General features: G+C 72.8%; 194 protein-coding genes, 1 tRNA gene, 4 pseudogenes and 3 riboswitches (2 of these 202 running past the window's edge). Of the genes and pseudogenes, 66 read left to right on the forward strand and 133 right to left on the reverse strand.

All coding sequences use genetic code 11. The features are described from left to right. Positions 1-469 carry the 3' portion of a nucleoside/nucleotide kinase family protein gene (locus tag AXF14_RS11195; RefSeq protein WP_067943258.1) on the forward strand. The gene continues 119 nt to the left of window position 1, outside the view, so the window shows 469 of its 588 coding nt (coding positions 120-588); the start codon falls outside the window, past its left edge; the stop codon is at positions 467-469. Between the two features lie 12 nt (positions 470-481). Here AXF14_RS11195 and AXF14_RS11200 read toward each other — a convergent pair whose 3' ends face one another. The 6 genes from AXF14_RS11200 to AXF14_RS11225 all read right to left on the reverse strand — a co-directional run bounded on the left by AXF14_RS11200 (position 482) and on the right by AXF14_RS11225 (position 8,305). Continuing rightward, complete coding sequence (locus AXF14_RS11200) at positions 482-1,753, reverse strand: hypothetical protein (protein ID WP_067943260.1); 1,272 nt, start codon at positions 1,751-1,753, stop codon at positions 482-484. Positions 1,754-1,838: 85 nt separating this feature from the next. Beyond that, positions 1,839-3,290: a Pup--protein ligase gene (gene pafA / locus AXF14_RS11205; protein ID WP_067943261.1), complete on the reverse strand. Its 1,452-nt coding sequence runs from the start codon at positions 3,288-3,290 to the stop codon at positions 1,839-1,841. Position 3,291: 1 nt separating this feature from the next. Then, positions 3,292-3,477, reverse strand: coding sequence for a ubiquitin-like protein Pup (locus tag AXF14_RS11210; RefSeq protein WP_067943263.1), 186 nt, complete (start codon positions 3,475-3,477; stop codon positions 3,292-3,294). Between the two features lie 4 nt (positions 3,478-3,481). After that, on the reverse strand, positions 3,482-5,371 hold the full coding sequence (locus AXF14_RS11215) for a proteasome accessory factor PafA2 family protein (protein ID WP_067943265.1): 1,890 nt from the start codon (positions 5,369-5,371) through the stop codon (positions 3,482-3,484). Beyond that, on the reverse strand, positions 5,368-7,260 hold the full coding sequence (arc, locus tag AXF14_RS11220) for a proteasome ATPase (RefSeq protein WP_067943267.1): 1,893 nt from the start codon (positions 7,258-7,260) through the stop codon (positions 5,368-5,370). Before arc ends, AXF14_RS11215 begins: the two co-directional genes overlap by 4 nt. Continuing rightward, a complete protein-coding gene (locus tag AXF14_RS11225; RefSeq protein ID WP_417862791.1) occupies positions 7,253-8,305 on the reverse strand; it encodes a tRNA (adenine-N1)-methyltransferase in 1,053 nt (350 codons plus the stop codon). Before AXF14_RS11225 ends, arc begins: the two co-directional genes overlap by 8 nt. 185 nt (positions 8,306-8,490) lie before the next feature. Here AXF14_RS11225 and AXF14_RS11230 point away from each other — a divergent pair, with 185 nt between their 5' ends. Then, positions 8,491-8,961 (forward strand): hypothetical protein, encoded by a 471-nt coding sequence (locus tag AXF14_RS11230; RefSeq protein ID WP_067943269.1) that lies wholly within the window; start codon positions 8,491-8,493, stop codon positions 8,959-8,961. A gap of 290 nt (positions 8,962-9,251) precedes the next feature. Here AXF14_RS11230 and AXF14_RS11235 read toward each other — a convergent pair whose 3' ends face one another. Continuing rightward, positions 9,252-10,109 carry a class I SAM-dependent methyltransferase gene (locus tag AXF14_RS11235; RefSeq protein ID WP_067943272.1) on the reverse strand — a complete coding sequence of 286 codons (858 nt, stop codon included), beginning with the start codon at positions 10,107-10,109 and terminating at the stop codon, positions 9,252-9,254. Positions 10,110-10,159: 50 nt separating this feature from the next. Here AXF14_RS11235 and AXF14_RS11240 point away from each other — a divergent pair, with 50 nt between their 5' ends. After that, positions 10,160-10,870: a GNAT family N-acetyltransferase gene (locus AXF14_RS11240; RefSeq protein WP_067943274.1), complete on the forward strand. Its 711-nt coding sequence runs from the start codon at positions 10,160-10,162 to the stop codon at positions 10,868-10,870. Between the two features lie 195 nt (positions 10,871-11,065). Here AXF14_RS11240 and AXF14_RS11245 read toward each other — a convergent pair whose 3' ends face one another. From AXF14_RS11245 to AXF14_RS11265, 5 genes are all read right to left on the reverse strand, one after another. After that, positions 11,066-11,323, reverse strand: a complete 258-nt coding sequence (locus tag AXF14_RS11245; protein ID WP_067943275.1) for a Txe/YoeB family addiction module toxin — start codon at positions 11,321-11,323, stop codon at positions 11,066-11,068. Between the two features lie 105 nt (positions 11,324-11,428). Next, entirely contained in the window at positions 11,429-13,096 is a 1,668-nt protein-coding gene (locus AXF14_RS11250) for an ATP-binding cassette domain-containing protein (RefSeq protein ID WP_067943277.1), read from the reverse strand. Next, positions 13,093-14,658, reverse strand: coding sequence for an ATP-binding cassette domain-containing protein (locus AXF14_RS11255; protein WP_067943279.1), 1,566 nt, complete (start codon positions 14,656-14,658; stop codon positions 13,093-13,095). The genes AXF14_RS11250 and AXF14_RS11255 overlap by 4 nt, the downstream gene beginning before the upstream one ends. A 512-nt stretch (positions 14,659-15,170) precedes the next feature. Then, on the reverse strand, positions 15,171-15,422 hold the full coding sequence (locus AXF14_RS11260; RefSeq protein ID WP_211260089.1) for a toxin: 252 nt from the start codon (positions 15,420-15,422) through the stop codon (positions 15,171-15,173). After that, positions 15,419-15,664 carry a ribbon-helix-helix protein, CopG family gene (locus tag AXF14_RS11265; RefSeq protein ID WP_067943282.1) on the reverse strand — a complete coding sequence of 82 codons (246 nt, stop codon included), beginning with the start codon at positions 15,662-15,664 and terminating at the stop codon, positions 15,419-15,421. Before AXF14_RS11265 ends, AXF14_RS11260 begins: the two co-directional genes overlap by 4 nt. Before the next feature lie 542 nt (positions 15,665-16,206). On the opposite strand from AXF14_RS11265, the gene AXF14_RS11270 reads away from it, so the two are divergent. Together AXF14_RS11270 and AXF14_RS11275 are read left to right on the forward strand one after the other, a co-directional pair. Then, entirely contained in the window at positions 16,207-17,778 is a 1,572-nt protein-coding gene (locus AXF14_RS11270) for an ATP-binding cassette domain-containing protein (RefSeq protein ID WP_067943284.1), read from the forward strand. Between the two features lie 14 nt (positions 17,779-17,792). Next, the gene (locus AXF14_RS11275) at positions 17,793-18,899 is read left to right on the forward strand and encodes a GNAT family N-acetyltransferase (RefSeq protein ID WP_067943286.1); all 1,107 of its coding nucleotides are present in this window, start codon (positions 17,793-17,795) and stop codon (positions 18,897-18,899) included. Here the strand turns inward: AXF14_RS11275 and AXF14_RS11280 are convergent. From AXF14_RS11280 to AXF14_RS11300, 5 genes are all read right to left on the reverse strand, one after another. Next, positions 18,877-20,145, reverse strand: a complete 1,269-nt coding sequence (locus AXF14_RS11280; RefSeq protein ID WP_335338928.1) for an MFS transporter — start codon at positions 20,143-20,145, stop codon at positions 18,877-18,879. The genes AXF14_RS11275 and AXF14_RS11280 overlap by 23 nt on opposite strands. A 221-nt stretch (positions 20,146-20,366) precedes the next feature. Beyond that, positions 20,367-22,154: an ABC transporter ATP-binding protein gene (locus AXF14_RS11285; RefSeq protein WP_084355539.1), complete on the reverse strand. Its 1,788-nt coding sequence runs from the start codon at positions 22,152-22,154 to the stop codon at positions 20,367-20,369. Between the two features lie 239 nt (positions 22,155-22,393). Continuing rightward, the gene (locus AXF14_RS11290; RefSeq protein ID WP_236755623.1) at positions 22,394-23,317 is read right to left on the reverse strand and encodes a polysaccharide deacetylase family protein; all 924 of its coding nucleotides are present in this window, start codon (positions 23,315-23,317) and stop codon (positions 22,394-22,396) included. 67 nt (positions 23,318-23,384) lie between these two features. Then, positions 23,385-24,611, reverse strand: coding sequence for a multidrug effflux MFS transporter (locus AXF14_RS11295; protein ID WP_067943292.1), 1,227 nt, complete (start codon positions 24,609-24,611; stop codon positions 23,385-23,387). 104 nt (positions 24,612-24,715) lie between these two features. Then, positions 24,716-25,825 carry a site-2 protease family protein gene (locus tag AXF14_RS11300; RefSeq protein WP_067943294.1) on the reverse strand — a complete coding sequence of 370 codons (1,110 nt, stop codon included), beginning with the start codon at positions 25,823-25,825 and terminating at the stop codon, positions 24,716-24,718. Positions 25,826-25,927: 102 nt separating this feature from the next. On the opposite strand from AXF14_RS11300, the gene AXF14_RS11305 reads away from it, so the two are divergent. The 4 genes from AXF14_RS11305 to AXF14_RS11320 all read left to right on the forward strand — a co-directional run bounded on the left by AXF14_RS11305 (position 25,928) and on the right by AXF14_RS11320 (position 29,879). Then, positions 25,928-26,824, forward strand: coding sequence for a RecB family exonuclease (locus AXF14_RS11305; RefSeq protein ID WP_236755624.1), 897 nt, complete (start codon positions 25,928-25,930; stop codon positions 26,822-26,824). A gap of 437 nt (positions 26,825-27,261) precedes the next feature. Continuing rightward, positions 27,262-28,395: a YeeE/YedE family protein gene (locus AXF14_RS11310; protein ID WP_067943296.1), complete on the forward strand. Its 1,134-nt coding sequence runs from the start codon at positions 27,262-27,264 to the stop codon at positions 28,393-28,395. 113 nt (positions 28,396-28,508) lie between these two features. Beyond that, the gene (locus tag AXF14_RS11315) at positions 28,509-28,730 is read left to right on the forward strand and encodes a sulfurtransferase TusA family protein (RefSeq protein ID WP_067943298.1); all 222 of its coding nucleotides are present in this window, start codon (positions 28,509-28,511) and stop codon (positions 28,728-28,730) included. Between the two features lie 171 nt (positions 28,731-28,901). Further along, positions 28,902-29,879, forward strand: coding sequence for an aldo/keto reductase (locus AXF14_RS11320; protein WP_067943300.1), 978 nt, complete (start codon positions 28,902-28,904; stop codon positions 29,877-29,879). Between the two features lie 166 nt (positions 29,880-30,045). Here the strand turns inward: AXF14_RS11320 and AXF14_RS11325 are convergent, their stop codons facing one another. The 3 genes from AXF14_RS11325 to AXF14_RS11335 all read right to left on the reverse strand — a co-directional run bounded on the left by AXF14_RS11325 (position 30,046) and on the right by AXF14_RS11335 (position 33,794). After that, positions 30,046-30,357, reverse strand: coding sequence for a DNA primase (locus tag AXF14_RS11325; protein WP_067943303.1), 312 nt, complete (start codon positions 30,355-30,357; stop codon positions 30,046-30,048). A 153-nt stretch (positions 30,358-30,510) separates the two neighbouring features. Further along, positions 30,511-31,605, reverse strand: a complete 1,095-nt coding sequence (locus tag AXF14_RS11330; protein ID WP_067943305.1) for an NAD(P)/FAD-dependent oxidoreductase — start codon at positions 31,603-31,605, stop codon at positions 30,511-30,513. A 95-nt stretch (positions 31,606-31,700) separates the two neighbouring features. Beyond that, on the reverse strand, positions 31,701-33,794 hold the full coding sequence (locus AXF14_RS11335; RefSeq protein WP_067943307.1) for a M3 family metallopeptidase: 2,094 nt from the start codon (positions 33,792-33,794) through the stop codon (positions 31,701-31,703). Positions 33,795-33,943: 149 nt separating this feature from the next. Between AXF14_RS11335 and AXF14_RS11340 the strand changes: the two genes are divergently transcribed. Next, on the forward strand, positions 33,944-35,686 hold the full coding sequence (locus tag AXF14_RS11340) for a pyruvate dehydrogenase (RefSeq protein ID WP_067943309.1): 1,743 nt from the start codon (positions 33,944-33,946) through the stop codon (positions 35,684-35,686). A gap of 282 nt (positions 35,687-35,968) precedes the next feature. Here the strand turns inward: AXF14_RS11340 and AXF14_RS11345 are convergent, their stop codons facing one another. After that, positions 35,969-37,138: a bifunctional GNAT family N-acetyltransferase/nucleoside triphosphate pyrophosphohydrolase family protein gene (locus AXF14_RS11345; protein WP_067943311.1), complete on the reverse strand. Its 1,170-nt coding sequence runs from the start codon at positions 37,136-37,138 to the stop codon at positions 35,969-35,971. 95 nt (positions 37,139-37,233) lie between these two features. After that, positions 37,234-38,595: an MFS transporter gene (locus AXF14_RS11350; RefSeq protein WP_067943313.1), complete on the reverse strand. Its 1,362-nt coding sequence runs from the start codon at positions 38,593-38,595 to the stop codon at positions 37,234-37,236. Positions 38,596-38,974: 379 nt separating this feature from the next. Between AXF14_RS11350 and AXF14_RS11355 the strand changes: the two genes are divergently transcribed. Continuing rightward, positions 38,975-39,658 (forward strand): hypothetical protein, encoded by a 684-nt coding sequence (locus AXF14_RS11355; protein WP_150118484.1) that lies wholly within the window; start codon positions 38,975-38,977, stop codon positions 39,656-39,658. 195 nt (positions 39,659-39,853) lie between these two features. On the opposite strand, the gene AXF14_RS11360 is transcribed toward AXF14_RS11355, so the two are convergent. Both AXF14_RS11360 and AXF14_RS11365 read right to left on the reverse strand, forming a co-directional pair. After that, a tRNA-Leu gene (locus tag AXF14_RS11360) sits at positions 39,854-39,941 on the reverse strand. Between the two features lie 100 nt (positions 39,942-40,041). Beyond that, complete coding sequence (locus tag AXF14_RS11365; protein ID WP_211260090.1) at positions 40,042-40,974, reverse strand: D-hexose-6-phosphate mutarotase; 933 nt, start codon at positions 40,972-40,974, stop codon at positions 40,042-40,044. 55 nt (positions 40,975-41,029) lie between these two features. On the opposite strand from AXF14_RS11365, the gene AXF14_RS11370 reads away from it, so the two are divergent. Together AXF14_RS11370 and AXF14_RS11375 are read left to right on the forward strand one after the other, a co-directional pair. After that, a complete protein-coding gene (locus AXF14_RS11370) occupies positions 41,030-41,725 on the forward strand; it encodes an HAD hydrolase-like protein (protein WP_084355540.1) in 696 nt (231 codons plus the stop codon). Positions 41,726-42,009: 284 nt separating this feature from the next. Continuing rightward, positions 42,010-43,425: an AI-2E family transporter gene (locus tag AXF14_RS11375; protein ID WP_084355710.1), complete on the forward strand. Its 1,416-nt coding sequence runs from the start codon at positions 42,010-42,012 to the stop codon at positions 43,423-43,425. Positions 43,426-43,449: 24 nt separating this feature from the next. Here the strand turns inward: AXF14_RS11375 and dnaE are convergent, their stop codons facing one another. Continuing rightward, the gene (gene dnaE / locus AXF14_RS11380; RefSeq protein ID WP_236755626.1) at positions 43,450-47,307 is read right to left on the reverse strand and encodes a DNA polymerase III subunit alpha; all 3,858 of its coding nucleotides are present in this window, start codon (positions 47,305-47,307) and stop codon (positions 43,450-43,452) included. Positions 47,308-47,563: 256 nt separating this feature from the next. Here dnaE and AXF14_RS11385 point away from each other — a divergent pair, with 256 nt between their 5' ends. After that, positions 47,564-49,039 carry an amino acid permease gene (locus AXF14_RS11385; protein ID WP_067943318.1) on the forward strand — a complete coding sequence of 492 codons (1,476 nt, stop codon included), beginning with the start codon at positions 47,564-47,566 and terminating at the stop codon, positions 49,037-49,039. Between the two features lie 157 nt (positions 49,040-49,196). Here the strand turns inward: AXF14_RS11385 and AXF14_RS14575 are convergent, their stop codons facing one another. From AXF14_RS14575 to AXF14_RS11400, 3 genes are all read right to left on the reverse strand, one after another. Beyond that, on the reverse strand, positions 49,197-50,036 hold the full coding sequence (locus AXF14_RS14575; RefSeq protein WP_067943320.1) for a hypothetical protein: 840 nt from the start codon (positions 50,034-50,036) through the stop codon (positions 49,197-49,199). After that, the gene (locus tag AXF14_RS11395; RefSeq protein ID WP_084355541.1) at positions 50,036-50,779 is read right to left on the reverse strand and encodes a SatD family protein; all 744 of its coding nucleotides are present in this window, start codon (positions 50,777-50,779) and stop codon (positions 50,036-50,038) included. Before AXF14_RS11395 ends, AXF14_RS14575 begins: the two co-directional genes overlap by 1 nt. Before the next feature lie 176 nt (positions 50,780-50,955). Beyond that, positions 50,956-51,573 carry a thymidine kinase gene (locus AXF14_RS11400; RefSeq protein WP_067943322.1) on the reverse strand — a complete coding sequence of 206 codons (618 nt, stop codon included), beginning with the start codon at positions 51,571-51,573 and terminating at the stop codon, positions 50,956-50,958. A gap of 148 nt (positions 51,574-51,721) precedes the next feature. Here AXF14_RS11400 and AXF14_RS14625 point away from each other — a divergent pair, with 148 nt between their 5' ends. Continuing rightward, complete coding sequence (locus AXF14_RS14625; protein WP_211260091.1) at positions 51,722-52,372, forward strand: phosphatase PAP2 family protein; 651 nt, start codon at positions 51,722-51,724, stop codon at positions 52,370-52,372. Beyond that, a complete protein-coding gene (locus AXF14_RS14630) occupies positions 52,369-52,482 on the forward strand; it encodes a hypothetical protein (protein WP_250636912.1) in 114 nt (37 codons plus the stop codon). Before AXF14_RS14625 ends, AXF14_RS14630 begins: the two co-directional genes overlap by 4 nt. Here AXF14_RS14630 and AXF14_RS11410 read toward each other — a convergent pair. Both AXF14_RS11410 and AXF14_RS11415 read right to left on the reverse strand, forming a co-directional pair. Continuing rightward, on the reverse strand, positions 52,473-54,266 hold the full coding sequence (locus tag AXF14_RS11410) for a Y-family DNA polymerase (RefSeq protein ID WP_067944392.1): 1,794 nt from the start codon (positions 54,264-54,266) through the stop codon (positions 52,473-52,475). The two genes, AXF14_RS14630 and AXF14_RS11410, sit on opposite strands and share 10 nt — an antisense overlap. A gap of 98 nt (positions 54,267-54,364) precedes the next feature. Further along, positions 54,365-55,501, reverse strand: a complete 1,137-nt coding sequence (locus AXF14_RS11415; RefSeq protein ID WP_067943323.1) for a hypothetical protein — start codon at positions 55,499-55,501, stop codon at positions 54,365-54,367. 263 nt (positions 55,502-55,764) lie between these two features. On the opposite strand from AXF14_RS11415, the gene AXF14_RS11420 reads away from it, so the two are divergent. Both AXF14_RS11420 and AXF14_RS11425 read left to right on the forward strand, forming a co-directional pair. After that, positions 55,765-56,340 carry a YbhB/YbcL family Raf kinase inhibitor-like protein gene (locus AXF14_RS11420; protein WP_067943325.1) on the forward strand — a complete coding sequence of 192 codons (576 nt, stop codon included), beginning with the start codon at positions 55,765-55,767 and terminating at the stop codon, positions 56,338-56,340. After that, entirely contained in the window at positions 56,337-57,062 is a 726-nt protein-coding gene (locus AXF14_RS11425; RefSeq protein ID WP_067943327.1) for an SDR family oxidoreductase, read from the forward strand. The genes AXF14_RS11420 and AXF14_RS11425 overlap by 4 nt, the downstream gene beginning before the upstream one ends. 115 nt (positions 57,063-57,177) lie before the next feature. On the opposite strand, the gene AXF14_RS11430 is transcribed toward AXF14_RS11425, so the two are convergent. Beyond that, a complete protein-coding gene (locus AXF14_RS11430; protein ID WP_067943330.1) occupies positions 57,178-57,636 on the reverse strand; it encodes a tRNA (cytidine(34)-2'-O)-methyltransferase in 459 nt (152 codons plus the stop codon). Between the two features lie 144 nt (positions 57,637-57,780). Further along, positions 57,781-59,220: a dihydrolipoyl dehydrogenase family protein gene (locus AXF14_RS11435; RefSeq protein WP_067943332.1), complete on the reverse strand. Its 1,440-nt coding sequence runs from the start codon at positions 59,218-59,220 to the stop codon at positions 57,781-57,783. A 247-nt stretch (positions 59,221-59,467) separates the two neighbouring features. On the opposite strand from AXF14_RS11435, the gene AXF14_RS11440 reads away from it, so the two are divergent. Next, complete coding sequence (locus AXF14_RS11440; protein WP_067943334.1) at positions 59,468-60,073, forward strand: YbaK/EbsC family protein; 606 nt, start codon at positions 59,468-59,470, stop codon at positions 60,071-60,073. Positions 60,074-60,217: 144 nt separating this feature from the next. Here the strand turns inward: AXF14_RS11440 and AXF14_RS11445 are convergent, their stop codons facing one another. From AXF14_RS11445 to AXF14_RS11455, 3 genes are all read right to left on the reverse strand, one after another. Continuing rightward, complete coding sequence (locus tag AXF14_RS11445) at positions 60,218-63,040, reverse strand: aconitate hydratase (RefSeq protein WP_067943335.1); 2,823 nt, start codon at positions 63,038-63,040, stop codon at positions 60,218-60,220. A 177-nt stretch (positions 63,041-63,217) separates the two neighbouring features. Beyond that, positions 63,218-64,630, reverse strand: a complete 1,413-nt coding sequence (locus AXF14_RS11450; RefSeq protein ID WP_067943337.1) for a class I SAM-dependent RNA methyltransferase — start codon at positions 64,628-64,630, stop codon at positions 63,218-63,220. Then, positions 64,627-66,690: an APC family permease gene (locus AXF14_RS11455; protein WP_067943339.1), complete on the reverse strand. Its 2,064-nt coding sequence runs from the start codon at positions 66,688-66,690 to the stop codon at positions 64,627-64,629. Before AXF14_RS11455 ends, AXF14_RS11450 begins: the two co-directional genes overlap by 4 nt. Before the next feature lie 58 nt (positions 66,691-66,748). Here AXF14_RS11455 and AXF14_RS11460 point away from each other — a divergent pair, with 58 nt between their 5' ends. Together AXF14_RS11460 and AXF14_RS11465 are read left to right on the forward strand one after the other, a co-directional pair. Next, entirely contained in the window at positions 66,749-67,414 is a 666-nt protein-coding gene (locus tag AXF14_RS11460; RefSeq protein WP_067943341.1) for a potassium channel family protein, read from the forward strand. A 3-nt stretch (positions 67,415-67,417) separates the two neighbouring features. After that, the gene (locus AXF14_RS11465; protein ID WP_067943343.1) at positions 67,418-68,131 is read left to right on the forward strand and encodes a potassium channel family protein; all 714 of its coding nucleotides are present in this window, start codon (positions 67,418-67,420) and stop codon (positions 68,129-68,131) included. 54 nt (positions 68,132-68,185) lie between these two features. Here AXF14_RS11465 and AXF14_RS11470 read toward each other — a convergent pair whose 3' ends face one another. The 4 genes from AXF14_RS11470 to AXF14_RS11485 form a co-directional block, all read right to left on the reverse strand. Beyond that, entirely contained in the window at positions 68,186-68,914 is a 729-nt protein-coding gene (locus AXF14_RS11470) for a DUF3159 domain-containing protein (protein WP_067943345.1), read from the reverse strand. After that, positions 68,911-69,279 carry an OB-fold nucleic acid binding domain-containing protein gene (locus AXF14_RS11475; protein WP_067943347.1) on the reverse strand — a complete coding sequence of 123 codons (369 nt, stop codon included), beginning with the start codon at positions 69,277-69,279 and terminating at the stop codon, positions 68,911-68,913. Before AXF14_RS11475 ends, AXF14_RS11470 begins: the two co-directional genes overlap by 4 nt. 2 nt (positions 69,280-69,281) lie before the next feature. Further along, positions 69,282-70,037 carry a DUF3710 domain-containing protein gene (locus AXF14_RS11480; RefSeq protein ID WP_067943349.1) on the reverse strand — a complete coding sequence of 252 codons (756 nt, stop codon included), beginning with the start codon at positions 70,035-70,037 and terminating at the stop codon, positions 69,282-69,284. A 112-nt stretch (positions 70,038-70,149) separates the two neighbouring features. Then, complete coding sequence (locus AXF14_RS11485) at positions 70,150-70,455, reverse strand: DUF4193 domain-containing protein (protein ID WP_067943351.1); 306 nt, start codon at positions 70,453-70,455, stop codon at positions 70,150-70,152. A 289-nt stretch (positions 70,456-70,744) separates the two neighbouring features. Here AXF14_RS11485 and sepH point away from each other — a divergent pair, with 289 nt between their 5' ends. Continuing rightward, entirely contained in the window at positions 70,745-71,968 is a 1,224-nt protein-coding gene (sepH, locus tag AXF14_RS11490; RefSeq protein WP_067943354.1) for a septation protein SepH, read from the forward strand. A gap of 146 nt (positions 71,969-72,114) precedes the next feature. Here sepH and AXF14_RS13775 read toward each other — a convergent pair whose 3' ends face one another. Further along, positions 72,115-73,449 carry an alkaline phosphatase family protein gene (locus AXF14_RS13775; RefSeq protein ID WP_211260093.1) on the reverse strand — a complete coding sequence of 445 codons (1,335 nt, stop codon included), beginning with the start codon at positions 73,447-73,449 and terminating at the stop codon, positions 72,115-72,117. Further along, positions 73,446-74,039, reverse strand: a complete 594-nt coding sequence (locus tag AXF14_RS13780; RefSeq protein ID WP_067943356.1) for a DUF5998 family protein — start codon at positions 74,037-74,039, stop codon at positions 73,446-73,448. Before AXF14_RS13780 ends, AXF14_RS13775 begins: the two co-directional genes overlap by 4 nt. Before the next feature lie 92 nt (positions 74,040-74,131). On the opposite strand from AXF14_RS13780, the gene AXF14_RS11505 reads away from it, so the two are divergent. Next, positions 74,132-76,669 (forward strand): DNA gyrase/topoisomerase IV subunit A, encoded by a 2,538-nt coding sequence (locus AXF14_RS11505; protein WP_067943358.1) that lies wholly within the window; start codon positions 74,132-74,134, stop codon positions 76,667-76,669. Between the two features lie 110 nt (positions 76,670-76,779). On the opposite strand, the gene AXF14_RS11510 is transcribed toward AXF14_RS11505, so the two are convergent. The 3 genes from AXF14_RS11510 to AXF14_RS11520 all read right to left on the reverse strand — a co-directional run bounded on the left by AXF14_RS11510 (position 76,780) and on the right by AXF14_RS11520 (position 81,395). Continuing rightward, on the reverse strand, positions 76,780-77,913 hold the full coding sequence (locus AXF14_RS11510) for a glycerate kinase (RefSeq protein WP_067943360.1): 1,134 nt from the start codon (positions 77,911-77,913) through the stop codon (positions 76,780-76,782). Positions 77,914-77,961: 48 nt separating this feature from the next. Continuing rightward, positions 77,962-79,020, reverse strand: coding sequence for a GNAT family N-acetyltransferase (locus tag AXF14_RS11515; RefSeq protein ID WP_067944395.1), 1,059 nt, complete (start codon positions 79,018-79,020; stop codon positions 77,962-77,964). 143 nt (positions 79,021-79,163) lie between these two features. After that, positions 79,164-81,395 carry a DNA gyrase/topoisomerase IV subunit B gene (locus AXF14_RS11520; RefSeq protein WP_067943362.1) on the reverse strand — a complete coding sequence of 744 codons (2,232 nt, stop codon included), beginning with the start codon at positions 81,393-81,395 and terminating at the stop codon, positions 79,164-79,166. 180 nt (positions 81,396-81,575) lie between these two features. On the opposite strand from AXF14_RS11520, the gene AXF14_RS11525 reads away from it, so the two are divergent. Further along, on the forward strand, positions 81,576-81,842 hold the full coding sequence (locus AXF14_RS11525) for a DUF7455 domain-containing protein (RefSeq protein ID WP_067943363.1): 267 nt from the start codon (positions 81,576-81,578) through the stop codon (positions 81,840-81,842). 102 nt (positions 81,843-81,944) lie between these two features. On the opposite strand, the gene AXF14_RS11530 is transcribed toward AXF14_RS11525, so the two are convergent. The 5 genes from AXF14_RS11530 to AXF14_RS14585 all read right to left on the reverse strand — a co-directional run bounded on the left by AXF14_RS11530 (position 81,945) and on the right by AXF14_RS14585 (position 86,767). Then, on the reverse strand, positions 81,945-82,625 hold the full coding sequence (locus AXF14_RS11530) for a TenA family protein (protein ID WP_084355544.1): 681 nt from the start codon (positions 82,623-82,625) through the stop codon (positions 81,945-81,947). After that, the gene (gene thiD / locus AXF14_RS11535) at positions 82,622-83,446 is read right to left on the reverse strand and encodes a bifunctional hydroxymethylpyrimidine kinase/phosphomethylpyrimidine kinase (RefSeq protein WP_067943365.1); all 825 of its coding nucleotides are present in this window, start codon (positions 83,444-83,446) and stop codon (positions 82,622-82,624) included. Before thiD ends, AXF14_RS11530 begins: the two co-directional genes overlap by 4 nt. Beyond that, positions 83,443-84,111, reverse strand: a complete 669-nt coding sequence (gene thiE / locus AXF14_RS11540) for a thiamine phosphate synthase (RefSeq protein ID WP_067943367.1) — start codon at positions 84,109-84,111, stop codon at positions 83,443-83,445. The genes thiD and thiE overlap by 4 nt, the downstream gene beginning before the upstream one ends. Further along, positions 84,108-84,935 (reverse strand): hydroxyethylthiazole kinase, encoded by an 828-nt coding sequence (gene thiM / locus AXF14_RS11545; protein WP_067943368.1) that lies wholly within the window; start codon positions 84,933-84,935, stop codon positions 84,108-84,110. The genes thiE and thiM overlap by 4 nt, the downstream gene beginning before the upstream one ends. Then, a riboswitch (TPP riboswitch) is annotated at positions 84,923-85,012 on the reverse strand. Its footprint overlaps the gene before it by 13 nt. A 90-nt stretch (positions 85,013-85,102) precedes the next feature. Beyond that, a complete protein-coding gene (locus tag AXF14_RS14585) occupies positions 85,103-86,767 on the reverse strand; it encodes an RNA polymerase sigma factor (RefSeq protein WP_067943371.1) in 1,665 nt (554 codons plus the stop codon). Positions 86,768-86,977: 210 nt separating this feature from the next. Between AXF14_RS14585 and AXF14_RS11555 the strand changes: the two genes are divergently transcribed. Together AXF14_RS11555 and pknB are read left to right on the forward strand one after the other, a co-directional pair. Continuing rightward, a complete protein-coding gene (locus tag AXF14_RS11555; RefSeq protein ID WP_067943373.1) occupies positions 86,978-88,165 on the forward strand; it encodes a polyprenyl synthetase family protein in 1,188 nt (395 codons plus the stop codon). 29 nt (positions 88,166-88,194) lie between these two features. Continuing rightward, complete coding sequence (gene pknB / locus AXF14_RS11560) at positions 88,195-90,267, forward strand: Stk1 family PASTA domain-containing Ser/Thr kinase (RefSeq protein WP_067943375.1); 2,073 nt, start codon at positions 88,195-88,197, stop codon at positions 90,265-90,267. A 127-nt stretch (positions 90,268-90,394) separates the two neighbouring features. Here the strand turns inward: pknB and AXF14_RS11565 are convergent, their stop codons facing one another. From AXF14_RS11565 to AXF14_RS11575, 3 genes are all read right to left on the reverse strand, one after another. Continuing rightward, a complete protein-coding gene (locus tag AXF14_RS11565) occupies positions 90,395-91,735 on the reverse strand; it encodes a class II 3-deoxy-7-phosphoheptulonate synthase (RefSeq protein ID WP_067944400.1) in 1,341 nt (446 codons plus the stop codon). Between the two features lie 123 nt (positions 91,736-91,858). Next, the gene (locus tag AXF14_RS11570) at positions 91,859-93,088 is read right to left on the reverse strand and encodes a pyrophosphate--fructose-6-phosphate 1-phosphotransferase (protein WP_067943377.1); all 1,230 of its coding nucleotides are present in this window, start codon (positions 93,086-93,088) and stop codon (positions 91,859-91,861) included. Positions 93,089-93,207: 119 nt separating this feature from the next. Continuing rightward, a complete protein-coding gene (locus AXF14_RS11575; protein ID WP_067943379.1) occupies positions 93,208-94,095 on the reverse strand; it encodes a lysophospholipid acyltransferase family protein in 888 nt (295 codons plus the stop codon). A gap of 242 nt (positions 94,096-94,337) precedes the next feature. Between AXF14_RS11575 and AXF14_RS11580 the strand changes: the two are divergent. Continuing rightward, positions 94,338-96,032: pseudogene (locus AXF14_RS11580) on the forward strand (DEDD exonuclease domain-containing protein); the annotation flags it as partial. Between the two features lie 59 nt (positions 96,033-96,091). Here AXF14_RS11580 and AXF14_RS11585 read toward each other — a convergent pair. Continuing rightward, entirely contained in the window at positions 96,092-96,535 is a 444-nt protein-coding gene (locus AXF14_RS11585) for a hypothetical protein (protein ID WP_067943383.1), read from the reverse strand. A 215-nt stretch (positions 96,536-96,750) separates the two neighbouring features. On the opposite strand from AXF14_RS11585, the gene AXF14_RS11590 reads away from it, so the two are divergent. Further along, positions 96,751-97,374: a superoxide dismutase gene (locus tag AXF14_RS11590; RefSeq protein WP_067943385.1), complete on the forward strand. Its 624-nt coding sequence runs from the start codon at positions 96,751-96,753 to the stop codon at positions 97,372-97,374. 259 nt (positions 97,375-97,633) lie between these two features. On the opposite strand, the gene AXF14_RS11595 is transcribed toward AXF14_RS11590, so the two are convergent. Together AXF14_RS11595 and AXF14_RS11600 are read right to left on the reverse strand one after the other, a co-directional pair. Further along, a complete protein-coding gene (locus AXF14_RS11595) occupies positions 97,634-98,641 on the reverse strand; it encodes an FKBP-type peptidyl-prolyl cis-trans isomerase (RefSeq protein WP_067943387.1) in 1,008 nt (335 codons plus the stop codon). A 178-nt stretch (positions 98,642-98,819) separates the two neighbouring features. Beyond that, a complete protein-coding gene (locus AXF14_RS11600; protein ID WP_067943390.1) occupies positions 98,820-99,209 on the reverse strand; it encodes a HesB/IscA family protein in 390 nt (129 codons plus the stop codon). A gap of 265 nt (positions 99,210-99,474) precedes the next feature. Between AXF14_RS11600 and AXF14_RS11605 the strand changes: the two genes are divergently transcribed. Beyond that, the gene (locus AXF14_RS11605; protein ID WP_067939027.1) at positions 99,475-100,581 is read left to right on the forward strand and encodes an IS110 family RNA-guided transposase; all 1,107 of its coding nucleotides are present in this window, start codon (positions 99,475-99,477) and stop codon (positions 100,579-100,581) included. A gap of 295 nt (positions 100,582-100,876) precedes the next feature. Here AXF14_RS11605 and AXF14_RS11610 read toward each other — a convergent pair whose 3' ends face one another. After that, entirely contained in the window at positions 100,877-102,547 is a 1,671-nt protein-coding gene (locus AXF14_RS11610; protein WP_067943392.1) for an ABC-F family ATP-binding cassette domain-containing protein, read from the reverse strand. A gap of 95 nt (positions 102,548-102,642) precedes the next feature. After that, positions 102,643-103,314 carry a hypothetical protein gene (locus AXF14_RS11615; protein WP_067943394.1) on the reverse strand — a complete coding sequence of 224 codons (672 nt, stop codon included), beginning with the start codon at positions 103,312-103,314 and terminating at the stop codon, positions 102,643-102,645. Between the two features lie 399 nt (positions 103,315-103,713). On the opposite strand from AXF14_RS11615, the gene AXF14_RS11620 reads away from it, so the two are divergent. Continuing rightward, entirely contained in the window at positions 103,714-105,846 is a 2,133-nt protein-coding gene (locus AXF14_RS11620) for a glucose PTS transporter subunit IIA (protein WP_067943396.1), read from the forward strand. Positions 105,847-105,962: 116 nt separating this feature from the next. Here the strand turns inward: AXF14_RS11620 and AXF14_RS11625 are convergent, their stop codons facing one another. The 6 genes from AXF14_RS11625 to AXF14_RS11650 form a co-directional block, all read right to left on the reverse strand. Further along, positions 105,963-106,847 carry a TrmH family RNA methyltransferase gene (locus AXF14_RS11625; protein WP_067943398.1) on the reverse strand — a complete coding sequence of 295 codons (885 nt, stop codon included), beginning with the start codon at positions 106,845-106,847 and terminating at the stop codon, positions 105,963-105,965. After that, positions 106,844-108,832 carry an ABC transporter ATP-binding protein gene (locus AXF14_RS11630; protein WP_067943400.1) on the reverse strand — a complete coding sequence of 663 codons (1,989 nt, stop codon included), beginning with the start codon at positions 108,830-108,832 and terminating at the stop codon, positions 106,844-106,846. The genes AXF14_RS11625 and AXF14_RS11630 overlap by 4 nt, the downstream gene beginning before the upstream one ends. After that, positions 108,829-110,589 (reverse strand): ABC transporter ATP-binding protein, encoded by a 1,761-nt coding sequence (locus tag AXF14_RS11635; protein WP_067943402.1) that lies wholly within the window; start codon positions 110,587-110,589, stop codon positions 108,829-108,831. Before AXF14_RS11635 ends, AXF14_RS11630 begins: the two co-directional genes overlap by 4 nt. Before the next feature lie 171 nt (positions 110,590-110,760). Beyond that, positions 110,761-111,939 carry an SPFH domain-containing protein gene (locus tag AXF14_RS11640; protein ID WP_084355546.1) on the reverse strand — a complete coding sequence of 393 codons (1,179 nt, stop codon included), beginning with the start codon at positions 111,937-111,939 and terminating at the stop codon, positions 110,761-110,763. 46 nt (positions 111,940-111,985) lie between these two features. After that, entirely contained in the window at positions 111,986-112,432 is a 447-nt protein-coding gene (locus AXF14_RS11645; RefSeq protein WP_067943404.1) for an NfeD family protein, read from the reverse strand. Positions 112,433-112,496: 64 nt separating this feature from the next. Beyond that, positions 112,497-113,309: an ABC transporter ATP-binding protein gene (locus AXF14_RS11650; protein WP_067943406.1), complete on the reverse strand. Its 813-nt coding sequence runs from the start codon at positions 113,307-113,309 to the stop codon at positions 112,497-112,499. 169 nt (positions 113,310-113,478) lie between these two features. Here AXF14_RS11650 and AXF14_RS11655 point away from each other — a divergent pair, with 169 nt between their 5' ends. After that, positions 113,479-114,216: a hypothetical protein gene (locus AXF14_RS11655; protein ID WP_067943407.1), complete on the forward strand. Its 738-nt coding sequence runs from the start codon at positions 113,479-113,481 to the stop codon at positions 114,214-114,216. A gap of 88 nt (positions 114,217-114,304) precedes the next feature. Here AXF14_RS11655 and glgA read toward each other — a convergent pair whose 3' ends face one another. Continuing rightward, positions 114,305-115,537 (reverse strand): glycogen synthase, encoded by a 1,233-nt coding sequence (gene glgA, locus AXF14_RS11660; protein ID WP_067943409.1) that lies wholly within the window; start codon positions 115,535-115,537, stop codon positions 114,305-114,307. Between the two features lie 332 nt (positions 115,538-115,869). Between glgA and glgC the strand changes: the two genes are divergently transcribed. Both glgC and serB read left to right on the forward strand, forming a co-directional pair. Continuing rightward, positions 115,870-117,114, forward strand: a complete 1,245-nt coding sequence (glgC, locus tag AXF14_RS11665; RefSeq protein ID WP_067943411.1) for a glucose-1-phosphate adenylyltransferase — start codon at positions 115,870-115,872, stop codon at positions 117,112-117,114. 85 nt (positions 117,115-117,199) lie between these two features. Beyond that, positions 117,200-117,940 carry a phosphoserine phosphatase SerB gene (serB, locus tag AXF14_RS11670; RefSeq protein WP_084355547.1) on the forward strand — a complete coding sequence of 247 codons (741 nt, stop codon included), beginning with the start codon at positions 117,200-117,202 and terminating at the stop codon, positions 117,938-117,940. 119 nt (positions 117,941-118,059) lie between these two features. Here serB and AXF14_RS11675 read toward each other — a convergent pair whose 3' ends face one another. Both AXF14_RS11675 and AXF14_RS11680 read right to left on the reverse strand, forming a co-directional pair. After that, positions 118,060-118,575 carry a SixA phosphatase family protein gene (locus AXF14_RS11675; RefSeq protein ID WP_067943413.1) on the reverse strand — a complete coding sequence of 172 codons (516 nt, stop codon included), beginning with the start codon at positions 118,573-118,575 and terminating at the stop codon, positions 118,060-118,062. A 63-nt stretch (positions 118,576-118,638) separates the two neighbouring features. After that, on the reverse strand, positions 118,639-119,412 hold the full coding sequence (locus AXF14_RS11680) for an SDR family oxidoreductase (RefSeq protein WP_084355713.1): 774 nt from the start codon (positions 119,410-119,412) through the stop codon (positions 118,639-118,641). Positions 119,413-119,577: 165 nt separating this feature from the next. Between AXF14_RS11680 and dusB the strand changes: the two genes are divergently transcribed. After that, complete coding sequence (gene dusB / locus AXF14_RS11685) at positions 119,578-120,831, forward strand: tRNA dihydrouridine synthase DusB (RefSeq protein WP_067944406.1); 1,254 nt, start codon at positions 119,578-119,580, stop codon at positions 120,829-120,831. A 72-nt stretch (positions 120,832-120,903) separates the two neighbouring features. Continuing rightward, entirely contained in the window at positions 120,904-121,509 is a 606-nt protein-coding gene (locus AXF14_RS14015) for a hypothetical protein (protein ID WP_067943415.1), read from the forward strand. Here the strand turns inward: AXF14_RS14015 and AXF14_RS11695 are convergent. Continuing rightward, positions 121,460-122,707 (reverse strand): YibE/F family protein, encoded by a 1,248-nt coding sequence (locus AXF14_RS11695; protein WP_236755634.1) that lies wholly within the window; start codon positions 122,705-122,707, stop codon positions 121,460-121,462. The genes AXF14_RS14015 and AXF14_RS11695 overlap by 50 nt on opposite strands. 239 nt (positions 122,708-122,946) lie before the next feature. Beyond that, positions 122,947-124,341: a glycine--tRNA ligase gene (locus AXF14_RS11700; protein WP_067943419.1), complete on the reverse strand. Its 1,395-nt coding sequence runs from the start codon at positions 124,339-124,341 to the stop codon at positions 122,947-122,949. A 167-nt stretch (positions 124,342-124,508) separates the two neighbouring features. Between AXF14_RS11700 and AXF14_RS11705 the strand changes: the two genes are divergently transcribed. From AXF14_RS11705 to AXF14_RS11720, 4 genes are all read left to right on the forward strand, one after another. After that, on the forward strand, positions 124,509-125,537 hold the full coding sequence (locus AXF14_RS11705) for a metal ABC transporter substrate-binding protein (RefSeq protein WP_067943421.1): 1,029 nt from the start codon (positions 124,509-124,511) through the stop codon (positions 125,535-125,537). A gap of 135 nt (positions 125,538-125,672) precedes the next feature. Next, positions 125,673-126,596 (forward strand): metal ABC transporter ATP-binding protein, encoded by a 924-nt coding sequence (locus AXF14_RS11710; RefSeq protein WP_067943424.1) that lies wholly within the window; start codon positions 125,673-125,675, stop codon positions 126,594-126,596. Continuing rightward, complete coding sequence (locus tag AXF14_RS11715; RefSeq protein WP_067943426.1) at positions 126,593-127,495, forward strand: metal ABC transporter permease; 903 nt, start codon at positions 126,593-126,595, stop codon at positions 127,493-127,495. The genes AXF14_RS11710 and AXF14_RS11715 overlap by 4 nt, the downstream gene beginning before the upstream one ends. Beyond that, complete coding sequence (locus AXF14_RS11720; RefSeq protein WP_067943428.1) at positions 127,492-127,953, forward strand: Fur family transcriptional regulator; 462 nt, start codon at positions 127,492-127,494, stop codon at positions 127,951-127,953. Before AXF14_RS11715 ends, AXF14_RS11720 begins: the two co-directional genes overlap by 4 nt. Before the next feature lie 192 nt (positions 127,954-128,145). Here the strand turns inward: AXF14_RS11720 and AXF14_RS11725 are convergent, their stop codons facing one another. From AXF14_RS11725 to AXF14_RS11785, 13 genes are all read right to left on the reverse strand, one after another. After that, positions 128,146-128,580 (reverse strand): HIT family protein, encoded by a 435-nt coding sequence (locus AXF14_RS11725; protein WP_067943430.1) that lies wholly within the window; start codon positions 128,578-128,580, stop codon positions 128,146-128,148. A 167-nt stretch (positions 128,581-128,747) separates the two neighbouring features. Continuing rightward, a complete protein-coding gene (locus AXF14_RS11730; RefSeq protein ID WP_067943432.1) occupies positions 128,748-129,677 on the reverse strand; it encodes a carbamate kinase in 930 nt (309 codons plus the stop codon). Positions 129,678-129,734: 57 nt separating this feature from the next. Continuing rightward, positions 129,735-130,517 (reverse strand): polyprenyl diphosphate synthase, encoded by a 783-nt coding sequence (gene uppS, locus AXF14_RS11735; protein WP_150118551.1) that lies wholly within the window; start codon positions 130,515-130,517, stop codon positions 129,735-129,737. Between the two features lie 55 nt (positions 130,518-130,572). Further along, positions 130,573-131,319, reverse strand: coding sequence for a DNA repair protein RecO (recO, locus tag AXF14_RS11740; protein ID WP_067943436.1), 747 nt, complete (start codon positions 131,317-131,319; stop codon positions 130,573-130,575). 93 nt (positions 131,320-131,412) lie between these two features. Beyond that, the gene (gene leuA / locus AXF14_RS11745; protein WP_067943438.1) at positions 131,413-133,191 is read right to left on the reverse strand and encodes a 2-isopropylmalate synthase; all 1,779 of its coding nucleotides are present in this window, start codon (positions 133,189-133,191) and stop codon (positions 131,413-131,415) included. Positions 133,192-133,635: 444 nt separating this feature from the next. Then, positions 133,636-137,223, reverse strand: coding sequence for a proline dehydrogenase family protein (locus tag AXF14_RS11750; protein ID WP_067943440.1), 3,588 nt, complete (start codon positions 137,221-137,223; stop codon positions 133,636-133,638). Between the two features lie 199 nt (positions 137,224-137,422). After that, entirely contained in the window at positions 137,423-139,342 is a 1,920-nt protein-coding gene (locus AXF14_RS11755) for an alpha/beta hydrolase family protein (RefSeq protein ID WP_236755636.1), read from the reverse strand. A 26-nt stretch (positions 139,343-139,368) separates the two neighbouring features. Further along, on the reverse strand, positions 139,369-140,442 hold the full coding sequence (era, locus tag AXF14_RS11760; protein WP_067943442.1) for a GTPase Era: 1,074 nt from the start codon (positions 140,440-140,442) through the stop codon (positions 139,369-139,371). 56 nt (positions 140,443-140,498) lie between these two features. After that, the gene (locus tag AXF14_RS11765; protein WP_067943444.1) at positions 140,499-141,782 is read right to left on the reverse strand and encodes a hemolysin family protein; all 1,284 of its coding nucleotides are present in this window, start codon (positions 141,780-141,782) and stop codon (positions 140,499-140,501) included. After that, positions 141,779-142,237 carry an rRNA maturation RNase YbeY gene (gene ybeY / locus AXF14_RS11770; protein ID WP_067943446.1) on the reverse strand — a complete coding sequence of 153 codons (459 nt, stop codon included), beginning with the start codon at positions 142,235-142,237 and terminating at the stop codon, positions 141,779-141,781. The genes AXF14_RS11765 and ybeY overlap by 4 nt, the downstream gene beginning before the upstream one ends. After that, positions 142,234-143,436: a PhoH family protein gene (locus AXF14_RS11775; protein WP_084355550.1), complete on the reverse strand. Its 1,203-nt coding sequence runs from the start codon at positions 143,434-143,436 to the stop codon at positions 142,234-142,236. Before AXF14_RS11775 ends, ybeY begins: the two co-directional genes overlap by 4 nt. Positions 143,437-143,592: 156 nt before the next feature. Continuing rightward, positions 143,593-144,906: an exo-beta-N-acetylmuramidase NamZ family protein gene (locus tag AXF14_RS11780; RefSeq protein WP_067943448.1), complete on the reverse strand. Its 1,314-nt coding sequence runs from the start codon at positions 144,904-144,906 to the stop codon at positions 143,593-143,595. Positions 144,907-145,132: 226 nt separating this feature from the next. Next, a complete protein-coding gene (locus AXF14_RS11785) occupies positions 145,133-145,966 on the reverse strand; it encodes a 16S rRNA (uracil(1498)-N(3))-methyltransferase (RefSeq protein ID WP_067943450.1) in 834 nt (277 codons plus the stop codon). A gap of 65 nt (positions 145,967-146,031) precedes the next feature. Between AXF14_RS11785 and AXF14_RS11790 the strand changes: the two genes are divergently transcribed. Then, a complete protein-coding gene (locus AXF14_RS11790; RefSeq protein ID WP_067943452.1) occupies positions 146,032-146,850 on the forward strand; it encodes a YggS family pyridoxal phosphate-dependent enzyme in 819 nt (272 codons plus the stop codon). A gap of 137 nt (positions 146,851-146,987) precedes the next feature. Here AXF14_RS11790 and dnaJ read toward each other — a convergent pair whose 3' ends face one another. Together dnaJ and hrcA are read right to left on the reverse strand one after the other, a co-directional pair. Then, the gene (gene dnaJ / locus AXF14_RS11795) at positions 146,988-148,133 is read right to left on the reverse strand and encodes a molecular chaperone DnaJ (RefSeq protein WP_067943453.1); all 1,146 of its coding nucleotides are present in this window, start codon (positions 148,131-148,133) and stop codon (positions 146,988-146,990) included. A gap of 111 nt (positions 148,134-148,244) precedes the next feature. Next, complete coding sequence (hrcA, locus tag AXF14_RS11800; protein ID WP_067943455.1) at positions 148,245-149,378, reverse strand: heat-inducible transcriptional repressor HrcA; 1,134 nt, start codon at positions 149,376-149,378, stop codon at positions 148,245-148,247. A 150-nt stretch (positions 149,379-149,528) separates the two neighbouring features. Between hrcA and AXF14_RS11805 the strand changes: the two genes are divergently transcribed. Continuing rightward, positions 149,529-150,659: a DUF3097 domain-containing protein gene (locus AXF14_RS11805; RefSeq protein ID WP_067943457.1), complete on the forward strand. Its 1,131-nt coding sequence runs from the start codon at positions 149,529-149,531 to the stop codon at positions 150,657-150,659. 17 nt (positions 150,660-150,676) lie between these two features. Here AXF14_RS11805 and AXF14_RS11810 read toward each other — a convergent pair whose 3' ends face one another. The 16 genes from AXF14_RS11810 to AXF14_RS11880 form a co-directional block, all read right to left on the reverse strand. After that, positions 150,677-151,474, reverse strand: a complete 798-nt coding sequence (locus AXF14_RS11810) for an ABC transporter permease (RefSeq protein ID WP_067943459.1) — start codon at positions 151,472-151,474, stop codon at positions 150,677-150,679. Beyond that, positions 151,467-152,429, reverse strand: a complete 963-nt coding sequence (locus AXF14_RS11815) for an ABC transporter ATP-binding protein (RefSeq protein ID WP_067943466.1) — start codon at positions 152,427-152,429, stop codon at positions 151,467-151,469. The genes AXF14_RS11810 and AXF14_RS11815 overlap by 8 nt, the downstream gene beginning before the upstream one ends. Positions 152,430-152,439: 10 nt before the next feature. Further along, complete coding sequence (locus tag AXF14_RS11820) at positions 152,440-154,626, reverse strand: peptidase domain-containing ABC transporter (RefSeq protein ID WP_067943468.1); 2,187 nt, start codon at positions 154,624-154,626, stop codon at positions 152,440-152,442. Then, positions 154,623-155,015 carry a hypothetical protein gene (locus tag AXF14_RS11825; RefSeq protein ID WP_067943470.1) on the reverse strand — a complete coding sequence of 131 codons (393 nt, stop codon included), beginning with the start codon at positions 155,013-155,015 and terminating at the stop codon, positions 154,623-154,625. The genes AXF14_RS11820 and AXF14_RS11825 overlap by 4 nt, the downstream gene beginning before the upstream one ends. Then, a complete protein-coding gene (locus AXF14_RS11830) occupies positions 155,015-158,215 on the reverse strand; it encodes a type 2 lanthipeptide synthetase LanM family protein (RefSeq protein ID WP_067943472.1) in 3,201 nt (1,066 codons plus the stop codon). Before AXF14_RS11830 ends, AXF14_RS11825 begins: the two co-directional genes overlap by 1 nt. Positions 158,216-158,296: 81 nt before the next feature. Beyond that, complete coding sequence (locus AXF14_RS11835) at positions 158,297-158,476, reverse strand: hypothetical protein (protein WP_150118485.1); 180 nt, start codon at positions 158,474-158,476, stop codon at positions 158,297-158,299. A 17-nt stretch (positions 158,477-158,493) separates the two neighbouring features. Continuing rightward, entirely contained in the window at positions 158,494-158,670 is a 177-nt protein-coding gene (locus tag AXF14_RS11840; RefSeq protein ID WP_067943476.1) for a chromosome condensation protein CrcB, read from the reverse strand. A 121-nt stretch (positions 158,671-158,791) separates the two neighbouring features. After that, positions 158,792-158,959 carry a hypothetical protein gene (locus AXF14_RS14020; RefSeq protein WP_169798267.1) on the reverse strand — a complete coding sequence of 56 codons (168 nt, stop codon included), beginning with the start codon at positions 158,957-158,959 and terminating at the stop codon, positions 158,792-158,794. A 544-nt stretch (positions 158,960-159,503) separates the two neighbouring features. After that, positions 159,504-160,169 (reverse strand): response regulator transcription factor, encoded by a 666-nt coding sequence (locus AXF14_RS11845; RefSeq protein WP_067943478.1) that lies wholly within the window; start codon positions 160,167-160,169, stop codon positions 159,504-159,506. Between the two features lie 4 nt (positions 160,170-160,173). After that, positions 160,174-161,391, reverse strand: coding sequence for a sensor histidine kinase (locus tag AXF14_RS11850; protein WP_150118486.1), 1,218 nt, complete (start codon positions 161,389-161,391; stop codon positions 160,174-160,176). Positions 161,392-161,482: 91 nt separating this feature from the next. Beyond that, complete coding sequence (locus AXF14_RS11855) at positions 161,483-162,223, reverse strand: energy-coupling factor transporter transmembrane component T family protein (protein ID WP_067943482.1); 741 nt, start codon at positions 162,221-162,223, stop codon at positions 161,483-161,485. Continuing rightward, positions 162,220-163,995: an ABC transporter ATP-binding protein gene (locus tag AXF14_RS11860; RefSeq protein ID WP_067943485.1), complete on the reverse strand. Its 1,776-nt coding sequence runs from the start codon at positions 163,993-163,995 to the stop codon at positions 162,220-162,222. Before AXF14_RS11860 ends, AXF14_RS11855 begins: the two co-directional genes overlap by 4 nt. Then, positions 163,982-164,641: an ECF transporter S component gene (locus tag AXF14_RS11865; protein WP_067943487.1), complete on the reverse strand. Its 660-nt coding sequence runs from the start codon at positions 164,639-164,641 to the stop codon at positions 163,982-163,984. The genes AXF14_RS11860 and AXF14_RS11865 overlap by 14 nt, the downstream gene beginning before the upstream one ends. Further along, positions 164,634-165,404, reverse strand: a complete 771-nt coding sequence (locus tag AXF14_RS11870; RefSeq protein WP_067943489.1) for a YkoF family thiamine/hydroxymethylpyrimidine-binding protein — start codon at positions 165,402-165,404, stop codon at positions 164,634-164,636. Before AXF14_RS11870 ends, AXF14_RS11865 begins: the two co-directional genes overlap by 8 nt. A 47-nt stretch (positions 165,405-165,451) precedes the next feature. Beyond that, positions 165,452-165,559: riboswitch (TPP riboswitch) on the reverse strand. Between the two features lie 270 nt (positions 165,560-165,829). After that, positions 165,830-166,393 carry a PH domain-containing protein gene (locus tag AXF14_RS11875; RefSeq protein WP_067943490.1) on the reverse strand — a complete coding sequence of 188 codons (564 nt, stop codon included), beginning with the start codon at positions 166,391-166,393 and terminating at the stop codon, positions 165,830-165,832. A gap of 224 nt (positions 166,394-166,617) precedes the next feature. Beyond that, the gene (locus AXF14_RS11880; protein WP_067943492.1) at positions 166,618-168,021 is read right to left on the reverse strand and encodes a sodium:proton antiporter; all 1,404 of its coding nucleotides are present in this window, start codon (positions 168,019-168,021) and stop codon (positions 166,618-166,620) included. A gap of 291 nt (positions 168,022-168,312) precedes the next feature. Here AXF14_RS11880 and AXF14_RS11885 point away from each other — a divergent pair, with 291 nt between their 5' ends. Together AXF14_RS11885 and AXF14_RS11890 are read left to right on the forward strand one after the other, a co-directional pair. After that, positions 168,313-168,681 carry a DUF4298 domain-containing protein gene (locus AXF14_RS11885; RefSeq protein WP_169798268.1) on the forward strand — a complete coding sequence of 123 codons (369 nt, stop codon included), beginning with the start codon at positions 168,313-168,315 and terminating at the stop codon, positions 168,679-168,681. A 249-nt stretch (positions 168,682-168,930) separates the two neighbouring features. Next, positions 168,931-170,352, forward strand: a complete 1,422-nt coding sequence (locus tag AXF14_RS11890) for an MFS transporter (protein ID WP_067943495.1) — start codon at positions 168,931-168,933, stop codon at positions 170,350-170,352. A 152-nt stretch (positions 170,353-170,504) separates the two neighbouring features. Here AXF14_RS11890 and AXF14_RS11895 read toward each other — a convergent pair whose 3' ends face one another. The 13 genes from AXF14_RS11895 to AXF14_RS13390 form a co-directional block, all read right to left on the reverse strand. Continuing rightward, a complete protein-coding gene (locus tag AXF14_RS11895; protein WP_067943497.1) occupies positions 170,505-170,855 on the reverse strand; it encodes a type II toxin-antitoxin system PemK/MazF family toxin in 351 nt (116 codons plus the stop codon). After that, positions 170,848-171,096 (reverse strand): hypothetical protein, encoded by a 249-nt coding sequence (locus AXF14_RS11900; RefSeq protein WP_150118487.1) that lies wholly within the window; start codon positions 171,094-171,096, stop codon positions 170,848-170,850. Before AXF14_RS11900 ends, AXF14_RS11895 begins: the two co-directional genes overlap by 8 nt. A gap of 37 nt (positions 171,097-171,133) precedes the next feature. Continuing rightward, positions 171,134-171,409 carry a hypothetical protein gene (locus AXF14_RS11905; RefSeq protein ID WP_067943500.1) on the reverse strand — a complete coding sequence of 92 codons (276 nt, stop codon included), beginning with the start codon at positions 171,407-171,409 and terminating at the stop codon, positions 171,134-171,136. Between the two features lie 13 nt (positions 171,410-171,422). Beyond that, positions 171,423-171,728, reverse strand: a complete 306-nt coding sequence (locus AXF14_RS14025) for a DUF2316 family protein (RefSeq protein WP_067943502.1) — start codon at positions 171,726-171,728, stop codon at positions 171,423-171,425. Positions 171,729-172,083: 355 nt separating this feature from the next. Continuing rightward, entirely contained in the window at positions 172,084-173,340 is a 1,257-nt protein-coding gene (locus tag AXF14_RS11915) for an IS256 family transposase (protein WP_067943504.1), read from the reverse strand. A gap of 682 nt (positions 173,341-174,022) precedes the next feature. Then, positions 174,023-175,348: an ISL3-like element ISPfr2 family transposase gene (locus tag AXF14_RS11920; protein ID WP_067939345.1), complete on the reverse strand. Its 1,326-nt coding sequence runs from the start codon at positions 175,346-175,348 to the stop codon at positions 174,023-174,025. A 94-nt stretch (positions 175,349-175,442) separates the two neighbouring features. Then, the gene (locus AXF14_RS13785; RefSeq protein ID WP_150118488.1) at positions 175,443-175,862 is read right to left on the reverse strand and encodes a hypothetical protein; all 420 of its coding nucleotides are present in this window, start codon (positions 175,860-175,862) and stop codon (positions 175,443-175,445) included. 188 nt (positions 175,863-176,050) lie between these two features. Then, the gene (gene hemW / locus AXF14_RS11925) at positions 176,051-177,292 is read right to left on the reverse strand and encodes a radical SAM family heme chaperone HemW (protein WP_067944413.1); all 1,242 of its coding nucleotides are present in this window, start codon (positions 177,290-177,292) and stop codon (positions 176,051-176,053) included. Between the two features lie 35 nt (positions 177,293-177,327). After that, complete coding sequence (gene trmB / locus AXF14_RS11930; protein ID WP_067943506.1) at positions 177,328-178,314, reverse strand: tRNA (guanosine(46)-N7)-methyltransferase TrmB; 987 nt, start codon at positions 178,312-178,314, stop codon at positions 177,328-177,330. A gap of 14 nt (positions 178,315-178,328) precedes the next feature. Then, a complete protein-coding gene (locus AXF14_RS11935; RefSeq protein ID WP_084355554.1) occupies positions 178,329-179,219 on the reverse strand; it encodes an MOSC domain-containing protein in 891 nt (296 codons plus the stop codon). Between the two features lie 67 nt (positions 179,220-179,286). Further along, complete coding sequence (gene lepA, locus AXF14_RS11940; RefSeq protein WP_067943508.1) at positions 179,287-181,173, reverse strand: translation elongation factor 4; 1,887 nt, start codon at positions 181,171-181,173, stop codon at positions 179,287-179,289. Positions 181,174-181,338: 165 nt separating this feature from the next. Beyond that, positions 181,339-182,643 (reverse strand): HipA domain-containing protein, encoded by a 1,305-nt coding sequence (locus tag AXF14_RS11945; RefSeq protein WP_067943510.1) that lies wholly within the window; start codon positions 182,641-182,643, stop codon positions 181,339-181,341. Then, entirely contained in the window at positions 182,640-182,963 is a 324-nt protein-coding gene (locus AXF14_RS13390; RefSeq protein WP_084355715.1) for a helix-turn-helix domain-containing protein, read from the reverse strand. The genes AXF14_RS11945 and AXF14_RS13390 overlap by 4 nt, the downstream gene beginning before the upstream one ends. Before the next feature lie 98 nt (positions 182,964-183,061). Between AXF14_RS13390 and AXF14_RS11955 the strand changes: the two genes are divergently transcribed. The 15 genes from AXF14_RS11955 (at position 183,062) to ribH (ending at position 199,382) form a co-directional block, all read left to right on the forward strand. Beyond that, on the forward strand, positions 183,062-183,568 hold the full coding sequence (locus AXF14_RS11955; protein ID WP_067943513.1) for a DedA family protein: 507 nt from the start codon (positions 183,062-183,064) through the stop codon (positions 183,566-183,568). Positions 183,569-183,716: 148 nt separating this feature from the next. After that, on the forward strand, positions 183,717-185,531 hold the full coding sequence (locus AXF14_RS11960; RefSeq protein ID WP_067943515.1) for an anthranilate synthase component 1: 1,815 nt from the start codon (positions 183,717-183,719) through the stop codon (positions 185,529-185,531). Position 185,532: 1 nt separating this feature from the next. Continuing rightward, the gene (locus tag AXF14_RS11965) at positions 185,533-186,177 is read left to right on the forward strand and encodes an anthranilate synthase component II (protein WP_067943518.1); all 645 of its coding nucleotides are present in this window, start codon (positions 185,533-185,535) and stop codon (positions 186,175-186,177) included. Positions 186,178-186,307: 130 nt separating this feature from the next. Then, the gene (gene trpD / locus AXF14_RS11970) at positions 186,308-187,402 is read left to right on the forward strand and encodes an anthranilate phosphoribosyltransferase (RefSeq protein ID WP_067943520.1); all 1,095 of its coding nucleotides are present in this window, start codon (positions 186,308-186,310) and stop codon (positions 187,400-187,402) included. Beyond that, positions 187,402-189,738: a tryptophan synthase subunit beta gene (trpB, locus tag AXF14_RS11975; protein WP_067943522.1), complete on the forward strand. Its 2,337-nt coding sequence runs from the start codon at positions 187,402-187,404 to the stop codon at positions 189,736-189,738. Before trpD ends, trpB begins: the two co-directional genes overlap by 1 nt. 3 nt (positions 189,739-189,741) lie before the next feature. After that, a complete protein-coding gene (gene trpA / locus AXF14_RS11980) occupies positions 189,742-190,593 on the forward strand; it encodes a tryptophan synthase subunit alpha (protein WP_067943524.1) in 852 nt (283 codons plus the stop codon). Between the two features lie 243 nt (positions 190,594-190,836). Beyond that, entirely contained in the window at positions 190,837-191,490 is a 654-nt protein-coding gene (locus AXF14_RS11985; RefSeq protein WP_067943526.1) for a type II toxin-antitoxin system PemK/MazF family toxin, read from the forward strand. A 283-nt stretch (positions 191,491-191,773) separates the two neighbouring features. Next, positions 191,774-192,070: a lactococcin 972 family bacteriocin gene (locus tag AXF14_RS14930; protein ID WP_417862799.1), complete on the forward strand. Its 297-nt coding sequence runs from the start codon at positions 191,774-191,776 to the stop codon at positions 192,068-192,070. Positions 192,071-192,140: 70 nt separating this feature from the next. Continuing rightward, entirely contained in the window at positions 192,141-194,132 is a 1,992-nt protein-coding gene (locus AXF14_RS14030; protein WP_067943528.1) for a hypothetical protein, read from the forward strand. Beyond that, positions 194,125-194,829 carry an ATP-binding cassette domain-containing protein gene (locus AXF14_RS11995; protein WP_067943530.1) on the forward strand — a complete coding sequence of 235 codons (705 nt, stop codon included), beginning with the start codon at positions 194,125-194,127 and terminating at the stop codon, positions 194,827-194,829. Before AXF14_RS14030 ends, AXF14_RS11995 begins: the two co-directional genes overlap by 8 nt. Positions 194,830-195,108: 279 nt before the next feature. Next, the gene (gene rpsT, locus AXF14_RS12000; RefSeq protein WP_067943532.1) at positions 195,109-195,369 is read left to right on the forward strand and encodes a 30S ribosomal protein S20; all 261 of its coding nucleotides are present in this window, start codon (positions 195,109-195,111) and stop codon (positions 195,367-195,369) included. Between the two features lie 207 nt (positions 195,370-195,576). After that, positions 195,577-195,707, forward strand: a riboswitch (FMN riboswitch). 102 nt (positions 195,708-195,809) lie between these two features. Continuing rightward, a complete protein-coding gene (gene ribD / locus AXF14_RS12005) occupies positions 195,810-196,904 on the forward strand; it encodes a bifunctional diaminohydroxyphosphoribosylaminopyrimidine deaminase/5-amino-6-(5-phosphoribosylamino)uracil reductase RibD (RefSeq protein ID WP_236755639.1) in 1,095 nt (364 codons plus the stop codon). A 14-nt stretch (positions 196,905-196,918) separates the two neighbouring features. Next, positions 196,919-197,569 (forward strand): riboflavin synthase, encoded by a 651-nt coding sequence (locus AXF14_RS12010; protein ID WP_067943534.1) that lies wholly within the window; start codon positions 196,919-196,921, stop codon positions 197,567-197,569. Further along, the gene (gene ribB / locus AXF14_RS12015; protein ID WP_236755648.1) at positions 197,566-198,897 is read left to right on the forward strand and encodes a 3,4-dihydroxy-2-butanone-4-phosphate synthase; all 1,332 of its coding nucleotides are present in this window, start codon (positions 197,566-197,568) and stop codon (positions 198,895-198,897) included. The genes AXF14_RS12010 and ribB overlap by 4 nt, the downstream gene beginning before the upstream one ends. Before the next feature lie 29 nt (positions 198,898-198,926). Then, complete coding sequence (gene ribH / locus AXF14_RS12020) at positions 198,927-199,382, forward strand: 6,7-dimethyl-8-ribityllumazine synthase (RefSeq protein ID WP_241270783.1); 456 nt, start codon at positions 198,927-198,929, stop codon at positions 199,380-199,382. Here the strand turns inward: ribH and holA are convergent. The 4 genes from holA to AXF14_RS12040 form a co-directional block, all read right to left on the reverse strand. Further along, a complete protein-coding gene (gene holA / locus AXF14_RS12025; protein ID WP_067943539.1) occupies positions 199,379-200,449 on the reverse strand; it encodes a DNA polymerase III subunit delta in 1,071 nt (356 codons plus the stop codon). The two genes, ribH and holA, sit on opposite strands and share 4 nt — an antisense overlap. Before the next feature lie 103 nt (positions 200,450-200,552). Continuing rightward, a complete protein-coding gene (locus AXF14_RS12030; protein ID WP_067943541.1) occupies positions 200,553-202,241 on the reverse strand; it encodes a ComEC/Rec2 family competence protein in 1,689 nt (562 codons plus the stop codon). Beyond that, positions 202,238-203,098, reverse strand: a complete 861-nt coding sequence (locus AXF14_RS12035; RefSeq protein WP_236755650.1) for a ComEA family DNA-binding protein — start codon at positions 203,096-203,098, stop codon at positions 202,238-202,240. The genes AXF14_RS12030 and AXF14_RS12035 overlap by 4 nt, the downstream gene beginning before the upstream one ends. A 188-nt stretch (positions 203,099-203,286) precedes the next feature. Continuing rightward, on the reverse strand, positions 203,287-204,135 hold the full coding sequence (locus AXF14_RS12040; protein WP_067943544.1) for a DegV family protein: 849 nt from the start codon (positions 204,133-204,135) through the stop codon (positions 203,287-203,289). A gap of 75 nt (positions 204,136-204,210) precedes the next feature. Between AXF14_RS12040 and AXF14_RS12045 the strand changes: the two genes are divergently transcribed. The 3 genes from AXF14_RS12045 (at position 204,211) to AXF14_RS12055 (ending at position 207,781) form a co-directional block, all read left to right on the forward strand. After that, a complete protein-coding gene (locus AXF14_RS12045) occupies positions 204,211-206,148 on the forward strand; it encodes a helicase HerA-like domain-containing protein (RefSeq protein WP_067943547.1) in 1,938 nt (645 codons plus the stop codon). 137 nt (positions 206,149-206,285) lie between these two features. Further along, entirely contained in the window at positions 206,286-206,666 is a 381-nt protein-coding gene (locus AXF14_RS12050; RefSeq protein WP_084355718.1) for a GntR family transcriptional regulator, read from the forward strand. Then, positions 206,666-207,781: a DUF5808 domain-containing protein gene (locus AXF14_RS12055; RefSeq protein ID WP_067943549.1), complete on the forward strand. Its 1,116-nt coding sequence runs from the start codon at positions 206,666-206,668 to the stop codon at positions 207,779-207,781. The genes AXF14_RS12050 and AXF14_RS12055 overlap by 1 nt, the downstream gene beginning before the upstream one ends. 14 nt (positions 207,782-207,795) lie before the next feature. Here the strand turns inward: AXF14_RS12055 and AXF14_RS12060 are convergent, their stop codons facing one another. Beyond that, entirely contained in the window at positions 207,796-208,143 is a 348-nt protein-coding gene (locus AXF14_RS12060; RefSeq protein ID WP_067943551.1) for a hypothetical protein, read from the reverse strand. A gap of 516 nt (positions 208,144-208,659) precedes the next feature. Further along, complete coding sequence (locus AXF14_RS12065; protein ID WP_067943553.1) at positions 208,660-211,620, reverse strand: leucine--tRNA ligase; 2,961 nt, start codon at positions 211,618-211,620, stop codon at positions 208,660-208,662. A 319-nt stretch (positions 211,621-211,939) separates the two neighbouring features. Here AXF14_RS12065 and nhaA point away from each other — a divergent pair, with 319 nt between their 5' ends. Beyond that, positions 211,940-213,190, forward strand: a complete 1,251-nt coding sequence (nhaA, locus tag AXF14_RS12070) for a Na+/H+ antiporter NhaA (protein ID WP_067943558.1) — start codon at positions 211,940-211,942, stop codon at positions 213,188-213,190. Between the two features lie 117 nt (positions 213,191-213,307). On the opposite strand, the gene AXF14_RS12075 is transcribed toward nhaA, so the two are convergent. From AXF14_RS12075 to AXF14_RS12095, 6 genes are all read right to left on the reverse strand, one after another. Next, positions 213,308-213,775 (reverse strand): HIT family protein, encoded by a 468-nt coding sequence (locus AXF14_RS12075; RefSeq protein ID WP_067943560.1) that lies wholly within the window; start codon positions 213,773-213,775, stop codon positions 213,308-213,310. A 41-nt stretch (positions 213,776-213,816) separates the two neighbouring features. Beyond that, positions 213,817-214,590, reverse strand: coding sequence for a metal-dependent transcriptional regulator (locus tag AXF14_RS12080; protein WP_067943561.1), 774 nt, complete (start codon positions 214,588-214,590; stop codon positions 213,817-213,819). 127 nt (positions 214,591-214,717) lie between these two features. After that, on the reverse strand, positions 214,718-216,682 hold the full coding sequence (locus tag AXF14_RS12085) for a metallophosphoesterase family protein (RefSeq protein WP_236755657.1): 1,965 nt from the start codon (positions 216,680-216,682) through the stop codon (positions 214,718-214,720). A gap of 14 nt (positions 216,683-216,696) precedes the next feature. Beyond that, positions 216,697-217,551, reverse strand: a complete 855-nt coding sequence (locus tag AXF14_RS12090; RefSeq protein ID WP_067943562.1) for an HAD hydrolase family protein — start codon at positions 217,549-217,551, stop codon at positions 216,697-216,699. A 92-nt stretch (positions 217,552-217,643) separates the two neighbouring features. After that, the gene (locus AXF14_RS13400; RefSeq protein ID WP_084355557.1) at positions 217,644-217,817 is read right to left on the reverse strand and encodes a methionine/alanine import family NSS transporter small subunit; all 174 of its coding nucleotides are present in this window, start codon (positions 217,815-217,817) and stop codon (positions 217,644-217,646) included. A gap of 1 nt (position 217,818) precedes the next feature. Continuing rightward, positions 217,819-219,372 carry a sodium-dependent transporter gene (locus tag AXF14_RS12095; RefSeq protein WP_067943564.1) on the reverse strand — a complete coding sequence of 518 codons (1,554 nt, stop codon included), beginning with the start codon at positions 219,370-219,372 and terminating at the stop codon, positions 217,819-217,821. Between the two features lie 291 nt (positions 219,373-219,663). On the opposite strand from AXF14_RS12095, the gene deoD reads away from it, so the two are divergent. Together deoD and AXF14_RS12105 are read left to right on the forward strand one after the other, a co-directional pair. Next, positions 219,664-220,380, forward strand: a complete 717-nt coding sequence (deoD, locus tag AXF14_RS12100; RefSeq protein WP_067943566.1) for a purine-nucleoside phosphorylase — start codon at positions 219,664-219,666, stop codon at positions 220,378-220,380. Between the two features lie 140 nt (positions 220,381-220,520). Continuing rightward, positions 220,521-221,732, forward strand: a complete 1,212-nt coding sequence (locus AXF14_RS12105) for an alpha/beta fold hydrolase (RefSeq protein WP_067943568.1) — start codon at positions 220,521-220,523, stop codon at positions 221,730-221,732. A 50-nt stretch (positions 221,733-221,782) separates the two neighbouring features. Here AXF14_RS12105 and AXF14_RS14220 read toward each other — a convergent pair whose 3' ends face one another. The 6 genes from AXF14_RS14220 to AXF14_RS12135 all read right to left on the reverse strand — a co-directional run bounded on the left by AXF14_RS14220 (position 221,783) and on the right by AXF14_RS12135 (position 227,162). Then, the gene (locus AXF14_RS14220; RefSeq protein ID WP_067943570.1) at positions 221,783-221,968 is read right to left on the reverse strand and encodes an alpha/beta hydrolase; all 186 of its coding nucleotides are present in this window, start codon (positions 221,966-221,968) and stop codon (positions 221,783-221,785) included. Positions 221,969-221,990: 22 nt separating this feature from the next. After that, complete coding sequence (locus AXF14_RS12115; RefSeq protein WP_067944424.1) at positions 221,991-222,992, reverse strand: IS481 family transposase; 1,002 nt, start codon at positions 222,990-222,992, stop codon at positions 221,991-221,993. Between the two features lie 59 nt (positions 222,993-223,051). Continuing rightward, positions 223,052-223,711 carry an alpha/beta hydrolase gene (locus AXF14_RS12120; protein WP_169798270.1) on the reverse strand — a complete coding sequence of 220 codons (660 nt, stop codon included), beginning with the start codon at positions 223,709-223,711 and terminating at the stop codon, positions 223,052-223,054. 196 nt (positions 223,712-223,907) lie between these two features. After that, entirely contained in the window at positions 223,908-224,657 is a 750-nt protein-coding gene (ppgK, locus tag AXF14_RS12125) for a polyphosphate--glucose phosphotransferase (protein ID WP_067943573.1), read from the reverse strand. A 758-nt stretch (positions 224,658-225,415) separates the two neighbouring features. After that, entirely contained in the window at positions 225,416-225,841 is a 426-nt protein-coding gene (locus tag AXF14_RS13790) for a hypothetical protein (protein WP_150118489.1), read from the reverse strand. A 58-nt stretch (positions 225,842-225,899) separates the two neighbouring features. After that, positions 225,900-227,162, reverse strand: coding sequence for an IS256 family transposase (locus AXF14_RS12135; RefSeq protein WP_067943575.1), 1,263 nt, complete (start codon positions 227,160-227,162; stop codon positions 225,900-225,902). Positions 227,163-227,361: 199 nt separating this feature from the next. Here AXF14_RS12135 and AXF14_RS12140 point away from each other — a divergent pair, with 199 nt between their 5' ends. After that, the gene (locus tag AXF14_RS12140) at positions 227,362-228,108 is read left to right on the forward strand and encodes a hypothetical protein (RefSeq protein ID WP_067943576.1); all 747 of its coding nucleotides are present in this window, start codon (positions 227,362-227,364) and stop codon (positions 228,106-228,108) included. 15 nt (positions 228,109-228,123) lie between these two features. Here the strand turns inward: AXF14_RS12140 and AXF14_RS14035 are convergent. After that, positions 228,124-228,441 (reverse strand): annotated as a pseudogene (locus tag AXF14_RS14035) (integrase core domain-containing protein); the annotation flags it as partial. Between the two features lie 110 nt (positions 228,442-228,551). On the opposite strand from AXF14_RS14035, the pseudogene AXF14_RS12150 reads away from it, so the two are divergent. Then, positions 228,552-229,145, forward strand: a pseudogene (locus AXF14_RS12150) (transposase); the annotation flags it as partial. 145 nt (positions 229,146-229,290) lie between these two features. Here AXF14_RS12150 and AXF14_RS12155 read toward each other — a convergent pair. Both AXF14_RS12155 and AXF14_RS12160 read right to left on the reverse strand, forming a co-directional pair. After that, entirely contained in the window at positions 229,291-230,364 is a 1,074-nt protein-coding gene (locus tag AXF14_RS12155) for an IS110 family RNA-guided transposase (RefSeq protein ID WP_067938828.1), read from the reverse strand. A gap of 300 nt (positions 230,365-230,664) precedes the next feature. After that, a pseudogene (locus tag AXF14_RS12160) lies at positions 230,665-230,686 on the reverse strand (ISL3 family transposase); its annotated part runs 1,167 nt beyond the window's last position; the annotation flags it as partial.

Here is a 230,686-nt window from a genome sequence, read left to right on the forward strand (position 1 = left end):
GTCCTCGCTCGCCGCCGAGGTCCTGCGCCGTGCGCCGGGTGCCCGTCTCCTCGCCGTCGAGGAGCACGTGCCCGGGTGGGACGGCCTGGCCGAGGGCGTCCGACGCTGCGGAGACGCTCTCACCGAGCTCGACGCCGGCCGGCCGCGGTGCCTGGTCACCTGGGACTGGGAGGCCGGCGCGCCCGGAGCCCCGCGCGAGGTCGGGCCCCTCGCGGGCGGCTGCCTCGTGCTCGAGGGCTGCGGGGCCCTCGCCGCCGCAGCCCGCCCCATCCCGCACCTCGAGGTCCTCCGGGTGCTCGTCACCGCTCCCACTGCCCTGCGCCTGGCCCGCATCGCCGCTCGCGACGACTACGACTGGGACGTCGAGGCCTGGCAGGCCCAGGAGCGCGAGGCGTCGCGGACGTGGCGTGCGGCGGCGAACGGGAGGCGCCCGGGCTGGGCGCCGGACGTCGTCGTGCGCGAGGGCTGAGCGGAGCCCCGCTCAGCGACCCGTGGGGCTCGGTGACGTGCTCGCGGTCCTGCTCCGGGGAGCGGACGGCCCGGCGCTCGTGCCGGCGACCGGCCGGGGCGTCACGACGACGACCGAGTCCGCCGTCGGTGCGCTCGTCACCTGGCCGCTCGGTGTGGCTGTCGCCGCGGGCAGCTGGTCGTCGTCGGCGACCCCGAGGACGTCGATGACGACGGTGACGGGCACGTCGCCACGGGCCTGGTCCGCCGTGAGGCGCAGGAGGACGCGCGAGCCGACGGGGACGTCGACGAGGGAGCGGGCGACTCCGGCCAGCGTGCTGCGCATGTCGATGACGCCGGGGACGACCGTGTCGCCGTATGTCGAGGAGCGCAGGCGCCCGTCCCAGCCGATCGAGGCGTAGCGCGCGATGACGCGGTCCCTGGCGGTGACCTGCCGGCCGGTGCCCTCGATGAGGGTGGAGGCGGTCGAGGAGCTCGGCGCCTTCGTGCCGGAGACGTCGATGCTCATGACGCCGCCGGCGTCGACGGAGACCTTCGGGGCGCCCGCGGGAGCGTCGCGCTCCTCGCCCTGGGAGAGCGCGGGGAGCACGTCGACGACGGTGATCTCCGTGGAGGCGGAGCCGTCGGTGGAGACGGCGGGGGCGCGCAGGACGACGCGGGAGCCCTCGGTGGTGCCGTCGAGCGCCTGGGCGAGGTCCGTCCCGAGGCCCTTCTCCTCGAGGAGGCCCCGGTACAGGCGCGTACCGGCCTCGGTGCCGGTCGTGTTCTCGCCGGTGAGCCCCGAGAAAGTGGCCACCGAGAGCAGGACGGCGTCGCCCGTGGCGATCCTCCGGCCCGAGCCCTCGGTGAGGACGTCGCTGCGAACCGCCGTCGCGGCGGTGAGAGGGCCGTGCAGGGCGACGACGGGCACGGCGCCGACGCGGCCGACGACGGTCAGCACGTCCTCGAGAGGTCCGTCCGCGGACACCGGGGTGGGCGTGGCGCTCGCCGTCGCCGTGGCGCCGGCTCCGTCGGCGGCCGATCCCCCGTGGAGGCCGGCGAGGCCGACGGGCACGAGGACGATGGCGACGGCGGCCAGGACGGCGAGCCCGACGGCGATGCGGCCGTGCGGGCGGGGACGGCCGAGGGCGCGGCCGAGGGCGCGCTGGGCGCCGGTGACCGGGGCGGGCTCCGTCGGCTGCGGACCGGGCGTGCCGACCTGCCGCGCGGCCGTCGGGGTGCCGGCGTCCGCGTCGGCGGGGTGCGCGTCGTCGTGCGCCTCGGGCGGGGTGTCGGGAGTGCTCATGGGTGGGTGGAGTATCGCAGAGGGGTACGGGGCCGCGGGCGCGTTCCCGCGTCCCCCCCTGGGGAGGGAGGCGGCCCGGCCGTGCTCAGACGCCGGTGGGAAGCTCGCTGCTGAAGCCCTCGAGGGGCTCCTCCATGTGGGCGAGGAGCTCGTCGACGCGCTCGTCCTGGGTGGCGAAGGGGTTGCGCAGGGCGATGGCCGGGGTGCGGCCGTCGTCGAGCTTGAGGTTGACCCAGTCGGCGGTGAGGTCGCGGCGCAGGTCCTCGGCGCGGGCGATGACGGTGCCGCGCAGGTGGGCGCGGGTCGTGGCCGGCGGCGTCGTGATCGCCGCGCGGGCGGCGTCGTCGTCGACGAAGCGGCGCAGGAGGCCCGCTCCCTCGAGCTTGAGGCGCAGACCGTCGGTCGGGCTGACGTCGTGGTAGGCGAGGGCCAGGCGGGCGATGCGCGGGTCGTCCAGGCCGACACCGGCGCGCTCGGCGTAGCGGGTGAGGAGCTGGTGCTTCGCGGCCCAGTCGAGCTCGGTGGCGACGTCCTGCGGGCGACCGGCGCGCACGGCGTCGAGACCCCGCTCCCACAGGTCGAGGGCCTGGCGCTGGAGCGCGGTGAGGTCCATGGCGGCGGTGTGGGCGCGGACGCGCGCGAGGTGCTCGGTCTGCAGGTCGAGCGGGGTGATGGTGCGGCCGTCGGCGAGCTCGAGCGGCACGGTGCCGGTGAGGTCGTGGCAGGTGTCCCGGATGGCCCGCATCGGGTTGGCGAGCGTGAGGTCGGCCAGGGAGCCGCCCTCCTCGAGGTAGTCCAGGAGCAGGTCCATGACGCCGACCTTGAGGAGCGTGGATCCCTGGGCGATGTTGGAGTCTCCGACGATGACGTGCATGCGGCGGTAGAGCTCGGCGTCGGCGTGGGGCTCGTCGCGCGTGTTGATGAGCGGGCGGGAGCGGGTGGTCGCCGAGGAGACGGCGTCCTCCATCTGGTCGGCGCGCTGGGAGAAGACGAAGCGGGCGGGGCTGCCGGCCGGGGCGCCGGGCTCGGGCGGGAGGACGTGCCCGGCGCCGACGAGGACCTGCCGGGTCACCAGGTGCGGCACGAGGGTGCGGGCGTCGTTCCAGAAGTCGCCGCGGCGGCGCACGAGGTAGTTCTCGTGGCAGCCGAAGCCGGTGCCCTCGGCGTCGAGGTTGTTCTTGAGGAGGTGGATGCGGCCGGGGACGTCCTTGGCGGCGAGGCGCTCGTTGGCGGTGACGGCGAGGTCGGCCATGGTGAGCTCGCCGGCGCGGTCCTGGGCGAGGAGGTCCTCGAGGCGGTCGCACTCGGCGGTGGCGAACTCGGGGTGGGAGCCGACGTCGAGGTAGAGGCGGGCGCCTGCGCGGGTGAAGACGTTGGAGGTGCGGCCGCGCTCGACGACGGGGGCGAAGAGCTCGCGGGCGGCGTGGTCGGCGTCGAGCGGGGGCACGCCGCCGGTGGTGGAGGCGCAGGTGAGGCCGTACTCGGTCTCGACGCCGAAGATGCGGCGGGCGGGCGTCCTCCCCTGCGCGTCGGTCACCTCACTCGCCGCCCTTCTGGACGAAGCCCTGGACGAAGGCCGCGGCGTTGGTCTCCAGGACGGAGTCGATCTCGTCGAGGATGTCGTCGACGCCGGAGACCTGGGTCTGTCCCGCGGTGCTGGTGGCGAGGGAGTCCTCGCCCTCCGACGGGCCGCCGGTGGGCTGGATCTGGGAGTTCACGCTCATGGTCTCAGTCTCTCTCAGGGTGGGTGGTGGTCGTGACGGCGTCCCGGATCGCGGTGAGGAGGGCGCGGGCGCCGTCGTCGTCGAGGAGGACGTCCTCGGGCAGGGCGAGTCGCAGCAGACCGGGCCGGGTGGGGACGTCGAGGACGAGGCTCGTCCAGGAGGCGCCGACGACCTGCGGGACGGTGGCGACCGCCTCGCCGCGCAGGCGCGCGCGGGTGCCGTGCGGGGCGGCGTCGGCGGCGGCCTCGATGGCGGCGTCGGTGGTGAGTCGGCGGGTGCGGCCGGCGGCGATGACCTTCTCGGCCAGTCCCTGACCGGGGCGCAGGTCGGCCCACTGGATGTCGAGGGCGGCCAGCCGGGGGTCGTCCCAGGCCAGGTTCCCGCGGGCCCGCAGGCCCTCGCAGAGCTGCAGCTTGGCGAGCCACTCGACGTCGCGGGCGGCGGTCGTGGTGGCCTCGGCGAGAGCGGCAGCGTCATCGGAGGCGGCCGCGGCCGCGTAGGCCTCGAGCTCGGTGAGGACCTCGCCCCACAGGGCGAGCGCCTCGGCGGTCTCCGACCCGGCGTGGTCGGCGTCGGCGCCGCCGAGCTCGTCGGCGAGCGCCCCCGTGATCGTGCTGAGGTGGGCGCGCTGGATCGCGAGGGCGGTCATGGGACCGGACTCGGTGGCCAGCTCGTAGGAGAGCGTCGTGTCGTGGGAGAGCGCCCAGAGCTCCTCGACCGGGTCCTTCGAGAGGCGCAGTCCGGCGAGCGCGCCGAGGCCCTCGCCGCGGTCGTGGGCGCGCTCCAGGAACCACAGCAGGAGGTCGGCCGTGGCGACCTTGAGGTAGATGGGGACCTCGAAGCGGTTGGCGTCGCCGTTGATGACGTGGAGCCGGCGGTAGCGCTCGGCGTCGGCGTGCGGCTCGTCGCGGGTGTTGACGATGGGCCGGTTGAATGTGGTCTGGAGGCCGATGTCGTTCTCGACGTAGTCGGAGCGCTGGGCGACCTGGAAGCCGGCCTGCTCGCTGCGCTGACCAATGCCGACGCGTCCCGCGCCCACGAGGACCGGGCGGGTGACGAGGAAGGGGATGAGGGCGGCGGCGAGGACGTCGAAGTCGAGGTCGCGGCGCACGAGGAGGTTCTCGTGGGAGCCGTAGGCGGCGCCCTTGCCGTCGACGTTGTTCTTGTAGAGGACGACCTCGTCGGCGACGGTTCCGCCCTCCCCGGCGGCGAGCGCCCGCATGGCGCGGCGGGCGACGACCTCGCCGGCGCGGTCCCAGGTGACGGCGTCGCGCGGGGTGAGGACCTCGGGGCTGGAGTACTCGGGGTGGGCGTGGTCGACGTAGAGGCGGGCGCCGTTGGGCAGGACGGCGGTGGTGGCTCGCGGGAGGGCTGCCTCGGCCTCGCTGGGGCGGGGGCGGGTGCCCCAGGGCGCGGGCGGCAGGGCGGCGCCGCTGTCGGCCACTGGGCGGGCCGAGCCCGCCGGGCTGCCGTCGGCGGGGACGCCTGAGGCCGTGTCGGCGGGGGTATCGAGCGCGGGGGCGGCGGCGGGCGCGTCGCCGGAGGGCGCCGGACGCGTCGGGTCGTCGGTGAGCTGGCTCGGGTGCGCGGCCGCGCGGTCGAGGCGCCCGCCGCGCAGGTCCGCCAGCGGGTCCTCCCCCTCGTAGTCCCAGCGCACGGCGGGCGCGGACGCTCCCTCGGCGCCGACGAGGCCGCCGCGCGAGACGGCCCCGTAGGCCTGGACGACGCGGCTCGCCATGGCGACCGGGTTGGCGTAGGGGTTGCCGGGCTGGAGGACGCCGAACTCGGTCTCGAGGCCGACGGGCCGGGTGACCGGGCCGAAGGCGGCGCCCGGCGTCGTGGCGGGCTGCTCCCCCGCCGTCGTCGGTGCTTCTGCCGGACGCGTCGTGCTCATGCGCGCTCCTCCTCAGTCGTGGGCCTCGCGCCCGCCGTCGGCCCGGTCCCCGTGCCGGCGATGAGGCGCCGGACGGATCGGATCGCCTCGCCCCGGTGCCCGATGACCCGCGACCAGCCGTCGGGGTTCGCGGCGCCGGTGATCTCCTCGTTCTGGCGGGCCTCGACGTCGACCGCCGCCAGCAGGCGCGCCGTCGACAGGCCCCCAGGGCCACCCAAGAGCTCGTCCTTGATGGCGGCCGTCTTCGCGCGCGAGACGATCGCGGCGAGCATGGCGCCCGAGACGAGGTCCGCGAGGTGCAGCGTCTCGTGCGCCGCGGTGACGTAGGTGATCTCCAGGACGGCGCGCTCCGGGCTGCGGGCGTAGAGGGACGCCACGGCGGCGCGGCGCATCGCCTCGGCCGCCGCCTCGCGGTCGCCGTCGTGGGCGGCGAGCTCGGCCGGGTCGAGCGGGAGGTCCGCCGTGAGGTGCTTGGCGAGGATCTCCAGGGCGCCGTCGGCGTCGGGGCGGTCGACGCGGATCTTCGCGTCGAGGCGCCCGGGCCGCAGGATCGCGGGGTCGATCATGTCCTCGCGGTTCGAGGCGCCGATGATGACGACGTTGCGCAGGGATTCGACGCCATCGATCTCGGCGAGGACCTGCGGGACGATCATCGTCTCGACGTCGGAGGACACGCCGGTGCCGCGAGTGCGGAAGAGCGCCTCCATCTCGTCGAAGAAGATGACGACGGGGCGGTCCTCGGCGGCGACCTTGCGGGCCTGCTCGAAGATGGCGCGGATCTGGCGCTCGGTCTCGCCGACGAACTTGCTGAGGAGCTCCGGGCCCTTGATGTTGAGGAAGGCGGCGGAGCGGGGCTGGGCGCCGTCCCCGGTCGCCGAGGCGGCCAGCGAGGAGGCGACCGCCTTGGCGATGAGGGTCTTGCCGCAGCCGGGCGGGCCGTACAGGAGCATGCCCTTGGGGGCGCGCAGGCCGTAGGAGCGGTAGAGCTCGGGGTGGGTGAAGGGCAGCTCGAGGGCGTCGCGGATCTCCTCGATCTGCGGGCCGAGGCCGCCGATGTCCTCCCAGGACACGTCCGGGGTCTCGGTGACGACGAGCTGCTCGACGCTCGTGCGCTCGACGAGCGCGGTGGCGACGTTGGCGCGCAGGTCCGCGGTGAGGGTGTCGCCCGGCTGGAGGGCGTCGACGCCGATCGTGCCGGCCAGGGTGACGACACGGGTCGCGCCGGCGCCGGTGGTGACGAGGGCGCGCACGGGGCGCTGGCGGGTGAGCGGGTCGATGGCGGCGGCAGGTGCGGGCTCGTCGGATGCTGCCTCGGCGCTGTCGGGGAGGATCTCGTCGAGGGTGACGGCCTCGCCCGTGTCCGAGGGAGGGAGTGCGTCGACGACGAGCATCTGGTCGTTGACGGCGAGGAGCTGGCCGACGCTCAGAGCCTCCGCGTCGACGGCGGGGTGCAGACCGAGGCGCATGGGGCGGCCGCCGAGGAGCACGTCGACCTCGCGCGGGCGCGCCACCGGCTCGACGTCGACCTGCGCGCGGGCGTGCGAGGCGGCGTGCTCGTGGGCCTCGTGCCCGCGCTGTCGGGCTTCTCCGGCGTCGGCGTCGTCGGGCCCGCCCAGGCGGATCGCCCCGGCGTGGATGGAGCGCCCGTCCTCGGCGTCGGCGTCGGGGCGGATCGGGGCGTCCGGGATCCCGGTGAGGACGGCAAAGGAGACGGGCGGGAGGGTGACGGCGTCGAGCTGCTCGCCGAGCTCAGCGATGCGCTCGCGGGCGACGGTGAGGGCCTTGACGAGGCGCTCGTTCTTCGAGGCGAGGCTCATGGCCTCCGCGCGCGCCTCGCGCAGCTGGTTGTCGTGGAAGCTGCGGGCGGGGACTCCGAGGGACTCAGGCATCGCGCTCGGCCTCCTTCCGGGGTGTGCCGGGCAGGACCGGGGTGCGGTCCTCGGGCTGCTTGGCGAGGGAGTCGCGCAGGACGCGCTTGACCTTGCGATCCGTGCTCGTGCGCTCCTTGACGTCCTCGGGAGTCCAGTAGCCGCCGTCGTCGTAGGCGCCGCGCGCTGGCGGGCGCTTGCGCGTGAGAGGTCGTGAGCCGGCGGCAAGACGACGGGCGGCGAGCAGGAAGCCGGTGTGCGCGACCATCGTGTGATCGGGTCGCACGGAGAGGCCGTCGACGTTCCAGGTGCGGACCATCGACTCCCAGGACTCCGGCTCGGTGAACAGGCCCGAGTGGCGCAGCGCCTCGACGGTGCGCGAGAGCTGCGTGGTGGTGGCGACGTAGGCGAGGAAGAGGCCACCGGGGACGAGGACGCGGGCGCCCTCCTCGACGTTCTCCCAGGGGGCGAGCATGTCCAGGACGATGCGGTCCACGGAGGCGTCCTCGACGTGGTTCGCCGTGACCTCGGCGAAGTCGCCGGTGCGCAGGTCCCAGGCGGGGTGGTGGCGGCCGAACCAGGAGTCGACGTTGGAGGCGGCGATCTGGGCGAAGTCGGTGCGGCGCTCGATGGAGAGCAGGTGCCCGGTCTCCCCGATGGCGGAGAGGAGGTTCATGGTGAGGGCGCCGGAGCCGACACCGGCCTCGAGGACGCGGGCGCCGGGGAAGATGTCCCCCATCGAGATGACCTGGCCGGAGTCCTTGGCGTAGACGACCTGGGCGCCGCGGGGCATGGACAGGACGTAGTCGGCGAGCAGCGGCCGCAGAAGGAGAAGCTCGTGGCCGGACTCGGTCTGGAGGACGGTGCCTTCGTCGAGGCCGACGACGTCGCGGTGGTGGAAGCTGCCGCGCTGGGACTGGAAGTAGCCCTTGGGGTCGAGCTGGAAGGTGTGCTTGGCGCCCTTGACGTCGGTGACCTGGACGCGCTCGCCGTAGCGGAAAAGGCCACGGCGACCCGCCTGGCCGAGGACCTCCTGGGTGACCATGCGCGGCGGGAGCCTGGGCATGGCCTGCTTGGGGACGAGGACGTCTCGGCTGTCTCCATCGGGATGGGAGGGGCCGGAGGGGATGGGGGTGGTCCCGTCCTCGGGGCGCGCGGGGCTGTGCTCAGTCATCAGTGACGAGTGTAGTGAGGGCGCGCCGGCGGGCCCGGCGGCGTCCGGGTGCCGGTGTGCGCCGCTACGGTCTGCCCATGATCACCGAGCTCGGCGCGCGCCGCGCCACCGGGACCTGCGGGTTCCGCCTCATGCCCGCCGACGACCTCGCCGAAGCACCGTCGTCCGCCGCCGTCTCCGTCATCAGGGAGGCCCTGCTCATGAGCTACACGTGGGTCCACCCCGTCGACGGCGAGCAGGAGGGCGTACTGCTCGTCTCCGGGAAGCCCGAGGACGGGCCGGTCACGGCGACGCTCTTCGACACCTGGCACCAGCACCCCGGCGTCATGACGCTCACCGGCGAGCGCACCCCGGACGGCGGGGCGAGGCTCGAGGCGACCTACCTCGAGGAGTGGGGCTGGCAGGTGGACGTCGCGCTCGGCGAGGCGGAGGCGTCGATGGTCATGCGCAACGTCGTCCCGGAGTCCGCGCTGGGCATGCTGCCCGAGGACGACCCGAGTTCGAAGGCCGAACCGTACGACGCCAGGGTGGCGCGCTGGCGGTTCTAGCGGCGACGTCCCGAGTGGTGGGAATGGTCAGTTCTGGCCACTTCTGGGTGCAGCCCGCCGCGTGCGGGGACGAGATGGTTGAGATCCCGCAGCTGCGCGTTCTGAATCCGCGGCACTCGCGCCAGAATGTGCGAGAACTGACCAGGACTCGTCACTTCAAGACTGAGCCCGTGCACTTCGGATCTGCCAACGGCCTCATCACGCGGATCCCATCGGCGCCCACTGCGCCTGGCGGCCAGAAGTGACGAGTTCTGGACAGTTCAGCGGGTCGGAGCCCGGAAGCGCCCCGCTCACTCCGACCGGTGGGCCCTCACGAGGAGCTGGAGCGGGAGCTGCTCGCGCTGCGCCGGGTCCGAGAAACGCCACGCGCCGTCGTCGGTCGGCTCCATGAGCTCGCTCCAGCGGCACCAGGCGGAGGTGCGCGGCTCGGCGACCTCGTCGATGACGAGGCCAGCCTTGATGAGCGCGGTAAGGATCTCGCCGACGCCATGGTTCCACTGGTGGTTGCGCGTGTGCCGGACCGGCTCCGCGCCGTCGGGGGTCGCGACGTAGGAGCCCTCGTCGTCCCAGGTCATCGGCTCGGCCTGCTGGAAGTAGGGCTCGTGGAGCGTGAGGCCGCCCGAGACGTCGTCGCCGACCGCCATGAACACGGGGTGGTCGTCGCGCAGGTGGAGGCGCCCGCCCGGGCGGAGCATCGAGGCGACGACCTGTGCCCAGGCCTCGATATCCGGCAGCCAGCACAGGACGCCGACGGTCGTGTAGACGAGGTCGAAGTCGCCGGTGACGGCCCCGCGGGCGTCGTAGACGTTGGACTCGACGAGCTCGAGGCGCGCGCCGGCGCGCTCAGCGAGGGACCGCGCCCGGCGCAGGGACTCGCCCGAGAGGTCGACGCCGACGACCCGTCTGGCACCCAGGCGGGTCAGCGACACGGTGTCCGTACCGAGGTGGCACTGGAGGTGGATGACGTCGAGGCCCGTGAGGTCGCCGAGGTAGGGGACGTCGGCGGCGACTTCGTCGGAGATCGCGTCGGGCGCGGTGAGGAGGCGGTCGATGCCGTAGCCGCTGGCCTCGTGGAGGGCGGCGCGGTCGTCCCAGTTGGCGCGGTTGTCGTCGAACCAGCGGGCATCCTGCCCGATCTCGGTGCTCATGGGTTGATCCTCGCAGACGGCGCCCACAATGGCTGCGCGAGGATGCCGCCATGAGCACCCCGCAGCGCGTCAACGAGTACGGCCAGCCCATCGGCGAGGCCCTTCCCGGCTGGACGCCGCGGCCGGTCCCCGAGCAGCGCACCTTCGAGGGCCGCACCTGCTGCCTCGAGCGCCTCGACGCCGACCGTCACGGCGAGGACCTGCTGCGCGCCTTCGCGGACGCGCCCGCGACGCTGTGGACGTACCTGCCCGTCGGTCCCTTCCCGACGCGCGAGGAGCACCTGGCCCTGCTCGCCGAGAACGCGGTGTCGGCGGAGTACCTCCACCACGCCGCCGTCGTCCCCGGGCGCGGCGCCGCCGGCTCACTGTCCCTCATGGACATCAACCCCGCGGTGGGCGGCATCGAGATCGGCTGGGTGTGCTTCTCCCCCCCCCTCCAGCGCACGACGGCCTCGACCGAGGCCCACTACCTGCTCATGCGTCACGCGATGGACGACCTCGGCTACCGGCGCCTGGCCTGGCGCTGCGACCACCTCAACGCGCCGTCCCGCGCGGCCGCGGAGCGCCTCGGCTACACCTTCGAGGGCACCTTCCGGAACGTCACCATCTACAAGGGCCGCACCCGGGACACGGACTGGCTCTCCATCACCGACGCCGAGTGGCCGGCGCTCCGGGAGCGGCTCGAGTCGTGGCTCGCACCGGAGAACTTCGACGACGACGACGTCCAGCGCCGCCCGCTGCGCGCGGTCGAGCGGGACTGACCGTGGCTCTGGAGCGCACCATCGAGCAGGTGCCCGAGGAGCTCCAGGCCGGGGGCGTCTACGTGCGTATGGAGCACGCGCCGTCGAGCAACGCCTGAGCGCTCCACGCCACCAAGCCCACCCCGCCGAGATAGGGACATCCTGACCGCGAGATCGGGACATCCGCACGCTGAGTTCGGCCGGCGCGATGCGAACTCACGGGTAGTGGAAGTGCGCCTGCAGGATGACGAGGTCATCGCCGGCGACGAGGTGAACGAGGCGGTGCTCCTCGGTGATGCAGCGGGACCACGTGCCCGCGAGAACGTGCCCCACTCGCTCCGGCTTGCCGATCCCCGAGGTCGGATCCGGCAGTGCGTCCTCGATGAGTCGGTCGTTGCGTATGAGCGTCTGCCGATCCGCGGTGAGCCAGTAGGTGGAGTCGGCCCAGCCGTACGGTGTGAGGACGAGCCTCATCGCTCGAGGTGGTGGTGCTCGCGCTGTCCTGCACGTGCCTGCACGAGCCCATCGAGGATCCGGGGCTCGGCCGTCTGAGCCACTGACGACGGCGGACGGTGCCCTTCAGAGGCTCCGCTCGGTCAGCCCGGGCAGACGGCTCGGCCGGTCGTCGTGGGAGATGAGGACGGTGATCCAGTCGGCCCGGCTGGCCTCGATCTCGGCGAGGACGCGGGCGGCGGCCTCGGGTGAGAGCCCGTTGAAGGGCTCGTCGAGGACGCGCACTCCCCCGGCACGGCGCAGGTGACGCAGCCAGGCGACGACGTGGCGCTCCCCTCCGGACAGACTCGGTCCGCCCGGCTCGAGCACCTGCGCGGCCAGGCGCCCCATGCTGGCGGCCTCGAGGCCCTCGCGCGCAGTGGCCGCGAGTTCGGCCCGGTCGAGGGCGATGTTCTCGGTGACGGTGCCGGAGAGGAAGGACGGGGCCTGCGGTATGAGGAGCACCTGCCCGGGCGTGAGCCCGCCCGGGAGCCCGTCGATGAGGAGCTCACCGTCGAGGTCCGCGCCGAGCCCGATGAGGGCGCGCACGAGGCTGGTCTTGCCGGTGCCGACGCCGCCGCGCAGCCACAGCACGTCGCCGCGGGCGAGGCCGGCGGTGACCGGCGTCGTCCGCCGTCCGTTGGGCAGGAGGATGGAGACACCCCGAAGCTCGAGCGACCGGATGCTCGCGCCGTCGTCCTCCCTGGGTGAGGCTGCAACGGTGGTGCCGCCAGCGGGGGTGCCGTCGTCGTCGACGACGAGCCAGCCCAGCCGCCGGGAGACGATCTCGCGGGCCTTCCAGGAGCCGAGGGCGGAGGTGACGGACACGAGCGCGGCCTGGACGGGTGCGACGAGGACGGCGGCGCCGACGACGCTGCCGGCGTCCATGAGCCCGTGCGCCGCGAGGACCACCCCGCCGGCCAGGACGATCGTCGAGCCGAGCAGCGGTCCGGTGGTGACGACCTGCTGCTTGGTGGCCCAGTCCCGCAGCGTGCGTCCCGCGGGGCCGGCGGTGAAGGCGTCCCAGTCGGTGCGCACGCGGGCGGCGCCGCGGTGGGCGCGGCCTCGGGCCCAGTACAGGTCGTGGGCGTCGGCGACCTCCTGGATCATGGCGGTGCGGGCCATCGTCTGGCGGCGCATGGCGTCGTCGGCGGCCGAGCCGCGCTTGTTGACGGCGGCGGTGAGCGCGATGGGTAGGGCGACCGCGATGGCGACCAGCAGCAGCGACCAGGGGCTCCAGGCTCCGGCGACGGCTGCGGCCCAGATCCCGATGAGGACGGCGACGGGGGCGCCGACGACGTCGAGGGTGTCGAGGCGGTAGCGGACGAGGTCGATCATGAGGCGGTCGGGGACCTGCCCGGTGCGCAGGAGCGCGGCGCGGGCGGGGCGCAGGCGCAGGTAGCGGTCCAGGAGGGCGAGCTCGTGGTCGTAGGTGTCCGCGAGCAGGACCCGGTTGCGGCCCAGGAGGGCGGCGGGCTCGAGGAGCGCGGAGGCGAGGATGACGAGGACGGCCGGAAGGATCTGGCCGGCGGTGAGCGTGCGGCCGAGCGCGTGCTCGATGAGACCGGCGGTGGTGGTCGCGAGGACGACCTGGATGCCGCGGGAGAGCATCTGGTAGACGCCCTGGAGGACGGAGGAGCGCCACATGGTGCGCCAGTAGTCGCGGCGCAGGACGCGGCGTGCGGTGGGCAGGAGCGGGCTGTCCTCGGCGAGCTCGGTGACCGGAGCCTGGCTGGTGGGGTCGGTGCTGCTCACGCGTCCTCCTCCGGTGGCTCGACGCGGAGCCGGGGAGCGTCCCAGGCGGCGGCGAAGTGCGGGGTGTGCGCGACGGCGAGCACGGCGTCGTCGGAGGCGGTGAGCCACCCGGCGAGGCGGGCGGCGGCGTCGGCGGACAGGTGGGCGTCGGGTTCGTCGAGGAGCAGGAGGCCGCGGGAGGAGCCGATGGCCTCGGCGATGAGGACGGCCTTGCGCTGTCCGCCTGACAGGTCGGCGATGGGCACGGCGGCGATCCGGTCCGCCTCCTCGGTGCCGAGGACCTCGGCGAGGGCGGCCTGGGCGCGCTCGGCGTCGCCGCCGGTGGCGGCGACGTCGTCGAGCAGCTCGGTGGGGGTGAGCGTGAGGGGCGGGTCGTGCTGCCCGAGGTAGCCGGCGCGCAGGTCGGCGGCCGGCAGGGCGGAGGCGACCTCGCCGTGGGTCTCCTCGAGGCCGACGACGCCGCGCAGCATGAGGGACTTTCCCGCCCCGTTGGGTCCGACGACGTGGAGGGACTCCCCCGTTCCCAGCCGCAGCGACGGGACGCGGGAGCGGACGGCACCGCCGGCGCGGACGGTGAGGTCGCGGAGGGCGAGGAGGTCGTCGGAGGGCTGGATGGTCCTCTCGGGTGCGGGGCGGAGGAAGCCGGTGAGGCGGGACTCCTTGCGGCGGTTGACCCACACGTCGGTGAGCGAGTCGGTGCCGGAGGCGACGAGGCTGAAGAAGGAGCGCAGGACGATGACGGCGCCGGCCGCCTCGGTGAGCGCCACGCGGCCGGTCGAGACGAGCCAGAGGACGAGGAGGAGGGAGCCGTACAGGGCGGTGGCCTGGACGAGGTTGGACAGGCCCGACTGGGCGGCGCCGCTGGCCTCGGCGAGGGTGCCGATGCGCAGGTGCTGGTCGTCCAGGCGGCGCACGCGGGCGCGCAGGTAGTCCTGGAGGCGCTCGGTGCGGATGAGGGCGAGGCTCTCGCGGGCCTGGAAGTACTCGGAGTCGATGGCGGCCTCGACGTCGGTCGTGTCCTCGTAGGCGCGTTCGGCCCACCGTTTGACGGCCCAGGCGGGCAGGGTCGTGGCGAGCGAGCCGACGACGGCCCAGGCCAGCGCGTAGGGGCTGATCCGCGCCACCCAGACCAGGGAGATGAGGGCGGCGACGGCGGTGACGGCGAGCTGCGGGAGGGTCTGGACGCGCAGGGTGACGACGTCGGCGAGGTCGTCGACGAGGCGCTCCTTGACCGTACCGGCGGGTGCGGTGCGGGCCAGGCCCAGCATCCGCTCGGCGGCGGTGGTCTGGGCGTCGACGAGCACGTCCTGGCGCAGCCGCTCGGCGCGGGCCTGGGCGAGGACGCTGAGCACGAGGCTGGCGACGACGAGCACGAGGGTGGCCGCCAGGAGCGCCAAGGAGCCGGCGCTGTCGTGGTCCTGCGCGACGGCGACGAGGTGGTCGGAGACGCCCGCGAGGACGAGGGGCGTGCCGGTGGCCAGGGCCGCGAGGGCCGCCGAGGCGGCTCGCGCGCGGCGCGCCGGGGCGCGCGGGACGAGCGTGCGCGCGGCGTCGTCCTCCATGTGCGGGCCTCCCGGGATCGCGCCCGAGGTGGGGAGCCACGGGCGGTTCTGATCCTAGTGACGACGCCCCTCCGGCATGAACGGCGAAGGTCCTCCTCTCCCCCCATCGCGAGATCGGGACATCCTGACCTCGAGATCGGGACATCGTGCTCGCTGCCCCTGCGTTGAGGTCGGTCGTACGGCGCGCTGAGCTCGGTCGCGCTGGCCCCGCCGGCCGCCGTTCCTAGGTAGTTCGCAGGGTCTATGCCGGTGTGCGTCCAGGGTGGGTGGGTTACATAGTTCCTGCCGCCGGACGGAACGGGCAGCGAGGGTTGGGGAACCCAACGACCTGCCGGGTTCCGAGAGTCGGGAGGGTCTTAGGGAGCCCCCCTGGTTCGGTCCGACGAAGGAGGCAGGTTCCTCCCGGGTCTTATGGGAGCCCGGGGAACGCGAATCGCCTCGACGACGAAGGCCCTCGGGCCGGGAGAGACAACCCGGCCCGAGGGCCCGTCCTCGTCATGGAGCCAGACCCGTTACGGCAGGAGCTCCCAGAACTGCTTGCGGGCAGGCATCGCATGGATGACGAGCTCGTTCCCGCTCTCGAAGACGAGCACCACTATCTCGAGCAACCGGCCTCGGGTATCGAAGCCCAGACGCAGCTCCCTGTGCGGCCAGTCATCAGCGTCGTCGAGGGGCTCGATCCACTGCGGCCATTCGGCCGCCTGGACGATGTCCTCGTCCGAGACTCCGTGCCTCCGGGCGCTCGAGTGGATCTTCACTGTCACGCGGCGAAGTCGGCCAAGACGCGGCGGATCGCCTCGGAACGGCTCACGTGGTCGCGTTCAGCCACTGCGTCGAGCGCAGCGACCTCGTCAGCGCTAAGCCGCACAGCGACGACTTGCATCGGTTCGGCACCCCGCCCAGGCCGTCCCCGGCCTCGGTGCTTGAGCGCCTCGACGTCGTAGCCGGCCTCAGCCTCATCGACCCAAGCCTCAATCTGCGCCTCGGTCACCTCGTCCTCAGTCATGCGAATATCGTAAACGAAAATCTGGGGCGGCCGCAGCGGCGGCCCTCGGCGACCGCGACATCGCACGGAAGCGGCCGGCGCCCGTTCTCACGTGCTTCACAGGTTGCGTCCGGGTGCCCTCCCAGGCTCAGCCGGTTACATAGTTCTTGCCGCCGGACGGAACGGGCAGCGAGGGTTGGGGAACCCGATGACCTGCCGGTCTCCGAGAGCCGCTCGGGTCTTAGGGAGCCCGAACTGTTCGCTCCGACGAAGGAGGCAGGCACCCGCCGGGTCTTATGGGAGCCCGGGGAACGCGAATCGCCTCGACGACGAAGGCCCTTGGGCCGGGAGAGACAACCGGCCCGAGGGCCCGTCCTCGTTCATGAGGCTCTCGCCGCGGGGCGGACCTCATCTGAGACCCGCACCGCCTCCTCCCCCACGGGCCTATCCTGGCGCCGTCGTCCCACCCACGGAGGTCACGTCATCATGGGCTTCGCTCCTCGCGCCTGAACTCGCCGAGAGCCCCGCGCTCCGGCACCCACTCACGCTACAGGAGCACACCCATGTCCGCACCCACCCGTCCCTCCGTCTCCCTGACCGACGTCGCCCTCGGCTTCGACCCCGACGAGCCGCCGCTGCTCGCCCACGTCACCGCCTCACTCACCGCGCGCAGCACTGGCGTCGTCGGCCGCAACGGCTCGGGCAAGTCCACGCTGCTCGCCGCCATCGCCGGCGAGTGGGCTCCGCTGTCCGGTGCCATCACGGTCGACGGCACCGTGGCCCGGCTCCGCCAGGACCTCCTCCAGGACACCACCGCCACCGTCGCGGACCTCCTCGGCATCACGCGCAGGCTCGACGCCCTGCGCCGGATCGAGGCCGGCTCCACGGAACAGGCCGACTACGACGCCGTCGGCGAGGACTGGGATGTCGAGGCGCGAGCCGAGGCGCTCATCACCCGGGCCGCCCCGTCCCTCGACCTCGACGGCGCCCTGACCCGGCCCACGGCGACGCTGTCCGGCGGGGAGCTCGTCCGCCTCGCCATGGGCGCCCTCGAGCTCACCAACGCCCGTGTGGGGCTCCTCGACGAGCCGACCAACAACCTCGACCGCGACGCACGGGCCGCCCTGGCCGAGCAGATAGCGGCGTGGCCGAGGCAGCTTCTCGTCGTCAGCCACGACGTCGGGCTCCTGCGCACCATGGACGAGATCCTCGAGGTCCATGACGGCACGGCCGAGCTCTTCGGGGGCGGCTGGGACGAGTTCGTCGAGCACCGCCGGCTCCGGGCCGAGGCGGCGCGCCGCGACGTCGACGACGCCCGCCGACGCCTGAGGAGCCAGCGCGCTGAGCTCAGCCGCATGCAGGAGCTCACCAGCCGGCAGGCTGCGAAGGACCGTCGCCACTACCGCACGCTTCCCAAGGGGCCACGGATGAGCGATCCGACGGCGAAGCGGGCGGCCGAGGCCCGCCGCGCGGGCCGCATGAAGCAGGCGTTCGCGGACCGCGCCGAGGCCGTCGTCGAGCTGGACGCCGCCCAGCGCCGCCTGCGCGACGACGACGTCATCCGCATTCCCGAGATCGACCCGCACGTCGCGCACGGGCGGCTCCTCCTCACCCTGACCAGCGGTGAGCAGACCGTCGGAGTGGCCGGCGGGGACCGGTGGGCGCTCACCGGCCCGAACGGCTGCGGCAAGACCACGATGCTGCGCCGTGCCATCGAGCAGGCGACGACGACGCGGGTCGGCTACCTCGACCAGCGCCTCGAGCTCCCCACCGGAACCGTCCACGACGTCGTGCGCACCGTCGCCCCGGAGCGGCCCGCACACGACCTGTACGGGCTGCTCGCCTCGTTCCTCCTGACCGGGGACGCGGTGCACCGCGACGTGTCCACGCTCTCCGGGGGAGAGCGCTTCCGCGTTGTCCTGGCCCGGCTGCTGCTCGCCGACCCGCCGCCGGAGGTGCTCGTCCTGGACGAGCCGACGAACAACCTCGACCTCGACTCCGTCGACCAGCTCGTCGCGGCGCTGGCCGCCTACCGGGGCGCGCTCATCGTCGTCAGCCACGACGAGGAGGTCCTCAGCCGCATGGGCATCGAGCGCCGGATCACCATGAGCGCCGACGGGCGCCTCACCTACTGAGCATGGAGGAACCAATGAAGCGCTACGGCGAAACCACCAGGCTCGTTCAGCTCGATCTCACTCGGCCAAGGGACGCGGAGAGGCTGGCTCGAGCGGATCGAGCCCTCATCGAGGAGACCGAGGGCACGGACGGTCGCCTGCCGGCGTTCAACCTGGACCAGGCGGCGCGCGGCTGGGCCGCCGTGCCCGATGGACTCGCCGTCAGCGCCTTCGTGGCAGTCGACGACGGCGGTGAGCCGGTCGGCTACTCACTGGCCATGTGGCCGGCAAACACACCGGTGGGAGCGACGTGCAGCCTCACGGTCCACGTCCAACCCTCCTGGCGACGGCGGCACATCGGCGCCGCTCTGATGCGCGCCGCGCTCGAGACCGTGCCGGACTCGTGCGGCCCCGGCGTCAGCGAGGCTCGCTTCGTCCCGGCGCCCGACGGCGTCAGGCCGACGGGCATGGCCTTCGCAGAGGTGATGGGACTGCGCTGCTCGGACGTCTCCCAGCACTACGTCCACGCCTGGCCCCAGGACCCCGACCTGCTCGACAGGCTCGACCCGACCGCTCCTGGCCCGGACGGCAGCCGAGGGCTCGGCCAGTACGTCATCCGGACGTACGTCGACGGCGTACCCGACGAGCTCGCTGCCGGGCTCGGTGTCCTCATGGGCATGGTCGACACTGAGGCGCCCACCGGCGACCGAGTCATCGAACCGCACCCGGTCAGCCCGGAGGCCTACCGGTCCGACGTCGCCCGATGCGTCGCCCTGGGCGGGCACCGCGTCGAGACCCTCGCTCTGGACGAGGAGCGTGTCGTCGCCTTCAACGCCCTGGAGGTCCCCGCGGACGCGGACGACCGCCTCCTCGTCCGCGACACGCTCGTCGAGCGGGGACATCGCGTCCGTCGGCTCGGCCTGGCCGTCAAGGTGGCGGGCGAGCGCGCACTCCTGGCCATGGACCTGCCCCAGCGCAGCATCCGCACTCGCACCTCGGACACGAACTCGCCGATGCGCCGACTCAACGAGAGGCTCGGGTTCGTCCCGCTGTTCACTCAGGCCGAGCTGGACGGGCGCGTCGTCGAGGCGCGGGACCACGCCCACCATGCGCTCGGGACTACGCCGGCCTCCGGCCGGTGAGGGCGACGAAGCCGATGGCGGCCGCGAGCGTGAGCCCGGGCCAGACGATGAGCGGCGCGGCCAAGCCGACGACGTCGCCGAGCCATCCGCCGAGGAACGCCGCGACCGGCACGGAGCCCATGGTGAGTGTCCGGCTGGCCGCGGCGGTCCTGCCGAGGACCGCGGGATCGACGGCGGTCGCGAGGTAGGAGCCCGCAGCGATGTTCGTGACGGTCAGCGTCACGGACCACAGCGCCGAGAAGACGATCATGAGCACCGCACCCGCACCGGGAAGCAGGAGGGAGGCGAGCGGCAGCGCGGCGACGAACGCCTGGACCATCGCTCCGACGGCGAAGATGCGCCGCGCCTCCACAGCGCGGACGATCCGTGGTGCGACCGCCGCCGCAACGAGGCCGGAGACGGCGCCGACGGTGCCGAGTCCACCCCAGTAGGCCGCGCCGAGCTCGAGTCGCCGAAGGACCAGAACGGCCTCGACGGAGTCGCCGATGGCCAGCCCCATGTTTCCCGCGGTCGTGAGGATGACCGAGGCGAGAAGCAGCCGGTCCGAGGTGAGCTCGTGGAACCCCGAGAACATCGAGGAACGCGTCGCCGGGGCGTCGGCCTCATCATCGTCAGGCACGTGCTTCTCGGAGTCCTCGGGCTGACGCTGCTGCGAGCGGCGCAGCCCGAGCGCCGCCACGAGTGCCAGGACGGCGAGGACGGTGGCGACGCTGAGCATCCGGTTCGCCCCGACGGCGGCGAGCAGGAGCCCGGTGGCGCCGGGGATGACGACGCCGGCGACGCGGTCGGCGGCGCTCAGGGAGGCGACGGCGGTGGCGATGCGCCCGTGGTCTGGCTCGATGAGCGGGACGGCGGAGACCTGCGCGTTCTCAGCAGCGGCCGTGAGGACTCCCAGCGCGGTGACGAGCACCATGAGCGCGGCAGGTTGCAGGGTGCCGGTCGTGAGCAGTGCGGTGGTGGCGGCGAGGATCGCGACCTTGCCCGTCAGGACGACCGGGAGGACGCGCGTGGCGCCGTGGGCGTCGACGACGCTGCCGAGGGGAACGGCGAGGAGGAGGAAGGAGATGGTGCCGAGGGCGTTGAGGAGGCCGAGCTGGGTGGTGCTCATGCCCAGGACGGTGACGGTGACGACGTCGAGGACGGTGTCGAGCATCGTGCCGGAGGCGGCGTCGAGGCCGTTGGAGGTCAGGAGTCGGGGCAGTGCGGTGGACCTGGGGCGGTGATCTGGGTGGTTGTTGTCGGGCAGGGGTGGTGCTGTCGGGGCACGGTGGTACTCGCGTTTCTGACGGTGGGATGGAGCGGGGGCTCCGGGTGGTGGCGAGGTACAGACGACGGGCCCCGGCGGCTCTCATGCCGTCCGGGGTGTCACGGTGTCTGCGTGTCCCTGTCAGTTGCGCGGGACGAAGGCGTGTGCCACGACCCTCCTCGTTGCGTCAGCTCAGTGCGATGCCTGCACTGTATCGCGCGTCATTCGCTCATACCCGTCTCGGCCTCGGCGGCGTCCTCGGCGAAGATCTCGCGGAAGCGCCCCGGAGCCGCGAGGAGCTCGGCGTAGGTGCCCTCCTCGACCAGGCGCCCGCCGTCGAGGACGACGATGCGGTCCATCGCGCGCAGGCTGGAGGCCCGGTGGGAGACGACGAGGGTGATCCGCCCGGCGCGGTCCCGTCCGAGGTCGTCGAGGATCTCGCGCTCGGTCTCGGCGTCGACGGCGCTCGTGGGTTCGTCGAGCACCCAGATGGGCGCGTCGCGCAGGGCGATGCGGGCCAGGGCGAGGCGCTGCCACTGGCCGCCGGACAGGCCGACGCCGTCGAACTGGGCGCCGAGCTGGGTGTCCAGCCCTTCCGGCATGGCCTCGACGGCCTCGCGCAGGCGGGCGGCGTCGAGCGCGGCCCAGATCCGCTCGTCGGGGACGTCGGTCTCGGTCGTGCCGAGCTCGACGGCCTGGCGGACGGTGAGCTCGTAGCGGCCGAACTCCTGCGAGAGCGCGCCGAAGAGCGCGAGTCGCTCGGCCTCGGGCAGGTCGGTGAGCGGCCGGTCGTCGACGGCGACCGCCCCGCCGTCGGGCGTGAGCACACCCATGAGGAGGCGGACGAGCGTGGTCTTGCCGGCTCCGTTGGCTCCGACGACGCCGACCATCTCGCCGCGCCGCACGGTGACGCTCACGCCGTCGACGGCGGGGCGGGCCCCGTGCGGGTAGGTCACGGTGAGCCCGGTGCCGGACAGGACGTCGACGCGTCCGGGTCGAGCCGACTCGACGACGGCGTCGCTCCGGCCACGCCCGCCGCGGTCCAGCCGGGTCTCGACGAAGTCCCGGTACGCCGCGATCGCCGGGGTCGAGGAGATGACGACGCCCGTCGTGTAGGCGGCGTCCGAGGTCGCGGCCATGCCGGACAGGATCGCGACGGCACCGGCTGCCAGCGTGCCGGCCGAGGCAGCCGGGGTCGTCACCAGCAGCTCCAAGGCACCGGCGAGCATGAGCGCGGAGACGACGCCGGCGCCGGTGATCCACCACGCGCCGTCCACCATGACACGGACGAAGGCGTCCGCGGCACCCTTGATCCGCCCTACGGCGAGGTCGGCCATCTTCCAGCCCGTGCCCAGCGCCGCGAGCTCCGAGGCGGGCCGCTCGTAGGTGAGCTGCTCGAGGTAGTACGCGGCGTAGCGGTTGTGCTCGGACGACGCCGGGAAGCCCTTCTCCTCGATGCTCGCGACCTTCGTGTACGCGGCTAGCACGGGCAGGGAGGCGAGCGCGATAAGCAGGGCGGCCGGCACGGAGTACGGGGCGAGGGCGATGAGCAGGAACACCGCGGAGAGCACCGCACGCAACGAGTTGATGACGTAGGGCGCCTGGAGGGAGACGTACGCGCGGATGGACTCCGCGGCGGTGCGCGCCCGGGAGGCGAGCTCGGCGTCCATGAGCTCGGCCGGGGTGGCACGGGCCATGGCGTGAGCGAGGTCGGTCTCGCACGCCTGCCTCACGCGCCGCGTGAGGACCTGGCTCGTGGTCATGGCGACCTGGTTGACGGCCCGGTTCAGGCCGAAGACGAGGGCCGCCGCTGCGAGCACGGCGACGACCGAGCCGGTGAGGCGGCCGCCCGAGCGCAGGCCGGCGTCGACCAGGCGGTCGATGAGCACGACCTGGAGGGCGGGGCCGGCGGCGTCGAGGACCACGGCGGCGAGCTGGGCGAGCACGAGTGCGGGTGCCGCGCGCCAGGCCAGGCGCAACGACCACCACGAGGTGCGAAGGACATTCATGAAAGGGATCTCCGGCCGCGGCGCAGCACGCCCGGCGCTGGTGGAAGGGACAGCAGGACTCGACTGGTGCAGAGGCTGTGCCCGCCCTGACGCCACGTGGTCGCGGGCTCAGTGCGGGTACGTGGCGTCGTGGTCGAGGCCGATCGCGCGCTGCAGGTCAGGCGAGGGCCATGTCCGGGTGCTCCTTCGGGATCCATGTGCGCGCACCGGGGAGGTGCGGCGCGTCACACCGTAGCAGGTCAAGCACCTGCAACGGCGGATCCGGTCCCGCTCGCTCTCGCGGCGTCGGCGGCGAGCATCTGGGAGCCGGTGACGAAGCGAAGTCCCTCGGCCTTGAGGGCGGTGATGGACCGGCCGAGCGCCGCGAAGATGGCCGCGTTGGGCTGGCTGCGCCCGTCATGGCACAGGACGACGGCGCCCGCGTGGACGGTCGTGGCGAGGTCGGCGGCGTCGGCGGCGCTCGGTGCGTGACGGCTCCACAGGAGCACGTCGAGGTCGAGCTCGGCGGCCACCATGAGCGCGGGGGCGTCCACGCGCCCGTAGGGCGGCCGCCAGACCCTCGGCGTCGGCGCCCCGGCCTGCTCGATCGCGGTGATCGTCCGGGACAGCGAGCCGCGCAGCTCGTCGGCGTCGACGCCGTAGACGTCCGTGTGAACCCAGTTGTGGACGCCGACCTCGTGGCCCGCCGCGGTCTCGCTGCGCACGAGCCCGGGGTTGTCGGCCACGGCCGAGCCGAGAACGAAGAAGGTTGCCGGGACGCCGACGGCGTCGAGCATGCGCAGCGCCATGGGCGTCCAGTGACGGTCGGGGCCGTCGTCGAAGGTGATCGCGGCGAGGCCGGTGGCCGGGTCCGTCTGGAAGAGGACGCGCGCCGCGAGGCGTCCGGATCGGGACGGCTGCGGAGCGACTCGCGCCGTCGGGGACAGGTGGGTGTCGAGGTGGTGGACCGCCTCGGCGCCCGCTCCCCCGCCGACGGCGAGACCGGCGGCGGTGAGGGCGGCGCCGGCGAGTCCGTGGCGCAGCAGGCTGCGCCGGCCGGTGAGCCCCGGCTCCGGCGTCGTCCCACCGGGCGCGGGCCGGCCGGCGGGAAGCGGGTCCGGGTCGTCGTGGAAGCCCCCGGCGGCGGGGACGGCGGAGAGGTCGGAACGCTGGGACTCGTGCACGCCGTCAGGCTAGGAAGCCCACGGTTCCGCGGGATCCTCCCCGAGACTGAGCCCGCTCGCGGACCTCCTACGCCTCCGGGAGGTGTCGCTCCTCGTGCACCCGCCCGACGAGCAGGTGGCTGGCCCACGCGCCGACCACTCCCACGAGCATGACGGCGACCATGGGCACGGCCGTGCTCGAGCCGCCGGCGGAGGCGAGCGGCGCCGAGGTCCCGTTGGCGACGGCCTGGGCGACGCCGAGGAAGGCGCTCGCCACGCCGGCGACGTGGGCGACCTCGGACAGGGCCATGGCCGAGGAGTTGCCGAAGACGAAGGCCTGGGAGCCCATGAGGAGGACGAAACCGCAGCACAGCGGCACGAGCGCCACGTCCAGGACCAGGACGCTCACGGTGACGACGGCGACGCCGACCGCCGAGCCCGTCAGGCCCACGGCCATGAGACTGCGCGGGCTGCGACCGCGCACGAGGCGCGCGTTGAGGACGCTGAGCAGCATCTGGCAGCCGGCCGTCGCGCCGAAGAAGATCGAGTACGTGAGCGGGCTCAGCCCCTTGATCTCCTGGAGGACGAAGGACGACGAGGAGATGTAGGCGAACATCCCGAAACCGGAGAAGACGCTCGTGAGCATGTAGCCCAGGTAGGCTCGCTCGCCGGTGAGCTCGCGGAAGCCGTCGACGAAGCGGCGCAGGCCGCCGTCGTGCCGGGCCTCGCGCGGCAGGGACTCGGGCACGAAGATCCAGGCCATCGCCGTCATGAACAGACCGAAGGCGACGAGGCACCAGAAGACGACCCGCCAGGTCGACACCGTGAGGACGGCACCGCCGATGACGGGGGCGATCATCGGGGCGAGGGCCTGGACCGCCATGAGAATGGACATCGTCGAGGCCAGGGCGCTGCCACGCGCCAGGTCGACGAGGACGGCCCGGCCGACGACGGAGGCCGCGCCGCCGCCGAAGCCCTGGAGGACGCGGCCGAGCATGAGCACCCCGATGGTGGGCGCGAAGGCGCAGACGAGTGCGCCGAGGGTGCACACGAGGCCGCCGAGGATCATCGGGCCGCGGCGCCCGCGCTGGTCGGAGACGGCGCCGCCGACGAGCTGGCCGAGGGCCATGCCGATGAAGAAGGCGGTGAGGGTGAGGCCGACCGCGCTCGCCGAGGCGCCCAGGTCCGCCGTGACCTCAGGGAAGGCCGGGGAGTACATGTCGGTCGCGAAGGGCGGGACGGCGTTCTGGACCGCGAGGGCGACGATGAGCCCGGCAGTGACGACGGGCTCGGGGTTGCGGCGGAGGAGGCCCACGGTGCTCCTGTTCGGGACGGGACGGGGCGGGAGGAGATGGCGCGGCCGCCGGTGGGCGTACGGGCGACGGCGTCGGCAACGGGTGGGCCGAACGCCGTCGGGGCTCAGCGGGCCCCGGTGGGGACGGCACCGACGGCGCTGCCGCCCTGGGTGACGACGAGCCAGCGGGAGACGGCCCGGGCGCGCCGCATCGCCTCGGCGGCGGCCTCCCCCTGCGTCGCCGAGCTGACGGCGGCCTGCGGCAGGACCGTGCAGACGGCGCCCGCGGCGACGGCGGACTCGTCCAGGGACCCGAGCGCCGCGAGTCCGACGTCGTCGACGGTGCCGAGGAGGCGCTCGCCGTCGACGACGAGGACGAGGCCCGCCCCGGCGTCGAGACGCTCCCGGACCGCGGTGAGCGGGACGGCCGCGGGGAGGACCGCGACGGGCTGCATGAGGGTCGTGAGGTCGAGGCGCCGTGCGGCGCGCGAGCCGCCGCGGCCCAGGCCGAGGACCCGCCAGGAGGTCTGGGCGATGGGCCAGGCGACCATGACGGCGAGGATGAGTCCGAAGCCGTCGGGCCGCTGCCCGGCCAGGACGAGGGGCTCGAGCACCCAGTGCCAGGCGACACCGACGACGACGAGCAGCCCGCCGACCGCGGCGGTGCGCAGCCCCCAGGTGGCGCTCCCGGTCACCTGCTCGACGAGCGCCGCGAGGGCGTGGCCGCCGTCGAGGGGCAGTCCGGGCAGGGCGTTGAAGACGGCGAGCGCGAGGTTGACCCAGCCGACCGCCCAGATCGTGAAGGCCGCCTCGTAGGGCAGCGAGGCGGACGCGTCGACGAGGCGGCGGAGGAGGAACCAGAGCAGGAGGTTCGTGGCGGGGCCGGCCAGCGACGTGAGGACGTCCTTCCAGGGTCGCCACCCGCGGGCGGGCCCGAAGGTGGTCTGACCGCCCCAAAGGTAGAGCTCGTAGCGGACGGGGCGCCGTCCCAGGGCGGTGCCCGTGAGCCCGTGGGCGAGCTCGTGGAGCATGACGCTCACCGCGACGCCGAGGACGGTGCCGAGCACGACGAGGAGGACGGTGGCCAGGCCGGCGCCGATGAGGCTGGACTGGACGAGCGGGAACCAGCTCGCGGCGATGATGAGGCCCAGGATCGCGGAGGTCGGGGCGACGACGACGGGCGCGCCGCCGATCCTCCCCAGGACCCAGCCCTGCTGCGCGTTCGTCGATGGCATGCGGGGAGCCTATCGGGCGCTGCTGTCCGTCCCCTGTGGCGGGGCGCGCACCCTGTGGAGACCTTCGGCACGGTGTCGTACCCCCGCGGTAGGTTCCGGGACGTGAGTGAGAACGAGCAGATCCGGCCGACCGGTCCCGGCGCGAGCGCGCCCCGGCGCAAGGGCTCGCGCAAGCGGGCGGCGCTGTCGCCGTCGCGCGCGAAGGACTTCCAGCAGTGCCCCCTCATGTTCCGCCTGCGGACCGTCGACCACCTCCCCGAGCCCGGTTCGCTCGCCACGCACAAGGGCACGATCGTCCACGGGGTCCTCGAGCGCCTCTACGACCTGCCGGCGCGTGATCGCACCCGTGACGCCGCCGTCGCGATGCTCCCCGCGCAGTGGGAGGCGCACAAGGCCAAGAGCCCGGAGGTGCTCACCCTCTTCGAGGACGAGTCGCGGATCGATCCCTGGCTCGACGAGGCCCGCGAGCTCATCAAGGCGTACTTCCGGATGGAGAATCCCGCCCGCCTCGAGCCCGCCGAGCGCGAGCTCTTCGTGCAGACGGAGACGGCCGGCGGGCTGCTCCTGCGCGGCTTCGTCGACCGTCTCGACGTCGCCCCCGACGGCGCGATGCGCGTCGTCGACTACAAGACGGGCCGCTCGCCGAGCCCGCGCTTCGTCGAGGAGGCTCTGTTCCAGATGCGCTTCTACGGGCTGGTCCTGTGGCGCCTTCGCGGCGAGGCCCCGCGCCGCCTCCAGCTCGTCTACCTCAAGGACGGCCGCACGCTGACGCACGACCCGCGCCTGCCGGAGCTCGAGGCCGTGGAGAACAAGGTCGAGCGGATCTGGGACGACGTCGAGGACTGCGCGGCCTCGGGTGAGTTCGCGCCGCACCGCACCCGTCTGTGCGACTGGTGCGCCTTCCAGGCCCAGTGCCCGCTCTTCGGGGGCGAGCCCCCGGAGCTCCCGGCCGACGGCCTCGAGCAGCTGCTCACGGCCCGCCGGGCCCCGGCGGCATGATCCCCGTCTCAGAGGACGGCCGGTTCTCGCCAGACCTTCCGGATCACGTTTAGGTTACGAGCACCGAGCGGCCCACGGGCCGCCCCACGGACGGCCGCACCGCCGTCGTCCCGACACCACGGAGAACACCTCATGACCCCGTTCCAGGCCGGCACCGCCACGCAGCGCGCATCGCGCGGAGCGTGTCGCTGTATGCGCCGCCTGGCTCGGGCGATCTGAGGCGGAGCAGACAGAGCAGCTCCTCCCTCCCGGCCGTCGGCGTCGACCCGCACGGGTCGACGACGCCGCACGACCACGCCCGGCCAGGCGAACCCCCACCCCACCACCCCGTTCCACGCGGGTGCGGGGCGGAGCGCGCCCCCAGCGAACGCCGTCTCCCCCGCGTCCCGAGCAAGGCCCCACCGCATCCTGCGGCAGAGGGCCGGACCAGGACACCCATGATCATCACCGGACTCCTCGTCGGAGCCGTCCTCGGACTCGTGCTCCAGCGCGGCCGCTTCTGCATCACCGGCGCCTACCGGGACCTGTGGGTCTCGCACTCCTGGCGCTGGTTCACCGCCTTCCTCCTCGCGATCGCGGTCCAGGCCGTCGGCGTCGCCCTCCTCACGGCGACCGGGGTCATCACACCCGAGATCCCGACGCTCAACGTCTTCGCGGTCGTCGTCGGGTCCTTCCTCTTCGGAGTCGGGATCGTCCTGGCCGGCGGCTGCGCCACCGGCACCTACTACCGCGCCGGAGAGGGGCTCGTCGGGTCCTGGTTCGCGCTCATCGCCTACGCCGGAGCGGCCGCCGCCTCCAAGACCGGCGTCCTCGCACCGCTCACCGACTGGGCGAAGTCCGTCTGGAGCACCAGCCTCACCACGATCCCGGCCACGGTCGGCCTGCCCGACTGGACCGGCGTGGCCCTCCTCGCCGTCATCGTGGCGGCGCTCGTCCGCTGGCAGCGCCGCCTGGCCGAGGCCCGCCCCGTGAGCCTCCAGCTCCCCGCCGAGCGCACCGGTCTCAACCACCTCCTCTTCGAGAAGGCCTGGAACCCGCTCGTCACCGGCGTCATCGTCGGCGTCGTCGCGATCATCGCCTGGCCGACCTCCTGGGCCTCCGGACGCCACGACGGCCTCGGCATCACGACCCCGTCCTCCAACCTCGTCGGTTACGTCGTCACCGGGGACTCCACGAAGGTCGACTGGGGTGTCCTCCTCGTCCTCGGCATCCTCCTCGGCTCCTTCGTGTCCGCGAAGGCCTCGGGCGAGTTCCGCGTCCGAGTCCCCTCCGCCACCGTCATCCAGCGCTCCATCGCGGGAGGCGTCCTCATGGGAGTCGGGGCCGCCTGGGCGGGCGGCTGCTCCATCGGCAACGGCCTGGTCCAGACCTCGCTGCTGTCCTGGCAGGGCTGGCTCGCCCTCGTCTTCCAGATCGTCGGCGCCGGCGCGGCGGCCTACGTCACCATCATCCGGCCGCGCGAGCAGCGTCGTCGGGAGCGTGCGGCCGCCCGCGCGCAGGCCCTCGCCGCCCCGGCACCGGTCTCCCCCGACCAGGCGCTGTCCGCGTCCAGCCCCGCGGCCGCCCGCTGAGGCGCCGCGCAACGGTGCCGCGCGACGGCGGGACGCCGTCGCCGGCGACCGAGCGGGCCTCGTCCCCGCCGCCCCACAGCTCACCACCCACCGATCTGTACAAGGAGAACCACATGCGCACCGTCCTGGAGACCGAGGGTCTCGTCTGCCCCTTCCCCGTCGTCGAGGCCGAGGACGCCATGGCCGACCTCGAACCCGGTGACGAGCTCGTCATCGGCTTCGACTGCACCCAGGGCACCCAGTCCCTGCCCGCCTGGGCCGCCGACAACGGCTACGAGGTCACCGAGTTCACCAAGACCGGAGAGGCCTCCTGGTCCATCACCGTCCGCAAGTGACCGCGCCGACCGCCCTCGGTCGGCACCGGTGCTGAGCACCGCCCTGCGTCGACCGCCGACGGCGCGGACCCGCACCGATTCTGGACCGACCGACCCAGGTCACACCACCGCCCGGCCCGGCCCCGGGGCGCCGTCCGCGTCCCGGGGCCGGGCCCGTCTACGGTTGGCCGCATGGAGCAGCGCAGACTGGGTCGTACGGGACTCACGGTGTCTTCGGTGGGACTCGGCACGATGACCTGGGGCCGCGACACCGACGAGCTCGAGGCCCGCGACCAGCTCGACGTCTTCCTCGACGCCGGCGGCACCCTCCTCGACACCGCCGCCTCCTACTGCGAGGGCGCCTCCGAGGAGGTCATCGGCGGTCTGCTCGCCGAGCACGTCGACCGCCGCGACGTCGTCCTCGTCTCCAAGGCCGGCGTGCGCACCTGGCGCACCACCTCCCGCCCGACGACCGCCGACGCCTCCCGCGGCACCCTCCTCGACATCCTCGACGACTCCCTCGCCCGCCTGGGTACCGACCACCTCGACCTCTGGCTCGTCCAGGTGCCCGACCCGCGCACGCCCCTGGAGGAGACGGTCGACGCGCTGCGCACCGCCGTCGCCTCGGGCCGCACCCGCTACGTCGGCGTCTCCAACCACCCCGCCTGGGCCTCCGTGCGCGCCGCAGACCTCCTCGCCGAGGACCGGGGCCCCGGGATGGCCGCCGTCGAGGTCGAGCACTCCCTGCTCGCCCGCGGTGCCGAGCGCGAGGTCGTCCCCGCCGCCGGGGCCCTGGGCTTCGGCGTCATCGGCTACGCGCCGCTCGGCCGCGGAGTCCTCACCGGCAAGTACCGCTCGACGACTCCCCCGGACTCGCGCGGCGCCTCCCCGCACCTGCGCTCCTACGTCGCCCCCTACCTCGGCCAGTCCCACGAGGGGGTCGTCGAGGCCGTCGCCACGGCTGCCGCCGGTCTGGACCGCAAGCCCGTCGAGGTCGCCCTCGCCTGGGCGCGCGACGCTCCGGGGATCGCCTCGACCGTGGTCGGCGCGCGCACGCCCGCGCAGCTCCAGGGGGCGCTCGCCGCGGAGGAGCTCGTCCTGCCGGCTCAGATCCGTCGCGCCCTGTCCGAGGTGACGAACCCGTCCTTCGGCTACCCCGAGCGCTTCTGAGCGCTGTCACTCCGGCGGGCGCGCTCCGGCGACGGCGCTCGCCGGCGGGTGAGGCTCGCACCGGCACGACCTCCCGCACGACGCGGCGTGGCCCGGCACCTTGGTGGTGCCGGGCCACGCCGCGTGCTGAAGAGGGAGCCGAGCGCCTCAGCGCCCGACGGAGGACTCAGTTCTCGTCGTCGTCCTCGTAGTCGTCATCGTCGTCCTCGTCGTAGTCCTCGTCATCGTCGTCGTCATAGTCGTCATCGTCGTAGTCGTCGTCATCGTCGTCCGAGTCGTCGGTGTCGACGATGTCGAAGGGCAGCTCGATGCCGTGGGCGGTGAAGAGGGCGTCGTCGTAGGTGAAGAAGGCGTCCTGAAGGGCGTTCTCGGCGGCGACGACGGCCGGGGACAGCTCGTCCCCGGTGGCGGCCGCGTCGAGGTGCGCCTCGAAGGCGGCGATGAGTCGGTTGAGCGCGGACCGCGGGTCGTTCGTCATGTCCTCAGCCTACCGGGCCTCCGGGGCCCGTCACACCCCACCCATGGTCCCGGCCGGCCGCCCGAACGCCGAGCACGCCCGATCCGCCCCGGAACGGCGACGGCGGCCGCCCACCGGAGGTGGACGACCGCCGTCGGAGCGTTGGACGCAGGATCAGTCGGTGACGCCGAGGGTCTGGCGCATGCGCGTGTCGAAGATGTCCGCGCCCTTGATACGGGTGGCCTCCTCCGGGCCGACGACGACGCGGACGCCGTCGCGCAGCAGCTGGGCGGCGCCGCCGTCGGGGCCGAGCGGCAGGACGACCTGCTCGGGCCGCGGGGCGTAGGTCGCCTCGGAGGGCTTGCCCTCGATGAGCGAGCGGATGTTCTCCGCGACGACCGCCGCGTGGGCGCGGGCGGCGTCCGCGCGCTTGGTCTCGCGCACGTCGGTGATGTCGCCGATGGCCCACACCCTCGGGTGGTCGACGACGCGGAGCTGGTCGTCGACGCGGATCGTGCCGTCGTAGTGGCGGATGTCGTCGTAGTCGTCGCCGAGGAAGCCGGTCGCGGCGGCGGCTCCGTAGGCGCGGAACCACATGTCGGCCTCGATGGTGCGGCCGTGCTTGGTGCCGACGTGGAAGGGCGAGAGCACGCCCGGGTCCACCGGGGGCAGGGAGGTGAGGCGGTCGCCGGTGATGATCTCGACGCCCCGCTGCTGGAGCTGGAAGGCGATGGCCTCGCGGAGCTCGGGCTTGTTGCCCTTGCGCGGGAGGATCTCGTCCTCGCGCTCGAGCAGGATGACCTCGATGCCGGGGAAGGCGGAGGTGATCTCGCCGACCATCTCGATGCCGACGTCGCCGGCGCCGGTGACCAGGACGCGCTTGGCCTGCTCGAGGTTCGCGTGGGCGCGCTCGATACGGGCCTTGGCGATCACCGAGGAGGACTCGAGGTGCTTGGCGGGGAACGGGTAGGCGGTGCCCGTGGCGAGGACGAGGTAGTCGGCCTCGATCGCGCCCTCACCCGCGACGTGGACGGTGGTGCCGTCCACGGCGAGGGCGGTGCCGTGCACGACGCGCCCGTTGGCGAGGAGGTTGTCGTAGGGCAGGAAGATCCTCTCCGCCCACTCGCGGTCGACCGTGGCGCGCAGGGCCGCGGCGTGGTTGACGAAGGTGTCCTTCTGCTCGACGAGGGTGACCTCGGCGACGTCGTCGAGGGCCTTGGCGACCGTGATGCCGCCGTACCCGCCTCCGACGATGGTGACGCGAGCCATGGGTATCCTTCCTTCCGGTGCTGGGTAGGCGTCGCCGCGCGTGCGGCGGCGCCCGCTGGTGGTGAGTCTAGGGGGTCTCCGGCGCTGCGCGGGGCTCACGCCAGGCCGCGGCGGCGCAGGAGCGGGCCGATCTCGGGGTCGCGCCCGGTGAAGGCGCGGTAGGACTCGGCGGGGTCGCGGGAGTCGCCGCGGGAGAGGAACTCGCGGCGGAAGCGCTCGCCGGCCTCGCGGTTGAGGCCCAGGTCCCCGTCCTTCGCGCCCTCGCCGTCGGTGCGGAACCACTCGGTGGCGTCGGCGTCCATGACCTCGGACCAGATGTAGGCGTAGTAGGCCGCGGAGTAGCCGCCGGCGAAGGCGTGCTGGAAGTAGGTCGTGCGGTAGCGCGGCGGGACGAGGGCGTCGTCGATGCCCTCCTCGGCGAGTGCGGCGTGCTCGAAGGCCTCGACCTGCTCCGGGTCGGTGGGGACGTCCTCGGGCGCGAGGGTGTGCCAGTGCTGGTCGATGAGGGTGGCGCCGAGGTACTCGGTGGTGGCGTAGCCCTGCCCGAAGGCGCCCTGGCTGCGGAGCTGCTCGGCGATCTCCGCCGGGAGCGGCTCGCCGGTGTCGACGTGCTTGGCGTAGGAGGCGAGGACCTCCGGGTGCAGGGCCCACTGCTCGTTGAACTGCGAGGGGAACTCGACGACGTCGCGCGGCACGGAGGTGCCGGACTCGCTCGGCCAGCGGGTGTCGGCGAACAGCCCGTGAAGGGCGTGCCCGAACTCGTGGAAGGCGGTGATGACGTTGTCCCAGGTCAGCAGCGTCGGGCCGGACTCCGGCTTGATGATGTTGAGGCAGTTGATGATGACGGGGCGGCGGCCGAGCAGGTGGGACTGGTCGACGAGGTTGTTCATCCAGGCGCCGCCCTCCTTGCCCTTGCGCGCGTAGTAGTCGCCGACGAAGAGGCCGAGCAGGGGCGCGTCGGCGCCGGTCTCCTCCGAGCCGCCGTCACGGACCTCCCAGACGCGCATGTCGGGGTCGTACATGTGCTTGGCGAGGTCGGGGCGCTCATGGAAGGTGAGGCCGTAGAGGCGGTTCGCCGCCATGAAGACGCCGTCCTCGACGACCCGGGAGAGCTCGAGGTAGGGCGCGAGGACCGCGTCGTCGACGCCGAAGCGCTCCTTGCGCTCCGCCTCCTCGTAGCGGCTCCAGTCGGCGGCGCCGAACTCCTCACCGGGGAGGGTCGCCGGATCGGCGGCCATGCGGGCGGCGTAGACCCGGGCGTCGCGGCGGGCGTTGGCCATGGCGGGCGCGGTGAGCTGGCCGAGCATGGCGGTGACCGCCGGGGTGGTCCGCGCGGCGGACTCGGAGGCGACGAGGGCGGCGTGGTGCTCGTAGCCGAGGAGGCGGGCGCGCTCGGCGCGCAGGGCGACCTCCTCCAGAATGAGCGCGCGGGTGTCGTGCTCGCCGGAGAGGTTGCGGCCCTTGGCGCGGTCCAGGAGGGCGACGCGGGCCTCGTGCGGGACGGTGGTGGCGAGGTCCGGCGTCTGGGTGAAGTTGGCGACGTCGGCCTCGTGCATGGCGTCGGCGATGCGCGTGCCGACCTTCGTGGAGAGCGTCGTGAGGCGGGCGTTGATCTCCCGGAGGCGGTCGGCGTCCGCGCCGGTGAGGGCGACGCCCTGGCGCTCGAAGTCCTCGACGGCGAGCCGGATGAGGCGGGCGGTCTCGGAGTCGACGACGGCGCCGTCGGCGTCGACGGGGTCCGTGCCGGCGTCACGCGCGGCGGAGACGAGGTCGTCGAGCTCCTTGAAACGGCGGTAGACCCGCGGGTCGAGGCGGTAGGCGTCGTAGTGGGCGGACAGGTCCGGGCCGAGGCGCTCCTCGAGCTCGTCGAGGTCGGGGCAGTCCGTCGTCGAGGTCAAGGAGTACAGGACCGTGAGGGCGCGCTCGAGCAGCTCGCCGGCGCGCTGGACAGGCTCGATCGTGTTCGCGATGGTCGGGCGCTCGGCGCTGGTGGCGACGGCCTCCCACTGGGCGCGCTGCTCGGCCATGCCGGCGCGGACGGCGGGCTCGATGTCCTCGTGGCGGACGGCGGTGAAGTCGGGCAGACCGAGGTCGAGGGACCAGGGGCGGGCGAGGCTGTTCGAGTCGGGCAGGGACTCAGGGGCCGGGGCGCCGCCGGCGGTGGCGGACGTGTCGGGGGTAACGCTCATGGGCCACATCGTGCCACGTGGGACGTTCCATCCTTCACATCAGGGCTCCTCCTATAGGTCCTCGGTCCTAGATGCTCGTAGCCTTATGACCATCGAGGCGCACACGGGCCCGCCCGGCGCCGCTCCCCCACCCACCAAGGAAGAAGCGCATGAACGTAGCCGAACAGCTCGTCGCCCAGCTCGTCGACGCCGGGGTCCACCGGATCTACGGCATCGTCGGCGACTCGCTCAACCCGATCGTCGACGCCGTCCGCAAGACCGGAGGCAGCGCGAAGGGGGGCATCGACTGGGTCCATGTGCGCCACGAGGAGGGCGCGGCCCTCGCCGCCGCCGCCGAGGCCCAGCTGACCGGCGAGCTCGCCGTCTGCGCCGGCTCCTGCGGCCCGGGCAACCTCCACCTCATCAACGGTCTCTACGACGCCCAGCGCTCCGGCGCCCCCGTCCTCGCGATCGCCTCGCACATCCCGAGCGTCCAGATCGGTGAGTCCTACTTCCAGGAGACCCACCCGGACCGCCTCTTCAACGAGTGCTCCGTGTACTCCGAGCTCATCTCCACCCCGGACCAGGCCCCTCGCGTCGTCAACTCCGCGATCCGCCACGCCGTCGCCCTCGAGGGCGTGTCCGTCGTCACCCTGCCCGGCGATGTCTCCCACGAGAAGGCCACCGCGCCGACGCCGGAGTACTCCCCCGCGCGCCGCGCCAACCTCACGCCCAACCCGGCGGACGTCGAGGAGGTCGTGAACGTCCTCAACGCCGCCAAGAAGGTCGCGATCTTCGCCGGCGCCGGCGTCAAGGGCGCCCACGACGAGGTCATCGCCTTCGCCGACGCGCTCAAGGCCCCCATCGGCCACTCCCTGCGCGGCAAGGACTTCATCCAGTACGACAACCCCTTCGACGTCGGCATGACGGGCCTGCTCGGCTACGGCGCCGCCGCCGAGGGCATGAAGGACGCCGACATCCTCATCCTGCTCGGCACGGACTTCCCCTACGACCAGTTCCTCCCGGACACGACGACCATCCAGGTGGACAACCGCGCCGAGAAGCTGGGCCGCCGCACGGACGTCTCCTACGCGATCCACGCGGACGTCATCCCGTTCATCGAGGCCGTCCTGCCGCGTCTCAAGGGCCGCCGCTCGGACAAGTTCCTCAAGGACACGATCAAGCGCCACGCCAAGATCATGAAGGCGCCGGTCGGCTCCTACACGCGCAACGCGGAGAAGTTCAAACCGATCCACCCCGAGTACGCCGCGCACCTGCTCAACGAGCTGGCCGACAAGGACGCGATCTTCACCGCGGACACCGGCATGTGCAACGTGTGGACCGCCCGCTACATCGACCCGCTGGGCTCGCGCCGCCTCATCGGCTCCTTCCTGCACGGCACGATGGCGAACGCCCTCCCGCACGCGATCGGCGCGCAGGTCGCGTACCCGAACCGCCAGGTCATCTCCGTGTCCGGCGACGGCGGTCTGTCGATGCTCCTCGGCGAGCTCGTCACGGCCCGCATGCACAACCTGCCGCTCAAGGTCATCACCTTCAACAACTCGACGCTCGGCATGGTCAAGCTCGAGATGCTGGTCGACGGCCTGCCGGACTTCGGCACGAACGTCCACGACGTCAACTACGCGGGCGTCGCGGAGGCCATCGGCTTCCACGCCGAGCGCGTCGACGACCCGAAGAAGCTCAAGAAGGCCCTCGAGAAGGCCCTCGCCTTCGACGGCCCGGCGCTCGTCGAGATCATCACCGACCCGAACGCCCTGTCCCTGCCGCCGGAGATCACCGGTGAGCAGATGCTCGGCTTTGCCACGGCCATGAGCAAGATCGTGCTCAACCGCGGCGCCGGCGAGGCGGTCTCCATGGCCACCTCGAACATGCGCAACATCCCGCGCTTCTGACGCGGGCAGCCGGGCGGCCGGGAGCGGCCGGCCCGGGCAGACGACGGCGGGGCGTCCTCCTTCGGGAGGGCGCCCCGCCGTCGTGCTGCTGCCGCCCGACTGCCTTGGCTCGCCCGCTGCGCGCCCTGAGCTTGTGCCCCGTCGGCGCTTCTACGACACGAAACCTGTCTCAGAAGCGCCGATACATCACAGGATGTCCCGATCTCGACGTCAGGATGTCCCGATCTCGCGGGGCGCGCGGTTCTCCGGGGGGGGGGGGGATGGGGGCCGGTCGTCCGCGGGTCAGTCTGCGAGGCCGAGGACGCCGACGACGTCGGGGCGGAAGTAGCCGGGGCCCTTGAGGACCTTGCCGTCCTCGCGGTAGATCGGCTTCCCGTCCTCCCCCAGCTTCGACATGTTCGAGCGCTGCACCTCGGTGAGGACCGCCGCCAGGTCGATGCCGGTCTCCAGGGCCATGCCGTAGATGACGTAGACGAGGTCCGCCAGGGCGTCGGCGGTCTCGACGACGTCGCGCGCGCCGTCGTCGGCGGCCACGGCCCGCTGGAAGGCGCCCTCGACCTCGGCTCGGGCGGCAGCGCCGTAGACGGAGCCGACGAGCTCGCCGAACTCCTCGGCAATGAGGCTCATGCGCATGCCGAGGCTGGTGCGGTCCAGGCTCGGGCCGTCGGTCTGGACGGGCAGGCCGTAGACGTGGTGGAAGCGGCGGACGAGGGCCTCGGGGTCGTCGCCCTCGCGCTGGCCGACGCCGTCGTGCGCGACGAGCGGGGTGTCCGCGCCCGCCGTGTGGGCGGAGCCGTTGCCGCGGCCGGTCGGGTCGGCGGAGGCGGGCGACGGGCCGTCCCAGGGGGCGCGGGGCTCGCGGGGCTCGCCGCGCAGGATCGACGCGGTCCACTCGTCGTAGACGCGCCCCTTCTGGACGAAGGCGCATCGCCGCAGTCCCTCCTTGACGAACCCGAGGCGCCAGGCGACGCGCCACGAGGCCCAGTTCGGGACGCCGTCCTCGATGAGGCACGCCCAGCCGACGGCGGGGAGCGCCAGGGGGCCCGAAGGATCGAAGGCGACGTCGAGCAGGGCGTTCACGGCACGGTGGAGGGTGCCGCGTCCGCGACAGTCAGGCGCAATGGCGAAGCCGAGCTCGCCGCGCCGCACGTCTGTCAGTCGGAGGTCAACCGTTCCCGCGTAGGTCGACGCGCCATCCGGTGCGATCTCCCGGATTGCCCAGGTGAGGTCTGCCCCGTCCGCCCAACCCTGTGCAACGACGTTCTCGACGAAGGAGACCGCGTCCTCACGCGCGTAGGGCGAGGGCACGCTCGTCCACCGCTGGATGTCCGGGTCCTGGCAGATCTCCGCGATGCGATCGACGTCGTCTGCCGTCGGGACGGACAGGAGGAGCTCGGGCAGGGCGCGGCCGTCGTGCTCGGCGGCGGGGACGCGGATCTCGAAGGGCTGCATGCCGCCAGCCTAGCGAGGGCCCACGACGGGCCCGGACGGTGGTCGGCGCCCGACGGTCGGGGCCGACGCCGTCACCCGCACCGGCCGCAACAGGCTCAGGCGGACGCCGCACCCGCCGTCGCGTTGGGCCGAGGCCCCTTGGACAGCGCCGGCCAGGACAGCAGCAGGACGAGTCCGCCGAGGACGCCGTAGACGAGCGCGACCCAGGTGCCGTGCGCGTCGGCGAACCATCCGACGATCGGGGGCGCGACGAGCATGATGACGCGCGCGAGCCAGGACACGAGGGTGAGGCCGAGGCCCGGGCGGAGGCCCGGGACGTCGTCGGCGGCGGCGTAGGCGACCGGCACGGCCACCGCGCAGCCGGCGCCGGAGACCATGAGGCCGAGGATCGTGCCGTTGACACTGCCCATGGCGAGGGCGATCCCCATGCCGGACATGACGAGGACTCCCCCACCGGCGATGACGGCGCGCGCCCCGAGGCGGTCGATGACGGCGTCCCCGAGGAGGCGCCCGACGATCATGACGCCCTGGAGGGCGACCATGCCCATGCCGGCCGTCGAGGCGCCCGCCCCCTGCTCGGTCAGGAGGAGCGAGGACCAGTTGCCTGTGACGTCCTCGGGGAACATCGCTGCCGCGCACATGAGGCCCAGGACGAGGACGAGCACGACGGTGAGGGCCTTCGGCACAGGGGCCCCCGCGCCGGCGGCCGCGGCCCGGGAGGCGTCGACGTCGACGGGTGAGGAGACCGGACCGGCGTCGGCGGCCGCGTCGGCGAGGGCGCCCTCGAGGGGCTGGGCCGGACCGCCCGTGACGGCCGGGTCCTCGGCGAAGCCGGGAAGGCGACGGTCATCGGAGTCGGGGCCCTTGATCGTCCAGGGGACCGCGGACCAGGAGACGACGGTGAGCAGGACGAGGACGCCCGCCATGTGCCAGCCGATCGGGACGCCGGCGCCCGCGATCGCCTGCCCCATCGCGGCGCCGACGACGGCGCCGAGGGACCAGGCCGCGTGGAAGCTCGTGATGATGGAGCCGCCCCAACGGCGCTCGACGCGCAGGCCGTGCGCGTTCTGGGCGACGTCCACGATGGCGTCCATGCCGCCGACCCACGCCATGCACAGCGTGAAGACGGGCCAGGAGTCGGCCAGGCCCGCGCCGAGCAGCCCGAGGCCGAGGACCACCATGCCGAGGCTCGCCACCTTGGCGGAGGTGAGGCGGTTGATGAGCCACGAGGCCGCCAGGCCGGCGATGAGCGCGCCCACCGAGACGCCCATGAGGGCCTGGCCGAAGGCCGCCTTCGTGATGCCGAGGTGGGCGAGGACCTCCGGGTAGCGCGGGACCAGGTTGGAGAATCCGATCCCGTTGGCGAAGAAGGTGAGGTAGACGGCGATCCTGGCCTTGACGAGCGCGGCGGGACGGCGGTCGCGGCGGCGCTGGCCGGGTGCGGAGGGCGTGGTCACGGAGGAGCGTCCTTGCTGACGGGGAGGGTGGTGGAGCGAGGGGAAGTCGCTCACCCGCAAACTACCCGACGGTCGGCCCGTGCAGAAGGCTCCCTCCCGACGGCGAGCGCGCGGCGGTGGGATGGCTGCCGCGACCGGTCCTGGCGGGCGTCCAGCGGAGCGCCGCCTCGGAGCAGGGGGACCGTCCCTTCACCCCGGGTACGCGCCCGTCCCCGTAGCATCGAAGTGCCCGGCGCCCCGCCACGTGGACGTGGCCGGGCAGCGCACCCTTGAAGGAGCCGTGAGGCCGATGCCCGAGGAGCCCTTGACGCGAGCGACCCGCGCACACGTACCGCGGTGGCGCCGTCCGCACGTCCGGGTCACGAGCCGGGACGGCCAGGTGCTCGTCACGCAGCGCGTTCCCGGCGTGCTCGCGGGCACCAGCCGTCTCTACGACGACGATATCGGCACGGCCATCACCTACGACCTCCCGTACTACGCCTCGGGACTCGGTCGGCGCCGCTCCCGCACCCGGATGGTCGAGAAGCGGCTGAGCGTGCCGCTGGCGTCGGTGGGCTCCCTCGAGGCAGCTCGGCGGGTCGTCGACGGCGTCCTAGCGGGACCCGAGCACGCCGAGCGCGTGCCGAGACGCGGCGGCGTACCCAGGCCGTCCCAAGAGGCTGCACCGGGAGGGCGTGAGCCCGAGTCCGCCGGGACAGTCCTCGCGATGCGTCTCATCGTCGCCGCCGTCGGGCTCGCGTGGTGCGCCATCGTCGTCGGCCTCATGGTCGTTCCGACCCGGCTGTTCGGCGGCTCGCCCGTGCTCCACCCGAACCCTTTCGCTCCCAGGAGCTCGTACCTGCTCGTCCTCGTGACCTTTGTCGTGCTGCTCGGATCGGGTCTGCTGCTCCTTCTCGTCCCGCTGCGCCGTGCGTGGGTGGACCGGACACCCGACTGGTACGCGGAGGCCCAGTGGGAGGCGCTGCGGCGGGCTCTGTGGTGTGCGGCGGGAGCCGAGCCAGCCTCGAGCGGTTGGTCCGACGTCGAGGGCGAGGCGCCGCCGGACCCTCTCCTGCGTCGCTGAGCACCGGGCGGGACGCGCGCACCTCGTCGCTTCGCCCGACCTGCGGTCACCCGGCGCAGCCGTGGAGCGAGTGGCATCAGGGGGCGCCTGGTGTCCGAGCGCCCGCGCGGCGCGGGCCGGTCGGGGACTGTCACGGTCACGCGCCCCGGGCACGGCGAAGGCCCCGATCCACTGGATCGGGGCCTTCGCAACGGGTGTCCGAGGGGGGACTTGAACCCCCACGCCCGTTTAATGAGGCACTAGCACCTCAAGCTAGCGCGTCTACCTATTCCGCCACTCGGACTTTGTTGTCATCACCTCTTGGGTCCAGCCCCTCGCGGCGACGCAGAGAAAGTTAGCACGGCCCCCGCCCCACTCACCAAATCGGTTCCGAGTGCCGTCCGTCACAGCGCCTCGACGGCGATCCTCGTGCCCACGGAGACGGTCTCCCCGGGCTGCAGGACGACCGCGTTCCCGCCGACCCGGGCGCACTCGACGCACAGCATCGAGGCGAACTCGTCGTCCGCCATGTCATGGAAGGCGGCGGCACCCTGGCGCCATGGGTTCCACACGACGACGTCGGTCGCCTCGACAGGCTCGACACGGATGCGTCGCGATGCGGCGGGGTCGGTCACGGTGACCCCGCCGCGCGCCGGGTAGATGCGGTCGACGGGACCGGCGACGCGCAGGACGCCGTCCTGGGTGCGGAGGGCTCTGCCGTCGGTCTTGTCGACGTACTGGGCACCCTCGAGACCGGTCACGGTCGCGGCGGTCACGTCGCCGACGGCCAGGTAGGTGTGCAGGGCCGCCTCGACCCGCTTGGGAAGGGAGCCGGTCGCACGCAGCGAGAGCGTGAGGGCGAGCTCCTCGCCGAGGCGGACCTCGTAGAGGGCGGCGACGCCGTCCTGCTGGGCGGCGAGGACGAGCGAGACCGCACCGTCGGGCTCCGCCTGCGCCGAGCGCAGGGTCCAGGGGCTGATCCGTCCCCAGCCGTGCGAGGGCCGCTGGTCGCCGTCGGGGCCCGAGCCGAACCAGGGCAGGCACAGGGGGACGCCGCCCCGGATCGCGGTGGCCCCGTCGAAGACGGCCTCGCGGGAGGTGAAGACGACCTCCTTCTCGCCGCGCGGGGCCCAGGAGGTCAGGTGCGCGCCGTGGAGGTAGAGCTCGCCGTGCGCGGCCGGGGCGTCGACGAGGAGACGGTCCTGCCCGCCGCGCCCGGCCGACAGGGCAACGGTGCGCGGGAGGCGCACGCCGTCGGGCGTCACCGGACGGAGGGCGGGACCGACGGCGGCGGACACGGTGGACGCGAGGGAGGCTGCGCTGCGCAGAAGGCTCATGAGGGCACGCTAGTATGCTGGCGAGCGTCCCGTCAGCGAGAGCAAGGCGCCATCCATGACTTCGTCGGTCCACCGACCCACCTCCGGCAGCGCCGGTCCCTTCGACGCGGTGCTCGTCGACCTCGACGGGACGATCACGGACTCGGCGCCCGCCATCCTGTCCTCCTTCGAGGCGGCCCTCACCGAGCTCGGCATCCCCTACGGCTCGCGCGACGAGCTCATGCGTCTCGTCGGTCCACCGCTGTCCGAGGGCTTCCGGCTCTTCGCGGGCCTGACCGGTGAGGCCAACGCGAACGCCGTCGCCGTCTACCGGCGCCACTACCGCGAGCTCATGCTCGGCTCCCCCGTCTACGACGGCGTCCCCACGATCCTGCGCTCCCTCCACGCCCAGGGCGTCCCGATCGGCCTGGCCACCTCCAAGCGCGAGTCGATGGCCGTGCAGATCCTCGAGCACGCGGGCCTCCTGCCCCTCTTCACCGTCACCGCGGGCGCCGACGACGCAGACCAGCACGGCGCCAAGGCGGACGTGATCCGCACCGCGCTCGAGCGTCTCCGCGCCGCCGGGGCCCCCACGGGCCGCGTCGTCCACGTCGGGGACCGCGCCCACGACGTCGACGGCGCCCACGAGGCCGGGGTCGAGTGCGTCGCGGCCCTGTGGGGCTACGGGGACGAGGCCGAGCTCGCCGGCGCCGAGCACCTCGCCCACGACGCCTCCGAGCTGGCGTCCCTCCTCGGGGGTGAGACCGAGTGAGCAGCACCGACGACGAGCGCACCCTCGACGCGCGCCGCCCCTCGGGCGGCGCGCCCGCCGGGGACCCGTCACCGACCGCCAGGGGCGCTGCGACGCCCGATGAGCCCACGCGGCTGAGCGAGGGGGGCGGCACGGCCCTGGTCGACGCCCACGACGCTCCCCCCGGCACGGCCGAGGACGAGGCCGCCGCCTCCCGCTTCCAGTGGGAGGGCGACGTCGCCGCCGTCGAGGTCACGGCCGCGCGGGACCTCGCCCGTCAGCCCGAGGCCGACCGCGACAGCGACCTGTCCCCCGGGCCCCGCGACGGGCACGGCGCCGCGCACGCCCCGGCGGCGTCGGCGGGCGGCGCCGCCTCCCCCGCGCGCGAGGAGTCCCACCGGGCCGCGGGCGCTCTCGGCGGCGGCGCGCGGCTCATCGGGCGCCTGCGCAGCGCGCTCAGCACGCAGATCGAGCGGGCCGACGAGCGCCGGGAGGCGGAGCGTGTCTCGACGCTGCGCTACGACGATGCCGGGCCCGCGCCGGCCCCGGTGGCGGCGCCGCCGCAGGAGACGTCGACGCGCGTGACCGCCCCCGAGGGCATCACGGTGCGGGACGCGGCCCTGCAGTCCCTGCCGCGGTGGCTCGTGCGCGGGGGCCTGGGGGCGTGGCTGCTGCTCGGCATCATCGTCGTGGTGGCACTGGTCTTCCTGGCCACCGCGAAGGTCGTCCCCGTCTTCATCGGCGTCTTCCTGGCGCTCGTCGTCACCGCGATCCTCCACCCGATGGTCGAGCTCCTCGCCCGCGTCATGCCGCGGTACCCGGCGACCTTCATCGGGCTGCTCATGGCTCTGGCGGTCGTCGCCGGCCTCATCACCTACGTCGTCACCTCGGTGGCGAACCAGTGGAGCACGCTCGCGCTGCAGTTCTCCGACGGCATCAACACGATCCTCGACTTCATCGAGCACGGCCCGCTGCCGGTCCACCTGAGCCAGCAGGAGCTGGTGGCTCAGGTGCAGAAGGCGGTCGAGGAGGCGCAGACCTACGTGCAGACCAACGCGCCCTCGCTGGCGAGCGAGGTGCTCGCCAACGCGGGCACGGTCGCGGACGTCTTCGTGGTCCTGGCGCTGGCGCTGTTCACGACGATCTTCTTCCTCGCCTCGGGCGGACGGATGTGGCGCTGGTTCCTCAACGAGCTGCCGGCGACGATGCGCGAGCGCGTCCACCGCGCCGCCGGCGCCGGCTGGTACACCTTCGCCGGCTACGCGCGCGGCACGGTCATCCTGGCCGGGACCGACGCGGTCATGGCGGGGATCTTCCTGCAGATCGTGGGGGTGCCGCTCGCCGCGCCGCTGGCGGTGCTCGTCTTCATCGGCGCCTTCATCCCGATCATCGGGGCGCCCACAGCGATGATCGTCGCGATGATCGTGGCGCTCGCCGCCAAGGGCTTCGTCGCGATGGTGGTCGTGGGGCTGGGAGTGGCGGGCATCGGCCAGATCGAGGGGCACATCCTCCAGCCGCTCATCATGGGCCGTCAGGTCTCGCTGCACCCGGTGGTCGTCATCATCGCGGTGGCGGTGGGCACCTTCTCCATGGGGCTGCTGGGCGCGGTGATCGCGGTGCCGCTCGTCAGCGTCGCATGGTCGGTGTACTCCGAGCTGCACGTCAAGGACGCCCCGGTGGTGGGCGAGCTCCCTGCCTACAACGCGGACCGCAACGCCTGAGGTGTGCACGGGGACGCGGTCCCGTCACGCCCAGTCGCGGCTTCCGGCGGAGACGACGCCCGGGAGGACCTCGAGGTGCTCGGCGAGGAGGGCGGTGACGCCGTCGCCGCCCTCGACGGTGCCGCGCACGATGACGGCGGGCGCACGGCGCCCGACATTGCGGTAACGCTTCCACATGCCGGCCGAGCAGACGACGTTGAGCAGGCCGGTCTCGTCCTCGATGTTGAGGAAGACGGTGCCGGCGGCCGTGTGGGGGCGCTGCCGGTGGGTGACGACTCCGGCGACGCGGACCCGCTGCCCGTCCTCGCGGCGGGCGACCTCGCTGACCGGGATGACGCCGGAGTCCGTGAGGCCCTCGCGCAGGAAGACGGTCGGGTAGGACTCGGCGGAGACTCCGGTGAGGCGCAGGTCGGCGACCTGGCGCTCGTGGGCGGTCATCTCCCGCAGAGCCGGGGCGTGGGCGCCGACGGCGGTGCCTGGCAGGGGCGGCTGGTACCAGGCCTGGACGGGTTCGGCGGGCTGAGCAGCCTGGACGGGTTCGGTGGACTCTGCGGAGAGGGCGGCCCGGGCGGGGTCGTTGGGGTGGGAGCCCTGGAGGGGCGCCGCGCCGGAGCCCGTGCCCGGACCGCGCCCTCCGCTCGGAGCGGTGAGGACCGGACGGGCGCTCCCCCGTCTGCGTCGACTCGTGCGCACGGAGTGCTGCGCACGGCCCTCCCTCTGCGATGACGGTCCGGTCAGGAGGTGACGCTGCCCGTACTCCCCTGCGAGGACGCCGGCGGCCCACAGGGCCTCGCGTCGCTCGACGCCGAGCGAGGCCAGGGCCCCGCAGGCGGCGAGGGTCTCGAGGCGGGCGCGCGAGAGGCGAACGCGGCGGGCGAGGTCGGCGACGTCCGCGTAGGGCCCGTGGGCGTCCCGTTCGGCGACGATCCTCTCGGCGACCTCGTCGCCGAGGCCCTTGACGCGGGCCAGGCCGAGGCGGACCGCGAGGTCGGGGTGGACGTCGAGGCCGGTGAGGGCGTCCGGCGCGGGGCTCAGCGGCGCCCAGGCGGGGTCCTCCGAGCATCCGTCGCCGGATGCCGGGGCGTCGGAGGCCTCACCGGCCGGGCCCGGGCTCCCCGCGGGACGGCGCTCGACGGTCGCCTCCTCCCGGGAGGCGTTGACGTCTGCAGACAGGACGCGCACCCCGTGGCGGCGGGCGTCGGCGACGAGCGTCTGCGGGGACCAGAAGCCCATGGGCTGGGCGGCGAGGACGCCGGCGTAGAAGTCCTCCGGCTTGCGGGCCTTGAGCCAGGCGGAGGCGTAGACGAGGTAGGCGAAGGAGAAGGCGTGGGACTCCGGGAACCCGAAGTCGGCGAAGGCGCGCAGCTTGTCGAAGACGGCCTCCGCGGTGGGCGCGTCGATGCCGCGCCCCGTCATGCCCTCGACGAGGCGGGCGTGGAGGGCCTCCATGCGCTCCACCGAGCGCTTGGAGCCCATGGCCTGACGCAGCGCGTCGGCCTCAGCGGGACTGAAGCCGGCGGCGTCGATGGCGATCTGCATGAGCTGCTCCTGGAAGAGCGGGACGCCGAGGGTCTTCTCCAGGGCGGGTCGCAAGGAGTCGTGCAGGTAGGTGACCTCCTCCCTGCCGAGGCGGCGCCGGATGTAGGGGTTGACGGCGTCGCCCTGGATGGGGCCGGGGCGGATGAGGGCCACCTCGACGACGATGTCGTAGAAGACCTCGGGGCGCAGGCGCGGCAGGGTCGCCATCTGGGCGCGGGACTCGACCTGGAAGACGCCGACCGTGTCCGCGGCCGTGAGGAGCCGGTAGACGGCCGGGTCGTCCTCGGGGAGCGTGTGCAGACCCCAGGGGCGGCCGACCTGGGCGGGGCGCAGGAGCGCGTCGTCGCCCGGGACGCGGGTGCCGTCCGGCAGTCGCCCGACCTCGAGGTCCGGGACGGTCTCCCCGCGCTCGGCGAGGGTGGTGAAGGCCAGGCGCAGGGCGGTGAGCATGCCGAGCCCCAGGAGGTCGAACTTGACCAGGCCGGCGGCGGCGCAGTCGTCCTTGTCCCACTGCAGGACGGTGCGCCCCTCCATGGCGGCCCAGCGCACGGGGCAGACCTCGGTGACGGGCTGCGCGCACAGGACCATGCCGCCGGAGTGGATGCCGAGGTGGCGGGGCAGCAGGAGGAGCCGGTCGGCAACCTCGAGGACCTGCCGCGGGATCGCGTCGGGGTCGGCGGGCGAGGCGTCCGGCGCAGCGCCCGGCTCCCCCGCGCTCGTCGGGGACCCGGCTCCGGGGCGCTCACCGGCGGCTCCGGTTCCCGGTCCCGCGGCACCGGGCACCGGCCCGGCCGGTGCGGCGTCCTGCTCGTCCACGGCGTGCTCGGGCGGGGTGGGCTCGTCGGCCCACTTGCCGGGCGTGCCACGCTTGCGCCCGCGGGACCAGCCGTGATCGATGCCGGAGGCCCAGCGGTCCTGGAGGCCGACGGGGTGGCCGAGGGCGCGCGCGGCGTCGCGCACGGCGGAGCGGGGCCGGTAGGAGATGACGTTGGCGACCTGAGCGGCGTAGTCGCGTCCGTAGCGGGCGTAGACGTCCTGGATGACCTCCTCGCGGCGGCAGGCCTCGATGTCGAGGTCGATGTCCGGGTAGCCGGAGCGGCCCGGGGACAGGAAGCGCTCGAAGAGCATCTTGTGGCGCACGGCGTCCACGGCGGTGATGCCGAGGGCGTAGCAGACCGCGGAGTTGGCGGCGGAGCCACGGCCCTGGCACAGGATCCCGGCGCTCTCGCAGAAGTCGACGATGGAGCGCACGATGAGGAAGTAGCCGGGGAAGTCGAGGGCCTCGATGACGTCGAGCTCGTGGGTGAGGACCTCCCACGACTCCGGGTCCTGCTCGGGGGTGCCGTAGCGCTCCAGGGCGCCGCGGCGGGTGAGCTCGCGCAGCCAGGAGGCGGGCGTGTGCCCCTCGGGGACGTCGGGGGCCGGCAGGTCCGGGACGACGAGGGAGAGGTCGAAGGCGAGGTCGGCCGCGACCTCCGCGGCGGCGCTGACGGCCCATGGGGCGCGGCGGTGCAGGCGGGCCATGTCCTCCGCGCCGCGCAGCCAGCGGCCGACGGCGGGCAGGTGGCCGCGGGCGCCGTCGAGGTCGGTGACGAGGCGGGTGGCGGTGAGGACGTCGGCCAGGCGGGAGTCGCCGGGGCGGGCGCAGCGCACGGCGCCGGTGGCGAGCAGCGGGAGGCGGTGCTCGTGGGCGAGGGAGGTCAGGGCCTGCGTGAGGGCGGCGTCGGCGGGTCCGCCGTCGAGGGCGATCTCGACGGCGAGGGTGGGGCTGGAGGCGGTGACGAGGAGGTCCTTCATCTCCCCCAGGACCCGTGAGGCGGCGGGCAGGTCCCAGGTGTCGGGGCGGTGGGGGTCCCCCAGGGCGCGGCGCAGGGGGCCGTTGGCGGTGCCGGTGAGGACGAGGCAGGCGGGTGCGGCGTCGGGCTCCCCCGGCGGGCGCAGGGCCGCGGCGAGTTCGGGGAGTCGGTGGGCGGGGTCGGTGCGGCGCCCGGCGTCGAGGTTGTGGTGCGAGATCGCGGCGGACAGGCGCCGGTAGCCGAGCGGGCTGCGGGCGAGGACGGGCAGGTGGGAGCCGTCTGCCAGGGTGAGCTCGGCGCCGTGGACGGTGGGGACGCCGTGGGCGCGGCCGGCCTCGGCGTGCTTGACGATGCCGGGCAGGCCGTCGTGGTCGGTGAGGGCGAGGGCCTCGAGGCCGAGCTCGGCCGCGGCGGCGGCGAGGTCCTCGGGCTCGTTGGCGCCGTCGAGGAAGGAGTAGGCGGAGTGGGCGTGGAGCTCCGCGTAGCGGTGCGCGGGACGGCCGACTCCGCCCGCCCTCCCGCTGCTCAGCGACACTTCTTCGAACACGTGTACAGAGTAGCGCGGGGCTCGGACGCGCATCCGGCCCCGTTGCGCCGCACCGGCAGAGCGGGACCGGCGGAGCATGGCCGGGACGACACCGCTCCACCGACACATCCCCCTGGGACGGCCCCGACCCACGACCCGGGCGCCCGGACAGTGGGCCCGTCCAGGTCCGAGGAGCGGGACGGACTACGGTGTCGCCCGGCCACACGAACGACCGACGCCGGGTCCCCGCGACCCGCGCACACCGCGGAAGGCAAGCATGTCCAGCACCCAGCCCGGCGCCCCCACCGCACCCGACGCCGCCACGAGCGGCGAGGGCCTGCGCCGATCCCTGGCGAGCCGCCACCTCACGATGATCGCCATCGGCGGGGCGATCGGCACCGGCCTCTTCGTCGCCTCGGGCGCGACCATCTCCCAGGCCGGCCCGGGCGGCGCCCTGCTGGCCTACGCCCTCGTCGGCGTCATGGTCTGGCTCATCATGCAGTCCCTCGGCGAGATGGCCGCCTACCTGCCGGTGGCCGGCTCCTTCGGCGAGTACGGCAGCCGCTTCGTCTCCCCGTCCTTCGGATTCGCCATCGGCTGGAACTACTGGTTCAACTGGGCGATCACCGTCGCCGCCGAGCTCGTCGCCGCCGCCCTGGTCATGAAGTACTGGTTCCCGGACACGCCGTCGATCGTGTGGTCGGCGCTGTTCCTGCTCGTGCTCTTCGTCATCAACGCCCTGTCCGCCCGCGCCTACGGCGAGAGCGAGTTCTGGTTCGCGACGATCAAGGTCGTCGCCGTCGTCGTGTTCCTCGTCCTGGGCGTCGCGATGATCGCCGGGATCATCGGGACCTCGCCGGGCACCGCGAGCTGGACCACCGGCGACGCCCCCTTCGTCGACGGCCCCAAGGGCGTCCTCCTCGTCCTGCTCGTAGCCGGCTACTCCTTTCAGGGCACCGAGCTCATCGGCACGGCAGCCGGCGAGGCCGAGGACCCCGGCCGCACCATCCCGCGCGCGATCCGGACGATCTTCTGGCGCATCCTGCTCTTCTACGTCGGCGCGATCGCCGTCATCGGCTTCCTCATCCCGTACACGAACCCGAACCTGCTCTCCAGCTCGGAGACGGACATCGCGGTCAGCCCCTTCACCCTCGTCTTCGACAAGGCGGGCGTCCTGGGTGCGGCGAGCGTCATGAACGCCGTCATCCTCACCTCCGTGCTCTCCGCGGGCACCTCGGGCCTGTACTCCTCCACCCGCATGCTCTTCGCCCTCGCCGAGCGCGGGCACGCCCCGGCCTTCCTCATGCGCCTCTCGCGCCACCAGGTGCCGATGAACGCGCTCATCGCGACGACGCTCGTGGGCATCGCGGGCTTCATCACCTCGCTCGTGGGCGACGGCGCCGCCTACCAGTTCCTGCTGACGATCTCCGCGCTCGCGGGCTTCATCACCTGGGCGGGGATCTCGTGGTGCCACTGGCGCTTCCGCGCGGTCTTCAAGGCGCAGGGGCGCAGCCTGGACGAGCTGCCGTACCGGGCGCGCTTCTTCCCGGCAGGGGCGATCGTGGCGCTCGTGGCCTGCGTGGCGATCATCATCGGCCAGGCCTACGAGCCCCTGAGCGAGGGCGCCTCCGTGGGCGAGGTGCTCCTGCCCTTCATCGGCGTCCCGGTCTTCTTCGGGCTGTGGTGGGGGCACAAGCTCGTCACCCGCGCCCCGGCCGTGGACCTCGCGACGGTGGACCTGGGCCGCGACTGAGCGCAAGCGGTCCGGCCACGACTGGGCGGCCAGCGGTCCAGCCGCGACTGGATGGCCGGCGCCCCAGCAGCGACCGAGCGGAAGCGGCCCGCCACGACGGTCGAGCCACCCCGACCGTCCGGGCGCCCCGCCGTTTGAGAGCCCGCCCCGGCCCCCGTCAGGCGACGACGAGGAGCGCCCCGAGGACGGCGAGCGTCCAGGACGTGAGCGAGCCGATGAGGAACTCCTCGGCCTTGAGGCCGCTTGCGTCCTTGGAGATCTCGGGGAAGCGGATGACGCCCTTGGCGGCGATGATCGCGGCGAGGGCGGCGTTCGCGCCGGCCCCGGCCAGAAGGATGAGGAGGACCCGCTCGAGGGGGCCGATCCAGCGGCCTCCGTGCAGCGAGGGGACGCCGTCGTCCTGCCCGTCGGCCTCCGCGCCCCCACTCGCGTCGGCTGTTGCGCTCGATGTCTCGCGCTCGACCTGATGGGCGACCGAGGGCGACTCCGGTGCCGTCGACGCGCCGTCGGCCTCCGACTCGGTCGCCTCCTTCCGCGAGCCGTCGCCTCGGACGCGCCCGGCGACGTCGGCACCCCGTGCGAGGGCGAGGACGGCGGCGACGGGCTCGTTCGCGGGCGTCGTCAGGAGCATGAGGGCACCGGCCCCGGCGGTGACACGGTCGATGGTGCCGGCCGGCCCGAGGCCGTGCCCGCCGGAGAAGGCGTCGATGACGGCGCACAGCACGACGACGAGGATCATGGCGCCCCAGCGGACGACGACGGTCCGCTCGTCGGCGGGCCGCAGGTTCGCGAAGGCCCACGCCGCGGCACCGGCGAGGGCCACCGCGGTGCCGACGAGCCCGGCGCCGAGCAGGAAGAGCCCGGCGAGGACGGCCACGACGACGAGCCCGCCGCCGGTAAGCAGGAGGACGGTGCGGCGCGAGCCCTCGGGACGACCCGCGGTCGCCTGGAGCGCGAGGGAGACGGCGCCGAGGAGGAGGATGAGGAGGGCGGTCATCAGGCTTCTTCCTGGTCGGCGGTCGATCGCTTCACGGCGGAGCCCCCACCAGTCGGAGCGTCGCGGCGCTCAGCAGCGGCGGCGTCGTGGACGGCGCGGAGGTGCTCCTGGGCGGCGAGGATCCCAGCGCCCGCACCGCGTGCGAGAGCGGAGACGGCCTGCTGGCTCAGCCTCTCCTCGCGGGCGACGTCGACCTGGGTGCGTCCGAGCAGGAGCGCCCCGATGACGCGGCGCTGGCGCGCCTGGAGACGGCAGACGGCCTGGTCGCGCAGGAGGAGCATCGCGTTGGTGAGTGCCTCGACCCCGGGCTGGATCCCGGGCTCGGTGCCGTCGAGCGCCGCGGCGCGCTCGGGGGCGACGCGGATCCGGGTCAGGGCGAACTCGCGTCCGGAGTCCTGGAGCTCGTGCGCGGCGTCGATGGCCTCTCTCGCGGCCCACCAGGCGGAGCCGTCCTGGACGACGTCGGCGGCGGACGGGTCGACCTCGCGGACCTCGCCGATCCCGAGGCCGAAGCGCAGCCTCAGCCCCTCGGGCAGGAGGAGGCAGGCGCGCAGCGTGAACTCGAGGGCCGGGGCGAGGCCGGCTGCGACCGCCTGGAACTCGTCGCCGACGGTGGCGCGGGCGGGTTCGAGGAGGGCGAGGCCCTCTCCGGCGGCCTCGAGGACCTCGAGGAAGGTGCGCTGGGCGCCGGCGCGGTCCTCGAGGCGGCGCGAGCCCACGATGTCGGCGATGAGGGCGCACACCGGAGCGGTGCCGGCGGGCGACGGTCCGGGACTGCCGGATCGGGAGGGTGCGGGGGTCACGGGTTCACGATATTGCTTGTACTCAATGTCTTACAAGCATGATCGAGGAGGGTCTGCAGGGGCGCCCGGCCAACTCGATCAGGCTTGTATCAGTGGGAGTACAAGCGGAATCGAGGTCACTCGCTGAGCAGGGTGCCGCCGGCATCGAGGTAGCACTTACCGCACAGGGACTCGTAGGTGACGTCGACGCCGTCGATGGCCACCTGGTCGCCGTCGAAGACGAAGCGGTCCCCCACCTTGCGCGCGTTGAAGATCGCCTTGCGCCCGCATCTGCAGATCGTCTTGAGCTCCTCCAGGGAGTGGGCGATCTCCAGCAGACGGCGCGAACCCGGGAAGGAGACGGTCCGGAAGTCGGAGCGGATGCCGTAGGCGAGGACGGGGACGTCGTCGATGAGGACGAGCTCCATGAGCTGGTCGACCTGGCGCGGGGCGAGGAACTGGGCCTCGTCGACGAGGACGCAGTCGACGCCGTCGAGCAGGGGCGCCGTCGAGGCCGCGTCGCCGAGAGCGCGCTCGCGCACGAGGGCGCGGACGTCGTCCTCGGGGGTGACGAGGAGGTCGACCTCGCGGGAGAAGCCGAGGCGCGAGACGACGGTCGACTCGCCCTTGGTGTCGACGTCGGCCTTGACGAGCAGCACCCGCTGGCCGCGCTCCTCGTAGTTGTAGGCGGTCTGGAGGAGGCCGGTGGTCTTGCCGGAGTTCATGGCGCCGTAGCGGAAGTAGAGCTTGGCCATCGTTCTCCTCGAGGACGGGCGGGGATCGGGAGGGAGTCTGTGCGCGCCGCCGGCGCGGGTGCGGAATCGGGCGCTGCCCGATGCTACCCGCGGCGGACGGCGTCCCCCCCCCGGGCGGCATCCCGGTCGCACCGATAGGCTCGCGGGCATGTCTCAGCGCAGCAGTGACCGCCGTGGAACCCTCCGGTCCAGGATCGAGCGCGCCGAGCGCGTCCTGGCCCCGGCGCTCGACCGGCTCCCGGGGGCCTGGCGGACGCGTGCCGCCCTGGTCCTCGCCGTGGTCGGCGCGGCGGCCCTCGCGCTGTTCGTGTCGATCGCCGACGGGGCCATCGAGAACGACGATCTCTCCGCGCTTGACCCGGCGGTGACGGGCTGGGCGGTGCGCAGCCGCGAGACCGTCCTGACCTCGGGGGCCTGGTTCTTCACGGACCTGGGCGGCACGGTGGGGCTCATCGTCCTCACTCTGGTGGCCGCGGCGGGACTGACGATCGGGCACCGGAGGGTGCACGCGGTGACGCTGCTGCTGACGATGGCGGGCTCCTCGGTGACGACGGTGCTGCTCAAGCTGGCCTTCGGGCGGCAGCGCCCCTCGACGGACCTGCTGCTGGGGGCACCGTCGGCGACGTACTCCTTCCCCTCGGGGCACTCCTTCAACACGGCGGTGTTCATGGGCACGCTGGCGGGCTTCGTCGTGCTCTCCGGGACCACGCGGGGCCGCAAGACGGCGGCCGTGCTCGTGGCGGTGCCGTCACGGTGCTCGTGGGGCTGTCCCGCGTCTACCTGGCGTACCACTGGATGACGGACGTGCTGGGCGGGTGGATGCTCGGCGTCGCCTGGCTGTGCGCGAGCTGCCTGCTGGCGCTGCTCGTCGCCGCCAGACGGCGCCGGGACGCGAGTGCTCAGGAGTAGACGGCGTCGAGCCACCACCTCCCCGAGCGCACGAGCAGGAGCGGCGGCCCCGTGTCCGTGACGACCTGGAGGTAGGCGCGTCGTGAGGCGCCCTCGGGCCGCCACCAGCCTTCGTCGACGGGCCAGGGACCGGCCCAGGACAGGACGCGCCGCTCCCCGCTCCCGACGAGCCCGACGACCACCCCTCCCCGGGCGAGGTCGAGGACGGCGGGGACGCCCTCGAGCTGCCCCTGGGCGCTGACGAGGACCTCCCGGCCCTCGTCGTCGGCGAGGTGCACGGGCACGGCACCGAGGGGGACGACCGAGGGCGAGGGCAGGGGCAGGGCCCCGGACCAGGGCGCCGAGCCCCCAGCACCGGCGCCCGTCGGAGCGCCCCGACCGGAGCGCTCGTCCACTCCCGCACCGGTGGACGAGCCCGCGGGGCCCGTGCCGGCAGCCGGTCCGGCACCTGAGGAGGGCGCGTTCCCCGAAGCCCGAGCGGGGCGTCGCCGCGGCCGCGCGGAGGCCCTCTCCGGCGCCCCGGTGTCGGCGGGCCTCTCGCCCCAGGCGACGAGGCGGCTCCGGGAGCGGGGATCGCGTCCCTCGACCAGGAGGGGCACCTGGACGCCGCCGGCCCCGAGGAGGGACTCGACGCGCTCGGCGGCCCGCCGCGCGCGTCGCCGCCCCTGCTCTCCGGGCGCGGCCCACAGACCGGCCTGGGAGGCGCCCGCAGGGACGAGCTCGAGGGCGGTGAGGCGCAGCCGGGTGAGGGCGGAGGCGGGCGGTCTCCCGGAACGGCCCGAGAGCCAGCCCTCGAGCTGCCAGCGGACGCGGTCGGTGAGCTCGGCGGCGCTCGGTGTCGTCTCGAGCATCCAGGAGCGTGAGAGCTCGGCGCCGTTCTCGCAGGCGGCCTCGACGAGGAGGCGCCCCGCGGCGAGCCCGCGGCCGACGAGGAGGGCGGAGAGGCGCTCGGCGATCTGCCGGGCGGCGAAGGCGGCGGCGTCGACCCGCTCGACGGGCGGGTCGAGCGCGGTCTCCACGACGGCGTCGGAGGCCGGCCGGTCGCTGCGCGGCACCTGGCGGGAGCGTCCCGAGGCGAGGAGGTGGGCCCTCTCCCCCACGGGCCCGAAGCGGGCGGAGACGTCCGGCAGGGGCAGGGCCGCGAGGTCCCCGAGGGTGCGCAGGCCGAGGCGTCCGAGGGTCTCGAGCAGGTCCCGGCTCTCCTCCCGGGCCCGGCGGGTGGGCAGGGCGGCGAGGAGGGAGTCGAGCGGCCAGGGGGCGAGGAAGGCGGGGGCCCCGCCCTCGGGGACGAGGACGCCGTGGCGAGCGGCGAGGACGGCGCCGAGGAGGGAGTCGGCGACGCCGACCTGGCACTCGACTCCGGGCCCCTCGGCGACGGCCTCGACGAGCCCGGCGGCGAGAGCCCCCTCGCCGCCGAGCCAGCGGGCGGGGCCGCGGGCGCCGGACAGGGCCAGGCCGGGGCGGGCGACGACGGGGTCGGCGAGGACGGTCCCGAGGGCGTCCATGACGGACTCGAAGGCGCGGGCCTCGCGCTCGGGCTGCGGGGGCAGGACGACGAGCCCGGGGCACAGGGAGCGGGCGGTGCGCAGACGGGAGCCGACGGCGACGCCGGCGGCGCGGGCGGGGGCGGAGGCGGCCTGGACGCCGCGGCCGCCGACGACGGCGACCGGGGTGACGGCGGGGTCCGGCAGGAGCCGCTCGCCGCCGGGGAGCGGGCGCCCGGCGAGGAGGCGGCGCTGCTCACGGGCCTCGAGGGTGAGGGCGACGACGGGCCAGTCGGGCACCCAGACAGCGACGAGTCGCGGCGCCCCGACACCTCTGCCGGGGGACGCGCTCGCCGCCGCGGCTCCGACGGAGGGGCCGGAGGACGCGGAGGGGGCGCTCACCGTCGGCTCCTCGTCAGGGGCACGACCTCGGCGAGGCCCGCACCGGCGGGCACGGCGCCCGTGCCCGCCGTGGTGGGCGCAGGGGCGGGGACGGGTGCAGGGGCAGCCGCGGAGGTGGCGAGGGAGGCGCTCACCCCGGAGGGTGCGAGCTCGAGGCGCGAGCCGGCGCCGGGGCGGGCGGGGTCGCGCAGCGACCAGCGCAGGCCGCGCAGGTAGCCGGCGGGCATCTCCCGGGCGGGGAGCGCCGGGGCCGGCTCCGGGGCCGCGATCGAGGTGTTCTCCAGCGGGCGGGCGGGCGCCTTGCCGGCCCCTGCGCCGATCCCGGCGACGAGGGCGAGGCGCCCGCGCGGCTCCGGGCGCCCCTCCTCCGGGCCTTCCGGGCGACTCTCCTCCGCCGGGGACGCCGGGAGCGCCCTCTCCCCTGCCGGCTGCGGGGCCGCTCCGGGCTCGCCGGTGTCCGTCCCCTCCGGGGCAGCGACGAGGCCGCGCGCCCCCTCCCAGGGCAGGTCGCTCAGGATGAGGGCGCCGCGCTCACGGGCGCGCGCGTGGAGGGTGCGGCGGTCCCGCGGTCGCAGGCGGGAGGCGGTTGCGGCGTCGACGAGGAGGACGTCGACGCCGTCGAGCAGGGCGCTCGTGGCGGCGAGGAGGAGGGACGGCTCCAGCCCGGCCGCGGGGACGACGAGAACGCGCTCGAGGTCGAGCCCGGCCTCCGCGGCGGCGTTCCACCCCAGGTCCTCCCCTCCGACGACGGCGCACCAGCCGTGCCGCCCCTGGCGCTGGGCGGCGGCGGCCAGGAGGACGGTGCGCGAGCCGGTGACGGCGAGGGCCCCGGCGGAGTCCGGGGAGAGCCCGAGCCAGGGGTCCGACCCCGCGGCACCGGCCTGACCGGGGACCTCCGGGGTGAGGAGGTCGAGGGCCGTGGCGCCCCGGGAGGCGGGGGCTCCGGTCGCACTGGCGAGGGCGCTCCCGGCGGGCGCCCCCTCGACGGCGTCGAGGGCGCGGGTCATGGCGCGCTGGACGTCCCGGGCGGTGGAGTCGTGCAGGCCGGCGCGCTGCTCGGCGAGGGCCAGGGCGGCGCGCGCCGCGGCCAGGCGCGAGGCGCCGTCGCGCTCCTTCGTCGGTGCTGGTCCCACGTCTCCTCCTTCCGTCACCGGGCCCCACGACCCGACCGTTCGAACACGTGTTCGACGTGGCGGAGGAAGAGTAGCGCCGACCCCGGACACGCGGAAGGGGCTCTTAACCGCACGCCGGACGTCCCGGCCGCCGACCCGCCCCGTCCCTCACCCCCGTCCCGTGCCAGTACCCGCGATTCCCGTCGGAGCCTCCCGCTAGGGTGAGCACGAGCACACCGGATCCCGCGACCCGTCGACCACCCGCACCAGCAAGGAGTCACCCCATGCCCGCCGATCTCACCCGCCCCCGCGCCCAGTCCCCCTACGACCACCTCCCCGCCCTGCCCTCCTTCGAGCTCGCCAGCGAGGACGTCGCCGAGGGCGAGCGCGTCGAGGACCGATTCACCGGCCTCGGGGAGAACGTCTCCCCCGAGCTCCACTGGTCCGGCTTCCCGGAGGGGACGCGCTCCTTCGTCGTGTCCTGCTTCGACCCCGACGCCCCGACCCCTGCCGGCTTCTGGCACTGGACGGTCGTCGACCTCGACGCCTCGGTCACCTCCCTCGCCCAGGGCCTCGGCGAGTCCGACCTCATGCTCGACGGCGCCGCCTTCCACGTCGCCAACGACTCCGGCACGCACGCCTGGACCGGTCCGTACCCGCCCGCCGGGGACGGGGACCACCGCTACGTCTTCGCCGTCCACGCCCTCGACGTCGACACCCTCGGCCTCGAGGACGACGCCACGCCGACGGCGGTCGCCTTCAACGTCGCCCAGCACGCCCTCGCCCGCGCCACCCTCACGGCCACCTACTCCGTGCCGGGCGAGCCCGGCGCCGCCCCCTTCATCCGGGAGGCCCGGTGAGCGCGGGAGGCCGTCCGCTCGCGCTCGTCACCGGTGCGACCTCCGGGATCGGCCGCTCCGTGACCGCGGACCTCGCACGGGACCACGACCTCGTCCTGCTCGCGCGCACGGAGGCGGACCTGGTCTCCCTCGCGGGCGAGCTCGCCGCGGGCCCCGGCACCTCCGGCGCCGCCGTGCGGACCGTCGCCGTCGACCTCACCGATGACGCCGCACTGGCCGCCGCCGTCGCCGATCTCGCGCTCGACGGGCTCGACGTCCTCGTCCACTCCGCCGGGATCGAGGCGACCGGGACGCTCGAGGAGCTCTCGGCCGCACGCTGGCGCGAGGTGCTCGACCTCGACCTCGTCGCCGTCGCGACCCTCACCACCCTGCTGCTGCCGGCGCTGCGGGCGCGCCGGGGCCTCGTCGTCATGATCAACTCCGGGGCGGGGCTGCACGCCTCCCCCGGACAGGCGCTCTACTGCGCCGCCAAGGCGGGCCTGCGGGCCCTGGCGGACTGCCTGCGCGAGGACGAGCGCGGCCGCGTCCGCGTCACCACCGTCTACCCGGGGCGCGTCGACACGCCCATGCAGGAGCGGATCCAGGCCGGGCGCGGCGCCGCCTACCGCTCCGAGGACCACGTGGCGACGTCGTCGATCGCGGCCGGGGTGCGCCTGGCCGTGGACACACCGCTCGACGCCGTCGTCGAGGACGTCTCGATCCGGCCCGCCGGGATGCTCTGAGCCGCCCGCCGCGTCATCAGGGGCGCCCGGTCGTCCGTCGGAGCAGCCGGGCGGCCGGCACCCGACGTCGTCGCGTTCCGGCCGCGATAGCCCTGGGGCCCCGGGCCGACCCCGGTCAGTTGCCGCCGGGGAAGCCCAGGGACCGCCACGCCTCGTAGAGGCCGACGGCGGCGGAGTTGGCGAGGTTGAGGGAGCGGTTGCCCTCGGCCATGGGGATGCGCACCCGGTCGGTGACGCGCGGGTGCGCCATGATCTCCTCGGGCAGGCCGGTCGGCTCGGGGCCGAAGAGGAGAGCGTCGTCGCCCTGCCAGTCGACGTCCGTGTACCAGCGCTCGGTGTGGGCGGTGAAGGCGAAGATCCGCCCCGGGACCTCCTCGAGGCACTCCTCCCAGGTCTTGTGGACGCGGGTGAGGGCGAGGTCGTGGTAGTCGAGCCCGGCGCGGCGGAGCTTGGCGTCATCCATGTCAAAGAGAGGGTCCACCAGGTGGAGCGTCGAGCGGGTGTTGGCGCTCAGACGGATCGCGGCGCCGGAGTTCCCCGGGATGCGGGGCTCGAAGAAGATGACGTGAAGCACGCGGGCCATCCTGCCACCTCACGGCGGCGGGCCGGCCCGCGTGCTCCGGCCCGGGCCGCGCTCGCGCTGAGGGCGCGCTCACGGCCCGGGCCGGCAGGGGGGCACCGGCGGACGGCCGCCCGGAGGGCGCCGCCCGGTCCGGGATCAGCCCAGGGTGTCGAGGACGATATTGAGGCCCTCGCTCATGGTCGGGTGGGCGATGACGGCGTCGCGCAGCTGCTGCCAGGTCATGTGGCCGAGCATGGCCATCTGGACGCTCGTGGCGACCTCGGAGGCCTCGGCGCCGATGATGGCGGCGCCGAGGATCTCGTCGGAGTCGGCGTCGACGATCACCTTGTAGAAGCCCTCCGTGCGGCCCAGCGTCTTGGCGCGAGGAACGGAGGCGGTCGGCGTCTTCGCGACGCGGACCTTGCGGCCCGCGTCGGCGGCCTCGGCCTCGGTCATGCCGACGTGCCCGAGCTCGGGAGTGGTGAAGACGGCCCACGGGATGAGGCGGCCCTCGGTGGAGGCCTCCTTGCCGTTGAAGAGGTCGCGCAGGACGCGGAAGTCGCTCCAGGAGGCGTGCGTGAACTGCGGCGTGCCGGCGACGTCCCCCGCGGCGTAGACCCCCTCGGCGGAGGTGCGCAGGTGCTCGTCCACCTTGACGAAGCCGCGGTCGGTGAACTCGACGCCGGCGGCGTCGAGGCCGAGGCCCTCGGTGACCGGCTTGCGGCCGAGCGCGACGAGGAGGTGGGAGCCGGTGGCCTCACGGCCGTCCTCGGTGTGGACGACGACGGGGCTGGAGCCCTCGGTGGAGCGGACGCGGTCGACGTGGGCTCCGGTGAGGACCTGGACGCCGAGGGCCTCGAGGTCGACGGTGATCTGCTCGGCGACGTCGGCGTCCTCACGGTCCAGGATGTGCTCGCCGGCGTGGAGGAGGGTCACCGGGACGCCGAGCTGGCCCATGAGGGAGGCCATCTCGACGCCGATGACGCCGCCGCCGAGGACGACGAGGTGGCTGGGGAGCTCGGGCAGGGTGAGGAGGTCCTCGCTGGTCCAGTACGGGGCCTGGGCGAGGCCCTCGATGGCGGGGACGGCGGGCGTGGTGCCGGTGTTGATGAGGACCTTGGCGCCGCGGACGCGGCGGAGGCTGCCGTCGGAGACCTGGATCTCGACGGTGCGCTCGGCGACGAAGCGGGCCGTGCCGAGGACGAAGTCCATGCCGGAGCCGGGGAAGAGCTTGTCGCGGTGGGCGGCGACCATGCCGCCGACGACCTTCTCCTTGCGGCCGCGCAGGCCGGCGAGGTCGACGCGGGCCTGGGCGAGGGCGTCGCGGCCGCCGTCGGACTCGGGGAGGCTGACGCCGTAGGCGGCGGAACCCTGGACCTCGCGCAGCACGCGGGCGGCGGAGATGAGGGTCTTGGTGGGGATGCAGGCGACGTTGATGCAGGTGCCGCCGATCTTGTCGCGCTCGACCATGACGACCTTGTCGCCGACCTTCGCGCGGGTCATGGCGAGGGACTTGCCGGCCTTGCCGCCGCCGACGACGAGGAGGTCGACGTCCTCGACCTCAGGGATGGCGGTGGTGCTGCTCTGTGCGCTCATGGGCGCTGTCTCCTTCGTTCGGGGTGATGCTGGTCTGCTGCTTCGCGACGCGCCCGCGAGGGGCTCGCCGCCCAGGTGCTCACCTGGTCCGTTGGTCCTAACGATCCGAGACACCGATGCATTCCGGCCGGGTGCTGGTCGTGTCGGAGCCGTGACCCGGCGCCGACCTAGACTCGCCCGCGACACGGCGCACGGGCGCTCGATCCGCCCGCCGCGCGCACGCGACCGACGGAAGGACTGACTCACGATGAGCGAGACGACGAACGAGCTGCGCGATCCCGAGGAGGCCTTCGGCGAGGCCGTCGGCTGGCACAGGGCCCTCGAGCACCCGGAGCTCCTTGCTGCGCCGGTCGCCGCCGCGCTGCAGGCCCTGGCGGCCTCCGGCGAGGAGGGCGCTGCCCTCGCCGACCGCGCCCTCGTCTGCGAGATCGACCCGGCCTTCTCCGACACCGACGCCCTCAACACGGAGTTCTCCCTCGACCCCGACGCCACGGGCAACTGCGTGCTCGTCGCCGGCAAGCGCTCCGGCGAGGAGCGCATCGCCGCCTGCGTCGTGCGGGCGACCGACTTCGCGGACGTCAACCACGTCGTCAAGAAGATGATCGACGTCCGCAAGGCCTCCTTCCTCCCCCAGGACCGCGCCGTCGAGATGTCCGGTATGGAGTACGGCGGCATCACGCCCGTCGGCCTGCCCGACCAGTGGCGCCTCCTCATCGACGCCGCCGTCGCCGCGAGGGACACGGTGCTCATCGGCTCGGGAGTGCGTCCCTCGAAGCTCCTCGTGCCGGGCGCGCTCCTGGCAGCGCTCCCGACGGCGGAGGTCGTCGAGGGCCTGGGCGTCCGCCCCGCCTGAGGCCGCCCGGTCCGCCCGCCCCGCCGGCCCACAGGCAGGGCCGCCGTGCAGCAGACAGCACGAACGGCGTCGGCCGGTCGACCCGGGTGGGGTGACCGGCCGACGCCGTTCTCAGCGGGGTGACCCGCCCAGGACCTCCGCTCCTCACACCTCGCCGCGGGCGAGGTTGCGCAGGACGTACTGGAGGATGCCGCCGTTGCGGAAGTAGTCCGCCTCACCGGGGGTGTCGATGCGGACCGTAGCCTCGAACTCGACAGCCGCACCGTCCTCCTTGGTCGCGGTCACGTGGACGGTGCGCGGCGTCGTGCCCTCGTTGAGGGCGGTGAGGCCGGTGATGGAGAAGGTCTCGGTGCCGTCCAGGCCGAGCGAGTCGGCGGACTCGCCGGCCGGGAACTGCAGCGGGACGACGCCCATGCCGATGAGGTTCGAGCGGTGGATCCGCTCGAAGGACTCGGCGATGACGGCCTTGACGCCCAGGAGCGCGGTGCCCTTGGCGGCCCAGTCTCGCGAGGAGCCGGAGCCGTACTCCTTGCCGCCCAGGACGACGAGCGGGATGCCGGCGGCCTGGTAGGCCTGCGAGGCGTCGAAGATCGAGTCCTGCTCGCCGGTGAGGAAGTTGCGCGTGTAGCCGCCCTCGACACCGTCGAGGAGCTGGTTGCGCAGACGGATGTTGGCGAAGGTGCCGCGGATCATGACCTCGTGGTTGCCTCGGCGCGAGCCGTAGGAGTTGAAGTCCTTGCGGGCGACGCCGTGCTCGGCGAGGTACTTGCCGGCCGGGGAGTCGCCCTTGATGGCGCCGGCGGGCGAGATGTGGTCCGTCGTCACGGAGTCGCCGAGCTTGGCGAGCACGCGGGCGCCGGCGACGTCCTCGACGGGCGTGAGCTCCATGGTGAGGCCCTCGAAGAAGGGAGCCTTGCGCACGTAGGTGGAGGCGTCGTCCCAGGCGAAGGTCTCGCCGTCGGGGGTGTCGAGGCCCTGCCAGCGCTCGTCGCCGGTGAAGACGTCGGCGTAGCCCTGTGCGTACATGTCGCGGTCGATGGTGGCGTCGATCGTCGCCTGGACCTCGGTCGGGTCGGGCCAGATGTCGGCGAGGAAGACGTCCTTGCCGTCGGCGTCCTGGCCGAGGGGCTCGGACTCGAAGTCGAAGTCCATCGTGCCGGCGAGCGCGTAGGCGATGACGAGCGGCGGGGACGCCAGGTAGTTCATCTTGACGTCGGGGTTGATGCGGCCCTCGAAGTTCCTGTTGCCCGAGAGCACGGAGACGACGGCGAGGTCCGCGTCGTTGACCGCTGCGGAGACCTCCTCCGGCAACGGGCCGGAGTTCCCGATGCAGGTGGTGCAGCCGTAGCCGACGACGTTGAAGCCCAGCTCGTTGAGGGCCGGCCACAGGCCCGCCTTCTCGTAGTACTCGGTGACGACCTGGCTGCCGGGCGCCGTCGAGGTCTTGACCCAGGGCTTGGAGCGCAGGCCCTTGGCGACGGCGTTGCGGGCCAGGATGCCGGCCGCGACCATGACGGAGGGGTTGGAGGTGTTGGTGCACGAGGTGATCGAGGCGATGGCGACGGAGCCGTGGTCGAGCTCGGTCCGCGTGCCGTCCGCCAGCGTGACGGGGGTGCGGCGGTGGGGTCGGCCGTCGGAGTCGCCGGGCGCCGCGGGGGCCGCGGGCTCGTCGCCGAGGGAGGCGGGGCTGACGGGGTCGGAGGCGGGGAAGCTCTCCTCGACCGCGGCGCGCTCCTCCGACTCGGTGCCCCCCTCGGAGCCGGCGTAGGTCGGGAGGACCTCGCGGAAGGACTCCTTGGCCTCGGACAGGACGATGCGGTCCTGGGGGCGCTTCGGACCGGCGATCGAGGGGACCACGGTGGACAGGTCCAGCTCGAGGTACTCGGAGTAGACGGGCTCGCGCGAGGGGTCGTGCCACATGCCCTGGGCCTTGGCGTACTCCTCGACGAGGCGCACGCGGGCGTCGTCGCGGCCGGTGAGGCGCAGGTAGTCGAGGGTGACGTCGTCGATGGGGAAGATCGCGGCGGTGGAGCCGAACTCGGGGCTCATGTTGCCGATGGTGGCGCGGTTGGCGAGCGGGACCTCGCCGACGCCCTCGCCGTAGAACTCGACGAACTTCCCGACGACGCCGTGGGCGCGCAGCATCTGCGTGATGGTGAGGACGACGTCGGTGGCGGTGGCGCCGGCCGGGATGGAGCCGGTCAGCTTGAAGCCGACGACGCGCGGGATGAGCATCGAGACGGGCTGGCCGAGCATGGCGGCCTCGGCCTCGATGCCGCCGACACCCCAGCCCAGCACACCCAGGCCGTTGACCATGGTCGTGTGGGAGTCGGTGCCGACGCAGGTGTCGGGGTAGGCCTGGGTGACGGGCTCGCCGTTGGCGCCGATGGCGTCGCGCGTGAAGACGGTGCGGGCCAGGTACTCGATGTTGACCTGGTGGACGATGCCGGTGCCCGGCGGGACGACCCGGAAGTTGGCGAGGGCCCCCTGGCCCCAGCGGAGGAACTGGTAACGCTCGGCGTTGCGCTCGTACTCGCGCTCCTTGTTGCGCTCGAGCGAGCTGGCCAGGCCGAAGGAGTCGATCTGGACGGAGTGGTCGATGACCATCTCGGCGGGGGCGAGGGGGTTGATGACCTCGGGGTTCCCGCCGAGCTCGGCGACCGCCTCGCGCATGGTGGCGAGGTCGACGATGCAGGGGACTCCGGTGAAGTCCTGCATGACGACGCGGGCCGGCGAGAACTGGATCTCGGTGTCGGGCTCGGCGCTCGGGTCCCACTCGGCCAGGGCGCGGACGTGCTCGGCGGTGACGTTGGCGCCGTCCTCGGTGCGGAGCATGTTCTCGGCGAGGACCTTGAGCGAGTAGGGCAGCCGCTCGAGCCCCTCGACGGCGTCGAGCCGGTAGATCTCGTAGGGGATCCCGTCCACGTCGAGCGTGGACCGGGAGTGGAAGGTGTCGAGGCTCGTCACCGTTATCGCTCCTGTTCTCGGTCGGCAGGCCCGCGGATCCGGTCGTACGGATCCCCGGGGTGAGTCGGTGCTCACGTTAGACGACGGGGCGACAGCACGCGGGAACACCGCGTGACGGAGGTCTCGGTTTCGTCAGGAACCGGTGCCGAAAAACGTGGCGGCGCTGCCCGTCCCGCCTCAGGCGCGCTCGAGGATCGCGACGGTCTCGAAGTGGTGCGTGTGCGGGAACATGTCGAGCGCGGCGAGGGACGCCGGCGCGTAGCCCGCGGCCAGGAGCGTCCCGAGGTCCCGGGCCAGGGCGGCCGGGTCGCAGGCGACGAGGACGATCCGCCGGGGCCCGAGCACCGCCACGGCCTGAGCGACCTCGCGGCCCGCTCCGGCCCGGGGCGGGTCGAGGACGACGACGTCGGCGCGCTCGTCCCGGCCCGGCCCGAAGGAGACGCCGAGCTCGGCGACGGAGGCGGCGGTGACGCGCCCGGCGTGGAGCCGGGTCCCGGGGAGGTCGTGGAGGGTGCGTCGGGCGTCGCGGACGGCCTGCTCGCTGCCCTCGAGGCTGAGGACCTCGCAGCCGAGCAGCGCCAGGGGCAGCGTGAAGAGCCCCGCTCCCGAGTAGAGCTCGAGGACGCGTGTGCCGGCGACGGTGTCGCGGTCGAGCGGGGCGTCGCCCTTGCGGGTGCCGGCGGCGCTGGGGCGGGCCCCGAGGGCGGCGCGCACGACCCGGTCGACGAGGACGGCGGGGGCGTCGCGGTGGACCTGCCAGAAGCCGTCGGCGTGGACGGAGTAGCGCAGCTCCCCCAGGCCGAGTCCGTCGGCGTCGACGAGCTCGTCGACGCGTCGGCGGCCGGTGGCGTGGGCGGCTCCCGTCAGCACCGTCTCGCCGCGGCCGTCGGTGAGGACGACGACGGGGTCGCCGCCCGAGGGCGCGACGGCGTGGACGCGGGTGCCGGGGCGCAGCTGCTTGCGCCAGCGGCTGCGCTCGGTGAGGCCCAGCTCCTGGAGGGCGGGGACGGCCAGCGGCAGGGAGCTCACGGGCAGGACGGTGCCGGAGCGGAAGGCGTTCATCCCGGCCCGGCCGTCCGGCGTCGCGGTCAGCTCGACGCGGGTGCGCGTGCCGGTGCCGGCGAGGGCTCGCACGCGCGGGTCGCCGCTGCGCGCGGCGCGCGTCTCGGAGGGCATGGGCTCGACGGGGACGCCACCGGGAGCGCTGGACTCGGGCAGGGCGAGGACGGCCTCGGCGACCTGCTCGCCGCCGAGGCGGCGCAGGCAGTCGGCCAGGACCCATCGCTTCCAGGTGCGCTGGGCGGGCAGGGCGACGTGGGAGAGCTCTCCCCCGCCGACTCCCCCGGGTCCTGCCTCGGGCCACACGGGGTCGACGCGGTCGGGCGAGGCGGTGAGGACCTCGACGGCGTCGGCGCGCCACATCTTCGAGGTCTTCTGGCTGAGGCGGGCGCGGACCGTCTCACCGGGCAGGGCGTGGCGGACGAAGACGACGCGGCCGTTCGGGTCGTCCACGGGGCGAGCGACGCAGTGGCCGCCGTGCGCGGGGGCGCCGACGGCGAGGACGAGCTCCTCGGGGGCGGCGGGGCTCATGCGCGATCCTCGACGGGGCTCTGGCGGGCCTCGGAGACGGCGCGGGAGGCGGCGGCCGGGTCCGTGATGCCGGTGGGCGTGTGGGCGCGCACGCCGCGGTGGATGTGGGTCTCGCCGGGCAGCCCGAGCTGCCAGGGCACGGAGGCGACGACGACGCCCGGGGTGAACAGCAGCGCGGTCTTGAGGCGCAGGGCCGTCTGGTTGTGGAGGGCCTGCTCCCACCAGTGCCGCACGAGGTACTCGGGGAGGAAGACCACGACGAGGTCGCGGGGGGACTCGCGTCGCACGGAGCGGACGTAGCTCGTCAGCGGCCGGATGATGTCGCGGAAGGGCGAGTCGAGGACGGTGAGGGGGACGGGGAGGTCGGCCTCCTCCCAGTCCTCGAGGAGCTGCTCGGCGCTGCCGTCGCCGGTGTCGACAGTGACGGCCTCGATGGAGGTCGGGTGGGTCGACTGGGCGTAGGTGAGGGCGCGCAGGGTCGGCTGGTGGAGCCGGGAGGCGAGGACGACGGCGTGGACGTGGGCGGGCAGGACGCGCGCGTCGTGCAGGTCGTCGACGGCGACCTCCTCGGCGACGCCGCGGTAGTGCTTGCGGATCCCGTTCATGAGGACGTAGATGATCGCCATCATCGTCAGGGTGATCCACGCGCCGCGCGTGAGCTTGGTGAGCAGGACGATGATGAGGACGAGACCGGTGCCGGCCACGCCGATGCCGTTGATGACGCGGGAGCGCTGCATGCGCTGGCGGGCCTTGGCGTCGGTGGCGCCCTTGAGCTCGCGGGTCCAGTGCCGGACCATGCCGATCTGGGAGAGGGTGAAGGAGATGAAGACGCCGACGATGTAGAGCTGGATGAGGCGGTTCGTGTTCGCCTGGAAGCCGATGATGAAGGCCATCGCACCGAGCCACAGCACGATGATGCCGTTGGAGTAGCCGAGGCGGTCGCCGCGCTGGGCGAGCTGGCGCGGGAGGAACTCGTCGCGGCCGAGCACGCTGGCGAGCACGGGGAAGCCGTTGAAGGCGGTGTTGGCGGCGAGGACGAGGATGAGGCCGGTGACGACGGTGACGAGGTAGAACATCGGCGTGAAGCGCGCGAAGACGGTCTCCGCGACCTGGCCGATGACGGGGTCCTGGTGGTAGCTCGCCGAGAGGGGGTGCCCGTTGCTGAGCAGCTCGGTGGACGGGTCCTCGACCAGCTTGACGCCGGTGGCGCCCGCCAGGTGGATGATGCTCATGAGCATGAGCGCGGCGATCGTGCCGAGCATGAGGAGCGTCGTCGCGGCGTTCTTCGACTTCGGCTTCTTGAAGCTGGGCACGCCGTTGGAGATCGCCTCGACGCCGGTGAGGGCCGCGCAGCCGGAGGAGAAGGCGCGCAGGATGAGGAAGGCGCCGGCCAGGCCTGACAGGCCCGTCTCCCAGCCCGCCTCGGGCACGACCGTGAGGGAGGCCGAGGAGGCCTGACCGAGGTGGCCGGTGAGCTCCTCGGCGAGGCCCACGACCACCATGACCGCGATGGAGAACATGTAGATGTAGGTCGGCACGGCGAAGGCGCCGCCGGACTCGCGCGAGCCGCGCAGGTTCATGAGGGCGAGGACCGTGACGATGGCCGCAGCGATCGGGACCTTGTAGGGGGCGGTCGCGGGCACGGCCGCGGCGAGGTAGCCCGTGCCGGAGGAGACGGACACGGCGACGGTGAGGACGTAGTCGCACAGGAGCGCCGAGGCCACGAGGAGACCGGCGTGCGGCCCCAGGTTCGTGGAGACGACCTCGTAGTCGCCGCCGCCGGAGGGGTAGGCGTGGACCGTCTGGCGGTAGGAGGCCACGACGACGACGAGGACGCCGATGACCGCCAGCGCGATCCAGGGCGACAGCGCCGTCGCGGCGAAGCCCGCGACCGCGAGGGTGACGAGCACCTCGTCCGGCGCGTAGCCGACGCTCGAGAGGGCGTCGGACGCGAAGATGGGGAGGGCGATCCTCTTGGGGAGGAGTGTCTCGCCGAGGGCCTGGCTGGGAACCGGGCGGCCGACGAGGATCCGCTTGACGCGGTCGGCGAAGTCACGCACGACCAGGAATGCTACGTCCGCGTTCTCGCAGGTCCAAGACGCGGAGTACGGTTCTGCCGTGCACTTCGTCATCATGGGGTGCGGTCGCGTCGGGGCCTCGATGGCCGCCCAGCTCGACCGCATGGGCCACTCGGTGGCCGTCATCGACCAGAACGCCGAGGCCTTCCGTCGTCTTCCCGCCGAGTTCTCCGGCCGCAAGATCAAGGGCGTGGGCTTCGACCGCGACGCCCTGGAGCAGGCCGGGATCGACGAGGCCTACGCCTTCGCCGCCGTCTCGAACGGTGACAACTCCAACATCGTCGCCGCGCGCGTGGCCCGCGAGACCTTCGGCGTCGACCACGTCGTCGCCCGCATCTACGACGCGCGGCGCGCGGAGGTCTACGAGCGCCTCGGCATCCCCACGGTCGCGACCGTCCGCTGGACGGCCGAGCAGATGATGCGCCGCGTCCTCCCCGGCGGCACCCAGCGCGAGATCGAGGACCCCTCCGGCGAGGTCGCGCTCGTCCAGCCCGACGTGTCGACCGCCTGGGTCGGCATGACCGTGGGCGCCCTCGAGGAGCGCCTCGACGTGCGCGTCGCCTGGCTCTCCCGCGGCTCCGGCGCCGTCGTGCCCCGCTCCGGGACGGTCATCCAGGAGCACGATCTGCTCCACCTCGCCGTCCGCTCGGACCGTCTCACCGCCGTCCAGCGCACCCTGTCCCGCCCGCCCGCCCAGGAGGCCTGAGCCATGAAGATCCTCATCGCGGGCGCCGGCTCCGTCGGCCGCTCCATCGCGCGCGAGCTCATCAGCCACGGCCACGAGGTCACTGTCGTGGACCGCTCCCCCGAGGCGATGCGCATCGCCTCCGTCCCCGACGCCGACTGGCAGCTCGCGGACGCCTGCGACGTCGACGCCCTCGCCGCCTCCGGCGCGGGCGACGCCGACGTCGTCGTCTCCGCCACCGGTGACGACAAGGCCAACCTCGTCATCTCGCTGCTGTGCAAGACGGAGTTCGCGGTGCCCCGCACGGTGGCGCGCGTCAACAACCCGAAGAACGAGTGGCTCTTCGACGAGACCTGGGGCGTGGACGTCTCCGTGTCGACGCCGCGCATCATGACCGCTCTCGTCGAGGAGGCGGTGAGCGTCGGCTCCCTCGTCTCGGTCTTCACCTTCCACCAGTCCGGCGCGCACATGCACGAGCTGACGATCCCGGACGACTCGCCCGCCATCGGCGAGCTGGTCAGCGAGGTCGAGCTGCCGCCGCACACGGTGCTGGCTGCGATCCTGCGCGACTACCGCCCGATCAACCCGGACCGGGACGAGCGCTTCGAGCGCGGCGACGAGCTCATCTTCCTCACCGCCCGCGAGGGCGAGTCGACCCTCGCGGAGATCCCGGAGATCTTCGCCCCGGACGAGGAGGAGGCCCCGCCGGCCCAGGAGCCCTCGGGCGACCTGGGCTGAGCGGCGCCCGTCGCTGCGGGTAGCGGGCGAGGAGCCGGGCGCCGGCGTCATCGGTCAGACGGCGTCGGCGCTCCCTCGTCTCACGAGGAGCCACACGAACCAGCAGGTGAGGGCGAACAGCGGCAGCCCCAGGGCGAGGCGGGCGACGCCGAGGGCGGAGACCGTCGCGTCGCCGCCCAGGTAGAGCGGGAGCTCGACGACGAGACGGAGCGCGAACATGGCCGCCAGGACGAGCGTGCCCAGGACGTAGCGCCGGCGTCGTCGCGCCTGCGCGGGGTCGGTGCGCCAGGCGGTCCACGACGGGGGCCCGGTCGGTGCGGACGACGCGTCATCCCCTCCGTCCGACTGCCCGGTCTCCCCCGTGCTCGCCTCCCACAGGCCCATGAGGACCCCGACGAGCGGCCACCGCGCGGCCACCGAGCCGAGGCAGGCGACGAGCCACACGGCGTTGATGACGAGGCCGGTCGCGTAGAAGTTCGAGGCGCGCCCCGACCGCCAGGCCCAGGCGGCGGACAGGACCGCGAGGACGGCGCCGCCGAGGACCTGCGTGAGCCCCTGGCGCTGGGCGAGGCGCGCCACGAGAGCGACGGCGCTCACTGCCAGCGAGGCGACGAGGGCGGGGACGAGCGCCGTCGGGCGCACCGCCATGATGACGACGAAGACGAGCGTCGGCACGGCGGACTCGACGACGCCGCGCCATCCTCCGACGGCGGCGGAGGCGTCGAAGCGATCGGCGCCGACGGAGGACAGGCCGGTGCCGGCGGGCCGCTCGACGCGGCTCACGCGTCGGGCCCCAGGATCTCGTAGCTGGGGTCGTACATGTTGGGGCGGGTGCGCCCGGCGGCGACCATGCCCTCGGCGGCGAGGTGGATCCCGGGGCGGACGCCGGCGATCTGGCGTCGGCCGATCCAGACGAGGTCGACGGAGCCGGTGCCGTCGAAGAGCTGGCCGACGAGGACGGGCTTGTCGGAGGCGGGCCGGTAGGTGACGGCGCGCAGGACCCCGGAGACGCGGGCGCGGCGCCGCGGCTGGAGCTCGCCGATGGGGACGGTGCCACGGCGGATCGCCGAGACCTCCTCGTCCTGGGCGGCGAGGTCCTCGCGGCTGGCGCGGAGCCCGCCGAGCCGCTGGCGGAGGCGCTCGAGCATGGTCAGCGGACCTCGGCGATGGTGGGGCCGGGCTCGAGGGGCTCGAGGCCCCGGAGGTCCTCGGCGTCGGGGCCCGTGACGGAGCCGGGGGCGTGCAGCGGGAGGATCTCGCGGGGCGGCCGGGCCTGACCGTCGCGGACGACGACGACGCCGTTGAAGACGTCGCGCGGGGTGCGCGAGGCCTCGTCGTCCACGGCGGCGGGGCCCTGGAGGACGCCGCGGAGGAACCAGCGGGGGCCGTCGACACCGAGGAAGCGGACGGGGACGCGCTGCTGCTGGCCGTCGGGGGTCTGGACGGGGACGCGGGCGGCGACCTCGGGGCCGTGCTCGCCCTCGACGACGCTGGGCTCGGCCTTGGCGCGCTTGAGCTCGGCGACGATGTCGGCGCGCAGCTCCTCCCAGACGCCGGCGGTGCGCGGGGCGGCGAAGGCGCGGAGCTCGAGGGTGGAGCCCTCGAGGACGAGGACGACGGCGCCGACCTCGACACCGGGGCGGGCGTTCTCGAGGCGCAGCTGCATGCCGTCGACGCCGGGGACGCGGACCGAGCCGAGGTCGATGAGGCGCTTGGAGTCGGGGGCGGGGGCCTCGGCGAGGTCCCAGGGGCCGGTCGGCTCCGTGGGCGGCTCGGCGCCGCCCTCCTCGACCGCGTCGGAGGTCGCTGCGTCGTCGGAGGCCGTGGTGGTCTCCGCCTCGATCGCCTCGGTCGTGGTGGCGTCGTCGGTGGCTTCTGCCTTCTTGCGGCGGGAGAACAGACCCATGTGGGCTCCTGGTCCGTGGACGGGCTTGCCGGCGCGGGGCCGGACGGTGGGTACGCGAGACCCGCGCCGGTGCGGTGCGCCTGGCGCGGGTCGGTGCTGGTTCGGGCTCGCCTCAGCCGGCGCAGTCGGTGCACACCGGGAGGCCGGTGGCGTCGTCGACGTAGGCGAGCTGGCTGCGGTGGTGGACGAGGAAGCACTCCGAGCAGGTGAACTCGTCCTCGAGCTGCGGGACGACGTGGACGCTGAGCTCCTCGCGGGAGAGGTCCGCGCCGGGCAGCTCGAAGCCCTCGGCGACCTCGTTCTCGTCCTCCTCGATGGCCTCGGAGGACTGGTCCTTCTGACGGGCGGTGAGCTCCTCGATGGAGTCTGACTCGGGCTCGTCGTCGTTCTTGCGCGGTGCGTCGTAGTCAGTCGCCATGGCCTGGTCACTCTCTCTCATCGACGGCTCTCGGTGGCTCTCAGGCGGTGGGGAGGACCGCCGGGAACGGCGACGCGCGCGCGGGATGCGCGCACGCGGAGGAGCCGCCCCTCCGAGCAGGGCACGCGCACCATAGCACCGGGGGGAGCGGGCGGAAACTCCTGGTGAAAAGCCCCGGGACGGCTGTGGGCGAACACCTCGGCGACGCGCCCCCGCGCCGGTGGCCGAGCGGGACCTCCGGGCCACGTAGGCTGTGCCCCGTAGGTGCGACAAGAGGAGGAACACCCCGATGATCGAGCTCGAGCTCCTGGGTGCCAACGGCGGCTCCGTCGTCATGACCGACCAGGCCGGCGAGCGGTACAGCCTCGTCATCGACGACGCCCTGCGCGCCGCCGTGCGCCGCGACCGCCCCGCCTCGCTCCCCCGCCCGTCCCAGTCCCCCGAGCCCGAGGCCGCTCCGACGGTGCCGGCCCGTCCCAAGGACCTCCAGGCCCTCATGCGCGCCGGCGCCTCCGCCGAGGAGGTCGCGGACGCCACCGGGCAGGACGTCGAGCACGTCCGCCGCTTCGAGGGCCCGGTCCTCGCCGAGCGCGGGTGGGCCGTCGAGCAGGCCCGCCTGAGCCGCATCGGCTGGGAGAAGGACTCGCCGCTCCTCGGTGAGCTCGTCGTCGACCGCCTCGCCACCCGCGGTGTGGACCCCGAGTCGCTCGAGTGGGACGCCCTGCGCGAGGGCCGCGAGCCGTGGCAGATCCTCGTCACCTTCTTCGAGGGCGACGTCGAGCGCAGGGCCACCTGGACGCTCGACCTCCCCGCCCGCACGGTCGCCGCGACCGACGACGAGGCGCGCTGGCTCACCGAGTCCGGTGCGGCCGGTCGTCGCCCCGCGGTCTTCGACCAGGACTCCGAGGCCCCCGGCGCCTCCGCCCAGGAGCGGGCCTCCCTCGGCCCGGTCCCGGCCGAGGAGCCCCCGGCCCCCGCCCCCGAGGCCGCCGACCTCGAGCACGACGACGCCGCCCGGCGTGATGCGGCGTCGGGCGACACCACCGGCTCGTCCGACCGGGTCGACTCGGACACCGACGCGCTCCTCGCGGACCTCGCCTCGAACCGAGGCCGACGCGTCGAGGTCGAGATCCCCGAGGACGACGAGGACGAGCCCGGCTCGCAGGGCGCTGGCGCCGCGGCCGACGACGAGACCAGCCCGCACGGCCAGGCCCGCGTCTTCTCCATGCAGGACCGCCGCCGCGCCTTCGCCGGGAACCACCCCGCGGGCACGAAGCTCCACCAGGGCGAGGAGGCGCCCGTCGAGCAGCCCTCCCCGGCAGGGCCCTCCCGGGCCGTCGCGTCCCAGGCGGGGATGGACGCCCCGACGGCGGAGGTCGCCGAGGTCACCGAGCGCGGGACCCAGGACGCCCTGCCGGAGATGCCCCCGGCTCCGAAGCCCAAGCCGAAGCGCCGCCCGCGCCGCTCGGTGCCCTCCTGGGACGAGATCGTCTTCGGTGCGAAGCCGGAGTGACACCGGGGGCGCACCGCACGCGCCTGCGATGACCTGAGGCCGTCCCGTTCGGGGCGGCCTCAGCCCTTCCCGGCAGCCTCGGCCACCCGCCCCAGGACGCCGTCGGCGCCGGAGCGCGTTGCGCCGCCGCCCGCTCCGAGCGCGGCTCAGGCCGAGGCGAGGAGCAGCGGGACGGTTGTCTCCGCGGGCGTGATCGACCCGTGGACGCCGGGCATGGCGATGGCGGACTCGGAGTGGACGCGCGGGTCGACGACGACCCACGTGCCCGCCATGGCAACGAGCACGTCCCCGAGGACCGTGGCGGCACGTGGCGACACGGGGCCGAGCAGGGTCTCGGCCTCGGTGCGGGTGCCGACCCAGGCGGCCTTCTCGCCAAGATGCTCGCGCCAGCGCTCGGCGACCTGCTGCGCGAGGTCGGCGTCGCCACCCGGGACGTAGAGCTGGCTCATGCGCGGCTCCCCCGCGATCCCGGCGACGTGGGCCATGAGGTCGGGGTGGTCTGTGACGGTGACGCGGTGCTCGGCGTCGGTGTCGACCATGCCGTGGTCGGCGGTGAGGACGATCCGCGTGCCGCGCGGGACGCGGCGGACGAGCTCGGCCATGGCGGCGTCGAGGCGCTCGAACTCGCGGAGCCACTCCTGGGAGGTCCAGCCATGCCCGTGGCCCGCGTGGTCGAGCTCGCCGACGTAGAGGTAGACGAGCGGGGTGCCGCGTCGCAGCGCGGAGACCGCGAGGCCCGGGCGGTCCTCGAGGCGGTCGGCGCCGAGGTGCTGCGTGCCGCGCAGGCCGGCCTCGGTGAGGCCGGAGCCGGAGAAGCGCGCAGGCCCGATCGACAGGGCGAGGGGCGCGGACTGGCCGGTGGCGTCGCGGGTGAGGGCGGGGTCGGGCTCGAGGCGTTGGAAGACGGTGGGGACGTCCTGCCAGGCGCGCGGCTCGGGTGCGCGGCCCTCCCAGGTGATGAGGCAGAGGTTGTCCTCGGCCCGCGGGACGTCGCCGGCCGCCGGGGACGGGAGAAGCGGGTTGCGCACGGAGTAGCCGACCATGCCGGTGACGCCGGGCAGGGCGCCGGTGCCCAGCGTGGTGAGGGCGGCCGCCGTCGTCGAGGGGACGCAGGTGCGAGCGGCCGGGCCGGGGCCGGACGGAGCCCCGAGCAGGCCCGAGCCGAAGGGCTCGGCGTCGGTGAGCCAGGAGCGCAGGGTCGGGGCGTGGCCGCGCCGCTCGCGGAGGAGCTCCAGGCCGAGGCCGTCGACGAGGACGACGACGGTGCCGCCGCCCCTCGCCGCGCCGCGCTCGGCACGAGCTCGGTCGAGGATCCCCCAGGCCCCGGCGGCGGTGCGGGCCTCCGCGTCGGTGAGGACGCCGGGACGGTCGGGCTCGCCCAGGCGCAGGCCGGCGCTCACGGCGGCGGCGCCGAGGACCTTCCGGAGGCTCGGGGCGTCCGCGGGCTCGATGGTGGGGGTGTTCGTACCCGTGGCGCTCACAGCTCGGCCCCCGCGGCGCGGGCGATGGCGGCGGACAGGGCGCGGGCGAAGGCCTCGGCGTGCTGGAGGGCCTCGTCGCCCTCGACGCCGGCGGCGACGCGCACGGCGATGTCGTCGGGCATGGAAACGCCGGTGAGACCGTGGTCGGCCTGGCAGGACGGGTCCCCGCAGGCGGCGGGCTCGAGGTCGAGGCGCCGCACGGCGCCCCAGGAGATCGCGATCGTCATCTCGGTCAGGCGTCCGCCGTGGACCGCCGGCGCGGCGACGCCGCGGGTGAGGGCGACCGAGCGGATGCGGCTGACCGGGACGGCCTCGGAGGTGGCGACGGCGGCCGGGGCGCCGTCCTCTCGCACGGCGTCGTCGACGTGGACGATGAGGAGCCGCGTGCGGGTCAGGGCGAGGACCGTGAGGTGGCGGTGGACGTCGGTGTCGTCGAAGGTGGTCTCGGCCTGGACGAGGTCGCAGTCGACGGCCTCGCCCGCCAGGGACACGTCGAGCGTGCCGAGCACGAGCTCGGGGTAGTAGCCGGCCCGCGTCACCTCGTCCCGGAGTGCCTCGGGGATCCCGGTGGTCGGTGTCGTCGGCGTCATGGGCGCGATCATGCCATCGCGGACGGCCGTCACGCCCGTCACGCCCGGGTGTCGCTCCGGGCGCAGCGGCGTCATCCCGCGAGAATGCCCGCATGCCGAAGTCCCCCACCGTGACTCCTCCCCCGACCGACGGCGAGATCGTCGAGCAGGACCTCTCGACGGAGATGCGCTCCTCCTTCCTGGAGTACGCCTACTCGGTCATCTACGCCCGGGCGCTCCCGGACGCCCGCGACGGCCTCAAGCCGGTCCAGCGCCGCATCCTGTTCCAGATGGACCGGATGGGGCTGCGCCCGGACCGTCCGCACGTGAAGTCCTCCCGCGTCGTCGGCGACGTCATGGGCCGCCTCCACCCGCATGGCGACGTCGCCATCTACGAGGCCCTCGTCCGCCTCGCGCAGCCCTTCACGATGCGCCTGCCCCTCGTCGACGGGCACGGCAACTTCGGCTCCCTCGACGACGGGCCCGCCGCCCCCCGCTATACCGAGGCCAGGCTCGCCGCCCCGGCTCTCGCCCTGACCGCGGACATCGACGAGGACACCGTCGACTTCTCCCCCAACTACGACTACACGCTCACCGAGCCGGACGTCCTGCCGGCCGCCTTCCCGAACCTCCTCGTCAACGGCACGACGGGCATCGCGGTGGGCATGGCGACGAACATGCCGCCGCACAACCTCGTCGAGGTCGTCGGCGCGGCCCGCCACCTCATCGAGCACCCGGACGCGACCCTCGAGGACCTCATGGCCTTCGTGCCCGGCCCGGACCTGCCGGCCGGCGGCATGATCGTCGGCCTCGACGGCGTGCGCGAGGCCTACCGCACGGGGCGCGGCAAGTTCGTCACGCGCGCCACGGCGCGCATCGAGAACGTCACCGCCCGCAAGAAGGGCATCGTCGTCACCGAGCTGCCGTACATGATCGGCCCTGAGAAGATCATCGCCCGGATCAAGGACGCCGTCGGCTCCAAGAAGCTCCAGGGCATCACCGACGTCCAGGACCTCACCGACCGCAAGAACGGCACCCGTCTGGTCATCAGCGTGAAGAACGGCTACAACCCGGAGGCCGTCCTCGCGCAGCTCTACAAGCACACGCCGCTGGAGGACTCCTTCGGCATCAACAACGTCTGCCTCGTCGACGGCCAGCCGCGCACGCTGGGCCTGCGCGAGCTCCTCGACGTCTTCGTCCGCCACCGCCTCACCGTCGTCGAGCGCCGCACCCGGTTCCGCCTGGGCAAGCGGCGCGAGCGCCAGCACCTCGTCGAGGGCCTCCTCGTCGCGATCCTCGACATCGACGAGGTCATCCAGGTGGTCCGCTCCTCCGACGACGCCGCCACCGCGCGCACGCGCCTCATGCAGGTCTTCGACCTCTCCGAGCCGCAGGCCTCGTACATCCTCGAGCTGCAGCTGCGCCGCCTCACGAAGTTCTCCGTCATCGAGCTGGAGAAGGAGCGCGACGAGCTGGCCGCCGAGATCGAGCAGCTCGAGGCGATCCTCGCCGACGAGAAGCTCCTGCGCGGCGTCGTCTCCCGCGAGCTGGCCTCCGTGGCCGAGGAGTTCGGTACGCCGCGCCGCACGGTCCTCCTCGAGGCGGCCGGCAAGGGCGCGGGCGCGCTCACGGGAGGCGTTGGCTCCCAGGCCGGTGCCGGCGCCGGGGCCTCCGCGGCGGCTCGCGCCGCGAGCGAGGCGATGATGCTCGCGGGCGCCAAGGACGTCCCTCTCACGGTCCCGGACGACCCCTGCCGCGTCATGCTCTCGGCGACCGGTCTCGTGGCGCGCACGCAGGGCGCCGCCCCGGTGCCGCGCACGGGCGGGCGCCAGGCGCACGACGCCCTGACGAGCCAGGTCGCGACGACGGTGCGCGGTGCCGTGGGTGCCGTGACGGACACCGGGCGGCTCGTGCGCCTCGACGTCGTCGCCGCCCCGGAGGTGCCGCGCCTCGAGGGCTCGCCCTCCCTGGCGGGAGGGACTCCGGCGCGCCTGCTCGTCGACATCGAGCCCGAGGAGAAGGTCGTCGGTCTCGTGCCGATCTCCCCGGAGGACCCGGCCTCGGCTGAGCCGATCGTGCTCGCCACCGCCCAGGGCGTCGTCAAGCGCGTCAAGCCCGGTGACGAGCCGCGCTCGGGCGACGCGTGGGAGGTCATCGCGCTGTCCGACGGCGACCGCGTCGTCATGGCGGGCACCGCCTCCGACGCGGACATGCTCGTCCTCGTCGCCTCCGACGCCCAGCTCCTGCGCTTCCCCGCCTCCAAGGTGCGGCCCCAGGGCCGCGGCGCCGCGGGGATGGCGGGCATCGCCCTGCACGACGGGGCCCGGGTCATCGCAGCCTCCGTCGTGGCCGAGGACCTCCTCGCCGAGGCCGAGGTCGTCACCGTCGCCGGCGCCCAGGGGGCCCTCCCGGGCACGGCGGGATCCGTCAAGGTCTCCCCGCTGGACCGCTATCCGGCCAAGGGCCGCGCGACGGGCGGCGTGCGCGCGCACCGCTTCGTGCGCGGCGAGGACGAGCTCGTGCTGGCCTGGGTCGGCGTTGGACCGCGGGCCGTCGGCTCGGGCGGTCAGGCCGTCGAGCTGCCCGAGGTCGACGAGCGGCGCGACGCCTCCGGCTCGCCGCTGCCCGGCCCGATCGCGGCGATCGGCTGATCCCGGCGCGATCGCGCACGGCGCCGTGGGCGCCCCTCTCCGGGGCTCCGCGGCGCCGTCGTCGTCGGCGGTCGGGATCGTTCCCGGCCCGCACCACCCCGTGGTGCTGCTCAGGCCTCCCGGCCGGTCGAGTGGGTCCACAGCCGCAGGGCCGTGGCCGTCGAGCGCTCCGTGTTGGAGGCGGCGTTGGCCAGCTCGGTGGCGAGGTCCTGGGACTCGCCCTGCGAGTTGGAGATGACGGCGACGACGCCCGCGTCGAGGAGGACGTCCGCGTCGACCTTGACGCGGCCGGCGACGATGAGCGTCGGGACGCCCGCCTCCTTCGCCACGGCGGCGACGCCCGCCGGCGTCTTGCCCCCGAGTGTCTGAGCGTCGACGGAGCCCTCGCCCGTGATGACGAGCTCGGCGCCCTCGACGGCGTCGGCCAGGCCGACGGCCCCGGAGACGAGCTCGATGCCGGGCTGGAGCTCGGCGCCGAGGAAGGCCAGGAGCGCGAAGCCCAGGCCGCCGGCGGCGCCCGCTCCCGGGCGGTCGGCCTCGTCCTCGTGACCGGAGGCGGCGGCCCAGCGGCCGAGCACCTCGTCCAGGAAGGCCACGTCCTCCTCACTCGCCCCCTTCTGAGGGCCGAAGACGGCGCTGGCGCCCCGCTCGCCGAGGAGCGGGTTGTCCACGTCGCAGGCGACGTCGACCTCGAGGTCGTCGAGGCGATCGTCGAGGCCGGACAGGTCGACGGAGGCGACGCGCTCGAGCTCGGCGGGCGTGGAGCCGATCTCGGAGCCGTCGGCGTCGAGGATGCGAGCCCCGAGCTCGACGAGCATGCCGGCGCCGCCGTCGTTCGTGGCGGAGCCGCCGATCCCGAGCAGGAGGCGCGTGGCCCCCGCGTCGAGGGCAGCCTTGACGAGGCGGCCGACTCCGCGGGTGTCGGAGACGCGCACGTCCCGGTCCTCGGAGGCGATGATCTCCAGACCGGAGGCGCTCGCCATCTCGGCGACGGCGGTGCCGTCGGCGAGGGCGATCCTCGCGGTGACCGGCCGGCCGAGGGCGTCGACGGCGTCGACGTCCCGGACCTCGGCCCCCAGCGAGGCGGCGACGGCCTCGGTGAAGCCCTCGCCGCCGTCGGACATGGGCAGCTCGACGACGTCGGCGCTCGGGACGACGGCGCGCACGCCCCGGGCCATGGCGGCGGCGGCCTCCGCCGCCGTCATGGCCTCCTTGAAGGAGTCGGGAGCGATGATGATCCTCATGGTCCCATCCTCCCCCTCCCGGCCCGCGCCGGTGGCCGAGCGTGGGGCTCAGACGTCGAGGCCGTAGAGCACGGTGCCCCGCGTCGGCTCGTAGCCGAGGGCCTCGTAGAGGCCGACCGCACCCGTCGGGTTCTCGGAGTCGACGCCGGCGCCCGCGTACTGCATGCCGGAGTCCCGGTAGGCGCGCATCGCCGCCGTCAGGAGGGCGGTCGCCACCCGACGGTGGCGGTACTCGGCCCCCACCCCGAGGATGTCCGTGTAGCCCTCGGTCCAGCCGAGGGCCTCCCAGTCCTGCTCGTAACGACTGGAGATGAGGTACCCGGCCACGCGGGAGCGGTCCCCCGAGCGGTCCAGCGCCACGAAGCTCCACGACGGCTCGAAGTACGGGCGGCGCTGCGTCCACTCGGCCATGGAGACCTGCTGCGAGCCCCACGCGTCCGCGAAGGCCGCGTTGTGCGCGCGGCGGACGTCGTCGTCGATCTGCGGCGTCCAGGGCTCGACGGTGAGGAAGCGGTCGGTCTCGATCTCGGGGATGTCGATGTCGAGGGGGCGGCGGACCTCGCGGTACCAGCGCCGCGGGGTGAAGCCGATGCCCTCGAGGATGCCGCGCCAGGTGGTGTCGTCGTCGAGGACGCCGGTGACGATGTGGGCCGGCTCGAAGGAGCCGCCGGAGACCTGGGCCCGGCCGACGCGCTCGACTCCGATGAGGTGCTGGGCGCACTCGGTCTGCCAGTGGATGATCGCCTGGCCGATACCGCGCCCGCGGTAACCGGGGTCGACGATCCCGCTCATGGAGGCGTAGATCTCCGTCGAGGGGCGCAGTCGGACGATCGCGAAGGCGCGCATGACGCCCTCGGCGTCGCGCCCGGCCACGCCGGAGTAGACGGGGTCGGCGAAGTACTCCGCGGTCTCGACCTCGCTCGTGCGGTAGGGCGGGTTGTCGACCGCCTCGGCGCGTGCGACGAGGGCGGCCAGCTCGGGGTTGTCCGCCGGGCCGAGCGGGAGCCAGCTCAGGAGCGTCGGCAGGGCGGAGCGCGGCCCGGGCCGCAGCATCGACCAGGGGCTCGAGGCGCCGAGCCGGTGGGAGGAACCGTAGGCAGGAGCCACGTGCACCACTCTCGTCCGTCGGGAGGGGACCGCGCCGTCTCAGCGCGGACCCGCGGGGTCGCTCCCGAGGCTACCCGACGCGTGTGACGCGCACGTGCCGCCCCCGGCGCACCGCCCGGGCCGTGCGCTCGCCCCGAGGCGTTTCAGGCGTCGATGCGCTCCCGGTCGATGTCGCGGGCGCCCTCGACGATGAAGTCGCGGCGGGGCTCCACGCTCGAGCCCATGAGGAGCTCGAAGACGTTCTCCGCCTCAGCGAGCTCGGCCTCGTCGCCCAGGGTGATGCGCCGCAGGGTGCGGTGCTCGGGCTCCATGGTCGTCTCGGCGAGCTGGTGGGCGTCCATCTCCCCCAGGCCCTTGTAGCGCTGCGGCTCCTTGAAGTTCCGTCCCTGCTTCTCGAGCCTCCTGAGGGTGGTGACGAGCTCGTCGTCGGAGTACGTGTAGATGACCTCGCGCTTCTTCCGCCCCTGCCCGTTGACCTCGATGCGGTGCAGCGGGGGGACGGCGGCGAAGACGCGCCCGGCCTCGATCATGGGCCGCATGTAGCGGAAGAAGAGGGTGAGCAGCAGGGTGCGGATGTGGGCGCCGTCGACGTCGGCGTCCGTCATGAGGATGATCTTCCCGTAGCGGGCCGCGTCGAGGTCGAAGGTGCGTCCGGAGCCGGCGCCGACCACCTGGATGATCGCGGAGCACTCGGCGTTGCCGAGCATGTCCGCGAGCGACGCCTTCTGGACGTTGAGGATCTTGCCGCGGATCGGCAGGAGCGCCTGGAACTCGGAGTTGCGGGCGTTCTTCGCGGTGCCGAGCGCGGAGTCGCCCTCGACGATGAAGAGCTCGGAGGAGGCGACGTCGTCGGAGCGGCAGTCGGCGAGCTTGGCGGGCAGCGTCGAGGTCTCCAGGGCGGTCTTGCGCCGCGAGATCTCCTTGTGCATGCGGGCCGAGACCCGGGCGCGCATCTCGCCGACGATCTTCTCCTGCAGGGCCCGTGACTGGGTCTTGAGGTCCCGCTTGGAGGAGGTGAGCAGTGCGGTGAGCCCCTTCTCGACGACCTTGGAGACGATCTGGCGCACCGGCGCCGTGCCGAGCACCTCCTTGGTCTGCCCCTCGAACTGCGGCTCGGGGACGCGCACCGTCACGACGGCGGTGAGGCCGGCGAGGATGTCGTCCTTCTCGATGCGCCCGTCGCGGCTGGTCACCTTGAGTGCGCGGGCGTTGGAGTCGATCTGCTTGCGCAGCACCTTGGTGACGGCCTGCTCGAAGCCGGTGAGGTGAGTGCCTCCCATGGGGGTGGCGATGATGTTGACGAAGGATCGCTCGGTCGTCTCGTAGCCGATGCCCCAGCGCAGGGCGACGTCGACGGTGCAGGTGCGCTCGACCTCGACGGGGCGCAGGTGCCCGGACTTGCGGTCGAGCTGCTGGACGGTCTCGGTGTAGGTGCCCTCGCCGGTGAGGCGGAAGGTGTCGGTGACGGAGCCGTCGGTGGCGAGGAAGTCGACGAAATCGGCGGTGCCGCCGTCGGCGCGGAACTCCTCGGTGCCGTCGGCGTCGCCGGTGTCGAGGAGGTCTCCGGCGCCCTCGGTGGCGTTCTTGGCGCTGGCGCGCAGGGCCGGGTCGTCGGTGGGGGCGGTGGAGTCCGTGGCGGGGGTCGCCTCGGCGCGGGCGGCGACGTCGTCGGGGCGCTCGTCGGTGAGCGTGAGGGTGAGGCCGGGGACGAGGAAGCTCGTCTGGCGCAGGCGGGCGCGGAGGGCGGCGGCGTCGTACTCGGCGGGCTTGGGGAAGATCTGGGGGTCGGCCCAGTAGCGCACGCGGGTGCCGGTGACGCCGCGCTTGACCTTGCCGATGACGCGCAGCTCGGAGGCCTCGGTGAACTCCTTGAAGGGGGAGTCGGGGCTCGGGCCGGCCTTCGGGTCGGTGAAGACGCCGGGGACGCCGCGGCGGAAGCTCATGGCGTAGGTCTTGCCGCCGCGGTCGACCTCGACGTCCATGCGGGCGGACAGGGCGTTGACGACGCTGGCGCCGACGCCGTGGAGGCCGCCGGCGGCGCCGTAGGAGCCGCCGCCGAACTTCCCGCCGGCGTGGAGCTTGGTGTAGACGAGCTCGACGCCGGTGAGGCCGGAGCCGGGCTCGATGTCGACGGGGACGCCGCGGCCGGTGTCGCGGACCTCGACGGAGCCGTCCTCATGCACGGTCACCGTGATGGAGTCGCCGTAGCCCTCGAGGGCCTCGTCGACGCCGTTGTCGATGATCTCCCAGACGCAGTGCATGAGGCCCCGCTGGTCGGTGGAGCCGATGTACATGCCGGGGCGCTTGCGGACCGCCTCGAGCCCCTCCAGGACGGAGAGGTGTCGGGCGTTGTAGGAGCTCGAGGAATCTGGCACGGCGGCAACCTAGCGGATCGGCGGCGCGCCGCCGATCCTGCCGCGCCGCGGGCCGGGTGTGGCCTTCATCGGGCCCGCCGTCCGCTTCCCGGTTCCGCCCGAGGCGGAGCGCGCTGCGCCTCAGGCTGAAACGGGCCGAATGTGATCGTCTCGTGTCGTCGGGCGTGGTGGAGTAGCGCCATGAGCCAGACAAGCATCCCCGCCGTCGCCGGTACCGCGACCGCCCCGGCCGAGCAGGCCGTTCCCGCTGCGGGCTCCTCCTCCAAGCGCCCGCTCACCACGGCCGACCGCTGCGACGCCTGTGGCGCCCAGGCCTACGTCCGCGTCGTCCTCGCCTCCGGCGAGCTCCTCTTCTGCGCCCACCACGGTCACCAGAACATGGCCGCGCTGGAGAAGCAGGCCCTCTTCATCCAGGACGAGTCGGGGCGACTCGCCTCGGAGCACTGAGACCCTCCCCCGCGCTCAGGACCACGCACGAAGAGCGCCGCACCGGGACATGAGCCCGCTGCGGCGCCCTTCGTCGTCGCTCAGCCGTGCGGGGCGGCTGCGTCAGACGGGCCAGTCCTCCCCGCGCCAGGCGGCGTCCCAGAACATCCACTCGTAGCGGCACGCCCGCAGGAAGGTCTCGCTCATCGCCTCCCTCTCGGCCGCCCCGGCCCGAGCGGCCGCCGCGTCCATGACGGCCCGGGCCCGTGAGCAGGACTCGGAGAAGGCCTCGTCGCCGTAGGTTGCGATCCAGTCCCCGTAGGGGTGCCCCGCGAGGCCGCAGGCCTCGTCGAGGAGCCTGAGCCCGACGGCCTCGTAGACGAGGAAGCACGGCAGGACCGCGGCGACCGCCACTCCGTAGGAGCCCGAGAGCGCCGACGCGTCGATGAAATCGGTGTAGGCCAGGCAGGTGGGCGAGGGCTCGACGGCGGCCGCGACGTCGACGTGGTCGGCGTGGAGGAGGCGTTCGGTGACAATCGCGGTCCTGGCGGCGTCGTCCCAGAGGACGAGCTCGTCGGGGTCGTGGGTCATCGAGGCCAGCCGTGCGAGGGCCCGCCCGTACCGGCCCAGGTAGACCGCGTCCTGCGCCATGTAGGCGTCGAAGCGCTCGCGCGGCAGGGTGCCGTCGAGGAGGGAACGCAGGAAGGGGTGCGCGTGGACGGCCTCGAGGACGGGCTCGGCCCTGCACCACACCTCCTGGGAGAACAGCGGCTCCCGCGCTGACGGAGACAGTGGCGCGCTCATGCCCGGACCTCCGCTCCCGGCGTCTCCGTGTCCCGCTCCCACAGGGCGTGGAAGTGGTGCACCGGACCGTGACCGTGCCCGACGCCGAGCTCGTCCGCGTGCGCGATCGCTCCGGCGAGGTACGCCTTGGCGTCACGCACGGTCTCGAGCCAGCCGCTCCGTCGGGGACGGAGCGCGGCGATGGCCGAGGAGAGGGTGCAGCCCGTGCCGTGGGTGTTGCGCGTGGGGGTGCGCGGCGCCGTGAGGAGCTCGACGCCGTCGGCGTCGGCGTAGACGTCGGTCGCCTCGCCGGCGAGGTGGCCGCCCTTGAGGAGGACCCGGTGGACGCCGAGGTCGAGGAGCTCACCGGCCTGCGCGACCATCCCGTCGACGTCGGTGGCCTCCTCGCGGTCGAGGAGGACGGCCGCCTCGGGCACGTTCGGCGTGATGAGGTCCGCCCGCGTGCACAGGTCGCACAGGGCGTCGACGGCGTCGGCCTCGAGGAGGCGGTCCCCGGAGGTGGCGACCATGACCGGGTCGAGCACCGTGACGCCGAGGCGGGGCAGGTAGTCGGCGACGACGGCGATGAGGCCGGTCGTGGAGAGCATGCCGATCTTGGTCGCGTCGGGTGTGATGTCGTCGAGGAGGGTGTCGAGCTGAGCGCGGACGAAGTCCTCCGGGACGTTGTGCACGTCGGTGACGCCCGTCGTGGACTGGGCGGTGAGGGCGGTGACGACGCTCATCCCGTAGGCGCCGAGGGCGCTCATGGCCTTGAGGTCGGCCTGGAGGCCGGCGCCTCCTGAGGGGTCCGAGCCGGCGATGGTGAGGACGCGGGGGATCATGCTCGTGCTCCTTCGTTCCAGGCGGCGCGCAGGGTGCGCGTCGCGGCCGCCGGGTCCTCGGCGAGGCAGATCGCCGAGACGACGGCGGCGCCCGCGAGGCCGCCCGCGGCGAGGGCGGGAAGGTCGTGGGCCGTGATGCCGCCGATGGCGACGGCGGGCAGGTCTGTGCGGGCGGCGAGGGCGGCGACGCCGTCGGTGCCGAGGCCGGTGGGCGCGTCCGTCTTCGTGGCGGTGGCGCGGACGGTGCCGATGCCGAGGTGGTCGCAGGCGCCCTCGGCCTCGGCTGCGGCGATCTCCTCGGGCGTCGAGGCGGACAGACCGAGGAAGGCGTCGTCCCCGATGAGGCGGCGGACGACCGAGGCGGGGAGGTCGCGCTGACCGACGTGGACCCCGGCCACGTGCGCCCCGAGGTCGCGGGCGGCGAGGAACACGTCGACGCGGTCGTTGACGATGACGGGCACCCGGTCCCCCACGGCGGCGCAGACGTCGAGGACCTCCTGGAGGAAGGCCCCGCCCTCGGCGTCCTTGGCGCGCAGCTGCACGAAGGTGACGCCGGCGTCGACGGCCGCCGTGACCGTCTCGAGGACGGTGCGGCCGCGCGAGGCGCACTGGGCCGCGTCGGTGACGAGGTAGAGGCGCAGGTCGGGTGCGGGCCGGGCGCTCACTGCTCCTCCTCGGACACGGGGATGAGGGCTAGCGCCTCGGGACCGAGGGCGTACAGGGCGTCGAGGAGGGCCGGCTGGAAGGAGCCGGGCCCGTCGCTGAGGGCGGCGGCGCGCTCCGCCGCGGCGGAGTAGAAGGCGTGGCAGGCGACGACGGCGTCCAGGTCAGTGACGGTCGGGGCTCCCCCGGTGCGCGAGGCGGCGACGAAGGCGCCGATGAGGGCGCCGAGGGCGCAGCCCCCGCCGGTCATCCTCGTGAGGAGCGGCGAGCCGCCCCCGACCCGGATCGTCGTGGTGCCGTCGGTGATGAGGTCGACGGGCCCGGAGACGGCGACGACGCCGCGCGTCGTCCGTGCGACGGCCAACGCCGCCTCCCGGGCGCCCTCGACGTCGTCGGAGGTCTCGGGGCCGCGGCCGCCCTCGCCCAGGCCCGCCAGGGCGATGATCTCCGAGGCGTTCCCGCGCACGACCGTGGGGGCCTCGCGCACGAGGCGGCGTGCGAGCCCGGTGCGGTGCGTGAGCGCGCCGATGGCGACGGGGTCGAGCACCCAGGGCGTGCCCGCCTCGCGCGCGGCGGCCACGGCCTCGACGGCGGCGAGCCGCTGCTCGGGCTGGGGCGTGCCGAGGTTGACGAGCACCGCGGAGGCGACGGCGGCGAAGGGCCCGGCCTCGCCGGTGATGTCGACCATGGCGGGTGCGGCGCCCGCGGCGAGCAGGACGTTCGCGGTGACGTTGGTGACGACCGAGTTGGTGAGGCACTGGACCAGTGGCGGTGCGGCTCTCAGCGCCTCGAGGACCTCGGTGCGGACGGCGTACGGCGCAGCCATGACATTCCCTTCGTCAGCATGACCTGAACAGGTTCGACGGGTGTTCTCTCAGCCTCGCGGCACCCCGTGTCAGGGTCCACGCTACCCCGGGCGCGCCCGCCGCGGGGCCGAACGCGCACGAGGCCCCGCCGACCGCGGGGGTCGGCGGGGCCTCGTGCGCGTTCGGCTCAGTCGAGGTAGTCGCGCAGGACCTGGCTGCGCGAGGGGTGGCGCAGCTTCGACATGGTCTTGGACTCGATCTGGCGGATGCGCTCGCGCGTCACACCGTAGACCTTGCCGATCTCGTCGAGGGTCTTGGGCTGCCCGTCGGTGAGGCCGAAGCGCATGGAGACGACGCCCGCCTCGCGCTCGGAGAGCGTGTCGAGGACGGCGTGGAGCTGCTCCTGCAGGAGCGTGAAGCTCACGGCGTCCGCGGGGACGACGGCCTCGGAGTCCTCGATGAGGTCGCCGAACTCGGAGTCGCCGTCCTCGCCGAGCGGCGTGTGCAGGCTGATGGGCTCGCGGCCGTACTTCTGGACCTCGACGACCTTCTCGGGTGTCATGTCCAGCTCGACCGCCAGCTCCTCGGGCGTGGGCTCGCGACCCAGGTCCTGGAGCATCTGGCGCTGGACGCGGGCCAGCTTGTTGATGACCTCGACCATGTGGACGGGGATGCGGATGGTGCGCGCCTGGTCCGCCATGGCGCGGGTGATGGCCTGGCGGATCCACCACGTCGCGTAGGTCGAGAACTTGTAGCCCTTGGTGTAGTCGAACTTCTCGACGGCGCGGATGAGGCCGAGGTTGCCCTCCTGGATGAGGTCCAGGAAGAGCATGCCGCGGCCGGTGTAGCGCTTGGCGAGGGAGACGACGAGGCGCAGGTTGGCCTCGAGCAGGTGGTTCTTGGCGCGCTGGCCGTCGTTGGCGATCCAGTGCAGCTCGCGGCGGTACTTGGCGTCGAGGTCGTTGCCCTCGGTGGCCAGGAGGTGCTCCGCGTAGAGGCCGGCCTCGATGCGCTTGGCGAGCTCGACCTCCTGGGCCGCGTTGAGGAGCGCGACCTTTCCGATCTGCTTGAGGTAGTCCTTGACCGGGTCCGCGGTGGCGCCGGCGGTGACGACCTTCTGCGCGGGCTCGTCGCCCTCGTCGGAGTCGGAGACCGTGTAGGAGCCGTCCTTGGACTTCTCCCCGTTCTTCGAGCGCTTGGACTTCTTGCCGGCGGCCTTCTCGGCCTCCTCGCGGCGCATGCGGTCCAGCTCGCCGGTGAGGGCGGCGATCGAGGGCTGCATCTTGATGCCCTTGATGACCCAGCCGCGGAAGATGTAGCCGTTCTGGGTGAGGAAGTCACGGGCGACCATCGGGGCGGAGTCGCCGACGACGAAGCGCGGGACCGGGCCGTGGCCGTAGGGGGCCAGGGTGATCGGGTCCTCCAGGGTGCCGTTGCCGGCGATCGGGAGGTTCTCGATCGTGGTGCGGGAGCGCACGTACAGCGTGGCACCCGGGGCCAGCTTGACGTCCTTGAAGGAGGCCGGGGTGTTGAAGGGCGAGCGCTTGGAGCCGTCGCCGTTCTCCTCGAGGGTCACGTCGAGGTAGTAGTCGCGCAGCTCGGGGGCCGGTCCCTCGTCCTCCGCGGCGTCCTCGGACCCGGCGGCCGAGTCCTCGTGGTCCTCGTCGTCCTCCTCGGAGTCCTCGTCCGAGTCGTCGTCATCGGCGGCGTCGTCCTCGTCGTCGGAGTCGTCGTTCAGGTCGACCTCGTCGTCCTCCTCCTCGTCGAGGTCGACGTCGTCGACCTCCTCGGCGGTGTCGTCGACGTCGTCGGTGCGCTGGGCGCGCTTCCGCGAAGTGGTGCTGGTGGCCACGGAGTTCCTTTCACGTGGGAGGACGGTTCAGGCGGCGGACCGGCGCCTCCGGGCACAGGTCACCACCGACGCTGCAGGCAACCGTGCAAGTGTACCGTTTATTCCCGCGCTCTCCTGCCGAGGCTCCGGCCGCCCGCGCGCACCTCGCTGGCCGGGCCGTCCCGCCGGGCGCTCGTCCCCTCGCGCCGCGGGTCCCGGTAGCCTGGCGGCATGAGTGACCTGCCCCGGACGATGACGCTCGTGCGCACCGCGGTCTCGGCCCGCCTCGAGGAGGTCCTCGCCGAGCGACGCACCGCCCTGGCCGGGGTCGACGGCGCCGCCGACCTCCTGGACGCCGCCACCGCGCTCCTCGCCGGCGGCAAGCGCATGCGCGCGGTCCTCGCCGCCGCCGGCCTCGCGCTCGGGGTCGAGGATCCCGCTGAGCGCGAGACGGTCCTCATGAGCCCCGCCGCCGCGCGCCTGGGCGCCGCGCTCGAGCTGTACCAGGCGAGCGCCCTCGCCCACGACGACGTCATCGACGCCGCCGAGACGCGCCGAGGGCTCCCCGCCGCCCACCGGGCTCTGGCGGCCCTCCACGCCGAGCGCTCCTGGCGCGGCTCCCCGCACGACTTCGGCGCCTCCGCCGCGATCCTCCTGGGCGACCTGCTGCTGTCCGCCGCCGGCGGCGAGGCCGGGGCAGCCGTCGCCGCCAGCGATGCCGGGCCCGGTGCCCGTCTCGCCGCCCGGGACGCCTTCGACGCCATGACCGAGGAGGTCGCCGTCGGCCAGTTCCTCGACCTGCGCGGCGAGGCCCTCCCGCTGTCGGCGCCCGGCGAGGACGCCGCCGCCGCCGCGGCGCTCATGCGCGAGCAGGCCCTCGCCGTCGTCCTGCGGAAGTCCGCGCGCTACTCGGTGGCCCGTCCGCTCCTCCTCGGCGCCGCCCTCGCCGGCCTCGCCCCCGACTCCGCCGAGCACGCCACCCTCGCGCGCTTCGGGGAGGAGACGGGGGCAGCCTTCCAGCTGCGCGACGACGTCCTCGGCGTCGTCGGCGACCCCGCGGAGACCGGCAAGCCGGTGGGCGACGACCTGCGCGAGGGCAAGCGCACGGTCCTGCTCGCGGTCGTCTGGGGGCGTACGGACGAGGCGGGGCGTGCGCTCCTGCGCGAGGTCCTCGCGCACCGCGACGCCTCCCCCGAGCGCGTCGCCGAGGCGGTCGGGCTCGTGCGCGCCTGCGGCGCTCTCGAGGAGCACGAGCGCGAGATCGCCTCGCACGTCGCCGGGGCCCGCGCCGCGCTCGACGAGCTCGAGCGCCTCGCCTCGCGCGGCGCCGCCCCAGGCGCCGTCGCCCTGCGCCCCTCGCGCGCGACGCTCGGCCTCCTGGGCGACCTCGCCGAGGCGCTCACCGCCCGCTCCGCCTGATCGGCGCGGCGTCCCCGTAGACTCCGGACGTGGTCACCGATCCGAACCTCGGACGCCTGGTCGACTCTCGCTACGAGATCGTCGACCGGGTCGCACGCGGCGGCATGGCGACCGTGTACCGCGCCCACGACCGCCGGCTCGACCGCGTCGTCGCGCTCAAGCTCATGCACCCGCACCTGGCGGACTCCCCCGACTTCGTCGCCCGCTTCCGCCGAGAGGCGCGGGCCGCCGCGCGCCTGTCGAGCCCCGGCGTCGTCGCCGTGTACGACCAGGGCAGCCTCGACGGGATCGCCTACCTCGTCATGGAGCTCGTCGAGGGGCCCACCCTGCGCGACCTCATCGCCACCGGCCCCCTCAGCGTGCGCGAGTCGCTCGGCCTGACCGCGCAGGTGCTCGGCCCGCTCGGCGCGGCCCACCGCGCCGACCTCGTCCACCGCGACGTCAAGCCGGAGAACGTCCTGCTCCCGGCGGACGGCTCGGTGGCCAAGGTGGCCGACTTCGGCCTCGCGCGGGCTGTCACCGAGGCGACGCAGACGAGCACCGGCAACGTGCTCGGCACGGTCGCCTACCTCGCGCCCGAGCTCATCACGCACGGCGCCTCCGGACCTCGTGCCGACGTCTTCAGCGTCGGCGTCATCCTCTACGAGCTCCTCACCGGGGAGCAGCCCTTCAGCGCGGAAGCGCCGATCCAGATCGCCTTTCGCAACGTCCACGACGACGTGCCGCCCCCCTCCGCCCTCGTCCCCGAGCTCGCGCCGCAGGTCGACGAGCTCGTCCGCGCGATGACGGAGCGGGACCCCGACCACCGCCTCGCCGACGCCGACGCGGCGCTTGCCTGGCTCCGCTCGACCGTCGCCGTGCTCACCCCCGCCGAGATGCACGTGCGCCGCGGTGGCGGCACGGGCAACGCCCGCACGCAGGAGGCGCTCATCGCCAACGCCGCGTCGGCCCGGGCGGCCCTGCGCGACGACGCCGCCGGCGAGGATCCGGACGCGACGCCCGCCGCGGGGACGCGCACCGTCTCCCTCCCCGTGGGCACCTTCTCCACGCCCACCGGCTCCAGCAGCGCCGCGTCGAGCGGGGGCGCGGGCCCGAACGCCACGACGCGAGTGCCGGGGGCCCAGCGAGGGGCCGCCTCCCCGGTGCGCACCACCGATCCGCAGGCCACCACCGCCGTCCCGACCCGCCGCCACGGCGCCGGGCGCCACCCCCGCCGGCGCGCGGTCATCGCGGCCGGGGCGATCGCCCTCCTCGGGGCCGGAGGGGCCTCCGCCTGGTACCTCACCGAGGGACCCGGTCGTCGGGTCGCCGTGCCCGACGTCGCCGGTCGGAGTGAGGACGAGGCCCGCACCGCCGTCGAGGCGGCCGGTCTCACCTGGGGCTCGCCCAGCCAGAGCTACTCCGACACGGTCCCGGCCGACACCGTCATCTCGACCGAGCCCTCCGCCTCCGACCGGCTCCGGGTCACCGGCACCGTCACCGCCGTCGTCTCCCTCGGCGTCGAGCAGAAGACGGTCCCCGACGTCGTCGGGATGACCCAGGAGGCCGCGACGAGCGCGCTGGAAGGCGCCGGTCTCGCGCTCGGCGCCGTCACCAGCGCCTGGTCCTCGAAAGTCCCGGAGGGCGAGGTCATCTCCTCCGACCCGGTCTCCGGCACCGCCCTGGACCACGGCAGCGCGGTCGCCCTCGAGGTCTCCAAGGGACGGGAGCCCGCCACGGTCCCCGACGTCGTCGGGATGACCCAGGACGAGGCGGAGAGCGCCGTCGCCGCGGCCGGGCTCGCCCTCGGCGACGTGACGCAGGAGTTCAGCGACGACGTCGCCCGCGGCTCCGTCATCTCCTCCGACCCTGCCTCCGGCGCCGACGGCGTCCACGTCGGCGACTCGATGGCGCTCGTCGTCTCCAAGGGGCCGGAGATGGTGACCGTCCCCGACGTAACCGGCAAGCAGGAGTCCGAGGCCCGGAGGACCCTCGAGGACCTCGGGCTCACCGTCACCGTCTCCGACGTCATGGGCGGGCTCTTCGGGACGGCGCACTCCACGGACCCGGCGGCGGGCAAGAAGGTCCGCGCCGGCTCCGAGGTCACGCTCTACATCGTCTGAGGCGCCCGCCCGCGCCTCCGCGCTGCGCCGCCCTCGCCCGGGCGCGGACGGGCCGCGGGACCGAGCGCCCCGCCGGCCCACTGCCGACGCATCGTGCTGGGCCTGTCGCGAGCCGCGACCGCGCAGCTCAGCGCCGCAGCATCTCCGCGACCTCGAAGGCCGTCTCGAGGGACTGCTGGTGGTTGAGTCGCGGGTCGACGAGGGTCTCGTAGCGCTCCTCGAGGGCCGCCTCGTCGATGTGCTCTCCGCCGCCGAGGACCTCGGTGACGTCGTCACCGGTCAGCTCGACGTGGATACCGCCCGGGACGGTGCCCGCGGCGCGGTGCACCTCGAAGAAGCCGCGGACCTCGTCGAGGATCGTGTCGAAGCGACGGGTCTTGTAGCCGTTCTCCGAGGTGATGGTGTTGCCGTGCATCGGGTCGGTCACCCACGTGACCGGGCGGCCGTCCGCCTTGACGGCCTCGACGATCGGCGGGAGCGCCTCGCGGATGCGGCCCGACCCCATGCGCGTGATGAGGGTGAGGCGGCCGGGGTCGCCGTCGGGGTTGAGCTCGTCCATAAGGGCGCGGACGTCGTCACCGGTGGTCGACGGGCCGATCTTGACGCCGACCGGGTTGTGCACGCCGGCGAGGAGGGCCACGTGCGCGTCGCGCGGCCCGCGGGTCCGCTCGCCGATCCACAGGAGGTGGGCGGAGGTGTCGTAGAGGCGCCCGGAGCGGGAGTCCTGGCGGATCATGGCGTCCTCGTACTCGAGGAGCAGCGCCTCGTGGGCGGCGTAGAAGTCGACCTGGCGCAGCGCGTCGAAGTCGACGCCGGCCGCCTCCATGAATCGCATGGCGCGATCGATCTCCCCGGCGAAGGACTCGAAGCGCGAGTAGGCCGGGTTGTCGGTGAAGCCGCGGTTCCACGAGTGGACCTCGCGCAGGTCCGCGTAGCCGCCCATCGTGAAGGAGCGGATGAGGTTGAGGGTGGTGCCGGCCCGGAGGTACGCGTCGAGCATGCGCTGCGGGTCGGGCACGCGCGCCTCGGCGGTGAAGGCGTGGTCGTTGACGGAGTCGCCGCGGTAGGAGGGCAGGGTGACCCCCTCGCGGGTCTCGGTGTCCGTGGAGCGGGGCTTGGCGTACTGGCCGGCCATGCGCCCGATCTTGATGACCGGGGTGGAGGCACCGTAGGTGAGGACGGCGGCCATCTGGAGGATGGTCTGGAGCTTGAGGCGGATGTTGTCGGCCGTGTTGTCCTGGAAGGACTCGGCGCAGTCGCCGCCCATGAGGACGAAGGCGCGTCCCTCGCTCGCGGCGGCCATGGCCCGGCGCAGGGAGTCGACCTCGCCGGCGAAGACGAGGGGCGGGCGGCTACGCAGGTCGCTCGTGACGGCCTCGAGCGCCCCCCGGTCCGGATAGCTCGGCTGCTGGGAGGCTGGGCGCTCCCTCCAGCTCGGGGTGGGCGTGGCTGCGTCGGTCTCGTACATCACGCCCGCATCATAGGGGCGCGACGACGCCGCCCCCGCCTCCCGTCGGTGGGCGGGACGCGGGGGGCGGCGTCGTGACCGGGTCTCCGGGCGGCGGCGCGGGGCCGTCGTCCAGGCTCGGGATCAGTGCTCGGGGGCGGTCTCCGCCGGTTCGACGCTCTGACCCAGGTCGGCCATGAGCTCGGTGAACCAGGGCTGGGTGATGTCGAAGGGCTTGCCTCCGGCGATGCGCTGGAAGTCGATCGCGGCGAGCTCGTCGCCGTTCTCCTCGTCCTGGCCGATGACGCCGGAGACTCCCTTGAGGGCGGAGTCCACGGCGAGGTCGCACATCGTCTTGATGAGGGCGAGGTCCTCGTCGTTGGCGGCGGCGGCGCGCGAGTAGTAGCCGGACTTCTGGACCATGACCTTCTCGGCGCCGATGAGGCCGGCGAACTGCTTCGCGAACCACTGGCCGGGGTTGATGGTGTCGAGCTTGACGTGGCCGAAGGGGTCGCGGGCGACCTCCTCGCCGGCGGCCTCCTTCTCCGCGATGATCTCGGGGACGCCGGCACCCTCGGACAGGAAGATGTTGACGTTGCCCTGCTCGTCCATGAGGGCCTTGAGGCGCTCCGCCTCGGCCTTGAGGTCGAGCTTCATCTCCGGGAGGAAGACGGCATGGACGTCCCAGCGCTCCTTGGTGAGGCCGAGGGACGGGGCCCAGCTCTTGGAGTCGAGGGACTCGTGGTAGCGGCGGGCGGTCTCCGCGGTGAGGTAGCCGCAGTTGCGGCCCATGCACTCGTGGACGATGAGCATGCGCGGGTTGGAGCGGTGCTCGCCGATGACGTTGAAGGCGAAGCCAGCGCCCTGCTCGGCGGCGGTCCAGGCGCCGAGGGACTGACGGATCGGAACGACGTCGTTGTCGATGGTCTTGGGCAGGCCGACGACGGTGAGGTCGTAGTCGTGCTCCTTGAGATACGCGGCGAGGTCCGCGGCGGTCGTGTTGGTGTCGTCGCCGCCGATGGTGTGGAGGACGTCGACGCCGTCCTTGCGGAGCTGCTCGGCCGCGAACTCGAGGGGGTTGACGCCCTGCTCGACGAGGCCGCGCTCGACGAGGTTCTTCGCGTTGGTGAGCTTGACGCGGGAGTTGCCGATCGGGGAGCCGCCGAACTCGCGCAGGGTGCCGGCGTTCTTGCGGGCCTCCTCGTCGATGACGACGTAGTTGCCGGTGAGCAGGCCGTGGTAGCCGTACTGGTAGGCGATGATCTCCACCTCGGGGGCGACCTCGGTGTAGCGCTCGATGAGGTCGCCGACGGCGGCGGACAGGCAGGGGGCGAAGCCGCCCGCGGTGAGCAGGGCGACGCGGCGGATCGACATCGAGAACCTTTCAGGTCGGTGGCAGGTGCGCGCGGTGCTGGCCGCGCTGCGCCCACTCTACAAGGCCGCTCGGTGCCGACGGGAGGGACGGCGGTCCCCCGCCCCGGCCTCGCGCCCTCTCAGGCGGTCGCGCCGTCGGTCCCCGGCTGCCCGTCCTCGGGGGCGGAGGGGTTCTCGGCGTCCCCGGCTTCGGGCTCGGCGGGGGGCTCGGGCACGGCGACCTCAGGCGCCGGGCGGCCGCCGGGCGCGTTGACGGGGGCGGCGGCGGGCCGACGCTCGGCCAGGGCGGCGCGCATCTCGCCGACGACCTCGTCGGCGGACCTCTTCTCCGCGTCCATGGCCTTCTTGACGTCGGCGGCGTAGAGGTCGACGTACTCCTGGCCGGACAGGCTCATGAGGGAGTACATGATCTCGTCGGTGATGGAGCGCAGGACGAAGCGGTCGTTGTCCAGGCCCTGGTAGCGGGAGAAGTCGAGGGGCTCTCCGATGACGATGCCGACCCGGTGGCGGGTCGAGGGGATGACCTGGCCGATGGGCTGGGCGAGGTTCGACCCGATCATGGCGACGGGGATGACGGGGGCCCCCGTGGCGAGGGCGACGCGGGCGACGCCGGTCTTGCCGCGGTAGAGACGGCCGTCGGGGCTGCGCGTGCCCTCCGGGTAGATGCCGAAGAGCTCGCCGGAGCGCAGGCGGTCGATGCCGGCCTGGAGCGCCGCCATGGAGGCCTTGCCACCGGAGCGGTCCACGGGGATGGTCCCGACGGCGGTCATGAAGTTCTTGACTGCCCAGCCCTTGACGCCCTTGCCGGTGAAGTAGTCAGACTTGCCGATGAAGGCGACCTCGCGCTCGATGAGGAGCGGGAGGAAGAAGGAGTCGATGACGGCCAGGTGGTTCGAGGCGAGGATCGCGGGCCCCTCGGCGGGGATGTTCTCCTCACCCCGGATCCAGGGCTGGTAGAGCATCTCCAGGGCCGGACCGGTGACGGTCTTGATGCCTCGGTACCCCACGCGGGTCCTCCTCCGGGTGCTGGACGGGTCCACCGCCCCGGCGGTCCGCCGACCGTGCCTCACGACGGTGTCGGGGCGGGAGGGCGCGCAGCGCGGGGCAGGTGGAACGGCTGCTGGACGGAGTCTAGCCTCGCCACGTGGTTCCGCCTGACGCTTCGCACACCTCGCGCACGGGTAGCGCTTCCCCGGCGTCCGTCGGAGGGGCCGTCCGCGCGGGCGGGGCAGCGGGCGCGGGGCCCGGCCTCCAGGCGAGCTTCACGGACATGGGCACCGCCCTGTCTGACGTCGCCTTCGTCGTCGTCGACCTCGAGACGACCGGCGGGGCGCCGGGTGCCGACGCCATCACCGAGATCGGGGCGGTGCGCGTGCGCGGCGGCGTCAACGAGGCCGAGTTCGGCACGCTGGTCAACCCGGGCCGAGCGATCCCCGCGCAGATCACGGTGCTCACCGGCATCACGAACGCGATGGTGGTCGACGCCCCGCCCGTGGGCGAGGCGCTCATCTCCTTCCTCGAGTGGGCGCGCCTCGGCTCCGGGACGGACGACGGGACGACGGTGCTCGTCGCCCACAACGCACGCTTCGACGTCGGCCACCTCCGCGGCGCGGCGCGCGCCCTCGACCTGGAGTGGACCGAGCCCCGGGTGCTCGACACCCTCGCGCTGGCCCGACGGGCCTGGAGCCGCAGCGACGTCCCGAATCACCGGCTCGGGACCCTCGCGAGCTTCGTCGGCTCCTCCACGACGCCGACCCACCGCGCCCTCGACGACGCCCGTGCCACCGTCGACGTGCTCCACGCCGCCCTCGAGGCCCTCGCCCCGCTGGGGGTCACCCACCTCGAGGACCTCGCCACGGCGACGGACCCGGTGCCCGCGAGGCGCCGCGCCAAGACGCGCCTCGCCGACGACCTGCCGACCTCACCCGGCGTCTACGAGTTCGTCTCGAAAGCGGGCCAGGTCCTCTACGTCGGCTCGGCGGTCAACCTGCGGCGCCGCGTCCGCTCCTACTTCACGGCCGCCGAGAAGCGCTCCCGGGTGGCGCAGATGCTCGACACGACGGTCGAGGTGCGCAGCATCCCGACGCCGACGGAGATCGAGGCCCGGGTGCGCGAGCTCCGGCTCATCGCCGAGCTCGACCCTCCCGTCAACCGCCGCTCGCGGCAGCCGCGGCGCCAGCCCTGGCTGCACCTCGTCGAGGGGCGCCGGGGCGAGGGCCCTCACCTGGCGACGACGACCGTCCTCACGACCGAGGAGGTCGGGGCCGCCGTCGGCCCCTTCCGGAACCGGTCCAGCGCCCAGGAGGCGCAGCGGGCGGCGGAGTCGGTCCTGCGTCTGAGGGCCTGGGACGGCGGTGACCGGCGCGCCGTGGCCGTCGACGACGAGCCGGCCGACGCGTCCCCTGCCCGCCGGGCGCTCGCCGGGGAGATCGACGTCGTCGCCGTGCCGCTGCTGGAGCGGGTGGCGCGTCTGTCCGCCGAGGAGCGCTACGAGGAGGCGGGGACCTGGACTCACCGGCTCCGGGCCCTCGTGCTGGGGGCCCGCAGGGCCGAGACGGTCCGGCCGCTCCTGGGCTGCCCGCACCTCATCGCCGCCCGGCGCCGCGACGGCGGTGGCTGGGAGCTCGTGTGCGTGCGCTGGGGCGCCCTCGCCGGGAGCGCCGTCACGCCCCCGGGGGCAGACCCCAGGCCGGCGGTGACGGCGCTGCGGGCGTCCGCGCAGGTCGTCGCGCGGCCGGAGCGCGTCGGAGCGGGGGCGAGTGTCGAGGAGACGCAGCTGCTCGCCGACTGGTGCCTCGACGCCGGGGCGAGGATCGTCGAGGTCGGGCTCGGCCCGCAGGATGACGGCCCGACCTCGACGCGCCTCGAGGAGGTCCTGTCGGGCCTCACGTGGCCGATCGGTGCGGCGGCGCGGCACCAACGCGTGGTCGACGCCGTGACGTGACGCGCCCGTCGCCCCTTTCGGGGCGACGGGCGCGTGGTGCGCGGGGGGGGGCCGGAGCGTCAGCCGGCGGCGACGACGGCGCCGGGGCGCGCCTGCAGGGCGGCGGTGACGCCCTCCTGGAGGGCCATCGGGTCCAGCGGGCGGGGGACGACGACCTCGGCGCGGGACCAGGCGGCGAGCCAGGAGTCCTGCGGGCGGGCGGTGAGGAGGACGACCGGGGGACGGCGGTCGAGCTCGGTGAAGAGCTCGTGGGCCAGGCCCATGCCGCCGAGCTTCTTGGTCTCGCCGTCCAGGACGAGGCAGTCGAAGGGGGCCTCGCCGGCCTCCTCGCGGTCCTTGATGGCCATGCGCACGCCCTCGGCGGTCGCGGTCTCCGTCCAGGTGACGAGCGGGAGGCCCTTGCCCGGACGGCGGCCGACGCCGTCGATGACCTCACGGCGCACGGAGGCGTCATCGGAGAAGACGAGGAGCGCGAGGCGCTGCTGGGCGGCCTGCTCGGCCATACGAACCTCCATGGGAAGGGTGCGACTGCCCGGGACGGTACGCGGACCGCACGCGCGACGCGCGGACCGGCCCCGGTTCTGCGATCAGTGTAATCACACCCCGCCACTGGCGGTTCCGACGATCGGAGTCTACGATCAATCATGTTCGGAACGTCGGTTCGCCCTTATGACGATGGCGTCCGGCGTCACATCGAATCAGACGAAAGGCAGACCTCATGGCCGTCTACACGCTTCCTGAGCTCCCCTACGACTACGCCGCCCTCGAGCCCCACATCTCCGGCAAGATCATGGAGCTCCACCACGACAAGCACCATGCCACCTACGTGGCCGGCGCCAACGCGGCCCTGGAGAAGCTCGAGGCCGCCCGCGAGGCCGAGGACCACGCCGCCATCAACCTCCTCGAGAAGAACCTGGCCTTCAACCTCGGTGGCCACATCAACCACTCCATCTTCTGGAAGAACCTCTCCCCCAACGGCGGCGGCGAGCCCGAGGGCGAGCTGGCGGAGGCCATCAAGGACTCCTTCGGCTCCTTCGACAAGTTCAAGGCCCAGTTCACCGCCAACGCGCTGGGCATCCAGGGCTCCGGCTGGTCCGTGCTCGCCTACGACTCCGTCTCCGGCAAGCTCGTGACCTTCCAGCTCTTCGACCAGCAGGGCAACGTGCCGGTCGGCACCATCCCGCTGTTCCAGGTCGACATGTGGGAGCACGCCTTCTACCTCGACTACCTCAACGTCAAGGCCGACTACGTCAAGGCCATCTGGAACATCGCCAACTGGCAGGACGTCTCCGAGCGCCTCGCCGCGGCGACCTCCCAGGCCCAGGGCCTCATCGTCCGTTGAGCCGACCGGCGTCCGCCCGCAGCGGCCGCCGCGCCCAGCCGGAAGGACCCCGGCACCCACGTGGTGCCGGGGCCCTTCGTCGTGCCCAGCGCGTCCACGCCCCGGGGTCCACCACCCGGTGCTGGACCGCTCGTTGCTCGGGTGCTCGGTGCCGGGCGGCCCCTCGGCCCGCAGGGGCGGGCCGGGAGGGACGGCGAAGGACGGGAGGGGCGGCGGACCCGTCGGTCCGCCGCCCCTCCCGTGAGCCGGTGGGCTCAGGTCACATGGCGGCCTCGATGTCCATGACGTAGGCGTAGGCCGAGGTGGAGGTGCCGGAGGTGTCCGCCGTCGACGTCGAGCCGGGCAGCAGGACGACGACGCGGGAGCCCACGGGGACCCCGACGAGGTCGGTCAGCCCCGTCGCCGTGGCCATGTCGATCGGCTGCGCCTGGTCGGCGTCCCAGGAGGACTGGGTGCCGGAGTTGCTCCAGTCGGTGTACGCCATGTTGACCAGGAGCGAGTCCTTGGCGGTGATGGCCGGACCGGTGCCCCTGGCGAGCACGATGACCTCGGTCTGGGTCGGCTGGGCGGCCCCGTCGTTCACCTTGATCGTGGCGGCGGCGCCGAGGTCGCCGCTGACGGTGATGCCGCGCTTGCTCAGCTCGTCCTCGCCGACGAGCGCGGCGTCCTTCGTGCCGGACGCGAGGTCCTTGGTGCTGTGCGAGCCGGTGATCTCGACGACGAAGACGAGGGGGCCGGTCGGGGCGCCCGAGGAGGAGGCGGAGTCGCCGTAGGCGAGGCTGGCGGGGATGGACATCTCGACGCGGTCGCCGACGTGGTGGCCCGAGAGGCCGCAGCGCCACCCGGAGATGACGGAACCGAGGGAGAAGGTGGTGGCGGAGCCGCGCTGGTAGGACGAGTCGAAGACGGTGTCGGAGCCCCACTGCCAGCCGGCGTAGGCGGCCTTGACGAAGTCGGTCTCGGTCACCTCGGCGCCGGAGCCCTTCTCCAGGGTCTTGACCGTGAGGTTCGTCGGAGCGGAGTCACTGCTCCACTTGAGCGTCGGCTCGCTGCCGGCGTCGCCGGAGGCGGCCGGCAGCGCGTCGGAGTCCGAGTCGATGGCGAGGTCGGAGCACTGGACGTTCTGGGCGACCGTGGCTGCGGCGGTGGCGTTCCCGGAGGCGGAGGCCGAGGCGGAGGCCGAGCTGGAGGAGGAGCCCGAGCAGCCCGCGAGGGCGAGCGTGGCCGCGAGGGCCAGGGATGACAGGGCGAGGGGCGTGCGGCGCACGTGGTTCTCCTTGGGTGAGGGCGGTGTGTGGGTGGTGCGGGATCGGGACGCGGCCTGCGGGCCGCCTGTGAGGGTCCCCTGGACGCGGCGCGACCGCCGGGCCCGGGTGGGCTCCGACGGTCGGCTCAGTGCTCCGGTCCGCTCGTGGACAGGGGCGAGGTCACGTCCGTGGGACGGCTCAGTTAAAGGACTCGCCGCAGGCGCAGGTGCCCGTGGCGTTCGGGTTGTCGATGGTGAAGCCCTGCTTCTCGATCGAGTCGGCGAAGTCGATGGTGGCGCCGGAGAGGTAGGGGACGCTCATGCGGTCCACGACGACCTCGACCGACTCGAGCTCGCCGCCCCCGGTCGGGAAGGCGCGGACGGCGTCGCCGTCGAGGAGGCGCTCGTCGAAGTAGAGCTGGTAGACGAGGCCGGAGCAGCCGCCGGGCTGGACGGCGACGCGCAGGCGCAGGTCGTCGCGGCCCTCCTGGACGAGGAGGCTGGCGACCTTCGCGGCCGCGGTCTCGGTGAGGAGGACCTCGTGCTCGGGGACCTCGGTGGTGGCGTCGGTGAGGGTGGTCTCTGCCATGTGTCTCTCCTGGTCAGGATGGGTCGGATGCCATCGGGGCAACGCCCCGGCGCCCCGGCTTGTTCCCGCCCACCCTACGTCCTCCCGTGCTGGGGCCCGAAGTGACGGCGCTCACCGGGAGCGGCGCGGGCTCAGACGCTATGGGGGTGCGCGAGGCCGTCGTGGTCTTGTGGGCCAGGGCCTCGCGTATGCAACCTTCGTGGATCACCACCGAGGCGGTCGTTAGGGGACCGCTGCGGGGTGCCGACATGCATAGGAGACCCTGGTGATTACTGAGCGTACAAGCCTGGGGCTGGACGTTCACGCCCGCAGCGTGAGTGCCGCCGCCATCGATACCCTCACCGGCGAGGTGATCCAACGCCGCCTGGACGGCGAGTACAGCCACACCATCGACCTGGCCTCACGCCTGGCCGCCGAGCACGGACCACTGCTGATCACCTACGAGGCAGGCCCCACCGGCTTCGGACTGGCCCGCGAGCTGACCGCCGCGGGCCACCGGGTGCAGGTCGCCGCACCCTCGAAGCTGGCCCGCCCCGCCGGACAGCGGGTCAAGACCGACCGCACCGACGCGATGTTCCTGGCCGAGTGCGCCCTGAACGGCACGATCACGCCCGTGCGCATCCCTACCCTGGCCCAGGAGGGCGCCCGCGACCTGGTGCGATCCCGCGACGACGCCCGCACCGACCTCATGGCCGCCCGCCACCGCCTGTCCAAGATGCTGCTGCGCCGCGGATGGGTCTACCCCGGCAAGACCACCTGGGGACCCGCCCACGACGCTTGGCTGCGCGCACTGCGCCGCGAGGACGTCCCCGCCCTGGGCGCCGGCGCCACCGCGGCCTTCGACGACGCCTACGACACCGTCACCCACACCCTGGCACGACGCGACCGCCTCGATACCGCCATCGCCGCCCTGGCCGCCGACAGTGAGTTCACCCCCGTCACCGCCCGCCTGTCCTGCCTGAGAGGCATCTCCACACTGACCGGCTTCGCCCTCGCCGTCGAGATCGGCGACTGGCACCGCTTCACCGGCGCGACCATCGCCTCCTACCTCGGACTGGTCCCCTGCGAGCACTCCTCGGGCCAGACCCGCACCCAGGGCGGCATCACCAAGACCGGCAACACCCACGCCCGACGTCTCCTGACCGAAGCCGCCTGGCAGCACAAGAGCCCCTACCGCCCCGGCCCCGCCCTGCGAGCCGCATGGGCCAAGGTCCCCGGGGACGTCGCCACCCGGGCCGACACCGGCAACAGGCGCCTGAACAGGCGCTGGCAGACCCTGGCCAGCCACCACAAACGTCACACGATCGCCAACACCGCCATCGCCCGGGAGCTCGCAGGCTGGTGCTGGTCCCTGGCCGTCATGGACCACTAGAACCCCCGCAGACCGCGCTGACCGGCACCACCAGGGCCCAGAGGGGAAGCAGCGTGAGGAGGACACCGGCGATTCGACTGTGAGCACCCCCAAGGGCACGCTCGACCTCAGACAAGCCAGCTCCTCCCACCGAAACCAGCGTCATGCGGCACACAGACCCGCGCATATCAGACTGACCACGCGTCGACACCAGACACGCCACCCCCACCCCACCGGCCAACGCCGAAGAGGGGGCACCCACCGGCCAGTGGATGCCCCCTCTTCACCCTGCCACTTGACAGGAAACCCCTACATATCAGGCGAGGGTGACGAGCTCGAGGTAGGAGTCGTTCCACAGGTCCTCGTCGCCGTCGGGCAGGAGGAGGACGCGGTCGGGCTCGAGGGCCTCGACGGCGCCCTCGTCGTGGGTGACGAGGACGACGGCGCCCTCGAAGGTGGACAGCGCCCCGAGGATCTCCTCGCGGCTGGCGGGGTCGAGGTTGTTCGTCGGCTCGTCCAGGAGCAGGACGTTGGCGCTGGAGACGACGAGCATGGCGAGGGCGAGGCGCGTCTTCTCGCCTCCGGAGAGCACGCGGGCGGGCTTGTCGGCGTCGGCGCCCGAGAAGAGGAAGGAGCCGAGGACGCTGCGCACCTCGGTGTCGTTCATGCCGGGGGCGGAGCGCCGCAGGTTCTCGACGACGGTGGCGCCGTTGTCGATCGTCTCGTGCTCCTGGGCGTAGTAGCCGATCTTGAGGCCGTGGCCGTCGATGACCTCGCCGGAGTCGGGGGTCTCGACGCCCCCGAGGAGCCGGAGGAGGGTCGTCTTGCCGGCGCCGTTGAGGCCGAGGACGACGACGCGGCTGCCGCGGTCGATGGCGAGGTCCACGCCGGCGAAGACCTCGAGCGAGCCGTAGGCCTTGGACAGGCCCGCGGCGCGCAGCGGGGTCTTGCCGCACGGAGCGGGGTCCGGGAAGCGCAGGTGGGCGACCTTCTCGGCCTCCTGCTCGGCCTCGAGGCCCTGGAGGAGGCGGTCGGCGCGCTTGAGCATCTGCTGGGCGGCGACGGCCTTGGTGGCCTTGGCGCGCATCTTCTCGCCCTGGGCGCGGAGCGCGGCGGCCTTCTTCTCGGCGTTCGCGCGCTCCTTGCGGCGGCGCGTCTCGTCCTCGGCGCGCTGGTGGAGGTAGGCGTCCCAGCCGAGGTGGTAGACGTCGAGGACGCCGCGGTTGGCGTCGAGGTACATGACCTGGTTGACGGTGTCCCGCAGGAGCTCGACGTCGTGGGAGATGACGATGAAGCCGCCGGCGTAGGTGCGCAGGTGGTCTCGCAGCCAGAGGATCGAGTCGTGGTCGAGGTGGTTGGTGGGCTCGTCCAGGAGCAGCGTGTCCGGCTTCTGGAAGAGGACGCGGGCGAGCTCGACGCGGCGGCGCTGGCCTCCGGAGAGGGTGCCGATGGGCTGGTCGAGGACGCGGTCGGGCAGGCCGAGCGCGGCGGAGATGCGGGCGGCCTCGCCGGCGGCCGCGTAGCCGCCGGCCATGGTGAACTCGTGGTCGAGGCGGGTGTAGCGGTCCAGGGCCTTGGCCATGGCGTCGCCCTCGGCGGACTGGGCGATCCTCTCCTCGGCCTTGTGGATGCGCTTGAGGAGGGCGTCGATGCCCCGGGCAGAGAGGATGCGGTCGCGGGCGATCTCGGTGAGGTCGCCGACCTTGGTGTCCTGGGGCAGGTAGCCGACCGAGCCGTTGCAGGCGATCGTGCCCTCGTACTGGACGGCCTCGAGGCCGTGGGACTCGTCGGCGTCGGCGACGGACTGGCTGGTGCCCTGGGCCACGGACTGCGCGGCGAGCAGCTTGGTCATGGTGGTCTTGCCGGCGCCGTTGCGTCCGACGAGCCCGATCCGCATGCCCTTGTCCACCCGGTAGTTCGCGCCCGCGACGAGCTGGCGGGCGCCGATGCGCATGGTGAGGTCCTGGACGTTGATCACGGCGGCCATGCTACGGGCCGCCGTGGCGCCTCCCCCCGGCCGCACCGGTTCGGAGCGGCCGGGGATCGGTCACACCGCGCCGGCCCCGACGGGCACCGGGCCGCTCAGTCCCACCAGAGCCACCACCCGGTGGCCCCGCCGGTCCAGGCCGCGCCGACACGGCGGATCTCGTCGGGCACGGCCTCCGCGTCGAGCTCGTAGCGCCTGCGGACGGCGCCCCAGAGCTCGCGGCAGCGGCAGGCCGGGCCGTGCTCCTCGGTGACCTCCATGTCCTGGAGGTCGGGGTCGGCGACCCAGAGGGCCTCGACGGTGACGCGCTCGTCGTCCCGCTGGGGGCCGATGCCGTAGCCGGACAGGAGCACGCGCCCCTCAGCGCCGACGCAGGCCCGCAGGAGGGGACCGAGGCTCGGGGCGAGGTTCTGGCGGTCCTCGAGTGCCTGCGCCGGGAGGACCTCGAGGAGCCGGCGGGCGCCGTCGGGCCCCATGGCGTGGAACGGGGTGTAGTCGTCGAGGGGGACGCCGTCGTCCCCGATGAGGCCCTGGGGCGCGATGCCGTGTGCGGCGGGGATCGCCGTCGACCTGAGGTGGTCACGGCAGCGGCCGAGCACCTCCCAGACGCCGGCGCTCACCGTCCAGCCGCGCGGGCCGTAGAGGCCCCTGGCCTCGCGTGCGGGACCGGGCTCCGCAACGGGGACGGCGTCGGTGCCGCCCGGGGCGGCCGGGTTCCCGGTGCCGGTGGCCGCAGGGCGTGGACGGGTCGTGGCGGACGCGCTCATGGTGCTCTCCTCCTCGGCGGCGACGGGCGGTGGTCCCCGCCTCGGACGTCGGCGCCGTGCGCGACGAGCCTCGCGCCTGCCCCTCCCCCGCCGCTGGGCGCCTGTGAGCGCAAGTGCTTCAGCCCTGCAGCCGCGCCCCTGGGGAGCCCGGCCCCGGTCGCGAGCGGGTCGTTCACGGCGGCGGGCCCACCGCGTCGGGGCCCCCGGCGGTGACGCCGTCCGGCCCCGTGGACCCGCACGGTCCCCGCGGGAATGGCGGAGGTCACAGCGTGTACGAGCGCCGCGGGGACCTGCGGCGTTACGCTCGGCCACAGCCCGTGCGAGGGCATCCCCACACCCGCACCGACACCGCGGTCGTCCCCGAACCCGTGGTGCCCGCTGCACAGAAAGGCCATTGGAGTGGCAACACAGACCTCAGCACCTGAGGCGATCATCGAGGCCGTCGGAGGCCCCGAGAACATCGCCCACCTCACCCACTGCGCGACGCGCCTGCGCTTCCAGCTCAACGACGCGTCCGTCGTCGACACCCCCACCGTCGAGAAGATCCCCGGCGTCATGGGCGCGGTCCCCCAGTCCGGCGACCGCTACCAGGTCATCATCGGCGGCACCGTCCAGTCGATGTACGAGAAGATCATGGCCCTGCCCGAGATGCAGGACCTCGGCCAGGGCGGCGGCGCCAAGCGCCAGTCCGACGCCGACGTCAAGGCCGCGGCCCGCGCCGGCGGCGTCCGCGGGAAGTTCTCCTGGGTGGACAACTTCTTCGAGTTCCTCTCGGACTCCTTCCGCCCGATCATCGGCGCGCTCCTCGGCGCCTCGATCTTCATCACCTTCATGGCTCTCATGGGCACCCTGGGCGTCATCGGCAACTGGGCCGACTCCCGCGTCACCCTCGAGCCGACCTGGGCCTACCTCAACCTGACCTGGCGCTCGGTCTTCTACTTCCTGCCGCTCATGGTGGCCTACAACGCCTCCAGGAAGCTTGGCGCGGACCCATGGGTCGGCTTCGCCGTCATGGCGATGACGATGCTGCCCGGCTTCGCGGCCCTCGGCACCCTCGACCAGGCCACGAGCCTCACCTTCATGGGCTCCGAGATCACCACCATCAAGCTCTTCGGCGGCATCCCGCTGACGATCTTCGACTACGGCTCGCAGGTGTTCCCGCCGCTGCTCATGGCCGCCGTCCTCGGCCCGCTCACCAAGTGGCTCAAGCGGATCATCCCCGAGGGCGTCCAGCTCATCTTCGTGCCCTTCTTCGCGATGCTCGTCATGTTCCCGCTCACGAGCTTCATCCTCGGCCCGATCGGCGTCTACGTCGGCGCCTGGCTCGCCCACCTGCTCAACGCCATCAACAGCGTCTCGCCCTTCATCTTCTGCATCATCATCCCGCTGGCGTACCCCTTCATGGTGCCGCTGGGCCTCCACTGGCCCATCAACGCGATCATGCTGCTCAACATTCAGGAGTACGGCAAGGACTTCATCCAGGGTCCCATGGGCTGCTGGAACTTCGCGGCCTTCGGCGCCACTGCCGGCGTGCTCGTCCTCGCCGTCCGCAACAAGGAGACGGACATGCGTCAGACGGCGACCGGCGCGCTCTTCGCGGGCCTCGTCGGCGGCATCTCCGAGCCGAGCCTCTACGGCATCCACCTGCGCTACAAGCGCATCTACCCGCGCATGCTCGTCGGCTGCGTCGTCGGCGGCCTCATCCAGGGCATCTTCGGGGGCGTCACCACGAGCGCCTTCGTCTTCACCTCGCTCCTGACGATCCCGGCGTTCTCGAACATCCCGCTCTACGCGATCTCCGTCCTGGCCTCCTTCTTCACCGCCATGGTGCTCGTCATCATCTCCGACTACCGCACCCCCGAGGACCGCGCCGAGCAGCGCGAGATCGCCGCTCAGAACGCCGCCGACGAGGCCCGTGAGGCCGAGCTCGCCGGCGTGTCCGCCACGAGCGCCTCCGAGCACCAGCTCGCCGCCGGCTCCACCGCGGTCTCTGCGGCCGCCCCCGCCGCCGGTGCCGGCACCGGCGCCGTCGAGTCCGCCGCGCCCGCCGGCAAGCCGGCGCTCGAGCCGGGCACCGTCACCGACGTCGCCTCCCCGCTCACCGGCGTCGTCATGCCGCTCGACCAGGTCGACGACCCGGTCTTCGCCTCCGGCGCGGTCGGCCAGGGCGCCGGTCTCAACCCGGTCGGCGACGTCGTCGTCACCGCCCCGGCGGCCGGCACCGTCGTCGTGGCCCCCGCCTCGGGCCACGCCTACGGCATCACGCTGGACTCCGGCGTCGAGATCCTCATCCACGTCGGCATCGACACGGTCAACCTCGAGGGCAAGGGCTTCGACGTCAAGGTCAAGCAGGGCGACCGCGTCGAGGCGGGCCAGGAGCTCGTCCGCGTCGACCGCTCCGTCGTCGAGGAGGCCGGCTACCAGCTGACCACCCCGGTGCTCATCACCAACACCGCGAAGTTCGCCTCCGTCGAGGTCGTCGCCGAGGGCGAGGTCGCCCCGGGCGCCCCGCTCATTCGCGTCACCGCCTGACGGACGCTCCGCACAACGGCTGAGGGCCGGTTCCCCGCTCGGGGAGCCGGCCCTCAGCCGTTGTCGTGCTCACGGCTCCGTTCGACGCACGGCGGACGGACCGTGAGGGTGATCGCTCAGTCCCGGGCGCGCAGCTCCCAGTAGGCGACGGCGGCCGCCGCGGCCACGTTGAGGGAGTCCACTCCCCCGGCCATCGGGATGCGGACGACGGCGTCGGCGGCCGTGATCGTCCGGCGGGCCAGGCCGTCGCCCTCCGTGCCCAGGACGATCGCGACGCGTGAGTCGGGCCCGGAGCAGGCCGGGGAGGCGGAGAACTCGTCGAGGCTCACCGAGCCGTCGGAGAGCGTCATGGCGGCCACCGTGAAGCCGGCCTCGTGGAGCTCGTCGAGGGCGGGCCACCGCTCGATCCGGGTCCACGGGACCTGGAAGACGGTCCCCATGGAGACGCGCACGCTGCGGCGGTAGAGCGGGTCCGCGCACCGCGGGGTGACGAGGACGGCGTCGATGCCGAGCGCGGCGGCGGAGCGGAAGGCCGCGCCGACGTTCGTGTGGTCGACGAGGTCCTCGAGCACGGCGACGCGCCGGGCCCCCAGCCCGCCGCGGGCGGAGGCGAGGAGCTCGCCGACGCCCGGCAGGACGGGGCGGTTCATCGCGGCCAGCGCCCCGCGGTGGAGGTGGAAGCCGGTGATGGTCTCGAGAACCTCCTCCGGGGCGATGATGACGGGGACGCCACCGCCGTCCTCGCGGCCGTCCGTGCCGTTCGCGGCGGCGATGACGGGCCGGAGCTCGTCGTACCAGCGCTCAGCCATGAGCAGGGAGCGGGGCGCGTGACCGGCCTGGACGGCGCGGACGATGACCTTGGAGGACTCGGCCATGTAGAGCCCGCGCTCGGTCTCGAGGCGGCGGCGCAGGGCGACGTCGGTGAGGCTCGTGTAGTCGGCAAGGAGTGCCCGGACGGCGGCGTCGTCCAGGCCCTCGAGGCTCTTGATGCAAAGGATCACTTGCGGTGCCTCGGCTTGTACCCGACGTCGTTGAGCAGCGGGTCGCGCTCCTCGGCGGGCTCCTCCTCGCCCTGGGGACCGACGAACTGGCTCTGGTAGAGCTCGTAGTAGGCGCCGCCGGCGGCGATGAGCTCGTCGTGGCTGCCCTGCTCGACGATGTCGCCGTGCTGCATGACGAGGATGACGTCCGCGTCGCGGATCGTGGACAGGCGGTGGGCGATCACGAAGGCCGTGCGGCCCTCGCGCAGCTCGACCATCGCCTTCTGCACGAGCAGCTCGGTGCGGGTGTCGACCGAGCTCGTCGCCTCGTCGAGGACGAGGATCTGCCGGTCGGCGAGGAAGGCCCGCGCGATGGTGATGAGCTGCTTCTCACCGGCGGAGACGCCCGAGCCGGAGTCGTCGATGACGGTGTCGTAGCCCTTGGGCAGGGCGGAGACGATGTGGTCGACGCTGGCGGCGCGGGCGGCCGCCACGACCTGCTCCTGGGTGGCGCCGGCGGAACCGAAGGCGATGTTCTCGCCGATCGTGCCCTCGAAGAGCCAGGTGTCCTGGAGGACCATGCCGATCTGCTCGCGCAGGGCGTCGCGGGTGAGGTCCTTCGTGTCGACGCCGTCGAGGGTGATGGCGCCCGCCTGCGGGTCGTAGAAGCGCAGGAGGAGGTTGACGAGCGTCGTCTTGCCGGCGCCCGTGGGCCCGACGATCGCGACGGTCTGGCCGGGCTCGACGGTAAGGTTGAGGTCGGTGATGAGCTCGGTGTCGGGGCTGTAGGAGAAGCGGACGTGGTCGAAGACGACCCGGCCGCGGACGGGCTCGGCGAGCGCCTGCGGGGCGGTCGTGTCCCTCTCCTCGGGGGCGTCGAGGATCTCGAAGACGCGCTCGGCGGAGGCGGCGCCGGACTGGAGCAGGTTCGCCATGGAGGCGAGCTGCGTGATCGGCTGGCCGAACTGCTGGGAGTACTGCAGGAAGGCCTGGACGTCGCCGAGGGTCATGGTGCCGTTGGCGACGCGCACGCCGCCGATGACCGCGACGATGACGAAGTTGAGGTTGGACACCAGGCGCATGACCGGCTGGATGGTGCCGGAGATCCACTGCGCCTTGTAGGAGCCCTCGTACAGGCGCGTGTTGTCCTTGTCGAACATGCGGCTGAACTCGGCCTCGGAGCTGAACAGCGCGACGGCCTCGTGGCCGGTGAAGGCCTCCTCGACGATGCCCGAGACGTCGCCCGTCGCGTCCCACTGCTCCGTGAAGTGCGGCTGGGCGCGCTTGGCGATGAGGACGGTGAGGAGCCCGGCGAGCGGGATCGTGCACAGGGCGACGAGGGAGAGCTGCAGGGAGATCGTCAGCATCATGACGACGACGCCGACGATCGTGAGGATCGCGCTGAAGGCCTGCGACATCGTCTGCTGCAGGGTCTGACTGATGTTGTCGACGTCGTTGGTGAGGCGGGAGAGCGTGTCGCCGCGGCTGCCGTGGTCCAGGTAGGACAGCGGGACGCGGTTGACCTTCTCCTCGACGTCGGCGCGCAGCGTGCGGGCGGTGCGCTGGACGACGCCGGCGAGGATCCGGCCCTGGATCCACAGGAAGACCGCGGAGAGGGCGTAGACGGCGAGGGTCGCCAGCAGGATCCTCGCCAGCCTGTCGAAGTCCATGCCCTGGCCGGAGACGACGTCGTACTGGGTCACCATGTCCGCGTACTTGGTCTGGCCGGCGGCGCGCAGGGCCTGGGCGAGCTGCTCACCGCTCATCCCGGCGGGGACGCCGTTCGCGGCGAGGAGCTTGCCCATGACCCCGCCGAAGATGACGTTGGTCGCGCGGGCGAGGATCTTCGGGCCGATGACGTTGAGGACCACGGAGACCGTGGTGAGCAGCAGCGCGAGGGAGATGAGGCCGCGCTCGGGGCGCAGTGTCCCGATGAGCCGGCGCATGGTGGGGCCGAAGTTCTTGGCCTTCTGGTTGGGGGCCTTGGGCCCGGGTCCGCGGCTCATGCGGCCTCCTCGGCGCTGATCTGGGACAGGACGATCTCCGAGTAGGTCGGACAGGTGTCCATGAGCTCCTCGTGGGTGCCGACGCCGACGACATGGCCCTCGTCGAGGACGACGATGCGGTCGGCGGTGCGGATGGACGCGACGCGCTGGGCGACGACGACGACGGTCGCCCCGCCGGTCGCGCGCGGCAGGCCGGCGCGCAGACGCGCGTCGGTCGCGTAGTCCAGCGCGGAGAAGGAGTCGTCGAAGACGTAGACGCCGGCCTCTCGCACGAGGGCCCGGGCGATGGCGAGGCGCTGGCGCTGGCCGCCGGAGAAGTTGACGCCGCCCTGCTCGACCTCGTGGTCGAGGCCGTCGTCGAGCTGCTGGACGAAGTCGGAGGCCTGGGCGGCGTCGAGCGCGGCCCAGAGCTCTGCGTCCGTCGCGCCGCTCTTGCCGTGCTGAAGGGTTGAGCGGATGGTCCCCGAGAACAGGTAGGCCTTCTGGGGGACGGTGGCGACGGACGCTCGCAGCTCGACGGGGTCGAGCTCGCGCACGTCGACGCCGTCGACCGTGACCGCGCCCTCGGAGACGTCGAGGAGACGCGGGATGAGGTTGATGAGGGTCGTCTTGCCTGAGCCGGTGGAGCCGATGAAGGCCGTCGTGCGGCCGGCCTCGACGATGAGGTCGACGTCGGACAGGACGGGGGCGTCCGCGCCCGGGTAGCGGAAGGAGACGTGGTCCAGGCGGACCTCGCGGCCGCGTCCGGTGCCCGCGGCCAGGCCGGAGGCGGCGGGGAGGTGCTCTGGCGACGCCGGCGCGGTGATGGAGGGCTCGACGGCGAGGACGTCCTGGAACCGCTCGGCGGCGACCTGGGCGCGGGGCAGCATCGTCACGAGCACGACGGCGATCATGACCGAGAAGAGGATCTGCATGATGTAGTTGAGGAAGGCCGTGAGGTCGCCGACCTGCATGCCGCCGGAGTCGATGCGGTGGCCGCCGAACCACATGACGCCGACGCTCGCGAGGTTCATGATGATCGTGACGCCCGGGAAGAGGACGGCGAAGAGGTAGCCGATGCGCAGGGACGTGCCGGTGAGCTCGTCGTTGGCGACGCGGAAGACCTCGTCGCGCTGGTCCTGGCGGACGAAGGCCCGGATGACGCGCACGCCCTGGATCTGCTCGCGCATGACGAGGTTGACGCGGTCGATGCGCGACTGCATCACCTTGAAGTGGGGCAGGAGCCTGCTCATGATGAGGCCGAGGACGAGCAGCAGCAGCGGGATGAGGACGAGCAGGAGGCCCGAGAGCGGGACGTCGACGCGCAGTGCCATGACGGTGCCGCCGACCAGCATGATCGGGGCCATGAGCATCATGGCGCAGATCATGAAGACGACCATCTGGATCTGCTGGATGTCGTTGGTGGAGCGCGTGATGAGCGAGGGGGCGCCGAAGCGCGAGACCTCCTCGAGGTTGAAGCGCTGCACGTGGTTGAAGATGTCCCGGCGCATCTCTCGTCCGAGCGCCATGGAGGCCTTCGCGGCGAGGTAGGTGCCGAGGACGGCGACGACGCCCTGGACGGCGGTGAGCGCGAGCATCTCGCCGCCCAGGTGCCAGATCTTGTCCGTGTCACCGGGGATGACGCCGTCGTTGATGATGTCGGCGTTGAGGGTCGGCAGCGACAGGGCCGCGGTCGTCTCGATGATCTTGAGGACGAAGACCGCGAGCAGAGAGCCCCAGTAGGGGCTCAGATAGTGACGCAGGGTCTTGGATAGCACGCGGGGAAGGTTATGCCCGCTCCGCCTCCGGTGTCTGCACCGGGTGCACGATTCGTGACCGTTTGCGGTGGAAGTCACCGGCCCCGCCCGAGCATGCTCGGGCGGGGCCGGTGGAGGGAGTGGATGCGGCCGGTGAGCGCGGTGCCCGCCGGTGCTCGCACGGCGTGCCCGTCAGCCCTGCTGACCTCCGTCGGCGAGGCGCGTCGGCGGGATCGACGGCGGTGCCGAGGGCTCCTGCGCCTGCGAGCCGCCGCGGCCGCCGCGGGCGGTCGCGGACTCGTCGGAGGCCTCGCGGGTGGCCGACTCGGCCTCGCCGCGGGCCTGGGCCAGGGCCTCCTCGGGGGTCTGAAGGTTCGTCGCCGCGAGGTCGGAGGCGATGTCGAGACCGGAGTCCATGCCGGACAGGTCGACGCCGACGCTCTCCCCGTCGTCGCCGCGGAAGGCGCCCGAGCCGGACGCGCCGGAGCCGTCCTTGCCGCCGAGCGCACCGGCGATGCCGTCGAGGGCCGCGGTGAACTCGGTGGGGACGATCCACATCTTCGAGCTGTTGCCGTTGGCGATCTTGGGCAGGGTCTGGAGGTACTGGTAGGCGAGGAGCTTCGGGTCGGCGTTGCCGCGGTGGATGGCGTCGAAGACCTGGAGGATGGCGCGGGACTCGCCCTGAGCCTTGAGGATCGCGGACTGCGCCTGGCCCTCGGCGCGGAGGATGGCGGACTGCTTGTCGCCCTCGGCGGTGAGGATCTGGGACTGCTTGACGCCCTCGGCGGTGAGGATGGCGGCGCGGCGGTCGCGCTCGGCGCGCATCTGCTGCTCCATGGCGCCCTGGATGGAGGCGGGCGGGTCGATGGACTTGAGCTCGACGTTGCTCACGCGGATGCCCCAGCGGCCCGTGGCCTGGTCGAGGACGCCGCGGAGCTGGCCGTTGATCTGGTCACGGCTCGTGAGCGTCTGCTCGAGGTCCATGGATCCGATGACGTTGCGCAGCGTCGTGACGGTGAGCTGCTCGATGGCCTGGAGGTAGTTGGCGATCTCGTAGGTGGCGCGCTTGGGGTCGGTCACCTGGTAGTAGATGACGGAGTCGATGGAGACGACGAGGTTGTCGGAGGTGATGACGGGCTGCGGCGGGAAGGAGACGACCTGCTCGCGCAGGTCCACGGTGGTGCGGACCCTGTCGATGAAGGGGACGAGGAGGTGGAGGCCGGCACCGAACTCCGCCTGGAACTTGCCCAGGCGCTCCACGATGATCGCGTTGGACTGCGGCACGATCCGGATCGCCTTGGCGATGGTGACGACGACGAAGAGCGCGATGAGGAGGAGGACGACGAGGGAGACGGTCGAGGCTGATGCCATGGCCGGTGCCTTTCTTGGGTGATCGGGTGCGGAGGTCGGGGTGCGGTCAGGCCGGCTCGACGACGGCGACGGCGCCGTCGATGCTGACGACGCGCACGCGGGCGCCCGGCTGGAGCCGTGCGGGGGCGCCGTAGCCGCCGGGCGACTCGGCGAGTCGGGCGCTCCACTCCTCGCCGCCGAGGCGGACGCGGCCGCCGTGGGCGTCGAGGGCGGTGAGGGCCGTGGCCTCACGGCCGATCTGGGCGTCGACGTTGGTGCGCATGTTCGGCGCGCTCGCCGCCCACCGACCCTTGATCCAGGGCCGGACCGTGCCGAGGAGCAGCGTGGAGACGACGGCGAAGACGACGACCTGCGCCCAGAAGGGGGCGCCGAGCGCGGCGGCGGCGGAGCCGCCGAGGGCGCCGCCGGCGAACATGATGAAGGTGAGGTCGGCCGTCAGGGTCTCGATGACGCCGAGGACGAGAGCCGCCCCCAGCCACCAGAGCCATGCCATGCGGGTGTCCTCCTGGTCGTCGGTCGGGTGGGGTCGGTCGTGCGGGCGCCGGGGTCCGGGCCGCTCAGGCGGCGTGCCCGCTGCCGGTGAGGGCGCCGCGGCCGCGCGCGGCGTAGCGCCCGCGGTCCTTGGTGATCTCGAGCGGGATCCCGAAGGTCTCGGACATCGTAGCGTCCGTGAGGACGTCGTCGAGGGCGCCCTCGCCGACGACCCGGCCGTCGCGCAGGGCGAGGGCGTGGGTGAAGCCGACGGGGATCTCCTCGAGGTGGTGGGTGACGAGCAGCATCGAGGGCGAGCCCGGCGCCGAGATGATCTCGGTGAGGGCGGCGAGGAGCTGCTCGCGGCCGGCGACGTCGAGGCCGGAGGCGGGCTCGTCGAAGATGAGGAGCTCCGGGTCGGGCATGAGGGCGCGGGCGATCTCGACGCGCTTGCGCTCGCCGGAGGAGAGGTTGGCCCAGGTGCGCTCGGCGATCGAGCCGGCGCCGAGGGCGTCGAGGAGAGCGTGGGCGCGCTCGACGTCGAAGTCGTCGTACTGCTCCGTCCACACGCCGATGCGGCCGTAGGAGGCGGACAGGACGACGCTCATGGCGGTCTCGCCGCCGAGGACGTTCTGGGCGAGCGCCGACGAGGTCAGGCCGATGCGCGGGTGGAGCTCGGAGATGTCGACCCGGCCCATGCGCTCGTCGAGGACGTCGACGGTGCCCTTGGAGGGGAAGAGGCGGGCGGAGGCGATCCGGGAGATGGTCGTCTTGCCGGCGCCGTTGGGGCCGAGGAGGACCCAGTGCTGCCCCTCCTCCACGGTCCACGTGACGTGGTCGAGGATCTGGGTGTCGCCCCGGTGCAGGGAGACGTCGTCGAGGTGCAGCACAGTCGTCATGGGGCCACCTTAACGGCCGAGGGTGACCTGAGTCCCAGGCACGCGCCGGGGAGCGCTCCCCGGTCGGGTCCGGCCGCGCGGGGCGGTCCGCGCCCCGGACCGGGCGCCCGGGCCACGGGGCGGCCGGCGGGGGCCGGCCCGGTCGCCCCGCCCGCTAGAGTCCACGCCCGTGGATCCTCTCGAGCTGCCCGTCTCCGTCGTGCTCGCGCTGTGGGCGCCGCTGCCCTCCTCGCGCGGTCCCGCCCTCGTCCAGGGCCCCGACGGCGCGCACGAGGTCCGCGACGGGGCCATGGGCGGCGCGGTCCCGCTCGAGGAGTGGCTGCCGGCGCTGGGGCCGCTCATGCGCTGCGCGGCGGTCCTGCCGAGCGCCGCGGACCCGCTGCCGGGGCTCGCCCTGGCCCTCGACGCCGGCGAGGGAGTCCTGCTGGAGAGCGGGGGCGACGCCGGAGCACACGGAAGCGGGGTCCCGCGCCGGGTGCTGCTCGTGCCCGAGGACTCGGGCACCTCGGTCCTGTGGCTGGCGCACGACCTGCGGGCCACTCCCCCGCCCTTCGACGCCTCCCAGGCGCGCCGCGACGTGCACCGCGCGACAGAGGAGGCGATCGAGTCGCTCGTCGCGCTCGACCTGGCCCGCGAGCGCCCGGAGCTCGCGGACACGCTCACCGACCTCGTGACCGCCGTCCTGGACCCGGGGCTCGTCCCGCCCTCGCTGGACGGTCGACGTCGCGAGCTGCTGGAGCGCTCCCTGCGGCTGGAGGCGATCTGCGACCTGGCGCTGGAGGACGACGGCGCCGCGGCGACCGCGCTCCAGGCCCGTCGTCGCGCCGAGGTGCTGCGCCCGCTGCTCGCCGTGGCTCGCCGGGGCGTGGCCGCCGCGACGGAGACCTGGGCGGTGACGGGGCGCTGAGGCGCGCCCGCCGTCGGGGATCGACGCGGAGGGGCCCCGCACCGGTCGTCCGGTGCGGGGCCCCTCAGTGCTGCTCAGCGCAGGGCTCTCAGCGCGGGTTGGCGAGCGCCCACTCGTAGACCTCCATGGTCCGCTCGGCGATCGCGGTCCAGGCGAAGTGCTCCTCGACGCGCTTGCGCGAGGCGACGCCCATCCGGGCGGCGGCCTCCTCGTCGGTGACGAGGCGCGTGAGGGCCCCCGCGAGGTCGGTGACGAAGCGCTCGGGCTCGATCGGCGTCCCCGTGCCGTCCTGCAGCTGCTCGATGGGGACGAGGAGCCCGGTCTCGCCGTCGACGATGACGTCGGGGATGCCGCCGGTGGCGGAGCCGACGACGGGCAGGCCCATGGCCATGGCCTCGAGGTTGACGATGCCGAGGGGCTCGTAGACCGAGGGGCACACGAAGACGTCGGAGGCGGCCAGGACGGCCTGGAGCTCGCGGTGCGGGAGCATCTTCTCGATGAGGATGACGCCGGTGCGCTGGGCCTGGAGGTCGGAGACGAGGCCGTCGACCTCGGCCTTGATCTCCGGGGTGTCCGGGGCTCCGGCGCAGAGGACGACCTGGACCTGCTCGGGGAGCTGCGCGATCGCGCGCAGGAGGTAGGGCAGTCCCTTCTGACGGGTGATGCGGCCGACGAAGACGACGGTCGGTCGGTCGCGGTCGATGCCGTAGCGGGCGACGACCTCCTCCGCGAGCGCCTCCCACTCGGGGTCGGTGGGACGGGCCCAGGCGTCGAGGTCGATGCCGTTGTGGACGACCTTGACGCGCTCGGGGTCGACGTCGGGGTAGGAGCGCAGGATGTCCTCGCGCATGCCGTGGGAGACGGCGATGACGGCGGAGGCGCCCTCGTAGGCCTGCTTCTCAGCCCAGGAGGACAGGGCGTAGCCGCCGCCGAGCTGCTCGGCCTTCCAGGGGCGCATGGGCTCCAGGGAGTGCGCCGAGACGACGTGCGGGATGCCGTGGAGCAGCCCGGCGAGATGGCCGGCGAGGTTGGCGTACCAGGTGTGGGAGTGGACGATGTCCGCACCGGCGACGTCGGGGACCATCTCGAGGTCGACGCCGAAGGTCTTGAGGGCGCCGTTGGCGCCGTCGAGCTCGGGGAGGTCGGCGTAGCCGGTGACGCCGGGGTCGGCGCCCTCGGTTCCGGGCTCGCGGGGGCCGCCGAAGGCGTGGACGCGCACGTCGGCGAGGGGGCGGAGGACCTTGGCGAGCTCGTTGACGTGGACTCCGGCGCCTCCGTAGATGTAGGGCGGGTACTCCTTGGTCAGCAGGTCGACCCTCATGGTCGTCTCCTCGCTCGTGCGCGTGCACGCTCGGTGGCTGGTGGTCTGGTGGTCCGCGGACGGCGGCGGGCGGGACCGCGCCGGTGGCGTCGTCGGACCGGTGGGGCGGGCCGCGTCGGACTCGGCTCCTCCCACCGCAGACGGTATCGGGATCAGGGCCTGGCCGCTGCGCTTTCCGGTCCCGTGAGGGCTTCGTGCGCGGGAACGGCGGAGGGTGTGCGGACGGCAGGACCCGCACTCGGAACGGGCCCTCGGAACGGGCACGGTCGCCTCGTCCCGTTGGGCCCCCGGAAGTGGCCCCGGAAGTGGCCCCGGCCACGTATGGTGCTCACATGGCTTCCCCCCGTGTACTCGCAATCGTCCTCGCCGGTGGCGAGGGCAAGCGCCTCATGCCCCTGACGGTCGACCGCGCCAAGCCCGCCGTGCCCTTCGGCGGCATCTACCGCCTCATCGACTTCTCCCTGTCGAACATGATCAACAGCGGCTTCCTCAAGGTCGTCGTGCTGACCCAGTACAAGTCGCACTCGCTGGACCGCCACATCTCCAAGACATGGCGCATGAGCGACATGCTCGGCAACTACATCGCCCCCGTGCCCGCCCAGCAGCGCGTCGGCAAGCACTGGTTCCTCGGGAGCGCGGACGCGATCTACCAGTCCCTCAACCTGCTCGACGACGAGCGGCCGGACTACGTGGTCATCACGGGCGCGGACAACATCTACCGCATGGACTTCTCCCAGATGCTCGACCACCACATCGCCTCGGGCCTCCCGTGCACGGTGGCGGGCATCCGCCAGCCCCGCTCGCTCGCGGACCAGTTCGGCGTCATCGAGACGGACCCGGAGGACCGCGGTCGCATCAAGGCCTTCGTGGAGAAGCCCAAGGAGACGCCGGGTCTGCCCGACTCCCCCGAGGAGATCCTCGCCTCGATGGGCAACTACATCATGAACGCCGACGCCCTCCTCGAGGCGGTCACGGTGGACGCGGCGGACGAGTCCTCCAAGCACGACATGGGCGGCAACATCGTCCCGTGGTTCGTCAACCAGGGCGCGGCGGGGGTCTACGACTTCAAGGACAACGACGTCCCGGGCGCCACGGAGCGCGACCGCGACTACTGGCGCGACGTGGGTACCGTCGACGCCTTCTACGACGCCCACCAGGACCTCATCAGCGTCACGCCGGTGTTCAACCTGTACAACGACCGCTGGCCGCTGTACGCGGGCTACACCAACGCGATGCCGCCGGCGAAGTTCGTCTACGGCCACCACGAGCGCCTGGGCCACGCGGTCGACTCGATCGTCTCGCCGGGCGTCATCGTCTCCGGCGGTGAGGTCATCTCCTCGGTGCTGAGCCCGATGGTGCGCGTCAACTCCTGGTCCTCCGTGCGAGAGTCCGTCCTCATGGACGGGGTCAACGTCGGGAGGAACACGGTCGTCAACCGGGCGATCCTCGACAAGTACGTCGTCGTCGAGGAGGACGCCATGGTCGGCATCGACCACGAGCACGACCGGGAGCGCGGATTCACTGTCACGGAGTCCGGCATCGTCGTCGTCGCCAAGGGGCAGACGGTCACGCGCTGACCGCCTCGACGGCCGACACCCTCGACGGCGCCCCGGGACTGAGACGTCCCGGGGCGCCGTCGTGCGTCCTGGCTAGCATCGCGCCATGACCGACGAGCCGCGTCCCAGCACCTCCGCCCCGACCGCCGACGGCTCCGCCGTCGACGGGGCCGCGCAGCCCCGCGTCACGGGGGCCCTGACCTCGGGACCGCTCGTCGAGGAGGGGCCCGGCCTGCTCGTCATGGACGTGGACTCGACCCTCATCGAGCAGGAGGTCATCGAGCTCATCGCCGAGCGCGCCGGCACGCGCGAGCAGGTCGCCGCGGTCACCGCCCGGGCGATGCGCGGTGAGCTCGACTTCGCCCAGTCCCTGCGCGAGCGGGTCGCCACCCTGGCCGGCGTCCCGGAGACGGTCTTCGCGGAGGTCCTCGCCGAGGTGCGCCCGACGACGGGGGCGAGCGGGCTCATCGATGCCCTCCACGTGCGCGGGTGCAGGGTCGGCGTCGTCTCCGGCGGCTTCACCGAGGTCGTCGGCCCGCTCGTCGAGCGACTCGGCATCGACCACTACGCCGCCAACGAGCTGGAGGTCGCCGACGGCGTCCTCACCGGCCGGGTGCTCGGCAGGATCGTGGACCGCGAGGAGAAGGTCCGCTGCCTGGAGGCCTGGGCGGCCGCCGACGGCGTGTCGATGGAGCGCACGGTCGCCGTGGGCGACGGCGCGAACGACCTCGGGATGATCGGGCGCGCGGGCCTCGGCGTGGCCTTCTGCGCGAAGCCCGTCGTGGTGGAGCAGGCTCCCGCCTCGGTGCGCGTGCGGGACCTGCGCGCGGTGCTCGAGCTCTTCTGAGGGCGGCTCCGGGCTCGGCGGGGTCGCGCCGCCGCGCCCGGCCTGGAGCCGGGACTCGCTGAGTGAGCAGGATCCGTGGGCGGAGGGGTCACCGCGCCGTCCGGCGACGCCTCGGACCGTCAGCGCGTGGCGGTGAGGACGTACGTGAGGTGAGCGGTGCGCGGTCCCAGGGCGTCCCAGGCGACCGGGACGCTCAGCACGAGCGCCGTCGCGGTGGGGACGCCGAAGGAGACCTGGCTGGCGAGGTCGTCGTCGGCGTCGTGGAGCGTGTGGGCGAGGATCGAGACGGTCGGCTCGTGGCCGACGACGACGACCGTGCTCACGGACTCGTCGAGCTCGGCGAGGAGACCCTGGATGCCGTTCGGGCCCTCGTGGTAGATCTCCGGCTCGACGCGCACCTCGTCCGGGTCGAGGTGGGAGCGCATCGGGCGCGCCGTCTGGCGGGCCCGCTCGGCGGGCGAGACGAGCAGCAGGCCCGTGCTGGGCAGGCGGGAGGCGAGCTCGCGGGCGAGCTCCTCGGCCATGCCGCGCCCCTTGGAGGTCAGCGGGCGCTCGAGGTCGGTCGGGGCGTCATGGGCCGCCTTGGAGTGCCTCACGAGGACGAGGGTCTTCGTCTCAGGCGTCTGGGTCGTCACACGGCAACCCTACGTCACCGCGCTGTTCACCCGGCGGGACGCGGGGTACGGGTCCCGCGCGGCTCAGCGCCCCATGCCGAGGCCGCCGTCGACGCCGAGCACGGCACCGGTCACGTAGGAGGAGCCGGGCGAGGCCAGGAACAGGATGGGCGCGACGACCTCCTCGAGGGTCGCCGTGCGCCCCAGCGGGATCGCCGCGAGGTACTCCTCGCGGGCGGAGGTGCTCAGGGAGTCCGTCAGGGCCGTGTCGACGAAGCCCGGGGCGACGGCGTTGACGGTGATCCCCCGTGGCGCCACCTCGCGCGCAAGGGATCGTGCGAGTCCCTCGACGCCTCCCTTGGAGGCGCCGTAGGCGGCGAGACCGGCCCCGCCGCGGGCCGCCATGACCGAGGACACGAGCACGACGCGCCCGCTCCGGGCCCGCATCATGCCGGGCAGGACGGCTCGGGCCGCGTTCATCGAGCCGGTGAGGTTGGTGGCGAGGACGCGGTCCCAGTCGGCCGGGCGGGTGCGGGCGGCGAGGGCGTCCAGCGACGTGCCGGCCGCGGCGACGAGGACCTCGACGTCCCCGTGCGCCTCGGCGACGCGCCGGACCGCCTCGTCGACGGCACCCGGGTCCGTGACGTCGACGGCTAGGGCCAGGACTCCATCGGGAGCCGTGCCCGAGCGCGACAGGCCGGCGACGCGGTCCCCCTGGGCGGCCAGGGCGGCGGCGACGCCGGCGCCGATGCCGCGCGAGGCGCCGGTGACGAGGACGGAGCGGGCACGCCGGGAGCCGGCGCCGGACGCGCCGGGCCGCTCCGCGCCGTGGGCGGGCGAGGGGGTCGAGCTGGGCATGGCGGCAGGGTACGTGGCGCACGCCTCGCCCGGCTGCGCGCGGCCCTGTGCCAGAGTGTCGGGGTGACGAGCCAGCCCCTCTCCCCCGCGTCAGACGCCCGGACCGCCATCCGGGAGACCGCCACGGCACCCGCGCAGGAGCCCGGCCCGGGACTCGTCGAGGGGCTGCGCCCCCTGCGGATCGGCCCGATCGAGGTCGCCACGCCGGTCGAGCTCGCGCCGATGGCCGGAGTCACGAACGCCTCCTTCCGCCGCCTGTGCCGCCAGATGGGCGAGGCCGCCCTCCCCGAGGCGCTGCGCCCCGTCGCCCAGGGCGCCCTTCCGACACCCGACGGCGGCCTGTCGGCCCCGGCGGGAACGTGGGTGACCGAGATGGTGACGACCCGGGCCCTGGTGGAGCGCAACGAGAAGACGATGGGCATGGTCCGCTCCGACCCGGCCGAGCGCGTCCGCTCCATCCAGCTCTACGGCGTCGACCCCGTCATCGCGGGCACGGCGGTGCGGATCCTCGTCGAGGAGGACCTCGCCGACCACGTCGACCTCAACTTCGGCTGCCCCGTCCCCAAGGTGACGCGCAAGGGCGGCGGCTCCGCGCTGCCGTGGAAGAAGGACCTCATGGCGGGGATCCTGCGCGAGACGGTGCGCGCCGCCGAGGAGGGCGCGCGCCGCGCCCACCGCGACCGCGAGGTCCCGGTGACGATCAAGATGCGCATCGGCATCGACGAGGAGCACGAGACCTACCTCGATGCCGCCCGCATGGCGAAGGACGCCGGTATCGCCGCCCTCGCCCTCCACGGGCGCACCACCCGCCAGCACTACTCGGGCCAGGCCCGGTGGGAGACGATCGAGCGGCACAAGGACGCCACCGACCTGCCGGTGCTCGGCAACGGAGACATCTGGACCGGCGACGACGCGCTACGGATGGTGCGCGAGACAGGTTGCGACGGTGTCGTCATCGGGCGCGGCTGCCAGGGGCGCCCGTGGCTCTTCGCCGACATCGTGCACGCCTTCCACGGCTCCGCCGAGCGCACCCGCCCCGACCTCGACGCCGTCATCGCCGTCATCAAGGAGCACGGGCGCCTCCTGGCCGGCGAGCTCGGCGAGCAGCGCGGAGTACGAGACCTGCGCAAGCACGTCGGTTGGTACCTCAAGGGCTACCCGGTCGGCGGAGCGGCACGCGGATCCCTCATGAAGGTCTCCAGCCTCGCCGAGCTCGACGCCGCGCTCGCCGCCATGCGCGAGCGCCTTCCCGAGGAGGTCCCCTACCCGGGTGAGACCGTCGAGGGTCCGCGCGGCCGCGCCGGCACCCCGAAGCGCCCGCACCTGCCCGACGGCTGGCTCGACTCGGAGACGCTCACCGAGGAGCAGAAGCTCCTCCTGCTGAGCGAGGACGCGGAGTCCGACGTCTCCGGGGGCTGATCGCGCGGAAACCCTGTGAGCCGGCCGTGAGGGGCCTACGCTGACGGGGTCCCTCCCCTGATCGGAGTCGTCATGCACCGCTCCCCCGCCCTGCTCGCCGCACCGACGGCCCTCCTGCTGCTCCTCGGCGCCTGCTCCCAGTCCGCCCCCGACGCCACGGGGACGGCCCCGGGAGCCTCGGCGAGCGCCTCCGTGGTCGCCACCGCGCCCGCCGCAGCAAGCGCCGCGTCCGCCACCCCCGTGAGCACCGCGACGACCGTCCCGACGAGCACGGGCGCGACCGCCTCGTCCACCGGCGCCGGGACCGCTTCAGCGCCCGGCGCGACGCTCAGCGAGGCGCCCGTCGGCTCCTGCTGGTCCGACGTCACCGCCGAGGACTCGAGCCGCGCCCAGCAGGTCGACTGCTCCGAGCCCCACACGCTCCAGGTCATCGCCTCCAAGGACGTCCTCGCCGTCGGCGAGTTCGACGCGGACGAGCTGAGCCGCGGCCTCACGGAGGCCTGCTACACAGCCGCCTCCGCCTACGCCGCGACGGAGGACCAGGGCTTCCTGCTCGGCGTGCCCACGCAGGAGCAGTGGGACTTCGCGGCCGCCAACGGCGCCACGGTCACCGAGACATGCGGGATCGTCACCGGCTCGCCGACGACGGGGACGCTCCCGCCCGCGACGCCGCGCTGACGAGGAGGACCGCGATCGCCGTCGTCGCCGGCACCGCGAGGACGAGGCCGATCGAGGAGACGAGCGTCCGAACGAGCTCGTCCGCGATCTCGCCGGACAGCAGGGTGTCCGCCACGGGGCGGTCGATGAGCGAGGCCGACAGGATGAGCGGCAGCGCCGTGCCCGCGTAGGCGAAGGCCAGCGTGTACACCGTCGAGGCGATGTGGTCGCGGCCGATCCGCATCCCGCCGGCGAGCAGGCGACGCCGCCCGAGGCCGGGGTTCGCGGCGTGCAGCTCCCACACGGCCGAGGCCTGGGTGATGGTGACGTCGTTGAGGACGCCGAGGCCCGCGATGACCATGCCGCAGGTGAGCAGGGCCCGCAGGTCGAGGCCCTTGACGAGTGAGGAGAGGGTGAGGGCGTCCTCCCCGACTCCCCCGGTGAGGTTCGCGGCGCCCACGCCCCACAGGGCCAGGAGCACGGTGATGACGACGCCGACGAGCGTGCCGAGCAGCGCCGTCGTCGTGCGCACGCTGATACCGTGCGCCGTGTAGACGGCGAGCAGCATCATGGCGCTCGCACCGACGAGCGTCACCCACATCGGCGGGGCGAGGGCGAGGAGCGCCGGCAGGACGAAGCCCACCAGGACGCCGGTGGCGAGCAGCAGCCCGAGCACGGCGCGCAGGCCGCGGCGCCCCGCGACGGCGACGACGAGGACCAGGTAGACCAGGGCGAGCGCAAGGACGGGGACCTGGCGGTCGTAGTCGACGAAGACGTAGGGCGTGCCGGAGGCGAGGGCGTCGGGGGTGTACATGACGCGGAGGCGGTCGCCGACGTCGGCGGCCGGGAGGGACTCGGAGGGCACGTGCACCGGCAGGACGAGACCCTCGCCCTGCCCGGAGGTGATGCGCGCGCAGACGGCGTCCTTGAGGAGCGAGGCGTCGGCGGTCCCGGCGGCGAGGCTCGAGGCCGCGTCCGCGCAGGCGCTCACGTCGAGGCTCGTCACCTCCGCGGTCGCGAGGCTGGTGCCCTCGGCGGCGAAGGGCTGGGAGCCGATGAGCGAGGAGCGGCCGGGCCACAGCACGGCCATCCCGATGAGGGTCGCGAGGACGAGGGGAACGACGATCGCGGTGAGGACCCGCCGTACGCGGCGGGCCTCGCGCTGCGGCAGGTCGAGGGGGCCGGAGTGCGCGTGCTCGTGGGGTGCGGGGGTGCTCACGGCGCACATGGTGCCAGAGCGCGGCCGGGCCGTCGTCGAGCCGAGGACCCTCGGAACCCTCGAGCACCTGAGCGAGGCGGGGCCGAACCAGCCAGCGGGACCAGAAGCGGGCGCAGGACCGAGCCGGACGCATGACGGACCCCGAGCGCGACGGTGCCCCGGCACCGGCCATCCGCGAGATGGCCGGTGCCGGGGCACCGTCGGCGACGTCGGGACCGGTCACAGGTCCCGACGCCGGGTCAGCAGCCGATGAGGCGCTGCGCGAGGTAGGTCTCGACCTCGTCCAGCGGGACGCGGGTCTGAGCCATGGTGTCGCGCTCCCGGATCGTGACGGCGCCGTCCTCGGGGGACTCGAAGTCGTAGGTGATGCAGAACGGCGTGCCGATCTCGTCCTGGCGGCGGTAGCGGCGGCCGACGGCGCCGGCGTCGTCGTAGTCGACGTTCCAGGCCTTGCGCAGGCGGGCGGCCAGCTCCTTGGCGGGGCCGGTGAGCTCCTCCTTGCGTGAGAGCGGCAGGACGGCGGCCTTGACGGGGGCCAGGCGCGGGTCGAGCTTGAGCACGACGCGGGTGTCGACGCCACCCTTGGTGTTGGGCGCCTCGTCCTCGGTGTAGGCCTCCACGAGGAAGGCCATGAGGGAGCGGGTCAGGCCCGCGGAGGGCTCGATGACGTAGGGCGTCCAGCGCTCGTTCTTCTGCTGGTCGAAGTAGGACAGGTCCTTGCCGGAGTGCTCGGCGTGGGTCGACAGGTCGAAGTCGGTGCGGTTGGCGATGCCCTCGAGCTCGCCCCACTCGGAGCCCTGGAAGCCGAAGCGGTACTCCAGGTCGACCGTGCGCTTGGAGTAGTGGGAGAGCTTCTCCTTGGGGTGCTCGTACTGGCGCAGGTTCTCCTCGGAGATGCCCAGGTCGGTGTACCAGGCCTGGCGGTAGTCGATCCAGTACTGGTGCCACTCCTCGTCCGTGCCGGGCTCGACGAAGAACTCGAGCTCCATCTGCTCGAACTCGCGGGTGCGGAAGATGAAGTTGCCGGGGGTGATCTCGTTGCGGAAGGACTTGCCGACCTGGCCGATGCCGAAGGGCGGCTTCTTGCGCGCGACGCTCATGACGTTGGCGAAGTTGACGAAGATGCCCTGGGCGGTCTCAGGGCGCAGGTAGTGCAGGCCGGACTCGTCGTCGACCGGGCCGAGGTAGGTCTTGAGCAGGCCGGAGAAGGGCTTGGGCTGGGTGAACTGGCCCCGGGTGCCGCAGTTGGGGCAGACGAGCTGGTCGAGGGTGACGTCGTCGGGGTTCTCGACGCCGTGCTTGGCGGCGTAGGCCTCCTGGAGCTCGTCCTCGCGGAGGCGCTTGTGGCAGGAGGTGCACTCGATGAGCGGGTCGGTGAAGGCCTTGAGGTGGCCGGAGGCGGCCCAGACCTCGGGCGGGAGGATGACGGAGGAGTCCAGGCCGACGACGTCCTCGCGGCCGCGGACCATGTACTGCCACCACTGGCGCTTGATGTTCTCCTTGAGCTCGACGCCGAGCGGACCGTAGTCCCAGGCGGAGCGGGTACCGCCGTAGATCTCCCCGCAGGGGAAGACGAAGCCGCGCCGCTTGGCGAGGTTGATGACGCGGTCGAGCGTGGAGGCGTTCTGTGCCACGGAGGGTCTCCTGGTGTGAGTCGTGATCCGCACCTGGATGGTGGGAACGAGTGGCGTCAGTCTATTCGGGAGGGTGCGACCTCCTCGGGGCGGGTCCTGCGCCGCGGACGTCGGTCTCGCCACATCCGCCCTTCCTCGTGTTGACGAGAATCATCCTCACGTAAAGAATGGTTCTCATGAACATCCCCTCGTCCTCGCGTCGCGCTCTCGCCGGCGCCGCCGCGCTCTCACTCGCGCTGGGGCTCTCCGCCTGCTCCGCGCTCTCCTCCGACTCCGACAGCGCCGCCAAGGCCACCACCTCGTCCGGCGCCCTCAAGGTCTCCGCCTCCTTCTACCCCGTCCAGTACCTCGTCCAGGCCGTCGGCGGCGACCACGTCTCGGTCACCTCCGTGACCCCGACCAACGTCGAGCCCCACGACTTCGAGCTCTCCCCCAAGGACGTCACCGCCCTGAGCGAGACCTCCCTCATCGCCTACGTCTCCGGCTTCCAGCCCTCCCTCGACGACGCCGTCTCCCATGTCTCCGGCCCCACCGTGCTCGACCTCGCGAGCGACGTCGCCCTCGAGCACCACGACGGCGTCGAGGAGGAGCACGAGGAGGAGGCGACCGCCGAGGCCTCCACCACGGCCTCCACCGCCGAGGCCAGCACCTCCTTCACCGACGCCCACAACTCCGAGGCCGACGAGTCCGACCCTCACTTCTGGCTCGACCCCGTCCGCATGAAGGACGCCGCCGTCGCCGTCGAGGCCGCCCTCGCCAAGGCCGACCCGACCCACGCGAGCGACTACGAGGCCAACCTCAAGACCCTCGAGGGCACCCTGGGCGACCTCGACGCCTCCTACAAGGACGGCCTCGCCCAGTGCGAGCGCAAGGACGTCGTCACCTCCCACGCCGCCTTCGGCTACCTCACGGAGCGCTACGGCCTCACCCAGACCTCCATCTCCGGCGTCGACCCCGAGTCCGAGCCGAGCCCGGCCGACCTCGCCGCCGTGAAGAAGGTCGTCCAGTCCACCGGCACGACGACGATCTTCACCGAGGAGCTCGTCTCCCCCAAGACCGCCGAGGCCGTCGCCAGCGAGACCGGCGCCAAGACCGCCGTCCTCTCGCCCATCGAGTCCGCCCCCGAGGAGGGCGACTACGCGAGCGCCATGACGAGCAACCTCGACGAGCTGCGCACCGCGCTCGACTGCAAGTGAGACCGGCGGGCCGGGGCGCACCGTCCCGGCCCTCGCGGCGGACCTCCGCCACCGACCGGCCGGCGCCGTGGGATGATCACCCGCGGCACAGCGATCCTCGGGCGCCAGCGCCCCGGAAGGACACGGAGCACCTCCATGACAACCACCTCCCCCGCCGCCGCGGGTGAGCCGACGACGCCGTCCGGTGACCACCGGGCGGCGTCGTCCGCGCGTCCCGTCAGCGTCGACGACGTCAGCGTCGTCCTCGGATCGAGCCTCATCCTCCACGGCGTCGACCTCGAGGTCGACGCAGGCGAGTCCGTCGCGCTCCTCGGCGCGAACGGCTCGGGCAAGTCGACCCTCGTCAAGACCGTCCTCGGGCTCATCGAGCCCGCGGCCGGGACCGCGCGCCTCTTCGGGCAGCCGACGACGCAGCGACGCAGAGTCCCCTGGCGCAGGATCGGCTACGTCCCCCAGCGCGTCGGCGCCGGCTCCGGCGTGCCCGCGACGGCCCTCGAAGTGGTCCGCTCCGGGCTGCTGAGCCCCGGACGCCCCTTCGCCGACCGCGGCCGCGGGGCCCGGGACCGCGCCATGGCCGCTCTCGACGCCGTCGGCCTCGCCGACCGCGCCGACGACCACGTCCAGGTCTTCTCCGGGGGCCAGTCCCAGCGCGTCCTCATCGCCCGCGCCCTCGTGCGCGACCCCGAGCTCCTCGTCCTCGACGAGCCCCTGGCCGGCATCGACCGCGCCAGCCGCGAGGCCCTCGCCGCCATCCTCACAGAGCTGCGCGGGCGGGGCCTCACGCTGCTGACGGTCCTGCACGAGATGGGCGAGTTGGCCGAGGTCGTCGAGCGGGCCGTCGTCCTCGACGAGGGCCGCGTCGTCTCCGACGGGCCGGTCGCGGACGTCGCCCCCGCCCACCACGACCACTCGCGCCACGACTCCCTCGGGCACGACCACCTCGACGACTGCGAGCACGAGCACCCCCACGGTGACACAGGCCCGGCCGTCCACCACGCGCCCGTCCTGTCCACCTCGCTGCCCGGCCAGGGCGGCAGCGCCCACGGAGGAGCCCGATGACCGCCACCTTCTCCGAGATGCTCGCAAGCCCCCTCATGCAGCGGGCCCTCATCGTCGCCATCCTCGTGGGCCTGTCCGCGCCCGTCGTCGGCACCTACCTGGTCCAGCGCGGCCTCGCCCTGCTCGGCGACGGCATCGGTCACATCGCCCTCACCGGCGTCGCCCTCGGCTGGCTCGCGGGGGCCACCGCCAACGTCACCCCATCGGACGCCTGGGCCGTGCCCGGTGCGATCGTCGCCTCGGTGACCGGCGCCGTCCTCATCGAGGTGATCCGCGCCAGGGGGCGCACCCGAGGCGACGTCGCCCTGGCCATCCTCTTCTACGGCGGCATCGCGGGCGGCGTCATCCTTATCAAGATCGCCGGCGGCACGACGACGAACCTCACGAGCTACCTCTTCGGCTCGATCGCCACCGTCTCCGTCTCCGACGCCTGGTTCACGATCGTCCTGTCCGTCCTCGTGCTCATCATCGGCATCGGCCTGCGCGGCCCGCTGTTCTCCCTGTGCCACGACGAGGAGTTCGCCCGCTCCATCGGGCTGCCCACCGGCGTGCTCAACGTGACGATCGCCGTGGTCGCCGCGCTCACCGTCTCGGTGTCCATGCGGGTCGTCGGGGCCCTTCTCGTCTCCGCCGTCATGATCGTGTCCGTGGCCGTCGCCCAGCTCGTGTCCCACTCCTTCGGGCGCACGATGCGCCTGGCGATGCTCATCGGCGTCGTCACCTGCGTCCTCGGCCTCACGATCACCTACGTCGTCGCCGCCTCCCCGGGCGCCATGATCGTCGTCCTGCTCGTCGGGCTGTACGCTCTCACCGCCGTCATCACGGGCCTGGTGCACCTGGGCGGCCACGCCTCCCGCACCGCCGCAGGACAGCCGGAAGGAGCCGTGACCCGCTCATGACCACGCAGCGAAGCACCGCCGGGAGCGCTTCCCCGCGTCCGCGCGCCACCTGGCAGCGGGCCGCCGTCGCCGACATCCTCGCGCGCACCGAGGAGTTCCGCTCGGCCCAGCAGATCCACGCGGCCCTGGAGGCCGAGGGCACCAAGGTGGGGCTGGCGACCGTCTACCGCAACCTCACGGCGATGGCCGAGTCCGGCGAGGTCGACCAGGTCCGCAGCACGGAGGGCGAGACCCTCTACCGCGAGTGCGAGCGCGCCGAGCACCACCACCACATCGTCTGCCGCCAATGCGGGCACACCGTCGAGGTCGCCGGTGGCGAGCTCGAGTCCTGGATCGGCCGCGTCTCGGCCGAGGCCGGCTTCACGCGCATGGAGCACACGGCCGAGTTCTTCGGGCTGTGCGCCGAGTGCTCCGCCAAGGCTGACGCCGAGGAGGCCGAGGGCGCCACGGGGGCCTGAGCCCCGGACCGGCCGGTGCGTGCCCTCCGCCGTAGCCGCCGTACCCGCCGCCCCTGCACCGGTGCCTGCACCTGCACCTGCACCTGCAAAGGACGACATCCTCGGCAGACTGCGACGCCGTCGGCGCAACAGTTCGCCGAGGATGTCTGCTTCTGCTCCGCACTCAGGGGTGACGAGCCGTAGCCGGAGCGGCTAGCACCCCATCTGCGCGCGGAGCCCGTCGGCGACGCGCTCGAACTCGTGGCGGCCGGGACGCTCCCCGGGCAGGTCGATGACGACGCCGTCGCCCTCGTGCCGCGGGATGACGTGGAGGTGGACGTGCGGCACGTCCTGCTCCGCCTCGTGCCCGTCGGACAGGTGCAGGTTGACCGCGGGGGCGAGCCCGGCGCGCACGGCGCCGGCGACGTCCCGGGCCAGCGACATGACGGCTCCGCACTCGACGTCGGTGAGCTCCTCGAGGCTCGCCGCGTGACGGCGAGGGATGACGAGGACGTGCCCGGGCGCGACCGGGCAGCGGTCGAGGACGGCCACGGCGTCGCCGGCATCTGCGACCACGACGGCGTCGGCGTCGGTGCCCGCGAGGGTCTCGCAGAAAGGGCAGGCGGGAGCGATCGGGGCCGGCGTCATGCGCTCATCCTGGCAGACGGCGGCAACGCCCGGAGCGCCCCGCGAACGTCCCCTCCCCGCAGAGGACGACATCCTCGGCGGACTGCGACGCCGACGGCGCAACAGTTAGCCGAGGATGTCTGCTTCTGCGGCGAGAACCGGCGCCCGAGCCGGGGCCCGGCCGCACCTCAGACGAGCTCGGCGGGGGCGTCCCCGGGGACGACGCGCGTGCCCGTCGTGCCCTCGAGCATGGCGGAGACGTCCTGCAGGCGGCCGATGTAGGCCGCGTGCCCGCTGCGGCGCACGAAGGCGGTGGCCGCCTCGACCTTGGGACCCATCGAGCCCGCAGGGAACTCCATCGTGTCCAGCGTGTCCGCGCCGATGACGGCGATGCGCCTGTCGTTCGGGGTGCCCCAGTCCACGTGGACGGCGTCGGTGTCCGTGGCGAGGACGAGGGCGTCGGCGTCGATCTCCCGGGCGAGGACCGCGGAGGAGGCGTCCTTGTCGACGACGGCCTCGACGCCGGAGATCGTGCCGTCCTCGGCGCGGGCCACGGGAATGCCGCCGCCGCCCGTGCACACGACCACCTGCCCGGGGCCGAGGAGGCTGCGCACGGCGTCGACCTGGATGATGCGCTCCGGAACGGGCGAGGGGACGACGCGCCGCGGCAGCTTGCCGTCCATGGCGAAGGTCCATCCGCGCTCACGGGCCAGCGACCGCGCCTGCTGGGGCGTGTACACCGGCCCCACGAACTTCGTGGGACGGGAGAAGGCCGGGTCGGAGGGGTCGACCTCGACGAGAGTGAGCACGGTCGTGAGGTGGGCGCGGTCGAGGAGCGCGTTGCGCAGCTCGAGCTCGATGAGGTAGCCGATGAGGCCCTGCGACTCGGCACCCAGGGTGTCCAGGGGGTAGAGGCTGCCCTCGGTGTAGGCGGCGTTCTGGAGGGCGAGGAGCCCGACCTGGGGTCCGTTGCCGTGGGTGACGACGAGCTCGTGGTGCTCGGCGATCGCGGTGAGGGGACCGCAGGCCTCGCGGATGTTGCGCCGCTGGTTCTCGACGGAGATCTCCTCGCCCCGACGCGAGATGGCGTTCCCGCCGAGGGCGACGACGATCCTCATGTGCTGCTCCTTGCGGGGTCTTCTCGGCGTGGTGGGAGGTTGATGGTAGCGGCGGACTCAGCCCTGCGGCGCGACCTTGTCGACGGCGCCGCCGAAGCGCCGATCACGCCCGACGTAGGACTCGACCGCCCGCCACAGCGCGGTCCGGTCGAACTCGGGCCAGGGCAGGTCGGAGAGGTAGAGCTCGGCGTAGGCGGACTCCCACATGAGGAAGTTGCTCGTGCGCTGCTCCCCGCCGGTGCGGATGAAGAGGTCGACGTCCCGCATCGAGGGCGAGTACAGGTAGCGCTGGATGGTGCGCTCGCTGATCGAGGAGGCCTTGAGGCGGCCGGCCTCGACGTCGCGGGCCATGGCGCGGGCGGCGTCGGCGATCTCCGCCCGGCCGCCGTAGTTGAGGCACATGTTGAGCACCATGGTCTCGTTGCCGGCCGTGATCCGCTCGGAGCGGCGCACCTCGGACAGGACCGACTTCCACAGGCGCGGCTCGCGGCCGACCCAGTTGACGCGCACGCCCCAGGCGAGCAGGTCGTCGGTCTGGGCGCGCAGGACGGTGCGGGTGAAGCCCATGAGGAAGCGGACCTCGGCGGGCGAGCGGCGCCAGTTCTCCGTGGAGAAGGCGTAGACGGACAGCTCGGGGACCCCGAGCTCGACGGCGCCGGCGATGACGTCCATCATCGTGGACTCCCCCACGCGGTGCCCCTCGGTGCGGGCCAGGCCGCGGGCGTTGGCCCAGCGTCCGTTGCCGTCCATGACGCAGGCGACGTGCTGCGGGAGCGCCTCGCGCGGCAGGGCGGGCGGCGTGAGGCCCTCGCGGTGCAGCGGGACGCGGGCCGGGACCAGCGAGGGGGCGGAGCCGGTCCCGGCCGGGGCGGACGGGCGGGCGGAGTCGGTCACGTCAGGCCCTTTCGACGAGGGAGAGGGAGCGCAGGCGGCGCTCGAGGTGCCAGGTCAAGTATGCCGAGACCAGCCCCGACGCCTGGGCCCTCTCGCGAGGTTCCGAGGCGTCGGCGATCGCCCACGCGCCGGAGAGCAGCGCGCCGAGGAGGGCCATCGTGCCCGGCTCGACGTCGACGCTGCCTGCCGGCCGGCAGGACTCGCAGACGGCGCCGCCGGCCTGGACGTGGAAGGCGGTGTGCGGACCGGGTGCGCCGCAGCGCGCGCAGTCGAAGCAGGACGGCGCCCAGCCGGCCAGGGCGAGGGCTCGCAGGAGGTAGGAGTCCAGGACGAGGCCGGGCGCGTGGCGGCGGCGGGCGAGCGCCGAGAGGGCGCCGTACAGGAGGAGGAACTGCTGCGGGGAGTCGGCGGTGTCGACGTCGCCGGAGTCCTCGGTGAGGCGCTCGGCGGTCTCGACCATGGTGGAGGCGCAGGTGAAGACGGCGTAGTCGGAGGTGATCATCCCGGCGAAGGGGTCGATGGTCTCGACCTGGGTGACGACGTCGAGGTTGCGGCCCTTGTGGAGCTGGACGTCGATCATGGAGAAGGGCTCGAGGCGGGCGCCGAAGCGGGAGGTCGTGCGGCGCACGCCCTTGGCGACGGCGCGGACCTGCCCGTGGGAGCGCGTGAGCAGGACGATGATGCGGTCCGCCTCGCCCAGCTTGTACGTGCGCAGGACGATCGCCTCGTCCCGGAAGAGCCTGTCCACGGGGCCACTGTGCCACGGGCGCTGCACGACGACGCCCCGCCACCGGGCGGTGGCGGGGCATGATCGCCGACGGCGCAGCGCCGTCGGGAGGCGTCAGCGCATGGCGCGGTTGACGGCGGAGATGATCGCCTTGAAGGACGAGGTCGTGATGGAGGGGTCGATGCCGACGCCCCACAGGACCTGGCCGTCGACCTCGCACTCGACGTAGCAGGCGGCGCGGGCGTCGCGGCCCTCGGACAGGGCGTGCTCGGCGTAGTCGAGGACGCGGACCCTCACGCCGGTCTGCTCGAGGGCGGAGACGAAGGCGTCGAGCGGGCCGTTGCCGGAGGCGGTGAGGAGCTTGCGCTCTCCGTCCTCGCGCACGGTGACGGTGAGGATGGAGTCGTCCTCGCCCGCCTGCGTGAGGGTGGCGCCCTTGAGCTGGAAGCGGCCCCAGGAGGCCAGGCCGGCGTCGGGCGCGGAGGCTGCGGGCAGGTACTCGTCGGCGAAGATCGCCCAGAGGTTCTCGGCGTTGACCTCGCCGCCGTAGGTGTCGGTGTGGCGCTGGACGATCCGGGAGAACTCGATCTGGAGGCGGCGCGGCAGGTCGAGGTTGTGGGTCGTCTTGAGCAGGTAGGAGACGCCGCCCTTGCCGGACTGGCTGTTGACTCGTACGACGGCCTCGTAGGAGCGGCCGACGTCGTGCGGGTCGATCGGCAGGTAGGGCATCCGCCAGGGAACGGCGACCTCGGCAGCCTCGCCGTCGAGCCCCTCGGCCTTCCTCGCCTGGACCTCCTTGGCGCGGGCGGTGAAGCCCTTCTTGATGGCGTCCTGGTGGGAGCCGGAGAAGGAGGTGTAGACGAGCTCGCCGACGTACGGGGTGCGCGGCGGGACGTCCATCTGGGTGGAGCGCTCGACGACGCGGCGGATCTCGTCGATGTCGGAGATGTCGAGCATAGGGTCGACGCCCTGGCTGAAGAGGTTGAGGGCGAGGGTGACGAGGTCGACGTTGCCGGTGCGCTCGCCGTGCCCGAAGAGGCAGCCCTCGACCCGGTCGGCGCCGGCGAGGAGGCCGAGCTCGGCGGCGGCGACGCCGGAGCCGCGGTCGTTGTGGTTGTGCAGGGACAGGCAGACGGCGTCGCGGTGGGAGAGGTTGCGGCTCATCCACTCGATCTGGTCGGCGTAGACGTTGGGGGTGGCGCGCTCGACGGTGGCGGGCAGGTTGAGGATGATCTCGCGGTCGTCCTCGGGCTGCCACACGCCCATGACGGCCTCGCAGACCTCGAGGGTGTAGTCGCGCTCGGTGTCGACGAAGATCTCCGGGGAGTACTCGAAGCCGAAGATGGTGTCGTCGGTGAGGACCTTGTCGGCGCGGGCCATGACCTGGCGGGTGCCGTCGACCGCGAGCTCGCGGATCTCGTCGCGGCCCATGTGGAAGACGACGTCGCGGAAGAGCGGCGAGAGGGCGTTGTAGAGGTGGACGGTGGCCCGCGGCATGCCGACGCAGGCGTCCAGGGTCCGGTCGATGAGGTCGCCGCGGGACTGGGTGAGGACGGAGATGGTGACGTCCTCGGGGATGGCGTCGTCGTCGACGAGGGAGCGGACGAAGTCGTAGTCGGTCTGGCTGGCGGCCGGGAAGCCGACCTCGATCTCCTTGAAGCCCATGCGGATGAGGAGGTCGAAGATGGCGCGCTTGGCCTCGGCGTTCATCGGCTCGATGAGGCTCTGGTTGCCGTCGCGCAGGTCGGTGGTGAGCCACCGGGGGGCCTTCTCGATGCGCTTGGTGGGCCAGGTGCGGTCGGGCAGGTCCGTGTCGAGGGTGTCGAGGAAGGGCAGGTACTTCGAGAAGGGCATCCCGGAGGGCTGCTGGGGGGCGGGACGGGCGGTGCGCATGGGTTTCTCCTGGTGCAGGTGGCTGGACACGGGTCCGGCTGCCGCGCGCCCTGCTCGGTGGCGGGCGCGGGGCGCCGGGGTCCCCGGTGGCTGGCGTCGCAAAGGGAGCCGCGGTCGGGGTGCCGGCCTGGTCAGGCCCCGCCGCGGCGACTAAGCAGGAGGCTGAGGCGCGATCCGGAGGCCCGGACGCGCGCGAAGCTCGGGGTCGCTCGCACGTGGCGACCGTACCGCGAAACCGGGACGGTGTCAGACGCCTCCGGAGTCCGGACAGCGCGGAGCCACCGGCGGTAACCCTGAGCGCTCGCGCACCCGCCCCTCCCCTGACGCTGGTCGACCGTCAATGCACCGTTCGACCGTCGGATTTCCGGAAATCAGACGGTCGAACGGTGCATTGACGGTCGACCAGGGGTGGGGGCGAGGTGCCGCGCGGTTCGGGGTCTCCGCTCAGAGGAGCCCGGCGGCGAGGTCGAGCGGGGTGCCGAAGCGGTGCTTCGTCACGGCGACGGCCTGCTCGCGCAGGAAGGGCAGCAGCTCGACGTGCGCGGAGCCCGTCACTCCCCCGGCGTACAGGGCGACGTCGGGGCTGCCCTTCGTCACGCGGCTGGCCTCGTTCCAGCGGGCCTCGGGATCGACGCCCCGCTGCCCGAGCAGGCGGACGCGGACGCCGAGCGCCCCGGAGGAGGCGAGGTCGGCGAGCCGGGACTCCCACACGCCGGGGGCCTCGACGGCGACCTCGACGCCGGCGGCGCGGGCCGCGGAGGCGAGGCGGGCCGGCGGCTCCTCGGCAGCCGACAGGCTCACCCTCCCGCCGGCGAGGACGCCCGCCGCGAGGACGCGGGCGAGGTCCGCGACGTTGGTGCCGGCGCCGGCGCGCACGACGACGTCGGCGGGCCGGTAGCGCAGGACGTTGCGCTCGCAGGCGAGCGCCGAGACGTCGCGGCCGACGCCGTACTCGTCGGCCCAGGCGGTCGCGTCGTCGACGAGGGCGCGGCGAAGGAAGGCGACGTCGCGCTTGTCGAGGTCGCCGGCGACGGCGTCGTAGAGTGCCTTGACCGCGGGCTTCAGCAGCGTGTTGAGCTCGTGACGGCCCTGGGCGGAGGCGCGCTCCTCCTCGGCGTCGCGGGCTGCGTCGTCGCCGGGCAGGACGTCGACGAGGCCGAGCAGGTAGCTCGGGCCGCCGGCCTTGGTTGTCGATCCGATCGCGGAGCGCTTCCAGCCGCCGAAGGGCTGGCGGCGCACGATGGCGCCGGTGATGCCGCGGTTGACGTAGAGGTTGCCGGCCTCGACGCGGTCGAGCCAGAGGGCCAGCTCGTCGGGGTCCAGGGTGTGCAGGCCGGTCGTGAGGCCGTAGTCGACGGCGTTGACGGCGTCGATGGCCTCCTCGAGGGTCTCCACCCGCATGACGCCGAGGACGGGGGCGAAGTACTCGGTGAGGTGGTACTCGCTGCCGGGGGTGACGCCGGCGCGGATGCCGGGGCGCCACAGGGCGTCGCCGAGGCTCTCGGGCTTGACGACCCAGTGCTCGCCCTCCCCGAGCTCGGTGAGGCCGCGCAGGGCCTTCTCGTCGTCGGGCTGGACGACGGGGCCGACCTCGGAGTCGAGGTTCCACGGCAGCTTGACGCGCAGCGACTGGGTGGCGTCGACGAGCTGGCGGGCGATGCGCTCGGAGCGGCCGGCCGAGCCGACGAGGATGAGGAGCGAGGAGGCCGAGCACTTCTGGCCGGCGTGGCCGAAGGCGGAGGCGATCGTGTCCTTGACGGCCAGGTCCGGGTCCGCCGACGGGGTGACGATGATGGCGTTCTTGCCGCTCGTCTCGCCGAGCAGGTGCATGCCGGGCTTCCAGGAGCGGAAGAGCTTCGCGGTGTCGTAGGAGCCGGTGAGGATGACGCGGCCGACGCCGTCGTGCTCGACGAGGTGCTTCGAGACCTCGCCGTCGTCGACGGCCGCGAGGACGAGGACGTTCTCGGGGACGCCGGCGTCGTGAAAGGCGCGGACGAGCTCGGCGGCGCAGCGCTTGGCGGGCGGAGCGGGCTTGAGGACGACGGTGGAGCCGGTGGCCAGGGCCGCGGCGACGCCGCCGGTGGGGATGGCGAGCGGGAAGTTCCAGGGGCTCGCCACGACGGTGACCTCGACCGGGGAGACGGTGGCGCCGCCGAGGTACTCGGGGTCCTCAAGGAGGAGCGAGCGCTCGGCGTAGTGGCGGCAGAAGTCGATGGCCTCGGAGACCTCGGGGTCGGCCTGGGTGACGGTCTTGCCGGCCTCGGAGCCGGCGACCTCGATGAGCTCGCCGCGGCGGGCGTTCAGCGTGTCGGCGACGCGGTGGAGGATCGCGGCGCGTCCCTCGGCGCCCAGCTCGCGCCAGGAGGCGGCGGCGTCGCCGAGGTCGAGGACGAGCTCGTCGACGTCGGTCGTGGTGGCGAGGCGGGCCGCGGAGGCGTCGACGGCGTCGGCGCCCAGGCGGGAGTCCCTCATACGGGAGGCGATGCCACGGGCCCACTCGCGGTTGGCGGCGAGCGCCGGGTCGGAGTCGGGCTCGTTGGCGAAGGGGCGGCGCGCCTGCTCGGCCGCCGTCCCGGTGGCCTCGGGGACGCCGGCGGCGGCCTCGGCAAGGCGGTCCTGGACGCGGTTCGGCGTCGGCACGGGAGCGCTCGGGTCGACGTTGGACAGCGCGGCGAGGAAGCGGTCGCGCTCCCGGGCGAAGACGGCCTCGTTCTGCGCGATGTCGAAGACGCCGGACATGAAGTTCTCCGGGGCGGCGTTCTCCTCGAGGCGGCGCACGAGGTAGGAGATGGCGACGTCGAACTCCTTGGGGTTGACGACGGGCACGTAGAGGAGGAGGTGGCCGGTGTCCCGGGTGACGACCTTCTGCATGTCCTCGGCCATGCCGGAGAGCATCTCGAACTCAACGGCGTCGGTGTCCTCCAGGCCCCGGGCGCGGCGTAGCTCGAAGCCGAAGGCGCAGTCGAAGATGTTCATGCCGGCGACGCCGAGGCGGATGTTGCGCGTGCGCTCAGGGGTCATGGCCCAGTCGAGGATGCGCTTGTAGTTGGTGTCGGTCTCCTGCTTGGAGCGCTGCGTGGTGAGCTCCCAGCCGTGGATCTCGGCGTCGACGCGCTCCATGGAGAGGTTGGCGCCCTTGACGCAGCGGACCTTGATGCGGGCGCCGCCGCCGTCGACGCGCTCCTTGGCCCAGGCCTGGAGGCGCTGCATGGCGCCGAGGGAGTCGGGCAGGTAGGCCTGGAGGACGATGCCGGCCTCGTAGCCGCGCAGGTCCTCCTGGTCGAGGATGGCGGTGAAGACGGCGATGGTGAGGTCGAGGTCCTTGTAGTCCTCCATGTCGAGGTTGAGGAAGGTGCCGTGGTCGCGGGCGAGGCGGTACAGCGGGGTGAGGGCCTCGACGCCGTGGGCGACGACCTCCTCGAAGCCCCAGGGGTCGTGGGGGCCGGTGACGGCGGAGACCTTGACGGAGACGTAGTCGACGTCGTTGCGCTGGACGAGCTCGGAGACGGCGGCGAGGCGGTGGGAGGCCTCGGTCTCGCCGAGGACGGCCTCGCCGAGGAGGTTGACGTTGAGGCGGTGGCCGCCCTTGCGGAGGCGGGCGAGCGCGGGGCCGAGGCCGGCGGGGCTGGCGTCGACGACGAGGTCGCCGACGATCTCGCGGAAGGTGCGGCGGGCGACGGCGGCGACGGTGCGGGGGGCGAGGCGGGAGGCGGCGCCTCCCAGTCCCATGGCGGCACGCAGGTAGGGCGGCAGGAAGTCGGAGCGGCGCTTGGTCAGCTTGACGAGGGCGGCGCCGGCGACGTCGAGGTCGACGGGGCGGACGACGTCGTCGACGAAGCGGGTGGTGAAGTCGAGGCCCTCGGGGTCGGCGAGGATGCCGGACAGGAGCGCGGCTGTGCGCGGGGTCGACTCCGCGGAGGACTCGTCCGCCCACCGTCTCGCCCTGGCGATGGCGAGCTGACCGATCTCCCAGAGCTCGTCGGGGCAGGTGCGGGCGGCGGGGTCAGTGGTTCCGGCGGGGGTGGTGGACATGCGCGGTTCTCCTCGGATCCTGGGTCGGGTGCGGCCGTCATCGTGGCACGTCGGTGTGTCACGGGGCTCTCGGCGGCGTGACGAGGGTAACCCCTGCGAGACACGAGTGAGGGCCCTTGGTCGCAGTGGTTCGCCCACAGCGGGGCGTAAGTCCCTCGGTCCGCTCCCCCGAGCCGGTCCGCGCGGATCCCGGGGTCGCTCAGAACAGGACCGGGAAGAGGCCCCAGTAGGACAGGTCGACGAGCAGGACGACCGTGCCCGCGAGGGCGAGCGCCAGCACCGCGCCGGAGGGGACCGTGAGCCAGCGGCCGCCCTCGTCGCGGCCGTGGCGCTCGTGCCCGCGGACGTTCCAGGCGCGCGAGACGAGCTTGACGAGGAGGACCAGGGTGCCGAGCGCGGCCAGCTGCGCGACGGCCCAGCCGCCGTAGGAGAGCCACGGGTTGGACTCGTAGGAGATGGCGAGCCTGGCGACGGCGACGATGTAGGCGAGGTACAGCACCCAGGAGGCGGTGACGGACAGGGCGAGGGCGCCCGTCCACCGGCCGACGGGGTCGGGCAGGTGGAGGCCGCGCCGGCCGATGAGCCTGGGTGCCTGCCCGAGGAGCCAGACGAGTCCGGCGGCGATGAGGAGGAGGAATCCGGAGAGGATCGCGAGGACCATGAGGTCGCCGGAGGCGTACCAGCGGGTGGCGCCGGGCGTCGTCGCGGAGAAGTCCTGGACGGGGGTGGCGCCGGCGACCTGGGGCTTGGCGGTGGCGGTGACCGGCAGGCCGTCGATCCAGCGGCTGAGATCCCGGGCGACGCCGGGGGCCAGGTCGCCGTCGGTGGAGTTGCCGAGCTTGAGGCCGTGGTTGGCGTGGTTGTAATAGCGCACGGTGAGGGCCGTGTTCCCGTTGGCGGCGATGGCGTCGCGAACGGTCTCGGGGCCCTGGACGATGGGCATGGAGGAGTCGCCGGTGCCGTAGAGCATGAGGATGGGGACGCTGATGCGCTCCTCGTAGGAGCGGGCGTCGAAGTCGACGTAGTCGAAGCCGCCGCCGGGGATCTCCTTCGAGCCGAGCACGCGCGGGATGACGGACAGGAGCGCGGAGGGTACGCCGACGTTCTCGAGATAGTTGACGGCGGCGTAGGAGGCCTGCTGGCGCAGAAGGACGACGGGGGCGCTGGCCAGGACGAGGAACGCGATCCGCTGGTCCTGCGCGGCGAGGACGACGCCGGGGAAGTCGCCCTCGGACTCGGCGTAGACGCCGACCTGGTCGGGGTCGATGTAGTCCTGCTCGCGCAACCAGTCGACGCTCTTGGCGTAGTCGGCTGCCATGGAGACGTAGTCGCGGCTCGTCGTGCTGTAGTCGTCCATAGGCTTGGAGGGCACGAGGGTGGTGACGCCGGTGGAGGCGATGGACTCGGCCTGCTCGGCGAAGCCCCAGGCGGTGTGGGTGCCGGCCCCGTGCATGAAGACGACGGCGCGGGTGGCGCCCGCGACGCCCTTGGGGCGCCTCAGGACAGCGGGGCGGGTCTCGCCGTCGGCCTGGGTGATCTCGACCGTCGTCATCTCGACCTCGTAGGTGCCGACGGCGGGGGTGTCGACGTCGCCGCCGATCGCGGTGTCCGTCGTCGTCGGGGCGAGGTCGGTGTGGACGGGGGTGGGGCTCCAGCGGGGGCCGGCGAGGGTGCCGACGAGGCTGAGGACGAGGAGGGACACGACGACGCCGCCGGCGGTGCGGTGGTCGCGGGAGACCGCGAGGACGAGGGCGCCGAGGGCGACCGTGGAGAGGATCTCCCAGATCTCGAGGCGGCCCGTTCCCAGCACGGAGAGGAGGACGACGACCGCGACGACGCCGAGGGCCATGATCCACAGGCGGTGGCGCTCGGTGCGCCAGATGTCGGCGAGGAGGGAGGCGACGCGGCCGGGCACGGCGCGCAGCCAGGTCCAGGTGGAGCGGACCTCGGTCTCGGTGAGGTGGGCGGGGTCGGCGCGGCGGCGCGCTCGCGCCTCGGCGCGGCGGCGGGCTCGTGCCTCGGCGCGCCGGGCGCGGGCCTCCTCACGGCGGCGGGCGCGCGCGGACGTGGGGCGGCGGGGCCCGTCGTCCCGTGCTCCCCGAGGCTCCTCCTCTCTCACGCGCGCCACTCCCCTGCCGGGCCCGGTCAGAAGCCGAGCTTGGCGAGGGCCTTGGGGTCGGACTGCCAGTCCTTCGCGGTGCGCACGTGGAGGTCGAGGTAGACCTTGCGGCCGAGGAGCTTCTCGATGCCCTTGCGGGCGTTGACGCCGATCTCCTTGAGCCGGGAGCCGCCCTTGCCGATGATGATGGCCTTCTGGGAGTCGCGCTCGACGACGACGCTGACGCGGACCTGGAGGCGCTGGCCGCGGCCCTTGACGGCGGAGGAGGCGGAGTCCTTGGCCGGGTCGAGGACCTCGTCGACGACGACGGCGAGGGAGTGCGGGAGCTCGTCGCGCACGCCCTCGAGGGCGGCCTCGCGGACGAGCTCGCCGATCATGACGGCCTGGGGCTCGTCGGTGATCTCGCCGGTCGGGTAGAGGGGCGGCGAGGGCGGCAGGTAGCCGATGAGGACCTCCTCGAGGACGTCGACCTGCTCGTGCCGCTTGGCGGACACGGGGACGATGTCAGCCCAGTCGCCGAGGGCGTCGACGGCGAGGAGCTGGGCGGCGAGGGCCTCGCGGGAGACGGTGTCGGTCTTGGTGACGACGCCGACGACCGGCTTGCGCAGCTCGGCGAGGTCGCGGGCGATGTAGCGGTCGCCGGGGCCGACCTTCTCGTCGGCGGGGAGGCAGAAGGCAATGACGTCGACGTCGAGGAGGGTCTCGCGGACGAGGTCGTTGAGGCGCTTGCCGAGGAGGGTCTTGGGGCGGTGCAGCCCGGGGGTGTCGACGAGGACGAGCTGGCTGGTCTCGCGGTGGACGACGCCGCGCACGTTGTGGCGGGTGGTCTGGGGGCGGTCCGACATGATGGCGACCTTCTGGCCGACCATGGCGTTCGTGAGGGTGGACTTGCCGGCGTTGGGGCGGCCGACGAGGCAGGCGAAGCCCGCCGTGTAGCCCTCCGGGATCTCGGGGACGACGATCTCGACGCGGGCGGAGGTGGGGACGCCGTCGGCGTCGTCCACGGCGGCGTCGTCGATCTCCTCGGAGGGCTCCTCGAGGGCGTTGGGGCCCGCCATGAGCTCGTCGTCGCTCGGGAAGCGGAAGGGGGTGTCGGTCATCGGGTTCTCCGTCATGCGTCTGCGGGGTGTGTCTGCCGGCGTGGGCGCCGGCGGGGTCAGTCGGTCGGCTCGTCGTCGGGATCGGGAGTGCGTGAGGCGAGGAGGCTCGTCACGTGGTGGCGGCGGCCGGTGGCCTCGTCGGCGACGAGGTGGACGCCCTGGGCGTCGCCGACGGCGCCGGGGATCGGCACGCGGCCGACGGCCTTGGCGAGCAGGCCGCCGACGGTGTCGACGTCGTCGTCGTCGATCTCGAGGTCGAAGAGCTCGCCGAGCTCGTCCAGGCCGAGGCGCGCCGGGACGCGGAAGAGGCCGTCGCCGAGGTCCTCGACCTCGGGCTCGGCGTGGTCGTGCTCGTCCTGCATCTCCCCGACGACCTCCTCGAGGAGGTCCTCCATGGTGACGATGCCGGCGGTGCCGCCGTACTCGTCGACGGCGAGGGCCATGTGGAAGTGCCCGGTCTGCATCTCGCGCAGGAGGTCGTCGGCGGCCTTCATCTCAGGGACGTAGACGGCCTCGCGCGTGAAGGCGGCGACCTCGCGCTCGGCCTGCTCGGGGTGGGAGCCGAGGCGGCGCAGGACGTCCTTGAGGTAGAGGACGCCGCGGACGTCGTCGACGTCCTCCCCGATGACGGGGACGCGCGAGTAGCCGGAGCGGGTGAACAGGCGCATGGCGGCGGAGGCGGGCTTGTCGGCGTCGATGGTGACCATGTCGGTGCGGGGCACCATGACCTCGCGGACGAGGGTCTGTCCGAGCTCGACGACGCTGCGGAGCATCTCGCGGTCCTCGTCCTCGATGGACTCGGAGTCGCCGATCTCGTCGATCATCTCCCGCAGGTCCTCGGTGACCTCGGCGCGGGCCTCGGCGTCGGTGAGGGTGGAGGCGCGGCCCCAGTGGTTCTCCATCCAGCGCCACGGGGCGCCGACGGCGTCGACCTTCTCCAGGACGCCGACGAGGGCGAGGAGCGTGCCGTCGGGGTTGCGGCGCCCCGCGGAGCGCGGAGAGAGCCCGACGACGACGCCGAGGAGGAGCGTGTTGAGGACGACGGCGGTGAGGAGGACGACCCACCAGCGGTCGATGAGGCCGGCGAGCGCCAGGGTGAGGAGCACGGCGGCGAGCATGTCGACGGCGACGCGCACGGAGGCGACGGCGCCGAGGACCTGTCCGCGGCGCTCGGCCAGTGCCAGGACGCGGGTCGCCCCGCGGCGCCCGTCCTCGACGAGGTCCTCGGCGGCGGCGCGCGTCATGCGGGTCAGGGCCGCCTCGGCACCTGAGAGGAGCGCGCCGAAGGCGAGGACGGCGATCGCCAGGACGACGAGGAGGGCGACCGGGGTGCCGGTCACTTGCCCCGCTCCGCGAGGAAGGTGAGGAGGAGCCGGCGCTGGAGGTCGAACATCTCCTTCTTCTCCTCGGCCTCGGCGTGGTCGTAGCCGAGGAGGTGGAGGATGCCGTGGGTGGTGAGCAGGAGCATCTCCTCGACGGCGCTGTGGCCGGCGTCGAGAGCCTGCTTGGCGGCGACCTGCGGGCACAGGACGATGTCGCCGAGGGTGCCGGCGGGCGTCTCGGTCTCCGGGGTTCCGGGGCGCAGCTCGTCCATGGGGAAGCTCATGACGTCGGTCGGCCCGGGCAGGTCGAGCCAGCGCACGTGGAGCTCCTCCATCGGCTCGGGGTCGATGAAGAGGATGTTGAGCTCGGCGCGGGGGTTGACGTGCATGGCCCGCAGGACGTGGTCGGCGAGGGCGGCGAACTCGGCGCCGTCGACCTCGACGTCGGTCTCGTTGTTGACCTCGGTGGTCATGCGCGGTTCCTCTCTCGGAATTCCTGGGGCGTGCGGCCGGGGCGGTTACCGCGGCGGCGGTCCTCGCCGTGCTGGGAGCGGTGGGAGCGGCGCGAGCCGTCGCGCTGCTCGTCCTGAGCGGCGCGGGCCGCCTGCTGGGCCTCGTACTCCCCGTAGGCGTCGATGATGCGGCCGACGAGGCGGTGGCGGACGACGTCCTCGCTGCCGAGCTCGCAGAAGGAGATGCCGTCGACGCCGTCGAGGATGCGGCGCACGACGACGAGGCCGGAGGGCCGCCCGCCGGGCAGGTCCACCTGGGAGACGTCGCCGGTGACGACCATCTTGGAGCCGAAGCCGAGGCGGGTGAGGAACATCTTCATCTGCTCGGGGCTCGTGTTCTGGGCCTCGTCGAGGATGACGAAGGCGTCGTTGAGGGTGCGCCCGCGCATGTAGGCCAGCGGGGCGACCTCGATGGTGCCGGCGGCCATGAGCTTGGGCAGGGCCTCGGGCTCGAGCATGTCGTGGAGGGCGTCGTACAGGGGCCGCAGGTACGGGTCGATCTTGTCCGTGAGCGAGCCGGGCAGGAAGCCGAGGTTCTCGCCGGCCTCGACGGCGGGGCGGGTGAGGATGATGCGGGAGACCTGCTTGCGGGCGAGGGCGTCGACGGCCTTGGCCATGGCGAGGTAGGTCTTGCCGGTTCCGGCGGGGCCGATCCCGAAGGTGATCGTGTGCTCCTCGATGGCGTCCGTGTACGCCTTCTGACCGAGTGACTTGGGGCGGATGGAGCGACCGTGGGTGGTGAGGACGTCGTCGGTGAGGACCTCGGTGGGGCGGGCGGCGGCGTCGAGGAGGCCGATGGCGCGCTCGACGGCGTCGGCGGTGAGCGGGGTGCCGGTGCGGGCGACATCGATGAGCTCGGACAGGAGGACGACGACGGTGTCGACGCGCTCGGGGGCGCCGGCGACGGTGATGGAGGTGCCGCGGGCGTGGACGCGGACGTCGGGGAAGCCCTTCTCGATGGCGCGCAGGACCTCGTCGCGGGGGCCGAGGAGGGCGACGGGGGCGAGGTCGTCGGGCAGGACGAGGGTGCGGGTCGTGTCCTCGTGGAGGCCGAGGGCGTGCTCGGGGACGGCTGCGTGCTGGGGGCCGGCGGTGTGGGGCTGGGCGGCGCCGGAGGTGATCGCCGAGGGATCGGCAACGTTGATGGGTGTGTTCGTCATCGTGGCCCGAGTCTATCGATCGCGCGGCCGCGGGCCGAGGGGCGCGACGGCGGGATCGGTCACGCGGCAGCGGTCCACTGCACGGGCGGCTCGAGCGGCTACGTCGCCGCCAGAGCGCTCGAGGGCGAGCCCCGGCGGCGGCCGACGGGGCCCGGGTCAGTAGAGCAGGTACGGAGCCCGAGCGCTCTCCCAGGTGACCTCGTCGGCGGCCCAGCCGTCGACGAGGGTCTCCGCCGTGGCACCGGCGATGAGCTGCTCGCGCGCCGCGCTCGTCCCGGTGAGGAGGTCCAGCCAGCGCCAGTCGTACTCGTCGCCGTCGCGGGGTCCGAAGCCCTCGTAGAGGTCGCGCAGCGCCGTGAGCATGTGGACGGCGACGGCCGGAGCGTCGAGGGAGGCCGGGTCGGTGAGGTGCACCTGGACCCCGCCGCAGACCTCGCCCTCGTTCTTCGAGGAGATGGGGCTGAAGTGCGCCTCCCGGAACCGGACGCCGGCCAGTCCCCGGTCGTTGAGCGTCTCGGCGAGGCGGTGGTCGACGTACGGCGCGCCGATGAGCTCGAAGGGGCGCGTCGTACCGCGCCCCTCGGAGAGGTTCGTCGCCTCGAACAGGCCGGTGCCCGGGTAGAGCAGCGCCGTGTCGGGGGTCGGCATGTTGGGCGAGGGCATGACCCACGGCAGGCCCGTGTCCTGCCAGAGGCCGCCGGACCAGCCCTCGACCTCGACCACGGTGAGGTCCTCGATCGCCTGGCCGCCGTCCTCAGCGGGCAGGAGGACCGTGTTGAAGTAACGGGCGAGCTCGCCGACGGTCATGCCGTGCTGCATGAGGATGGGGCGCAGACCGACGCCGGAGGAGTAGGCGGCGTCGAGCAGGGGGCCCCTCACGGCGCGCCCGACGGGATTGGGACGGTCGAGGACGACGAAGCGCAGGCCACCCGTCATGGCGGCGCCGCGCATCGCCTTGTACATGCTCCAGACGTAGGTGTAGAAGCGCACGCCGACGTCCTGGATGTCGAAGACGATGGTCTCCGCGCCGCACTCGGCGTACATCCGCGCGAAGTCCTCCTCGGTGGCGCCGTAGGCGTCGTAGACGGTGATCCCCGTGCGAGGGTCCGTCGTCCGCTCCTCGGAGGCTCCGGCCTGGGCCGTCCCGCGGAAGCCGTGCTCGGGGCCGAGGACGGCGACGACGTCGACGCCGTCGACGTGCATGCGGTCGACGACGTGCGTGAGGTCGTCGACGACGCCGGTGGGGTTGGAGATGACGGCGACGCGCTGCCCCGCGAGCTCGGACCAGCCGTCGTCCAGCTGCGCCTGCGCCCCGGTGCGGACGGCGATGCTCCGCCGCGGGCCGCCGTTGCCCCGGCCGCGGCCGTTGTTGCCCTTGCCGTTGCCGGCGGCGAGGGCCGGCGCGGACAGCGGCAGGGCGAGGGCGCTCAGGCCGGCGCCGGTGACGAGGTTCCTGCGGGAGACGGTCATCGTGCTCTCCTCCTTCCCGGGCGTGCCCGGGCGCGACGTCTGGGGACCGACGGGCTGGGCTCGAGCTGGGAGGCGAATCCACACCCGACCGGATGAAGAGTAGTTTCTCAGATCACACGTCGATGAAACAGAGTTCCGGGCTCGACGTGCCGTTCCTCCGCCCCAGCACCGGGCTCGGAGCCGCTCGCGACGGATGGGCACGCCGGGGCGCCGGCGCGGCCGTCCCTCAGCCCCAGAGCCCGGCGCGCTGGGCGAGGACCGCCAGGGCGACGGGCCCGGCGGAGGCCGTGCGCATGACGTGAGGTCCGAGGCGCACGGTGCTCGCGCCGGCGGCCTCGAGGGCGGCGGTCTCCTCGGGGGCGATGCCGCCCTCGGGACCGACGACGACGGCGAGGAGCGGCGCCTCGGCGGACTGCCCGGGATCCCCCGTCGCGCTGGCGGCCGCGGGCTCAGGCAGCGCCGCGCCGCCGACAGGGGCCATGCCCTCCTCGTGGAGGACGAGGACCGCTCCCCCGGCGTCGACGGCGTCGTGCACCCAGGCGACGAGCCGCTTGGTGGAGACGGGTTCGAGGACCTCGGGGACGCGTGCTCGGCGCGCCTGCTTGGCGGCCTCGTGGGCGGTGGCCTGCCAGCGGCCGCGTCCCTTGGCGGCCTTCGGGCCGTTCCACACGGAGACGCAGCGACTCGACTGCCACGGGACCACGAGGTCGGCGCCGACCTCGGTGGCGGTCTCGACGGCCTGCTCGTCGCGGCCGCCCTTGGCGAGGGCCTGGACGAGAGCGAGGCGGATCGGCGGCGCGGGTTCCTCGACGCGCTCGGTGACGCGCACGCCGAGGCGGTCCTTCGCTCCTCCGGTGCCGGGCTCGGTCACCTCGCAGACGAGGCGCAGCCCCTCGCCGTCGACGAGGTCGACGCGCTCGCCGGCGCGCAGCCGGCGCACGGTGACGGCGTGGCGGGCCTCGGCGCCGGTGAGGACGAGGAGGTCGCCGGACTCGGCGCGGTGGGCGGCGCCGGCGGGCTCGAGGGTGTCGGGCGTGAGGACGAAGACGGGGGCGGTCACGGGCCGAGCCTACGGTGGCCGGTCGGTCGCGACGCGCCGCGGAGCGCCGAACTAGAGTCGGGAGCATGACCGACCACGCACCGCAGTCCCCTGCACCCGGTACCGAGTTCTCCGTCGCCGCCGACTCGGAGTCGGCCGGGCCGACGGCGACGACGGTCGAGGACTTCCGCACGAACCTGGCGGCGGTCCGTGCCCGCCTGGAGGCGGCGGCCGCCGCGTGCGGGCGCGACGCCTCGGGGATCCGGCTCCTGCCCGTCTCCAAGACCGTCCCGGAGGAGCGGCTTCGGGCCGCCTTCGCCGCCGGGATCACCGAGATGGGCGAGAACAAGGTCCAGGAGGCCAAGCGGAAGTCGGAGAACCTGGCCGAGCTCGGCATCCGGTGGGCGCTCATCGGGCACCTCCAGACGAACAAGGCCAAGGACGCGGCCGTCTTCGCCGACGAGTTCCACGCGCTGGACTCGATGCGCCTGGCGGAGGCGCTCGACCGCCGTCTCCAGGCGGTCGGTCGCGGCCTCGACGTCTACGTACAGGTCAACTCCTCCGGCGAGGAGTCGAAGTTCGGCCTCGAGCCCGACGAGGTGCCCGGCTTCCTCGAGCAGGTGCGCGCCTGCTCCTCCCTGCGGGTCCGCGGCCTCATGACGCTCGCCGCCCACACCCAGGACACCGAGCGGGTGCGCGAGTGCTTCCGCCTCATGCGCGAGCTGCGCGACGCGGGGCTGCAGGCCGGCACGGTGGGCGACGGTCAGCTCTCCATGGGCATGTCCGGCGACTTCGAGCTCGCCATCGAGGGCGGCTCGACCTGCGTGCGCGTCGGCCAGGCGATCTTCGGAGCGCGTCAGTACGGCTACGACCACTACTGGCCGGAGGGGCAGCCGCGCGCCTGAGGTGCAGCGCACCTCACGTCCCAGCACGGGACCGGGGCCGGTCCGTTCCCCTGAGGAACGGGCCGGCCCCGGTCTTGTGCTCGAGGCGGGAGGCCGCCGTCGTCGGTCCTTCCCGACCGACGGCGTCCTCCGGACGCTCAGCGGCGCTTCTTGCCACGCCCCTTGCCCTTGCCGCCCTTGAAGGCGTCGGAGAGCTTGCCGGCGATGCCCTCGTCCTTGGCGGCGGGCAGGCCGTCCTCGCCGCGCAGACGGGCGAGCTCGGTGAGGAGCTCCTTCTGGCGCTCGTCCATCCTGGTGGGCGTCTCGACGACGATGCCGACGTGCAGGTCGCCGCGCGAGCTGCGGCGCAGGCGTCCGACGCCCAGGCCGTCGAGGACGACCTCGTCGCCGGGCTGGGTGCCGGCCTTGACGCTCACGGTGCGCTCGCCGTCGAGGGTCTCCAGCGGGAAGGAGGCGCCGAGGGCGGCGGCCGTCATGGGGACGCGCAGCTCGGTGTAGAGGTCGTCGCCCTGGCGCTCGAGGAACTCGTGCGGGCGCTCGTGGAACTCGAGGTAGAGGTCGCCGGCCGGGCCCCCGGCGGGGCCGGCCTCGCCGCGGCCGGACATGCGCATGCGCAGGCCGTCGGTGACGCCCGCGGGGACCTTGACCTCGAGGTCGTTGTGGACGTGGACGCGGCCCTCGCCGGCGCACTCCTTGCAGGGGGTGACGATGACGGTGCCGTAGCCCTTGCAGGTGGGGCAGGGCGAGCTGGTCATGACGTTGCCGAGGAAGGAGCGCTGCATCTGCTGGATGGAGCCCTGCCCGTTGCACTGGGAGCAGGTGACCGGGGAGGTGCCCGGGGCGCAGCACGAGCCGTCGCAGACCTTGCACGTGACGTAGGTGTCGATCGGCACGGTCTTCGTGGCGCCGAAGGCGACGTCGGCGAGGTCGACCTCGACGGCGACGAGGGAGTCGGAGCCGCGACGGGCTCGGGAGACAGGGCCGCGACCGCCGGCGCCTCCGCCGAAGAAGGTCTGGAAGATGCCGCCCAGGTCGCCAAGATCGGGGCCGGCGCCGCCGAAGCCGCCGAATCCGGAGGCGTCGGGGCCGCCGAGGTCGTACATGCGGCGCTTCTCCGGGTCGGAGAGGGTCTCGTTGGCGGCCTGGACCTCCTTGAACTCCTCCTCGTGGCCCGGGCCGGCGATGTCGGGGTGGAGCTGGCGGGCCTTCTTGCGGTAGGCCTTCTTGATCTCCTCGGTGCTCGCGTCGCGGGAGACGCCGAGGACCTCGTAGTAGTCGCTCACTGAGACGTTGTTCCTTCGTGGGTGGGTGGTGGCGGGCGGTGCCCGCTCTCACGGGTGTCTGCGGGACCGGCGGCGCTGGGCGCCCGCCGGCCGGGTCTGGTGGTGGACCGGTCAGTCGCCGTCGTCCCCGGGGTCCTCTCCCCCGGCGAGGAAGCGGGAGAGGTAGCGGGCGACGGCGCGGACGGCGGCCATGGTGGCCGGGTAGTCCATCCTCGTGGGGCCGATGACGCCGAGGTGGGCGACGGCGTCGTCCGGACCGGTGCCGTAGGAGGCGGAGATGACGCTGGCCTCGGCGAGGGCGTCCTCGTGGTTCTCCGAGCCGATGCTCACGCGCATGCCGCCCGCGCCGGAGCGGGTGAGGCGGCCCGGCACCGAGGAGGCGGCGACGTCGGGGTCGGTGAAGAGGCGAAGGAGGACCACCTGCTCCTCGACGGCGTCCAGGAGGGGGCCGATCGAGGAGAAGTCGAGGGTGGAGCGGGCGAGGTTCGCGGTGCCGGCGACGACGAGCCGCTCCTCGGCGTCGGGGCGCAGGGCGTCGACGAGGGCGGAGGTGACGGCGGCGAGGAGGACGCGCTCCTCGGCGGGGGCCTGCTCGGCGAGGGCCGCGAGGGCGGGGGCGACGTCGTCGGCGCGACGGCCGACGAGGGCGGTGTTGAGGCGGGCGCGCAGGGTCTCGAGGACGAGCGGGTCGACGACGTCCTCCGGGGAGACCGCGCGGGCGCCGCGTCCGTCCCGTACCTCGGGCTCCGCGCCGAGGCTGACGGTGCGCTGCTCGACGCGGCCGGTGTCCGTGATGATGACGAGGAGGACTCGCGTGGGCGACAGGGCGACGAGCTCAAGGTGGCGCAGCGCGGTGAGCCGCAGGCTCGGGTACTCGACGACGGCGAGCTGCCCGGTGAGCTGGGCGAGGACGCGGACGGTGCGGGCGACGACCTGCTCGAGGTCCGCCTCCCCGGTGAGGAGGGCGGTGATGGCGGCGCGCTCGGGCGCGGAGAGCGGCTTGACGCGGGCGACCTGGTCGACGAAGAGGCGGTAGCCCTTCTGGGTGGGGACGCGTCCGGCGCTCGTGTGGGGCTGGTGGAGGTAGCCCTCGTCCTCGAGGGCCGCCATGTCGTTGCGGATGGTGGCCGGGGAGACGCCGAGGCGGTAGCGCTCGACGAGGGCGCGTGAGCCGACGGGCTCGCGGGTCCGCACGTAGTCGGCGACGATGGCGGAGAGCACCTTGAGGCGGCGGTCGTCGGCCATGGGGGTGCTCCTTCCCGGTGTCGTCCGTGATGCCAGTGCTGGGCTCTCCCAGCGTCCCCCTGCGCGCCGTTAGCACTCGCGGGGTGTGAGTGCCATCCTACGCCGGGCCCCGGCGGGTCACCCCTTCGCCCTGCGTGACCTTCACCTAGCGTGCCCAGGGTGAACGCGCCCCTGCCCTACCGCTCGAAGATCACCCCCGGCTCGACCGCGGCCCGCCGCACCGCGCTGCGCGAGCAGGCCGCGGCGGGCGGCGCACCGGCGGCGTCGGGAGGCGGGATGGCCTCGCAGCGCTCCGCCGGCCGGGCCGGCGCGGCTCGCACGGGCCGGGGCCCGGCTACCGGTGCGGGCGCCGGGAGGGGCGCGACTCCCCCGCCGGCGCGTCCCTCGGCGACGAACCGCTACGGCGGGGACGTGCTCGCAGCGGACCCGCACCGCGTCGGGCCGAACGCGATCCGCCCCGAGTCCGTGCACGTCGCGGTCACGCGCGGGATGGTGCTCGAGGACCGGGAGACCGGCTTCGTCGGGGCGGCCGTCGCCGTGGAGAAGTCCGGCGGGCGCCACGTCGTCGTCCTCGAGGACCGGCGAGGCGTGCGCCGCGGCTTCAGCCTCGGCCCGGGCTTCTGGCTCGAGGGGCGCCCCGTCATCGTCGACCCGCCCGTCGCGCGCAAGCGCCCGCCCTCGGGGCCTGTCTCCTCCGGCGGGCGGAGGCTGACGGCCTCGGGCTCCTACGCCGTCGAGGGCGAGGCGGCGAAGGTCGCCCGCGCCTCCCGCATCTGGGTGGAGGGCAAGCACGACGCCGAGCTCGTCGAGAAGGTCTGGGGCGACGACCTGCGCCACGAGGGCGTCGTCGTCCTCCTGCTCGACGGCGTCGACAACCTCGAGGCGGTCATGGCGGAGTTCGGGCCGGGCCCGGACCGGCGCGCCGGTGTACTCGTCGACCACCTCGTGCCCGGGTCGAAGGAGTCGCGGATCGCCGACCGCGTGCGCAAGGCCCCCGGCGGGGAGAACGTGCTGGTCCTCGGGCATCCCTACATCGACGTGTGGCAGGCGGTGAAGCCGGAGCGCGTGGGCCTGACGGAGTGGCCGCGCGTCCCCAAGGGGACCGACATCAAGCACGGGACCCTCGAGGGCCTCGGCTGGCCGCACGAGTCCCAGGCGGACATCGCCCGCGGCTGGCAGCGGATCCTCGCGACGGTGCGCTCCTACAAGGACCTCGAGCCGAGCCTCCTGGGCCGCATGGAGGAGCTCATCGACTTCGTCACCGCCCCCGGCACCCGCTGAGATCGGGACCAGCAGGCTCAGGCTGTGATGTCACGACGACGGATCGAGGCGAGGTACCCCGCCACGAGAAGCACCGCGGCGTAGGCGGCCAGGACGAGGAGTCCGCCCTGCCAGCTCAGCCCGGCCTGGACCATCTGCGAGGTGTTGCCCGCCGCCTTGTCCACCGGCCAGACCGCCGACCAGTTGGCACCGCCTGGGAGGAACTGACCGATCCTCTGCAGGTTCTCGGACTCGTTGCACAGGGCCGTTACCGTCGGCTCGACCAGCAGGGCGAAGACGAACACCGTGACGATCGCCGCCAGCTGGTGCCGCATAAGCATCCCGAGGCCGAGTCCGATGAGCGTCCACAGCGCGAAGACGCCCACCGTCCGCAGCGCCATCCACCAGTACGTGGCGCCCTCCAGCGCCGTCGGCTCGCCCATCCCCGCGAGCACAGCCGCGATGACGGCCACGGACCCGAGCACCGTCACCACCGCCGCGACCAGGCCGACCGCGAGACCCGAGGCCGCCTGGTTGAGGTACATGCGCAGCCTTGAGGTACTGTAGAAGACGAGTCGCGCGACCGTGCGGTGGCGGAACATCTGCGTGGCAACGAGCACACCGAGGACGAAGGGGAGGATGTAGCCCGAGCGGCCGACGTAAGAGTAGACGTACCCCAGCGCGACGGCGGCCGTCCCGTCCTGGCCGTAGCCCCGAGCGATGTTGCTCGTCACGAGAGCGCACAGCGCGCACAGGAAGCCCCCGAGCACGACCGACGTGAGGATGACGGCTCGGTCGCGCGCCACCCCGGACATCTGGGACATGAGCTCATTCATGGCTGGACGCCTCCTTCTCGGCGAGCTTCCCGGATCGGATGAGGTGGTAGACGAGGTCGAGGCTCGGGCGAACGGACTCGGCGACCGCCGCGTCGATGCCGCAGACCACGGCCATTTCCTGGACGGCCCCAAGGTCCTCGGCCCGCACTGCCAGCTCCGCCGGCCCGGACTGGTGGACGTCGATCCCGCGCTCTGCGAGCGCCTCGGCGAGCTCGAAGGCTCGCGGGCCCGTGAGCAGGGAGAAGGTCCCGGCGAAGGACCCGAGCAGCTCGTTGTACGAGCCCGACCAGGCGACCCGTCCGTCGACGAGGAAGGTGGCGTCGTCGATGAGGCCCTCCGCCTCGCCCAGGAGGTGGGAGCTTAGGATGACGGCTCGGCCGTCGGCTGCCATCCGACGCACCGTCCGGCGGAACCACGCGATCCCGTCGGGGTCGAGCCCGTTCGTCGGCTCATCGAGGAGGACGACGTCGGCGTCGACGAGGAGCACCTCCGCCAGCCCGAGGCGCCGTCGCATGCCGAGCGAGTACGCTCCGATCCGGCGCCTCGCCGCGGACGCGAGCCCCACGCTCTCAAGCACCTCGCCGACACGGTCCCGGTCGCGCCCGAACCGGCGGGCGACCGTCCGAAGGTGGTCGCGGCCCGAGAGGAAGGGGTTGTACCCGAAGGAGTCGAGGAGGACCGCCATTGGCTCGCGCCCCGGGAGACCGGATGCGGCGGTGTCGAGGCGGACGGTACCGCTGTCGGGGCGCACCAGCCCGGCGAGGATCGACAGGGTGGTCGTCTTCCCGGAGCCGTTCGGCCCGAAGAACCCGCGCACCCGCCCTGGGGCCGCCTCGATGGAGACGTCGGCGAGGCGGAACGCCCCGTAATCCTTCGTCAGCCCCGAGGCCCGCAGCCACGGGGTGCGCGCGGTCGGCGGGGCCGCCGTCGGCGCTGTGGGTGTCGCAGTGGTCATGGGATCCCTTTCACTGAGCGGGCACGAGCCCTGGGCAGGATGGTTCGGCCTCGCCCACCATCTGGGAGCGGGCGAAGGCTGCGTACTCGGGACAGGTGAGGAGCAGCTCCTCGTGCGGTCCCAGCGCGACGAGCCGTCCGGCGACGAGGAAGGCGATCCGGTCGGCACCGACGACCGTCGAGAGCCGGTGGGCGATGACGAGGCGCGTCGCCTCGAGGCGGGCGAGGTGCTCGTGGACGAGGGCCTCCGACGGCCCGTCGAGGCTCGACGTCGCCTCGTCGAAGATGACGAGGTCGGGACTCCCGGCGAGGGCACGCGCGATGGAGAGGCGCTGGAGCTGCCCGCCGGACAGCCCCTGCCCTGCCTCCCCGAGCGGAGTGGCCGCGCCGAGCGGCATCCGGGCGACGTCGTCGGCCAGGGCAGCCGCCTCCAGTGCGGCCTGGACATCGGTATCGGTGACCCAGGTGCGTCCAGCGCGCACGTTCTCCCGGATCGACGCCGCGACGCCGGTCGCGCCCTGGGTGACGACCCCGGCGCGGCGCCTGAGGGACCGCAGGTCGACCCTGCTCAACGGGGTGCCTCCGAGGAGTACCCGGCCCTGGTTCGGCTCGATGAGGCCCAGGAGCAGCCGGGCGAGGGTCGACTTGCCGGAGCCCGACGGCCCGACGACCCCGACCAGCTCGCCGCGGTGCAGTGCCAGGGACACCTCCGACAGGACGTCCGGGCCGCCCTGCGAGTACGAGAACGAGACGCCGTCGAGCACGAGGTCCTGGTTGAGGTCCGCGGCGGTGCCGTCAGGGTGGACGTCCTCCTGCTGCTCGTCGAGGAGGTCGTGAAGCCGGTCGAGGTGGACGCGGACGGTCTGGATGACCTGGAGGTTCATACCGATCTGCTGGACCGGGGTGAGGGCCGCTGCCGCCAGCGCGTTGACGGCCAGCATCTGCCCGAGGCTGAGTCGGCCGGCAAGGACCTCGTGCGCGCCGATGAGGAGCAGCACGGCCGGTCCCACGTAGCCGATCGTCGCGAGGAAGGCGGCCAGGTGGTTGTCGAGCCGCTGCCGCCGCGCGGAGAGCCGGAGCTGACGCTCATAGGCGCCCCGCCACGATCCCAGGACCTCCTCCTCGATCCCGAGCGCCTTGGAGGTCTCCATCCCTCCGAGCGCCTCGACCATGACGGACTGGGTCCGGGACATCTCGTTGACCTCGCGATCGGCGAGGGACTTGGCGCGGGGGCCGTACAGGCCGATGGACACGCCCTCGACCAGCGCGATCGCGGCGAGCGCGAGCACGTGGACGGGCGACCACGAGGCGATGAGCGCCGTGTAGACGGTCACGAAGACCAGGTCGACGAGCGTCGGCAGGATGCGGCCCGACAGCGAGTCCCTGACGAAGGAGATCGACGAGAAGCGCACGAGGATGTCCCCGGCCGGTCGGCCCTGGAAGAAGAGGAACGGGAGACGGACGAGGTGATCGAGGATCGCCGCCGTCATCTCGCCGTCGGAGGTCTTCTCGAACCAGATGATGACGGCGCTGCGCAGGACCGAGACCGCGAGGTGGACGAGCGCGAGCGCGGCGACGACGAGGGCCATGACCCGGTACGGACTCGAGGAGACGACCACTCCGAGCGAGTCGACGAGGTAGGCGGTCAGGGCGGCCGGGAGCATGCCGATCACGGCAGCGAGGAGGGAGAGGGCGAGGACCGAGGCGATCTTGCCGCCGATCCCCGGTACGAATGAGGCGACGAAGCGGGAGGCGCCCTCCCGGCGGCGTGGGCATCGCACCGCGGCGGTGGTGGGCGCCACGCGGAGGGCGACGCCCCGGTACCGGGATGCCGCCTCAGTGGGGTGGCAGGTCATCCGGCCTGCGGAGGGATCGATGACCCTCACGCCGCGCCGGTCGATCCGCTCGACGACGACGAAGTGTGCCTCCTCCCAGGCCACGACGAGCGGTGCGCCGACTGCGGCGACCACCTGGTCGAGGGGTCCGCGGAACGCGCGGGCTGAGAAGCCCTCCTCCTCCGCGAGGCGCTTGAGCGCGAGCATGGAGGCGCCGTCCCGTCCGATGCCGGCTCGGCCGCGGAGCTCGGCGAGGGGGACGTGGTGGTCGAAGGAGGCCATCGCCATGGCGAGGCTCGCGATGCCGCACTCCGTGCGCGTCGCCTGGAGGATGACCGGGCACCGGCGTCGTCGCAGTCTCATGGCATGATCCTCGAGGCGAGCACGGACACGGCCCGGACCTCGCGCCCGTCGACGATCACGGCAGCACCGACCGGCACCGTGCCGGCCCCCGTCACGCGGACGAGGATCCCCGTGGAGGTCCTCCCGGCGATGACGCCCTCGAGCGTCTCGGAGCCGGAGTCGTTCTGCGGCCGCGCCGTGATGGGGTCACCGACAGCGAGCAGGGAGCCGGCGCCGCTGAGGACGAGGCGTCCAGGTGTCGACTCGAGGACCTCGAGGCGGTAGGTGGACCTCAGCGACAGGGAGGCCGCGAGCGCGAGGACGAGGACCGCGGCGGTGACGAAGAGGACGAGCTCCCAGCGTCGCGGCCGGACCTCCTCGAGGCTGAGCATCGGAGTCGGGCGCGTCATCAACGGACCCCCAGGCTGAGGAGGTCGAGCCTTGGTTCCGACCGCGCCGAGAAGGCCAGTCCCCAGGCCATCCCCGTCAGTCCCATCATGAGGTCGGGCAGGGCCGTCCCGCCGCGGGCACCGGATCTCCAGGCGCTCCGCCGGCCCAGGAGCGCCCTCCAGTAGGGCGCCGTCCTCGCCCGGGCCTCGTCCCGGTCGGCGAGCGCCTCCCACATCGCCTCGAGGCACAAGATGTTGCCGACGTTGCCGTGGCACAGGGACTCGTTGCCGACGTCACCGGTGCCGTCAACGAGGGCGTCGAGGGTCTCGGTCGTGGCGACGAGGGCCGTGCGCAGCTCCCGGGACGCCGCGCGCGTGACGAGGCCCGGGACCGTGGAGAGGAGCAGGGCGCGTGCGAATCCGGCGCCGGGGCTGCCGTGGCACCACGCCCTCATCGTCCCGGCTCCCGAGGCGATCGACTCCGGCCGCAGATCGGGCCAGTCGCCGGCGGGCGTCACGTGCGACGACTCCCAGGCGAGGGCGTCGTGCGCGGCTGCGAGGAGCGAGTCGTCATCGAGGACGCGTGCGGCGGTGCCGAGCGCCCAGGCGGCTCCCGAGGCGCCATGCGAGAAGCCGAGCAGCCGGGCGCCGTCGCCCGCCTGCGGCCAGGACAGTCCGTCGTCGTCCCTCACGGCGGATGCCACCAGGCCATCGGCGAGGATCCGGATGGTGGACCGCGACTCCTCCCCCGCGATATCGGCCACGGCCGCCGCGGCGAGGATCCCGCCGGCATTGCCGGAGATGACGTCGTGGAAGCCGTCAGCCGGGGCCATCTGGCCGAGCATGCGCACGGCCGAGGCGCAGGCGGAGCCGAGCCCCGGGGCGCCGCCGGCACGGTGCGCCGCCGCGGTCAGCAGGGCGACGCCGCTGACCTGACCGTAGGCTCCCGTCGAGAGGTCCCGGATGTTCTTGCGGACGGCGGCGTCGTCATTGGACACGAGTTCGCGCAGACCGAGCGCGGTGGCGTGGGAGGCGGTGACGAGACCCGCGGCCCGCGGGGAGCCGGTCATCTCGGCGATGAGCCCGGCTGCCATCGCGATCCCCGCGGTCCCGGAGTAGAGGTCGAGGCCGCCCGGGGTGAGGGACCAGCGACCCGGTGCCGAGGCCGACAGGGTGATCGAGCCGAGCCCCTCCGCCCCGGCGAGGAGTCCGTCTGCTGCGTCAAGCAGCGCGGCGGCGGCCTCGAGCTTGTCGTCGTCGAGCGAGCCGGCGCCACTGGGCGGGAGGAGCACAGGCTCGGGCGAGGCCGGGGCGTCCGGCAGGCAGGCGAAGGCGAGGCGGATGACGTGGTCCTGGATCTCGAGGTCGGAGGGTCCCATGACGGCCAGGCTCCGTGCGAGGCTGTCCGCGGGAGCCTCGAGCTGCGCCACCAGGGACGTGCCGTCGGAGGCGGTGAGCCGGCCTGTGGCGACGTCGAGGGCGAAGATCGGAATGTCCCCGGCGAGGAGGTCGGCCGTCTCCGCGCCGATGAGCGCGGCTCGGTGCTCGCGGCCGACGAAGTGGGCGAGGAGCTTGCCGAGAACGAGGTGGCGGTCGAGCGCATCGCCCATGAAGTCGGGGTGGTAGGACTCGGCGAGGATCTTGCCGTAGACCATCGTCGGGCGGGCGATGAACCGGGACTCGGTGCCCGTCCGCCCTCGCACGAGGCCGAGGATCGCCTCGCGGGCCGCCATCACCGCGCGGTAGGCGGCGTCGAACCCGTCCTCGAAGGACGCGGCGGCGGCGTGGAGCAGCTCGCGTCCGCGCGCTCCCGGCTCCGAGTCGAAGACCGCCCGCTCGTACTCGATCCGCATGCGCGCCGTGCCGGCGTCGAGGAGCCTGGGCATCTGCAGGCCTCCCGCCCTCCCGGGCGTGTAGCCGATGACTGAGACATCGGCGGGCTCGACGTCCGGGGCTCCCCGAAGGACGAGCGGATGAGGGAGGACGCCCACACCGAGGCACGAGCTGTCGAGGGCGTCGGCGCCAGCGTTCGTCGCCGAGTCCGGGCGCTCGACACGGTAGTCCCGGGAGGTGTGGAGGACCGACTCAAGGTCGATCGCCACCGGTCCGTCCTCGCCCAGGACGACGTTCTCGTGGTGGAAGTCGTTGGCGCGCAGCGTGTGCAGCACGGCCGTGAGAGCGCCGAGAGCCTCGGCCATCGGCGCAGCCGTCTCCGGGCGGACGGGGGCGGACTCGATGAACTCCTGCCAGAAGCAGTCCTCCCCGGACACGACGGCGGGCACGCGCAGGGGCGGGAGGGACGGGTCGGCGGACCTGACCGCGGTCAGTACCTCCTCGACCAGTCCCTCCATCCTCGGTGCCCTCGGCTTGTAGACGAAGCGCCCGGCATCGCTGTTCAGGAGGACGACGGAGCGCCCTCGGCGGTGCGAGTCCCCTGCGTCGAAGGCTGCGGTGACCCAGGTCGGCCGGCGGCCGCCGAGAAGCGTCTCGGCGATGATCGGCAGGTCGCGGTCCAGGGCGGTCGCGAGCTCGAGACGTCGCTCGACCCACATTCCGAGGCGCTCGACGACGCCCCGGAGCATGAGGGGGTACCGGGCGTAGAGGCGCTCCTGGGTCCGAGCCTCGCGCAGGAGCGCTGTGTAGCACTGGTAGACGTCCGTCTCCGGGACGTCGACCAGCGTTCCGCCAGGCGACCGCCGCTCTTCGTGCATGTCCTGGACCAGGCACGGCACCGTGATCGACGAGAGATCCTTGACCGGCACGGACTCAGCCAGTGACCTCAGGAAGAGCTCCCCGGTGAGCGCCGGCGAGACGATCCGCTCGCGGAGCCCATCGAGGAGCTCGAGCGCGGCGCCCTCGACGAGCGGGTCGACGAGGTTGTAGAGCTCGCGGTCGTGGACCTCGTGAGGCCCGTGATCGACGGCGGCGCGGTGCCACCGCTCCGCGCGGAGGAGCCAGTCCGGCGGGTTCGCCCCCGCACGTGCGCACAGCGACTCATCCTCCTCCCCGAGGAGGTCCAGCAGCTCCGTCCAGGTGACGCCGAGGGGCGCTACCGCGGCGTCGTGGTCGAGGGAGGTGCGGTGGAAGACGGCGAGCTCCTCCCAGCGGTTGGCGCGTGCCGAGGCCCGAGCGGCGTCGATGCTGGTGGGGGCCCCTGTGAGCCCCCGGCGCTCGGCGATCGTCAGCGCGCGCCACCAGGGGACGTCTCGATAGCGGGTCATGGTTCCCTCCTCGTCGGGAGCTGGGGATCGTGGTCGGGGCCGACCTCAGGGCCGCCCGGCCCCGACCACGACGTCATGGCGTCACCGGCATGTGCCCTGGCTGCAGGCGAGCCCGCACTTGGTGAAGCTCGAGTACCAGGGGACGCACCAGCAGCAGCCGAACGTGTACATCCATCCGGATCCGGCCGCACCGGCCACGTCCTGCAGCTCGAGGTCCGTGAGCTCGTCGAGGTCGACCTCGACGACGGGGGTGTTGCTCATCTCCATCACCTCCGTCCTCAGCAGCATCCGCGGGTGCCGAGACGGCACGAGCCCCACAGGGCCGTGTCGTTCCAGCAGGCGGTCACGGTCGTCACGACGAAGGCGGCGCAGGGAATGCTCGTACCGCCGTCGATGACAGCCATCTCGTCGTCGTCGAGTTCGACGACGTGGACGGGGTTCTCCTTCAGGTGCATGGTTCCTCCTAGGGTTTGGTGGGGTGGCCTGAGCACTCGCTCGGGCTTCGCTAACGGTCCGGCAATACCGGACCTCCGCGGCACCTTCATGCGTAGTTCGGCTGATCGACCAAAGCGTTGTCTATGCGCGCCGTGCGACGAGCACCTGAGCAATAAGACCGATCGCGGAGCCGAGGGCGAGGGCGGCACCGACACCGAGGACAACTGGGCTGCCTAGGGTGATGACGTCGACGATCACAATCGCGACGCCGGCGATCATCGCGATGAGCCAGCGATTCTTCTTCTCCATGGTGAAACCCTCCGAATCAGACCGGGTCCGAGGCGCCCGGGCTGGCTCGATCGTCAGAGAAACGCGCACGTCTGCGGTACATCAAAAAGGCGGTACAAAACCGTACCAAGGGAGTGCAATCCTCATCCCTCAGGAGGAACTCATCGCCGGCAGACGAGGTAGATCCATGGACACTCACGGCAGAGAAAGTTGTTCTGGGCGCTGACCTCCAAATCGGACGCTATGAGGAGCGGCCCTGCGAGCGGCACCAACGACTGACTAGGGCCCGATACCTACAGGTTGCTCGGCGGCGGCACCGTGTCTGACGTCGTCCAGAACGGCGTAGGCATTGTCGACAGGCCGAGAACTAGCGAGGCGGTGACGGTCAATCCAATCTTCATCATGGAGGATCTCCTGGTTAGGGCGAGACGGAGACGGCACGCTGCCATCCCCCGATGAATGCTCCACGAACGACGGGAACCAGGACCATGAACGAAGGTGCTCCGCGGACCAGACGCAAGACCGTAGACCATCGGCCCCAACGGGGGGATGCAACTGAACCGACTCAGGAGACCTGTCGCCCAGCGAGCCCGTGCTCGAATGCCGTCACGACGACGTGGAGCCGGGAGGTGCAGCCCATCTTGGTCATGATGGCCGAGACGTAGGCCTTGACCGTCGACTCCGACAGGCACAGGCGCCGCGAGATCTCGCGGTTCGGGGCGGCCTCGCACAGGAGCTGGAGGACGTCGCGCTCGCGGTCCGACAGCCCGAAGTCCTCGGTGCCGGACCGCACGAGCCCGGCCGGGGCCAGCTCCCGGACGAGCCGGGCGTTGACAGCCGGGGATACGGGGACCCCGCCCTCGAGGGCGGCGCGCGCGGCGGCACGGATCTCCTCGGGCCGTGAGCTCTTGAGGAGGTAGCCTGCGCCGCCGCCCATGAGGGCCCGGTACATGACCTCGTCATCGTCGAAGGAGGTAAGGAGAAGGACACGGACCCCGGGATGCTCGACGGCGATCCGCTCGAGCGCCGTCGGCCCATCCATGATGGGCATGCGCACGTCCAAGAGCACGAGATCCACCTCATGGCCCCGCAGGTAGTCTAGTGCCTCAGCACCATTCGGGAGCTGGGCGACAACCTCAACGCCGTCCTCGCGCTCGAGGTAGAGCGCGAGCCCCACGCGAATGATGGGCTCGTCGTCGACGATGAGGAGCCTCGCGGGGAGACCGACCACGAGTTCAGGCCTCCCTCCGCGCCACGGGGGCATCAGGCTCCGAACTGGCCGCCACCGACAAGTGAAGCACCCACGCGCCGACCGCCGCCCGACTCATGAGGGACGCGCCCGCCGCCTCTGCCTGCCTCTTCATGCTACTGATCCCCAGATGCGCCGAGCCGGGGCTCCTCGGCTCCTCAGGGATCCCATTGATGATGACGAGCTCGCACGCTCCACGCTCCCGCCCGAGGAGGATCCTCACCGGCTGGGCCGCGTCGCCGTGACGCCGAGCGTTCGTGCAGCCCTCGGCGATGACGCGGCGCAGGAGCGCCGTCGTCCTGGCACCGAGACCGTCAGGCACCGCGCCGAAGACCTCGACAGCGAAGCCCGCGGAGCGCAGGAGCGTGACCTCGCCGTCGAGCAGCTGGGAGGGAGCTGGCGCATCCTCCCGCTCGGGGAACACGATCACGGAGGCGGGCGCTCCGCCCGTCCGGCCGATTGCCGACGCAGTGTCGCGGGGCTCCGGGGCGCGGAGCACCTCGAGGATCCCGCGGAGGTCCCTTGTGAGCTCCCGGCACTGGTCCCCGATGTCGGACATGGTCGAGGCGAGGGCGGGATCGTCGTCGTAGGTGAGTCGCGTGGACTCAGCCCGAACGGCGATCCCGGCTGCCATCCTGGCGACGGAGTCGTGGAGCTCGGCGGCGATGGCCCGGCGCTCATCGGATCGGGCGCGCTCAAAGCCTTCCTGCATGGCTCGCGCTCTGCGGCGCACCTGGTTACCTGTCATACCAACGACTATGGCCAAGACGATGAGGGTGGCCCACAGCAGCCCATTCGCGAGGCTCTCGGCCATCGTGGCCTCGGTGCTCACAGGCACGGTCAGCAGCGCGAGATCCGCGACCCCGAGAAGGACAGCTTTCCTCATCGAGCCTCGAAAACCGAGGACGGCCAGCGGAAGCAACGGACTGAACCCCGTAAGACTCAGGAAAGGATGCTCAATCACACCGGCAGCGCCTACCACGAGGAGCATCCCGCTTCCAGCGACCTCAGGGAGCCATCCCGAGACAGAGCCCAGAACGGTCAGAGCCCCTATCGCAATGACAGCCACCCCAGACGCCTGCTCCCCAGCGAGACTAACCACGGAGATCGTTGTGAGATCTAGAGTCAACAGGCTCGTGAGGAGGGTTGTCGTCCTCAAGTCATTGGAGTCATCGGGAACAAGCGAAAGCATCTCGGCGGCCACCAGGAGTTGCAGGAAGCCGGACCCCAGTCGGGCCAAGCGGGACTTATACTAACGCTATCAGAGGTCCCCGCTCCTCGCGGGCGTGCCGATGTCAAGTTCGTTCCAGGCACACGACGCTACCCACAACACCCACCACAACTAGGGCCATGGCTAGATCCTGCCCAGCCATCGCCGGCGCTCGCCACAGGGTCCTCTCCTCCCGGCCGAGTCCGCGGGACTCGAGCGCGAGGGCGATCCGCTCGGAGGACCGCACCGCCGTGACGAGCAGCGTGAAGGCGGCCGAGTCGAAGGCTCCGATCCCCGCCGCTCCGCGCCGACCGCGCTCGGGCCCGCGCACCCGCTGCGCGGCGCGGATCGTGCGCCACCGCTCCGGCATGGAGACGAGCATGCGGTGCCCGGCGAGGACGGCGTAGGCGTAGCGGGGGCTGAGCCGGGCGTCGTGGATGAGGCTCGCCATGAGGGCCCGGGGCGGCGTCGTCGCGAGGAGCGCGATGGTGAGCACCCCGATGAGCAGGGCGCGAAGGGCGAGGGCGAGCCCGATGAGCAGTCCCTCGCGCGTGGCCGTGAGCGGTCCTGCGCTGAGGACCGGCGTTCCCGGCCGGGTGACGGCGTTGACGAGCACGATGCCGACGGCGAAGAGCGCGAAGGGCGCCTGCCCGAGGAGCAGCGCCCGCGCGGTGACGCGCCCCGCCGTCGCCGCGCCGAGGAGCGCGAGCAGGTACAGGACCAGCACGGGCCCGGGGTCTATGAGGAGCATGACGGCGAGCGAGACGACGAGGACGACGCCCAGCTTGACGCAGGGGTTGCGGCGGGAGAGCCAGGAGCGGTTCATGCGGCGGCTCCGTCCCGTGCGCCGTCGACCATCGCGTCGAGCTCCCTCAGCACGCGGGCGTCCGCCTCGCGCACGAGCCGCGAGGGCCGCAGCCCCGCACGCTCCATGAGGGCGCCGTCCCGCAGGATCGCGCCCGGATCGCCGTCGGCCAGGATCGTTCCCCCGCCGACGACGAGCACGCGGTCCGCCCAGGCGGCGACCGCGCGCATGTCGTGGGTGCTCACGAGGACGCACGCACCGTCGTCGGCCGTCTCTCTCAGCATGGCGAGGACGGTGCGGGAGGCGCGTCGGTCCAGGCCGAAGGTCGGCTCGTCGGCGCACAGGAGCCGACGGCGGTGCAGGAGCACGGAGACGAGCGAGAGGATCCGCTTCTGCCCGCCGGAGAGGCGGAAGGGGCTGCGCTCGGCGAGGCGGGCGAGGCCGGTGGCCTCGAGGGCGGCGTCGACGCGCGGCCCGTCGTCGTCCGGGAGCCCCCACGCGGCCTCGGCGCGCACCGTCCTGCGGGCCATCTGGGCCTCGGGGTCCTGGAAGACCATGGCGGCGCGCGGCGCGGTGACGGTTCCCGCGAGCGGATCGGCCAGTCCCGCGAGCGTCGTGAGGAGGCTCGACTTGCCGGAGCCGTTCGCCCCGATGATGGCGACGAGCTCCCCAGGTGCCGCGTCCAGGTCGACGCCCGTGAGGACCCGCCGTCCCCGGCCGCCGGCGGCGACGTCGAGCCCGCGGGCCACGAGCACGGGCTCTCGCTCCGGCTCGTGCTCGGGCTCCGTCTGCGCGGCGCCGACCGCCTGCGCGGGCGCCGCCCCGTCTCCGAGCCCGGCGAGCCGGCCCCGGATCCCGGGGACGTCGAGCGCCGGGGCGAGCTCCTCCCCCACCGGCTCGGCGTCGTCATGGTCGCCGAGGAGCGCGTGGAGCTCGAGGTCGGCGGGGAGCCAGCAGCCCTGCTCGAGCAGCCCGCGCACGCTCCCCCAGGTCATCGCGGCGAGCGGCGCGTCGCTCACGGGGTGGCCGGTGTCATCGAGGACGAGCCAGCGCGGGGGCAGGGCGGCGGGCCCGGCGTCGCCGGTGAGCTCGTCGAGGCGGTGCTCGACCATGACGGTCGCGGCGCCGAGGCGCTGCGCGGCGGCGTCGACGGCCTCGCGGACGGAGGCGACGCCGTCGGCGTCGAGCATCGAGGTGGGCTCGTCCAGGAGCAGGAGGACCGGGTCGCCGGCCAGGCCCGAGGCGAGGTCGACGCGCTGGAGCTCGCCGCCGGACAGGTCGCTCGTGGCCCGGTCCCGGAGGTGGCCGGCGCCGGCGAGGGCGAGCGCCCGGTCGATGCCCGCGTCGATCTCGCCGACGGGTGCGCCGACGCACTCGAGCGGGAGCGCGACGTCCTCGTCGACGCGTCCGAGGCAGACGGCGTCGGCGGGGTTCTGGAGGACGACGCCGACCCGCCCCGCGAAGTCGTGGACGGGCGCGGTGAGCGGGTCGAGGCCGACGACGTCGAGGCTGCCGGTGACGCGGGCGTCGGTTACCTGGGGGACGGCCCCGTGGAGGAGCCGAAGGACCGTCGACTTCCCGGAGCCGGACGGGCCGACGACGAGGAGCCTCTCGCCCGCCGCGAGGCTGAGGGTCAGCGGGCCGACGCCGTCTCCGTCGGGGTAGACGGCCTCGACGTCGTGCAGGTCGATGACGGGGCGGGCGGTCCCGGACGGGGGCCGCGATGCGCTCCGGCGCCCGGTGGCGGCCTGGCCGACGGCGTCCCTCCCGGGGCGGGCCTCAGGCGCGCTCACGACGGGCGGCCAGGACGCGGGCGGGGTCCTCGCGGACGATGGCGAAGGAGTCGAGGGCGCCGGAGGCGCGCAGGGCGTCGACGATGACCTTGGCGAGGAGCCCGCCGAGGATGAGGCCGGAGACCTCCTGCATGCCGAGGCGCAGCCAGATGATCGACTGGCCGTACCAGCCCGAGCGGAAGGCGTCCCAGAAGAAGATGAAGAAGGAGCCGGACAGGCCGGAGAGGGCGTAGGCGAGCCAGTCGTAGCGGCGGTAGCGGGTGAGGAGGAAGGGCAGCTCGCTCCCGGCGCCCTGGATCGCGGCGGACAGGAGCAGCACGGGCCCCACCGGGGAGCCGAGGAAGAGGACCTCGACGGCCGCGGCGATGACCTCGGCGATGACGCCGACGCCGGGGCGCCGGATGATGGCGATGCTGACCGGCGCGACGAGGAGCCAGCCGCCGAAGAGGACGTGCTGGGCGAGGTCGCCGGCGGGCCCCATGGCGACGGACAGGAGGTTCCAGGCCTGGACGAGCGCCCAGTACAGGAAGCCGAAGACGGCGCCGAGCATGACCATGAGGACGATGTCGCGCAGGGCGAGGGCCCGGCGTCCGGGGGCCGGTGCGGGGCGGGCGGTGCCGGTGGCGGGTGCGGTGTTCTCAGGCACGGTGGGACTCCTCGGGCTGGTTGGCGGCGCCGGCGCCGTCGGTGCTGCGCCCGCTGTGGCTGGGGCTGTTGATGGAGACGGTGAGGTGGGTTGTGACGTGCTGGACGTGGCGGCCCACGAGGGTCCATCCGGCGAAGGCGGTGGCGATGACGGCGCCGAGGTCGCCCTCGAGGCGGGTGTAGAAGTGCTCGGAGCCGGCGTAGGTGCCGAGGTCGCGCGCGTGGTCGATGGCGGCGTGGATGTCGCGCATGTGGTCGGGGGCACGTCCTGGCCCGGTCCCGGTGCCGGGCGCGGGCGCGTCGGCGAGCGGGTAGAGGGCCCACTCGGCGCTGGCCCGGGTGCCTGTGCGCCGCGGCAGGGCGACGGGGACGACGCGCGGTCCGGCACCGCCGGGCAGCTCGCAGGCGACCTCGCCGGGGCAGCCGCGCGAGAGGGTGAGGGTGAGGCTCGCGTGACGGCCGGTGCGGGCGACGGCGTCGGCGACGTCGGTGACCCATCGCTGGACGTCGTCCTCGGAGCCGCCGACGTAGGTGGAGACGTCTCCGGTCTGCGTGACGAGGCCGGTGGTGTCGAGGCCGGCCAGGGCGCCGAGGATGACGTCGACGTAGTCGTCGGCCATGACGGCCACAGTCACGCGGGCGCCGACGCCGAAGCGCAGCGGGTCCCGCTGCAGGGCGAGGCGCTCGTCGTCGGGGCTGGTGGCGGGTGCCGTGGGGTCGGTGCTGGTGCCGACGGCGGGCGTGGTGCGGGGCGTGCTGGGCATGCCGCAGTCCTCCCTTCGTCGGGAGAACGCGGCGCGTCCGCGCGCAGCGCCCTGAGATCATCGCTTCCTACGCCGGTGCTAACCGGACAGGTTCAACGGTCGGAGCGTCTGGCTCCCTCTCAGCCCGGCGGTTCCGGGCTCCCGTGCGAGGTCCACCCTACGCCGTCGACGGCGAAAGAAGCGCGCCACGGCCTTTTCAAGAGCCACAGTGGCTCACCGCGACCGGGATCGCCGAGCGCTGGCCTTTCGCGCCGAACGCGTGGGTCCGGCCCCGGCGCTCAGCGCGAAAGGTCAGCGTTCGACGCGGGGCCGGGTACGACGCACGGCGGCGCCCCCGCAGGATCCACCATCGGGTCCTGCGGGGGCGCCGTTATGTCAGCGCCCGGCGCCCGGGCGTCCTGGAGCACCACTGGTGCGCCCGGGATTCAGGCGACCGACGAGCCTCCGACCACTCGTTTCACCTCGGCGATGAAGGCCACATCATCGAGGACTCCCCTGTCATGCATGCCAACGACCTGACGCAAGGTCTCAAGCTCCTGGGATCCTCGCGACGACGTGTCCGACACCGCGGACGGTGCGACTCCTCCAAGCACGGGCGAGCCCTGGTAGTTGACGTGCTGGGTGTTCTGCAGCCGGAGGTAGTTCTCGCGAGCGTCACGGGCCACGCGGTTGATGATCTCGACCCCGTCACGGAAGTTGGGGATGTCCTCGAGCTCGACCGTCTCGCGCTGTCCCGTCGGGCGGACGACGTGAACCATGGCCGCCGCCAGCTTGCGAGTCTTCTGGATCATCGACTGCTTCATGTCGACGTCGACGATGCCCCTCGTCGGGATCTGCTGGGCGTTCGTCCGCAGCGCGCCCTTCTCGAAGTAGAGGTACTCAGCGGTGAGGCGGTAGCGGCCCGGCGCAATCGTCGTGAGGGGTTGGCCCGTGGCACCCCACAGATCGCCGGGCTGCAGGTGCGAGAGGTCTCCGAAGTTCACAGTCATGGGCGCCACGCCACTGGATTGGGCGGGCTCGTCCAGGTCCAAGGATGCCCCCCCCGCGCCCTGCGGCGCTGTGGACGCCCTGTCAGTCTCGAGGACAAATCACGCGACACCCGCACGTCCTCATGCGCCGAGCTCGTACCTTTCGCACCGAGACCATCACCCTTGCTGGTGGTCTCGGTGCGAAAGGTACGAGCTCGGCGCCGTGGTGCGTGGGAAGGTGGCGCTCAGGCGTCCTGGAGGGCGAGCCGCCGCCCCTTGACGATGAGGCGCGCGTCGTTGGCGAGGAGCGCGAGCGTGAGGACGGCGCCGAGCGCCTTGGCCCAGGCGGGCTGGGCGATGAAGAGCAGGACCATCGCGGCGAGGACGGGCACGAGGTAGGTGAAGGTCTTGCCGACGTAGCCGCCGAAGGAGGGCATCTCGACGCCGCGGCCCTCGGCCACGGACTTCACCATGAAGTTGGGGCCGTTGCCAATGTAGGTGATGGCGCCGCACAGGACCGCGCCGAGCGAGATCGACACGAGGTAGACCTCGGGGACGCCGGCGACGGTGGCGCCGCCGGGGTGGGCGACCTTGCCTGCCATCTCGAAGAAGGTGACGTAGGTGGGGGCGTTGTCCAGGACGGAGGAGAGTCCGCCGGTGAAGAGGAAGAAGGTGATCCGGTTGAGGGGGAGCGAGCCGGCGACCTCGTCGAGGTAGTGGAGGGCCGGGATCATGGTGAGGAAGATGCCGATGAAGAGGGTGGCGACCTCCTGGATCGGCCCCCACTCGAACTGGTTGTCCTCGAAGCGCGCTCGGCGGTCCCCGAAGCGGTAGCAGCCCAGCGCCGCGATGAGCATGATGATCTCGCGGGTGGGGATCCACTCCATGAGGGTGGCGTGGCCGGCCTCGATCGCCTCGGTGTCGATCGAGGGCGCGAGGGCGACGGCGAGGATGATGACCGCGAACCAGGCGAGGTTGGCGGCGCCGCGCAGGCCGAGGGGCTCGATGTCGGCGCGGTCCTCGCGGACGTTCTCGCCGGGCTCCTGCGCGTAGTAGTAGTGGTCGAGCGCGTAGTAGGTCGCGAGCAGCATCGCGTTGGTGAAGAACCACTCGCGGAACAGGCTGAAGGTCCACAGGAAGGGCACGCCGCGGAGGAAGCCGAGGAAGAGCGGCGGGTCGCCGAGCGGGGTGAGCAGGCCGCCGCAGTTCGCGACGATGAAGATCGTGAACAGGACCGTGTGGACGCGGTAGCGGCGCTCGGCGTTGGTGTTGAGCAGTGGGCGGATGAGGAGCATGGCGGCTCCGGTGGTGCCGACGAAGCTGGCGAGGACGCCGCCGATGCCGAGGAAGATCGTGTTGTTGCGCGGGGTGGCCTGGATGTCGCCCTTGAGGAAGATGCCGCCTGAGACGACGAAGAGGGCGAGCAGGAGCGCGATGAACTGGACGTACTCGACGACGGAGCCGAAGACGACGGTGAATCCGCCGGCGATCCACATCCAGATGGCGACGGGGATGCCGAGGACGAGGGCGACGGTGAGCTGGCTGGATCGCTTCTCCCACCACTCGGCCGTCGCCGGGACGAGTGGGAGGACGGCGATGCAGGCGAGCATCGCCGCGAAGGGAAGGATGGACCACCACTGCAGCTGCACGCGGATCTCCTCTGGGCTCGGGGCCGCCCCTGGGAGAGGCGGAGGCGCTGACGCGCCCGTCATTCGTTCTCACTCTACGACGTGGGATGTTTCGATCCTCGGGACGTTCAGGGCGTGCTCCGGGCGAGGATCGCCGACGGCGGTCGCTGAGCAGCGCCAGCCTGCCGGCGGGGTGCCTGGTGCCGCGGCCGGCCCGCCCGCCCCGCTGCCACCCGGAGCGGAGTCGGGACGACACGCCGATGGTCCGCTGGGAGGAGGCCGACGACGTTCGCAGCCGGGAGGATGACCGTCATGAGCACGCAGAACGACGCGCCTCTCCCCCAGTCCGACGCCGCCGGCTCCACCGTGAGCCCCGAGCAGCGCGAGGCCCTCGACCGGCTCGAGGCGATGGAGGCCCAGCTCGAGGCCGCCCTCCCTCTCGTCTCCGACGCCGAGGCGGGCCTCGCCGCGATCCGCGCGATGATCGAGGCGATGGAGCCGCTCATGGCGGCCTACGACACGACGTGGGTCGAGGACCAGGAGTCGGTCGCGGAACTGGACCCGCCGCTCGCCGTCCTCGGCGAGGACACGGTATGGGACCTCTACGGCCGCGAGCACGCCGTCATGACCGAGCTGCTGCGGCTGTCGGCGCGGGTGCTCGCGCCCGCCGACGAGGACTGACACCCGCTCTCACAGCCTCGCGCCTCGCCGACCCTGCCGGGACGCGCCGGACCGGTGAGGCTCCCGACGCCGTCGGAGGGCACCGCCGGAGGCCATGGATCGCACAGGCGGTCAAGGCCTGACAGCGGCTGCGGACATCCGTGCAGCGACGGGTAACAAACGCTGAACAGATGGTGGCCGTGCGGTAGCGTCGTCGCCTACCCGCGGCGACGACGCCGCGGACCCCACCACCGATCCCGAAGGAACGCGATGCCGCCCTCCTCCCCGACCGCCGAGCCCCGACCCCTGGGGTTCCTGTCCGCCCCGCCGGCCGCTCCCAGGCGGCCCGAGGCCGAGATCGCCCCGGCGTACCGCCGCTGGCGCCCGAGCGTCTTCCTCGGGATCTTCCTCGGCTACGCCGGCTTCTACCTCATCCGCAACAACGTCTCCCTGGTGTCCTCGATCCTCAAGGACCACGACATCATGAACGCGACCGGCATCGGCCTGGTCGCCAACGCCGTCCTCTTCGCCTACGGACTGTCGAAGTTCTTCATGGCGATGCTCTCGGACCGCGCGAACGCCCGCTACTTCATGCCGCTGGGACTGGCGCTGTCCGCCGTCATGAACCTGCTCATCGCCTTCGTCCCGGCGCTGAGCGCCTCCGTGGGGCTCTTCGCGCTGATGATGTTCATCAACGGCTGGTTCCAGGGCATGGGGTGGCCTCCCTCCGGCCGCGTCCTCGTCCACTGGTTCTCCACCACCGAGCGCGGCTGGATGACCTCGATCTGGAACTGCGCGCACAACGTCGGCGGCGCCGGCGTCGGCATCATCTCCGCCTGGGCCCTGTCCACCTTCGCCACCGACTCGGCCGACTGGCGCCCCGCCTTCTGGGCCCCGGCCCTCGTGGCGCTCGTCGTCGCGCTCATCGCCTTCCTCCTCATCCGCGACCGTCCGGAGGCCATGGGCCTGCCGCCGATCGAGGAGTTCCGCGACGACCCGGCCAAGGTCGAGCTCGCCGACGACGGCTCCGAGGGCGCCTGGAAGGACGTCCTGGTCAACCACGTCCTCAAGAACCGCGTCATCGTGCTGCTCGCCGTGACGAACGTCTTCGTGTACACGCTGCGCTACGGCGTCCTCAACTGGATCCCGATCTACCTCACCGACCAGATCCACGGCACGGACGTCACCGACGGCATCCTCGGCTTCGCGATCTACGAGGGCGCCGGCATCATCGGCACGCTCCTGTGCGGCTGGGTCTCCGACAAGGTCTTCCACGGCTGGCGCTCGGGCGCGGGCATGCTGTTCCTGGGCGGCGTCGGCGTGGCCCTGCTCTTCTACTGGCTGCTGCCGACGACGGCCCCGATGTGGGTCTTCTACCTGCTCATCGCCTGCATCGGCGGCCTCATCTACGGGCCCGTCATGCTCATCGGCCTGCAGGCGATCGACCTGTCGCCGCGCTCGGTGGCCGGTACGGCCGCGGGCTTCACGGGACTGTTCGGCTACCTGCTCGGTGCGACGCTCGCCTCGACGGGCGTCGGCCTCCTCATCGACCACTTCGGCTGGAACGTCACCTACGGCTTCCTCGTCGTCATCGTGGTCATCGCCGTGTTCTTCATGTTCGTCATCGGCAAGGACGAGCGCCGTCTCATGAACGAGCGCGCCGCCGCCGCTGAGGCCGCGAAGGCGCACTGAGGCACGAGCGCCGACGACGGGGCGCCGCCGGACCGATGTGGTCCGACGGCGCCCCGTCGTCGTGCGTCGTCCGCAGCTGATGCCGAACGGATGAAGCGCGGGCTGTCGCAGCAACCGCCCCGCCGTCCCGAGCGCTCCGGCGCCCGTCTGCGTCAGAGGTCGAGGAAGGTACTGATCCAGGTGCGGATGCGGCCGAGGGTCTCGTCGTCGACGGCGCCGGCGAGCCCGTGCACGCGCTCCCTGGAGATCGCCCGAAGCTGCTCGGTGAGTGCCCAGCTCGCGCGGTCCAGGTTGAGGTGCCCCGTGAGGCGAACGTGGTTGGGCCAGCCCCGGTCGACGGAGGTCACGGGTACGACGAAGAGCAGCGTGTCGACAAGAGCGTTGTAGTCGTCGCCGGAGACGACGACCACGGGACGCCGACCGCCCTGCTCCCGCCCGTGCACCGGGTCGAGCTCGGCCCACACGACGTCCCCGGCACGGACGCTGGAGCATGCGTCAGCCATCGGCGGATGTGCGTGCTGGGCCGTCGAGTGAGGTGTCCAGCCACTGCGACGTCTCACTTCGATAGTCAGCCCACTGCTCATCGGTCATCCGGTCCATCGCCCGGCGCATCGCCTCGAGGTCGCGCCGCCGCCGTTCGCGCCGGAGCATGGCGGCAAGGGCGGACTCCATCGTCGAGTCGGTCTCCCGGGCGAGCTCGCGGAGAGCGTCACGAGTCTCCGTCGTCACCTTGATGGTGGTCACTGTCATACAAGGAGTATGACTGTTCCGAGCGGGCGCCTCAAGCCATGTTGTAGAAGAGCCCGCCGAGGACGATGACGACGGCGATCGAGGCGACGACGGCGATCGTCTGGCGCACCGTGATCGGGTAGTGCGGATCGTCTGAGGCCGTTCGGTTGAGGCCGCCGGCGACGTAGAGGACGCCCTCGCTCGCGCCGATGAGGACGATGAGCTCGGCCAGCGACAGCCACCACGGGTTGCCGCCCCATGCGGCCGAGCCGGCGATGAGCGCGAGGATGATCGAGTAGGCGTGATCGCGCGAGGCGAGGCGCTTCATGGTGGGGCTCCCCTCAGAGATTCGTAGCGTCCGGGACGTCCCAGGAGCCGAACCAGCCGACGGCGTCTGCTCGGCGCTCGTCCTGGAGAGTGGAGAACTCGGGGACAATGAGACCCCTCTCCTGCGCGGCGGCGACGAGGAAGTCGCGCAGCCGCCAGGCGTCGCGCGGGTCGGCGACGTCCATGTCCAGGTTCTGGCGAAGCTCCTCCGTGGACCAGTCGAGACGCTCGGCGAGCGCCTCGTCGGAGACGGGCAGGGACGCGCGCAGGGCGGTGAGCTCGGCGGAGGTCTGACGGCGCTGGGCCGTGTTGATCGACATGCCCGCGAGTGTGCCACCGATCAATGGCGGTAGCCGGATCGGGTGCCCACAGCCACGTTCACGGGCGACGATGCGGCCGACGCGACCCAAGGAGACGAGTGCCTCCTCGCGGCTGTGGTGCCGCAGATGCAGTCGGAGCGATAGGGGCCCGTCTAACACTGACCCGGTACCGGCCACCCTCGTCGCCACACAGTCGACTCTCACGCAGAAGAATCCGGCAGTCATCGAGCAAGCGAGCGACTTCACGCTGCCTGAGCACCGACAATGGACGCCGGGAGAACTCAAGAAGATAACCGAGTTCGAGTAATTCGATTCCCACACTCGCAACGGTCAAGTCCCTTGTTGTGGTGTTCTTTCAGGCGGTCAGGGGCAGGGGTTGGGTGTCGTTGGTGAGGGTGTGGGTGAGTCGTTGCATGGAGGTCTGGGACAGGTAGCGGCGTTCGCCGTACTGCCACTCCTCGTGCTGCTCGAGCAGGACGGCGCCGATGAGGCGGGTCACGGAGTCTGGGTTGGGGAAGACCTGGACGACGTCGGCGCGGCGCTTGATCTCGGCGTTGACGCGTTCGATGGGGTTGTTGGACCAGATCTTCTTCCAGTGCTCGGTGGGGAAGGCGGCGAACGCGGTCAGGTCAGCCTCGGCGGCCTCGAGCATGTCGGCGATGTCCGGGAAGGTGCCTCTCAGGGAGTCGGTGACCTGGTGGTAGGTGGCGCGCACGGCCTCGGGGCTGGTCTGGGCGAACACCGTGGAGATGAGGGCGTTGACGGGCTTGGAGCGTGCTGATCCCAGGCGGGAGGTGATGTTGCGGGCGAAGTGCACGCGGCAGCGCTGCCAGGCCGCGCCGGGCAGGATCGCCTTGACGGCGGCCTTCAGGCCGGCGTGGGAGTCGGACACGACCAAGGCGACACCCTCGGGCCGGGAGGGCCCGCACACGGCCAGGCCCCGCTCGCGCAGGGAGCGCAGGAAGCTGGTCCAGAAGTCGGTGGACTCGCTGTCGCCCACGGCCATGCCCAGGATCTCGCGGCGCCCGGCGGCGGAGACCCCTACCGCGACGACGGTGGCCTGGGAGACGACGCGGTGTCCGACGCGCACGTCGAGGTAGGTGGCGTCCAGGTAGAGGTAGGGGAACCAGGTGTGGTCCAGAGGCCGGTTCAGGAAGGCACCGACCGTCTGGTCGATGTCGGCGCAGATCCGCGAGACCTGGGACTTGGAGATGCCGGACTCGCAGCCCAGGGCCTTGACCAGGTCATCGACCTTGCGGGTGGAGACCCCCTCGACCCAGGCGGTGGCGATCACCGCGTACAGGGCCTTGTCGACCCTCCTGCGCGGGGACAGCAGGGACGGGAAGAAGGAACCCCGGCGCAGCTTGGGGATGGCCAGGTCGACCTCCCCGGCAGTGGTCGCCACCGTCTTGGAGCGCGTCCCATTGCGGCGCGTGATGCGATCCGGGGTGCGCTCGTAGCGGGAGGCGCCGATCACCGCTTCGGCTTCGGCGTCGATGAGGTCCTGCAGTCCGGCGGCCAGCAGACGGCGGAACATCTCGTCGCGTGAGGCCTCAGGGTCGGCCAGGAGTTCCCCGATCAAGACGGACAAGGCAGACTGATGGTGGGTCATCGCGGGTCCCTTCAGATGGTTCTTGGCGGAATCACACCCGCGATGACCCCCAGCCACCTCGACCAGCGGCCCCCGCGGGAATTGCCACCACGCTAAGGGACACACCCCTCGCAACAAAACTGATAAGCGTCAGAAAGAAGACCTGAGTCGACGAACCTGAATCCAGCCTGCGAGCGATCACCAACAGGTCCAAGACGAAAGCAGCGCCAACAACAATGCCTAGGAGAATTGAAACCGGACGAGTCATCGTCCGACCACCTTGCGCAAGCCCGATTTCGGTACGTCGAAGCATCACCGCATAGGCGCCTGCCAACTCAATCAGCACGAGCCCAGCCCCGACACTCACACACACCGCCGTGAAGGCATCACGCACCCCCAAGATCCCGCCGGCCACCCGAGCGGCACCTAGCACGAGAGTAGGTACCAATACACCAATCACCCCAAAGGCCATTGTGCGACGTCGGTCGACATCACGAATTACGGGTATATCACGAGGTTCCACCCGTGCGTCCGGGAAGCGGCGGACCACCCGGACTGCACGACGCCGCCGCATATCTGCCGCAGATCTCAAGTCGCGAGAACGGACGGGAAATGCTCGCGCGGCCGCCCTGACTGGCACAACAATCGCGGTAACCAGCGACACGAAAGACAGGATAACCTTGACAGTCGCCGGAAAAGTGGCTCATCCCAATCGGGGGTGTAGGAGTTGGGGTCTGAAGCCGCCGGTCTCGAGCAGGCTTCGGGCGATGTAGTTGGTCAGGTTGCGGAACCCGAGTGCGGAGCCGCGCAGGTGTTCGAGCCGTCCGTTGAGCGCCTCGGTCGGCCCGTTGCTGGTGCCGGGTCGTTCGAAGTAGGCGAGCACGTCAGCGGCTCGCTTCTTCAGGGTCCGGCCCAGGGTGGTGAGCTCGGTGAGCACCTTGGGGACGCCGGCGCTGAGGCCGGTGATCAGCTTCTCCATGAGCTCGCGGCCACGTTGCCGGTCCTCGTGGCGATAGGCGGCGATCATGCGCTGGTAGACACCCCAGGTCGCCTCGACCTCGACGTGAGCGTCATCAACGAACAGCGCGCGTAGCCTGTCGCTCTGCTTGTCGGTGAGCAGGTCCGCGCCGGTGTGCAGCGTGCGCCGCGACTTGTAGAGCGGGTCGTCCCTGAACCCACGGTGCCCGTGGATCGCGAGTTGGACCCGGCGCCGGCACCTGTCGAGGGCGTCACCGGCCAGGCGCACGACGTGGAAGGGATCCATCACCGTGACCGCGTCCGGGATCTCCTCTGCAGCGGCGGTCTTGAACCCGGTGAAGCCGTCCATCGCGACCACCTCGACCGCGTCACGGAAGGCGTCGTCGCGGTCGGCGAGCCAGGTCTTGAACGCCGCCTTCGACCGGCCCTCGACCATGTCCAGCAGCCTTGCTGGGCCGGCGCCATCGCGGACCGGGGTGAGGTCGATGATCACTGTGACGTACTTGTCGCCACGCCTGGTGTGGCGCCAGACGTGCTCATCGACGCCAATGACCTTCACGCCCTCAAACCGCGTGGGGTCGTTGATCAGCAGCCGCTTGCCTTCAGCCAGGACCGCGTTGTTGGCGGTGTCCCACGCGACCCCGAGTCCCTCGGCGACACGGGCGACGGTGAGGTGTGCGACCACGATCCCTTCCAGCGCCCACCGCAGCCCGGTGCGCGAGAGCTTCGCGCGTGGCTCCGCCGCGGCGCTGGTGTCTTGGCGCCACACGTGTCCGCAGTCGGCACAGCGGTAGCGGCGCACTACAACTTCCAGCACGGTCGGTCGCCAGCCCAGCGGCTCGTGGGCCAACCGCCGGATCACGGTGTCACGAGCAGCGCCTTCGCTGCCGCACCGTCGGCACCACTGATCTGGTTCCACCACGCGGCACGCGAGGACCGCACGATCCGGTTCAAGTCGTTGTCCGGTCACGCTCAGACCGAGGCCGTCGAGTCGAGCGAAGGCGGTCAGGTCAGGGCGGCCGAAGCCGGCCGGCGGGGTAGCGTCGGACACGTCGAGGTCTTTCGGATGGATGGCGTAGGAACCTCCATCGTCGGGAGACCTCGACGTCTATCTGCGGACCGACGCGCCCGGCCGACCTACACCCTCATCTGAGAAGACCCGGAAAAGTTCCTGCTCCGAGCGGAAACAGGAGCACTGCAACCGTTACCAAAACAGCAACCACCGAACAGATCCAGACAAGACCGAAGGCCATGGCGTGCCAGTCACCGCGACGGTCAGTATGGCTTCCGCGCCTACGCACATCCGCTTCGACCAGCCCCAAGCAAACGGCATTTGCCACGCCGATCAGCACCTGAATACTCAAGAAGTCTCCGATGGGACTCACGGCTCCGCCACCCCACCAAGAATCACGAACCTCATGCCGCCATCGGATGATCTGAGTCGTAGCTGCCTGTCCGAGTCCCCACTGCCCAGCGACGAGCGCCAAGGCGATGAAGACAAGCACCATGCCGGCCAATAGGCCCAGGTACGGGTCCCACAGGAGCCGAACTTCGGAACGCAACATCACGGTCCTCGCGCGAGAGACCGCACTAGACCAGTGGGATTCATGAGTGATTCGCGTCTTGTGGCAAGACATCTCAGGACCTCCGTCAGGGGCACCAGGTGGCAACACCACCTGCGGTCACAGGGAACGACCAATCCCATGGTCGTACCGGGGTACGACATGAAGCGAAGCTCCTTACGGAGCACCTCTCAATCGACGATCCTTGCAAGCGCCCGCGTCACGGTGTCCGCCATGAGCCGGCCGCGCAGCGTCAGCACTGCGCGGCCGGCCGCGGCGGCGGCGCCGTCGAGCAGTCCATCGGCCACGAGCTGCGCCACGACGGGCACGAGGTGCCTTGGCGTGCGGCCGGGCTCGCCGTCGTCCTCCCCCACCCGGGGGAATGACGCGAGCTTCATGCCCTCGCGGAGTCGGATCCCGAGCATGACCCGCTCGAGCTCGCGGCTCTCCGCGTCGATCACCTCATGCCCGGCCACAGCCAACCGCCCCTGGCCGATCTGCGCGGCCCAGGCCACCGGGTGCTTCGTGTTCCACGTGCGCACGTCGCCCAGGTGGGAGTGCGCGCCCGGGCCGGCGCCCCACCAGTCCCAGTCGCGCCAGTAGGCCTCGTTATGCCGGCACTCGAAGCCGGGCCTCGCCCAGTTGGAGATCTCGTACCACTCGTACCCGACCGCAGCCAGAGCCGCGTCGGCCATCTCGTACTTCGTGGCCTCATCGTCGTCCTCGGGCATGGGCAGCTCGCCGTGCCGCACCTGCGTCCACATCTTCGTGCCCTCCTCGATGACGAGGGCGTACGCGCTCACGTGGTCCGGACCGATCTCGATCGCGGCGTCCAGGCTCCGGGCCCAGTCCTCCATCGACTCCCCCGGCGTGCCGTAGATGAGGTCGACGCTCTGCGACAGCCCCGCCCGCCGCGCCCACTCCACCACCTGGGGCACGCGCTCGGGCCGGTGCGTGCGGTCCAGCGTCCGAAGCACGTGGGGCACGGCCGACTGCATGCCGAAGGAGACGCGCGTGAAGCCGCCCTCCGCCAGCGTCGCGAGCCCGCGCTCGTCCACCGTCTCCGGATTCGCCTCCGTCGTCACCTCAGCGCCGTCGACCAGCCCGAAGGTCTCGCGGACGAGCCCGATCATCCGGCTGAGGTCCTCCGGCGGGAGCATCGTCGGCGTCCCGCCGCCCACGAACACGGTCTCTGCCGGTCGGATCGGCAGCCCTGCCTCCTCCATGCGCGCCCGCGCCAGGCGCAGCTCGCCCGCAAGCGTGCTCACGTAGTCGCTCGCCGAGGCGCCGTCCCCCATCGTGAGGTTGGTGTACGTGTTGAAGTCGCAGTAGCCGCAGCGCACCCGGCAGTACGGCACGTGCAGGTAGACCGAGAAGGGTCGGAGCCGGCCGTCCGGCGCGGGCGCACCGACCTCCGCCGGCAGCTCGCCCATCCCGGGCAGGGGTGCGCCGTCGGGCTGCTTCGGGCTCACTCAGCGCCTTCCGCGTCGGCTCCCCCAGCAATCCCCGAACCCCCGTTGCGCGAGGCCGCCGCCTCCCGCTCCAGCTCCGCCAGCACCGTCTCGCGGTGCTCCGGCGTCCAGGGCTCCTCGGTGCGCACGGCCGTGAGGTCGCGGATCGTGCGTCCCTCGTCGATGCCGCGCTGCTCGAAGCGGGTGAGCACCCGCCCCTCGAAGCGCGGCGACCAACCACCGCGCACGCCGGCTGGCGATCCCGGGTCGATGCCGTTGCCGAGGCTGTCCGCCTCCCAGGTCTCCGCCCCCTGCTCGGGCTCGCGCCCGGCGTCCGGGTAGCGGAAGTACGCCTGCGTCATGTCGGCCTCCAGTCCCTCGGGCAGGGCGCTCGCCGCCTCCAGGACGTCGCGCATCTGCCAGGCGTAGTCCGCCCAGTCCGTCGCGAGCCGCCACGCGCCGCCGGGACGCAGCACGCGGGCGACGGCGTCGGCGAAGGGCGCGGAGACGAGGCGGCGCTTGCGGTGGCGGGGCTTGCGCCACGGGTCCGGGAAGAAGGTCCACACCTCGCTCGCGCAGCCCACGGGCAGCGCGGTGGCGAGCAGCTGGGAGGCGTCCGCAGGGATCACCCGGACGTTGTCGAGCCCGGCCCGTCCGGCGTCGCGGACGATCTTCGCGATAGCGGTCTCCCACACCTCGACGGCCGCGTAGTCGACACCGGGGTTGGCGGCCGCCTGGGCGAGGATCGCCTCGCCGCTACCGGAGCCGACCTCGATGACGAGCGGACGGACCTCGCCGACGTGCCCGAAGGCCGCCGTCGGGTCGAGGCGACAGGCGGGGTCGACGGTGCGGATGGCGTCGTCGCGCGGCACGTCGACGACGTAGCGGGGGCCGAACTCCTCGAGCGCGGCGACCTGGGTGTCGGTGAGGCGGCCGCCGGCGCGGGAGAAGGAGCGCACGCGCGCGTGGATGGCGTGCGAGCGAGGCGGGTGCTGCTGGGGCATCGTCGGGTGGCTCCTCAGCCGATCTGCTCGTGGCTCGCAGTCTGGACGTACTTGCGGGTGAAGGGCGCGAGGACGCAGTTGCCGAAGATCTCGGAGTTGAGCATCGCCTGCGCGTCGCGCGGGTCGTGGTGCGCGAACCATCGCGTGCAGGTCACGCGGTGCCCGGGCGAGACCATGAGGCGGACCTCGTCGCCCGCCTGGATGGTGCCGTTGCGCAGCACGGAGAGGTAGACGCCGACCCGGGCTCGCTCGGAGAAGGTCTCCACCCAGTCGGAGCGGCCGACGCCGCGCGCCATCGTCGGGCAGGGGTTGCGCACACCGGTGACGCGGGCGCGGATCCCGGTGGCCGGGTCCCCGATGGTGAGGATGGCGCCGATCTCGACGTCGTCGATGCCGCCGGCGGGGCCCGGCGCGATGAGCAGGTTCTCCCCCAGCCGCCCCGGGGTCAGCCCGGGCAGGACGCCGGCCCAGTGCTCCTGCTCGGCGGCGTCGAGGAGGTAGAGGGCCTTGTCGGGGCCGCCGTGGTGGGCGGAGTCGGACTGGTGGTCACGTACGACGCCGAGGCGGTGCACCTCGACGGGGCCGTCGACGGGAGCCTTGTTGATGGAGGACTCCCCCGCGGCACCCGCGTCGGGGCGGGTGGCGACGACGGCGCACACGGCCGTCACGGTGCCGACGACGTCGCCGTCGTGGAAGGGCGAGGGCTCGTTCTTGTGGCGGCCGTCGGCGCAGGCGTGCGGGGCGCCGAGGACGCGGGCCAGCGGGAGCGGCTCGAGGTCGGTGCCGTCGTCGGCGAGGGCGGCCTCGAGGACGCCGGGGGTGATGGCGGTGCCGTCGTCGGCCACGGTGACGGCCGCTGCGTCGGCGCCGTGGGCGAGGCGGAGGGCGTCGAGGTCGGTGCTCATCGGCCGGTCCTCGTCACGCTCACGCGCCCGCTGACGTCGCGGGCCACGTGCGCCGTCACGCGGCGGCTCACTTGTCCTTGCCCGTCGGGTTGTCCGCGCCGAGCGCCGCGATGAAGGCCTCCTGGGGGACCTCGACGCGACCGATGGCCTTCATGCGCTTCTTGCCCTCCTTCTGCTTCTCCAGCAGCTTGCGCTTACGCGAGATGTCACCGCCGTAGCACTTGGCGAGCATGTCCTTGCGCAGGGCTCGGATCGTCTCTCGGGCGATGATGCGCGAGCCGACCGCCGCCTGGACGGGCACCTCGAACTGCTGGCGCGGGATGAGCTCCTTGAGGCGCTTGGTGAGCATGACGCCGTAGGAGTAGGCCGAGTCCTTGTGGACGATGGCGCTGAAGGCGTCGACCTTGTCCCCGTTGAGGAGGATGTCCACCTTGACCAGGTCCGCGCTCTGCTCGCCGTCGGTCTCGTAGTCGAGGGAGGCGTAGCCGCGGGTGCGGGACTTGAGCTGGTCGAAGAAGTCGAAGACGATCTCCGCCAGCGGCAGCGTGTAGTGCATCTCCACGCGCGTCTCGGAGAGGTAGTCCATCCCCTTCATCGTGCCGCGGCGCGTCTGGCACAGCTCCATGACGGTGCCGACGAACTCGCTCGGCGTGAGGATCGTGGCGGAGACGACCGGCTCCTTGACGCCCAGGATCTTGCCCTCGGGGAACTCGGACGGGTTCGTCACCGTGTGCGTCTGCTTGTCCTCCGTGGTGACCTCGTAGACGACGGAGGGGGCGGTGGAGATGATGTCGAGGCCGAACTCGCGCTCGAGGCGCTCCTGGATGATCTCCAGGTGCAGCAGGCCCAGGTAGCCGCAGCGGAAGCCGAAGCCGAGGGCCACGGAGGTCTCGGGCTCGTAGGTGAGGGCGGCGTCGTTGAGCTTGAGCTTGTCGAGGGCGTCGCGGAGGGCCGGGAAGTCCGAGCCGTCCACCGGGAACAGGCCCGAGAAGACCATGGGCTTGGGGTCCTGGTAGCCGCCGAGCGCCTCCTCGGCGGGCTTCGCGGCGTTGGTGACGGTGTCGCCGACCTTGGACTGGCGCACGTCCTTGACGCCGGTGATGAGGTAGCCGACCTCGCCGGCGGCCAGCCCCTGGGAGGGCTTGGGCTCGGGGCTGATGACGCCGATCTCGAGGAGGTCGTGGACGGCGCCGGTGGAGAGCATCTCGATGCGCTCGCGCGGCTTGAGGGCGCCGTCGACGACGCGCACGTAGGTGACCACGCCCCGGTAGGTGTCGTAGACGGAGTCGAAGATCATGGCGCGGGCGGCGGCGTCGGGGTCGCCGGCGGGCGGCGGCACGGAGCCGACGATGCGGTCGAGGAGCTCGGGGACGCCCTCGCCGGTCTTGCCGGAGACCTTGAGGACGTCGTCGACGTCGCAGCCGATGAGGGAGGCGATCTCCCCGGCGTGCTTCTCCGGCTCGGCGGCCGGCAGGTCGATCTTGTTGAGGACGGGGATGATCTCGAGGCCGCCCTCGATGGCCATGTAGAGGTTGGCGAGGGTCTGCGCCTGGATGCCCTGGGCGGCGTCGACGAGGAGGACGGCGCCCTCGCAGGCGGCCAGCGAGCGGTTGACCTCGTAGGAGAAGTCGACGTGACCGGGGGTGTCGATCATGTTGAGGGCGTAGGTGCGGCTGACAGGACGAGCGCCGTCCTCCACCGTCACCGTCCACGGCATGCGGACGGCCTGGGACTTGATGGTGATGCCGCGCTCGCGCTCGATGTCCATGCGGTCGAGGTACTGGGTGCGCATGTCGCGCGGGGCGACGACGCCGGTGGCCTGGAGCATGCGGTCCGCCAGCGTCGACTTGCCGTGGTCGATGTGCGCAATGATTGAAAAATTGCGAAGTTGCGCCTGATCCGTGGCCGCGGGCGTGACGGTGGCGGCCTGATCGGACGTGGGGATCGGGGACACGAGTGCCTTCCGGAGTCGGTGGTCGGCCGCCGGGCGGCCTGAGGGTTCCTGGGGGCAGTGTCCCACGGCGCCGCTGCCCCACGTCGTCGTGGCGGTGTGAGCCGCGCCCGACGGCGTCGGCGGCCCCGGGATCGCTCCCGGCCGCCGCGCGAGCTCGTCCCCGGGTCACAGCAGTGCGCGGGCCTCCTCGCAGCGCACGGCGACGGTGTCGAGCAGTCGGGAGGGGATCTCCTTGCCGGCCATGGCGGGATTGTCAGCGCGCTCAGCGGCGACGACGTCGGACAGAGCCTGCGGCAGGACTCGGCTGAGCTCGGCGACGCGGTCGACGACGGCGGCACCATCCATCCGTGCACGCCGGGCCAGCTGAGCGTCGCGGGCGAGCTGCTCCCACTGGGCCCCTCCGATGCGCGCGAGCTCGCGCTCCCCGCCAATGCTCATCGCGGAGGTCCGCCAGGGCGCATCGCCGCCGGATGAGCCGAAGGAGGCGGCGCCTCGCGTGTAGGGCAGGCCCGAGGCGACGTCGTACAGGGGCGCGAGGACGCGGTGCCCGGCGACGTGGAGGATCGAGTAGTTCTTGGAGTGAGCGTCGGGCGCGCCGAGGAGCACGTTGGCGATCAGCCCGTCGACGAACCGGCGCACGGAGGCGCCGGAGTCCGTGCAGGCGTCACCGAGGAGCTCGATGAGCCTCGGCGCCCCAGGCCCACCAGCGGACTCGTACCTTCGACGCGGATAGGTGCTCGTGGCCTGGCAGAGGTCCTCCTGGTGGAGTCGGACGACTCCGCCGCCGGGTCGGACGGCCCGGTCGTAGCGCTCGACGACAACGACCTCCGCGTTCCCGACCGCCTCGTAGCTCGTGGCGACCGCGGGGAGGCCCGCCCGACGGATGGCGGCGAGGCAGAGGCGCTCGCCGAGGGCCTGCTCCTTCATCCCGGTGATGCCGGGCTTGAGGATGTGGGTGGTGGGCTCACTTCCGTGGGCCTCGAACCAGGTGCCGCCCTGGCGGCGCAGGGCGATCTTGGTCTGGGCGCCGGCGAGGGACCAGCCCTCGCCCGGCGCCACCCAGGACGGCTCGCGCCCGGCCTCGAGCGCTCGCAGCCGGTCCGCGAGCGCGTCGTCGTCCAGGGCCGTGAGGCCGCCGTCGTCCGTGAGAGCGGCCGGCAGATCCGCGTCGGTGGCGAAGCGGACGGCGCCGGCGCAGTCGAGGCCGATGTGCTCGAGCAGGGCGAAGGGATTGCGCGGGGAGACGTCGAAGCGCTGCGCGAGGGCCTCGCGGACGCCCGTACGGTCGGGGAGGAGCCCCTCGAGGTAGGGATCAACCTGCCTGCCGGTGTACGGCGCCTCGCGTACAGGGAGCGCGACGCTGAGCTCGGCGGCCCCCTCCCCCGCATACTGGAGGCGGTGCTCACCACCATCGGTCTGCGTGAGCACGGCGACGAGCTCGTCACCGAGAAGGACGTGGAGCCTCCTCACAGGACGCCCAGCTCTCGAAGGCGCATCTCAGCAGCCTCATCGACGGAGGCCGTCGCCCCCGGCTGAGTGGGTGTGCTGCTCCGGTGAGCCGGAGCGGTCGCGGCCGCTCCCTCCGAGGAGATCGTCATCTCAAGGCCGAGGACGTCCATGACGTCAAGCAGTCGCGAGAGCTCCGCGCCCGGACGTCGCCCGGCTTCGACGTCGCCCACCCATCGGCGCGAGACGCCGGCACGTCGTGCGACGTCGGCCTGGGTCCAGCCGAGCCGACGCCGGGCGTCGACGAGCGCGGCACCGATCCGGTGAAGGCTGTTCCGTCGCATGAAGGCACAATACTGTGCCATCGTGAAATGTTCCAGATCCGTAGCATCGAGCGAGGTCCGCAGCTCTACCTCGTCACCCGTCCCGTAGCCTCCCACCCATGGTCGACCGCATCCTCGAGCTGCCCCTGGGCTGGGCCGTCGCCGCCCTGTGGGTCATCGTCATGTGCCGCGCCAACGCCACCTACTGGGTCGGGTGCGCGATCGCCGCGGGCACGGGCCGAAGCCGCTGGGCGGGGCTCCTGGACTCCGCCGCCTACGCACGCGCCCGGTCCATGGCGGAGCGCTGGGGCGTCCTGGCCGTTCCCCTGTCCTTCGCGACCGTCGGCGTCCAGACCTGCGTCCAGCTGTGGGCGGGCGTGACCCGGATGCCGCTGCGCCTCTACCTGCCCGCCGTGTGCGTGGGCTGCCTGCTGTGGGCGGTCATCTACGCGACCGTCGGCCTCGCCGTCGTCGCCGCCTGGTTCTCCGCGGGCGGCGGCTGGGCGCTCCTCGGCGTCACCCTCGTCGTCGCCGCGGTGGTGCTCGTGCGCCGTCGTCTCACCATCCGCGCAGCCGCCGCCCCGACTTGTCCCCCTGAGCGACGTCGCCCTACTCTCGCACCATGATCGCGTTCCGCACCCGACAGTGGTGGTGGCTCCCCAAGGGGCGAGCCACTCACGCCGCGTAAGCGGAACCCACGCAAGAGCTCGCCACCAGGCGGGCTCTTCGCGTTCTCGGAGGCGGGTCCTGGTGGCACGAACAGGAAGGCACAGGATGTCACTCCCTCCCACCCAGCCGGGGGCCACGGGCTCCCCGACCGGCCCGACGGTCCTCACGAGGCAGGTGCGCTACCAGTCCGACGGCGGGCTCCTCCTCGAGCACCTCGCCGCCGCCGGCCTCATCGCCACCACCCCCGACAACGCCGGCAGGGCCCGTCCGCTCGACTCCGTCCTCCTGGAGTCCGTCGACATCGCCACGAAGGTCTCCCGCACGACGATCGCCGTCCTCGAGGCCTCCGCCCGCCTCACCTGCGAGGGCGACACCGTCACCGTCGAGGCGCTCCCCCAGGCCGCCGCCGACGGCGAGGCGGCTATCGCCCGCGTCCGCGGAGCCCTGTCCGAGCACGTCACGGCCGAGGCCGCCGGATCGCTCGCCCTCACGATCCCGCCGGCTCCCGACGACGGCGCCCTCGAGGAGCGCGAGCGCCTCACCGCCCTGTCGACCATCGAGCCGCTGCGCGTCCTGGCCGGCGCCGAGGTGGACCACGAGCACCTGCCGCTGGAGGCCGGGGTCGTCGCCTTCGACTACCTCGCCACCATCGAGACCCTCCCCGAGGTCGCGCCGGGCGCCAACACCTGCCCCGACTACCTCTTCTACGACGCGCGGATCATCCTCGTCATCGACCACCCGACTCGGGCCGCGACCCTCGTGGGCGCGAGCGTCGACGCCGAGCAGCTCACCGCCCGCATGGACGAGCTGGCCGCCGCGATCGACGCGGTCGACGCGGAGGCCCTCGTCCGCGACGCGCAGCTGCGCCTCGCCGCCGTGGAGGACGCCCAGTCCCCGGGCGCGGCCCCCGGCTACACGCGCGCCCCGCGCCCCATCGTCCACGCCGTGCCCACGCAGTCCGACGCCGACTACGCCGCCGCCGTGGAGCGCCTCAAGGAGTCCATCTCCGCGGGCGACATCTACCAGGTGGTCCCCGCACGCGGCTTCACGATGCCCTGCCCGGACGCCCTGGCCGCCTACCACCAGCTGCGCGAGTCCAACCCGAGCCCCTACATGTTCTACGTGGGCGCCCCGGACTTCGAGCTCCTCGGCGCCTCCCCGGAGTCCGCGCTCCTCCACTCGGCGAAGACCGGCGACGTCGCCATCCGCCCCATCGCCGGCACCCGCCCCCGCGGGCTCAACCCGGACGGCTCGGTGGACCACGAGCGCGACACGCGCCTCGAGCTCGAGCTGCGCACGGACGCCAAGGAGGTCGCCGAGCACGTCATGCTCGTCGACCTGGCCCGCAACGACATCGCGCGCGTCTCCGTGCCCGGCACCCGACACGTCGACGTCCTCCTGCGCGTGGACCGGTACAGCCGCGTCATGCACCTCGTCTCCGAGGTGACCGGGACGCTCGCCCCCGACCTCGACGCGCTGGACGCCTTCCGCGCCTCGATGACGATGGGCACGCTCACCGGCGCCCCGAAGCTGCGCGCCGCCGAGCTCATCCGCAGTTGCGAGGGCGTGCGCCGGGGCTCCTACGGCGGCTCCGTGGGCTACGTCCGCGGCGACGGAGAGCTCGACACCTGCATCGTCATCCGCTCCGCCTTCGTCAAGGACGGCACGGCCCTCGTCCAGGCGGGCGCCGGCGTCGTCGCCGACTCGGTGCCCGAGCGCGAGGCCGCGGAGACCGTCCACAAGGCCTCCGCCGTCCTGCACGCCGTCGCCGAAGCCCAGTCGGCCACGCTCCTCATCGACACCGAGACCAGCACAGGGACCAGCACAGGGACCAGCAGAGGGACCAGCACAGGGACCGCCACCGATACCGGCGGAGCCGGCACCACCGAGGGCGCCATGACCGAGAGCAAGGAGGCCTGAGATGCGCGTCGTCCTCCTCGACAACCGCGACTCCTTCGTCTACAACCTCGTCGACCAGTTCGCCTCGCTCGGCGCCGCGATCGAGGTCTACCGCAACACCGTCCCCGCCAAGGTCGTCCTCGACGCCCTCGAGCCGACGGCGGAGGAGGCCGCCCGCGGGCAGCGCCCCGTCCTCGTCGTCTCCCCCGGTCCGGGCCACCCGCGCACGAGCGGCTGCCTCATGGAGCTCCTCGGGGCGGCGATCGAGCGCGGCATCCCGACGCTCGGGATCTGCCTCGGCTTCCAGGGCGTCGTCGAGGCCTGCGGCGGCACCGTCGACCGCGTCGGCCCCGTGCACGGCCGTTCCGTGCGCGTCGAGGTCACCGACGCCGGCCGGGCCGACCAGGCCTTCCAGGTGCTCGCCGGCGGCCCCCTCGACGTCGCCCGCTACCACTCGCTCGGCACCAAGTCGCTGCCCGAGTCCCTCGTGAGCCTCGCCGTCACGGACGCCGAGGACCCGGCCCAGGCCGGCATCGTCATGGCGGCCCGCCACCGCGAGCTGCCGGTCGTCGGCCTGCAGTTCCACCCCGAGTCCGTCCTCACCCCGAACGGCCCCGGGATCCTGCGGGCGCTGACCGCCGAGCTGACCACCTCCCGGGCGGACTGACCGGTCCCGCTCGAAGACACTGCGACGGCGCCCGGCCCGCTGGAACGAAGCCGGCAGCCCGAGGCCGGCCCCGACGTCGTCGCCCACCGACCACCCGACACCGCACCCCGCCAGAAGGGAACCCACCACCATGACCGCACCGACCGGGCCCACCGCGGACGAGCAGCAGGCTGAGGCCGCCCGCGTCCTCCTGCGCTCCACCGTCCAGGGCGAGCGCCTCTCCTTCGACGACGCCCGCGCCGTCTTCGCCGCCCTGTCCTCCGGCGTCTTCTCCGAGGTCGAGACCGCCGCCCTGCTGGCCGCCCTCCACGCCCGCGGCGAGACCGCGGACGAGGTCGCCGGCGCCGCCGACGCCTTCCGCGCCGCCGCCCGGCCCTTCCCCACGATCTCCAAGCCGCTCTTCGACGTCGTCGGCACCGGCGGCGACGGCGTCGGCACCATCAATGTCTCCACCGGCGCCGGCCTCACCGCCGCCTCCATGGGGCTCACCGTCGCCAAGCACGGCAACCGCGCTGTCTCCTCCAAGACCGGCGCCGCCGACGCCATCGCGGCGCTGGGCCTCCCGCTGGACCTCACCCCCGAGCAGGCCGCCTCGGTGCTCGAGAAGGACGGCTTCACCTTCCTCTTCGCGCAGGCCTACCACCCGGCCATGAAGTTCGTGGCCCCCGTGCGCGGAGCCCTCAGGACGCCGACGATCTTCAACATCCTCGGCCCGATCATCAACCCGGCCCGCCTCACCTACCAGGTCATGGGCGTCGCCGACGCCTCCAAGCTCGACATGATCGCCGAGACCCAGGTGCGCCTGGGCCGCGAGCGCGCCCTCGTCGTCAACGGCGCCGGCCTGGACGAGATCACCGTCCACGCCCCCACCACGATCCGCGAGATCGGCCCCGACGGCGTGCGCTCCTACGAGGTCACCCCCGAGGACCTCGGCGTGCGCACCCGCGACCTGTCCGAGATCCTGGGCGGCGAGCCCGAGGAGAACGGCCGCATCCTCCAGGAGGTCTTCGCCGGACGCGGCACCGAGGGCCACCGCGAGGTCATCGCCGTCAACACCGGAGCGCTCCTCTACCTGGCCGGCCGCGCCGCCACCCTCAAGGAGGGCACCGAGGCCGCCCTGGAGCAGCTGGCCTCGGGCAAGGTCGCCGATCGCCTCGAGACCATGACCAAGGACACCGCGGCGGCTCGCGAGGCCACTGCGACTGAGACCGGGAAGGACGCCTGATGACCCCTCGCAGCTCCGACCTCAAGCCCGTCGAGGAGCGGCTCATCGTCTCCGGCACGGTGCTCGACTCCATCGTCGAGGCGCGCCGCAAGCGCGTCCCCGAGCTCCGCGAGCGCTTCGGGCACCTGCGCGCCGAGGACCTGCCGCGCTCCGAGCGCTCCTTCTCCGCCGCCCTGCGCACCCGCAGCGGCGAGCACGCCAGCCCGCAGCCCTCGCTCATCCTCGAGTGCAAGTCCGCCTCGCCGTCGCTGGGCACGATCCGCGGACAGTACGACCCGGCCGAGCTCGCCGCCGCCTACGCGCCGTACGCCTCGGCGGTCTCCGTGCTCACCGAGCCCGACCGCTTCAACGGCTCCTTCGAGGACCTCGAGGCCGTCCGCGCCGTCGTCGACGTGCCGGTCCTGTGCAAGGACTTCATCGTCGACCCGGTCCAGGTGCTCGCCGCCCGGTCGCTCGGCGCCGACGCCATCCTCCTCATGCTGAGCGTCGTCCCCGACGACGTCTACCGCGAGCTCGCCGAGCTGGCCGCCTCGCTCGGCATGGAGGTCCTCACCGAGGTCTCCACCCACGAGGAGATGGAGCGCGCCAAGGCCCTCGGGGCTGAGGTCGTCGGCATCAACAACCGCGACCTGCGCACGCTGGCCACGGACATCGCCCGCACCGAGGAGTACGCACCCCTCGCCCCCGCCGGCGTCGTCCTCGTCGGCGAGTCCGGCGTCCAGAACGCCGACGACGTGCGCCGCCTCGCCGGCCTCGTCGACGCCCTCCTCATCGGCTCGTCGCTGGCCGCGAGCGAGGACCCGGGCGCCGTCGCCGCCTCCTTCGCCACCGCCGTCGCCGCCGCGGACGGGGCCGGCTCCTCCGCCTACCTCGAGGGCGGGCAGGACACCGGCGCCGGCGCGGCCGCGGACTTCGCGACGACGACGCCGGACCCGGCCCACGCCGTCGAGCGCGGCGACGGTGGCGGCGCGACCGGGCAGGAGGCCCTGCCGACCGACGGCTCCCCCGTCTCCGCCGGCTCCCAGCCCGCCGGGCGCGAGCACGGCGACCACCACCACCCGCGCCTGTCCGCGTACTTCGGCCCCTACGGCGGCCAGTACGTGCCCGAGCTCCTCGTCCCCGCCCTCGACCAGCTCGAGGACGCCTTCATCGAGGCGCAGAACGACCCGTCCTTCCACGCCGAGCTCGACGAGCTCATGACCAGGTACCTGGGCCGTCCCACCCCGGTGACCGAGCTGCGCAACCTCCCCCGCGAGGGCAACGCCCGCATCTTCATCAAGCGCGAGGACCTCGTCCACGGCGGCGCCCACAAGGGCAACCAGGTCCTCGGCCAGGCGCTCCTCGCCAAGCGCATGGGCAAGCACCGCATCATCGCGGAGACCGGCGCCGGCCAGCACGGCACCGCCACCGCCATGGTCTGCGCCCTGCTCGGTCTGGAGTGCACGATCTACATGGGCGCCACCGACGTCGTGCGGCAGGCCGCCAACGTCGAGCGCATGGAGCTCATGGGCGCGCACGTCGTCCCCGTGGCCTCCGGCGCCGGCACCCTCAAGGACGCCGTCAACGAGGCCCTGCGCGACTGGACCGCCTCCTTCAAGGAGTCGCACTACCTGCTCGGAACGGCCGCGGGACCGCACCCCTTCCCGACGATCGTCCACGAGTACCACCGCGTCATCTCCACCGAGGCGCGCGCCCAGATGCTCGAGATGACCGGCCGTCTACCCGACACGGTCCTCGCCTGCGTCGGCGGCGGCTCCAACGCCATCGGCATGTTCTCCGAGTTCGTCGACGACGAGGGCGTCGCGCTCGTCGGCGTCGAGCCGGCCGGCGAGGGCCTGGACACCCCGTACCACGGAGCCGCGATCAACGCCGGCAAGGTCGGCATCCTCCATGGAGCCCGCTCCTACCTCATGCGCACCGACGAGGGGCAGGTCGAGGAGTCCTTCTCCGTGTCCGCCGGCCTCGACTACCCGGGCGTCGGCCCCGAGCACGCGTGGCTCTCCGACTCCGGGCGCGCGCAGTACGTCGGCATCACCGACGACGAGGCCGTCGACGCCTTCGTCCAGCTCTCCCGCTGGGAGGGCATCATCCCGGCCCTGGAGTCCTCGCACGCCCTGGCGCAGGCGCTCAAGATCGCCCGCGAGACCCCGGCCGACGCCCCCACCCCGAACCTGCTCGTGTGCCTGTCCGGCCGCGGCGACAAGGACCTGAACCAGATCCGCATGCGTCTGGGCGGCTCCTTCTCCGAGGACGGCGCCGTCGCCCGCGCCGCCCGCATGGTCGAGGAGATGGGCAAGCGCACCGAGTACCTGGGCCTGGCCCAGAAGGAGGCCTGAGACATGTCCCGCTACCCGAAGATGTTCGAGCGCCTCACCGCCGCGGAGGAGGGCGCCTTCGTCCCCTTCGTCATGGTCGGCGACCCCGACCCGGAGCTCTCCGAGGCCGTCATCGAGGCCCTCATCGCCGGCGGCGCCGACGCACTCGAGCTCGGCGTGCCCTTCTCCGACCCGGTGGCCGACGGCCCCACGATCCAGCGCGCCCACCTGCGGGCCCTGGCCACCGGCGTCGGCTTCCGCGGCGCGCTCGCCGTCGTGGCGCGCGTGCGCGCCAAGCACCCCGAGCTGCCGATCGGCATGCTCATCTACGGCAACGTCCCCTTCGCCGTCGGGCTGGAGACCTTCTACTCCGAGTGCGCCGCCGTCGGCATCGACTCGGTCCTCCTGCCGGACATCCCCGTGCGCGAGGGCGGGCCCTTCTCGCAGGCGGCCGAGGCCGCCGGGATCGACGCCGTCTACATCGCCCCGCCGAGCGCCTCGGAGGAGACCCTCGACGACGTCGCCCGCACCTCGCGCGGCTACGTCTACGCCGTCTCCCGCGCCGGCGTCACCGGCACCGAGACCGAGTCCTCGACCGTCGGGCTGGCCGAGTCCGTGGCCCGACTGCGCGAGGACGCGGCCGCCCCGGTCATGCTCGGCTTCGGCATCTCGCGGCCCGAGCACGTGGCCGAGGCGATCGCGGCGGGCGCCGACGGCGCCATCTCGGGCTCCGCGACGGTCAAGGTCGTCGAGGCGCACGCCGCTGCGCTCCTTGCCACCGAGCCGGGCTCTGCGGAGCGGGAGCGCGAGCTCAAGGCCCTGAGCGAGGAGCTCGCCGCCTTCGTCGCCTCCATGAAGGCCGCCACACGCCGCTGATCATCACCGCCGAGATCGGGACATCCTGACCGCGAGATCGGTCGATCGCCGTGCTCAGTTCGGTCCGGCACCGTCCAGGCCTCCAGCCCTCGGCGCTGACCTCGTACCTCCGCCCCTGAGACCACCAGCAAGGGTGGTGCTCTCCGGGGCGGAGATACGAGCTCGGCGGGCCCTGCACGCGACGCACCTGACGCAGGGCGGCGCACCACGATCCGCGCTCACCCGCCCGGTAGGGTCGGCGCCATGGCCTCACTCCTGGACAGGATCCTCCGCGTCGTCGGCCGTTCCGCGCGCGACGCCGTCACCGACGTCGTCCGCGACGAGCTCGAGCAGCGCACCGGTACGGGTCGCAAGCGGTCGTCGAGCACCGGCTCCAGCCGCAGGGCCTCGGGCAGCTCCACGCACCCCCGCTCGGGGAGCGCCCGCGGGCGTTCCGCCTCCGGCACTCGGACGGGGACGTCGCCAAGCACCGGAGGTCACGCCCCGGTCGGCGTGTACGACGTCGCCTCGCTCGGGCTGCCGCGCTTCCGGTACCAGCCGGACCCGGACGGCGACGCCGATCCCGGGGAGGTCGTGTGGACCTGGGTGCCCTACGAGGAGGACACGAGCAAGGGCAAGGACCGTCCCGTCCTCGTCCTCTCCCGGCAGGGCGGCAGGCTCGTCGTCGCCCAGCTCACGAGCAAGGACCACGACGTCGACGCCGAGCAGGAGGCCCGCTGGGGCCGCTACTGGCACGACGTCGGCACCGGCGCCTGGGACAAGCAGGGCCGGCCGTCCGAGGTGCGCCTCGACCGTCTGCTGCTCATCGACCCGGCGGCCGTGCGCCGTGAGGGCGCCACGATGGACCGCACGACCTTCGACGGCGTCGTCTCCGCCCTGCGCCGGCACTGGTCCTGAGCGACCGCATGTTCTCGCGTGTCGCCCACGGCGGGGGACGCCCTCCGGATGCCGCCAACGCCACAGGATCTTCGACACAAGACTCGAGACGACCTTGACATGCGTCACACAAGCACTGAAACTATGACCACGCTCACCATCTATCAAACGAGATACCACGCGTCGTCACAGCATCGCTACTATTCTCGCCCCCGCCTTACTGGCCTTCAGTGCCGCCCTTGCACCGACGGCGTCCGCCGCAGACTCCCCGGTGCCCGACGACGCAACCCAGTGGGGTTCCATCATGATCGGAGACCGCTCCGCGAGCTCGACCGCCGCGCTGACCGACACCGGTGCCACACCGTCATGGGTGGTGGGATCGAGCACCGTGGGCGTCGCCGGCGGAACATGGAGTTACGGAACGAACTCGACGATCGTCTGGTCGAGGTACTTGCACCCAACTCGATACCACGGCTCCTCGGTCACCACGTATGACGGCGGAATCACCGTGAGAAGCGCCGTCACTCTCCCTGGACGCTGGTCCAACGCCCAGGTTCGGCGCTCACCCAGCCAGAACGAGGCCTACTACTGGCTCTCCTGAAGTGCTCGGCCTTGGGGCGGTTCAGCGTCCGACGGCCCCGGGCAAGCAACTCACGAATTGGAGCGGCACTGTGACGATCCTGCCCAGGATAGCCTGGATCCTCGTCCTCACCACAAGTCTCGCGACGATCCTCCTCGTCCCGAGAGGCTTTGACTATCTCTATCCAGCGGACGCGACCGGGCAGATTCTCATCAGTGGGACGGGCGTGGCAGCAAGCAACCTCGAGGCCCTCGCTACCAAGCACGGGGTTGAGGTTGGCAAGGTACTTGTGCGGGCGGATGTCGCCGTGGTCCCCGGCAAGAACGAGACCACCTACACCACCCAGATAGTCTCTTCCCTTGGTGAGTCACACCGCGAAGGGAGCCAGCAGTTCGGCCACTCGTTCTTCCTTCCTGGCTCCCTCGTCTACGAAAGCGCCACACCACAGGGCGACGCGCTCGGCCGTTGGATCGTGATCGGGTCGGACGAGTCTGTCGCGGCCTTTGTCAGCGACGCAACCTCAATCTGGGGTCAGGCGATCACGTCATCAAGCGTGCTGCGGACGGGCGATGTCGTCCGAGAGGCGTTGTCCTCGCCGCTGGGGCGGAGCCTGGTCCTCGCGGAGCTCACCCTGACGCTCGTCATCGTGATCACCATCACCTCACGGCCAGCGGCCTTCAGAAGCAGCCTCCTCGCAGGCCGCTCGCGGAGCAGGATGCTCCTGCACGAACTGAGGACTACGGCCGTATCATCGGTCCGGTGGGTCCTGCTCCCGCTCGGCGCCCTTGCCGCAACCGTCTACGTCGACCGCACCAACGCGTCCACGCTCCTCACCGTCAACCGGATGGTCACCGAGCTCCTCGCCGCTGCCGGTGTCTTGACGATCCTGGCGACCATCATCGGCGCTTGCGGCGGCTTGGCCTTACTCGCGCTCACCTCACGCGGCCGAACCATGGGGCGGCCGACTCCGAGCCGTCGAACGCGCACCGTCCTCGCCGCCGGTACGACCGCGGCAGCACTGCTCCTCGTGTGGAGCTACGCCTCATCAAGCACTGCGGTGAGCCTCGACGTGGCGAACGATCGAGCCTCACGTGACCAGGCGCAGGCACAGGAAGAACTCCCTGCCGCCTACGCCCTGGCGTTCTGGAATCTCTCTGAACCCACCTTCTCCAGCCTCTCCTCCGATATCAGTTCCTTCGCGCACGAGGCGGAGGCGACCAGTTCACTCGTCATCGCCTGGACGGTGCCCGACGACACGACACCGGACGCGAGCGGACCGCCCACGATATTCCTTAACAACGCCGCAGCCGCCTCCTACGGGCTAGCCACCGTGAGTCCCTCAGAAATGGTCGTCTACCGGCCCGGAGTCATCGCGAGCCAGGACGGGGCGCTGCGCACCCTCATGGCCGACAACGCCGCCCTGCAGCGACACTTCGGCTCCACGCTCACAGAGCCCTTGATCTCGATCCGAGACCAGGCTGACGCAATCGCGAAGCTGCCCGCGACGCTCCCGCGCGCCACCTACTCACTCAGCGGGACACAGGTGACGAGTCAAGATTGCCTCATCGTCGTCATCCCGGACGGCTACCTCGCCGCGACCAACCTGCTAGCCGCGATGACACAGGGCGGAGCAGTGATCAGCTCCGCCCAGGGAGACCCGCTCGAGACACTCACGATGAACGGCCTCGGCAGCGCCATCTCGCGCATCGACGCCGTCGGTGTTGACCACACAGCAACCGTGCATTCCACCACGGAGCGTCTGATCCTCGACTCTCTCGTGCTCCTCGTATCGGGTGGCGCCGCAGTCATCGCGATGGGGCTGTCCGCACGCTCATGGACCCGGGTCTCGGCGTCTCAGCGGGAAATGGACGCGCTCCTCGGGCGCCGTTCCAACGCTCGGCTCGTCGTCGGGCTCTCGGCAGCCGCCCTCCTGCTGCTCGTGCTGCCGCTACTGAACGATACGACACCCTTTCTCGCGGCCTGCGAGGCGGTGTGCGCACTCGGTGTCCTTGGCGCCATCGTCATCGGCGGTCAGGCGTCCCTCGTCCGCTCACGACCTGGCCGGAGGCATATCAGTGTCTGACGTCATCACCACCACAGACCTCACCATCACTCGCGACGGGCGTCGACTCGTCACCCATCTGAGCACATCCGTCGCGCCAGCGAGCTCGACGGCCATTACCGGCCCGAACGGCTCGGGCAAGTCCACTCTCGCGTGGTGCCTCAGCCTCCACGACGACGACTACGAGGGCCACATCACCCTAGACGGAGTCAACGCCCGCAACCTTTCACCACGAGACCGACGCAGGCTCCACCGAGGGGGCATCGCGCTCCAACCCCAGAGCCTTCTCCTCGAGGACGCGTGGACGGTGGAGCGAGTGCTCACACACGGAGCGTGGGCAGTGGGAGTCTCCCGGCGGCGAAGGTCGGAGAGCGTCGCCGCTGTGGTCGATCGCATGGGTCTGGCGGACTTGCGCAGGACACGCGTCGGTCTGCTCAGCGGCGGAGAGCGCCTGCGCGTGGCACTCGCCCGAACCCGCCTCATGACCGAGCCTCGCCTCGTCGTACTCGACGAGCCAACAGCAGGAGCGGACGACGAACTCACCGGTCTCGTCCTGGAGCTGGTCGCTGACTGGACGGCGCAGGGGGCGGCGACGGTGATCGTCACCCATGACCCACGGCTTATCGCGCGCGCAGGGCAGGAGCTCAGGCTCGGGGGCGCCCCTGACGCGCAGGCACGGCTGGTACCCGCCACCCTGCCCGAGCACCGCCGCGCCTGACCGTGCACGTCGACACCGCCGCAGTCCAGCGCGACGGACCGATCTGTCTGGTGGCCGGACGGTGAGCCCGTTTTGACGCACCTCACGCCGTGGGCGCCGGGGCAGCCCGGGACCTCCTAGGCGGTGACTGGTAAAGTTCTCGACTGGACCTCTGGCCTGGCCGGCTTCGGGGTCCGGCGACCGGGCCTCGCCGGGTGCTTCCACCACCTACGTCAAGCCCGTGGCGCGAACCCTCTTTCCGGCCATTGACCAATCACGATCGAGAAGGCAACTTTCACAGTGGCGAACATCAAGTCCCAGATCAAGCGCATCAAGACCAACGAGAAGGCCCGCCTGCGCAACAAGTCCGTCAAGTCCGAGCTCAAGACCTACGTGCGCCGCACGCGCGAGGCCGTCGAGGCCGGCGACAAGGCCGCCGCCGAGGAGGCCCTCAAGAAGGCCTCCCGCAAGCTGGACAAGGCCGTCTCCAAGGGCGTCATCCACAAGAACCAGGCCGCGAACCGCAAGTCGAAGCTGGCCAAGCGCGTCGCCTCCATCTGAGAGCCGCGCACCGGAGCCGGGCCCAGCCCGCTCCACCACGACGCTGAAGGGCGCCTCCCGATCGGGAGGCGCCCTTCGTCGTACAGCCCCGCCCCGGACCGCTCACCCGTGCCGACACGGCCCGCCAGCCCCCCCGATCAACGAGGTGGGGCCGGGACCGCTCGCGCCACCCCAGGAGCGCGTATAGTCCGAGCCACGAGCGAGAGCTCGCGTGCTCTGGGGTCGGTGAAACTCCGAACCGGCGGTGATAGTCCGCGACCCGAGCGCCGCATGGCGCCCGGTTGACCAGGTGGAACTCCTGGACCGACGGTCAAAGTCCGGATGGGAAGCGCACGCAAGGTCCTCCGACGTCTCCTGGCGGTCGGCTCGCGGCTTCACGCCGTGGCGTCCCAGGGGTGGCGCCGTGACCTCCCCAGGGCACCTGCCTGAGGGGAGACGACGTGGACCGGTTCACGGGCGAGGAGGAGCGCGCGATGCGGCGCGCCCTCGAGGCAGCGCGTGCTCCGGGCGTCCCCCAGGGTCCCAACCCCCGCGTCGGCTGCGTCATCCTCGACCCTCAGGGCCGCGAGCTCGCCCGGGGGCACCACCGAGGATCCGGGACGCCCCACGCTGAGACCGACGCCCTCGCGCGGCTCCGGGGCCGAGCCCGGGGCGCGACGGCGGTCGTCACCCTCGAGCCCTGCGCCCACACCGGCCGAACCGGCCCCTGCGCCCGCGCCCTCATCGACGCCGGCGTCGCACGCGTCGTCTACGCGCTCGCCGACCCCAACCCGGTCGCCGCAGGCGGCGCCGAGGTCCTCCGCGCGGCCGGCGTCGACGTCGCCGTCGGTCTTCTCGCCGACGAGGCGCGCGACCTCAACCGCGGATGGCTCCACGGCCTCGCCCACGGCCGCCCACTCGTCACCTGGAAGCTCGCTGCCTCCCTGGACGGCCGGCTCGCCGCCGCCGACGGCACGAGCCAGTGGATCACCTCCGCCACCGCACGCCGTGACGCGCAGCACCTCCGCGCACAGTGCGACGCCATCATGATCGGCACGGGTACGGCGCTGGCTGACGACCCCTCGCTCACGGTGCGCGACGAGCGCGGAGTCCCCGCTCCGCGGGCCGCTCAGCCGCTCCGTGTGGTCGTCGGCACGCGCGAGCTCCCTCACGACGCGCGGCTCCGTGATGACGCCGCCCCGTTGGTCATCCTCCGGGACGGTCCGGCCACGGGGCTGGCCGAGCTGTGGGAGCGGGGCGTGCGGCACGTCCTGCTCGAGGGCGGCCCCACCCTCGCGGCGTCGATGGTCCGCGCGGGCCTCGTCGACGAGGTGGTCGCCTACGTGGCCCCCGTCCTGCTGGGCGACGGGCCGAATGCCGTCCACAGCCTGGGCCTCAGCTCGATCGACGAGGCCCTGCGGCTCTGCGAGCCCGAGGCCGTCGTCCTGGGCGAGGGCGCCGAGCTCACCGTCCGGCTGCGCGGCCGTCTGCCCGCGCTGGGCGCTCCACTGACCACCGACGTCGTCGAGACGTCGGCACCGACCAGAGACAAGTGACCAGGAGGTCAAGGATGTTCACAGGAATCATCGAGGAGCTCGGGGAGGTCAGCGCGCTCGCCGTCGACGGCGACTCCGCCCGACTCACCGTGACCGGGACGCGAACCGTCTCCGCCGCCATGAGCGAGGGGGCGTCGTTGGCCGTCAACGGGTGCTGCCTCACGGCGACCAGCATCGAGCAGGACCGGCTCACCGCCGACCTCATGGCCGAGACGCTGCGGCGCACCAGTCTGGGCGACCTCCGGCCAGGGGACCCGGTCAACCTCGAGCGGGCGGTGCAGGTGACCGGTCGCCTCGACGGCCACATCGTCCAGGGGCACGTCGACGGCACGGGCACGATCCTCGAGCGCCGTCACGAGCCGCGCTGGGACCTCCTGCGCGTCTCCGTGCCGCAGGACCTGCTGCGCTACGTCGCCGTCAAGGGGTCGGTCGCCGTGGACGGGGTCTCCCTCACCGTCGTCGACGTCGAGGACGCACGCCCGGGCGCGGGCTCGACCGCGGTGCCCGCCGGGGGCGGCAGCCTCACGGTCTCCCTCATCCCGGAGACCCTGGCCCGCACGACGCTCGGTTCCAAGGAGGCCGGCGAGCGCGTCAACCTTGAGGTGGACGTCGTCGCGAAGTACGTCGAGCGCCTGCTCACCGCGGGAGAGGAGTCGGCACGATGACCAGCATGACGAGTACTCCGACGGCCGAGGGCGGCGCCGACGCTCCCGCTGGTGCGCGCGCCTCCGAGGCTCCGGGCTCCTCCACGAGCACCCGGGCGGTCGTGGCCGCGCTGGCGACCCTCGCCGCGGGCGGCATGGTCGTCGTCAGCGATGACGCGTCCCGCGAGAACGAGGCCGACCTCATCCTCGGCGCGGCGACCGCCACGACGGAGCAGCTCGGCTTCATGGTCCGGCACTCGTCGGGGATCATCTGCGTCCCGATGCGCTCCCCGCGGCTCGCCGAGCTCGGCATCCCCATGATGACCGCGACCAACACGGATCCCCACGAGACCGCCTTCACCGTCTCGACCGACGCCAGGGTCGGCGTCACGACGGGAATCAGCGCCGCCGACCGTGCGCGCACCATCCGGCTGCTCGCCGCCGACGGCACCGTCCCCGGGGACCTCGTCCACCCCGGTCACGTCTTCCCCCTGCGGGCCCGGCCCGGTGGCGTCCTCGAGCGCCGCGGCCACACCGAGGCGGCGGTGGACCTGGTGCGCATGGCAGGTGCCGGCGAGGTCGGCGTCCTCGTCGAGCTCGTCGACGACGACGGCGCGCTCCGCAAGGGCGAGGAGGTCCTCGCCTTCGCCGCGGAGCACGGACTTCCCCACCTCACCATCGAGGACATCGTCACCTACCGGTGGACGCACGAGCGGCTCGTCGAGGAGGTCGTCACCACCGGGCTGCCGACCCGGTACGGCACCTTCACCGCACACGGATTCCGTGGTCCCCTGGGCGAGGAGGTCGTCGTCCTCACCTGCGGGCGGCCCGAGGCCTCCGACGCGCCGCTCGTCCGGGTCCACTCCGGGTGCCTGACGGGCGACGTCCTCGGCTCGTCGCGCTGCGACTGCGGCGCGCAGCTCGACGAGGCGCTCCGCCTCCTGCAGGAGGCCGGGGACGGCGTCCTCGTCTACCTTCCCTCGCACGAGGGACGCGGCATCGGGCTGCTCGCGAAGCTGCGGGCTTACGCGCTCCAGGAGCAGGGGCTCGACACGGTCGACGCGAACCTTGAGCTCGGGCTGCCCGTCGACGCGCGCCGGTACGGGTCGGCGGCGCAGGCGCTGCTTGCGCTCGGCGTCGACCGCGTGCGGCTCATCACCAACAACCCGTCCAAGGTCACGGCGCTGCGATCGCTCGGCATCGACGTCGTCGGGACCGTCGAGCGCCCGGCGCACGCGACGAGGGATAACCTCGCCTACCTGCGTGCGAAGGGCGAGCGCATGGGGCACCACCTGGACCTCGGTGACGCCGCTGATCGCGCCGCGATCGGGTCGGAGGTGCTCCGGTGAGCGGGTCGGGAGCACCTCGGGTCTCAGCCGTGGACGGTCACGACCTCGAGGTCGTCATCGTCGCCTCGACCTGGCACGACCAGGTGATGAACGGTCTCATCGCCGGAGCGCGGCGCGCGCTCGACGAGTACGGCGCGGGCCACCGGCTCGTCCGCGCCGTCGGGTCCTTCGAGCTGCCGCTGGTCGCCCAGGCGGCGCTCAGGACCGGGGCCGATGCCGTCGTCGCCCTGGGAGTCGTCATCCGGGGCGGGACACCGCACTTCGACTACGTGTGCCGAGCGGCGACGGACGGGCTCCTGCGCGTCGGTCTCGGCGCCGGCGCGCCCGTCGGGTTCGGCCTGCTCACCTGCGACGACGAGGAGCAGGCGCTCGATCGCGCCGGTCTCCCGGGCTCGCACGAGGACAAGGGCTATGAGGCCGCTCAGGCCGCTGTGAGCTCGGTCCTGACGCTGCGCTCCCTGGCCGGGCAGGTGCAGGAGCGCTAGCGCCGCGTCGCGGCCGGCCCTCCGCGCTGGGGCAGGCGCCCGCGCCGCGCGTTGCAGATCGTGAGCACGGCGCGTTCGACGGCGTGGACCGGGTCCCGGGACTCGCCCTTGACCTCGGCGTCGGCCCGGGCGACGGCCATGATGGCGACGGCGAGGGCGTCGTCGGACCAGCCGGAGAGCTCGCGGCGCGCGCGGTCCACCTGCCACGGCGCCATGCCGAGGTCCTTGGCGGAGACGTTGCGCCGGCCGCCCATGGCGGCGACGCGGGCGAGCTGACGGATCTTCATGGCCAGCGCCGCGACGATCGGCACCGGGTCCGTTCCCGTGGCGATGGCGTGGCGCAGCGCGGTGATCGCCTTGGCGACGTTGCCCGCCGCGGCGGCGTCGGCGACGGTGAAGCCCGTCGCCTCGAAGCGACCCGCGTAGTAGGTGTTCACCTGGGCGAGGGTGATGGTGCCTCCGGTGTCCGCCGTGTCGGCGACGAGCTGGGCGACGGCGCTGGTGAGCTCGCGCAGGTCGTTGCCGAGGGCGTCGACGAGGGCGCCGACGGCCTCCGGATCGATGGAGCGTCCGGCGCGCCGGGCGTCCGCGGTGACGACGGCGGCCTTGTCCTTCGGGGACTTGACGGCCTCGATCGTGCACACGGGGTACGGGGAGGCGGCGATCGCGTCGAGGAGCTTCTTGCCGCGCTGGCCCCCGTTGTGCCTCAGGACGACGTTGACGTCGGGGTCGGCGTGGTCGAGGTAGGCGAGGAGGTCGGTGCGCAGGGCGTCCGTCATCTGCTCGAGGGCGGGGACGTGGACGAGCTTGGGCTCGCCGAAGAGGGAGGGTGACACGAGGGCGTCGAGCTGGTGCGCCTCGTAGGTGGAGGCCTCGAGGGTGGAGACCTCGGTGGTGGGGTCCTTCTTGCGGGCCTGCGCGATGAGGCGGCTGACGGCGCGGTCCCCGAGGACCTCCTCCCCCGCGCGCACGAGGACGACGGGCGCGAGCTCGACCTTGTCCCAGGTGGGGCCGGCGGGCGCGGTGCGCCCGGACCGGGAGCCTCGGGAGGAGCGTGCGGGTGCCATGGCCCAAGACTGCCACGAGGCACCGACACGAACCGAGCCGGTGCGGCGGTATCGGCTCACGGGCACCGCCCGCTCGAGGCGTGGCCGGTCACCGGGGCGCTCCTCATGCGGCCCGACGGCGGCGCCGCCAGGTGCGCAGCACCCGGTGGCGCACCCGCCGCGAGCTCGCGGCGGCAACGACCGCCTCGACGGCGGCCAGCAGCAGCGCTCCCCCGACGCCGCCCGGCCACGCGATCGTCGCCCCGGGCAGCCGGGCGAAGAAGCGGGCGACGAGGACGAGCCAGGCGCATGACGCCGTCGCCGGCCAGGCGACGACGGCGGCCGCGCCCGGCCACAGCGGTGCGAGCAGCGCGGCCACGAGGCCGTAGACGGTGGCCACGGGCACGGGCGGCGCGGCGAGGACGTTCGCCGGCACGGCCCACAGGCTCACGCTCGGCTGCAGCAGGATGAGAACGGGTGCGCAGGCGGCCTGGGCGACCAGCGGCAGCGCGAGCGTCACCGCGAGCCACCGCGGCAGGTGCCTGGAGAGCGCGACGGCGGCGGGCCGGGAGGCGAGCAGGATGCCGGCGGTCGCGGCGACGGAGAGGACGAAGCCGTAGTCGCGAGCCTGCCACGGGTCGACGAGCAGCAGCACGACGACGCCCGCGCACATGGCCGGGACGGAGGCGCTGCGCCGTCCGACCGCCACGCCGGTGAGCATGACGCCGCCCATCGTGGCGGCTCTCAGCACCGAGCCGCCGGGACGCACCAGGACGACCAGCCCCGCCAGCACCCCAGCGCCGAGCACGGCGCGCACGCGCCGTGGCAGGACGCCGAGCCCAGTGAGGACGAGCCCGAGGACGATCGCGACGTGCTGCCCCGACACGGCCGTCAGGTGGGTCATGGAGACGGCGCGCATGTCGGTGCGGACGTCGCCAGGGAGGGCGTGGTCGTCTCCGAGGGCCACACCGGGGACGAGCGCCCGGGTCCCCTCGGGCCAGCCGCCGACGGCGCGGGCGGGCGGTTCGCGGCCGACGGCGTCGGCGAGGCCCTGCCGCATGAGCGTCACGAGTCCGAGCAGACCCCGGGGCTCCTCGAGGACGCGCACGCTCGCCCGGCCGCCCAGGAGAGCGCCCTCGCCGGCACCGGTGTCGGCGGGCTCGAGGGATCCGCGGGCGCGGACGGTAGCGCCCATGTCGGCGTCGAGCCAGTCCTCACCGCCGAGCACCGTGACGGACAGGCGCGAGCCGGCGCCGTCGACGCTCGCGACGTCGAGCTCGGTGAGGACGAGCGTCGAGTGCGTCGAGGCGATGACCCGCGGCGTCGTCGTCACCGTGCCGATGAGCGTGACCGGTGCGCCGTCGGCGGCGGCGAGGGCGACGGGGTCCCGGGCGCGCCCGGCCACGCCGACGGCAGTCACCGCGAGAACGGCGGCAGCGCACAGGAGGCAGGCGAGGACGCCCGCGAGCACCGTGCCGACGGTCGAGGCGTCGGGGGCGTCGGCGCCGGGCCGGTCGTCGCGGCGGTGCCGCGGCAGGTGCTCGCGCATGACTCGTGGCGCGATGAGGAGGCCCGCTCCGAGGCAGGCCGCGGCCGCAGCGGCGGGCTGCTCCCACCGAGGTGCGGCGACGGAGACGAGGGCGGCGGCCCATGCGCACAGCCCCGCCGGCGCGAGACGCAGGTCGAGGGCCTCCGGGGCGCGCTCGCGGCTGCCGTGGGCCCGGCGTCGGGCGGCTCTGCGACGACGGCGCTCCTCCGCGCCGCCCGCGGATACGGCTCCGGGGCGGTCCCAGGGCGCCGACGGCGCGCTCACGGTCCGCCGCCGACGGTGGCCGAGTCGCGCAGGGCCTCGAGCTTGGCGGCCCCGATGCCGGGCACGTCGGTGAGGTCGTCGACGGACCCGAAGGGGCCGTGCTCCTCGCGGTAGGCCACGATGCGCTCGGCGAGGGCGGGGCCGATGCCGGGGAGATCCTCGAGGGCGGTCGCGTCGGCCGTGTTGACGTCGACGAGGCCGCTCCCGCCGGCACCATTGCCGCCGGTGCCGGCGGTACCGGAGGCGCCACCGGTCGTGCCGCTCCCCTGCGCCCAGGCGGAGGCGTCCTCCCCCACGTGAGGCACACGGACCTGCTCGCCGTCGGTGAGCACGCGGGCGAGGTTGAGCTGGTCGGGGTCGGCGTCCTCGAGGAGTCCGCCCACGGCGTCGATGGCGTCGTCGACGCGCGCTCCGGGGGCCAGGACGACGACGCCGGGCTCCCGCACGGCGCCGGCGACGTGGACGACCACCTGGCTGCCGGAGCTCGTTCCGGCACCGCGGCCGGCCGAGGCCGCGCCCGAACGGGGATCGACTGGGGCCGGTGCGCCCAGTGCCTGAGTCGAACCGGTCGCGGCGGAGTCCGTGCCGCGCTCCCGTGACGCCGCTGTGCTCGATCCCGGAGCGGCGGCGCTGGCTGCGCCGTCGACGCCGGCCCCGGACGGTGAGGTGAGCACCGAGCGGACCGCGAGGAGGACGGCGAGGACGATGAGCACCGCCCCGAGCAGCATGGCGGCCCGGGGTGCGAGGGCCACACGGCGGGGTCGGCGCTCGGGCTCGAGCGGGTCGGTGGAGCACGCGAGCCGCACGAGCTCGTCGAGGTTCCGCCTCGCCCGCGGGGCCGCCCTTCTGCCGGTCATGCCCGCGACGCTAGGCCGAACCACGCGCCGTGAGGGCGGTGCCTGCGGTCGGCGGTGGACGAGCCCCTCAGGGGCGCGCCTGTGGAGCCGCGCCGCGGGCCCGCTGACGGGAACGACCGGGCACGCGGTCCCGCCTCGCCGGGTCGGACCGCCCCCTCACGCCGCCCTCAGGCGGCTGCCCGGCCCGCTCAGACGGCCGGAGCCACGGCGACGCCGAGGGTCCCGGGGCCGACGTGCACGCGCAGGGCCTCGTCGATGGGCGAGCGCAGGATGGAGTCGATGACGGCGCCGGTCGCGGCGAGCGCGTCGGCGAGCTCGTCCTCGAGCCCCTGGCCGTCCTGCGGGTCGTCGGCGTAGTGGACGGCGAGGCGCACCGGCGAGGCGGGCACGCGCGGTCCGTGCAGGGTGGTGCCGCCGGCGGCGAGGACGGCCTGCGCGATGAGGGCCCGCCGTGCCCGGGCGGCGCCGCGGACGGTCTCGACGACCCCGACGCCGCGGGCGTCCGCCCGCAGGATGGGCCGGATGCCGAGCGCGCCGCCGAGGATCGCCGTCGTCCGCTCGACGCGCCCACCGCGGCGCAGCTCGGTGAGTGAGTCGACGACGAAGAAGAGGTGGGAGCGCGCGGCCGACTCGCGGGCGAGCCCGGCGCCGCGGCGCAGGTCGTCGGCGCGGGAGGCCGCGAGCGCGGCGAGCCCGAGGGCACCGGCGGAGACGCCGGAGTCGAGGACGAGGAGACGCTGATCGCCGTCGGAGTCGGCGCCGTCGGCGTCCTCCCCCAGGACCTGCGCGGCGGCGAGGCGCGCGTTCTCCACCGTGCCGGACAGGGCGCTCGTGAGGTGGAGGGCGAGCACCTGGTCGGCCCGTGAGAGGGCCGACTCGTAGGCCTCGGCGAGGGTCTCGACGCTCGGCCGGGAGGTGGTGGCGGGGGCGCCGTCGTCGCCGGGGAGAACCGGGAGGGTGACGACGTCGATGCCGCGGTCGGCCGCGAGCGCGGGCGGCAGGCAGGCCGCGGAGTCGGTGACGACGGCGAGGGTCATGGGCCCAGCGTATCGCCGGGCTCGCCGCGCGATTGCGCCGTCGGGATGCCCTGTTCCGCCCCTACGATGTGGGCCATGAGTGACTCCGCTGACATCGCCCGTCTCAAGGCCGAGGCGGCGCAGGCCGCCGCCGAGGCAGCAGCCGCGAAGGCCGCCGCCGCCCAGGCCGCGCTCGACGCCGCCCTCGCCGCGAGCGGGGACGCCAGGACTTCCGAGGCAGGCACCACCAGTGCCCCGTCCGAGCCCACCACGGACTCCCCCGCACCCGGGACGCCGGCCTCACAGGCGCCGTCGTCGTCCGGCCTGTCCACGGACGTCACCGGCTACGCCGCCCAGGTGCAGGCCGGCTACGCGTTCTCCGGCGCGACGCTCCCGGTGGGCACCTACCTCGACTACCCCACCGACGGGAAGGCCGCCGACGGCGACCCGGCGCCCGTCACCGGCGTACGCGTCGGCATCCCGCTCGGCCTCATGAACCGCCACGCCCTCGTCGCCGGCGCCACCGGCACGGGCAAGACCCGCACGCTCCAGCTGCTCGCCGAGGGGCTCTCCGCCGCTGGCGTCCCCGTGTTCCTCGCCGACGTCAAGGGCGACCTCACGGGCCTCGCCGAGGCCGGGACGTCGTCGGGCAAGCTGACCGCGCGCACGGCGTCGACCGGTCAGCCCTGGGAGGGGGCCTCCTTCCCACTCGAGCTCCTCACCCTGGGCGGCCAGGGGACGGGCACCCCGATCCGCACGACGATCACCGACTTCGGGCCGGTGCTGCTGGCGCGCGTCCTCGGTCTCAACGAGACGCAGACGAGCGCCCTCCAGCTCGTCTTCCACTGGGCGGACCAGCAGGGCCTCGCCCTCCTCGATCTCAAGGACCTACGCGCCGTCATCGAGCACCTCACGAGCACCGACGCCGGCAAGGAGGAGCTCAAGTCCATCGGCGGCGTCTCTGCGGCGACGGCGGGCGTCATCCTGCGCCAGCTCGCGACGCTGGAGTCCGAGGGCGGGGACAGGTTCTTCGGCGAGCCGGCCCTCGACGTGCACGACCTGCTGCGCACCGCCCCCGACGGCCGCGGCATCATCTCCTCGCTGGAGCTGGAGGACATCCAGTCCCAGGGGGTCCTGTTCTCCACCTTCCTCATGTGGCTGCTCGGTGAGCTCTTCGAGATCCTCCCCGAGGTGGGGGACCCGGAGAAGCCCACCATCGTGTTCTTCTTCGACGAGGCGCACCTGCTCTTCGCCGACGCCACGAAGGCCTTCCTCGAGGCCGTCACCCGCACCGTGCGGCTCATTCGCTCCAAGGGCGTCGGCATCGTCTTCATCACCCAGTCCCCCACGGACGTGCCCGACGAGGTCCTCGCCCAGCTGGGCTCGCGCGTCCAGCACGCCCTGCGCGCCCACACCCCCGCCGACGCCGCGAACCTCAAGAAGGCCGTGTCCACCTTCCCGACGTCGCCGCTGGACCTGTCCGAGGTGCTGACCTCGCTGGGGACCGGGCAGGCGGTCGTCTCCGTCCTCGACGAGAAGGGGCGCCCCGCGCCGGTCGCCCCCGTCATGGTCGACGCCCCGGCCTCCGTCATGGGCCCCGGTAAGCCGGAGACGGTGCAGGCGCTCGTGTCCGGCTCGGCGATCGCCCCGAAGTACGCGGTCGCGGTGGACAACGAGTCCGCTTACGAGATCCTCGCCAAGCGCCTCACGGAGCAGAACGCCGCCGAGGCGGCCGCGAAGGCCCAGGCGGAGGCCGACGCCGCCGCGAAGGCCGCTGCCGAGGCGGAGGCCAAGGACAAGGCGAAGGCCGAGGCCACCGCGCAGAAGGCGGCCGAGAAGGCCGCCGCGGCGAAGCAGCGCGAGGCCGAGCGCCTCGAGCGGGAGGCGGCCAAGCAAGCCGAGGCGCAGGCGAAGGCGGAGGCCAAGGCCAAGGAGCGCCGTCAGCGCGAGATCGAGAAGACGATTGGGCAGGTGGGCCGTCAGGTCACCCGCGAGATCACGCGCTCGCTGCTCGGCAACATCCTGCGGCGCTGAGCGGGCGTGGGGCCCGGCTGGTACGGACGCCCAGGACCGGGGCTTCAACCGTGCTCCAGGCTGCGGGCGAGCGGCCCTCCACACCATTGCCATCTGACCTATCATCTGTAGTACAGATAATACAAATGGAGGTCGCGATGGATATCGAGATCGATCCGCTCTCACCGATTCCGATCTACCAGCAGATCCATGACCGAGTCGTCGAGGGCATCGCCCGAGGCGAGGCTCGACCAGGAGACCGCCTTCAGTCGGTGCGCGCACTCGCGACGGCGTTCGGCGTCAACCCGGCGACGGTGAGCAAGGCCTATGACCTCCTTCGCAGCGAGTCGTTCGTCGTCACGACTCCCAAGTCCGGCACCGTCATCGCCTACCCCCGAGACTGGGACGCGACGCAGGTCTGGGACGCGCACCTGCGCACCGTGCTCGCCGAGGCTCGTGCCCACGGCATGACCGATGAACAGGTTCGCACCGCCGTCGAACACGCCCTCGACACGCTCTCGCCTGTAGGGAGGCTCTGATGCTCGGTTACGCCCTGTCCATGGTCGGCACGATGGCCCTCATGGGGCTCCTCCTGGCGCTCACGCCCGCGATGTCGCGCGACACCGTGCCGCTCGGCGTGTCGGTGCCCGCGGACCGTGTGAAGGCGCCCGTCGTGCTCGCGGCCCTGCACCACTGGCGCCTCACGTGCCTCGCGGTGACCGTGGTGCTCTCAGCCATCCTCCTGGCCTCGAGCACAGCCGGGGTCCTCAAGACCCACGCCGGCCTGCCCGTCTCCCTCATCATCGGTCAGATCGCCGTACTTCTGATGGTGTGGGCCCGTCTGCGCCGGCCCATCGTCGATGCCAAGCGTGCGGACGACTGGTACGAGAGCCGCCCAGTACGCCTGGTCGCCACCGTGACGACGGAGGCAGGACCAACCCCAATGGGCCACCGTCATCTCCTGTGGTACGTCGCCGGTGTCGCGGCTCTTCTGCTCGCCGGCGCCTTCACCATAGCCCGGTACAGCGCGCTGCCGGACCCCTACCCGTTCCATTGGGACGCCTCCGGCAGGGTCGACGGGTGGACGCGCCTGAGCCGTTGGGCGGTGCTCGAACCGACCATCGTCGGGCTGCTCACCCTCGCCGTCTGCCTCGGGTGCTCGGTGGCCACCGGCAGGCGGCTCGTGAGCAGAGTGCCGATCGACGGCGACCGTCATCGTTCCGAGGAACTTGCCGCGGGGCGAGCCCGGATCATCGCGCACGGTGTCGGCGCCATCGGCCTCGCGACCGCGATTGTCTTCTCCGGGATCACGATCCTTCCGACCCTCGGGTCAGGCGGGATCGGCCAGGCGCTGGTTCTCGTCCCCACAGTGCTCATGGGTGTCGTCCTCGTGCTCATGGTGTCCGCGCTCATTCGGCTTGCGCACCGTCACCCGCGCACCTGCGACGGCGACGCCGACTCACCCGACGAGGACGCGCACTGGCCGTGGGGTCTCGTCTACGTCAACCCGGCGGACCCGGCCCTCATGGTGCCCAAGCGCAACGGCGCGGGCCTCACCATCAACATGGGGCACCCGGTGGGGCGGGTGCTCGGCGTCATCCTCCTCGCGCTCCTTGCCGTCATGTTCGTCGTCGGCCTGCTGCCGATCAGCTGAGCCCGGACGCGGGCTCAGTCGCTGACGCGCTCGAGGACGACGACGTCGCCGTCGGCTCGTCGGCACAGGGTGAGGGTGTCGCGCTGCCTCGCGTGCATGACCGGCCAGCACCGGGTCCCCGCCCCGTCGAGGAGCGACGTCGGTGCGCCCGTCGAGGCGAGGATACCGTCGAGATCGGCTTCCCCGCGGGCCTCGGTGACGGTGCGCGTGTAGCTCGCGGAGTCGGTGAGGTCATCGGGGGCGTCGGCACCCAGGTCCAGCACGTCGACGGTGTCCTGGTCCCCGAAGGGCCCGGTCTCGCTCGTCCACGCCTGGGCGACGCTCGTGCCCGTCGTGAGCGGGACGTCCCATCGCTCGGCCATGAGCGCGAGGTCCTCCGATGGCGTCGACGTCCGAAGGACTCTGCGGCGTCGAAGGCGTGTCCGCTCAGCACCCCGAATCCGACGCCGAGCACGGCCCCGACGACGACGGCGACGCCGAGGAGCGCAGCGAGCCAGTGCCACGGGCTCGAGCAGGGCACCGTCGGCCCGATCGGATCCGTCGGCTCGACCGCGTTCAGCTCCATCACGTGCGCGACCATAGGGGCGAGTGCCCTGACCCGGCAGGTTTCGGAGGACGGTCCGTCACCCGCGGCATCCTCCGCGAGGCCGCTTGACGGCAGCCGCACACAGTGACGCCGAGGGTGCCCGCGTCGCCCTGCTTCAGATCCCATGTCCACGGACGACGGCGCCGGCCGCCACCGTCAGGAGAGTGGCGGCCGGCGCCGTCGTCGTGTTCGCTGCCCCGCTGCCACCGGGCACAGGATGTCCCGATCTCGAGGTCATGATGTCCCGATCTCGGCGAGGGGGCGAAGTCGAACCGGACTCAGCCTCGTCGGCTCACTCGGGGACGATGGAGACGAGCTTGGGGGCGCGGACGATGACCTTGCGGACGCCCTTGCCGTCCAGGGTGCGGATGACGCCGGGGGCCGCCAGGGCGAGCCTCTCGAGCTCGGCCGGGTCGATCTCCGGGTCCACCTCGAGGCGGTCGCGGACCTTGCCCTTGACCTGGATGACGCAGGTGACCTTGTCCGCCGCGAGCAGGGACTCGTCGGTGACGGTCGGGAAGTCCTCGTGGGCGAGCGAGCCCTCGTGGCCGAGGCGCTTCCAGATCTCCTCCGCGATGTGCGGGGCCACCGGGGAGACCATGAGGGTGAGGGCCTCCATGGCCTCGCGCGGCACGGAGTCGAGGCCGGTGAGGTGGTTGTTGAGGACGATGAGCTTGGCGATGGCGGTGTTGACGCGCATGCCCTCGTAGTCGTCCCTCACGCCCACGATCGTCTGGGCGATGAGGCGGCGGGTGGCGTCGTCGGCGGGGGCGTCGACCACGGTGGTCTCCCCCGTGGTCTCGTCGACGACGTTGCGCCACAGGCGCTGCAGGAAGCGCTGCGAGCCGGAGACGGCGCGCGTGTCCCAGGGGCGGTCCTGGTCGAGCGGGCCCATGGACATCTCGTAGACGCGGAAGGTGTCCGCGCCGTAGGCCTCGTACATGTCGTCCGGGGTCACGATGTTCTTGAGGGACTTGCCCATCTTGCCGTACTCGCGGCTCACGGGCTCGCCGTGCCATGAGAACACAGGGGAGCCGTCCGCTGCCGTGCTCTCCTCGACCTCGTCGGCCGGGACGTACTGGCCGCGGGAGTCGGTGTAGGCGTAGGCCTGGACGTAGCCCTGGTTGAAGAGCTTGTGGTACGGCTCGGAGGAGCTGACGACGCCGAGGTCGAAGAGGACCTTGTGCCAGAAGCGCGAGTAGAGCAGGTGGAGGACGGCGTGCTCGACGCCGCCGACGTAGAGGTCGGTGCCGCCGGAGGTGTTGCCGGCCTCGGGGCGCGGCCCCATCCAGTAGGACTCGTTGGCCGGGGCGACCAGCTCGTCCTGGTCCGTGGGGTCGATGTAGCGCATCTCGTACCAGCACGAGCCGGCCCACTGGGGCATCGTGTTCGTCTCGCGGTAGTAGGTGCGCGGGCCGTCGCCCAGGTCGAGCTCGACCTTGACCCACTCCTCGGCCTTGCCCAGCGGCGGCTCCGGGGAGGAGCCGGCGTCGTCGGGGTCGTAGGAGCGCGGCGAGTAGTCGGTGACCTCGGGCAGCTCGACGGGGAGCATGGACTCGGGGATCGCGTGGACCTGACCGTCCTCGTCCCAGACGATCGGGAAGGGCTCGCCCCAGTAGCGCTGGCGGGAGAAGAGCCAGTCGCGCAGGCGGTAGGTGACGGCGCCGCGGCCGGTGCCCTCGGACTCGAGGAAGGCGATCATGCGGGCCTTGGCCTCGTCCTTGGTGAGGCCGTTGAGGTCGACGCGCTCGTTGGCGGAGTCGACGGCGACGCCGTCGCCGGTGTAGGCGCCCTGGGCGAGGTCGACGCCGTGCGGGTCGTCGTCCGGGCCGATGGTCTGGACGAGGTCGAGGTCGTACTTGGTGGCGAAGGCGTAGTCGCGGTCGTCGTGGGCGGGGACGGCCATGATGGCGCCGGTGCCGTAGCCCATGAGGACGTAGTCGGCGACGAAGATCGGCACGCGCTCGCCGCTCACGGGGTTGACGCCGTAGAAGCCGGTGAAGACGCCGGTCTTGGTGCGGCTCTCGTCAGTGCGCTCGGCCTCGGTGGCGGCGGCTGCCTGCGCGCGGTAGGCGGCCACGGCCTGGGCCGGGGTGGCGTGCCCGTCCTTCCAGGCCTCGCGGGTGCCCTCGGGCCAGGCCGCGGGGACGGTGAGGCCGTCCTCGCTGGAGACCTCGATGGAGCCCAGCAGCGGGTGCTCGGGGGCGACGACCATGAAGGTGGCGCCGAAGAGGGTGTCGGGGCGGGTGGTGTAGACGGTGAGGTCGGTGACCTCGGAGCCGGCCGCGGCGGCGCCGTCGACGGCGAAGGTGACCTCGGCGCCCTCGGAGCGGCCGATCCAGTTGCGCTGCATCGACTTGACCTTCTCGGGCCAGTCGACGGTGTCGAGGTCGTCGGCGAGGCGGTCGCCGTAGGCGGTGATGCGCATCATCCACTGGCGCAGGTTCCGCTTGAAGACGGGGTAGTTGCCGCGCTCGGAGCGGCCCTCGGAGGTGACCTCCTCGTTGGCGAGGACGGTGCCGAGGCCCGGGCACCAGTTGACCGGCGCGTTGGAGACGTAGGCGAGGCGGTGGGAGTCGACGACCTCGGCCTGCTCGGCCTTGGACAGCTCGGCCCAGGGGCGGCCGTCGGGGGTGGCGACGGTGCCGGCGGCGAGCTTCTCAACGAGCTCGGTCACGGGGCGGGCGGCGCCCTTGCCGCGGCCGTCGCGGCGCGGGGCCTCGGGGTCCATCCAGGAGTTGAAGACCTTGAGGAAGATCCACTGGGTCCACTTGACGTAGTCGACGTCGATGGTGGCCAGGGTGCGGCGCTTGTCGTGGGACAGGCCGAGGCGGCGCAGCTGGCGGCGCATGTTGGCGATGTTCGCCTCGGTGGAGACGCGCGGGTGCTGGCCGGTCTGGACGGCGTACTGCTCGGCGGGCAGGCCGAAGGCGTCGTAGCCCATCGTGTAGAGGACGTTCTTGCCCGTCATGCGGGTGAAGCGGGCGACGACGTCGGTGGCGATGTAGCCCAGGGGGTGGCCGACGTGCAGGCCCTTGCCCGAGGGGTAGGGGAACATGTCGAGGAGGAAGTACTTCTCCTTGGCGGCGTCCGGACCCGCGAGCGCGCCGACCGGGTTGTCGGAGTAGAAGGTGCCCTCGGACTCCCAGCGGTCCTGCCAGGCGGTCTCGATGGTGTCGGCCAGCTGGGCCGTGTAGCGGTACGGCGTGGTGGAACCGCTGGTCTGCTCCGGGGTCTGCTGAGTCTGGCTCATCGACGGAGGGCTCTCTTCCTGCTCGTGGCGTGGTGGGAGCGCCGCGCCGCCCGGGTGAGACGGTGACGCGCTCCTCGCTGAGGCCAGCCTATCGCCCGGAACGGCGCGGAACCGCTGCCGTCCGAGTCCTGGTCGGGCGACGCCCGTCACGTCCGAGGACGCCGCCGGCCCGCTTCCCGCGACGGCGTCCGGCGGCGTCACCGGGGTCGCGCCGACGGGACCCGTCGCCCGCCCGCGCCGCCGTACCCAGGAGGCTCCCAGGAGACTCCCGTAGCCTGCCCACTCCCGCCCGTACGATGACCGACGACGAGAGGCCCTCATGACCCCCGCCGCCCACCCGTCCCGCCCGCGCAACCCCTTCGCCGCCCTCGCCCACCGGCTCGAGTCCGAGGTCTTCTCCGGCCTGCTCATGGTGGCCGCCGCGCTCATCGCCCTGACCTGGGCGAACTCGCCGTGGCGCGGCGCCTACGAGTCGCTGTCCACGACCGTCGTCGGCCCGCACGCGCTCCACCTCGACCTCGACCTGGCGACCTGGGCCGCCGACGGCCTCCTGGCCGTGTTCTTCTTCGTCGTGGGCCTCGAGCTCAAGCAGGAGATGGTGGTGGGATCGCTGCGCGACCTGCGCGAGGCGGCCCTGCCCATGCTCGCCGCCGTCTTCGGCATGGCCGGACCGGCGGTGGTCTACACCGCCGTCCAGCTCGTCGGCTCGGGGGACGTGTCCGGCTGGGCCGTCCCGACGGCGACCGACATCGCCTTCGCCGTCGCCGTCCTGTCGATCTTCGGCAAGGGCATGCCGCCGGCGGCCCGCACCTTCCTCCTCACCCTCGCCGTCGTCGACGACCTCCTCGCGATCATCGTCATCGCCGTCTTCTTCTCGCACGGCCTCAACGTCCTGGCGCTCCTGGGGGCGCTCGCCGTGGTCGCCCTCTTCGGGCTGCTCGTCCAGCGGGGCGTCACGCACTGGTTCCTGCTCATCCCGCTCGGCGCGGTGGCCTGGTGGCTCATGCACGCCTCCGGGGTGCACGCCACCATCGCGGGCGTCCTCCTCGGTCTCACCGTCCCGGCGCGCCCGACCCGCCGCGAGCCGACCGGGATGACGGCCCGCTTCACGCACCTCGTGCACCCGTTCAGCGCCGGGATCGCGCTGCCGCTCTTCGCCCTCATGGCGGCGGGCGTCAACCTCGTCGACGCCGGCGGCCTCGGCCAGGTCCTCACCGACCCGGTGGCGGTCGGCGTCTACCTCGGCCTGCCGCTCGGCAAGATCCTGGGCATCTGGGGTTCGGTCGTCGTCCTCACCCGCTTCACGGGGCTGCGGCTGGGCCACGGAGTCGACACGCCCGACGTCCTGGGCCTGGCGACGATCGCCGGGATCGGATTCACGGTCTCGCTCCTCATCGCCGGGCTGGCCTTCGGCGAGGGGTCGACGATGGAGCACGCGCGCGCCGCGGTCCTGCTGGGCACGGCGATCAGCGCGGTGCTCGGCGCCGTCCTCCTGCAGGTGCGCGTGCGCACGCACCGTCGCGGAACGCCGTCGGCCCGCACGGGCACCATTCACGTCCGTCGGCACTGATCCCCACGGAGGTCGGCCACCGACCGCCCCGAGCACAGGAGGAGAGCCCCGCAGCAGACGCTGCGGGGCCCTCCTCCGTCGTCGGCCGCCCGGACGACGTCGGGTGCCGGGCGCGGCTCAGGCCAGGGCGGCCGAGCCCAGCTCGGCGGGCACGTTCGCGCCCCAGCCGTCCTCGACGAGCCCGGCGCGCAGCTCGGTCATGGCGGCGTCGAGGTCGTCGGCCTCGGCCGCCGCGGCGCTGGACGGGTTGACGTCGGAGGCCTGGTGGAGCGGCAGGACGTGGACGTGCAGGTGGGGCACGTCGAGCCCGACGACGATGATCCCCGGGCGGACGGCGTCGAAGACGCGGACCTGGGTGGCGGCGATGCGCTGCGCGACGACGGCGAGGTGCGCAACGGTCTTCTCCGGGGCGTCGACGTAGGACTCGATCTCCTCGCGGGGGACGACGAGGACGTGACCGCGCGTCTGCGGCTCGATGGTCGCGAAGGCGACGCAGACGTCGTCGGCCCACACGAAGCGGCCGGGGATCTCCCCGTTGATGATCCTGGTGAAGACGGTCGGCTCGGACCTCTCAGCGCTGCTCATGGCCCGAGCCTAGCGAGACCGGGCGCAGGCGGAGCGGCCGCTCAGCGGGCGCGCTCGTCGAGCACCCAGAGGCTGCCGACGGCGACGGTCGCCGTCTCCTGCTCCGGCCGTGGGGCGCCGACGGGCAGGACGGCGCGCAGGACGCTAGATCGGCGCCGCGCGGACCGTCCGCTGCGGCCGGTCGCCTCCCCGGCGGCGGGAGAGGAGGCCGCGACCCGGTCGACGACGGTGACGGGCGTGTCCAGCCCGATGCCGGCGGCGGCGAGCTCGCGCAGGGTGGCGACGTCGTCGAGGATCCGACCGACGACGCCCGTCTGCCCGACGCGCAGGGTGTCGACGCTGCGCAGCGCCGGCTGGACGCAGGTGCCGTCCGGCGCGGGGACCGGATCGCCGTGGGGGTCGCGCACCGGGTGGTCGAGCGCCTCGTCCAGGGCGGTGAGGAGACGGTCGGAGACGGCGTGCTCGAGGACCTCGGCCTCGTCGTGGACCTCGTCCCAGGTCAGTCCCAGGCGCTCGACGAGGTAGGTCTCGAGCAGCCGGTGCCGGCGCACCGTCGAGGTGGCGAGGGCGTGGCCGCGCTCGGTGAGGGTGACGGCCTTGTAGGGCTCGTGGACGAGGAGCCCGGCCTCGACGAGGCGGGTCACGTTCTCCGAGGCGGTCGAGGGCGCGACGCCCATGCGGCGGGCGAGGCCGGTGATGGAGGCGCCGGGCCCGCCCCACTCGGAGGCGGACCAGACGGCCTTGAGGTAGTCCTGGGTGACGGCGGAGTCGCCGGTCCCGGCGGGAGGGGCGGGGGTGCGGGCGTCTCGGGCCATGTCTCCTCCTGACCGTCGGTGTGCGGGGCCATTGTGCACCCCGCCGGGCCAGCCGCCGCGTGGCACTGGGTCCGCCGCGTGGCACCGCGTCCGCCGTGCGCGTCGCACCGGTCGCCGACGGCGCGCGTCAGTCGGCCGCGGCGGTGGACGACGCGGTCGCGGTCGCGGCGGCGCCCTGCCCCGTCGTCCCGGCCGCGGGCACCGGCTGCCAGGCGCCGACCGTCACCGAGGCGTCGGTGTGGACGACGACGGCGCGCCAGGCGAGCAGGTCGCCGTCGGTGGAGAAGGACAGGACGTGCAGGTAGGCGTCCTGGGTGACGGCGCCGAGCGAGGTGCCGCCCTTGCCGGCCCCGCTGATGAGGGCGGCCACGGGCCCGTCCTGCCCCTGGGTGACGCTCATCCCGCGCTCCTGGTGGACGTGCCCGGCCAGGAGCAGCGGCGTGCACCCGGAGGCCTGCATGGGAGCGAAGGTGTAGGGCTCGTGGATGAGCATGACGTCGACCCGGAGGCCGGCCGCCAGCGAGTCGCAGGCGACGGTGCTGAGCCGCGTCCCGAGCTGCTCGACGGTCTCGTCGCCGCGCTGCCGGGTGCCGGAGGCGTCGGTGCGCTCGGCGTCGACGTCGCCGAGCACGGTGAGCCCGGCGACCTTCTGGACGGTGCCGTCGGTGACCGTCCAGCCCATGGCGCGCAGGCGGGCGGCGGTGTCCGCGGAGTCGTGGTTGCCGATGGTGGCGACGCGGGCGGTGCCGCGCGGCACGGCCCGGTCGAGGGCGTCCACGCAGACCTGCTCGGCGGAGGAGCCCGTCATCGTGAGGTCGCCGTCGTCCATGTGGACCGCCGCGCCGGAGACCTCGTCGAGGGTTCCGGCCAGGGCGATCATGTCGAGGTTGCAGTGCAGGTCGGTGCTCATGACGGCAGTGATGGCGCCGTCCTGGCCGGTGGTGAGGGCGCCAGTGGTGCGCGGGGTCGAGCTCGCGGAGGCGGTAGCGTCGTCGCCCGGGCTCGCGCTGGGGTCAAGGCTCGCGGTCGCCGGCTCCGAGGCGGTGGGGGCGGGCGAGGCGACCTGCCCGGTGAGGCGCTCGCGGGCGAGGGCCGTGGCCGCGGCGGAGGCGACGGCGTCGTCGTCGACCTCGCCGTCCGAGGCGGTGACGGTGGTGGTGCCGCCGACGGCCTGCGAGGCCGCCCAGGCGGCGCGGAGGTTGGCCTCGGCGGCGGTGTAGAAGCGCTCGTCCTCGTCGAGGAAGGTCTTGACGCGCGGACCGTAGGCCTCGATGACGTCGGCGACGCGGCCGGAGACCCGGGCGTCGGCGAGGGCCGTGCCGGACAGCACGTCGAGGGTGCTCCCCTGCGGAGTGCCGGCGGTGAGCCGCGGGACGAGCAGGGCGGCGACGGCGACCGCCGTGGTGGAGGCGACGAGCGCGGAGGCGGGTCCGCGGGACAGGCCGGCGCGCACGCCGTCGCGCAGGCGTCCGCGGGCGGCGAGCCGACCGGCCGCGGCGAGGGAGAGCACGATCGACTCGAGGAGCCCGGCGCGGCGCAGGGCGTCGGCGGCGAGGGCCCGGACGCCGGCCTCGATGGTGGGCTCGGGGTGGCTGATGAGGTTGACGTAGGCGGCGCCGTCGGAGGACAGGTCCAGGCCGGCGCTCGTAGAGGACACGGCCGAGTCGTCGCCGGCAGCGGGGATCTCGCCGAGGACGACGTCGACGCCGAGCGGCGCCACGGGCGAGTCCAGGGAGACCGATCCGACGGGTCCGAGGTCGAGGGAGACGGAGGAGTCCAGGGTCGTCGACCAGTCGGCCTCGTGCGGGCCGACGGGCGAGGAGCCGCTCGCGGTGACGACGCCGAGCAGGAGGCTGAGCGTGCCTGTGACGAGGAGCAGGGCGCTCGTGCGCACGACCCTGCGGAAGGCGACGGTGCGGGCGTCCCAGAAGCGGGTGAGGGCGCCGTGGACGCGGGCGACCGCGTCGCGCAGCGGACCGCGGCCGGGACCCGCCTCGAGACGGCGGACCCGGCCCGGGGCGCGGGGAGTCGACGCGGCGTCCGCCTCGGGGGCGGTCCGCCGCGTCGGGTGCTCGGGCGAGTCTCCGGTCACCTGGCGGGCGCTCCTCAGTGGCGGGCCGCGGCGAGGCGGGCGGCGAGCTCGGTGACGTAGGCGGCGGTGTCCTCCCAGCCGGTGACGGCGTGGCAGGGGACGCCGAGGGCCTTGACCGGGTAGTCGTTGCCGGCAGGGTCGAGGCGGTCCCCGACGAAGAGCGTGTCGTCCAGGGCGATGCCGGTGACCTCGGCGAGACGGCGCATGCCGTAGGCCTTGTCGACGCCCTTGAGGGTGATGTCGACGCTGGTGGAGCCGCCGGAGCGGACCTCGAGCTCGGGCAGGTGGGGGGCGACGGCGTCGCGCAGTGCGGACTTCTTCTCCCCCGTGGGGTCCCAGGCGCGCTTGGCGTCGACAGGGGCCTCCTGGCCGAGGGCGGAGAAGGTGATCTGGCTGCCGCGGTCCTCGAGGACGGGCCCCCAGGTCTCCGTCTCCCACAGGCCCAGGCGGCGGGCCTCGCGCTCGACGATGGCGAAGCCCTCGGTGATCTGCTCGGGGGTGAGGTCGTTGGCGTACTCGAGGGTCCAGCCGGCGAGCGCGTCGGAGTCAGCGGTGCCGGAGGCGGGGCCCTCGTAGCGGTAGTAGCGGGTGCCGCAGGTGGGCATGAGGTGGAGGCGGGTGAGCTCGGCGGGGGTCGCGTCGATGCGGGCGAGGACCTGGTCGCGGAACTGGTTGATCTGGCCGCCCGAGATGACGCAGACGGGCACGACGTCGAGGAGGGCGCGCAGCGCCGCGGCCATGGGGTCGGGGACGGGCGACTTCGAGGGTGCGAGGGTGTCGTCCAGGTCGAAGGCGACGAGGGCGGGCAGGGCCTCGGGGTCGGCGGTCGTCAGCGAGGACGCCGAGGGAGTGCTGGGCTGGTCGGTCATGGTGGCATTGTGACGCACCCGGCCCGGACGGTGGTTCACCGTCCGGGCCGGGTGCGTCACGTCGTCGTGCGACGACGGGTGCGTCGCTGCGCTCAGCCGAGCTGGGCGCCCTCGCGCATGTGGGCGTGGGCGCGCTCGAAGGCCGCGGCGCGCGCCTCGTCCTCCTCGCGGCGGCCGCGCACGATGAGCGCGGTGACGGAGACGGCGAGACCGCCCCAGATGATGATCGTGGCGACCAGCATGAGGATGAGGGCCGATCCGGTCATGTCACCTCACCCCCTCGAGGACGTCGAGGTCGACGGGCTTGAAGCCGTCCACCTTCGTGCGCCACGGGGCGGCCGTGAAGACGGCGACGAGGACGGCGCCGAGCAGGAGCATGCCCCAGCCGAAGACGCCCTCGAGGTGGCGCGGGTAGCTCGGCTCATAGCCGCTGGTGGCGTAGCCCCACAGCGCCTGGACGAACATGAAGCCGAGGAGGAGCGGGACGACGAACTCGATCATGACGCGCCACCAGGCGCCCACGATCCGGGTCTCGGAGACGAGGTTGAGATGACGCTGGAGGCGCTTGGTGCGGCGCAGGACCCAGCCGACGCCGATGCACATGACGATCGCGGAGAACACCACGCCGATGTTGTTGATGTAGGCGTCGACGACGTCGAGGTCGTAGAGCCCCGAGGCCGTCCCGAAGAGCACGAAGGAGAGCACGGCGGCCGGCAGGCCTGAGATCAGCGTGGCCTTGGGGATCGACCAGCCGAACTTCTCCGCGACGGCGGGGACGACCACCTGGATGATCGAGATGAAGGAGGTCAGGCCCGCCATGAAGAAGGAGCCGAAGAAGAGGACGCCGAAGATCGCGCCGCCGGGCATCTGGGAGATGACGGTCGGGAAGGTGACGAAGGAGAGCGTCGGGCCGGCGATGCCGTCGAGCTGGTCGACGGTGGTGCCCTGCGCGTGCGCCATGAAGCCGAGGGTCGCGAAGACGCCGATGCCGGCGAGGAGCTCGAAGGAGGAGTTGGCGAAGGCGGCCACGAAGCCGGTGCCCACGAGGTTGGAGCGCGGCTTGAGGTAGGAGGCGTAGGTGAGCATGATGCCGAAGCCCACGGACAGGGAGAAGAAGATCTGGCCGAAGGCCGCCATCCACACCTTGTAGCTGCCCAGGGCGTCCCACTGCGGGGTGAACAGGGCGTTGAGGCCGTTGGTGGCGCCGGGGAGCATGATCGCCCGGATCACCAGGATCGTGAACATGACGACGAGGAGCGGTAGGAAGACCTTGTTCGCCTTCTCGATGCCGTTGGTGACGCCTCGGGCGACGGTGAACAGGCCGAAGGCCCACACGAGGAGCAGGGGGATGATGACCCCGTGGATCGGGGTGGCCGAGTAAGCCGGCGTGTCCCCGAGGCCGATGTAGCCGTAGAAGAAGCCCTTCGCGTCGTCGCCCCAGGCGAGGTTGAACGAGTAGAGCATGTAGCGCAGGGACCAGGCCACGATGACTGCGTAGTACGTCATGATGACGAAGTTGATGAAGACCTGCCACCAGCCGAGCCACTCGAAACGGCGCGCGAGACGGCGGAAGACGGCCGGCGCGGAGCCGCGGAAGCGGTGGCCGAGGGCGTAGTCGAGCAGCAGTACCGGGATGCCCGCGAGGAGCAGGGCGACGATGTAGGGGACCATGAAGGCCCCGCCGCCGTTGGAGTAGGCGACGCCGGGGAAGCGCCAGATGTTGCCCAGGCCGATGGCGGAGCCGATGGCCGCCATGAGGAAGCCGAGCTGGCCGGACCACTGCTCGCGCTCGGGCGCGGCCGCTTTGGGTGAGGTGGACATGGAGAGGACCTCTTGTGAGGGGTAACCGTCGTACGCCGGCCGGGGCGGCCGCGCGCCGCTGACCTGCGCACGGGCGCAGGGACGCTGATGGCTCGCGAAGGTAGTCGTGACCACGTGTCGTGCAGATCGTGTCCCACGATCCGAGACCACTGTGCTGTGCGACACTGTGCCGGACTAGAGGCGCCCCTCCGGCACCCGTCGACCTCGCGCCCCGCGCGTCCCCGAGGACGCCGACGGCGCCCGGAGCGCCCCGCACCCCCGCGGGCGCCACGCAGAACGAGAAGGAACCCCATGGCCACCCCGCACATCGCCGCCGAGCCCGACGACTTCGCCCCCGCCGTCCTCATGCCCGGTGACCCCAAGCGCGCCCAGCGCATCGCCGAGGCCGTCCTCGACGGGCCCCGCCTCGTCTCCGACGTGCGCGGCATGCTCGGCTTCACCGGCACCCACGAGGGCAAGCCGCTCTCCGTCATGGGCTCCGGGATGGGCCAGCCCTCCTTCACCATCTACGCCACCGAGCTCTTCAGCCAGTTCGGCGTCCAGCGCATCATCCGCGTCGGCACCGCCGGCGGCATCGGCAAGGACGTCCACGTCGGCGACGTCGTCATCGCCACCGGCGCCCACACCGACTCCGCCATGAACCAGCTGCGCGTCCCAGGCGTCAACTTCTCCGCCGTCGCCGACTTCCACCTCGCCCAGGCCGCCTGGGCCGAGGCCGAGGCCGCCGGCATGACGGACCGCGTCCACGCCGGCACGATCATCTCGCGCGACCACTTCTACTTCACGCCCGAGGGCCAGACCGAGGCGCTCTCCCGCTACGGCACCCTCGCCGTCGAAATGGAGGCCGCGGCCCTGTACGGCACCGCCGCCGAGTACGGCACGCAGGCCCTCGCCGTCCTCACGATCTCGGACCACCTCCTCGACCACTCCGGGGACATGTCCGCCGAGGACCGCGAGACCCGTTTCCAGGACTCCCTGCGCCTCGCCGTCGCAGCCGCGCTCAGCTGAGGCAGACGCCCACACCGAGCGACCAGGCAGGCCCTCGCGGAGCGCGACGCGCCGCAGGCAGGGCCCGGGGCGCGGCGTCGCGGCGAGCGTGGAGCGCGGCCGGCGCGCGGGTGCGCGCCCGGAGTCGTAGCCTGCGCTGCATGATCATGCGCCAGGTGCTGCCACGAGCGGCCGCCGCCCTCCCCGGTCAGGGGACGGTGCGACGGCCGCTCTCGCGCGCCCGAGCCCTCGACCTGCGCTACGTGCGCTCAGGCCCGGTGACGGAGGAGCCCGTCCTCGTCATCCCCGGCGGCCCGGGCCTTGCCTCCGTGCCGCCCTACGCGGGGCTCCGCGCCAGGACCTCACGGATCGGCGTCGACGTCCTCATGGTCGAGCACCGGGGCGTCGGACTGTCACGGCGGGACACGACCGGGCACGACCTCCTCGCCGAGGACCTCACGGTGGACGCGGTCATCGACGACCTGCTCAGCGTGCTCGACGCCGTGCGGGCGCCGCGGGCGCTCGTGTTCGGCTCCTCCTACGGCGCCTACCTGGCGGTGGCCCTCGGCGAGCGGGCACCGGAGCGGGTGGCCGCCATGGTCCTCGACTCCCCGCTGCTCACCACGAGAGCGCTGCGCGCCGAGCGCCGGGCCGTGCGCGCCGCGCTGTGGGAGGGCTCGGTCCCCGGGAGCGCCGTGCTCTCGGCCCGGGTCAGGGCCCTGTCCCACGGCGGCCTCCCCGACGACGAGCTCGTCGACGCCCTGCGCGCGGCGTGGGAGCTCGGCGGCCCGGAGCTGTCCCGCGCGGTCACCGACGCCTGGGCCCGTGGCCGTGGGCGCCTGGCACGCGCGCTCCTGCTCGCCTGGGCCGGCCACGGCCCGGAGCCCGAGGGCGGCAGCTGGCCCGCCTTCTACGAGTACGACCTCGTCTCCGCCCTCGCCCTGCACGAGCTCGACTTCTCCCCCGAGCCCGACGGCGCCCCGCTCGACGTCGCGCTGACCTACGGGCCCGTCGAGGGCAGCGACGCGCCGCACGAGGCCTTCGCCGGTGAGTCCCACGACCTCCCGCGCGCGCTGCGCCGCTTCACCTGGCCGACCGTCGTCGTCTCGGGGCGCCGCGACATGACGACCCCGCCGGAGGTGGCACGCCGGGCGGCGGCCGGGCTCCCCCACGGCGTCCTCGTGACGATCGACGGCGGGCACTCGGCGCTCGAGAACCGTCCCGAGACGGCTCTCGCCGTCGTGAGGGCGATTCAGGCGGGCGCCTGGGAACGGTTGCCGGGGCTCGAGGACGCGCTCGACGCGCTCCCGCGGCTCGCCGTCGCCGCACGGCTCCCGGCGATCGTCCGAGCGTGCCTCGCGCTGCCCGTCTGAGCACGGTCCCGGTCCCGGCCCGGGTCGGCGCACTCCCGAGGGAACGACGCCTAGCGCGCGAGGCCGGAGAGCAGTGCCTGGGAGGCGGCGACGATCTGCTCCTGGGCGCTCGTGCGGCTCGTCGTCGGCTCTCCGTCTCCGTCCTGGGGCCCGTAGTCCCCGAAGTCAGCGTGGACGGCGCCGTCCACCTCCACGAAGCGGGTACCGGCGGGGAGCAGGTTCCGGGTGCCGGCCACCTTCGCGGGCGTGGTGAGCCCGTTAGCTGTACTTCCCCATGAGGTTGTGAACGCGGTCTGAGGGGGTCTGGCCGCCGATTCCGGTGTGGGGTCGGTGGTGATTGTAGTAGTGCAGCCAGGTCGTGTAGGCGGCGGTTCGCTCTGCCTCGTCGGTGTAGACGGCGGCATACGCCCACTCGGCGGCGAGAGTGCGGTTGAAGCGCTCGACCTTGCCGTTGGTCTGCGGCCGGTAGGGCTTGGTCCACTTGTGCTTGACGGCCTGGCCGAGGGCATCAGCGAAGGCGCGCGAGCGGTAGCAGGCGCCATTGTCCGTCATCACGGCGGTGACGGTGACGCCGAGGCCGGAGAAGAACGCGTTCGCTCGTTGCCAGAAGGCGGCCGCGGTCTCCTTGCGCTCGTCGTCGAGGATCTCGGAGTACGCGACCCTGGAGTAGTCGTCGACGGCGTGGTGCAGGTACCGGTAGCCGCGCGAGCCCGGCGCCCCTGCCCTGGCGGCTCGATCGCGCACAGCGCCCGCGGTGCGGTCCTGGACGGATCCGCGACCGTGGACCCGCCAGCCGCCGCCGTCGGGGATGCGGCCTTGCTTCTTGACGTCAACGTGCACCAGCAGGCCGGGCGCAGCGACCTCGTACCGCCGCGGTGCCGGCTTGCGCACTGGCAGCCCGGTGGACTGGTCGATGTTGGCCAGCTTCGGCATGTGATAGCGGGCCAGTACCCGTCCGACCGTGGAGCGGTGCAGCCGCAGGTGATAGGCGATCCGGTGGGGACCCCACCGACGTGTGAACCGCAGCGCGATGATCCGGTGCTCCGTCCTGCGAGGCAGTCGCCCTGGGGAGGAACTCGGCCTCGAGCTTCGGTCGGTCAGCTCCAGCCCGGACCGGTACCTGTCCACCCACCGCTTCGCCGTCGCCGGCGAGCACTGGAACCGTTCGGCGGCGCGCCGCAGGGACCAGCCCTGATCGACGACGAGAACAGCGAGGCGACGACGCCCCTCCGGCGTCAAAGGCGCGTTAGCGTGAGTCATGAGGACCTCCGTGGTCAGGATGCGAGTGCGGTAACCCACATCCTGCCCGGAGGTCCTCGCTACCTCGACCGTTCACAACCTCCCGGTGAAGTACAGTTAGCGCTCGCGGTGACCGAGGTGATGTCGAGGCCCTTCTCGTCCGCGACCCGGCTGGCGGGGTAGGCGGCCCACAGGAGGAGGCCGCGCACGGCCGGGGCGTCGACCTCGCGCGCGGCGACGACGCCACCGAGACTGTGTCCTCCGACGGCCCACGTGGTGACCTCGGGGTGGTGGGCGATGACGGCCTCGGCGGCGCCCGTGGCGAGGAAGGCGACCTGGAGCCGCTGCTTGACGATGACGACCTCGTAGCCGCCCGCGGCGACGTCCGAGGCGAGCGGCACGTACGCCTGGGGCGCGACGAGGGCGCCCGGTTGGAGCACGAGGCCGGTCGTGGCCGTCCCGGTCGCGGGGCGCAGGACGATCTCGATCGAGCTCTCAGCGACGGTGACGCCGTCGGCGATCCTCTCGCTCGTCGCGGCGGCGGGACGGAGCCAGGCGGTGGCCCCCGCCAGTGCGAGGACGAGGACGGCGAGAAGTGCGCGCCCGACGCCCGCGAGGACACGGCGCCCGCTCCCTCTGCGCCCCGCCCGTGCATCGGGGAGTCCTCGCAGGCCTGAGACGAGGAGCCCGAGGCCGAGCAGCGTCACGACCGCGAGGAGGACGGCCGTCGCGGGGTGCAAGCCTCGGAGCACCGCGACAGCGACGCTGGCCGTCCAGCCGGCGGCGACGAGGCAGGCGAGTCCGAGAGCAGTCCGGAGGACACGTCGTCCGGGCGGGAGCGGTGCGCAAGTCACCCGCCGGACGCTAGCCGACGCGCTCACGACCGCACCCTCACCTGCGGCCGGCAGGGAGAGACCCTGTGGGCCGGCTGCGGCGTCAGGCGCGCCGGGAGGCCTCGTACGCAGCGCCGACGATCCCGGCGGTGTTGAGGAGCCGTGCCGGAATGATCTCCGTCTTGACGTCGAGGAGCGGGAGGAACTTCTCGCTCTTCTTGGACACGCCGCCACCCACGACGAACAGGTCGGGGCTGAAGAGCATCTCGACGTGCGAGTAGTAGCGCTGAAGGCGCTTGGCCCACTTCTTGAAGGAGAGGTCCTGAAGCTCGCGCTGGCCGGAGGACGCGTGGGACTCGGCGTCACGGCCGTCGATCTCGAGGTGCCCAAGCTCGGTGTTGGGGACGAGGGTCCCGTCGACGATGATCGCGGAGCCGATCCCGGTGCCCAGGGTGGTGACGATGACGGTGCCCGGGTGGCCCTTCGCGGCGCCGTAGGCGACCTCGGCGAGCCCGGCGGCGTCGGCGTCGTTGAGGACGGTGACGGCTCGTCCGAGGTGCTCCGCCATGATGGTCTCGACGTTGACGCCCTCCCAGGACTGGTCGAGGTTGGCGATGAAGGGGACGACGCCGTGGATGATGGGAGCCGGGAAGTCGATGCCGACGGGCACGTCCGGGCCGACCCCGAGTGCCTCGACGATCTGCTTGCAGACCTCGGCGACGGCGTCGGGCGTGGAGGGCTGGGGCGTCTCGATACGGACGCGCTCGCCGATGAACTCGCCGGTGTCGAGGTCGACGAGGGCGCCCTTGACGCCCGATCCACCGATGTCGATGCCGCAGCCGACGTGTGCCATGCGTGTCCTCCAGGGTCGTGTGGTGGCTGCGGAAAGGCTACCACCACCGGCAGCGCCCCCGGCTGCTCCTCGAGGCCGTTCCCGGCGCCTGGACGCCGTCGGTAACGCACTGGGGAAGCCCGGGCCACGGCGCTGACGATCGCGGGCCGTACGACGAAGGACCCCGCCGATGGCGGGGTCCTGCTGAGGGTGGACGCCGCTGGACTCAGCCCGAACACGTGGAAGCGGCTCGAACGGTTGAGTTTCGCGTGGGAGCAGCCGAAGCCGGGCATCGAAGGAGAGGCGCCACGGACGGTGGAACCCGGGCCTGGGGTGGTGTTGAACCCAATGAGACGGTTGCGAACACAACTCACCGAGACAGAAGTGGACGCAATACGAACCGCCCGGCAGAACGGCGACAGCGTGATCTCGATTTGCCGCCGGTTCGACATCCACCGAATGACCGTGCGAACGCATGCCAAGGACCTGCTGTGACGGCTCAGTAGCCCAGTTGATCAATCCCCCAGCGAGCTGCCACGCCTCTTGCAGATCGAGGTTCGAACCTGCCGGCTCCGACGAACACACGCCCAGCAAACACTCATGCAGCGTCAACGCGTCGCCAAAGGACCGCCAAAGGGGAGTGCAGCGTTGCCAGACAGAGATCTCGGACGACCATCACTCACCCGTCCAACAAGGCTCGTTTTGCAGAGTCTGGCAACGGTGAGGCGATATCCTGCGGCTCGCGAGTGTCGAATCGAACCATGGCGCCTCGTTCGCGCTCAAAAGATGTCAGCGTTTGCGGGAGCCTCGCGGACAGCTCGTGTGAGGAAGAAGTACCACCCTGGGCTCAGTAGGACGGTGTATTCGGGCGGGCCGCCAGCACGAACAGAGCGGGAGTTCGGGTCGCTGAACTCATCGTCTATGCGGAGGTCGTCCGGCAACTTCGCGGAGTGGACAAGTTCACATCGAAGCCACTTGTAGAAGAGGTGGTCCAGATTGACTTGCTGCCCCCGGTACTCGACGCTGATCGTCAAGTTCAGCGCGGCCTTCATGAACGCTTCGAAATTCTCTCGATCTTTTTTGATCTCAGGATAAGTCCTGCGGGCAGTGGCCGCGACTGCGATGAGAACGCTGAGCAGCGCCCCTTCTCGCCGGTTGTGTCGCCAGAGCAGATCTGCGTCTTCGAGTCGTTCTTGAATCGACATGATTCACTCATCATTCTTCATCCGAGATCCGCGGTCAAGTCCCTTGTTGTGGTGTGTCTTAGGCCGCGGTGATGGCGGTGGTGTCGTCGGTGTCGTGGCGTAGGAGGCGGGTCAGGCGTCGCATGGAGACCTCGGAGAGGTAGCGGCGTTCGCCGTACTGCCACTGCTCGTGCTGCTCGAGCAGGACGGCGCCGACCAGGCGGGTCACTGAGTCCCGGTCAGGGAAGACCTGGACGACGTCGGCTCGCCGTTTGATCTCGGTGTTGACCCTCTCGATGGGGTTGTTGGACCAGATCTTCTTCCAGTGGTCGGTCGGGAAGGCGGCGAAGGCCGTCAGGTCGGGCTCTGCGTCGCGCAGCATGGTGGCGACCTCAGGGGAGGTGGTCTGCATCGAGGCAGTGACCTGGTGGTAGCTCTCGCGCACGGCCTCGGGGGTGGTCTGGGCGTAGATCGTGGAGATCAGGGCGTTGACGGGCTTGGAGCGCGCTGAGCCCAGGCGCTGGGTGACGTCGCGGGCGAAGTGGACGCGGCAGCGCTGCCAGGCCGCTCCGGGCAGGACGGCCTTGACCGCGGCCTTGAGCCCGGTGTGGGCGTCGGAGATGACCAGCGCCACGCCCTGGGGGCGTGAGGCCGAGGACGGGTTCAGGCCGCGTTGGCGCAGGTCGCGCAGGAACTCCGTCCAGAAGTCGGTGGACTCGCTGTCCCCGACCGTCATGCCCAGGATCTCGCGGCGTCCGGCGGCTGAGACCCCGACGGCGACGACGGTGGCCTGGGAGACGACGTGACCGTGCTGGCGCACGTCGAGGTAGGTGGCGTCCAGGTAGAGGTAGGGGAACCAGGTGTGGTCCAGCGGGCGGGTCAGGAAGGTGGAGACGACCTCGTCGATGTCGGCGCAGATCCGCGAGACCTGGGACGTGGAGATGCCGGTCTCGTTGCCCAGGGCACGCACCAGGTCGTCGACCTTGCGGGTGGAGGCCCCCTGGATCCAGGCGGTGGCGATCACCGAGTACAGGGCCTTGTCGACCCGGCGGCGTGGGTGGAGCAGGGAGGGGAAGAAGGAGCCCTGGCGCAGCTTGGGGATCACCAGGTCGAGCTCGCCGGCCGGGGTCGCCAGGACCTTGGGGCGGGTGCCGTTGCGGCGCGTGGTGCGCTCGTCGGTGCGCTCGTAGCGCTCGGCGCCGATGCGGGCGATGGCCTCGGCGTCCACGAGGTCCTGCAGTCCCGCCTGCAGCGGGCGACGGAACACCTCCTCGTGGGCCAGGCCCGGATCAGCGAGCAGCTCGCGCAGCAGCGTGGACAGGGCAGACTTGTCCCGGGTCATCGTGGGGTCCCTTCGAAAGGTTCTTGGCGGAATCAGGTCCCCACGATGACCCACCCAGCACCTCAACGCACCGACCCGCGTCACCACGGGAATTGCCACCACGCTAAGGGACTCACCCTACGAGGGAGATGCGCTCGGCGGCACGCAGGAAATGTCAGTGGTGGCCGTCAGACTGAAGGCAGCGCAGAGAGGAGAAGACGTGATCGAAGCCGTCAAAGCCCTGCCCGGGCTCATCAAGGACTGGAAGACCAACAGTGATCTGATTTACCAACTAGTTGGATGCCTCGCTGGGGTGCTGACAATCGCCGCATACGTTCGCGAGCAACGCCCCAGTGAGGTTCTCGCGTCCGCCATGTACGCCATTGGGGCTTCGGGGGTCGGAGGGTGGTTCGAGTCCGGCCTCCCACCGTTACTTGCCGAGCCTCATGTTGAGGCAAGCCGCACACTCGTGTCGCTGGCAGCGTTGGCTGTCCTGACGATGCTGATCAAACCATTCTTCAACGCCAAGCGTGACGACTGGCCTATTGACCTTCAGGCCCGAGGCCTCTTGGGCTCGCGCGCAGCCGTCACGACGTGGGTGTTGCTCATGTTCGCAGCTCAATTCGCGTCCATAGCGTGGGCGGCGGAGTGGCTGCGTTCACAAGTGCAGGTTGCTGTGATTGTTACCGTTGCGACCGCTTTGATTCTCGGGCTGGCATATGTTGCTGCGCGCAGACTCCAGATGCACAGCCTTCTCGATGTGGCTGGTGCCTGGCTCGCCCACATGGTGGCGAGCGCAGGCGCAGTCGTGATCATGACGGGATTCGCCTTGGCATTCGCCGTCATCGGGCCAGTCATGGGTGCCGCGTCCTGGCTCTTTACAACAGAGTCTGATGCGTACTCAGATACCAAGCGACGGGTCGCGCAAGAACTCGCCCGTTCGCAGCAGCCAACCGGAGCTATCTGAATCGCCCCGGGTTTGTTAGAGGCTCGCAAGTGCCGCGTCGGCGGTCGCCGGCACGGTCTGGTGGTGATAGTAGGTGTCCTCGAGTTCGACGGGCGGGATCATGCCGATCTCGCCGTGGAGGCGACGATGGTTGAACCAGTCGATGTACTCCGCGGTCGCGATCTCGTGGTCGTCGATGTTCTTCCAAGGGCCGTGGTTGCGGATCAGTTCGGCCTTGAACAGCGAGTTGAAGCCCTCAGCCAGGGCGTTGTCGTAGGAGTCGCCGGTCGAACCAACGGACGCGACCGCGCCGGCTTCCGAGAGGCGCTGGGTGTAGCGGACGGCGACGTACTGGGCGGATTCAAGGGGTGGTCGCAACACTGCGAGGATCGGAGGGGTTGTCGGTGGTTGAGGATCAGGGTCGGCGTCGGCAGTGGCGGGCGGATCGTGCGGTTGGTGAGGTGATGCGTTCTCCGGGGCGACCGCCGGTGTCCAGGGTCGCGTGCCGCGACTTCTGGCGCCTGGTGGCTGAGGGGTTCTCCAGTGAGCAGGCTGCGCAGGCCGTCGGCGTGTCGGCGGCCGTGGGGGCCCGATGGTTCCGCCAAGGTGGCGGGATGGCACCGATGTCGTTGGCCGAGCCCGCCGGCCGATACCTGAGCCTTGACGAGCGAGAGGAGATCGCCGTCCTTCACGCCAAGGGCGAGGGCGTGCGCAGCATCGCTCGTGCGATCGGCCGCAGCGCGGCGACGGTGAGTCGTGAGCTGCGTCGGAACGCCGCTACCCGCGGCGGGGCGGTGGTGTACAGGGCCAGCGTGGCCCAGTGGAAGGCCGAGCAGGCCGCCAGGCGCCCCAAGGAGACGAAGCTGGCCTCCAACCCGCGTCTTGGCCAGTACGTCGTTGACGCCCTGGCCGGCAGGGTGACCGACGCGCACGGGCAGGCCGTGCGCGGTCCGGAGGTACCGGGCTGGAAGGGGCGGGGCAAGCCGCGCAGGGCCGACCGCCCGTGGTCCAGGGGGTGGAGCCCGGAGCAGATCAGCAACCGCCTCAAGGTCGACTTTCCCGGCTCTTCGTAATCAAGGGGGTAGGTGGGGTCTGAAGCCGCCGGCTTCGAGCAGACTCCGTGAGATGTAGTTCGTCAGGTTCCGGAAGCCCAGGGCGGAGCCGCGGAGGTGTTCGAGGCGCCCGTTGAATCTCCTATGTCTGTCAAGTCGTCTTGAGCTGGGCCCGGGCTGCGGTGTTGAGGTGTCGGTAGATCTCACGGGCGAGGTATCGCTTGAGGCAGCGACGAATCTCGCGGAGGCTGCGTCCTTCGGCGGTGCGGCGCTCGACGTAGGCGCGGGTGCGGGGGTCCATGCGCATGCGGGTGACGATGGCCATGTGGAGGGCGCGGTTCAGGCGTCGGTCACCGCCGCGGTTGATGCGGTGCCGGACGGTGTTGCCCGAGGACGCGGGGATCGGGCTGACACCGGCGAGGCTGGCGAACGCGGCCTCGGATCTGATGCGACCCAGATGCGACCAGGCGGTCAACGCGACGGCGGCGGTGACCGGCCCGATTCCGGGCTGGTCAAGGAGCGTGCCTGCAGGGCTCTGGCGGACGAGATCGGTGATCCGCTTGGTGATGTCCTTGAGTTCAGTGTCGAGTGCGGCGACGCGCTTGGCGAGACGGGTGGCTTCGCCTCGGGCTGTAGCGGTGGCGAGGTTTTCGTCGCGTGTTCTCCATGCCGCGATCGTGACGATCTGCGTCGCGGTGAGCGGGCGGCGGGCGTCGATTCCGAGGTCGACCACTCGCAGCAGCGCGGTGAGCGCGTTGATCGTCGCGGTGCGCTCGGTGCTCATGTGATCACGAGATGCCAGCAGCACCTTGACGGCGGCGCGGATACCGTCGTCAGCGCGCGGTTCGCGCAGCTGCGTGTCCTGGAGCGGGAGCGCTGCGGCGGCGATGCGGCGGGCGTCCAACGGGTCGGACTTGCCGATGCCGCGGTTCGCGCGGGCGTTCATGCGCGGGGCCTCGACGACCGCGTATCCAGCATCCGATGCGGCGCGCGCCAGGCGTGCCCCGTAGGTTCCGGTGCCCTCGATCACCCAGAGCACGCCGGCGTCGCCGCCGGTGCGTCGTCCGCCCCAGGACACGGCTCGTGACAGACCCGCTGCGGTGGCGGGGAACTGGGCCTCATCGACGATCTCACCGGTGGGGCAGGCCAGGATCGAGATGGCGTGGTTGCGGGCGTGGGTATCCACGCCGATGACGAACGGGCGGGCATGCGCGACGATAGCCATGGCGATCGACGCTCCTCTCTTCAAACCGACAGGGTCACGGTCGCTGAGCGGCCGGCACCGGTCCGGGAAGAGGTCACGTCGGGGCGAATCTGTGATGGGCCACGACCCCGCAGGGGTCGGGCAGTCTCCTGATGAGGCCACCGAGGTGGGCCGGACGGCGCCGGCCGCGCCGACCCGGGCGGACAATTCAACGGAAAGACACCGCAAGCGGGCCAATTGCTTCGAGAGTCACACCCCGGTCGACACGGCCGACATCCATCATGACCAGCCAGTCCCAGACCGGCCGATTCCAGACTCACAGATCGCCTCCGTGGGACCGTTG

The sequence above is a fragment of the Actinomyces radicidentis genome (assembly GCF_001553565.1).
Taxonomy (GTDB): Bacteria; Actinomycetota; Actinomycetes; order Actinomycetales; family Actinomycetaceae; genus Actinomyces; species Actinomyces radicidentis.

Coding starts and splice junctions, on each gene's coding strand:
- AXF14_RS11200 (WP_067943260.1), bottom strand. CDS start 1,753: ATGAGCACTCCCGACACCCCGCCCGAGGCGCACGACGACGCGCACCCC.
- AXF14_RS11210 (WP_067943263.1), bottom strand. CDS start 3,477: ATGAGCGTGAACTCCCAGATCCAGCCCACCGGCGGCCCGTCGGAGGGC.
- AXF14_RS11215 (WP_067943265.1), bottom strand. CDS start 5,371: ATGAGCACGACGCGTCCGGCAGAAGCACCGACGACGGCGGGGGAGCAG.
- arc (WP_067943267.1), bottom strand. CDS start 7,260: ATGCCTGAGTCCCTCGGAGTCCCCGCCCGCAGCTTCCACGACAACCAG.
- AXF14_RS11225 (WP_417862791.1), bottom strand. CDS start 8,305: ATGCCCAGGCTCCCGCCGCGCATGGTCACCCAGGAGGTCCTCGGCCAG.
- AXF14_RS11230 (WP_067943269.1), top strand. CDS start 8,491: ATGATCACCGAGCTCGGCGCGCGCCGCGCCACCGGGACCTGCGGGTTC.
- AXF14_RS11235 (WP_067943272.1), bottom strand. CDS start 10,109: ATGAGCACCGAGATCGGGCAGGATGCCCGCTGGTTCGACGACAACCGC.
- AXF14_RS11240 (WP_067943274.1), top strand. CDS start 10,160: ATGAGCACCCCGCAGCGCGTCAACGAGTACGGCCAGCCCATCGGCGAG.
- AXF14_RS11245 (WP_067943275.1), bottom strand. CDS start 11,323: ATGAGGCTCGTCCTCACACCGTACGGCTGGGCCGACTCCACCTACTGG.
- AXF14_RS11255 (WP_067943279.1), bottom strand. CDS start 14,658: ATGGAGGACGACGCCGCGCGCACGCTCGTCCCGCGCGCCCCGGCGCGC.
- AXF14_RS11265 (WP_067943282.1), bottom strand. CDS start 15,664: ATGACTGAGGACGAGGTGACCGAGGCGCAGATTGAGGCTTGGGTCGAT.
- AXF14_RS11270 (WP_067943284.1), top strand. CDS start 16,207: ATGTCCGCACCCACCCGTCCCTCCGTCTCCCTGACCGACGTCGCCCTC.
- AXF14_RS11275 (WP_067943286.1), top strand. CDS start 17,793: ATGAAGCGCTACGGCGAAACCACCAGGCTCGTTCAGCTCGATCTCACT.
- AXF14_RS11285 (WP_084355539.1), bottom strand. CDS start 22,154: ATGAATGTCCTTCGCACCTCGTGGTGGTCGTTGCGCCTGGCCTGGCGC.
- AXF14_RS11300 (WP_067943294.1), bottom strand. CDS start 25,825: ATGCCATCGACGAACGCGCAGCAGGGCTGGGTCCTGGGGAGGATCGGC.
- AXF14_RS11310 (WP_067943296.1), top strand. CDS start 27,262: ATGATCATCACCGGACTCCTCGTCGGAGCCGTCCTCGGACTCGTGCTC.
- AXF14_RS11315 (WP_067943298.1), top strand. CDS start 28,509: ATGCGCACCGTCCTGGAGACCGAGGGTCTCGTCTGCCCCTTCCCCGTC.
- AXF14_RS11320 (WP_067943300.1), top strand. CDS start 28,902: ATGGAGCAGCGCAGACTGGGTCGTACGGGACTCACGGTGTCTTCGGTG.
- AXF14_RS11325 (WP_067943303.1), bottom strand. CDS start 30,357: ATGACGAACGACCCGCGGTCCGCGCTCAACCGACTCATCGCCGCCTTC.
- AXF14_RS11330 (WP_067943305.1), bottom strand. CDS start 31,605: ATGGCTCGCGTCACCATCGTCGGAGGCGGGTACGGCGGCATCACGGTC.
- AXF14_RS11335 (WP_067943307.1), bottom strand. CDS start 33,794: ATGAGCGTTACCCCCGACACGTCCGCCACCGCCGGCGGCGCCCCGGCC.
- AXF14_RS11340 (WP_067943309.1), top strand. CDS start 33,944: ATGAACGTAGCCGAACAGCTCGTCGCCCAGCTCGTCGACGCCGGGGTC.
- AXF14_RS11345 (WP_067943311.1), bottom strand. CDS start 37,138: ATGCAGCCCTTCGAGATCCGCGTCCCCGCCGCCGAGCACGACGGCCGC.
- AXF14_RS11365 (WP_211260090.1), bottom strand. CDS start 40,974: ATGAGCCTTCTGCGCAGCGCAGCCTCCCTCGCGTCCACCGTGTCCGCC.
- AXF14_RS11370 (WP_084355540.1), top strand. CDS start 41,030: ATGACTTCGTCGGTCCACCGACCCACCTCCGGCAGCGCCGGTCCCTTC.
- AXF14_RS11385 (WP_067943318.1), top strand. CDS start 47,564: ATGTCCAGCACCCAGCCCGGCGCCCCCACCGCACCCGACGCCGCCACG.
- AXF14_RS14575 (WP_067943320.1), bottom strand. CDS start 50,036: ATGACCGCCCTCCTCATCCTCCTCCTCGGCGCCGTCTCCCTCGCGCTC.
- AXF14_RS11400 (WP_067943322.1), bottom strand. CDS start 51,573: ATGGCCAAGCTCTACTTCCGCTACGGCGCCATGAACTCCGGCAAGACC.
- AXF14_RS14625 (WP_211260091.1), top strand. CDS start 51,722: ATGTCTCAGCGCAGCAGTGACCGCCGTGGAACCCTCCGGTCCAGGATC.
- AXF14_RS14630 (WP_250636912.1), top strand. CDS start 52,369: ATGACGGACGTGCTGGGCGGGTGGATGCTCGGCGTCGCCTGGCTGTGC.
- AXF14_RS11420 (WP_067943325.1), top strand. CDS start 55,765: ATGCCCGCCGATCTCACCCGCCCCCGCGCCCAGTCCCCCTACGACCAC.
- AXF14_RS11435 (WP_067943332.1), bottom strand. CDS start 59,220: ATGAGCGCACAGAGCAGCACCACCGCCATCCCTGAGGTCGAGGACGTC.
- AXF14_RS11440 (WP_067943334.1), top strand. CDS start 59,468: ATGAGCGAGACGACGAACGAGCTGCGCGATCCCGAGGAGGCCTTCGGC.
- AXF14_RS11450 (WP_067943337.1), bottom strand. CDS start 64,630: ATGAGCCCCGCCGCCCCCGAGGAGCTCGTCCTCGCCGTCGGCGCCCCC.
- AXF14_RS11465 (WP_067943343.1), top strand. CDS start 67,418: ATGAAGATCCTCATCGCGGGCGCCGGCTCCGTCGGCCGCTCCATCGCG.
- AXF14_RS11475 (WP_067943347.1), bottom strand. CDS start 69,279: ATGCTCGAGCGCCTCCGCCAGCGGCTCGGCGGGCTCCGCGCCAGCCGC.
- AXF14_RS11480 (WP_067943349.1), bottom strand. CDS start 70,037: ATGGGTCTGTTCTCCCGCCGCAAGAAGGCAGAAGCCACCGACGACGCC.
- AXF14_RS11485 (WP_067943351.1), bottom strand. CDS start 70,455: ATGGCGACTGACTACGACGCACCGCGCAAGAACGACGACGAGCCCGAG.
- sepH (WP_067943354.1), top strand. CDS start 70,745: ATGATCGAGCTCGAGCTCCTGGGTGCCAACGGCGGCTCCGTCGTCATG.
- AXF14_RS13780 (WP_067943356.1), bottom strand. CDS start 74,039: ATGACGCCGACGACACCGACCACCGGGATCCCCGAGGCACTCCGGGAC.
- AXF14_RS11505 (WP_067943358.1), top strand. CDS start 74,132: ATGCCGAAGTCCCCCACCGTGACTCCTCCCCCGACCGACGGCGAGATC.
- AXF14_RS11510 (WP_067943360.1), bottom strand. CDS start 77,913: ATGAGGATCATCATCGCTCCCGACTCCTTCAAGGAGGCCATGACGGCG.
- AXF14_RS11525 (WP_067943363.1), top strand. CDS start 81,576: ATGAGCCAGACAAGCATCCCCGCCGTCGCCGGTACCGCGACCGCCCCG.
- AXF14_RS11530 (WP_084355544.1), bottom strand. CDS start 82,625: ATGAGCGCGCCACTGTCTCCGTCAGCGCGGGAGCCGCTGTTCTCCCAG.
- thiD (WP_067943365.1), bottom strand. CDS start 83,446: ATGATCCCCCGCGTCCTCACCATCGCCGGCTCGGACCCCTCAGGAGGC.
- thiM (WP_067943368.1), bottom strand. CDS start 84,935: ATGGCTGCGCCGTACGCCGTCCGCACCGAGGTCCTCGAGGCGCTGAGA.
- AXF14_RS11555 (WP_067943373.1), top strand. CDS start 86,978: ATGAGTGACCTGCCCCGGACGATGACGCTCGTGCGCACCGCGGTCTCG.
- AXF14_RS11565 (WP_067944400.1), bottom strand. CDS start 91,735: ATGTACGAGACCGACGCAGCCACGCCCACCCCGAGCTGGAGGGAGCGC.
- AXF14_RS11570 (WP_067943377.1), bottom strand. CDS start 93,088: ATGTCGATCCGCCGCGTCGCCCTGCTCACCGCGGGCGGCTTCGCCCCC.
- AXF14_RS11585 (WP_067943383.1), bottom strand. CDS start 96,535: ATGGCCGAGCAGGCCGCCCAGCAGCGCCTCGCGCTCCTCGTCTTCTCC.
- AXF14_RS11590 (WP_067943385.1), top strand. CDS start 96,751: ATGGCCGTCTACACGCTTCCTGAGCTCCCCTACGACTACGCCGCCCTC.
- AXF14_RS11600 (WP_067943390.1), bottom strand. CDS start 99,209: ATGGCAGAGACCACCCTCACCGACGCCACCACCGAGGTCCCCGAGCAC.
- AXF14_RS11610 (WP_067943392.1), bottom strand. CDS start 102,547: ATGGCCGCCGTGATCAACGTCCAGGACCTCACCATGCGCATCGGCGCC.
- AXF14_RS11615 (WP_067943394.1), bottom strand. CDS start 103,314: ATGAGCGCGTCCGCCACGACCCGTCCACGCCCTGCGGCCACCGGCACC.
- AXF14_RS11630 (WP_067943400.1), bottom strand. CDS start 108,832: ATGAGCCGCGGACCCGGGCCCAAGGCCCCCAACCAGAAGGCCAAGAAC.
- AXF14_RS11640 (WP_084355546.1), bottom strand. CDS start 111,939: ATGGCATCAGCCTCGACCGTCTCCCTCGTCGTCCTCCTCCTCATCGCG.
- AXF14_RS11645 (WP_067943404.1), bottom strand. CDS start 112,432: ATGGCATGGCTCTGGTGGCTGGGGGCGGCTCTCGTCCTCGGCGTCATC.
- AXF14_RS11650 (WP_067943406.1), bottom strand. CDS start 113,309: ATGACGACTGTGCTGCACCTCGACGACGTCTCCCTGCACCGGGGCGAC.
- glgA (WP_067943409.1), bottom strand. CDS start 115,537: ATGAGGGTCGACCTGCTGACCAAGGAGTACCCGCCCTACATCTACGGA.
- glgC (WP_067943411.1), top strand. CDS start 115,870: ATGGCTTCCCCCCGTGTACTCGCAATCGTCCTCGCCGGTGGCGAGGGC.
- serB (WP_084355547.1), top strand. CDS start 117,200: ATGACCGACGAGCCGCGTCCCAGCACCTCCGCCCCGACCGCCGACGGC.
- AXF14_RS11680 (WP_084355713.1), bottom strand. CDS start 119,412: ATGCCCAGCTCGACCCCCTCGCCCGCCCACGGCGCGGAGCGGCCCGGC.
- AXF14_RS14015 (WP_067943415.1), top strand. CDS start 120,904: ATGCACCGCTCCCCCGCCCTGCTCGCCGCACCGACGGCCCTCCTGCTG.
- AXF14_RS11705 (WP_067943421.1), top strand. CDS start 124,509: ATGGTTCTCATGAACATCCCCTCGTCCTCGCGTCGCGCTCTCGCCGGC.
- AXF14_RS11710 (WP_067943424.1), top strand. CDS start 125,673: ATGACAACCACCTCCCCCGCCGCCGCGGGTGAGCCGACGACGCCGTCC.
- AXF14_RS11715 (WP_067943426.1), top strand. CDS start 126,593: ATGACCGCCACCTTCTCCGAGATGCTCGCAAGCCCCCTCATGCAGCGG.
- AXF14_RS11720 (WP_067943428.1), top strand. CDS start 127,492: ATGACCACGCAGCGAAGCACCGCCGGGAGCGCTTCCCCGCGTCCGCGC.
- AXF14_RS11725 (WP_067943430.1), bottom strand. CDS start 128,580: ATGACGCCGGCCCCGATCGCTCCCGCCTGCCCTTTCTGCGAGACCCTC.
- AXF14_RS11730 (WP_067943432.1), bottom strand. CDS start 129,677: ATGAGGATCGTCGTCGCCCTCGGCGGGAACGCCATCTCGCGTCGGGGC.
- leuA (WP_067943438.1), bottom strand. CDS start 133,191: ATGCGCACCGCCCGTCCCGCCCCCCAGCAGCCCTCCGGGATGCCCTTC.
- AXF14_RS11750 (WP_067943440.1), bottom strand. CDS start 137,223: ATGTCCACCACCCCCGCCGGAACCACTGACCCCGCCGCCCGCACCTGC.
- era (WP_067943442.1), bottom strand. CDS start 140,442: ATGACCGACACCCCCTTCCGCTTCCCGAGCGACGACGAGCTCATGGCG.
- ybeY (WP_067943446.1), bottom strand. CDS start 142,237: ATGACCACCGAGGTCAACAACGAGACCGACGTCGAGGTCGACGGCGCC.
- AXF14_RS11775 (WP_084355550.1), bottom strand. CDS start 143,436: ATGACGAACACACCCATCAACGTTGCCGATCCCTCGGCGATCACCTCC.
- AXF14_RS11780 (WP_067943448.1), bottom strand. CDS start 144,906: ATGACCGTCTCCCGCAGGAACCTCGTCACCGGCGCCGGCCTGAGCGCC.
- AXF14_RS11790 (WP_067943452.1), top strand. CDS start 146,032: ATGACCGACCACGCACCGCAGTCCCCTGCACCCGGTACCGAGTTCTCC.
- hrcA (WP_067943455.1), bottom strand. CDS start 149,378: ATGGCCGACGACCGCCGCCTCAAGGTGCTCTCCGCCATCGTCGCCGAC.
- AXF14_RS11810 (WP_067943459.1), bottom strand. CDS start 151,474: ATGAATGAGCTCATGTCCCAGATGTCCGGGGTGGCGCGCGACCGAGCC.
- AXF14_RS11815 (WP_067943466.1), bottom strand. CDS start 152,429: ATGACCACTGCGACACCCACAGCGCCGACGGCGGCCCCGCCGACCGCG.
- AXF14_RS11820 (WP_067943468.1), bottom strand. CDS start 154,626: ATGAGACTGCGACGACGCCGGTGCCCGGTCATCCTCCAGGCGACGCGC.
- AXF14_RS11825 (WP_067943470.1), bottom strand. CDS start 155,015: ATGACGCGCCCGACTCCGATGCTCAGCCTCGAGGAGGTCCGGCCGCGA.
- AXF14_RS11830 (WP_067943472.1), bottom strand. CDS start 158,215: ATGACCCGCTATCGAGACGTCCCCTGGTGGCGCGCGCTGACGATCGCC.
- AXF14_RS11835 (WP_150118485.1), bottom strand. CDS start 158,476: ATGAGCAACACCCCCGTCGTCGAGGTCGACCTCGACGAGCTCACGGAC.
- AXF14_RS11840 (WP_067943476.1), bottom strand. CDS start 158,670: ATGCACCTGAAGGAGAACCCCGTCCACGTCGTCGAACTCGACGACGAC.
- AXF14_RS14020 (WP_169798267.1), bottom strand. CDS start 158,959: ATGGAGAAGAAGAATCGCTGGCTCATCGCGATGATCGCCGGCGTCGCG.
- AXF14_RS11855 (WP_067943482.1), bottom strand. CDS start 162,223: ATGAACCGCTCCTGGCTCTCCCGCCGCAACCCCTGCGTCAAGCTGGGC.
- AXF14_RS11870 (WP_067943489.1), bottom strand. CDS start 165,404: ATGCCCAGCACGCCCCGCACCACGCCCGCCGTCGGCACCAGCACCGAC.
- AXF14_RS11875 (WP_067943490.1), bottom strand. CDS start 166,393: ATGACTGTGAACTTCGGAGACCTCTCGCACCTGCAGCCCGGCGATCTG.
- AXF14_RS11885 (WP_169798268.1), top strand. CDS start 168,313: ATGAGCACGCAGAACGACGCGCCTCTCCCCCAGTCCGACGCCGCCGGC.
- AXF14_RS11890 (WP_067943495.1), top strand. CDS start 168,931: ATGCCGCCCTCCTCCCCGACCGCCGAGCCCCGACCCCTGGGGTTCCTG.
- AXF14_RS11895 (WP_067943497.1), bottom strand. CDS start 170,855: ATGGCTGACGCATGCTCCAGCGTCCGTGCCGGGGACGTCGTGTGGGCC.
- AXF14_RS11905 (WP_067943500.1), bottom strand. CDS start 171,409: ATGAAGCGCCTCGCCTCGCGCGATCACGCCTACTCGATCATCCTCGCG.
- AXF14_RS14025 (WP_067943502.1), bottom strand. CDS start 171,728: ATGTCGATCAACACGGCCCAGCGCCGTCAGACCTCCGCCGAGCTCACC.
- AXF14_RS11915 (WP_067943504.1), bottom strand. CDS start 173,340: ATGACCCACCATCAGTCTGCCTTGTCCGTCTTGATCGGGGAACTCCTG.
- AXF14_RS13785 (WP_150118488.1), bottom strand. CDS start 175,862: ATGTTGCGTTCCGAAGTTCGGCTCCTGTGGGACCCGTACCTGGGCCTA.
- hemW (WP_067944413.1), bottom strand. CDS start 177,292: ATGGGCGAGCTGCCGGCGGAGGTCGGTGCGCCCGCGCCGGACGGCCGG.
- trmB (WP_067943506.1), bottom strand. CDS start 178,314: ATGCCCCAGCAGCACCCGCCTCGCTCGCACGCCATCCACGCGCGCGTG.
- AXF14_RS11935 (WP_084355554.1), bottom strand. CDS start 179,219: ATGAGCACCGACCTCGACGCCCTCCGCCTCGCCCACGGCGCCGACGCA.
- AXF14_RS13390 (WP_084355715.1), bottom strand. CDS start 182,963: ATGCGACGGAACAGCCTTCACCGGATCGGTGCCGCGCTCGTCGACGCC.
- AXF14_RS11955 (WP_067943513.1), top strand. CDS start 183,062: ATGGTCGACCGCATCCTCGAGCTGCCCCTGGGCTGGGCCGTCGCCGCC.
- AXF14_RS11960 (WP_067943515.1), top strand. CDS start 183,717: ATGTCACTCCCTCCCACCCAGCCGGGGGCCACGGGCTCCCCGACCGGC.
- AXF14_RS11965 (WP_067943518.1), top strand. CDS start 185,533: ATGCGCGTCGTCCTCCTCGACAACCGCGACTCCTTCGTCTACAACCTC.
- trpD (WP_067943520.1), top strand. CDS start 186,308: ATGACCGCACCGACCGGGCCCACCGCGGACGAGCAGCAGGCTGAGGCC.
- trpB (WP_067943522.1), top strand. CDS start 187,402: ATGACCCCTCGCAGCTCCGACCTCAAGCCCGTCGAGGAGCGGCTCATC.
- trpA (WP_067943524.1), top strand. CDS start 189,742: ATGTCCCGCTACCCGAAGATGTTCGAGCGCCTCACCGCCGCGGAGGAG.
- AXF14_RS11985 (WP_067943526.1), top strand. CDS start 190,837: ATGGCCTCACTCCTGGACAGGATCCTCCGCGTCGTCGGCCGTTCCGCG.
- AXF14_RS14930 (WP_417862799.1), top strand. CDS start 191,774: ATGATCGGAGACCGCTCCGCGAGCTCGACCGCCGCGCTGACCGACACC.
- AXF14_RS12010 (WP_067943534.1), top strand. CDS start 196,919: ATGTTCACAGGAATCATCGAGGAGCTCGGGGAGGTCAGCGCGCTCGCC.
- ribB (WP_236755648.1), top strand. CDS start 197,566: ATGACCAGCATGACGAGTACTCCGACGGCCGAGGGCGGCGCCGACGCT.
- holA (WP_067943539.1), bottom strand. CDS start 200,449: ATGGCACCCGCACGCTCCTCCCGAGGCTCCCGGTCCGGGCGCACCGCG.
- AXF14_RS12035 (WP_236755650.1), bottom strand. CDS start 203,098: ATGACCGGCAGAAGGGCGGCCCCGCGGGCGAGGCGGAACCTCGACGAG.
- AXF14_RS12040 (WP_067943544.1), bottom strand. CDS start 204,135: ATGACCCTCGCCGTCGTCACCGACTCCGCGGCCTGCCTGCCGCCCGCG.
- AXF14_RS12045 (WP_067943547.1), top strand. CDS start 204,211: ATGAGTGACTCCGCTGACATCGCCCGTCTCAAGGCCGAGGCGGCGCAG.
- AXF14_RS12050 (WP_084355718.1), top strand. CDS start 206,286: ATGGATATCGAGATCGATCCGCTCTCACCGATTCCGATCTACCAGCAG.
- AXF14_RS12055 (WP_067943549.1), top strand. CDS start 206,666: ATGCTCGGTTACGCCCTGTCCATGGTCGGCACGATGGCCCTCATGGGG.
- AXF14_RS12060 (WP_067943551.1), bottom strand. CDS start 208,143: ATGGCCGAGCGATGGGACGTCCCGCTCACGACGGGCACGAGCGTCGCC.
- AXF14_RS12065 (WP_067943553.1), bottom strand. CDS start 211,620: ATGAGCCAGACTCAGCAGACCCCGGAGCAGACCAGCGGTTCCACCACG.
- nhaA (WP_067943558.1), top strand. CDS start 211,940: ATGACCCCCGCCGCCCACCCGTCCCGCCCGCGCAACCCCTTCGCCGCC.
- AXF14_RS12075 (WP_067943560.1), bottom strand. CDS start 213,775: ATGAGCAGCGCTGAGAGGTCCGAGCCGACCGTCTTCACCAGGATCATC.
- AXF14_RS12080 (WP_067943561.1), bottom strand. CDS start 214,590: ATGGCCCGAGACGCCCGCACCCCCGCCCCTCCCGCCGGGACCGGCGAC.
- AXF14_RS12090 (WP_067943562.1), bottom strand. CDS start 217,551: ATGACCGACCAGCCCAGCACTCCCTCGGCGTCCTCGCTGACGACCGCC.
- AXF14_RS13400 (WP_084355557.1), bottom strand. CDS start 217,817: ATGACCGGATCGGCCCTCATCCTCATGCTGGTCGCCACGATCATCATC.
- AXF14_RS12095 (WP_067943564.1), bottom strand. CDS start 219,372: ATGTCCACCTCACCCAAAGCGGCCGCGCCCGAGCGCGAGCAGTGGTCC.
- deoD (WP_067943566.1), top strand. CDS start 219,664: ATGGCCACCCCGCACATCGCCGCCGAGCCCGACGACTTCGCCCCCGCC.
- AXF14_RS12105 (WP_067943568.1), top strand. CDS start 220,521: ATGATCATGCGCCAGGTGCTGCCACGAGCGGCCGCCGCCCTCCCCGGT.
- AXF14_RS12115 (WP_067944424.1), bottom strand. CDS start 222,992: ATGACTCACGCTAACGCGCCTTTGACGCCGGAGGGGCGTCGTCGCCTC.
- ppgK (WP_067943573.1), bottom strand. CDS start 224,657: ATGGCACACGTCGGCTGCGGCATCGACATCGGTGGATCGGGCGTCAAG.
- AXF14_RS13790 (WP_150118489.1), bottom strand. CDS start 225,841: ATGTCGATTCAAGAACGACTCGAAGACGCAGATCTGCTCTGGCGACAC.
- AXF14_RS12135 (WP_067943575.1), bottom strand. CDS start 227,162: ATGACCCGGGACAAGTCTGCCCTGTCCACGCTGCTGCGCGAGCTGCTC.
- AXF14_RS12155 (WP_067938828.1), bottom strand. CDS start 230,364: ATGGCTATCGTCGCGCATGCCCGCCCGTTCGTCATCGGCGTGGATACC.